Annotated in this window: 210 protein-coding genes, 2 tRNA genes and 1 pseudogene (2 of these 213 only partly in view); 84 read left to right on the top strand and 129 right to left on the bottom strand. The window is 63.2% G+C overall.

Features of this window, described 5'->3' with window-relative positions:
- Both AC56PL_RS21105 and AC56PL_RS21100 read right to left on the bottom strand, forming a co-directional pair.
- Window positions 1–548: the 5' portion of a TetR family transcriptional regulator gene (locus tag AC56PL_RS21105; RefSeq protein ID WP_495518138.1), read on the bottom strand. It extends 49 nt beyond the left edge of the window; 548 of the gene's 597 nt are visible here — the first part of the coding sequence; the start codon lies at window positions 546–548; its stop codon lies off the left edge, out of view.
- A 51-nt stretch (window positions 549–599) separates the two neighbouring features.
- Window positions 600–1,418 carry a thioesterase family protein gene (locus AC56PL_RS21100; protein WP_497155064.1) on the bottom strand — a complete coding sequence of 273 codons (819 nt, stop codon included), beginning with the start codon at window positions 1,416–1,418 and terminating at the stop codon, window positions 600–602.
- Between the two features lie 170 nt (window positions 1,419–1,588).
- On the opposite strand from AC56PL_RS21100, the gene AC56PL_RS21095 reads away from it, so the two are divergent.
- From AC56PL_RS21095 to AC56PL_RS21070, 6 genes are all read left to right on the top strand, one after another.
- On the top strand, window positions 1,589–2,605 hold the full coding sequence (locus AC56PL_RS21095; protein WP_497155063.1) for an AraC family transcriptional regulator: 1,017 nt from the start codon (window positions 1,589–1,591) through the stop codon (window positions 2,603–2,605).
- Between the two features lie 152 nt (window positions 2,606–2,757).
- Window positions 2,758–4,305 (top strand): flavin-containing monooxygenase, encoded by a 1,548-nt coding sequence (locus AC56PL_RS21090; protein ID WP_497155062.1) that lies wholly within the window; start codon window positions 2,758–2,760, stop codon window positions 4,303–4,305.
- On the top strand, window positions 4,302–5,264 hold the full coding sequence (locus tag AC56PL_RS21085) for an alpha/beta fold hydrolase (RefSeq protein WP_497155061.1): 963 nt from the start codon (window positions 4,302–4,304) through the stop codon (window positions 5,262–5,264). The genes AC56PL_RS21090 and AC56PL_RS21085 overlap by 4 nt, the downstream gene beginning before the upstream one ends.
- Window positions 5,255–6,172, top strand: coding sequence for a metal-dependent hydrolase (locus AC56PL_RS21080; protein ID WP_495518143.1), 918 nt, complete (start codon window positions 5,255–5,257; stop codon window positions 6,170–6,172). The genes AC56PL_RS21085 and AC56PL_RS21080 overlap by 10 nt, the downstream gene beginning before the upstream one ends.
- The gene (locus AC56PL_RS21075) at window positions 6,169–7,287 is read left to right on the top strand and encodes a PDR/VanB family oxidoreductase (RefSeq protein WP_497155060.1); all 1,119 of its coding nucleotides are present in this window, start codon (window positions 6,169–6,171) and stop codon (window positions 7,285–7,287) included. The genes AC56PL_RS21080 and AC56PL_RS21075 overlap by 4 nt, the downstream gene beginning before the upstream one ends.
- Window positions 7,288–7,299: 12 nt before the next feature.
- Window positions 7,300–8,445 carry an alcohol dehydrogenase catalytic domain-containing protein gene (locus AC56PL_RS21070; protein WP_495518145.1) on the top strand — a complete coding sequence of 382 codons (1,146 nt, stop codon included), beginning with the start codon at window positions 7,300–7,302 and terminating at the stop codon, window positions 8,443–8,445.
- 24 nt (window positions 8,446–8,469) lie between these two features.
- Here the strand turns inward: AC56PL_RS21070 and AC56PL_RS21065 are convergent, their stop codons facing one another.
- A complete protein-coding gene (locus tag AC56PL_RS21065) occupies window positions 8,470–9,261 on the bottom strand; it encodes an SDR family NAD(P)-dependent oxidoreductase (RefSeq protein ID WP_497155059.1) in 792 nt (263 codons plus the stop codon).
- 126 nt (window positions 9,262–9,387) lie between these two features.
- Window positions 9,388–9,948 carry a hypothetical protein gene (locus tag AC56PL_RS21060; RefSeq protein ID WP_497155058.1) on the bottom strand — a complete coding sequence of 187 codons (561 nt, stop codon included), beginning with the start codon at window positions 9,946–9,948 and terminating at the stop codon, window positions 9,388–9,390.
- A 136-nt stretch (window positions 9,949–10,084) separates the two neighbouring features.
- Here AC56PL_RS21060 and AC56PL_RS21055 point away from each other — a divergent pair, with 136 nt between their 5' ends.
- Entirely contained in the window at window positions 10,085–11,560 is a 1,476-nt protein-coding gene (locus AC56PL_RS21055) for an FAD-binding protein (protein ID WP_495518148.1), read from the top strand.
- 88 nt (window positions 11,561–11,648) lie between these two features.
- Here the strand turns inward: AC56PL_RS21055 and AC56PL_RS21050 are convergent, their stop codons facing one another.
- On the bottom strand, window positions 11,649–12,698 hold the full coding sequence (locus AC56PL_RS21050) for a hypothetical protein (RefSeq protein WP_495518149.1): 1,050 nt from the start codon (window positions 12,696–12,698) through the stop codon (window positions 11,649–11,651).
- Between the two features lie 214 nt (window positions 12,699–12,912).
- On the opposite strand from AC56PL_RS21050, the gene AC56PL_RS21045 reads away from it, so the two are divergent.
- A complete protein-coding gene (locus AC56PL_RS21045; protein WP_495518150.1) occupies window positions 12,913–13,434 on the top strand; it encodes a nuclear transport factor 2 family protein in 522 nt (173 codons plus the stop codon).
- Window positions 13,435–13,523: 89 nt separating this feature from the next.
- Here the strand turns inward: AC56PL_RS21045 and AC56PL_RS21040 are convergent, their stop codons facing one another.
- The 4 genes from AC56PL_RS21040 to AC56PL_RS21025 form a co-directional block, all read right to left on the bottom strand.
- Entirely contained in the window at window positions 13,524–14,255 is a 732-nt protein-coding gene (locus AC56PL_RS21040; protein ID WP_495518151.1) for an ATP-binding cassette domain-containing protein, read from the bottom strand.
- Window positions 14,252–17,047, bottom strand: coding sequence for an ABC transporter permease subunit (locus tag AC56PL_RS21035; protein ID WP_495518152.1), 2,796 nt, complete (start codon window positions 17,045–17,047; stop codon window positions 14,252–14,254). The genes AC56PL_RS21040 and AC56PL_RS21035 overlap by 4 nt, the downstream gene beginning before the upstream one ends.
- A 32-nt stretch (window positions 17,048–17,079) precedes the next feature.
- Window positions 17,080–18,321 (bottom strand): ABC transporter substrate-binding protein, encoded by a 1,242-nt coding sequence (locus tag AC56PL_RS21030; protein WP_482137813.1) that lies wholly within the window; start codon window positions 18,319–18,321, stop codon window positions 17,080–17,082.
- A gap of 161 nt (window positions 18,322–18,482) precedes the next feature.
- Window positions 18,483–19,346, bottom strand: coding sequence for an SDR family oxidoreductase (locus tag AC56PL_RS21025; protein WP_482137811.1), 864 nt, complete (start codon window positions 19,344–19,346; stop codon window positions 18,483–18,485).
- 77 nt (window positions 19,347–19,423) lie between these two features.
- Here AC56PL_RS21025 and AC56PL_RS21020 point away from each other — a divergent pair, with 77 nt between their 5' ends.
- The 3 genes from AC56PL_RS21020 to AC56PL_RS21010 all read left to right on the top strand — a co-directional run bounded on the left by AC56PL_RS21020 (window position 19,424) and on the right by AC56PL_RS21010 (window position 22,231).
- Window positions 19,424–20,056 carry a TetR/AcrR family transcriptional regulator gene (locus tag AC56PL_RS21020; RefSeq protein ID WP_497155057.1) on the top strand — a complete coding sequence of 211 codons (633 nt, stop codon included), beginning with the start codon at window positions 19,424–19,426 and terminating at the stop codon, window positions 20,054–20,056.
- Window positions 20,057–20,128: 72 nt separating this feature from the next.
- The gene (locus tag AC56PL_RS21015; RefSeq protein ID WP_495518154.1) at window positions 20,129–21,328 is read left to right on the top strand and encodes an oxidoreductase; all 1,200 of its coding nucleotides are present in this window, start codon (window positions 20,129–20,131) and stop codon (window positions 21,326–21,328) included.
- Between the two features lie 126 nt (window positions 21,329–21,454).
- The gene (locus AC56PL_RS21010) at window positions 21,455–22,231 is read left to right on the top strand and encodes an IclR family transcriptional regulator (protein ID WP_482137807.1); all 777 of its coding nucleotides are present in this window, start codon (window positions 21,455–21,457) and stop codon (window positions 22,229–22,231) included.
- A 27-nt stretch (window positions 22,232–22,258) separates the two neighbouring features.
- Here the strand turns inward: AC56PL_RS21010 and AC56PL_RS21005 are convergent, their stop codons facing one another.
- The gene (locus AC56PL_RS21005) at window positions 22,259–22,930 is read right to left on the bottom strand and encodes a PadR family transcriptional regulator (RefSeq protein WP_482137805.1); all 672 of its coding nucleotides are present in this window, start codon (window positions 22,928–22,930) and stop codon (window positions 22,259–22,261) included.
- A 107-nt stretch (window positions 22,931–23,037) separates the two neighbouring features.
- Here AC56PL_RS21005 and AC56PL_RS21000 point away from each other — a divergent pair, with 107 nt between their 5' ends.
- On the top strand, window positions 23,038–23,385 hold the full coding sequence (locus AC56PL_RS21000) for a hypothetical protein (RefSeq protein ID WP_482137803.1): 348 nt from the start codon (window positions 23,038–23,040) through the stop codon (window positions 23,383–23,385).
- Complete coding sequence (locus AC56PL_RS20995; protein ID WP_495518155.1) at window positions 23,378–24,073, top strand: Dabb family protein; 696 nt, start codon at window positions 23,378–23,380, stop codon at window positions 24,071–24,073. Before AC56PL_RS21000 ends, AC56PL_RS20995 begins: the two co-directional genes overlap by 8 nt.
- On the opposite strand, the gene AC56PL_RS20990 is transcribed toward AC56PL_RS20995, so the two are convergent.
- From AC56PL_RS20990 to AC56PL_RS20940, 11 genes are all read right to left on the bottom strand, one after another.
- The gene (locus AC56PL_RS20990; protein ID WP_497155056.1) at window positions 24,053–24,919 is read right to left on the bottom strand and encodes an alpha/beta fold hydrolase; all 867 of its coding nucleotides are present in this window, start codon (window positions 24,917–24,919) and stop codon (window positions 24,053–24,055) included. The genes AC56PL_RS20995 and AC56PL_RS20990 overlap by 21 nt on opposite strands.
- Window positions 24,920–25,010: 91 nt before the next feature.
- Entirely contained in the window at window positions 25,011–25,271 is a 261-nt protein-coding gene (locus tag AC56PL_RS20985) for a hypothetical protein (protein ID WP_497155055.1), read from the bottom strand.
- A complete protein-coding gene (locus AC56PL_RS20980; RefSeq protein ID WP_495518422.1) occupies window positions 25,271–25,747 on the bottom strand; it encodes a flavin reductase in 477 nt (158 codons plus the stop codon). Before AC56PL_RS20980 ends, AC56PL_RS20985 begins: the two co-directional genes overlap by 1 nt.
- A gap of 267 nt (window positions 25,748–26,014) precedes the next feature.
- Entirely contained in the window at window positions 26,015–27,700 is a 1,686-nt protein-coding gene (locus AC56PL_RS20975) for a 3-ketosteroid-delta-1-dehydrogenase (protein ID WP_497155054.1), read from the bottom strand.
- Window positions 27,700–28,581, bottom strand: coding sequence for an SDR family NAD(P)-dependent oxidoreductase (locus AC56PL_RS20970; RefSeq protein ID WP_495518158.1), 882 nt, complete (start codon window positions 28,579–28,581; stop codon window positions 27,700–27,702). The genes AC56PL_RS20975 and AC56PL_RS20970 overlap by 1 nt, the downstream gene beginning before the upstream one ends.
- 77 nt (window positions 28,582–28,658) lie before the next feature.
- Window positions 28,659–29,546, bottom strand: coding sequence for an SDR family NAD(P)-dependent oxidoreductase (locus AC56PL_RS20965; protein ID WP_497155053.1), 888 nt, complete (start codon window positions 29,544–29,546; stop codon window positions 28,659–28,661).
- Window positions 29,543–30,469, bottom strand: a complete 927-nt coding sequence (locus tag AC56PL_RS20960) for an alpha/beta hydrolase (RefSeq protein WP_497155304.1) — start codon at window positions 30,467–30,469, stop codon at window positions 29,543–29,545. The genes AC56PL_RS20965 and AC56PL_RS20960 overlap by 4 nt, the downstream gene beginning before the upstream one ends.
- Before the next feature lie 44 nt (window positions 30,470–30,513).
- Window positions 30,514–32,139, bottom strand: coding sequence for a flavin-containing monooxygenase (locus tag AC56PL_RS20955; protein ID WP_497155052.1), 1,626 nt, complete (start codon window positions 32,137–32,139; stop codon window positions 30,514–30,516).
- 75 nt (window positions 32,140–32,214) lie between these two features.
- A complete protein-coding gene (locus AC56PL_RS20950) occupies window positions 32,215–33,201 on the bottom strand; it encodes a VOC family protein (RefSeq protein ID WP_495518161.1) in 987 nt (328 codons plus the stop codon).
- A gap of 53 nt (window positions 33,202–33,254) precedes the next feature.
- Window positions 33,255–34,439 carry an acyl-CoA dehydrogenase family protein gene (locus AC56PL_RS20945; protein WP_482137788.1) on the bottom strand — a complete coding sequence of 395 codons (1,185 nt, stop codon included), beginning with the start codon at window positions 34,437–34,439 and terminating at the stop codon, window positions 33,255–33,257.
- Between the two features lie 54 nt (window positions 34,440–34,493).
- A complete protein-coding gene (locus AC56PL_RS20940; RefSeq protein ID WP_495518424.1) occupies window positions 34,494–35,693 on the bottom strand; it encodes a Rieske 2Fe-2S domain-containing protein in 1,200 nt (399 codons plus the stop codon).
- Between the two features lie 647 nt (window positions 35,694–36,340).
- Between AC56PL_RS20940 and AC56PL_RS20935 the strand changes: the two genes are divergently transcribed.
- Window positions 36,341–37,132: an IclR family transcriptional regulator domain-containing protein gene (locus tag AC56PL_RS20935; RefSeq protein WP_495518425.1), complete on the top strand. Its 792-nt coding sequence runs from the start codon at window positions 36,341–36,343 to the stop codon at window positions 37,130–37,132.
- Between the two features lie 75 nt (window positions 37,133–37,207).
- Here AC56PL_RS20935 and AC56PL_RS20930 read toward each other — a convergent pair whose 3' ends face one another.
- From AC56PL_RS20930 to AC56PL_RS20920, 3 genes are all read right to left on the bottom strand, one after another.
- Complete coding sequence (locus AC56PL_RS20930) at window positions 37,208–38,770, bottom strand: FAD-dependent oxidoreductase (RefSeq protein WP_497155051.1); 1,563 nt, start codon at window positions 38,768–38,770, stop codon at window positions 37,208–37,210.
- Window positions 38,771–38,855: 85 nt separating this feature from the next.
- Window positions 38,856–39,278, bottom strand: coding sequence for a VOC family protein (locus tag AC56PL_RS20925; RefSeq protein WP_497155050.1), 423 nt, complete (start codon window positions 39,276–39,278; stop codon window positions 38,856–38,858).
- Complete coding sequence (locus AC56PL_RS20920; RefSeq protein WP_495518164.1) at window positions 39,275–40,033, bottom strand: SDR family oxidoreductase; 759 nt, start codon at window positions 40,031–40,033, stop codon at window positions 39,275–39,277. Before AC56PL_RS20920 ends, AC56PL_RS20925 begins: the two co-directional genes overlap by 4 nt.
- A 129-nt stretch (window positions 40,034–40,162) precedes the next feature.
- On the opposite strand from AC56PL_RS20920, the gene AC56PL_RS20915 reads away from it, so the two are divergent.
- The 6 genes from AC56PL_RS20915 (at window position 40,163) to AC56PL_RS20890 (ending at window position 46,235) form a co-directional block, all read left to right on the top strand.
- Window positions 40,163–40,960, top strand: coding sequence for an enoyl-CoA hydratase-related protein (locus AC56PL_RS20915; protein WP_497155049.1), 798 nt, complete (start codon window positions 40,163–40,165; stop codon window positions 40,958–40,960).
- A complete protein-coding gene (locus AC56PL_RS20910) occupies window positions 40,957–42,120 on the top strand; it encodes an acyl-CoA dehydrogenase family protein (protein WP_497155048.1) in 1,164 nt (387 codons plus the stop codon). The genes AC56PL_RS20915 and AC56PL_RS20910 overlap by 4 nt, the downstream gene beginning before the upstream one ends.
- The gene (locus AC56PL_RS20905) at window positions 42,117–43,193 is read left to right on the top strand and encodes an acyl-CoA dehydrogenase family protein (RefSeq protein WP_497155047.1); all 1,077 of its coding nucleotides are present in this window, start codon (window positions 42,117–42,119) and stop codon (window positions 43,191–43,193) included. Before AC56PL_RS20910 ends, AC56PL_RS20905 begins: the two co-directional genes overlap by 4 nt.
- Window positions 43,194–43,207: 14 nt before the next feature.
- Entirely contained in the window at window positions 43,208–44,470 is a 1,263-nt protein-coding gene (locus tag AC56PL_RS20900; RefSeq protein WP_497155303.1) for a CaiB/BaiF CoA transferase family protein, read from the top strand.
- A 62-nt stretch (window positions 44,471–44,532) separates the two neighbouring features.
- On the top strand, window positions 44,533–45,222 hold the full coding sequence (locus AC56PL_RS20895; protein WP_497155046.1) for a GntR family transcriptional regulator: 690 nt from the start codon (window positions 44,533–44,535) through the stop codon (window positions 45,220–45,222).
- An 11-nt stretch (window positions 45,223–45,233) separates the two neighbouring features.
- Window positions 45,234–46,235, top strand: a complete 1,002-nt coding sequence (locus tag AC56PL_RS20890) for an alpha/beta hydrolase (RefSeq protein WP_497155045.1) — start codon at window positions 45,234–45,236, stop codon at window positions 46,233–46,235.
- Here the strand turns inward: AC56PL_RS20890 and AC56PL_RS20885 are convergent.
- The 6 genes from AC56PL_RS20885 to AC56PL_RS20860 all read right to left on the bottom strand — a co-directional run bounded on the left by AC56PL_RS20885 (window position 46,232) and on the right by AC56PL_RS20860 (window position 52,190).
- A complete protein-coding gene (locus AC56PL_RS20885) occupies window positions 46,232–47,461 on the bottom strand; it encodes an NAD(P)/FAD-dependent oxidoreductase (RefSeq protein ID WP_497155044.1) in 1,230 nt (409 codons plus the stop codon). The genes AC56PL_RS20890 and AC56PL_RS20885 overlap by 4 nt on opposite strands.
- A 55-nt stretch (window positions 47,462–47,516) precedes the next feature.
- The gene (locus AC56PL_RS20880; protein ID WP_497155043.1) at window positions 47,517–47,837 is read right to left on the bottom strand and encodes a 2Fe-2S iron-sulfur cluster-binding protein; all 321 of its coding nucleotides are present in this window, start codon (window positions 47,835–47,837) and stop codon (window positions 47,517–47,519) included.
- 8 nt (window positions 47,838–47,845) lie between these two features.
- Window positions 47,846–49,078, bottom strand: a complete 1,233-nt coding sequence (locus AC56PL_RS20875; RefSeq protein WP_497155042.1) for a cytochrome P450 — start codon at window positions 49,076–49,078, stop codon at window positions 47,846–47,848.
- A 29-nt stretch (window positions 49,079–49,107) separates the two neighbouring features.
- The gene (locus AC56PL_RS20870; RefSeq protein ID WP_495518173.1) at window positions 49,108–50,013 is read right to left on the bottom strand and encodes an SDR family NAD(P)-dependent oxidoreductase; all 906 of its coding nucleotides are present in this window, start codon (window positions 50,011–50,013) and stop codon (window positions 49,108–49,110) included.
- Between the two features lie 37 nt (window positions 50,014–50,050).
- A complete protein-coding gene (locus AC56PL_RS20865) occupies window positions 50,051–51,001 on the bottom strand; it encodes an SMP-30/gluconolactonase/LRE family protein (RefSeq protein WP_495518174.1) in 951 nt (316 codons plus the stop codon).
- A gap of 268 nt (window positions 51,002–51,269) precedes the next feature.
- The gene (locus tag AC56PL_RS20860; protein ID WP_495518175.1) at window positions 51,270–52,190 is read right to left on the bottom strand and encodes an alpha/beta hydrolase fold domain-containing protein; all 921 of its coding nucleotides are present in this window, start codon (window positions 52,188–52,190) and stop codon (window positions 51,270–51,272) included.
- Window positions 52,191–52,467: 277 nt separating this feature from the next.
- On the opposite strand from AC56PL_RS20860, the gene AC56PL_RS20855 reads away from it, so the two are divergent.
- The 3 genes and pseudogenes from AC56PL_RS20855 to AC56PL_RS20845 all read left to right on the top strand — a co-directional run bounded on the left by AC56PL_RS20855 (window position 52,468) and on the right by AC56PL_RS20845 (window position 55,455).
- The gene (locus AC56PL_RS20855; RefSeq protein ID WP_495518176.1) at window positions 52,468–54,465 is read left to right on the top strand and encodes an NAD(P)-binding domain-containing protein; all 1,998 of its coding nucleotides are present in this window, start codon (window positions 52,468–52,470) and stop codon (window positions 54,463–54,465) included.
- A 50-nt stretch (window positions 54,466–54,515) separates the two neighbouring features.
- A pseudogene (locus tag AC56PL_RS20850) lies at window positions 54,516–54,668 on the top strand (nuclear transport factor 2 family protein); the annotation flags it as partial.
- A 10-nt stretch (window positions 54,669–54,678) separates the two neighbouring features.
- Entirely contained in the window at window positions 54,679–55,455 is a 777-nt protein-coding gene (locus AC56PL_RS20845) for a glucose 1-dehydrogenase (protein ID WP_497155041.1), read from the top strand.
- Between the two features lie 142 nt (window positions 55,456–55,597).
- Here AC56PL_RS20845 and AC56PL_RS20840 read toward each other — a convergent pair whose 3' ends face one another.
- From AC56PL_RS20840 to AC56PL_RS20830, 3 genes are read right to left on the bottom strand one after another with little or no spacing between them, the layout of a single operon-like run.
- Window positions 55,598–56,473 carry an oxygenase MpaB family protein gene (locus AC56PL_RS20840; RefSeq protein ID WP_497155040.1) on the bottom strand — a complete coding sequence of 292 codons (876 nt, stop codon included), beginning with the start codon at window positions 56,471–56,473 and terminating at the stop codon, window positions 55,598–55,600.
- Window positions 56,470–58,398 carry a linalool dehydratase/isomerase domain-containing protein gene (locus tag AC56PL_RS20835; RefSeq protein ID WP_497155039.1) on the bottom strand — a complete coding sequence of 643 codons (1,929 nt, stop codon included), beginning with the start codon at window positions 58,396–58,398 and terminating at the stop codon, window positions 56,470–56,472. The genes AC56PL_RS20840 and AC56PL_RS20835 overlap by 4 nt, the downstream gene beginning before the upstream one ends.
- Window positions 58,395–58,562, bottom strand: coding sequence for a hypothetical protein (locus AC56PL_RS20830; RefSeq protein WP_495518180.1), 168 nt, complete (start codon window positions 58,560–58,562; stop codon window positions 58,395–58,397). Before AC56PL_RS20830 ends, AC56PL_RS20835 begins: the two co-directional genes overlap by 4 nt.
- 123 nt (window positions 58,563–58,685) lie before the next feature.
- On the opposite strand from AC56PL_RS20830, the gene AC56PL_RS20825 reads away from it, so the two are divergent.
- Window positions 58,686–59,339, top strand: a complete 654-nt coding sequence (locus AC56PL_RS20825; RefSeq protein ID WP_497155038.1) for a TetR/AcrR family transcriptional regulator — start codon at window positions 58,686–58,688, stop codon at window positions 59,337–59,339.
- Entirely contained in the window at window positions 59,332–59,715 is a 384-nt protein-coding gene (locus tag AC56PL_RS20820) for a hypothetical protein (protein WP_497155037.1), read from the top strand. Before AC56PL_RS20825 ends, AC56PL_RS20820 begins: the two co-directional genes overlap by 8 nt.
- 69 nt (window positions 59,716–59,784) lie before the next feature.
- Here the strand turns inward: AC56PL_RS20820 and AC56PL_RS20815 are convergent, their stop codons facing one another.
- Window positions 59,785–61,257, bottom strand: coding sequence for an aminotransferase class V-fold PLP-dependent enzyme (locus AC56PL_RS20815; RefSeq protein WP_497155036.1), 1,473 nt, complete (start codon window positions 61,255–61,257; stop codon window positions 59,785–59,787).
- Window positions 61,258–61,671: 414 nt separating this feature from the next.
- Between AC56PL_RS20815 and AC56PL_RS20810 the strand changes: the two genes are divergently transcribed.
- Window positions 61,672–61,812 carry a hypothetical protein gene (locus AC56PL_RS20810; RefSeq protein ID WP_497155035.1) on the top strand — a complete coding sequence of 47 codons (141 nt, stop codon included), beginning with the start codon at window positions 61,672–61,674 and terminating at the stop codon, window positions 61,810–61,812.
- Between the two features lie 796 nt (window positions 61,813–62,608).
- On the opposite strand, the gene AC56PL_RS20805 is transcribed toward AC56PL_RS20810, so the two are convergent.
- From AC56PL_RS20805 to AC56PL_RS20760, 10 genes are all read right to left on the bottom strand, one after another.
- Window positions 62,609–63,760 (bottom strand): acyl-CoA dehydrogenase family protein, encoded by a 1,152-nt coding sequence (locus tag AC56PL_RS20805; RefSeq protein WP_497155034.1) that lies wholly within the window; start codon window positions 63,758–63,760, stop codon window positions 62,609–62,611.
- Between the two features lie 218 nt (window positions 63,761–63,978).
- Window positions 63,979–65,124: a thiolase C-terminal domain-containing protein gene (locus AC56PL_RS20800; protein ID WP_497155033.1), complete on the bottom strand. Its 1,146-nt coding sequence runs from the start codon at window positions 65,122–65,124 to the stop codon at window positions 63,979–63,981.
- Between the two features lie 3 nt (window positions 65,125–65,127).
- Window positions 65,128–65,529 carry a Zn-ribbon domain-containing OB-fold protein gene (locus AC56PL_RS20795; RefSeq protein ID WP_482137739.1) on the bottom strand — a complete coding sequence of 134 codons (402 nt, stop codon included), beginning with the start codon at window positions 65,527–65,529 and terminating at the stop codon, window positions 65,128–65,130.
- 121 nt (window positions 65,530–65,650) lie between these two features.
- Window positions 65,651–65,971: a hypothetical protein gene (locus AC56PL_RS20790; RefSeq protein WP_482137737.1), complete on the bottom strand. Its 321-nt coding sequence runs from the start codon at window positions 65,969–65,971 to the stop codon at window positions 65,651–65,653.
- A gap of 29 nt (window positions 65,972–66,000) precedes the next feature.
- Window positions 66,001–67,497 (bottom strand): class I adenylate-forming enzyme family protein, encoded by a 1,497-nt coding sequence (locus AC56PL_RS20785; protein ID WP_497155032.1) that lies wholly within the window; start codon window positions 67,495–67,497, stop codon window positions 66,001–66,003.
- Between the two features lie 28 nt (window positions 67,498–67,525).
- Window positions 67,526–67,834 carry a hypothetical protein gene (locus AC56PL_RS20780; protein ID WP_482137734.1) on the bottom strand — a complete coding sequence of 103 codons (309 nt, stop codon included), beginning with the start codon at window positions 67,832–67,834 and terminating at the stop codon, window positions 67,526–67,528.
- Window positions 67,835–67,872: 38 nt separating this feature from the next.
- Entirely contained in the window at window positions 67,873–68,937 is a 1,065-nt protein-coding gene (locus AC56PL_RS20775) for an alpha/beta fold hydrolase (protein ID WP_497155031.1), read from the bottom strand.
- An 81-nt stretch (window positions 68,938–69,018) separates the two neighbouring features.
- Window positions 69,019–71,484 carry a CaiB/BaiF CoA transferase family protein gene (locus tag AC56PL_RS20770; RefSeq protein WP_497155030.1) on the bottom strand — a complete coding sequence of 822 codons (2,466 nt, stop codon included), beginning with the start codon at window positions 71,482–71,484 and terminating at the stop codon, window positions 69,019–69,021.
- 60 nt (window positions 71,485–71,544) lie between these two features.
- On the bottom strand, window positions 71,545–72,669 hold the full coding sequence (locus AC56PL_RS20765) for an amidohydrolase family protein (protein ID WP_482137729.1): 1,125 nt from the start codon (window positions 72,667–72,669) through the stop codon (window positions 71,545–71,547).
- 605 nt (window positions 72,670–73,274) lie between these two features.
- Window positions 73,275–73,940 carry a TetR/AcrR family transcriptional regulator gene (locus AC56PL_RS20760; protein WP_482137728.1) on the bottom strand — a complete coding sequence of 222 codons (666 nt, stop codon included), beginning with the start codon at window positions 73,938–73,940 and terminating at the stop codon, window positions 73,275–73,277.
- Window positions 73,941–74,403: 463 nt separating this feature from the next.
- On the opposite strand from AC56PL_RS20760, the gene AC56PL_RS20755 reads away from it, so the two are divergent.
- The 6 genes from AC56PL_RS20755 (at window position 74,404) to AC56PL_RS20730 (ending at window position 82,549) form a co-directional block, all read left to right on the top strand.
- A complete protein-coding gene (locus AC56PL_RS20755) occupies window positions 74,404–75,375 on the top strand; it encodes an ABC transporter permease (RefSeq protein WP_482137726.1) in 972 nt (323 codons plus the stop codon).
- Window positions 75,376–75,530: 155 nt separating this feature from the next.
- Complete coding sequence (locus AC56PL_RS20750) at window positions 75,531–76,361, top strand: ABC transporter permease (protein ID WP_497155029.1); 831 nt, start codon at window positions 75,531–75,533, stop codon at window positions 76,359–76,361.
- Between the two features lie 81 nt (window positions 76,362–76,442).
- A complete protein-coding gene (locus AC56PL_RS20745) occupies window positions 76,443–77,489 on the top strand; it encodes an ABC transporter ATP-binding protein (RefSeq protein ID WP_482137724.1) in 1,047 nt (348 codons plus the stop codon).
- The gene (locus AC56PL_RS20740; RefSeq protein WP_497155028.1) at window positions 77,479–78,483 is read left to right on the top strand and encodes an ABC transporter ATP-binding protein; all 1,005 of its coding nucleotides are present in this window, start codon (window positions 77,479–77,481) and stop codon (window positions 78,481–78,483) included. Before AC56PL_RS20745 ends, AC56PL_RS20740 begins: the two co-directional genes overlap by 11 nt.
- A gap of 237 nt (window positions 78,484–78,720) precedes the next feature.
- The gene (locus tag AC56PL_RS20735) at window positions 78,721–80,109 is read left to right on the top strand and encodes an ABC transporter substrate-binding protein (RefSeq protein WP_482137720.1); all 1,389 of its coding nucleotides are present in this window, start codon (window positions 78,721–78,723) and stop codon (window positions 80,107–80,109) included.
- 1,921 nt (window positions 80,110–82,030) lie between these two features.
- Window positions 82,031–82,549, top strand: coding sequence for a DUF4188 domain-containing protein (locus tag AC56PL_RS20730; protein ID WP_497155027.1), 519 nt, complete (start codon window positions 82,031–82,033; stop codon window positions 82,547–82,549).
- Window positions 82,550–82,670: 121 nt separating this feature from the next.
- Here the strand turns inward: AC56PL_RS20730 and AC56PL_RS20725 are convergent, their stop codons facing one another.
- On the bottom strand, window positions 82,671–84,272 hold the full coding sequence (locus AC56PL_RS20725) for an MFS transporter (RefSeq protein ID WP_482137716.1): 1,602 nt from the start codon (window positions 84,270–84,272) through the stop codon (window positions 82,671–82,673).
- 101 nt (window positions 84,273–84,373) lie between these two features.
- Here AC56PL_RS20725 and AC56PL_RS20720 point away from each other — a divergent pair, with 101 nt between their 5' ends.
- Complete coding sequence (locus tag AC56PL_RS20720; protein WP_497155026.1) at window positions 84,374–85,057, top strand: TetR/AcrR family transcriptional regulator; 684 nt, start codon at window positions 84,374–84,376, stop codon at window positions 85,055–85,057.
- 516 nt (window positions 85,058–85,573) lie between these two features.
- Window positions 85,574–85,714 (top strand): hypothetical protein, encoded by a 141-nt coding sequence (locus tag AC56PL_RS20715; protein WP_495518186.1) that lies wholly within the window; start codon window positions 85,574–85,576, stop codon window positions 85,712–85,714.
- A 382-nt stretch (window positions 85,715–86,096) separates the two neighbouring features.
- Here the strand turns inward: AC56PL_RS20715 and AC56PL_RS20710 are convergent.
- Window positions 86,097–86,169, bottom strand: a tRNA-Ala gene (locus AC56PL_RS20710).
- A gap of 44 nt (window positions 86,170–86,213) precedes the next feature.
- Window positions 86,214–87,398, bottom strand: a complete 1,185-nt coding sequence (sepX, locus tag AC56PL_RS20705; RefSeq protein ID WP_497155025.1) for a divisome protein SepX/GlpR — start codon at window positions 87,396–87,398, stop codon at window positions 86,214–86,216.
- Between the two features lie 267 nt (window positions 87,399–87,665).
- Here sepX and AC56PL_RS20700 point away from each other — a divergent pair, with 267 nt between their 5' ends.
- Entirely contained in the window at window positions 87,666–88,256 is a 591-nt protein-coding gene (locus AC56PL_RS20700; RefSeq protein WP_497155024.1) for a dihydrofolate reductase family protein, read from the top strand.
- Between the two features lie 22 nt (window positions 88,257–88,278).
- On the opposite strand, the gene AC56PL_RS20695 is transcribed toward AC56PL_RS20700, so the two are convergent.
- The 3 genes from AC56PL_RS20695 to AC56PL_RS20685 form a co-directional block, all read right to left on the bottom strand.
- A complete protein-coding gene (locus AC56PL_RS20695; protein ID WP_495518189.1) occupies window positions 88,279–88,881 on the bottom strand; it encodes a GNAT family N-acetyltransferase in 603 nt (200 codons plus the stop codon).
- A 61-nt stretch (window positions 88,882–88,942) separates the two neighbouring features.
- Window positions 88,943–90,208 (bottom strand): molybdotransferase-like divisome protein Glp, encoded by a 1,266-nt coding sequence (glp, locus tag AC56PL_RS20690; RefSeq protein ID WP_482137687.1) that lies wholly within the window; start codon window positions 90,206–90,208, stop codon window positions 88,943–88,945.
- 153 nt (window positions 90,209–90,361) lie between these two features.
- Complete coding sequence (locus tag AC56PL_RS20685; protein ID WP_497155023.1) at window positions 90,362–91,309, bottom strand: UTP--glucose-1-phosphate uridylyltransferase; 948 nt, start codon at window positions 91,307–91,309, stop codon at window positions 90,362–90,364.
- Window positions 91,310–91,408: 99 nt separating this feature from the next.
- On the opposite strand from AC56PL_RS20685, the gene AC56PL_RS20680 reads away from it, so the two are divergent.
- The 4 genes from AC56PL_RS20680 (at window position 91,409) to mscL (ending at window position 94,150) form a co-directional block, all read left to right on the top strand.
- A complete protein-coding gene (locus tag AC56PL_RS20680; RefSeq protein ID WP_497155022.1) occupies window positions 91,409–91,987 on the top strand; it encodes a 5-formyltetrahydrofolate cyclo-ligase in 579 nt (192 codons plus the stop codon).
- An 81-nt stretch (window positions 91,988–92,068) separates the two neighbouring features.
- On the top strand, window positions 92,069–92,398 hold the full coding sequence (locus AC56PL_RS20675; protein WP_497155021.1) for an FmdB family zinc ribbon protein: 330 nt from the start codon (window positions 92,069–92,071) through the stop codon (window positions 92,396–92,398).
- A gap of 100 nt (window positions 92,399–92,498) precedes the next feature.
- On the top strand, window positions 92,499–93,170 hold the full coding sequence (locus AC56PL_RS20670; RefSeq protein ID WP_497155020.1) for an SAF domain-containing protein: 672 nt from the start codon (window positions 92,499–92,501) through the stop codon (window positions 93,168–93,170).
- Between the two features lie 98 nt (window positions 93,171–93,268).
- Complete coding sequence (gene mscL, locus AC56PL_RS20665; protein ID WP_497155019.1) at window positions 93,269–94,150, top strand: large conductance mechanosensitive channel protein MscL; 882 nt, start codon at window positions 93,269–93,271, stop codon at window positions 94,148–94,150.
- A 301-nt stretch (window positions 94,151–94,451) separates the two neighbouring features.
- Here the strand turns inward: mscL and AC56PL_RS20660 are convergent, their stop codons facing one another.
- From AC56PL_RS20660 to rpmF, 8 genes are all read right to left on the bottom strand, one after another.
- A complete protein-coding gene (locus AC56PL_RS20660) occupies window positions 94,452–95,111 on the bottom strand; it encodes an MspA family porin (protein ID WP_497155018.1) in 660 nt (219 codons plus the stop codon).
- Between the two features lie 79 nt (window positions 95,112–95,190).
- Window positions 95,191–95,796 carry an MspA family porin gene (locus AC56PL_RS20655; RefSeq protein ID WP_497155017.1) on the bottom strand — a complete coding sequence of 202 codons (606 nt, stop codon included), beginning with the start codon at window positions 95,794–95,796 and terminating at the stop codon, window positions 95,191–95,193.
- Window positions 95,797–96,376: 580 nt separating this feature from the next.
- Window positions 96,377–97,024 (bottom strand): molybdopterin-binding protein, encoded by a 648-nt coding sequence (locus tag AC56PL_RS20650; protein ID WP_495518427.1) that lies wholly within the window; start codon window positions 97,022–97,024, stop codon window positions 96,377–96,379.
- Between the two features lie 76 nt (window positions 97,025–97,100).
- Window positions 97,101–98,567 (bottom strand): trypsin-like peptidase domain-containing protein, encoded by a 1,467-nt coding sequence (locus AC56PL_RS20645; protein WP_497155016.1) that lies wholly within the window; start codon window positions 98,565–98,567, stop codon window positions 97,101–97,103.
- 228 nt (window positions 98,568–98,795) lie between these two features.
- On the bottom strand, window positions 98,796–100,253 hold the full coding sequence (locus AC56PL_RS20640) for an ATP-binding protein (RefSeq protein ID WP_495518428.1): 1,458 nt from the start codon (window positions 100,251–100,253) through the stop codon (window positions 98,796–98,798).
- Between the two features lie 56 nt (window positions 100,254–100,309).
- Window positions 100,310–100,996, bottom strand: a complete 687-nt coding sequence (locus tag AC56PL_RS20635) for a response regulator transcription factor (RefSeq protein ID WP_482137668.1) — start codon at window positions 100,994–100,996, stop codon at window positions 100,310–100,312.
- Window positions 100,997–101,110: 114 nt separating this feature from the next.
- Complete coding sequence (locus AC56PL_RS20630) at window positions 101,111–101,725, bottom strand: trimeric intracellular cation channel family protein (protein WP_497155015.1); 615 nt, start codon at window positions 101,723–101,725, stop codon at window positions 101,111–101,113.
- Between the two features lie 91 nt (window positions 101,726–101,816).
- Window positions 101,817–101,990 carry a 50S ribosomal protein L32 gene (gene rpmF, locus AC56PL_RS20625; protein WP_482137664.1) on the bottom strand — a complete coding sequence of 58 codons (174 nt, stop codon included), beginning with the start codon at window positions 101,988–101,990 and terminating at the stop codon, window positions 101,817–101,819.
- 283 nt (window positions 101,991–102,273) lie between these two features.
- On the opposite strand from rpmF, the gene AC56PL_RS20620 reads away from it, so the two are divergent.
- From AC56PL_RS20620 to AC56PL_RS20610, 3 genes are all read left to right on the top strand, one after another.
- On the top strand, window positions 102,274–102,738 hold the full coding sequence (locus tag AC56PL_RS20620) for a hypothetical protein (protein ID WP_497155014.1): 465 nt from the start codon (window positions 102,274–102,276) through the stop codon (window positions 102,736–102,738).
- Window positions 102,735–103,034, top strand: coding sequence for a transcriptional regulator (locus AC56PL_RS20615; RefSeq protein WP_497155013.1), 300 nt, complete (start codon window positions 102,735–102,737; stop codon window positions 103,032–103,034). Before AC56PL_RS20620 ends, AC56PL_RS20615 begins: the two co-directional genes overlap by 4 nt.
- A gap of 71 nt (window positions 103,035–103,105) precedes the next feature.
- On the top strand, window positions 103,106–103,765 hold the full coding sequence (locus AC56PL_RS20610) for a DUF1707 SHOCT-like domain-containing protein (protein WP_497155012.1): 660 nt from the start codon (window positions 103,106–103,108) through the stop codon (window positions 103,763–103,765).
- A 10-nt stretch (window positions 103,766–103,775) separates the two neighbouring features.
- Here the strand turns inward: AC56PL_RS20610 and AC56PL_RS20605 are convergent, their stop codons facing one another.
- Window positions 103,776–105,914 (bottom strand): MMPL family transporter, encoded by a 2,139-nt coding sequence (locus AC56PL_RS20605; protein WP_497155011.1) that lies wholly within the window; start codon window positions 105,912–105,914, stop codon window positions 103,776–103,778.
- A 567-nt stretch (window positions 105,915–106,481) separates the two neighbouring features.
- Here AC56PL_RS20605 and AC56PL_RS20600 point away from each other — a divergent pair.
- Window positions 106,482–108,434: an NHL repeat-containing protein gene (locus AC56PL_RS20600; protein ID WP_497155010.1), complete on the top strand. Its 1,953-nt coding sequence runs from the start codon at window positions 106,482–106,484 to the stop codon at window positions 108,432–108,434.
- Here AC56PL_RS20600 and AC56PL_RS20595 read toward each other — a convergent pair.
- Entirely contained in the window at window positions 108,389–109,642 is a 1,254-nt protein-coding gene (locus AC56PL_RS20595; protein ID WP_497155009.1) for a sensor histidine kinase, read from the bottom strand. The two genes, AC56PL_RS20600 and AC56PL_RS20595, sit on opposite strands and share 46 nt — an antisense overlap.
- Before the next feature lie 139 nt (window positions 109,643–109,781).
- Here AC56PL_RS20595 and AC56PL_RS20590 point away from each other — a divergent pair, with 139 nt between their 5' ends.
- Window positions 109,782–110,450, top strand: a complete 669-nt coding sequence (locus AC56PL_RS20590) for a response regulator (RefSeq protein ID WP_495518205.1) — start codon at window positions 109,782–109,784, stop codon at window positions 110,448–110,450.
- Here AC56PL_RS20590 and AC56PL_RS20585 read toward each other — a convergent pair.
- Complete coding sequence (locus AC56PL_RS20585) at window positions 110,447–112,450, bottom strand: VWA domain-containing protein (RefSeq protein ID WP_495518206.1); 2,004 nt, start codon at window positions 112,448–112,450, stop codon at window positions 110,447–110,449. The two genes, AC56PL_RS20590 and AC56PL_RS20585, sit on opposite strands and share 4 nt — an antisense overlap.
- A gap of 16 nt (window positions 112,451–112,466) precedes the next feature.
- A complete protein-coding gene (locus tag AC56PL_RS20580; protein WP_495518207.1) occupies window positions 112,467–113,882 on the bottom strand; it encodes a sigma 54-interacting transcriptional regulator in 1,416 nt (471 codons plus the stop codon).
- A 153-nt stretch (window positions 113,883–114,035) separates the two neighbouring features.
- Here AC56PL_RS20580 and AC56PL_RS20575 point away from each other — a divergent pair, with 153 nt between their 5' ends.
- On the top strand, window positions 114,036–115,289 hold the full coding sequence (locus AC56PL_RS20575) for a CaiB/BaiF CoA transferase family protein (protein ID WP_497155008.1): 1,254 nt from the start codon (window positions 114,036–114,038) through the stop codon (window positions 115,287–115,289).
- Window positions 115,290–115,383: 94 nt separating this feature from the next.
- Here the strand turns inward: AC56PL_RS20575 and AC56PL_RS20570 are convergent, their stop codons facing one another.
- The 11 genes from AC56PL_RS20570 to AC56PL_RS20520 all read right to left on the bottom strand — a co-directional run bounded on the left by AC56PL_RS20570 (window position 115,384) and on the right by AC56PL_RS20520 (window position 129,673).
- Window positions 115,384–116,112, bottom strand: a complete 729-nt coding sequence (locus AC56PL_RS20570) for a TSUP family transporter (RefSeq protein WP_495518209.1) — start codon at window positions 116,110–116,112, stop codon at window positions 115,384–115,386.
- Window positions 116,113–116,228: 116 nt separating this feature from the next.
- Window positions 116,229–117,794 carry a bifunctional phosphoribosylaminoimidazolecarboxamide formyltransferase/IMP cyclohydrolase gene (gene purH / locus AC56PL_RS20565; protein WP_497155007.1) on the bottom strand — a complete coding sequence of 522 codons (1,566 nt, stop codon included), beginning with the start codon at window positions 117,792–117,794 and terminating at the stop codon, window positions 116,229–116,231.
- Window positions 117,791–118,399, bottom strand: coding sequence for a phosphoribosylglycinamide formyltransferase (gene purN, locus AC56PL_RS20560; RefSeq protein WP_495518211.1), 609 nt, complete (start codon window positions 118,397–118,399; stop codon window positions 117,791–117,793). Before purN ends, purH begins: the two co-directional genes overlap by 4 nt.
- A gap of 120 nt (window positions 118,400–118,519) precedes the next feature.
- Window positions 118,520–120,019: a cell division protein PerM gene (locus AC56PL_RS20555; protein ID WP_497155006.1), complete on the bottom strand. Its 1,500-nt coding sequence runs from the start codon at window positions 120,017–120,019 to the stop codon at window positions 118,520–118,522.
- 184 nt (window positions 120,020–120,203) lie between these two features.
- Window positions 120,204–121,391 (bottom strand): DUF5336 domain-containing protein, encoded by a 1,188-nt coding sequence (locus tag AC56PL_RS20550; RefSeq protein WP_495518213.1) that lies wholly within the window; start codon window positions 121,389–121,391, stop codon window positions 120,204–120,206.
- 438 nt (window positions 121,392–121,829) lie between these two features.
- A complete protein-coding gene (locus AC56PL_RS20545) occupies window positions 121,830–123,482 on the bottom strand; it encodes an AMP-binding protein (protein ID WP_497155005.1) in 1,653 nt (550 codons plus the stop codon).
- A gap of 27 nt (window positions 123,483–123,509) precedes the next feature.
- On the bottom strand, window positions 123,510–124,346 hold the full coding sequence (locus tag AC56PL_RS20540; RefSeq protein WP_497155004.1) for an HpcH/HpaI aldolase/citrate lyase family protein: 837 nt from the start codon (window positions 124,344–124,346) through the stop codon (window positions 123,510–123,512).
- A 32-nt stretch (window positions 124,347–124,378) separates the two neighbouring features.
- Complete coding sequence (locus AC56PL_RS20535) at window positions 124,379–124,897, bottom strand: MaoC family dehydratase (protein ID WP_497155003.1); 519 nt, start codon at window positions 124,895–124,897, stop codon at window positions 124,379–124,381.
- A complete protein-coding gene (locus AC56PL_RS20530; protein WP_497155002.1) occupies window positions 124,894–126,066 on the bottom strand; it encodes an acyl-CoA dehydrogenase family protein in 1,173 nt (390 codons plus the stop codon). The genes AC56PL_RS20535 and AC56PL_RS20530 overlap by 4 nt, the downstream gene beginning before the upstream one ends.
- On the bottom strand, window positions 126,063–128,078 hold the full coding sequence (locus AC56PL_RS20525; RefSeq protein ID WP_497155001.1) for an acetyl-CoA carboxylase biotin carboxylase subunit: 2,016 nt from the start codon (window positions 128,076–128,078) through the stop codon (window positions 126,063–126,065). Before AC56PL_RS20525 ends, AC56PL_RS20530 begins: the two co-directional genes overlap by 4 nt.
- Before the next feature lie 11 nt (window positions 128,079–128,089).
- Window positions 128,090–129,673, bottom strand: a complete 1,584-nt coding sequence (locus tag AC56PL_RS20520; RefSeq protein ID WP_497155000.1) for a carboxyl transferase domain-containing protein — start codon at window positions 129,671–129,673, stop codon at window positions 128,090–128,092.
- Between the two features lie 203 nt (window positions 129,674–129,876).
- Between AC56PL_RS20520 and AC56PL_RS20515 the strand changes: the two genes are divergently transcribed.
- Window positions 129,877–130,785, top strand: a complete 909-nt coding sequence (locus tag AC56PL_RS20515) for an RNA polymerase sigma-70 factor (protein WP_497154999.1) — start codon at window positions 129,877–129,879, stop codon at window positions 130,783–130,785.
- A gap of 7 nt (window positions 130,786–130,792) precedes the next feature.
- Here AC56PL_RS20515 and AC56PL_RS20510 read toward each other — a convergent pair whose 3' ends face one another.
- Complete coding sequence (locus AC56PL_RS20510) at window positions 130,793–131,998, bottom strand: NAD(P)/FAD-dependent oxidoreductase (RefSeq protein ID WP_497154998.1); 1,206 nt, start codon at window positions 131,996–131,998, stop codon at window positions 130,793–130,795.
- Between the two features lie 199 nt (window positions 131,999–132,197).
- On the opposite strand from AC56PL_RS20510, the gene AC56PL_RS20505 reads away from it, so the two are divergent.
- Window positions 132,198–135,767, top strand: coding sequence for an indolepyruvate ferredoxin oxidoreductase family protein (locus AC56PL_RS20505; RefSeq protein ID WP_497154997.1), 3,570 nt, complete (start codon window positions 132,198–132,200; stop codon window positions 135,765–135,767).
- Window positions 135,768–135,890: 123 nt separating this feature from the next.
- Here the strand turns inward: AC56PL_RS20505 and AC56PL_RS20500 are convergent, their stop codons facing one another.
- The 6 genes from AC56PL_RS20500 to sucC form a co-directional block, all read right to left on the bottom strand.
- On the bottom strand, window positions 135,891–136,526 hold the full coding sequence (locus AC56PL_RS20500) for an SACE_7040 family transcriptional regulator (RefSeq protein WP_497154996.1): 636 nt from the start codon (window positions 136,524–136,526) through the stop codon (window positions 135,891–135,893).
- Between the two features lie 108 nt (window positions 136,527–136,634).
- Window positions 136,635–137,099, bottom strand: coding sequence for an RDD family protein (locus tag AC56PL_RS20495; RefSeq protein WP_497154995.1), 465 nt, complete (start codon window positions 137,097–137,099; stop codon window positions 136,635–136,637).
- Window positions 137,096–137,806, bottom strand: a complete 711-nt coding sequence (locus AC56PL_RS20490; RefSeq protein WP_497154994.1) for a hypothetical protein — start codon at window positions 137,804–137,806, stop codon at window positions 137,096–137,098. Before AC56PL_RS20490 ends, AC56PL_RS20495 begins: the two co-directional genes overlap by 4 nt.
- 144 nt (window positions 137,807–137,950) lie before the next feature.
- Window positions 137,951–138,307 carry a cupin domain-containing protein gene (locus AC56PL_RS20485; RefSeq protein WP_495518226.1) on the bottom strand — a complete coding sequence of 119 codons (357 nt, stop codon included), beginning with the start codon at window positions 138,305–138,307 and terminating at the stop codon, window positions 137,951–137,953.
- A 145-nt stretch (window positions 138,308–138,452) separates the two neighbouring features.
- Window positions 138,453–139,343, bottom strand: coding sequence for a succinate--CoA ligase subunit alpha (sucD, locus tag AC56PL_RS20480; RefSeq protein WP_495518227.1), 891 nt, complete (start codon window positions 139,341–139,343; stop codon window positions 138,453–138,455).
- A 13-nt stretch (window positions 139,344–139,356) separates the two neighbouring features.
- Window positions 139,357–140,520: an ADP-forming succinate--CoA ligase subunit beta gene (gene sucC, locus AC56PL_RS20475; RefSeq protein ID WP_495518228.1), complete on the bottom strand. Its 1,164-nt coding sequence runs from the start codon at window positions 140,518–140,520 to the stop codon at window positions 139,357–139,359.
- A gap of 369 nt (window positions 140,521–140,889) precedes the next feature.
- Between sucC and AC56PL_RS20470 the strand changes: the two genes are divergently transcribed.
- The gene (locus AC56PL_RS20470; protein ID WP_497154993.1) at window positions 140,890–142,050 is read left to right on the top strand and encodes a M23 family metallopeptidase; all 1,161 of its coding nucleotides are present in this window, start codon (window positions 140,890–140,892) and stop codon (window positions 142,048–142,050) included.
- A 121-nt stretch (window positions 142,051–142,171) separates the two neighbouring features.
- Here the strand turns inward: AC56PL_RS20470 and AC56PL_RS20465 are convergent, their stop codons facing one another.
- The gene (locus tag AC56PL_RS20465; RefSeq protein ID WP_497154992.1) at window positions 142,172–144,724 is read right to left on the bottom strand and encodes a UvrD-helicase domain-containing protein; all 2,553 of its coding nucleotides are present in this window, start codon (window positions 144,722–144,724) and stop codon (window positions 142,172–142,174) included.
- Window positions 144,725–144,928: 204 nt separating this feature from the next.
- Here AC56PL_RS20465 and AC56PL_RS20460 point away from each other — a divergent pair, with 204 nt between their 5' ends.
- Entirely contained in the window at window positions 144,929–146,473 is a 1,545-nt protein-coding gene (locus AC56PL_RS20460) for a hypothetical protein (protein WP_497154991.1), read from the top strand.
- A gap of 12 nt (window positions 146,474–146,485) precedes the next feature.
- Here AC56PL_RS20460 and AC56PL_RS20455 read toward each other — a convergent pair whose 3' ends face one another.
- On the bottom strand, window positions 146,486–148,282 hold the full coding sequence (locus tag AC56PL_RS20455; protein ID WP_497154990.1) for a hypothetical protein: 1,797 nt from the start codon (window positions 148,280–148,282) through the stop codon (window positions 146,486–146,488).
- Window positions 148,283–148,433: 151 nt separating this feature from the next.
- On the opposite strand from AC56PL_RS20455, the gene AC56PL_RS20450 reads away from it, so the two are divergent.
- Both AC56PL_RS20450 and AC56PL_RS20445 read left to right on the top strand, forming a co-directional pair.
- The gene (locus tag AC56PL_RS20450; RefSeq protein ID WP_495518233.1) at window positions 148,434–148,739 is read left to right on the top strand and encodes a chorismate mutase; all 306 of its coding nucleotides are present in this window, start codon (window positions 148,434–148,436) and stop codon (window positions 148,737–148,739) included.
- Between the two features lie 135 nt (window positions 148,740–148,874).
- On the top strand, window positions 148,875–150,266 hold the full coding sequence (locus AC56PL_RS20445) for a sulfatase family protein (RefSeq protein WP_497154989.1): 1,392 nt from the start codon (window positions 148,875–148,877) through the stop codon (window positions 150,264–150,266).
- Between the two features lie 25 nt (window positions 150,267–150,291).
- Here the strand turns inward: AC56PL_RS20445 and AC56PL_RS20440 are convergent, their stop codons facing one another.
- Window positions 150,292–151,788 (bottom strand): MFS transporter, encoded by a 1,497-nt coding sequence (locus tag AC56PL_RS20440; protein WP_497154988.1) that lies wholly within the window; start codon window positions 151,786–151,788, stop codon window positions 150,292–150,294.
- Window positions 151,789–151,886: 98 nt separating this feature from the next.
- On the opposite strand from AC56PL_RS20440, the gene AC56PL_RS20435 reads away from it, so the two are divergent.
- From AC56PL_RS20435 to AC56PL_RS20425, 3 genes are all read left to right on the top strand, one after another.
- The gene (locus AC56PL_RS20435; protein WP_495518236.1) at window positions 151,887–152,564 is read left to right on the top strand and encodes a TetR family transcriptional regulator; all 678 of its coding nucleotides are present in this window, start codon (window positions 151,887–151,889) and stop codon (window positions 152,562–152,564) included.
- 124 nt (window positions 152,565–152,688) lie between these two features.
- A complete protein-coding gene (locus AC56PL_RS20430; RefSeq protein WP_497154987.1) occupies window positions 152,689–152,907 on the top strand; it encodes a hypothetical protein in 219 nt (72 codons plus the stop codon).
- Window positions 152,908–153,084: 177 nt separating this feature from the next.
- Window positions 153,085–153,816, top strand: a complete 732-nt coding sequence (locus AC56PL_RS20425; protein WP_497154986.1) for a hypothetical protein — start codon at window positions 153,085–153,087, stop codon at window positions 153,814–153,816.
- Here AC56PL_RS20425 and AC56PL_RS20420 read toward each other — a convergent pair.
- Window positions 153,798–154,772 carry an SUMF1/EgtB/PvdO family nonheme iron enzyme gene (locus AC56PL_RS20420; RefSeq protein ID WP_495518239.1) on the bottom strand — a complete coding sequence of 325 codons (975 nt, stop codon included), beginning with the start codon at window positions 154,770–154,772 and terminating at the stop codon, window positions 153,798–153,800. The genes AC56PL_RS20425 and AC56PL_RS20420 overlap by 19 nt on opposite strands.
- Window positions 154,773–154,905: 133 nt before the next feature.
- Between AC56PL_RS20420 and pgi the strand changes: the two genes are divergently transcribed.
- The 3 genes from pgi to AC56PL_RS20405 all read left to right on the top strand — a co-directional run bounded on the left by pgi (window position 154,906) and on the right by AC56PL_RS20405 (window position 159,025).
- Window positions 154,906–156,588 carry a glucose-6-phosphate isomerase gene (gene pgi, locus AC56PL_RS20415; protein ID WP_495518240.1) on the top strand — a complete coding sequence of 561 codons (1,683 nt, stop codon included), beginning with the start codon at window positions 154,906–154,908 and terminating at the stop codon, window positions 156,586–156,588.
- Window positions 156,585–157,979 (top strand): hypothetical protein, encoded by a 1,395-nt coding sequence (locus tag AC56PL_RS20410; protein WP_497154985.1) that lies wholly within the window; start codon window positions 156,585–156,587, stop codon window positions 157,977–157,979. The genes pgi and AC56PL_RS20410 overlap by 4 nt, the downstream gene beginning before the upstream one ends.
- A gap of 62 nt (window positions 157,980–158,041) precedes the next feature.
- Complete coding sequence (locus tag AC56PL_RS20405; protein ID WP_495518242.1) at window positions 158,042–159,025, top strand: mechanosensitive ion channel domain-containing protein; 984 nt, start codon at window positions 158,042–158,044, stop codon at window positions 159,023–159,025.
- Between the two features lie 3 nt (window positions 159,026–159,028).
- On the opposite strand, the gene AC56PL_RS20400 is transcribed toward AC56PL_RS20405, so the two are convergent.
- The 5 genes from AC56PL_RS20400 to AC56PL_RS20380 are packed head-to-tail and all read right to left on the bottom strand — an operon-like array spanning window position 159,029 to window position 163,971.
- Complete coding sequence (locus AC56PL_RS20400) at window positions 159,029–159,562, bottom strand: hypothetical protein (protein WP_495518243.1); 534 nt, start codon at window positions 159,560–159,562, stop codon at window positions 159,029–159,031.
- A 53-nt stretch (window positions 159,563–159,615) separates the two neighbouring features.
- Window positions 159,616–160,620 (bottom strand): pyridoxal phosphate-dependent aminotransferase, encoded by a 1,005-nt coding sequence (locus AC56PL_RS20395; protein WP_497154984.1) that lies wholly within the window; start codon window positions 160,618–160,620, stop codon window positions 159,616–159,618.
- Complete coding sequence (locus tag AC56PL_RS20390) at window positions 160,617–161,633, bottom strand: 3-oxoacyl-[acyl-carrier-protein] synthase III C-terminal domain-containing protein (protein ID WP_495518245.1); 1,017 nt, start codon at window positions 161,631–161,633, stop codon at window positions 160,617–160,619. The genes AC56PL_RS20395 and AC56PL_RS20390 overlap by 4 nt, the downstream gene beginning before the upstream one ends.
- Entirely contained in the window at window positions 161,630–162,295 is a 666-nt protein-coding gene (locus tag AC56PL_RS20385) for an SRPBCC family protein (protein WP_495518246.1), read from the bottom strand. The genes AC56PL_RS20390 and AC56PL_RS20385 overlap by 4 nt, the downstream gene beginning before the upstream one ends.
- Complete coding sequence (locus tag AC56PL_RS20380) at window positions 162,292–163,971, bottom strand: thiamine pyrophosphate-binding protein (protein WP_497154983.1); 1,680 nt, start codon at window positions 163,969–163,971, stop codon at window positions 162,292–162,294. The genes AC56PL_RS20385 and AC56PL_RS20380 overlap by 4 nt, the downstream gene beginning before the upstream one ends.
- 169 nt (window positions 163,972–164,140) lie before the next feature.
- On the opposite strand from AC56PL_RS20380, the gene AC56PL_RS20375 reads away from it, so the two are divergent.
- Window positions 164,141–165,574, top strand: a complete 1,434-nt coding sequence (locus tag AC56PL_RS20375) for an ATP-binding protein (protein ID WP_495518248.1) — start codon at window positions 164,141–164,143, stop codon at window positions 165,572–165,574.
- On the opposite strand, the gene AC56PL_RS20370 is transcribed toward AC56PL_RS20375, so the two are convergent.
- On the bottom strand, window positions 165,527–166,198 hold the full coding sequence (locus tag AC56PL_RS20370) for a winged helix-turn-helix domain-containing protein (RefSeq protein ID WP_495518249.1): 672 nt from the start codon (window positions 166,196–166,198) through the stop codon (window positions 165,527–165,529). The genes AC56PL_RS20375 and AC56PL_RS20370 overlap by 48 nt on opposite strands.
- A gap of 132 nt (window positions 166,199–166,330) precedes the next feature.
- Between AC56PL_RS20370 and AC56PL_RS20365 the strand changes: the two genes are divergently transcribed.
- Window positions 166,331–167,707: a cytochrome P450 gene (locus tag AC56PL_RS20365; protein WP_495518250.1), complete on the top strand. Its 1,377-nt coding sequence runs from the start codon at window positions 166,331–166,333 to the stop codon at window positions 167,705–167,707.
- Here AC56PL_RS20365 and AC56PL_RS20360 read toward each other — a convergent pair.
- The 3 genes from AC56PL_RS20360 to AC56PL_RS20350 are packed head-to-tail and all read right to left on the bottom strand — an operon-like array spanning window position 167,666 to window position 170,431.
- The gene (locus tag AC56PL_RS20360; RefSeq protein ID WP_497154982.1) at window positions 167,666–168,406 is read right to left on the bottom strand and encodes an SDR family oxidoreductase; all 741 of its coding nucleotides are present in this window, start codon (window positions 168,404–168,406) and stop codon (window positions 167,666–167,668) included. The genes AC56PL_RS20365 and AC56PL_RS20360 overlap by 42 nt on opposite strands.
- Window positions 168,407–168,416: 10 nt before the next feature.
- A complete protein-coding gene (locus AC56PL_RS20355) occupies window positions 168,417–169,547 on the bottom strand; it encodes a Ca2+-dependent phosphoinositide-specific phospholipase C (protein WP_497154981.1) in 1,131 nt (376 codons plus the stop codon).
- Window positions 169,544–170,431: an Fpg/Nei family DNA glycosylase gene (locus AC56PL_RS20350; protein ID WP_497154980.1), complete on the bottom strand. Its 888-nt coding sequence runs from the start codon at window positions 170,429–170,431 to the stop codon at window positions 169,544–169,546. Before AC56PL_RS20350 ends, AC56PL_RS20355 begins: the two co-directional genes overlap by 4 nt.
- Before the next feature lie 25 nt (window positions 170,432–170,456).
- On the opposite strand from AC56PL_RS20350, the gene AC56PL_RS20345 reads away from it, so the two are divergent.
- On the top strand, window positions 170,457–171,203 hold the full coding sequence (locus tag AC56PL_RS20345; protein WP_495518254.1) for an inositol monophosphatase family protein: 747 nt from the start codon (window positions 170,457–170,459) through the stop codon (window positions 171,201–171,203).
- 64 nt (window positions 171,204–171,267) lie between these two features.
- On the opposite strand, the gene cobF is transcribed toward AC56PL_RS20345, so the two are convergent.
- The gene (cobF, locus tag AC56PL_RS20340) at window positions 171,268–172,038 is read right to left on the bottom strand and encodes a precorrin-6A synthase (deacetylating) (RefSeq protein ID WP_497154979.1); all 771 of its coding nucleotides are present in this window, start codon (window positions 172,036–172,038) and stop codon (window positions 171,268–171,270) included.
- Between the two features lie 4 nt (window positions 172,039–172,042).
- Window positions 172,043–172,849, bottom strand: a complete 807-nt coding sequence (locus AC56PL_RS20335; protein ID WP_495518256.1) for an SDR family NAD(P)-dependent oxidoreductase — start codon at window positions 172,847–172,849, stop codon at window positions 172,043–172,045.
- 147 nt (window positions 172,850–172,996) lie between these two features.
- On the opposite strand from AC56PL_RS20335, the gene AC56PL_RS20330 reads away from it, so the two are divergent.
- A complete protein-coding gene (locus AC56PL_RS20330) occupies window positions 172,997–174,022 on the top strand; it encodes a DMT family transporter (protein ID WP_497154978.1) in 1,026 nt (341 codons plus the stop codon).
- Here the strand turns inward: AC56PL_RS20330 and AC56PL_RS20325 are convergent.
- Complete coding sequence (locus AC56PL_RS20325) at window positions 173,943–175,229, bottom strand: family 1 glycosylhydrolase (protein WP_497154977.1); 1,287 nt, start codon at window positions 175,227–175,229, stop codon at window positions 173,943–173,945. The two genes, AC56PL_RS20330 and AC56PL_RS20325, sit on opposite strands and share 80 nt — an antisense overlap.
- 27 nt (window positions 175,230–175,256) lie before the next feature.
- Complete coding sequence (locus AC56PL_RS20320; RefSeq protein WP_497154976.1) at window positions 175,257–176,075, bottom strand: maleylpyruvate isomerase family mycothiol-dependent enzyme; 819 nt, start codon at window positions 176,073–176,075, stop codon at window positions 175,257–175,259.
- Window positions 176,076–176,213: 138 nt separating this feature from the next.
- Here AC56PL_RS20320 and phnD point away from each other — a divergent pair, with 138 nt between their 5' ends.
- The 5 genes from phnD to AC56PL_RS20295 are packed head-to-tail and all read left to right on the top strand — an operon-like array spanning window position 176,214 to window position 180,155.
- Entirely contained in the window at window positions 176,214–177,113 is a 900-nt protein-coding gene (gene phnD, locus AC56PL_RS20315) for a phosphate/phosphite/phosphonate ABC transporter substrate-binding protein (protein WP_497154975.1), read from the top strand.
- Entirely contained in the window at window positions 177,114–177,929 is an 816-nt protein-coding gene (phnC, locus tag AC56PL_RS20310; protein ID WP_495518261.1) for a phosphonate ABC transporter ATP-binding protein, read from the top strand. It begins immediately after the preceding gene.
- Window positions 177,913–178,776, top strand: coding sequence for a phosphonate ABC transporter, permease protein PhnE (phnE, locus tag AC56PL_RS20305; RefSeq protein ID WP_497154974.1), 864 nt, complete (start codon window positions 177,913–177,915; stop codon window positions 178,774–178,776). Before phnC ends, phnE begins: the two co-directional genes overlap by 17 nt.
- 3 nt (window positions 178,777–178,779) lie before the next feature.
- Window positions 178,780–179,556, top strand: coding sequence for a tyrosine-protein phosphatase (locus AC56PL_RS20300; protein WP_497154973.1), 777 nt, complete (start codon window positions 178,780–178,782; stop codon window positions 179,554–179,556).
- Window positions 179,553–180,155: a TetR/AcrR family transcriptional regulator gene (locus tag AC56PL_RS20295; protein ID WP_497154972.1), complete on the top strand. Its 603-nt coding sequence runs from the start codon at window positions 179,553–179,555 to the stop codon at window positions 180,153–180,155. Before AC56PL_RS20300 ends, AC56PL_RS20295 begins: the two co-directional genes overlap by 4 nt.
- A gap of 52 nt (window positions 180,156–180,207) precedes the next feature.
- On the opposite strand, the gene AC56PL_RS20290 is transcribed toward AC56PL_RS20295, so the two are convergent.
- Window positions 180,208–180,283, bottom strand: a tRNA-Arg gene (locus AC56PL_RS20290).
- Window positions 180,284–180,470: 187 nt separating this feature from the next.
- Between AC56PL_RS20290 and pgfA the strand changes: the two genes are divergently transcribed.
- Window positions 180,471–181,643, top strand: coding sequence for a cell envelope lipid trafficking protein PgfA (pgfA, locus tag AC56PL_RS20285; protein ID WP_495518265.1), 1,173 nt, complete (start codon window positions 180,471–180,473; stop codon window positions 181,641–181,643).
- Window positions 181,644–181,741: 98 nt separating this feature from the next.
- Here the strand turns inward: pgfA and AC56PL_RS20280 are convergent, their stop codons facing one another.
- Window positions 181,742–183,352, bottom strand: coding sequence for a PucR family transcriptional regulator (locus tag AC56PL_RS20280; RefSeq protein ID WP_497154971.1), 1,611 nt, complete (start codon window positions 183,350–183,352; stop codon window positions 181,742–181,744).
- 94 nt (window positions 183,353–183,446) lie between these two features.
- Between AC56PL_RS20280 and pruA the strand changes: the two genes are divergently transcribed.
- From pruA to AC56PL_RS20265, 3 genes are all read left to right on the top strand, one after another.
- Window positions 183,447–185,123: an L-glutamate gamma-semialdehyde dehydrogenase gene (pruA, locus tag AC56PL_RS20275; RefSeq protein WP_497154970.1), complete on the top strand. Its 1,677-nt coding sequence runs from the start codon at window positions 183,447–183,449 to the stop codon at window positions 185,121–185,123.
- Window positions 185,120–186,079, top strand: coding sequence for a proline dehydrogenase family protein (locus tag AC56PL_RS20270; RefSeq protein WP_497154969.1), 960 nt, complete (start codon window positions 185,120–185,122; stop codon window positions 186,077–186,079). Before pruA ends, AC56PL_RS20270 begins: the two co-directional genes overlap by 4 nt.
- Window positions 186,080–186,273: 194 nt before the next feature.
- Complete coding sequence (locus AC56PL_RS20265) at window positions 186,274–187,830, top strand: HNH endonuclease signature motif containing protein (protein ID WP_497154968.1); 1,557 nt, start codon at window positions 186,274–186,276, stop codon at window positions 187,828–187,830.
- 146 nt (window positions 187,831–187,976) lie between these two features.
- Here AC56PL_RS20265 and AC56PL_RS20260 read toward each other — a convergent pair whose 3' ends face one another.
- The 11 genes from AC56PL_RS20260 to AC56PL_RS20210 form a co-directional block, all read right to left on the bottom strand.
- Complete coding sequence (locus AC56PL_RS20260; RefSeq protein WP_482137545.1) at window positions 187,977–188,195, bottom strand: hypothetical protein; 219 nt, start codon at window positions 188,193–188,195, stop codon at window positions 187,977–187,979.
- Window positions 188,196–188,313: 118 nt separating this feature from the next.
- Complete coding sequence (locus AC56PL_RS20255) at window positions 188,314–189,834, bottom strand: oxidoreductase (protein WP_497154967.1); 1,521 nt, start codon at window positions 189,832–189,834, stop codon at window positions 188,314–188,316.
- On the bottom strand, window positions 189,831–190,691 hold the full coding sequence (locus tag AC56PL_RS20250; RefSeq protein ID WP_497154966.1) for an FAD:protein FMN transferase: 861 nt from the start codon (window positions 190,689–190,691) through the stop codon (window positions 189,831–189,833). Before AC56PL_RS20250 ends, AC56PL_RS20255 begins: the two co-directional genes overlap by 4 nt.
- Window positions 190,692–190,702: 11 nt before the next feature.
- Window positions 190,703–191,227, bottom strand: a complete 525-nt coding sequence (locus AC56PL_RS20245) for an FMN-binding protein (protein ID WP_497154965.1) — start codon at window positions 191,225–191,227, stop codon at window positions 190,703–190,705.
- Window positions 191,228–191,313: 86 nt separating this feature from the next.
- Window positions 191,314–191,793 carry an FMN-binding protein gene (locus tag AC56PL_RS20240; RefSeq protein ID WP_497154964.1) on the bottom strand — a complete coding sequence of 160 codons (480 nt, stop codon included), beginning with the start codon at window positions 191,791–191,793 and terminating at the stop codon, window positions 191,314–191,316.
- Window positions 191,794–191,888: 95 nt separating this feature from the next.
- On the bottom strand, window positions 191,889–193,559 hold the full coding sequence (locus tag AC56PL_RS20235) for a substrate-binding domain-containing protein (RefSeq protein ID WP_497154963.1): 1,671 nt from the start codon (window positions 193,557–193,559) through the stop codon (window positions 191,889–191,891).
- Window positions 193,560–193,664: 105 nt separating this feature from the next.
- Window positions 193,665–194,102, bottom strand: a complete 438-nt coding sequence (locus AC56PL_RS20230) for a type II toxin-antitoxin system Rv0910 family toxin (RefSeq protein ID WP_495518276.1) — start codon at window positions 194,100–194,102, stop codon at window positions 193,665–193,667.
- A 37-nt stretch (window positions 194,103–194,139) separates the two neighbouring features.
- Window positions 194,140–195,288: a lipase family protein gene (locus AC56PL_RS20225; RefSeq protein WP_497154962.1), complete on the bottom strand. Its 1,149-nt coding sequence runs from the start codon at window positions 195,286–195,288 to the stop codon at window positions 194,140–194,142.
- Between the two features lie 147 nt (window positions 195,289–195,435).
- Entirely contained in the window at window positions 195,436–195,630 is a 195-nt protein-coding gene (locus AC56PL_RS20220) for an Rv0909 family putative TA system antitoxin (protein WP_495518278.1), read from the bottom strand.
- Window positions 195,631–195,638: 8 nt separating this feature from the next.
- Window positions 195,639–198,146, bottom strand: a complete 2,508-nt coding sequence (locus AC56PL_RS20215) for an HAD-IC family P-type ATPase (protein ID WP_497154961.1) — start codon at window positions 198,144–198,146, stop codon at window positions 195,639–195,641.
- Complete coding sequence (locus AC56PL_RS20210) at window positions 198,143–199,273, bottom strand: MBL fold metallo-hydrolase (protein WP_497155302.1); 1,131 nt, start codon at window positions 199,271–199,273, stop codon at window positions 198,143–198,145. The genes AC56PL_RS20215 and AC56PL_RS20210 overlap by 4 nt, the downstream gene beginning before the upstream one ends.
- A 154-nt stretch (window positions 199,274–199,427) precedes the next feature.
- On the opposite strand from AC56PL_RS20210, the gene AC56PL_RS20205 reads away from it, so the two are divergent.
- Window positions 199,428–200,636, top strand: a complete 1,209-nt coding sequence (locus tag AC56PL_RS20205) for a thiolase family protein (protein WP_497154960.1) — start codon at window positions 199,428–199,430, stop codon at window positions 200,634–200,636.
- 91 nt (window positions 200,637–200,727) lie between these two features.
- Here the strand turns inward: AC56PL_RS20205 and AC56PL_RS20200 are convergent, their stop codons facing one another.
- The gene (locus tag AC56PL_RS20200) at window positions 200,728–201,675 is read right to left on the bottom strand and encodes a hypothetical protein (protein ID WP_497154959.1); all 948 of its coding nucleotides are present in this window, start codon (window positions 201,673–201,675) and stop codon (window positions 200,728–200,730) included.
- Between the two features lie 180 nt (window positions 201,676–201,855).
- Between AC56PL_RS20200 and AC56PL_RS20195 the strand changes: the two genes are divergently transcribed.
- Window positions 201,856–202,797, top strand: coding sequence for an ROK family protein (locus tag AC56PL_RS20195; protein ID WP_497154958.1), 942 nt, complete (start codon window positions 201,856–201,858; stop codon window positions 202,795–202,797).
- 76 nt (window positions 202,798–202,873) lie between these two features.
- Here AC56PL_RS20195 and AC56PL_RS20190 read toward each other — a convergent pair whose 3' ends face one another.
- Window positions 202,874–204,013, bottom strand: coding sequence for an acyl-CoA dehydrogenase family protein (locus tag AC56PL_RS20190; RefSeq protein ID WP_497154957.1), 1,140 nt, complete (start codon window positions 204,011–204,013; stop codon window positions 202,874–202,876).
- Window positions 204,014–204,128: 115 nt separating this feature from the next.
- Here AC56PL_RS20190 and AC56PL_RS20185 point away from each other — a divergent pair, with 115 nt between their 5' ends.
- The gene (locus AC56PL_RS20185; RefSeq protein ID WP_497154956.1) at window positions 204,129–204,716 is read left to right on the top strand and encodes a TetR/AcrR family transcriptional regulator; all 588 of its coding nucleotides are present in this window, start codon (window positions 204,129–204,131) and stop codon (window positions 204,714–204,716) included.
- Here AC56PL_RS20185 and AC56PL_RS20180 read toward each other — a convergent pair.
- Window positions 204,703–205,848: an FUSC family protein gene (locus AC56PL_RS20180; protein WP_497154955.1), complete on the bottom strand. Its 1,146-nt coding sequence runs from the start codon at window positions 205,846–205,848 to the stop codon at window positions 204,703–204,705. The two genes, AC56PL_RS20185 and AC56PL_RS20180, sit on opposite strands and share 14 nt — an antisense overlap.
- A gap of 44 nt (window positions 205,849–205,892) precedes the next feature.
- On the opposite strand from AC56PL_RS20180, the gene AC56PL_RS20175 reads away from it, so the two are divergent.
- Window positions 205,893–206,414, top strand: a complete 522-nt coding sequence (locus tag AC56PL_RS20175) for a MarR family transcriptional regulator (protein ID WP_495518286.1) — start codon at window positions 205,893–205,895, stop codon at window positions 206,412–206,414.
- A 19-nt stretch (window positions 206,415–206,433) separates the two neighbouring features.
- Here AC56PL_RS20175 and AC56PL_RS20170 read toward each other — a convergent pair whose 3' ends face one another.
- Window positions 206,434–206,772 carry a winged helix-turn-helix transcriptional regulator gene (locus AC56PL_RS20170; RefSeq protein WP_495518287.1) on the bottom strand — a complete coding sequence of 113 codons (339 nt, stop codon included), beginning with the start codon at window positions 206,770–206,772 and terminating at the stop codon, window positions 206,434–206,436.
- 79 nt (window positions 206,773–206,851) lie between these two features.
- Between AC56PL_RS20170 and AC56PL_RS20165 the strand changes: the two genes are divergently transcribed.
- Window positions 206,852–207,454, top strand: a complete 603-nt coding sequence (locus AC56PL_RS20165) for a malonic semialdehyde reductase (protein WP_495518288.1) — start codon at window positions 206,852–206,854, stop codon at window positions 207,452–207,454.
- A gap of 5 nt (window positions 207,455–207,459) precedes the next feature.
- Here the strand turns inward: AC56PL_RS20165 and AC56PL_RS20160 are convergent, their stop codons facing one another.
- The 10 genes from AC56PL_RS20160 to AC56PL_RS20115 form a co-directional block, all read right to left on the bottom strand.
- On the bottom strand, window positions 207,460–207,930 hold the full coding sequence (locus AC56PL_RS20160; protein WP_497154954.1) for an NUDIX hydrolase: 471 nt from the start codon (window positions 207,928–207,930) through the stop codon (window positions 207,460–207,462).
- Between the two features lie 93 nt (window positions 207,931–208,023).
- On the bottom strand, window positions 208,024–209,421 hold the full coding sequence (locus tag AC56PL_RS20155; protein ID WP_495518290.1) for an aminotransferase class III-fold pyridoxal phosphate-dependent enzyme: 1,398 nt from the start codon (window positions 209,419–209,421) through the stop codon (window positions 208,024–208,026).
- Entirely contained in the window at window positions 209,421–210,734 is a 1,314-nt protein-coding gene (locus tag AC56PL_RS20150) for a M20 family metallo-hydrolase (RefSeq protein WP_497154953.1), read from the bottom strand. The genes AC56PL_RS20155 and AC56PL_RS20150 overlap by 1 nt, the downstream gene beginning before the upstream one ends.
- Before the next feature lie 26 nt (window positions 210,735–210,760).
- Window positions 210,761–211,780, bottom strand: a complete 1,020-nt coding sequence (locus tag AC56PL_RS20145) for a TIGR03842 family LLM class F420-dependent oxidoreductase (protein ID WP_497154952.1) — start codon at window positions 211,778–211,780, stop codon at window positions 210,761–210,763.
- 60 nt (window positions 211,781–211,840) lie between these two features.
- Window positions 211,841–213,262 carry a dihydropyrimidinase gene (gene hydA, locus AC56PL_RS20140; protein ID WP_495518293.1) on the bottom strand — a complete coding sequence of 474 codons (1,422 nt, stop codon included), beginning with the start codon at window positions 213,260–213,262 and terminating at the stop codon, window positions 211,841–211,843.
- Window positions 213,262–214,623 carry a uracil-xanthine permease family protein gene (locus AC56PL_RS20135; RefSeq protein WP_497154951.1) on the bottom strand — a complete coding sequence of 454 codons (1,362 nt, stop codon included), beginning with the start codon at window positions 214,621–214,623 and terminating at the stop codon, window positions 213,262–213,264. The genes hydA and AC56PL_RS20135 overlap by 1 nt, the downstream gene beginning before the upstream one ends.
- Before the next feature lie 110 nt (window positions 214,624–214,733).
- Window positions 214,734–215,141 (bottom strand): VOC family protein, encoded by a 408-nt coding sequence (locus AC56PL_RS20130; protein ID WP_495518295.1) that lies wholly within the window; start codon window positions 215,139–215,141, stop codon window positions 214,734–214,736.
- Between the two features lie 16 nt (window positions 215,142–215,157).
- Entirely contained in the window at window positions 215,158–215,442 is a 285-nt protein-coding gene (locus AC56PL_RS20125; RefSeq protein ID WP_497154950.1) for a 2Fe-2S iron-sulfur cluster-binding protein, read from the bottom strand.
- The gene (locus AC56PL_RS20120; protein WP_497154949.1) at window positions 215,442–216,437 is read right to left on the bottom strand and encodes an isopenicillin N synthase family dioxygenase; all 996 of its coding nucleotides are present in this window, start codon (window positions 216,435–216,437) and stop codon (window positions 215,442–215,444) included. The genes AC56PL_RS20125 and AC56PL_RS20120 overlap by 1 nt, the downstream gene beginning before the upstream one ends.
- A 184-nt stretch (window positions 216,438–216,621) precedes the next feature.
- Window positions 216,622–217,599 (bottom strand): isopenicillin N synthase family dioxygenase, encoded by a 978-nt coding sequence (locus tag AC56PL_RS20115; RefSeq protein WP_497154948.1) that lies wholly within the window; start codon window positions 217,597–217,599, stop codon window positions 216,622–216,624.
- Between the two features lie 51 nt (window positions 217,600–217,650).
- On the opposite strand from AC56PL_RS20115, the gene AC56PL_RS20110 reads away from it, so the two are divergent.
- From AC56PL_RS20110 to AC56PL_RS20090, 5 genes are all read left to right on the top strand, one after another.
- On the top strand, window positions 217,651–219,123 hold the full coding sequence (locus AC56PL_RS20110) for a PucR family transcriptional regulator (RefSeq protein WP_497154947.1): 1,473 nt from the start codon (window positions 217,651–217,653) through the stop codon (window positions 219,121–219,123).
- Between the two features lie 52 nt (window positions 219,124–219,175).
- Entirely contained in the window at window positions 219,176–219,853 is a 678-nt protein-coding gene (locus AC56PL_RS20105; RefSeq protein ID WP_495518300.1) for an FCD domain-containing protein, read from the top strand.
- Complete coding sequence (locus AC56PL_RS20100) at window positions 219,850–221,058, top strand: CynX/NimT family MFS transporter (protein WP_497154946.1); 1,209 nt, start codon at window positions 219,850–219,852, stop codon at window positions 221,056–221,058. The genes AC56PL_RS20105 and AC56PL_RS20100 overlap by 4 nt, the downstream gene beginning before the upstream one ends.
- Window positions 221,059–221,194: 136 nt before the next feature.
- Window positions 221,195–221,809 (top strand): TetR/AcrR family transcriptional regulator, encoded by a 615-nt coding sequence (locus tag AC56PL_RS20095; RefSeq protein ID WP_497154945.1) that lies wholly within the window; start codon window positions 221,195–221,197, stop codon window positions 221,807–221,809.
- A gap of 82 nt (window positions 221,810–221,891) precedes the next feature.
- Window positions 221,892–222,797, top strand: a complete 906-nt coding sequence (locus AC56PL_RS20090; protein ID WP_497154944.1) for an aldo/keto reductase — start codon at window positions 221,892–221,894, stop codon at window positions 222,795–222,797.
- Window positions 222,798–222,875: 78 nt separating this feature from the next.
- Here the strand turns inward: AC56PL_RS20090 and AC56PL_RS20085 are convergent, their stop codons facing one another.
- From AC56PL_RS20085 to AC56PL_RS20075, 3 genes are all read right to left on the bottom strand, one after another.
- Window positions 222,876–223,781, bottom strand: coding sequence for an oxygenase MpaB family protein (locus AC56PL_RS20085; RefSeq protein ID WP_497154943.1), 906 nt, complete (start codon window positions 223,779–223,781; stop codon window positions 222,876–222,878).
- Window positions 223,782–223,901: 120 nt separating this feature from the next.
- The gene (locus AC56PL_RS20080; RefSeq protein ID WP_497154942.1) at window positions 223,902–224,411 is read right to left on the bottom strand and encodes an O-acetyl-ADP-ribose deacetylase; all 510 of its coding nucleotides are present in this window, start codon (window positions 224,409–224,411) and stop codon (window positions 223,902–223,904) included.
- The gene (locus tag AC56PL_RS20075) at window positions 224,408–225,352 is read right to left on the bottom strand and encodes an ADP-ribosylglycohydrolase family protein (protein WP_497154941.1); all 945 of its coding nucleotides are present in this window, start codon (window positions 225,350–225,352) and stop codon (window positions 224,408–224,410) included. Before AC56PL_RS20075 ends, AC56PL_RS20080 begins: the two co-directional genes overlap by 4 nt.
- A 70-nt stretch (window positions 225,353–225,422) precedes the next feature.
- Between AC56PL_RS20075 and AC56PL_RS20070 the strand changes: the two genes are divergently transcribed.
- Window positions 225,423–226,052: an NrtR DNA-binding winged helix domain-containing protein gene (locus tag AC56PL_RS20070; RefSeq protein WP_495518307.1), complete on the top strand. Its 630-nt coding sequence runs from the start codon at window positions 225,423–225,425 to the stop codon at window positions 226,050–226,052.
- 9 nt (window positions 226,053–226,061) lie between these two features.
- On the opposite strand, the gene AC56PL_RS20065 is transcribed toward AC56PL_RS20070, so the two are convergent.
- Window positions 226,062–227,168 carry an alcohol dehydrogenase catalytic domain-containing protein gene (locus AC56PL_RS20065; protein WP_497154940.1) on the bottom strand — a complete coding sequence of 369 codons (1,107 nt, stop codon included), beginning with the start codon at window positions 227,166–227,168 and terminating at the stop codon, window positions 226,062–226,064.
- Between the two features lie 152 nt (window positions 227,169–227,320).
- On the opposite strand from AC56PL_RS20065, the gene AC56PL_RS20060 reads away from it, so the two are divergent.
- The 3 genes from AC56PL_RS20060 to AC56PL_RS20050 all read left to right on the top strand — a co-directional run bounded on the left by AC56PL_RS20060 (window position 227,321) and on the right by AC56PL_RS20050 (window position 230,090).
- Window positions 227,321–227,734: an acyl-CoA thioesterase gene (locus tag AC56PL_RS20060; protein ID WP_497155301.1), complete on the top strand. Its 414-nt coding sequence runs from the start codon at window positions 227,321–227,323 to the stop codon at window positions 227,732–227,734.
- A complete protein-coding gene (locus tag AC56PL_RS20055; protein WP_497154939.1) occupies window positions 227,731–228,945 on the top strand; it encodes a cation:proton antiporter in 1,215 nt (404 codons plus the stop codon). Before AC56PL_RS20060 ends, AC56PL_RS20055 begins: the two co-directional genes overlap by 4 nt.
- 113 nt (window positions 228,946–229,058) lie before the next feature.
- Window positions 229,059–230,090: a hypothetical protein gene (locus AC56PL_RS20050; protein WP_497154938.1), complete on the top strand. Its 1,032-nt coding sequence runs from the start codon at window positions 229,059–229,061 to the stop codon at window positions 230,088–230,090.
- A gap of 21 nt (window positions 230,091–230,111) precedes the next feature.
- Here AC56PL_RS20050 and AC56PL_RS20045 read toward each other — a convergent pair whose 3' ends face one another.
- Window positions 230,112–230,686: the 3' portion of an alpha/beta fold hydrolase gene (locus AC56PL_RS20045; RefSeq protein WP_495518312.1), read on the bottom strand. It continues 175 nt past the right edge of the window; 575 of the gene's 750 nt are visible here — the last part of the coding sequence; its start codon lies beyond the right edge, outside the window; it ends in the stop codon at window positions 230,112–230,114.

The raw sequence follows: 230,686 nt of genomic DNA, 5'->3' as shown, positions 1-230,686 counted from the left end.
CGCAACGCCTCCGACGACGTCTCGTCCGCCATGGCGGCACCACTGACCCATGACATCGCGAGCACTGCGAGGAACAACTCGCGACCCCGCACCCCGCCGCGCGCCGCCCCATCCCGTTGGGCCGCGTCAAGGAAGTGCTCAGTGGTGGTGACAAACCCTTCACAGGTGAGCGCCAAAGGCGACGTCTCTTGAGTCAGCGCCTCGCGCAACGGATTCGGCAGGCCCTCGAACGCCGAAGACCATTGGGCTACCGCATCGAGCCATTCTTGAAGAGCTGAGGCGGAATCCGACTCATCAGCCTCGATAGCGTCCCGACGAGCCGCCAGCTCTTCGTCACGACTGCGAAGCAACTCAGCAAGCAACGCATCCCGAGACGGAAAGTGTCGATACAGGGTGCCCGCACCGACACCGGCACGCTTGGCGATCTCGTTGATCGAGCCCGAAATCCCCTCCTCCGAGAACACCTCCTCCGCGACCGCCAGGATATGGGCGCGATTCCTCTCACCATCCGCGCGCGGGCGCCGCGACACTGTCTTCACTTCAGCCATACCCGGCCCCCCTCCTTCGACGCCGAGAAGTTCCCGACATCGACCCCCAGCTTAAGCGGAGAAACTCTCCGGAGGCGCCGGGCGTCTGGCGTAGAGCGCGACCGTTTGCGTCGCGGTCAGGACGAGGGTTTTGTCCGCGTCATAGACCGCCATCGTCTGGTACGAATAGCCGTTCGCTGCGTAGTCACTCGATGATCTGATGAGGAACCATCCCGACGGGTCGGCGACGATGTCGCTACAGAAGTGCAGGGTCCAGGTCATGGTGCTGATGGGCGCCCACTCCACGAACGAGGTGGTGACCGCGGGAGCGAGGCAGTCCGCAAGCGCCACCACCGCAACATGCGGGTCGACGTCGGTCGCGTCCAGATGGCGGGCCCAGGCAATGAACTCGGGCCGATCGGCCCTCGACAGGGGTGTGGTTCCTCCGGCGCGCCTGATATCAAAGTTTTCGACAAACGTCGGCCGCAACGATGAAGCCTCCGCGAACGGCGGGCACTCATCGGGTCCGGGAACATCGGGCTGAGTAATGGACGAGTGATCGACAATGCTCGCACGTGGACGTGCGAACACCAACGTGGCCAGTGATGCGACCTCAGATTGGCTTGTACATTCCACCGTGATGCTTGTGGTCGAACGACCTTGTCGCACCATGCGAGTGGCCATTTGGACCGAATCGACAGCCGGCGCGGTGAACGCGAACTGCGCCGATCGCAGCGGGGGAAGGTCCGGGCCGTGAGCCTGTCGGGCCGCCTCGACAGCCAAGGCCGCGGTGAGGCCTCCGAACGCCGTGCGGCCCTGGGTCCACGACTCCGGGACAACAAAATTTGCCCCCGCATCGAACGGATTGATGACCTCGGCAAACGTCGGCATGAATGTTCCTCCTGATGAATACCTCTGGTGCAACGAAGATCTCAAGGGCTCGATCAGCGTCGCCGAGACATGATCGTTGTAGCACGAGCGTGCAACACCGTTCAGCGGCAGTTGGGTACCACCCAGACCGAACTTGTCTTTGTACGACACTGCCCCCCACACTGTCATTCATGGCTGTCTTGACGCGAGGTTCGCTGATCTCCCGGGCAGATGAGCTCATCACCGAACTCGGCGGGGATGCCGACAGGCTTCTCCGGTCGCGGGGCATCGATCCGCTCGCGGTCGGCGACTTCGACCGGTATGTCCGCTACGAAGACGCGGCTGCGGTACTTGGTCACGCAGCGCGCGAATTCGATTGTCTCGACTTCGGGTTGCGACTCGGTGGCATGCAGAGCATCGCATCGCTGGGACCGCTGAGCGTCATCTTGCGCAATGCCGAGACGGTGGGCGAAGCGATCACGAACTTCTGCCGTTTCGTCGGAAACCTTGCGCCCGCCGACACCGCGCGGCTGACCACGTCGCCGGGATCGGCGATCTACTCGTACTCGACGATCCTCCACAACGACTTCGACCGGCGCCAGATGGTGGAGAAGAACCAGGCACTGGCCATGAACGCCATCAACGTCATGATCGGCGACAGAGTGGGGCCGATAAAGGTCACGTTCCAGCATGAACGGCTCGCACCACTGGAGTCCTACTTCGATGTGTTTGCTTGCCCGGCCGAGTTCGGGCAGAGCCAGAACACCATTCACCTGTCGCCGGCACATCTCACCCGTGCCATCGCGGATCGCGACGAAGCCGCACTCACACTTGCCCAGGAATACCTGGCCCGGGTCCATTCCGGCGTAGCACTGGCCGAGCATGTCCGCGACGTCACGCGGCGTTTACTCCTGGTCGGCGAGGCCGGCCTCAACCAGGTGGCCCGAGCGGTGTCGCTGCACGAGCGCACGCTGCAACGCGAACTGGCGTCCGAAGACACCACCTTCGAGAAAATTCTCGACGAGGTTCGACGGGCGAGCGCCTGGGAGCTCGCCGCAACCGGCTTGCAGGCCTCGCAGATCGCCTCGGCCCTGGGCTATGCCGAGCAGAGCAGCTTCACCCGTGCCTGCCGCCGCTGGTACGGCGAGTCGCCGCGAGCCCTGCTCAAACGGCGACGCGGCAGTCGCCCGGAGGATCCGATCCTCTAGGTTGGCACGCCGAACTGACCCTTCCGCCGCACCGTGGAACGAGCCGCTGTCGTCAAATGGCAAATCTATGTCGCCTGAAGACAAGTTATAACGCCGCCCTCTTGCGACGCTTGTAGGCAACGTCACACAGAAGCTCAACTACGGGAGTTGACATGCCTACAGCCCCTGCGCCTGATTCAGGCGTCGCATTCGATCACGTCGACGTCCTCGTCGTCGGCGCCGGCCTGGCCGGGATCGGGATGGGATACACCCTCAAGCATTCACAGCCCGCCCGAACCTTCGCAATCGTCGATGCGCGCGAATCAATCGGCGGCACGTGGGATCTGTTCCGCTACCCCGGGATTCGCTCTGATTCCGATTTGCAGGCATATGGATTCGGCTTCAAGCCGTGGCGTCGCGACAACTCGATCGCCGACGCCCACGAAATCCTCGACTACCTCCAGGAAACCGTCAGCGAAAACGGTCTACAACGCCACATCCATCTCGGCTTCAAGGTTGTCCAGGCGGACTTCTCGACACCCGAGCAGCGTTGGGTGGTCACACTCGAGCGTGCCATCGACGGAGTCCGAGTCGACGTGACCGCGTCGATGTTGTTCTCCGCCGCCGGCTATTACGACGCCGCTGAGGGTTTCACGCCGGAGTTCGCGGGCCGTGAAGACTTCGGGGGCCAGATCATCCACCCGCAGCATTGGCCCGAAGACCTGGATTACTCGGGCAAGAAAGTCGTGGTCATCGGAAGTGGCGCCACCGCGGTCACACTTCTGCCGTCGATCGCAGAGAACGCCGAGCACGTCACAATGCTGCAGCGGTCCCCGTCGTACGTGATCCCCATCCCGCGCAAGGATCCGATCGCGAACACACTCCGACGGATCCTCCCCGAGAAGACTGCCTACTCGATCTCTCGCGAGATCAGCATTCGCAAAGGAAATCTCGTCTACAAGGGCAGCCGGAAATTCCCACGACAGGCTCGGGTACTCGTCCGTAAGATGACGGTTGCCGCGCTCCCCGAGGGCTTCGACGTCGATACCCACTTCCATCCGGAATACGACCCGTGGGACCAGCGCATGTGCATGGTCCCCGACGGTGACCTGTTCAAAGCAATCGCGAAGGGTCGCGCCGCGGTGGTCACCGACAAGATCGTGCGGTTCACCGAATCCGCGATCGAACTCGAATCAGGTACGCGGCTCGACGCCGACATCATCGTCACCGCTACAGGGCTGAAGATGGTGCCCTTCGGAAAGATCGCATTCGCGGTCGACGGCCGGCCCATCGACCTACCCGACCACGTGATCTACAAGACCGTAATGGTCAGTGATCTCCCGAACTTCGCGTTCACCGTCGGGTACGTCAACCACTCATGGACTCTCAAGGCAGACCTCGTCGCACAGTGGTTCTGCCGACTTCTCGACCACATGAGCGAGAACGGTTACTCCAGCGTCGTACCCGTCGTCTCCGACAGTTCGATGCAGGTCAAGCGATTCATCGAATTCGACGCGGGCTACATCAACCGGGCGATGCACCTGTTCCCCAAGCAGGGCGCCCACGGACCGTGGCAGGCTCCCCAGGACTTCAACCGCGACCGGATCGTCCTCGGCAAGGACCCGATCGACGACCCCGAGCTTCGCTTCACGTCGGGCGCTTCACATGCCGCCGGTTTTGCGGACGACGCCATCGAACAAGTGAAAGAAGCCATCCAGTGACCAACGAACCGACCATGCACGGGACCCCCGCACTCATCGCCAACAATGCCACTCAGCCAGGTGAGCCAACGCAGTTCGCCGACGCCACCGACGGCGTCAAGCTCGCGATTTACGAGTACGGCGACACCGACCGGCCCACGGCACTATTCGTCCATGGGTTTCCCGACGACCACTCGGTCTGGGAACCGGCAATCGCTCTGGCGGCCGCCGACTTCCACGTCGTCACATACGACGTGCGCGGTACCGGATCATCAGGCCAACCCGCCAAGCGGGACGGGTATGCGATGTCCCAACTGCGCGACGATCTCGCGACCATCATCGCCCTGACGAGCCCCGACGCACCTGTCCATCTGATCGCCCACGACTGGGGATCGATCCAAAGCTGGTCCGCTGCAACTGATCCAGCATTCGCCGATAGACTCATGTCGTTCACGTCCATCTCCGGCCCGAGCCTGGACATGGCGGGCGCCTGGTTGCGCCGTGGGCACCGTCATCCACGCGATTTCCTCCGTCAACTCGCCGACTCCTGGTACATCTTTGCGTTCCAACTGCCGTTCCTCCCCGAAATGCTGGTACGGCGAGGTGTCGTCGAGAAGTTGATCTCCCGATCCGAGAACGTCGGCGTGCCGACCGACCGTCAGGTCCCGTCCGGACGTCGGTCCCGGCGCGACGCGATCAACGGAATCGAGTTGTACCGCGCCAATTTTCGCCACCTGCTCACACCACGACCCACTCGAGCGGTGTGTCCGGTGCAGGTTCTCGCCCCGACCGATGACGCGCACGTCACCGTTCCCCTCGGACTCGAAGCACCAAAACCGTTCGTGGACGGCCTGCGTATACGCGAAATCCCAGGCAACCACTGGGTGGTGGAGCAGAACCCCACCCTGATCACAGCCCTCGTCACCGAGTTCATCAGCACCGGTGTGAAGCACCAGAACGGAGATTCGAGATGGCCATGACATCGCAGCGCCACGGCGATCCCAGCAAGGTCGCACTGCACGCCCGCAACGTGAAATTCGATTGGGCCGGTTTGCCATTCGAGTGGATTCCGGGTGAGCGCTTCTCCTCGCACTACATCAACGTCCTTCATCTCTTACTCCCCGAGGGTGAGCGCTGGTTCGTGAAGGTGTTCAGCGAGATTCTGCCGATGATTCAGGACGACCAGCTACATGAGGACATCGTTGGGTTCATCGGGCAGGAAGGCGTCCACGCCGCCTCCCATCAGGGGGTGCAGGACTATTTCAACGCCAACGGTCTCGATGTCAGGCCGTACGTCGCGGAAATCGAGGACATGTTCCGCAAGGTGCTCGGGGATCGTGACCTCGAGGGCCAGGCCAGGGAAGAATGGCTGATCGAGCGTGCCGCATTGGTCGCCGGGGTCGAGCATCTCACTGCAGTACTGGGCAATTGGAGCCTCAACTCCCCCAAGCTCGACGAGCTCAAATCGAACGAGACGATGCTGGACTTGCTCCGATGGCATGGAGCCGAGGAAGTCGAACATCGCACCGTCGCGTACGACGTCTACAAGCACATCGACGGCCGGTACTGGCGCCGGGTCCGCACCTATGCGGTGGGCGGAATCCTGCTGTTCTCTCTGTGGTGGCGCGGCGTCAAGTTCATGACGGCGAACGATCCCACGATCCCGGCCTCCGCGAAGCGACCCCGTGCCAGCATCGTCAAACTGATGTGGGCCGAGGTCCGTCACATCGTTCCCGGCCTGGGTACCTTCGCGAAGGCATCCTGGAAGTATTTCCTGCCGACCTATCATCCGTCCCATGAGGGCTCGACATCGCAGGCCGTCGCCTATCTGGCGAAGTCGCCCGCGGCCATGCGTGCAGATGCTCTTGCGGACGCCCAGACATCATGAGAGCAATTACACACCAACCGAATCGACGCGGAAGGGGCGATCAGCCCGTTCGCTACACGCCGGGAACCGATATCCCGGACGCGTTCGTCTTCCGATTCTTCGAGACGGTGACCGGGAAATGGTGGACCAAAGCCGCCCAGCGTTCGGCCCGTGGCCGTTCGCCGGTGGCCACCGTCGACCGTGATCTACATGTTCGGGTTGCGCGCGTCAGCGAAGAGACCAGCGACGTCCGGACGCTGTGGTTCACCCGCACCGACGAACAACTGTTCCCGGCCTGGGATCCCGGCGCCCATGTCGACATCGTCCTACCCACCGGCCGGACGCGCCAGTACAGCCTCAACAGCGACCCCGACGATCTACGTACCTATCGCATCTCGGTCCGCCGCATTGACGAAACCCGCGGTGGTGGTGGAGGTTCGGCGGAGGTCCACACCATTGAGGTCGGGCAGGAATTGACGCTGAAGGGTCCACGTAACGCGTTCCCGTTCATCAACTCTCCCCGCGGGTATGTCTTCGTCGCCGGCGGTATCGGGATCACGCCCATTCTGCCGATGCTGCGCGATGTGGCTCGTCGAGGCGACCCGTACGTCCTCATCTACACCGGCCGAAACCGAGCGTCGATGCCCTTTCTCGACGAGATCAGCCAGATCGTGGGCGACCACGACGTCCACATCTGGCCCGACGACGAGTACGGCACACCCGACGCCGGCAAGATCATCGACCTCGCACCAACCGGTGCCGCGCTCTACACATGTGGGCCGGCGCCGATGATCGACGCCATTCGCGCACAGATTCCGGACCCGCAGATCGACACACTGCATTACGAACGGTTCAGCCCACCACCAGTTCTCGGTGGAGAGGCGTTCACCATCCGGCTCGCGAACACGGGTGTAGAGGTACAAGTCAAGTCCGACGAGTCCGCTCTGACGGCGATTCGGCGGACCAAGCCAGGACAGGCCTACTCCTGCCAACAAGGTTTCTGCGGAACGTGCAAGGTGCGGCTACTGGACGGCCAGGTCGAGCACCGAGACAATGTTCTGACCGACTACGAACGCGATGACCACATGATCCTGTGCGTCTCTCGCGCGCAGGGCTCAATTTCCATCGATGCATAGGAGATAGACGCGATGAAGGCCGTTGTCTGCACGGAGGGCGAGCTCAGCGTTCGCGAGGTAAAGACACCCGAACCAGGTCCGGGACAAATCCTGATCAAGGTACTGCGGACCGGGATCTGCGGATCGGATCTGCACGCCACCAAGGACGCCTCCGAGTTGAATGCGTTGATGCTCGAATCGGGTTACACGACAGCGATCCTTCCGGACCAGGAAGTCATTCTCGGTCACGAGTTCCTCGGCGAGGTGGTGTCGTACGGCCCGAAGACCCGGGGCCGTTGGGCTGCGGGTACGACGGTCACGGCGCTGCCCATCCTTCGCACCGAGGTCGGAATGCATCTGACGGGCTTCGACATTCACGCAGCGGGTGGCTATGCCGAATACACCCTCGTGGAGGAAGCGCTGACATTCCCCGTTCCCGACGGTGTCTCGCCCGACAAGGCCGCGTTCACCGAGCCGCTCACCGTCGCACGGCATGCGGTCCGTCGATCGGGAATCAGCAAAAAACGCCCCGCCGTCGTCATCGGCTGCGGTCCCATCGGCCTGGCGGTGATCCTGATGCTCAAGGCTGCAGGCGTCACGACGGTCATCGCATCCGATCTCTCATCCGGCCGGCGGAAGCTCGCCACCCAGTGCGGTGCCGATGTGGTCGTCGACCCCAAGGTCCAATCGCCCTGGGACACCATCACGCTCAAGGACCCGGTGAACTCGACGCCGGAACTCCTCGCTTTCGCACTCAAGATGACCAAAGCCGTGCGCCGGATCCCATTCGCCTCGGTGGAGAAGATCTTCTTCGGCGCCGATCGACTCGGCCAATCTCCGAGCGGTCCAGTCGTCTTCGAATGTGCCGGCGTCTCCGGAATCATCGATCACATAATCGCCAACGCACCGCTTCGGTCGCTGGTGACCGTGGTCGGAATGTGCACCGAAGTCGACAAGTTCCGCCCAGCTGTTGCCCTCAGCAAAGAGATCGACCTGCGCTTCGTCTTCGGTTACGACCCAGCAGAATTCAGCCAAACGCTGGGCATGATCGCCTCCGGCAAGGTCGACCCGTCGCCGCTGCACACGGCGACCGTTGGCCTCGACGGCGTCGCACAGGCATTCAATGACCTCGGCGATCCCGAGCGCCACGCAAAAATCCTCATCGATCCGTCCCGGTGAGAGTGCAGCAGAGCCCCGCCGGGTTCACAGCACGCTCTTCATCTGCTTGGCGACAAGGCGCATGGTCATGACCGGCGCCAGTCGGGTCAGCGCTCCCAACAGCTTCGCATCGGCCCCCACCAACAGTCGAGCTTTACCCTTCTCGATGGCGTCGACGATTTCGCGAGCAGTCTGCTCCGGTGTTGTCGACCGAACCTTTCGGCTGCCCGCATCGATCATCGTCACACCCGAGTTTCCACTGATATCCGTACTGATATTGCCGGGAAAGACTGCCGTCACCGTGATGTTCGAATCGATGAGCTCCTCATACAGGCCCTCGGTGAACTGCTTCACTGCCGCCTTCGTTGCGCTGTAGAACGTCTGGCCCGCGAAGGCAACGAGAGCGGAAAGGCTCGAGATATTGATGATGGCGGCCTCAGGCCGCTTCCGCAGCTCCGGGAGGAACGCGAGGGTCGTGTGTACGGTTCCCCAGAAATTGACATCAACAATCCGACGGATCTCATGCCGCTCGAGTTCTACCGACGGAACAAAACGATGAATGATCCCCGCGACGTTGAGGAGCCCGTCAACCTGACCGTGTTCCGCGATCACCTGCGCAGGTAGGTCGTCGACCACTTCGGGATCGCTGACATCGGCCACGTGTGTCGACACCCGCGCGCTGTCCGGACCCGACAGTTCCCGGGTCTGGTTCAATGCGGCCTGATCCCGGTCGATCAGAGCAACTCGAGCGCCCCGTGCGAGTAGTTCGAGTGCAACCTGACGGCCTATGCCATTTCCAGCTCCGGTCAGCGCAAACACCTTTCCAGCGATCCTCATCGTCCATGCCTCACTTTGTCAGCCGACACCCTGCTCGGACAGCGCCGTTGGACAGCGCCCAATTGCTCCTCATACGACCCATTCCGACCTCTGGCAGTTGGAAAGCCGCGTGACGGTCGGCCACCATCACGCCCTGCCAGCATTCGCGCGTTCCGCCAAGGGCACCGAATCTGTCGTGTCGAGAACGACGTCAAGCCGGTGCATCAACAGTCCGCGGTCGGTGATTCGCACTGCGCCACAGGCAGTTCCGGTCGACAACGACAACGGCCTACCGTCGACGATCTTGGTGACAAAAATGTATGACGCGAACTCCACCACGTCACCGGAAAAACTCGTGACATGCACATTGGAGCCACAATGCCGCAACGGATAGGGGCTATTGATTCGATGATCCTCCTGCCACACCATCACTGCGTCCGCACCGGCGATGTCGGCTCGCACGAACTCCTCGTATTCTGTTGCGCCGCTATCGGTACGGGAACTGAAAGTTGCATCATCTGACAGCATTCCACGCAGAATTTCAGGATGCCATTCGTCGTAGTGGTACCACCAGGCACCCACGAGTTGTGCTAGTTCGATCGCAACTGCGGAAACGCTACGCTCTTCGAGACCGGAAACCATGGGAACTCCTGGGACTGGCGGGAACCATCTGATTGGCTGATCCCACATGGTGTTCGAGCCGCACACCCCTGACAACCCGGGGTGCCCATAGAGCGGGAGAGAGATCTCTTCACACACAACTGTTCCCGGTGAGAGGGAGTACCTCTGGCGCACAAGGGTGCGCATTGACCTACTTTGATGAAACACGCAACTAGGAGGCACCGTGGTAGATCCGACCCTCAAGCCAGTGAGATCTTCAACCGTGGCGACTTGGTCACTCGAAGCGGACGTCGTGATCGCTGGTTTCGGGATAGCTGGAGTCGCAGCCGCGATCGAGGCCGCGCGCGCCGGTGCTGACGTACTGGTCCTGGAACGGCTCGGTGGCGGCGGCGGTGCCGCCGCCATGTCCGGTGGTTTCGTCTACTTGGGCGGCGGCACACCGTTGCAGCGCGCGTTGGGTTTCGACGACACGGTTGAGAACATGAAGGCATTCATGAAGAGCGCCTTGGGCCCGGGCGTCGATGAGGGCAAAGTCGACATCTACTGCGAGGAAAGCGTCGCCCACTACAACTGGTTGATTGATGCCGGGGTTGTCTTCGACGAATCGTTCTGGGGTGAGCCGGGTTGGGAGCCCCCTCACAGTGAAGGACTGATGTATTCCGGCGGTGAGAACGCTGCACCGTTCAATGCCCTCATCCCACCGGCACCCCGCGGGCATCTTCCCCGAAAAGCAGCCGAGGCCGAGGGGGAACAGACCGGTGGTCACATGCTCATGAAACCGCTGATCGAGTGCGCACAAGCGCTCGGTGTCAGAACGGTATTCGATACTCGCGCGCAGTCTCTCGTGATCGATGACGATGGACGCGTTACCGGAGTGGTGGCCCGCCAATACGGGGCCGACCTCACGATCCGCGCCCGCCGCGGTGTGGTTCTGGCGACCGGAAGTTTCGCCTACAACGACGAGATGCTCAAGGACCATGCACCGCGGATAGCAGGCAGACCGGCGGCATCGATCGAAAGCCATGATGGACAGGCGATCCGAATGAGTCAGGCATTGGGTGCCGCCACCTCTCACATGGATGCAACAGAGGTTGCGATTTTCTGTGACCCTCAACTGATGGCACGTGGAATTCTCGTCAACGCACGCGGTCAGCGTTACGTCGCCGAGGACACCTACCCGGGCCGTATTGCGCAAGAAACCCTTCTCCGCCAAGGTGGTGATGCATTCCTCGTGATCGACGAGGCCTCATTCGAGGAGGCCACGCAAACGGAATCAACCAGTGCGGTGATGCGGGGAACGCCGACCTGGGTATGCGAGACCGTCGAAGAACTCGAAAGCGAAATGGGGTTTCCCACCGGCGGCCTGACCTCGACGATCGAATTGTTCAATCGTCATGCGGCGGCCACGTCGTCGGACCCGTTCTTCTCCAAAAAGAGTGAATGGGTCAAACCGCTGACAACGCCCATCGCCGCGTATGACCTGCGCGGCATGGTGGGTGGATTCACCCTGGGCGGGCTCAAGACGACGGTTGATGCCGAGGTCCTCCACGTCAGCGGAGAACCGATACCCGGACTGTACGCCGCCGGCCGCTGTACATCCGGAGTGTGTGCCGGCGGTTATGCCAGCGGCGCGAGCTTGGGAGACGGTAGCTTCTTCGGTCGACGCGCCGGCAAGGCCGCGGCGGCACTCAAAGTCTGATCACCGACGGGAACTACACGCTCAGAAGCCACACGACCAAAAAGAACCATCCCGGACGCTCGTCCGGGATGGTTCTTTGCTCGTGCGGTCAGCTGCGCACTTCCAACGGCGCCTCCGCAGGGTAGGAACGGGGAGCCATCTTGTAGAAATCGGTGAGTTGCGCGATGAACGCTGTGTCGGTACCGGGCTCGCTCGGTTCGGGAACCGTGACACCCTTCGCTCGCAGGTCTGCGATGAGCATCCCGAAGGCCTTCTCCATGGTGAGGTCATCTGTGTGATCTTGGTAGCGTTTGACGTCCGCCAGATCATCGAAAAGCAATGCGGTGTAGTGCACGAGCATCCTCATGTCGGCGTTTTTCACATGGCTGATCTCTGTATCGCCGTTGCGAATCGACCACTCGTCATCACCGACGCTGTGCAGTGTCGACGACAGGTCCAAACCCGGTAGATCGCGCCGATCTCGGGGACCGCTGGATTCACGACGGTGGTACATGCGCGAATTATCGGTCAGTATCGCTGTATTCCAGAACGGTGCGGCGAAGCGTTCTGGTGACCGGTCGGGCCCTTTGGGCCAGTAGGTGAATCCACCGTCGACGTCAGAGTTGTAGAAGTAAGTGATCACCTGCGCAGTCTTGACCTCCCAGGCGTCGAACAGCCCCGACTTGAACATCACCGCCAGCAGCCAGAGCGGTGCATTGTGCAATCCGATTCCGCGGAAGCTCCCGGTGTCGAAGTGGCCGGCATCGAAGCTGTGCGACGGGCCGCACATGTTGAACAGAAGGTCGTGTGCCATCCCGTACTTGGCGCCGTGCAACTGTTTTGCCGTGTCCAGCAGCTTACGGCCGAAATAGATGTCATTCAGCTCCGGATAGAGGACCACTCCGTCATTGCCGAGGAATCCACGGAAGACCGGCGCCACGAAATCGGACAACCGGGCATCTGATCGACGGTTGTTGCCGCCTGACACGGCAAGGTACTCCTCGGTGGACGCGAAGTGATGGGCAAGGATCAACCGCCAGGGCGCGTTGTCCCGAATGACCGACGTGAGGGTCGCAATCTCGTCCGGTGTATAGAAATCCTGGATCATCGACGGCGGCGCCACCGGGGTCATCGGGTGCCGTTCGAGCGTGGCTGTCATGGAGCGCTCCTATTTTGTATCCAGACGAAACCCACCGAATGGTGAGCATGACTAGCACCACGGTAAATTGACTGCGACGCAGGTCTTGAACGTCGTCCCACGCAACGGGAGAGATCGAATCACGCTGTTGAACAGGATGATTGAAATCCGCAGTTCTCCCACTGACCGGTTATCGTCCGGTACCGCGGACCTTCCGGATGACTAGCGTCCGAGCATGACAACATCGTGGGACAGAACCGAATTGGAATCAGCATTTCAGCATTGGCGCGCCACCGTCACTCGAGCAGCTTCGGGACAAGGCAGTTGGCGCGAGTTCGTCGACCTGTTCACACCCGATGCCACCTACCACGAGCAGATGGTGGGTGTTTTGACCGGACACGACGCCATCTGGGCCTGGGTCGAACCCACGCTGGCCCAGTTCCCCGGGTCGGCGATGACGTCATTCCCCGACTATTGGCATCTCATCGACGATGTCAACGGGGTCATCGTGGTGAAACTGAACAACTTGATGCGAGATCCGGGCGACGGTTCAGCGATGGGTTCGGACAACATCAGCATCCTGACATATGCGGGCGACGGGAAGTTCTCGTCGGAGGAAGACATCTATGATCCGGCGGAGTTCATCGGGCTCATCGAGGGCTGGGGCAGGCGCGCACTGGAATTGGGGACCCTCAACGACGCCGAACGCCACTGGTATGAGACCGCGATGCCCCATGCCGTGCCCGCAGACCGCTGACCTGTAACCGCTTTCGGGACCCGCGAACACAACATTGCCGGGTCGATGAGTTCAAGAACTCACCGACCCGGCAATCGTTTGACGTCGCGCTATCGTGCGACCGTGGTAACGGTCTCCCCCAGATAGGCGGCCTCGATCCGTCGAGGATCAGACCGGAGGGATTCGGCGGAATCATCCAGCACAATGCTGCCGTGCACCAGCACCGCGGCCCGGTCTGCTGCGCGCAGCGCCAGGTGTACGTGTTGCTCCACCAGCACCACCGCCATGTCGTCGTTTGTAGCAAAATCTCTTAATACCGAGAGGATTTCGTTGACGATTACTGGCGCCAGGCCCATGCTCAACTCGTCGATGAGCAGCACCTTCGGACGTTGGAGGATTGCGCGGCCAATGGCCAGCATCTGTTGCTCGCCACCCGACAATCGACCGGCATCGACCTTCAAACGCTTCTCCAGCGAGGGAAAATGCTCGATGACTTCGCGTATCCCGCCGGCCCGCCGGGAACGCTCGGGCACAGCCAACCGCAGGTTCTGTTCCGTGCTGAGACTTCGGAACAGCGCGCGGTCATCCGCCACGAGTACCAATCCGGACCGGACAGCGTCACGCGGGTTACCGCCACGGACGGCGTGGTCGCCGACCAGAACCTCACCATCAAACCGCGGCAGCAGGCCCGCGAGTGCCATCAACAACGTGGTTTTTCCGGCACCGTTCGGACCGAGCAGGCAGGTGATCTCTCCCGCCTTCACCGTCAGATCTACTGCGCGGACACAGGGCCGCTGCTTCGTGTAGCCGGTGGTGAGCGCACGACATTCCAGTGCAATCATGACGATGTCTCCTGTGATGTGAGTACGGGACTCGTTGGCGCGAGTTTGTCGGCCACCACATCGGTGCCGACGTCCTCATCGGAGGGAACCCCCAGGTAGGCACGGAGCACTTCCGGATCTGTGCGGATCGCGCTCGGCGGCCCGTCAGCGATCACCCGACCGAGGTCCAAGACCACAACCCGATCGCAGATGGTGAGCACCAGGTCCATATCGTGGTCCACCAGCAGAATAGACGTACCCGCATCACGCGCCGCCCGCAATTTGTCACCGAGCCAACGGCTTTCATTGTTGTCCAGTCCGGCGGCCGGTTCATCGAGCAGTGCCACCACAGGTTCGGCGGCGAGAACCCGTGCCACAGATACCAATTGCCGCTGTCCCTGTGACAGCGATGCAACCTCGGCAGCGCCCAGTTCGGACAGCCCGAGAAGATGCAGCACTCTGTGGACCCGCTCCCCCGCGCCCAACGAAGATTGCGACCGCGTCGCACCCACAGTGACGTTTTCCGCCACCGTCAGGTCGTCATAGAGCTCGACGTCCTGGAAACTGCGCCCCAATCCGGCCCTGCTGCGAGCGTGCGGCGGTCTGCCCCCGAGGTCGATATCTCCCAGACGCATGGAGCCCGTCGCCGGCGCGAACCCGGTGATTGCATCGATGAGGGTCGTCTTACCTGCACCATTGGGTCCGATCAGACCGACGATCTCGCCGCGACGAACCTCGAAGGAGACCTCCGATGCGGCGGTGACCGCACCGTAGCGCACGGTGACGTCATCGATCACCAGCAACGGTTCCCCGCCAACAGGCGCGGCTGCGGCCAGATCGGTGGTGCTGATCTCCTGTGCGACAACGTCTTCAGTCTTGCTTCTCCTACCGAGCGTCGGCAGCGGAAGCCTCGGCAGGGTGCTCGCGATCCCGTCGGGATTGAGCATGACAGTGATGATGAGCAAGAGCCCACTGATTACCGCGTAATAGTCACCGATGTTCAGGAATCGATCGACGAAAAGGTACAGAAGGCCGCCGGGTGCCATGATGCCGGCGAGTATCCCGCCGGTAATGGACGAAATTCCGGCGACGTACATAACCGCGAACAGGGTGATGCCGACGAACACCATGAATGGTTCAGGTGTGGCCAACGTCTGCTGGTAGCCCATCATCGCACCCGCGAGGCCGGCGATAAACGCACCGATCGCGAAGGCGATCAACTTGGTCCTTGAAACGTTGATCCCGGTGGCGGCGGCGGAACGCTCATTGGCACGGACTGCGAGCATGTCGGTGCCCAGGCTGCTGCGTCGTAGCCAGGCCACGGCCAACGCAACGGCGGTCAGCACAGCCAGACACATCAGCCCGAATGGGATGCGTGGATAGTTTTCGCCCGCACCGATCGCGAAGTCGATACCGAAAAGCTTTGGCGGATCGATGGGTGCGCCGTTCACTCCGCCATTGAGTGAGGGATTACGGAACCAGAACGCTTCGAGGAAGACCGCCAGCGCCAACGTGACGACGGTCAGCGGCAAACCTCGGACACGGAGTGCCGGAAGTCCGACCACCACGCCGATCACAGTCGCACATGCAGCGGCGAGAATCGGGGCGATCGGGAAAGGCACACCTAGGTCGGACGTGAGGTTGCTGAGAGAGTATGCCGACGCTCCGGCGAGCGTGAGTTGTGCCAGTGAGACCTGGCCGGCGTATCCCGTCACCACGACCTGGGAGAGCCCCAAGATCCCGAAGATGATGCTGGTGATGACTGCTGCCCGCCAACTGCCCGAGGTCGCAAACAGTGCGATCACCGCCACCGCGAGGGCAGCCACGGTAGGGATGAGTAGGTGGTCGGGGCGCATTGCCCGACCCAGCGCTTGCCGTACAACGCTTCCTCGATCCGGCAGCGGCCTTCCTTTGACCACCAGGAATCCGACGATCAGGATCAACGAGATCCCCTCGGAAACACCAGTTTTGGGCAACCAGTCGAGTGTCGCCTGGAGATTGGTCGCCTCTGCCTGGAGGGACCCGATCGCGATGCCCGCGATCACAGTCAACCAGATGGACGAGAAGTTCCCGACCAGTGTCGCCGCCAAAGCCGGGACGATGAACATCGAGTAGGCGACGGGATTCAGCGCGACAATCGGCGCGATCAGGATGCCGCCAAGGCCCGCGACGGCCGAAGACAATGCCCAGTTGCTGAAGGCAATCTTGTCCGGCGACAGTCCGGTCAGGTAGGCGCCCTTCTCTGATTCGGCTGCGGCCTCGGTCGAAACACCGAACCTGGTGTACCGGAACACGAGAGTGGCAATCACGGCCAGGGCAACGATTGCCAAGGCCAGCCAGATCCGATCGGTGGGGATGGTGCTGTCGCCGATCGAAATCGTGTCGAGCGCAAAAATCGGTTCGACTGCCACCAATCCGGTTCCCGCCCGCTGCGCGATGAGCGCTTGGAGAACGATCATCAAGCCGATCGAAGCGACCGCCTTCGCCACGGTGGAGGCATTGCGCATCGGCCGGAAGATCGCTGCGTAGAACAAGATTCCCAGCGCTGCAGCGATCACCAGAGAGATCGCCATGGCCGGGGCCACCCCAAGAGGTCGACCGAAGTCGATCGTCTTGGGGAGCCCCGGTATCGGGACCATCAGCTCACCTGTGCGCAACAGCGCGTAGGTATAGGCGGTATACAGAGCAACCGCGCCGGTAGCGAAGTTGACGACCCCCGAACTCTTGAAGGTCATGACGAGCGCAAGGCCGATGGCGGCATATACGGCGCCGTTACCCAACCCGAGCGCCAGGTACGCAAGATGGTCAGTCATGATGTTCTCTCTCGCAAAAAGGATGTGTCGATTTAGCCGGTCACCGTGGGGTTGACCGGAACACCGTCATCGTTGATTTCACCCAGCAGCATCTGGTTGGAGCAGATCGAGGGCATTTGCGGGAATGCAGTTCCGTTGCAGGTGAAGGTGATTCCGCCGCCAGCGGGCATTTCGACGTTCTGCGCCGACTTGAGCGCCTCTTTGATGGTGGCGGCGGTGACGTCACCGGTGATGCCGTTCGTGGCGGCGATGACCGCCATCACGGTTTGGTAGCCGAGCGCTCCGGAGCCCGTGACTGACAGATCAGGTGCGTATTGGGTCAGGATCGAGCGGTACAGCACCGAATCCGGACGATCCGACAGGTAGTCGGTGGCGGTGATTCCCATATTGCCCTTGAGCGCGTCGATGCCGACGACCTTGATCACATCAGGCTCCAAGCAGGTGGGGAGCAGGACCTTCTTGACCGTTGGGTCCGACGTCTGGATGGCCTTGAGCACCGACGAACAGGTCGCGGCGTCGGCGACAATACTCACACCATCGGGCTTTTCGCTGAGACCGGCGGTGACGAGCGGGGTGGGATCGGGGACACCGAGCGCAATCGGGACAACATTCAGTCCGACGCCCGCAGCTTTGAAGATCGGATTACCCATCGCGCCGATGATTGCGCCCAGTCCTCCACCGTCACTGGCGAAGATGGTGAAACTCTTCATGCCTTGATCCTTGGCGGCGGCCGCCATGGCGGAGATCGTCCCAGGTAGACCCGCACCCAGTGCAGCGACGTCTGGCGACGTCAGTTCGGCTGCAGACACCCCATTCAACGTCACGTACGGGATTCCTGCACCAGTGACGATCGGTACGATCGCCGGTCCCTGAGATGTGCCGCCGGACAACACTGCGGCGACCTTCTTCTCCACAAATTGATTGGCGCAGTTGGTCGCCGACGTCGGATCCTCCTGCTGCTTGCACACCACCAATTCGACCTGGTGGCCGGCGAGGCCACCGCCGTTGTTGTTCACATACTCCACAGCAGCTTCGGCCGCCTGGCGCACCTCGGGCAGAGATACAACTGCACCGCCCTCCGTGGAGACGAATCCGATCTTCACCGCCGAGCCTTCGGCCGGGTTACTGGGCAACGACGTCGTCGACGCGGCGGCAACATTGCTCCCGCTCGCATCATCGCTGCTACAGGCCGTGGCACCGAGCGCTGCGATGGATAGCAACGCAACCGCGCCGGCGAAGGTTCGTCGTTGAAGATTTCGGTTTCCGAGTTTCATGACACAGGACTCCTTTGCAAATACCACCCGCATGATTGCGGCAGTCGCCGCAGCGGGTCGTTTCCCGTGATGCGCATCACGTGTAGATGGCAGCGGTCGATTATGAGCGGATGGCCTGCCGATGCACTCATAGGTGCTCCCGGTCACTGGGAGAACGACTCCTACAGGATCCGGTTTCGCCCGGTATGACCCCGAAATCGCCTCGCGTAGCTGAAGATTTGGCCGACAGGTACCGGTTTGGGCCAACTATCGGCACGGAAGTAGGCATCCGAACCGCCGTCGACGAAAATCACGCTCCCGCAGAGAAAATTCGCGGCATCCGACAACATGAACACCACCCAACGGGCCAGCTCCTTCGGCTCACCGAATCCACCGACGGGGATTGGAAAGCTGCGAATCGCTTTGGCTTCCGAAGGGGTTGCCAATTGGCGCTGGAGCAGGGGTGTGGCAATCGCCCCTGGCGCCAGGACGTTGAGTCTGATGCCGGCTCCAGCCCATTCCGGTGTGACCGCCGCGCGGCGCGCCCACCGACTCACCGCGGTTTTCGAGGCGGCGTACGCGATCGACGGTGCCGCCTTGCCGAAGATCGCCACGGCCCGTTCGGCACGGTCCAGATCTGAGACAAGCAGAGCCCGGATGGCGCGCCGCGGAACAGCCGGTGTTGTTGTCGTCGAATTGCTACCGAACACCACCACTTTCGCGGTCTGCGCACGGGCCAGGGCGTCGCGCCAGCCCTCCAGCAATTCCACAACTCCGAGATAATTCACCTCGTAGATGACTCGCGCGCGCCCCTTTCCCGGAGTCGGCCCGATCCCCGCCGCGAGAACGGCGCCGTCGAGTCGGCCATCGGCCACGGCCAGAACCCGCTCCACAGCCTCTTGCCTCCCGGCCGCGGTCGACAGGTCGACCCGGATCTCAGCTTCCCCGACATCGACCCCGATCACAGTGTGACCGTCGGCGCGGAGCTCATCGACCACCGCTTGTCCCATCCCTGAGGCCGAGCCGGTCACCACATACACACCCATTGCCACTCCCTGCATCGTGCGACAACTGAGGTCATCGACTTTTTGACAGACTAAGACAAAAATGTTGTCCTGGTCACATGCCAGGGCTGCGCCAGACCCGATCACCCCGCAACAGCAACAGGGGTCGACCGTCGGTGATCGACGCCGCCGTCATAGCGGAAAAAGCACTGAAGCTCTGGAGCGAGCGGGGATACGCCAGTACGAGCTGGGCAGACCTGGCAGCCGTCACCGACATCAGCAGCAGAACCCTCTCACGTCATTTCGCCTCCAAAGCCGAAATCGCTTGGCTCGGTGTCGCTCCGGCCACCGAACGTCTCCGCGAGGCGCTGAACTCCGTTTCCCACTCACTACCGATCGGCGATGCCATTCGGACGTCGGTGGCCCACTCGGTGTCCCACCACCCCCGCATCCGGCGCATCGGAACCGATTGGCTTCGGCTCATCTCCGCCGAACCCGAGCTTGTTGCCATGGCGCCCGCCGCATACAAACCGTGGATCGACGAGCTCACAGTCTTCATCCATCGCCGTATCCCTTCCGCTCAGGTTTCGACGTGCCGCGCCCTCGCCAACGCCTACCAGGCCGCGACGTTCTCAGCGCTGCTCGAGTGGACAAATGACGGCGCCGACGGCGATCCGGCCGATGCGGTCGACGCCATGCTCGGCTGGATGGATATCCGCATACCCACCACACCCGCGTCCAGGACGCGCTGATCAGGCGAGTTGTCGCCTACCACATTCCCCGAATCCTTTGCGCCACAGCCCAAGAAGAAGGAGTTCATTTTCATGACATCCATCGAGACACGCGCGGATCTGTCCGCGATTCCCGATCCGCTCACGCCGGCGAAACTCGGTCCGATCGAGTTACGAAATCGCATCATCAAATCCGCGACTTTTGAAGGGGTCACCACTGGTGCCCTCGTCACCGACGATCTGATCGACTTCCACGTCGCCGTCGGCAAAGGGGGCGTCGGAATGACCACCGTGGCATACCTTGCGGTGTCCCCGGAAGGCCGCACCGAGCGAGACCAAGTTTATTGGCGCCCTGAAGCATTGAGCGGGCTACGTCGTTTGACCGACGCCGTGCATGCCACCGGCGCAAAGGTCTCCGCCCAGATCGGGCACGCAGGTCCGGTGGCAAATGCCCGCTCGAATGGTTCACCATCTCTGGCTCCGTCGACGCGCTTCAACTCATTGGCCATGGGCTTCGATCACGCCGCGACCGAAGACGACATCCGCAGGGTCATCGCAGACCATGGTCAGGCCACCCGTTACGCCCGCGACGTGGGCTTCGACGCCGTCGAGGTACATCTGGGCCACAACTATCTGGCGAGTTCGTTCCTCAGTCCAAAGATCAACAAACGCAAGGACTCCTGGGGTGGGTCGCTCGCGAACCGAGCCGAGTTCCCGCGACGCATTCTGGAGGCTGTTGCCGAGGCGGCTGACGGTGAAATCGCAGTCCTGGCAAAGATGAACATGGCCGATGGGGTTCCTGGAGGGTTATGGCTCGACGAGTCATTGCGTTTCGCCCGCATGATCGAAGAGGACGGGCATCTCGACGCCGTGGAACTGACGGGAGGTTCGTCACTTCTGAACATGATGTACCTGTTCCGCGGAGACGTGCCGTTGCAGGCGATGGCAGATACACAAAAGGGCATCTTCAAGCTCGGCGTAAAGGTGGTCGGCAGATCAGTTTTCAAGCACTACCCCTACGAGCGGATGTACTTTCGCGAGTATGCACGGCAGTTCCGCGAACAGCTCGATCTCCCGATCGTCCTTCTAGGCGGAATCACCGACCTCGACGCCATCAATACCGCGATGAGTGACGGCTTCGAATTCGTGGCGATGGCACGGGCCTTGCTCCGCGAGCCCGATCTGATCAATCGCATTCAGAAGGACGCGACGACGCGCTCGCTATGCATCCATTGCAACTTGTGCGCGGCCAGCATCTTCACCGGGACCAATTGCCCACTCGCCGCCCCCTAGTGCAACAGTTCGCGATCATCGCCGTCGCCACAGCGGTGATCTGCTTCACAAAAGCGCGCTGCTATGGCATATTACTAATAGAAATAGCCATGTCAGTGACGTATATGAGCGAACAGGAGTGATGTTGTGACTGTCACCCAGGACTTGTCCGAGGAAAGCCAATCGGCTCCCACCGCCATCCTCGACCGGTTGTCGCTGGTACTCGACGCATTCGATGGCAGGGACAACCTGAGCCTCGTGGAGGTGGTGCTTCGCACCGGACTCCCCCGCTCGTCCGCTCACCGGATGCTCGATCGGCTCGTCCAGCTACGTTGGTTGCGACGCCAGGGGCGGGACTACAGCCTCGGCATCCGTTTGGTCGAACTGGGGTCACTGGCCGTGCACCAGGACCGTGTACATGCAGCGTCGGCGGAGCATCTGCAACAGCTTTACCGCACCACCGGGATGGTCGTGCATCTTGCCGTTCTCGACGGTGACGACGTGGTCTATCTCGAGAAGATCGGAGGCCGGCTGGCGGCTCAGGTCCCGACCCGAGTCGGCGGCCGCCTTCCGGCCGTGCGCTCTGCCCTCGGCAAGGCATTGCTGGCGTACGGAGGTCGGAACGAACCCGGCGACGACTTGATCCGCGAACGCGGAATCGCCACCGAGCGCAGCGGCGCACTGACCGGCTTCGGTTGTATCGCTTCTCCGATAGGGCCAGTGGGCGAAGCAACCACTGCGGTGTCGATCTGTGGACCCATGCGCGCAATGGCTTTCGACAGCCGGATGATCACGCCGGTGCAACTCACCACGCACGCAATATGGCGCAGTATGTCCGTCGGCGTCCGGGTCACCCCGACCTTGCAGCGACGAAACCTACTGCGTTCGCTCCCCACCGCGGCCAGCGTCCTGGCCGAGGACTGATATCGGCGTCGCTCGGCCGGCCGAAGTTCAGCGCTCCGTGCCCTCGCCGTCTCCCTCGCCGACCGTGCGCCAGATTCCCGGTCGACGAGGGATTGGCATTCCATCGCCATCCAGATTTGCAGCGAGCCGGTATTTGGCAGCTGCCTCGTCGATGTCATCCAAAAGCTCTTCGGCGAGCGCGATTTCGGCTTCGTAGTACCGCTTCGACCACCGCAGGCTCATCTCAGAAAATGCCCAGCCCGGCTCCGACTCCGAGTGTTCGGCGTGCAAATTTGCTCGCCGCGCCATGTCTTTGAGGTTCTCGATATGGACCGCGACGATATCTTTGAGCTGTTCGGGTTCATGAAGGTGCCCCATCCACAGCCGAAGCATCACATTGTGTTTGAGGACCGGCATCTCGACCTGCGCGTCGCGCGACCAGCTTCGCAGAGCGCTCAGGCCCGTCTCCGTGATCCCGTAGACACGGCGGCCACGCACGCCCTCCTCATTCACCATCTGAGAACTGACCAAGTCGAGTTCTTCGAGCTTCTTCAGCTCCGCGTAAACCTGACTGACGGATGGGCTCCAGTAGAAGAACCCGATGCTCCAGTCTGCCCATTTCTTGAGGTCGTTGCCGGTGAGCTGCTCACCGAAGGACAGCATTCCCAGGACCGCCCAGCTGGTCGCGGGAAGGTTCGGAAATTGCTCGTCGCCCGACATAAACTCCGATCTTACAAGGGATTCCACGCAACGACGGCAATCACGTATCTCCCGGCCACTGGGAAAGCCGAACGGCGATGGACGGCGTAGGCAATACCGTCTCTCTCATGAACGACCGAACCATCTACATCGTCGACCGCGTTGTGACCAGACCCGGGAGCACCAAAGACTTCATCGGCGCCTACCTCAACGAGTATGCACCAGGCGCAGTCGACCGCGGGATGACCCTCGACCGCGTGCTCGTGAGCCCACCGGTATGGATCGAGGACGAGGGCCACACCGTCACCGTGACCTGGACGGTGGCCGGACCGCAGGAGTGGTGGCGCGCAGCGGTCAACGGGCGACACGATCCGGTTCCCTCCCAGTGGTGGAAAACGGTCGATCCCTTGATCTTCGAACGCACGCGTTCAATGGCAGCCGACGCAGACGACATCGAAGGGCTATGCGATGTATAAGATCACCCGCTTGATTCACGTTGTCGACCCGATGGACCAAGCCGCGGTGTCAGCTGTGATCGAAAGTATCCAGGCCGCCGTGACTTCGATGCCGACCACAACCGACTTGGTGTCGGCCACGCTTCCCGGTGTCCGCAACGGCGGTGACGTTTTGGTCCACCTACAGTTCGACCACGAGCAGGCCTGGCAGTCGGTTCGCACCCGACTCGATGCAGTGACCGCCGGCCCACTGATCGACCACGTCGACGGAGTGGAGTACTCAGGTGACGGTCACCAGAACAATCGGTCCGGCCGACGCGATTCGACCCGAACACCACGCGTCTACCGGTCTTTATTGATCTGCGTCGACGACTCTGCATCGAAGCTCGCCTTGGAACGGTTCGAAGCTGCGACACTACGGATGCCCCTGCACATTCGTCAGATTCGTGCCTGGCAGCTCAGTCATGTCACCATCGCCGAGGGCAGCACCCTGTGGACGCACGTCTGGGAGCAGGAGTTCGAGCAGATCGAAGACCTGCTCGGCCCGTACATGTATCACCCCATCCACTGGGCACACGTAGACCCCTTCTTCGATCCGGAGAGCACCGACTACATCGTCAAACATCGCGTGTGTCACAGCTTTTGCGAGTCACCGGCGCCGCTCATCGAGGCGGCGCCGGCGCCGCTGTCAACGTTTCAGGAAAGCTGACACAACGTCTTCGAACGCCGCCTTCTGTTCGATCATCACCCAGTGCCCGCAATTCGGGAAGATGTGGATTTCTCCCTGCGGAAGAAGTCGCATCGGGAGCAGTGCCATGTCGACGGGGCTCACCCTGTCATCCCGTCCCCAGGTGATCAAGGTCGGGACATCGAGACGGCCCAATCGTGCCCAATTCGGAGTGGTCTCCGTACTCCGCATTGCTTCAGCCATACGCGCCAGAGCGGCACGGCCGTACATTCGCCGCGAATTCTCCAGTGTCGCCGGATCGGTCGCCTGCTGCCACCGTTCCTCGATCAGCTCTGCAGTGACCAAAGCCGGGTTGTAGACCATGGAGTGCAACCACGCGATGAGCAAGTCTTTGCTCGGCTCTTCGACGAATTCGCTGAGCCGCTTGATCCCCTCCCCGGGGGCCGGGCTGAAAATACCGGTGCCGGCGCCACCAATCGTGACCAGTCGCTCGACCCGCTCGGGCGCCTGCAGTGCGAAGTCGGTTGCCACAAACCCGCCCATCGAATTGCCGATGATCCGGACCCGATCGATACCGAGACCGTCGAGGAACGCGTTCACCGCCGCCTGGGCAGAAATCATAGGATGCGGTGCACCGAAATCGTCACTGACCCCGAACCCGGGGAACTCCAGGACGAGGGTGCGGAAATGCTGCGCGAACGTCGGTACGTTGGCGCCGAAATTTCGCCAGCCGGTAACCCCCGGGCCGGAACCGTGCAGCAGCAACAGAGGCGGCCCCTCACCGATCTCACGGTATCGCAGGATGCCGTTCTCGGTCTCCATCTCGAACAGCTCAGGGGCAGTGGATGTTTCATACGATGTACTCATAACCAGAGCGTGCCATCGCCGAACCGTCTCTGTACCAAAAGATCCCAATGAGTGGCAGGTGAGTTTCCCTGAGCCCGCCCACCGAGCCGAATCAGTGCAGGCGCGGGATACGCGTACCGGCCGGGAGTTCAACCGTTGACTCCGACAACGCAGCGTCGCGCACGGCTCGGTCGATCGTGCGTCGCAGTGCACCGCACGACCGATTGCGTTGGCCGATCGCATCGTTCGAATTGGCGATCTCAGGGCACAGGGACGCGTCCGAAGTCCACTGGATCGACGTGTGCACCGCACTGAACTTCTCCACCAGAAAACGGTGTCCGCACAGCTCACAATCGAGCGGTTGCATCGCCATCACCGATCACCGGCCAGGCCTGTGCCCACGCGTTCATATTTGCCCCTGAAGAAGACCAGCGGTGAATGATCCGCCGCGTGCAGGTGTCGAACCCTGGATACCACGATGGTGTGGTCGCCGGCGGGATACTCGGCTTCGGGTTCTGCCTCGATCCACGCCAGAGAGTCCGTGAGCACCGGCGCACCCGAGGGCGACGGTGTCCATTCGATGCCCTTGAACTTATCCGGGCCCCGAACAGCGAGTTGCCGGCAGATGCTCTCCTGATGTTCCGACAATATGTTGATCGTGTAGCGCCCGGCCGCTCGCACCCGCGGCCATGAGTTACTCGTGGCCGCCACACAGAACGCGACCAGCGGTGGATCGAGCGAGACGGACGTGAATGAATTGGCCGCCAGGCCAGTTGGCACGTTCCCCTCCGGGTCGATACCGGTGATCGCAACCACACCCGTTGCGAAATGCCCAAGGACACTACGCATCACGTCAGGTGTTACGACCGGAATGGACGCACCGACATGGATCGTCGCTTGATCGCCGGACCCGTCCGCAGTACATGTCATCTCGATGCTCCTCACAGTTCTTTCAACGTATCTGCCTCGCGTACAACAGTGATCGGACCACCTGCGGCGCCGGGCTCGGTATCGCGCTGGGCGGAAGTGCTTCAAGGGGGGTGAACATGCGAGGATCACACCAGGACCCGTCCCCGTACCACCACTTCACCACTTGCACTGCGGTGCGTAGTCGGGTCATGCCGACGCGGCGGTTCGAGCTGCGATATATCCGTAAACCAAGCCCTGACCGATGGTCGCGCCGGCGCCCGGATACGTCGTACCGAACGCGTTCGCCGCCGAGTTGCCGATCACGTACAGCCCGCTGATTGCACTACCGTCTTCGCGCAACGCCCGAGCGTTCGAGTCAGCCCTCACGCCACCACAGGTACCGAGGTCACTGAGGACCATACGGACCGCGAAGAGAGGTCCCTGCAGCGGACGAAGATTGGGGTTCGGAGTGACCGACGGATCGCCGTAGTAACGGTCGTAAGCACTTTCACCGCGGTGGAACTCGTGATCCACCCCGGTCCTCGCGTCGGCGTTGACAGTCGTAATGGTTGCCGCAAACTCTGCCTCTGGCACCCCTATCGACCGGGCGAGCTCCGCCGGCGAGTCGGCGCGGTAAGCGATTCCATTGTCGTACCACGACTTTGGCAACGGCTGCCGCGGGAAGATACCACCGGCGAATAGGTAGGAGTTGCGATACTTCTGATCAAAGATCAGCCACATGTCCTCAACCGGATCACCCATGTGTTCGCGCTCGAGCACGCGCTGACCGAACGACATGTAGTCCTTCGCCTCGTTGATGAAGCGACGCCCGGTCTGGTCGATGATCAACGATCCCGGCAGCGAACGCTCGGCCAACAATACGGCGGGCTCACTGCCCGGCAGGGCGGCCACTGCCGGGAACCACCACGCCTGGTCCATCAGTCCGATCGCAGCGCCGACCTCCTGCGCGATCCTGATGCCGTCGCCGGTGTTGCTCGTGGCCCCCAGACTGGCGTGTGGCTGCAACCGCTCCGACTGGAACTTGTTGCGCATCTCCACATTGTGATCGAAACCGCCGGTGGCCAGCACGACTCCTCTACGCGCCACGACCTCGGTTTCGGTGCCATTTCTGTTGACCACGGCGCCGCTCACCCGGCCTTCGTCATCGACGATCAGTCGCAGCAACGCGGTATCGGTCCAGATCGGTATCTTCGCCCGGACCGCGCCCGCAAACAGCCCGGCGGCCAGAGCCTGACCACCCGCCATGTATTCCCGTTTAAGAGCCATCCCGCCGACGCCCAGTGCCAGAGCCTTGAGGGCTCGCGACAATCCCTGCCGAGGCCGACTCGCGATCAGGTTCAACCACTTGTAATCGGCTCCGGTGACCGGCATCGGCAGTGGCGCCTCCAGCAATCCCGGCCGCAACCGCGTTCGCTCGGCCCCCAGCACCGAGGCGTCAAACGGTTTGCACTCGCACGTCCGCCCCATCGCGGAACCACCGGGACGTTCGGGATGGTAGTCCGAATACCCCTTGGCCCACATGAATTTCATCGGCGTCATGCGCGAGAGCATCTCGACCGCGGCTCTGCCGTTCTCGAGAAAGGCGGTGCCGCGATCTGCTGGGGCCGAGTCACCGACCACGGCTTTGATGTAGTCGGCGGCCACGACTCCGTCACCCGGTTGCTCCGCAGCGAGCAACGGATTGGTGGGTATCCAGAAGGCTCCACCCGACCGCGCTGTCGAACCACCGACGTATGGGGACTTCTCGACCACCAGTGCGGAAAGTCCTTCCTCGTGGGCGGTGAGGGCGGCCGCCAGGCCGGTTCCGGCTCCGACCACCAACAGATCCACCACTTGGCGGGCCCGTGTCTTCAGATCTTCTGTTGAACTCATCAGGAAACTTCTTTCGGGAGAAGCACGCCCATGCGGTCGAGCATGGATCGTGGATCGGCGGGCGGCCGGAACGCGAGGAGTTGATCACCTCGGCGCTTCATGGCCGCCGCGCACAACTGGTCATCGGAGAAGATCCAGAAGTCGCCGCGGGCGATCTGCTCGATCATGTGCTCGGCAGCGAGCAACGCATCAAGCCCCTTCTCCACATTGTCGCGTTGCATCACTTCGAAAACCGCATTCGCGATCGGGTTCGTGGTGGGTGACTCCCGCTGCGCCGACACGAAAATTTCGCTCCGAATGGAGTGTGGCACTACAGCACTCACCTGAATAGGTGCATTCAGTATGGATAGATCCTGGTGCAGGCATTCGGTCATTGCCAGGACCGCATGCTTGCTGACGATGTACGGCGACTGCACGGCAACCGCATTGAGACCGCCAACCGACGACAGGTTGGCGATACAGGACGCTGTGCCGACCTCGATCATCCGGGGCACAAAAGATCTGAGGCAGAAGAACATTCCGTCGACATTGGTCTGCATGAGACGCTGCCAGCGGGTCGGCTCGATCTCCCAGAGCAGTCCGGCCGACTCCACGCCGGCGTTGTTGATGAGCAATTCGACAGATCCATAGCGCGAGAACACGTCCGCAGCCATCGTTTCCACGGCCACGGCGTCACCAACATCGACACCGAACGATGATGCCCTTCCGCCCGAGTCCTCGATCTCTGCTGCAACCAGCGCCGCCCGATCGGCATTGAGGTCGGCGATGACAACCGTCATCCCCAGTCTCGCCAGATGCCTGGCCAGGCCCTCCCCGATTCCGGATGCCGCTCCGGTGACCACCGCGGTACCGGAAGAATAACGTTCCTCTGCGAAAGTCATTTCACTCCTTGAAGTCTCGTCCGCCCATCGCCACATGGCGATGTCAGTCGGAGGTGCGCTGTGGTGCACATCAGCGGCTACAGTCCGGTTGGTTTGATGTTCGGGTTGGCCCAGGCCGGCGGTTCTCTGCGCGGGAGTTCGGTCCGGCCGTCGAGCGACATCACCGGGGTGTCGAACGCCCATGGATAGTGGAGACTGAACGCGACCAGTCCGGTCCGTTCGGCAGCCGGAACGGTGCACATCTCCAGGACCGTCTGTGCCAAGTACTCGACCGGCTCGGTCTCATAGCCCTCCGGCAGCAAGGTCTGCGCGCCCGGGGTCATGATGGCGGTCGATGGACCTACCGCATTCACCGCGATTCCGTCGTCGACCAACTCTGCCGCCAGCCCCTGGGTGAGCCTGTGCTGCGCGGCCTTTGCCGCTGCGTAGATGACGTCGCCGGAGGTCTTGTTGTATTCGCGATACGGCCTGATAGGACTGAGACCGGTGGACGATCCGATGTTGACGATCCAGCCGCCACCCTGCCTCCGCATATGTGGGATGGCGATCTGGCTGAGACGAAAAGGCACCTTCAGGTAGTGCTCGATGGTCCGGTCGAAGGTGTCCATGGACATTTCGTCGATGGTCGAATAGTCGGCGAAGCCGGCATTGTTGACCAGGATGTCGATGGCGCCGAAGCGGTCGACCACAGACTCGATGAGTTGATCCCGCTGAGCCCCGTCCTCGAGATCTGCGGGCATCGCGACGGCCGTACCCCCGCGATCTTCGATCGCCGTGACGGTCTCATCCAGGGAACCACCAAGGATGTGCCGCTCGCCGTTGCGAATAGACGCCGACGGTGCCGACGATCGAGCCGTCACAACCACCGTCGCACCCTCCGCCGCCAGGCGTAAGGCGATTCCGCGACCGATACCGCGACTGCTACCCGTCACCAAAGCTGTTCGACCCGCGAGCTTTTCTGTCATAGCTCCCTCCGACCAGCACGTCGTGGAGTCCCCAGCAGCGTCTTCATCATGTTCCACAGTTCGACGCGCGCCGTCGCGGTCAGAGACAGGCTCGGGAACGTTAGGAAGCCGTGGAACAGTCCCTCGAATCGATGCGCCACGACTGGGACCCCGTCACCGGAAAGACGTCGCGCATAGTTCTCTCCCGACGTGCAGGGCGGGTCCAGTTCAGCCGTAGCGACGATCGCCGGCGGCAATCCCGCCAGTGACGACGCCCGTGTCGGGACCACGTACGGACTGTGCGAGCCGTGCGGAGCATATTGCTGCCAGTACCACTGCATGGCGCTGGTGGTGTTGTAGTAGCCCTCCCCGTACTTCGCGTACGACTCGGTGGTGAAGTCGTCGTCGATGACCGGATAGATGAGCACCTGACCGGCGATCGGTGCGCCGCCGCGATCGCGGGTCGCCAGGCACACCGTCGCTGCCAGGTTGCCCCCGGCGCTGTCCCCTACAACGAATAGCCGGTTCGGATCGCCCCCGAGGCCCGCGACATTCGCCGCGGCCCACTGCACGGCGGCGTACACGTCTTCCATTGCCGCAGGCCCGGGATGCTCCGGTGCCAGCCGGTAGTCGACCGCCACCACGATCGCTCCGACGGCCTCGGCCATGGATCGACACAATTCGTCATGGCTGTCCAGGTCGCAGAAGACGAACCCACCCCCATGAGCGAACACGATGACCGGTTTCACGACCTCGTCGCCAGAATGTGGGATATAGACACGAAGCTCGAGCGCGCCTCCTGGCCCGGCGATCTCGAGTTCGCGTACCGATTTCATATCGGGTTGCCGGGTCAGCGGTGCCCGTCGCGACACGATGATCTTGCGTACCTCCACGGGAGAGTACGCAGTGACGTCAGGAAACCCGGACTCCAACGCCGCGAGCATCGCTTCGACTTCCGGATGGAGGTCCGGTCTGCGTTTCGCCGCGCTCAACGCGTCGCCTCGTCTGCGGCGCCGGTGAGCACGAATCCCTTGTAGCCGGCTCCAGCGACCTCGTCGCAAATAGAGCCGTAATTTCCGAAGCCGCCGATATATGGCATAAATACTCTCGGCTTGCCGGGGATATTCGCACCCATGTACCACGAATTCGCTTGCGGGAACAAGGTTCCCGCAGCCTTCGCGTTGCATTCAGCAACCCATCCGTCTACCGCCTGTTCGGACGCCTCGATGGTGGTGAGCTCGTGTTCTGCAAGATGCTTCAGGCATCCTGCCACCCAGTCGACGTGCTGCTCCGCACCCAGCACCATGTTGGCCAACACACTGGGGCTACCTGGGCCGGTGAGAATGAACATGTTCGGAAAGCCGGCGGCGGTCAGGCCCAGATACGTGCGCGGACCGGCCGACCAGTCCTCTTGGAGGGTCCTGCCGCCGCGACCACGAATATCGATGCGCGCCAACGCGCCGGTCATCGCATCGAAACCGGTCGCGAAGACGAGCATGTCGAGGTCGTACATCGAGCTGGAGGTCCGAACACCGGTCTCGATGATCTCCTCGATGGGCGTCCGACGCAGATTCACGAGTGTCACGTTGTCGCGGTTGAACGTCTCGAAATAACCGTCGTCGGTGACGATCCGCTTGGTACCGATCGGATGATCGTCGGGTATCAACTGATCCGCGATCTCCGGGTCAGCGACCATCTCACGGATTTTCGCCTCGACATACTCACGCGCGGTGTCGTTGGCTGCCAGGTTCGCCGTCTGGTCCGGGAACGCCTTGGCAAACAGGTATCCCCCGCGCTGCCACCACTCGTCGTAGATCCTCGTGCGTTCGGCCTCGTCGACCTCAAGCGCCCCTCGCGGATTGGCGTTGAACGGTGTTCCGCCACCGCTCGATCGGGACAATCGCCGACGCTCGGGGTAGGTGGCCTTGATCTCGTCGATCAACTCCTGCGTCAGCGGCCGATTACCGGCCGGGATCGAGTAGTTCGGACTTCTTTGGAAGACCACAACCTCATCGGCCTCTTGGGCTATCACCGGGATCGATTGGATGCCTGAAGAACCCGTGCCGATCACACCCACTCGTTTGCCGTGGAAATCGACTTCGTGATGCGGCCACTCGCCTGTGTGATAGCACTCGCCGCCGAACGAATCGCGGCCCGGTATGTCGGGCAGATTTGTCGCTGACAACACTCCGGTCGCAAAAATACAGAAGCGGGTGGTCACCGTTGTTCCAGTATCCGTGGTGACCATCCAGAAGCGCCTGTCCTCGTCGTAGACGGCCGACATGACGCGGGTCAGAAAATCGTATGCTCCGCGCAGAGAATGCCGGTCGGCAACATGTTCGAGGTAGGCCAGAATCTCCGGTTGCGTCGCGAACCGTTCGGTCCACGTCCACTCTTGTTGGAGTTCGGCGTCGAACGAGTAGGAGTAGTCGATGCTTTCGACATCACAGCGCGCACCAGGGTAACGATTGTGGTACCAGGTACCACCCACTCCCTCGGCCGATTCGAAGCCGTGCACCCGCATACCGAGCTCACGTAGCTTGTAGACCGCGTACAAACCGGACAATCCGGCCCCGACTACGACGACGTCGTAATCGCTGTCCTGGGTAGTCACACCGCTCACATCCTTGTTGAGATCTTCGATCGTTGTGCAAAAGGTAGACAAAGTAATTCACTCTGCAGAGGCAGCTCAGGAGCTGACGTCAACCCTCTGCGCCTCGGAGTCATCGACTGCGAGTTCAATGTCACCGTCTCCGGTACCGGCAGCCTTCTGCGCGGCGGCGATCTCTTTGGCCCACAACCACTCGTGACCCCAATAGCTGTCTTTGGTGATTTCCTCAGCGGTGTAGTACGACTCGTCGACCAACATGCCCTCGGTGCCGTATTCGATATCCCAACCGCCCGGCACCCGGACATAGAAGGAGATCATCTTGTCGTTGGTGTGCCGCCCGAGCGTCGAAGAGACCGGGAAATCATGCTTCACCACCTCGTCATAGGCGCGGCCGACCGCATCGAGCGAGTCGACCTCGACCATCACGTGAATCACTCCCGGGTCTCGACCTTCCATCGCCGGCATCAGTGCGAGACTGTGGTGGCGCTGATTGACTCCCATGAACCGGATGCGCATCGGAGGATTGACTCCCACCGGGGACATTCGAAACGCGCCGCGGGACAAGAACCCCAGTGTTTCTGTATAGAACCGGAACGATTCGTCGAAGTTCGCCGTCGGCATCACCACGTGGCCGAGACCCTGGGCACCGGTGATGAACGTCTGCGAATATTTCGTCACAACTGGGCTGTGGTCGAGCACTGCTCCGTAGAAGAACTCGAGGGGAGTTCCACCCGGATCTGTCAGGCACAGGCCACTCTCTACGCGGCGCGCATCAGCCAACTCTTGTGGCATCAAATGGTATTCGACACCGGCATCGTCCAAAGTGGCTGCCAATCGTCGCAACGCCTGCCCGTCACGCACCTCCCATCCCACTGCCGTGACCCGGTCGACATCGCCTGGTTCGACCGTGAGCCGGGAAGCCCGCTCGTCCATCCGGAAGTGCAGGGCGTCGGTTTCAACACCCGAACCCGGCGCAAAGCCGAGAACATCGAAAGCCAAAGTGCGCCAACGCTCGATGTCGGTCGCCTGGACCCGGACATAACCGAGTCCTCTGATCTCAGTCATCGGAGACTCCTTTCAAGAAAAAGTGTGTGGTGAGCGGCCGGCCGAATTGGGATTCAGATCATCACCCGAAGAGGACCCGCAGGCACTTCGACATCCAGCGAGGCCATCGCAGCGGCATGATAGGGCGTGCTGCTGACATGGATCGCGTGATGCAGGCCGGCATGCGCGTCCCGCCAAAACCGCTGCAGCGGATTGTCCATTCGAAGCGAGTTCCCGCCGGCATGGTCGAAGATCTCGTCCGCCGCACGGACAGCACGCCACGCCGCACGAACCTGATTACGCCTGATCTCGGCGCGCATCGGGAAGTCGATTTCCTTGCCCGCATCGACCAGGTCCCAGACCCGGTCGACGTTCGCCAGCACCTGTTGCCGTGCGGCATCGATCTCCGCAGCTGCCTCACCGAGCGAATGCAACACGTAGGGATCGTCTTTGATCACGTTGCCGGCCGCACCGACACGGTTGCGCTGGTACACGATTCCGGCAGCCAACACCCCTTCGCAGATACCGATGGTGGCTGACGTGATCCCCAGTGGAAACATCGTTGACCACGGCATCCGGTACAGGGTCTCGGTGGCTCCGTACTCCTTGGCCGCCGTTCCGTCGATCACCTTCCCTGCGTCCATCACCCGGTAGCTCGGAATGAATGCGTCTTTCACGATCACGTCCTTGCTGCCGGTCCCACGCAGTCCGACGACATCCCATGAGTCGGCCACGATCTCGTAATCGGTGCGAGGCAGGATGACGTGCAGACCCTGCGGGGGCATGATCGGAGCACCCTTCGCATCACCCACCATGGCGCCGAGAAAGATCCAGTCGCAGTGGTCGGTGCCCGAAGAGAACTGCCAGCGGCCGTTCAGCACATAACCTCCATCAGCAGGTACTGCGACGCCTCCGGGCATGTACGGCGATGCCTGCCAGGTGTCGCTGTTGTCGCCGAGCACCTCGTCTTGCACCTTCGGATCCGCAAACGCGAGCTGCCACGGATGAACCCCGACGATTCCACCGACCCAACCGGCCGAGCCGTACAGGCTCGCCGTCCGCATCACCGCCTCGGCGAACTCCCGCGGATGCGCCTCGAATCCGTCGTACTTCTTGCGTTGCAACATGCGGATGATCCCTGCATGGCGCAGGCTCTTCGCCATATCGTCGGGCAAGCGGCCAAGGGACTCCGCTTCGGCTCCGCCCGCGCGCAATTCGTCGGCGATCGCTTCGATGTTGTCAAGCACTTCGTGGGTCATGATGACTCCTGAATCAAGATGGATGGAACCGCCGACCGGGCGGCCGGTATGTTGTCAGGCGTTGGTATTGGCCGCAGGTTCGGACTGGCTGGACACACTCTCACCGAAGGCCGTGCGGCCGGCGGCGAGATTCTCTTCCACCTCGGCCTGCCAACTGTTCACGGCACGCTCGGTGTCGATCTCAAACTCGAAGCGATTCACCATCTCTGGTGTGACGTCCTCGACGTCGACGTAAAACTGTTCGTACCAACGGCGGAGCTGGTAGACGGGCCCGTCCTCCTCCGACAGCAGAGGGTTATCTATGCGGGACTTGGACTTCCAGATCTTGACATCCTGTTCGAATCCGATCGCGATCCCGTTGGCAACGGCGTTGGCAATGTCGTTGGCAGCCTCATCAGCCATCCCCTCCGCCTTCTTCACAATCACCCCGTACTGCAAGCGGAACGATGTGGGGGTGATCGGGTAGTGGCAATTGATCAGGTACATGCCGGGTTCGCCCGTGAGATCCCCACCAGCACCCCAGAGCTGATCGATCATGTAGGAGGGCCCGAAATATGTGGCATCCGAGCGGTTCTCGGAACCATAGTTGGTTGAATCACTCACTCCGACGGCATCGGCCCGAGGCATCGACCGCATGAATTGTGTCGCCGTGTGCCCTTCGAAGACGTTCTGGAAGTGGGTCGGAATGCCGTAGTGCACGTAGAAGAAATGTGCCATGTCGACCACATTGTCGACGATTTCCCGGCAATGCGAACCCTCGACATCAACCGAGTTCCACACCCAATCCGTCCAACCGGAGTCGCCATACACCGCGATCTCGGGGATGGCCAGTTCCTCCGGCGGTTTGCCGCCCTGCGGATCGTTCCACACGAACAACTGCCCGCTGGCCTGCATGGTCGGCCAGGTCTTTGTGCGGGCAAGCGGGGGTACGCGACGCGCATACGGGATTGCCGCGCACTTTCCGTTGCCCTGCCATCGCCAGTCATGGAATGGGCAGGCGATGGTGTTCCCCTTCACCATGCCCTCGGCCAGGTTGCCACCCATATGGGGGCAATACGCGTTGAGCACGTTGAGTTTTCCGTCCTCGCCGGCAAATACCACGAGATCCGTTCCGAAGGCAGCAACCTTATGCGGCTTCCCATCATTGAAATCTCGGACGAGGCCCAGGCAGTGCCATCCGCGGGCAAACCGCGCGGGTGGAGCACCTTTGTCGATGACGCGTATCTCCTCGGCAATGTCGGGGCTGGAACTCACAGGTACCTCCTGAGTCGGGCATTGATTACGTGCCGGCGGTGCTGGCGCAGATCGGGATGACTTTCTGCGTCTTGGTGTGATCAGCTTCCCAAGCAACTGAGAGCCTGTGATGCACGTCTCCCGAAGAATGGGATGCCATGTGCTGCGAGCCCGGCCCGACGTTTCGAGGATCGGGCGAATTCCTACGCTGCGTCACCGAACATGTTCAGTAGCAGAATTTTTCGGGATCTCCGTACTCAATCGTGATTCGTTCGGTCAACGGCTCTGCCTGGCACGCCAGGATGTGGCCGTCCGCGATGTCTTCGGCGGCAAGAACCTCGTTGCTGGTCTGGTGCACATCCCCCGAGCTCAGAGGACACAGGTGCCCGTACTGTGATGAACTGGCTTGCGCGATAGCCGAAGTCCGGCTTGTCGGGTTCCGTCGGCTCGAACACGATCGATCGCGCGGGTGTGCCACGATCGGCAATCCGCGAACAGTACGGCCACATGCGCAGGGCCTGAGCCGACCGTTCGATGGTCGTGAGGCGCCGCCCGGACGTCAGGCCTGACACGTCCCGTCCACCAATGCGGTTTCAGCTGCGCGGCGGACACGGTACCGTGATCCCCATCACAGATGATTCAGCAGGTCAGGAGATCGAGTGAGCAGAATACGCACCGGCAGTGGTCCAGTGTCGGTTGTCGGACGAATCTCTTTGGTGTTGGAAACGTTCAACGGAGCCGGTCCACTGACACTGGCTCAGGTGACCGCACGGACCGGGCTCCCCCGCTCGTCCGTGCACCGTTTGCTCGAACAACTGACCGCCGAGAGCTGGTTGGCGCGTACGCCGGAGCAGACATACGAGTTCGGCGCCAAGGCCTACGAAATGGGTCAGGCTGCGCTCAACCAGAACCGGCTTCTGCAGCGTGCCCGGCCCCTGATGCACACCTTTGCTCAGCGCACCGGGTTCACCATCCAGCTCGCGGGCCCGGTCGGCGGAGAGACCATCTATCTCGCCAAGGTCAACGGCCGCGCTTCGGGCGCAACACCTTCGGCGGTTGGGCAGCGCATACCGATACACCTCACAGCCGCGGGCAAAGTGATGCTCGCGCACGCCGAAGGAGCCCAGCGAACCGCATTGTGGAGCGATCTACGCCTCAACGAGGACGGTAGCCCGATCGGTCGGACCAGCCAGAGCATCACCTCGCGTCGGCAACTCGACGACGAACTCGGTCTGATCCGTGATCGCGGTGCCGCCTTCGATCGCGGTGAAGCATTCCCGGGCATCGGGTGCGTGGGCGTGTCCATCGGACCGCCAGACCACATCTACGGCAACCTCGGTGGGCTCTCGGTCTGCGGCCCGGCGATGTCGTTGGATTACCGCAAACTGGTTGGGCCACTTCGTGTCGCCGCACGCGAGATCTGGGAAAGTTGTGTGGCGGCGGACCTCGCCACGCACTGAGTCGAGACTTCTGTCCCGTCTGCGCGGTTCCCGGACGCGGCTGGCACAACGGCACCACCGCGGTCCGGGCCTGCACTACTCCGACGTCGCGGTAGCAGCGTTGACTGCGCCGGCCATCACCGCAACGGCGCGGTATGCCATGACCATGCCCGTGCCGAGCGGTACCCCCGGGGCAGGATATGCCGCACCCGAGATGGACGCCGACGAGTTCCCCGCGGCGAACAGCCCTGCAACGGTCGAACCGTCCTCCCGCATCACTGCACCGTCAATGTTGATGACTGCGCCGCCTTTGGTGCCGAGATCGCCGAGCACCAGGCGCACCGCGTGGAAGCGCGAGCCGTCCAACTGCTGCAGACAGGGACCAGCCGAGTTGGCGCCCACAAAGAACTGACCGAACGGGTCCTCGCCGCGACGGAAGTCCTCGTCACGCCCGGCGCGAGCCTGACTGTTGAAGCGATCGACCGCCGTGACCAGCGTGACCGGGTCCAGACCCAGCTTCTCGGCGAGAGCACCGACGGTTGGGGCCGTGTGCCAGAGTCCGGCCTCCTCGAACGCCGCCGGCTCGGGCATCGGCATGCAGATGGCGGGCAGGTCATCACCGAACCGGTTGTCAAAGATGAACCAGAATGCATCACCCTGACCGTGCTCCATCCGGCTGCGCATCGCCCGACCCATCTGGTCATACGGGAGCATCTCGTTTGCGAACCGCTCACCCGTCGAGTCGACGACGATTCCCGCCCGCAGACCCAGCGTGAATGCGGCATGCCCGTTCGGGAACAGTGTCGCCGGGCACCACCACGATTGGTCGAGGAACGCCGTGGCCGCACCGACTTCCTGGATCATCTCGAGGGCGTCACCGCCACCGGTTGCCGGGTGCGAGGACGTCCAATCGGCGGTTGGCATCTGCTGGTGTGTTGCGCGCAACGTCGCGGAGCGTTCAAAGCCACCCGCTGCGAGGAGGACACCCGCCCGCGCACGGAATTGCTTCGGGCCGTCACTTGTCTGTACATGTACTCCGATCACGCGCTTCGACTCATCCTGCAGGAGGTGCTGCGCGGCGGTCTCGAGTCGCAGATCGGCGTTATCCGAGTTGTCCAAGGCCTGCACCATACGAGCGATCCAGGCCTGGCCCCCGTCCAGCACCGAGCGGTCGACCTCGGCACCGAACTGATCCTGCGCCACCGTCGGACGAATGTCTGCCAATCGGTCGCCCAACTCCAGTGCCGAAATCGACTTCGCAAAGATGCTGCGCCCGTTCGCACTGCGCCCGGGAGCATCGAAGTAATCGGGAAAAGGCCGGTGTTCCATGGGGATTCCGACCGAGCTCTCGAGGAACTCGACAACCTGAGGACCGGTCTCGACGAATGCCCGTTGCACCTCTGGTGCAGTGTGGCCACCGACCACCGCGCTGAAGTAGGTCAGGCCTTTCTCGATCGAATCATCGACACCATCGCGGGCCAGGACATGATTCCCGGGCAGCCAAACGCTTCCCCCGGAATATGCCGAGGTCCCACCGAACAGGTGGGTCTTCTCGATCACGCAGGTCGACAGTCCACGAGCAACCGCCGCCAGAGCGCCTGCCAGGGCAGCTCCGCCCGAACCCACCACCACCACGTCGTACGACTTGTCCCAGTCCATCGTCAAATACTCCCTGTCGCTGCGCTTCGTTGAGATTTGCGTGACCTTAAGCGCGGCAGCACGATTGCGACGTGGAGGTTCCCACTCAGTGGTCCTGGTCGGCTCGTGGTTTCTGAGTGAACTCGACCAGGTATCCGTCCGGGTCACGGACCATCGCGATCACCATTCCCCCGTATTCTTCCAACACGGTGACAGGCACTTCCACGGTGCCGCCGTGCGCCACCGCGCACGCAACCTGCGCCGCCGTGTCTGCGGTGTTGACGACCACCTTGACGAACATGTTGCCGTGATCGGCCTCGGCGATCGGTTGTCCGTCTCGGGCCGCCATCAGTTCCATCCCGGCTGCTCCAGCCCGGACGACCACGACCTCATACTCCGGGGTGCCGAACTCTGCTCCGCGTACGAAGCCGCAACCAGCGGTGTAGAAATCGAGCGAACTCGACAGGTCAGAAACCCGGATAGCGGTGAGTGACAATATATTCGGAACAGGATCAACGCTCGTGATCATCGGGTCTGTGACCCTCCGTTGAAGTCCAGCGTCTGGCCGGTCAGGCCGCCCGCCTCATTGGACGACAGATACGCGCAGAAGGCCCCTACTTCGATCGGGTCTCCCAGACGTCCGATCGGGATGGTGGCAAGGATGTTCTCGATCGCCTCCGCGGACATCTTCTCCTCCAGGTTCTTCTGATGGCCGAGTGCCACGATGTTCGCGGTGACACCGAACTGCCCGATCTCAGCGGCGAGGTGCCGGATGAACCCCTCGATCCCACTCTTACCGGTGGCATACATCGATACATTGATGTTCTGCCCGGTGCGGGCGGAGCCCGAAGAGATCTGCACGATACGACCCCATCCCCCATCGCACATTCCATCGATGACGCTCTTGATGCAGTTCATCGCACCGTAGATGTTGAGATCGATCGAAGGTGCCCACTGCTGCGGCGAGAGCTCGCGAAAAGGACTGTGGTTACGCCCTTCTGCGACGCCGGCGTTGTTCACCAGGATGCTGACGTGGCCACCCAGCTCTTTCTCGGCGCCGCGGACCGACTCGGTGACCGCGTCCAGGTCGGTCACGTCGAACGGGGCGGCGATCGCAGCGTTACCCTCTGCAATGATCTCCGCCACCACCTTCTCCGCCCGATCCGCATACAAGTCATTGACGATGACCGTGGCTCCTTGGCGCGCAAGTACTTTCGCGATCCCCTCGCCAACACTTTGCCCCGCACCGGACACCAACGCGATTTGACCTTCCAAGCTGAACACATGCACTCCTTGTCGCGGCCGCGAGCGGCTCGTCGTCTCGAACGAATGTGCTCCAGTTCACTGGAGCGGCGCATAATTGTCAATCAATATTGGATTCTATTTAGTATCCAATCTGTTAGCGTGGCCGACATGACAACCGAGAAACCCGCGGTGGTCGCGGCTCCGATTCTCACCGCGGTCTCCGCCGGTGTCGCTCACCTCACCCTGAACAATCCACGGCGCAAAAATGCGATCACGCTCGAGATGGCCGCGCTGATAGGCGAATTCTGCGATCAGGTGGAACGCGACACGGACATAGGTGCGGTGGTGGTGAGCGCTGCGGGAGAATACTTCTGCAGTGGCGCCGACACCCGTGATCTCGCGGCCTCCTCATCGGATCCGGCATCACCGGACGCGGTCGCGCGCACGTCTGCCGTCTACGGCGCATTCGTGCGGGTCGGCAACCTGCCGGTACCGACAATTGCCCGGGTGACAGGAGGCGCCGTCGGAGCCGGCTTGAACCTGGCCATGGCCGCCGACCTGATGGTGATCACTCCTGATGCCGTTCTCGAAAGTGGTTTCCTGGCGCGCAGCATCCACCCTGGAGGCGGTCACCTCGCGTTGCTCGGGCGTGCGGTCGGTTGGTCGGAGACCGTCGCGATGGCCGCCTGCGGACACTCCCTCACCGGCGAACAGGCCGTGCAACGCGGGTTGGCGCACGCGGCTGTTCCAGACGACGAGATCGACTCCTACATCGGTGAACTGACCGGCCCGGCGGCCGCGGATCCTGAATTGACCCGACGCGTGATGACCAGTGCCCGACTGGAACTCGGCCCACCCGGAGTCAGCTGGTCATCGGCACTCGAGATCGAGCGCGGCGTCCAGATGTGGTCGATGTCCCGCAAGGGTCAGAGCAATTGGTCTTCACGCGGACCCCGGCATTCATGACCACGACACGAGCAACGTCGACGGCCACCATCACCGATGCGGAGCTCGAAGGTCTACGGCGCGACGTCCGGGCATTCCTCAGAGCAGAACTCGACTCTGGAGCGTTCACTCCCACCACGGACAGTTGGATGACCGGATTCGACGCTGCCTTCAGTAGGCGCTTAGGGCAACACGGCTGGCTCGGCATGACCATCCCGGCCGTCCACGGAGGCCACGGTCGCAGTGCACTCGAACGATTCGTAGTGACCGAAGAGTTGCTGGCCCACGGGGCCCCCGTTGCCGCGCACTGGATCGCCGATCGCCAGATGGCTCCGGGGATTCTGGCAAACGGCTCCGCGACGCAGAAAGAGCGTTACCTACCCGGTATCGCGCAGGGGCGGCTCTTCTTTGCCATCGGCATGAGCGAACCCGACGCGGGATCGGATCTGGCAGCCGTCCGGACACGGGCGACGGGTCATGCGGACGGTTCATGGTCGATCAGCGGGACCAAGGTCTGGACCACAGGTGCCCACCTCGCCCACGCAATGGTGCTGCTGGCGCGTAGCGATGGAGAAGCAGGAGACCGCCACGAAGGGCTATCTCAGTTCGTCGTCGACCTACCAAACCCGGACATCGAGATCCGTCCACTCCAAAGTATCGATGGCGCTACACATTTCAACGAGGTCATCTTTCACGATGCCCAAGTTGGATCCGATGCGCTACTCGGCCGGCGCGGCGGCGGGTGGCAGCAGGTGATGAGCGAACTCGCTTTTGAGCGTTCGGGTCCCGAACGCTACCTGTCCACGATGCCGCTCCTGCGGTCGTGGTCAGAACTCCTGCGTCGAGACGGCGCGACAGACGAACAACGGGTGACGCTGGGCACTCTGACCGCGCGTGCATGGGCGCTGCGCCGCATGTCCCTGGCGGTGGCCGCCGAGTTGGCTGCCGGCGGCAAGCCCGACACGCTGGCCGCGATGGTCAAGGATCTCGGTTCCACCTTCGAAGGCGACCTCGTCGAGGCCATCCGGTCATCGGGTGCACCAACCGCCATGCGTGTGGGCGGCACTCCATTCGCCCATCTTCTGGCGACCAGCGTCCTGCACACACCAGCTTTCACGCTACGTGGAGGCACCAACGAGATCCTGCGGGGTATCGTCGCCCGAGGACTGGGGGTCCGATGACTGAGTTGACTGCCGAATTGGTCTCTGCGGCAAACGCAATGGTGGATCGTCTCGGTATTGACACCCGTTCACCCGGACAGGTGGACATCGCGCTCTGGGCAGCACTGACCGATGCGGGTTTCACCGTTATCGGCATACCCGAAGAGTCCGGCGGGAGCGGCGGTGATCTGGCCGACGCCCTGGCAGTGCTCTCGGCGATAACCGAAAAGGGCGCGCTGACACCATACCTGGAGCACACCATCCTTGCGTCCTGGTTGGCAGCTACAGCCGGTCACCTACTCACGGGGGGTACCGCGACTGTGGCGGTGGCAGCCGATCGTTGCCTCGCCCGCGAGTCCGGCACCGGAGTTGTACTCGACGGTGTCGTCACCGACGTCGTCCACGTCGGGGCGGCCGACACCCTCGTTCTGCTCCTCACCGGCAAGGGAGCCGGCGACCACCCCTCCGTAGCCGTCATTGATCTGTCGAATGACCGCCTCACCGTGGCGCCAGGGACGGACCTGCTCGGAGCTTCGGTGGGTACGGTCACCTTCGCCGCGACCCCCACACTGTTTCACGCGCCGTCACCGATCGATCGTACGGAGTTCGATCAACGAGCTGCGCTCGCCTATGCTGTCGCGCTGGGTGCGGTGACGCGTGCAATCCGCGACGAAACATGCCGCTACGCAACCGAACGCACACAGTTCGGACGGCCACTGGCCAAGTTCCAAGCCATCCAACAGCGACTGGCAGGCTTGGCCGCTCTCACCGCCTTCGTCGACACCGCAACCGCGTCAGCGGTCGAGACAAAGGGATCCGGCAACGCCTCGATGGCGATCGCCGTCGCCAAGCTCGTCACATCATCGTCAGCCCGCGAGATTGCCGCGGCCGGCCACCAGATCCATGGCGCGATCGGATTCACCTCCGAGCATCGCCTTGGTAGGTTCACGACGTCCCTGTGGACGTGGCGTGATCGACATGGTTCTGAACGCCGATGGGCGGAACACATTGCAGCACAAGTTCTCGACAATCAAGTCGACCTGTGGGATGCGGTGGTTGGCCTGGAATCGACCACAGAGGAGAAGCCGCAGTGAAGGCCACCACGAAGATGTCAGGCAACACCGAGACTGCTGTCGAATGCCCCGCGGTCTGCGGCAGATCCGCCTGGCGGACCGCAGATTCGCATGAGGACAACGGTGTCCTCAGTGGCGTCCGCGTATTGGACCTGAGCCGGGTCCTGGCCGGCCCCTACACCGCGCAAACACTTGCCGACCACGGCGCCGAGGTGATCAAAGTCGAAGCGCCGACCGGTGACGAGACACGCGGATGGGGGCCACCTTTCGTGGACTCGAACACCAGCAGCGCCTACTACGCAAGCCTCAACCACAGCAAGGAGAACATCTGCGTCGACCTGAGCACCGACGAGGGTCGCGAACTGCTCGGCCATCTGCTCGCCGGCGCCGATGTCATCGTGGAAAACTTCAAGGCCGGCACCATGGCCCGGTGGGGATTCGACTACGAAACTGTGCTCGCCCAGGCGAACCCGGCGCTGATCTACTGTCGGATCACCGGTTTCGGTGTCGACGGACCGATGGGTGGGCTACCCGGATATGACGCCGTACTCCAGTCGTTCGGTGGCCTGATGAGTGTCAACGGTTACGCCGACGGTGGTCCGCTCCGAGTCGGAGTACCGATCGTAGATATCGTCGCCGCAAACCTGGCGGTGAGCGGAATTCTGCTCGCAATGCTCGAACGTCAGCGCAGCGGGCTCGGTCAACTCGTCGATATGACATTGCTCGACTCGGTCATCTCACTTTTGCATCCACATGCAGCGAACTGGGCCGAGAGCGGAAACATCCCGCGGCGCACCGGGGACTTCCATCCCACTGTGGTGCCCTACCAGGTCTTTCGCGCAAAGGACGGGGACCTATTCGTGAGCGCGGCCAACAACCGCCAGTTCCAAGCCTTGACCGAGGTGCTCGGAATCCCCGAACTGGCAACCGATCCCCGATTCCAGAACAACGGCCAACGGCACGCCAACCGGGATGCCCTCGTGGAGCTGTTGGCTGCGCGAATCGCCCGCCACGACCGTAGCGAGCTGGCGTCCCGATTGGAGGTTGCGGGGGTCGCGGCCAGCCCCGTCAACACCGTCGACGAGGCACTACGGTCACCTCAGGTGACGCATCGAGGCCTGTTCGTCGACACCGAGGAATTCCGGGGCGTGGGCGTTCCGATCTCGCTGAGCAGGTCACCACATCGTTCTCCTCGGCCGGCGAGACCTCTCGGCGCAGACACCGATGACATCCTCACCGCGATGGGTTACACCCCGGACCATCTCGCCGAGCTCCGATCGGCGGGTATCTTCGGATGATCGCGCACAACCCTCACCGACCGGAGACGTTCTGTTGTATCGATTGACACCGCCAACCCGTCATGTCTGAGCGAAAAGAAGTCACTCGGGCCGCACAGCGTGTGGTCGACGCCCTCGAGAAGTTGATCGTCACCGGCGAATTGCTGCCCGGCCAACCGATCCGTCAGGAGGAGATGGCCGAGCGCCTCGGTGTCAGCCGCCTCCCGATTCGCGAAGCACTGCGTCAACTCAGCGCAGAAGGCCTTGTGCAGCATGTCCATAACGTCGGATATACCGTCGCGAGGCTGCAGCAGACCGATTTTGATCAGATCTACCTCATGCGAGCGGCCCTCGAACGCGAGGTCATCGCGACCATCGGACAACTCGACGACGCCACGCTCACCCATATCCGTACGCAAGGCGACAAGGTCACCGAGGCCGCCGATCGAGGCGACATCTTGGATATGCGCCTACAGAATCAGGCATTTCATTTCACAATTTTCGAGCAGTCACCGCTCAATCTCGTCATCGCCGAGTTGCGCAGACTGTGGACGATGGCCATGCCGTATCACGCTGCCTACCTTTACGATCCCGAGGTTCGCCGCCGCGTGGTGGCCGAGCACGACGAGATGATCGAGGCGCTGGCAAAGCACGACAACGAGCGACTCATCGAGCTGATGAACGAACATCGCCGAGGCGGCGAGGCCAGCACCGGGAACATGCTCCGGGCGACCGGGTCCACACCCACCGGCTCAGCCCGGCCCGAACTCTGAACAGGACCCCCATGAGCGCGCACACCACCGATTTGCCGAACACCGACGACCCGGATCAAGGCGTTTGGGATCCCGACGTCGCGGCGATCGTCCGCCGCATGCGTGAGGCAGGGTCGCGGCCGATGCACGTCGTGGGCGTCGTCGCCGCCCGGCAAACACTGGAATCCATCGTCAGACCGCCAGGACCGCCGATGCGAACTGTCGACAACGCCACCATCGATGGGCCCCACGGCCTACTGCCGGTCCGGGTCTATCACCCCTGGTCGGCCCCGCAGACGCACGCTCCGGCACTGGTCTGGTACCACGGCGGAGGCATGATCATGGGATCGCTCGACTCATTCGACCGGCTCGCCCGCGAGGTCGCCGACGCGACCGCGGCAGTGCTGGTGAATGTGGACTACCGGCTCGCGCCCGAGCATACGTATCCGGTGGCCAACGACGAAGCCTTTGCCGCCTTGGCCTGGTTGCACGACACATCGAAACAATGGGGTGTCGACGCGCGCCGCATCGGTGTCGGCGGCGACAGCGCCGGCGGCGGACTCGCCGCCGCGACCGCGCTACGCAGCCGGGACGCGGGAGGACCAGACGTCTTTCAGCAGGTCCTGTTCTACCCCGGTGTCGAACGGCGCACCGATCGCCCCTCCATGCACCAATTCGGTGACAGTCCCTTTCTCAGCGCCAAGGACATCGATTGGATGAAGAACCTGTACCTCGGCGACAATCCGGCCGAGGACGACTGTTACGGAGTTCCGGCAACGGCGACATCCCTGACGGGACTACCCCAGGCAGTCATCGCTGTGGGCCACGGCGATCCACTGCGCGATGGGGTCGAGGACTACGGTCACCGCCTACGCGAAGCGAGCGTGCCGACCGCACTACTGCGCTACCCGGGCGTTGGTCACGGCTTCGCGATGCAGACCGCGAGCGTCGCGCGTGCCCGACACGCTGTGAGCGAGGTCGGCGCGATCGTCGCCGCCCGTTTTCGGCAGCTCAGTGCACCGGACGTTGCTTAGCTGTTCGCGGCGGTCAAGAGCGTCTTCAGCGGTATCGTGCTGTCCGCCAGCACTTCCCGCGTCGGGTGGTGTCCCCGGCTCAACGCCGAGCGCAGGGCAACAAAATCGGCGGGCGCGTTCACACACTCGGCTCCGGTCAACGAATCGCCGGTGAAATACAAGGTGACCAATCGTCGCGGCTTCGCCGGGTCTGTACGGGTGACCACCGAGGTGTGCCCCATCGCAGTGCCCACCATCTGGATCTTCCAGTCCCCCTGATCAGACCAGAACCACGGTGCCGGTCGGGGGTGCCCGGCGGCGGCGAGCACCGTCATCGCCGCTGCGTTGGCCTGCTCGATCGCATTGTCCACCGACTCCAGCCGGGTCCGGGTTCCGTCGGAGGAAATCTGCATCGTGCAGTCCCCGATCGCCAGGGTAGAACCGTCGGAGGTCAGACATCGCTCGTCGACGACGATGCCGTTGTCGCAGACCAGGCCGAGTTGAGTGGCGAGTTCAGTGCGCGGTACGGCACCGATTCCGACGAGTACCGTGGACGCCGGAAGTTCAGTGCCGTCGGACAAGCGCACCGCATGGATGCCGTCTGGCCCGGTCAAGATCTCGGTGGGTTGGGCGCCGAGTAACACGTGAACGCCCATGTCGCGGTGCGCTTGCCGCATGAATTCGGCGGTCCCGGCGCCAACCGCACGTCCCATCAAGCGAGGGCCCACCTCCACGACGGTCACATCGGCCCCGAGAGCTTGCATCGTCGCGGCGACCTCGAGTCCGACGAAGCCACCACCGATAACCACCAGCGGTCCAGCCGGAATACGCTCGGCCAGGTGGCGGGCGTCATCGAGGTCTCGAAGAACGACAACATCCGGATGATCGGCGCCGGTCAGCGCCAGCCGACGGGCACCGGCACCCGTGGCGAGTACGAGACGGCCGAACTTGCGTTCGGTCGCTCTTCCGTCCGCGTACCGCATAGCGAGCATCACCCCACCGCTGCGGGTGCGAGCTATGCGATGCACCCGGCAGGAGGTGATGAGCTCAATATTGTTGTCCGCGTAGTAATCCGCACTACGCAGGACAATGCTCTCCTCGGTGGCCTCGCCTTTCAACCAGGACTTCGACAGCGGTGGGCGCTGGTAAGGCAGGTGAGACTCCTGCGACACCAGCGTGATCGCTCCGTCGTGGCCGCCTGCTCGAAGACGGTCGGCGAAATGCACTGCTGCGTGTGACGCACCCACCACCACAACATCATTCGCAGAAAAACCCTCACCAGGATGTGTGTCGGGCACGCTCTCAGACCTGCTCGTCGGGAATCGTCACGTGGATATCGGTGCCCTCAAGAAGCTTGAGCTGGCACGACAGCCGTGATGTGTCCTCGCGATCGGCCGCGGTGCACTCGAGCATGTCTTCCTCGTCTTCGCCGGGTCCCCCGAAATATTGTTGATCGTCGGCTGCGAGATACACGTGACAGGTGGCGCAGGACAGTGTGCCACCGCATTGGCCGACAATGCCACGCACACCATTTCGGACTGCGGTCGACATCACCGAGTCACCCACCACGCCGTCGATGACCCGCTCGGAGCCATCCGGCTCGACGTAAAACACTTTGGGCATCAGCTCTCCTACCAGGTCACCGGCATGTCGGTGATCGGAAGCGTCAGGTTGTCCTGATCGATGACCGCATCACCGGAGAGCTCGAGACCCGGCAGACGTTTGAACAGTTCTGCCAGCCCTACCTGCATCTCCATACGTGCCAGTGGCGCGCCCAGGCAATGATGCAGCCCGTAGCTCAGGGTCAGGTGCGGGTTGTGGCTGCGCTGGATGTCGAACTTCTCGTCATGCTCGAACGAGATGCCGTCGTGGTTGACCGCAGCCGGGTCGACCAGAACCGCTTCACCTTTCGCGATCACCATGCCGTCGATCTCGACGTCCTCGGTGGCGACGAACGGCACGAGACCACCTCCACCGGTGACCGTCTCCCCCAGCGCCATGCGTCCGTGACGAAGGACTTCCTCGACCGCTGTCGGCGCGACACCGTCCGGATCTTCCAGGAAAATCGCCAACTGGTCGGGATTGCGCAGCAAGGAAAGCGCTCCGGCGCAGATGAAGTTGGCCGTGTTGTCGAATCCCGCGATGATGAGGATCAGCGCGATCGGCAAGATCTCGCCGTCGGTGAGGCTGTCGTCCTTGTCCCGAGCGTTGGCGAGGTCGCTCAAGAGATCCTCACGGGGCTCGCGCCGGCGCTCGTCGATCAATGCCATCATGTACACGACCAACTCGGTCATGTTCGCGGTGACCTCTTCTTCGGGCATGTTCGCCGTGGCGAGGGTCGACGAACTCCACTTCTGAAATTTTGCCCGATCCTCCGGCGGCACCCCGAGCAGATTGCAAATCATCTGGATGGGAAGCGCCACTGCATAATCCGCGACGAGATTAGCTGCCGCACCCTTGGCGACCATCTCGTCGATCAGTTGATTTGCGAACTCGACGGCCGAGTCGCGCATCGCCTTCACACGCTTGGGTGAGATCGCCCGCTGGACGAGCTTGCGCAATTTGGTGTGATGCGGCGGATCCTCGAATTGGATGGTGCTCTTCAGAAAGTCGGGAAACTCCACGAAGTAAGGGATCTGACGTTCGCCGGTCCGGAACGGTTCGCGCACAAAGCGGGGGTCACTGAGCATCTTTCGGGCGGCATTGTTGCGGTGAAGCACCCAGACGTCACCTCCGATGGGCATGGTCATCTTGGTCATCGGCCGATCGGCTGCGATCGCACGATACCGATCGACCGCGTCATCCGGGGTGACCGGTCCGAATGGATATTCAGTCTGTGGGGCGGTGGCTTCCGTTGTGCTCATGGGTGACTCCGATCAGGCTGGAAAATGAATCAGGACACCGGCAACTGCGCCGGAATGACGATTTGGGGCACGGCGTCGGGAGTGATGGCCATGATCTGGTCGATCCTCTCGGCAACCGTCTCGACCGTCAGTCCCGGTTCGTGAATGCCCACGGTGTTCAGCAGCGCAAGACGATTGACGGTTCCTCCGGCCACGTTGAAGACCTCCCCGGTCACCTCACACGAGGCGTGGGCGAGATAAGCCGCCACCGGTGCAACGTGTTCCGGCAGCAGAGCCGTCCGCATGTACTCCATGATCTCCGGTGACAACGTGTCAGCGGAGGCCTCGGCCATACGGGTGCCTGCGCCGGGTGCAATCGCATTCACCCGGATGCCCGCTTCGTATCCCTCGATCGCCAGGTTGCGGGTCAATCCGAACACGGCGCCCTTGGATCCGCCGTAGTGGGCCATTCCCGGGTTGCCCAACATCGCCTGCGAGATCGTGTTGACCACCCGCCCTGACCCCGACGCCTCCAGATACGGCCAGGCTGCGCGGCACACGCGCAACGTCCCGAAGTAGTGGACGTCGAGGTGGCGCTGGTACTCCGTGTCGGGGACGTCCCGAAAGGCTGCGGTGCGTACGATTCCGGCGTTGTTGATGACCGCGTCGAGATGCCCGAACGACGAGATCGCGGTTTGCACGAGTTCGGATGCGCCCTCATCGGTAGAGACGTCGCCCGTGCACCCCACTGCTCTGCCACCGGCCGCGATGATCTCTGCGACCACCTCAGCTGCCGGATCGTCACCATCGGTACCCGAGCCGTCAGTGCAGGCACCGAGGTCTCCGACGACCACCGATGCACCGCGTGATGCCAGCAGTAGTGCGTGCGCCCGGCCGATGCCTCGGCCCGCTCCGGTGACGATCACAACTCTCTGCGCAAAGTCCAATGTTTCCATGCTGATTTCCTTGACTTTCTGCCGTTGGAGATTGAATTCAGGGACGGGTATCGCCGCCGCGATTCCTGACGTCGGCCACCCAGATGGTTCCTTGCGCTTCACGTGCAGACTTCTCGAAGTCGTAGACCTCGACCCCCACGGTCATGTACAGCGTGCTGCGGTCGGGTCCACCCAAGAGGCATGCCGACGCAACACCCTCCGCGAGGGGCAACTCGATTGCATCGGTGATGCCATCCTCGGTGAAACGAACGACGTGACCACTACCCGGCATGGCCGCCCACACCCCACCCTCGTCGTCGAGTCCGATTCCGTCCGGGAGGAACGGGCAGGAGGCGAAATCTCTTGCATTTCCAAGAGTTCCATCAGGTGATCGGTCTATCACGGTGATCTTGTTGGCCATCACCTCCGCGGTGTACAACTTCGTGCCGTCTGCGCTCAGGGCAATCCCGTTGGCACACATGAGCGGCCCCACACCAGCCGGCGTTGTCGCCGAACCATCCGGCTCCACGACTATCAGCGGTGAGGCCACCGGCTCATCGCCCTTGAAGAGGTCGAATCCGAGTTGGGTGATGTAGGCGCGGCCGTCGGCGTCCACCACCATGTCGTTGGTGGCCGCGAGTGACAACTCCGAGACATCTGCATAGACAGACAGATCATCAGGTGCGCCACCTCCATGGACCAGAACGAGCTTCTCGTGCATCGAGTTCACGATGAGCCTGCCATCGGGGAGCCATCCGAAGCCACCGAGAACGATTGGTACAGCGGTGTTTGCGGCGCGACCGTTGGCGTCGATGACCACCGTCGCCCGCCCATCGGCATCGAGCTTCTTGATTGTGCCGGTGTACATATCCGTGAACCAGAAGGTGTTGCTATGCCACCGTGGGCATTCGGGCCAGGAGTACCCGCTCGAGATCTTCCGAGGCTCAAACAGGCGTGCCTTGGCATCTGCGATGGCGGCAGCAACGGTTTCGCCGACAGCATTGGTCATGGTGAAAGACCTTTCGAGGAAAACGGGCCCCGAAGGACCCGGACGGGGCATCAACGTTGATCACCTACACACCAACAGTTTTCGCCGTTGATCGACACTCGCCGTGAGACGGTTTCAACTTGGGCGCCCGCTTCGTCGTGAAGTGGGTCACACTTGCTTCATGGATGACCATAAGCTCAGCTGTGAGGTGCGAAACCAAGTCATCCCATTCAATGGAAGCCAACCACCTGCTCGACACTGTCTCGAACCGTTGCGCCGGTGTGGGTGGTCAGACTCGGTCGTGGAGGTTCCGCTGCAGGAAGTCCACCGTCCGATCAAACAACCTCGCGGCAGGTTCCAAGGTCGTCAGCATGGTCGCGAAACCATGCATCATTCCGTCGTACCGCACCAGTTGAACCTGCACGCCGGCGGCCTCGAGGCGTCGAGCATGGTATTCCGTTGCGTCTCTGGTCGCGTCGATCTCTGCGGTCGCCACAAGTGTCGGCGGAAGACCGGACAAATCCGTAGCGCAGGCGGGGCTGACGTACGGGTTCCTGCGATCCGCTGCCAAGGGCACGTATTGATCCCAGAACCATTCACAGTCCTCTGGACTGAGCAGGCTCGTCGAAAGGTCCGGATTGGATATCCTGGTCTCGGCAGTTCCGTAGAAACAGATCTGCGCATGCGGCAGAGATCTGTTCTCATCCTTTAGCTGCTGCCCCAGCGCCAGCGTGAGTGTGCCCCCGGCACTTTCGCCGGCGATCGCGATCGACTTGACGCGATCACAGAGTTCGACGGGACTGGTCATGACCCATTCCCAGACTGCGCGGACATCCTCGATCGCAGCCGGATACGGGTGTTCCGGTGCCAACCGGTAATCGACCGAAACGACCACCACATTTGCCGCATTGCACAGCCGACGCAGATACTCGTCGTTCTGGTCGAGGCCTCCGATCACGAATCCCCCGCTGTGCATCCACTGCACAACAGGCAGTTCGGCCTCAGACGACGGTCGATATACCCGGACGGGCACACCGCCGCTCGCGCTGGGGACACGGAGGTCAAAGCGCTCATGGATCGTTGTCGAGGGCACAACGGCGCCGACATCTAGCGCTGTGCGCAAGGCTGCCACCGACATGGCGCTCATTCCACCGGGAAACCGCGTCGCGGCCGCATCTACGATCTGCTGGGCTTCAGGCGACAATGGCATGGCTCGCTCCGATTCTGTCGACGAGGACGCTTTCCGTGTTTCACCGGATACCTGTGAAGCATGACAACCCGCACCGGAGTAGCGGTCCTAACGTTCCCGTCCAGCGGGAGATGGATCCCCCGGCGAACCGGCGAACCCGTACAACTGGGCAGTAACGCGACCCGCCCAGGGTCGTGCACCTCTAACCTCGGCCCGCTTCGTGCGGTGTGCCGAGTCAGCTGTTTCAGCTCGCGATTCCAGATCCGATTCGTCGCGGTGATCAATCGAAAGGACCCTGATGACAACGACTCCCAGCGAGGTCTCCACATCCGCGGAGATCACCCACGATGCGCTGATGTCTGCAATCGATGAAGCCGAGCCCGCCCCGCTGTTGATGTCGATGGTGCACGTAACCGGCGATCTGTCGTTGCTCGATGAGTTCGAGGACAAACTGGCGAAGGCGCAGACGGCACTAAAGGAGGAAGCAACCCGATCGCAGGCCCAACACGGTGCGGGTGCGGGGCCCGCGGCGTTGGCCCCTGGACAGTATCCGGCCGAGGTCGCCGACGAGATACGCGCGCGCGCCAGGCAAGTACTCACCACAGATCTGTCAGCGACGCTCGGAGTCCCCGACTCCGAGCTGTTCGCGCGGATGGCGTCTTTGTGCACGGCCGGCCCGGTGGACGACGAGTTCATCCCCCTCTTGATGGAACAGGCAGGTTTCGAGCTGGACCGCCGTCATGTGCCCGTCACCAAAACACCCCCCACCGACTTCGACGTCATCGTCTTTGGCGCGGGGATGGTTGGGCTGAATGCGGCGATCAAACTGGGCGAAGCCGGATTCGGCTACACCGTATTCGAAGCCCGCGACGACATCGGTGGCACGTGGTCACGGAATATCTATCCCGGCGCCGCGGTCGACACCCCCAGCCACTACTACTCATACTCATTCGAACTGAATCCGGACTGGACCCGCTACTACCCCGCGGGTCCGGAGTACCTCGACTACATGCACGCGGTCGCCGAGAAGTACGACCTGTTACCGAACATCCGCCTGTCGACGAGAGTGCTGTCGGCACAATGGGATGAATCCTGCCAGCGATGGACGGTCGTCACCCAGTCAGCCAACGCTGCCCCGGAGACACATACGGCTGCCGCAGTTGTCACTGCCTTGGGCGTTCTCAACTCCCCGAACATTCCCGATATCCCGGGACTCACTGAGTTCGACGGCACCGTCATCCATACCGCGGAATGGGATCCAGAGCTCGACCTCAAGGGCAAAAACGTCGTTGTAATCGGCACGGGTTGCACTGCAGTGCAGGTCATTCCGAACATCGTCGACGACGTTGCTCAATTGACTGCCGTCGTCCGCAGTCCCCATTGGATAGTGCCGGAAAAGACCGTCGTCAACGAGGTGCCACCGGCCGAGAGGTGGGCTATGCGCCATCTCCCGTTCTTTCAGAACTGGTTTCGACTGAGGGCTTACTGGTTCGTTTCGGACAATTTGTACATGAATGCGCGGATCGATCCGGAGTGGGCCGCGACTCACCTATCGGTGTCACCCAAGAACGACCTGGTCATGCAGGTCTCTCTTGCGTATCTCGAACAGTCGTTCCCGGATCGACCAGACCTGCGTGAGAAACTGACGCCGGACATCCGGCCCTATTCCAAGAGGATTGTCAAAGACCCTGGATTCCTGGAATCTTTGAAGAGAGACAATGTTTCGCTGCACCGGACGTCTCCGCGCCAAGTACACCGGGACGGTATGACGCTCAGCAATGGTGAGTTCATAGCCGCAGATGTCATCATCCTTGCCACCGGATTCAAGGTGGAGTACGCCTCGTACATCGACATCACCGGCCGTCATGGAGAACGGTTGGCCGACAGGTGGAAAGACGGCGACGATCCCCGTGCCTATATGGGCATTCAGATCGACGGATTTCCCAACTTGTTCGTAACCGCAGGACCAAACGCAGCACCGAATCACGGTGCCGGCCATAACATCACCAGCGAAGAGCACGTCCACTACATCGTCGAATGTCTGCAGTATCTGGTTGAAAACGGCTATGCAGCAATGGACGTCAAACCGGAAGCGCTTGCGGAGTACAACCATCGAGTCGACGAAGCGCTGGACAAGACAGTGTGGGCACATCCGGGCAAAGACGCGACCGGCTACTACCGAAACAGCCAGGGCCGTCCCATTGTCCCATGTCCGTGGCGTCTCGTGGACTACTGGACGATGCTTCGGGAACCGCACCCGGAGGACTTGCAGTTCACCCGCCGCGCATCGAATTGATAGGAACATTCTGATTGTGAGGGAGCCAGGTTGATGTTCACCGACAGCAGCGTGGGTTCCTCGACGAATGCGGGCCAAGCCAGCACTTGATCGGGAATGTGCGCATCGATGTCACCGGTGATACCGCGACGAGTCGGAGTTACGTGGCCGACATGCATCTGGGTACCGGCGAGCTCGAGGGCGCTCACCGTCAGACAGTGAAAGGAACACGAAGTGAACAGGTTAGAAGGAAAAGTCGCTATTGTCACCGGTGGCGCACAGGGCATGGGGGCGGCCACAGTCCGGGTGATGATCGAACAGGGCGCCCAGGTCGTCATCGCCGATGTTGCCGAAGATGCGGGTCGAACTCTCGCCGCCGAGATGGGTGATGCAGCGTCGTACTGCAGCTTGGACGTCAGCAACGAATCCGACTGGCAAAGGACACTTTCGCATACTCTGCAGTCGCACGGGAAGGTAAATGTTCTGGTCAACAACGCCGGAATCCAATATTTCGTCGGCGTCGAAGACGTTGTTCCCGAACAGATTCTGCGATTGTTCTCGATCAACATCATGGGTTCGATGTTGGGGGTGAAGACTGTCGCCTCCACCATGCGGGAATCCGGTTCAGGTGTCGTCGTCAATATTTCGTCGCTGGACGGTTTGCGAGGCACCAACGGGATGAGTCCTTATGTGGCCAGCAAATGGGCGGTTCGCGGTCTGACGAAAGCGCAGGCCCTGGAGTTGGGACCGGTGATCCGAGTGGTCTCCGTGCACCCTGGCGGAATCAACACACCGATGGGTAACCCGACCGGCGAAACCGGAGACACGCTCAATGCCGCTTACGCCCGGGTTCCGTTGCGCCGCATCGGCGAACCGCCAGAGGTGGCACGCGTAACCGCGTTTGTCGCGAGCGATGAAGCCAGCTACATGAGCGGCGCTGAAATCGCAGTCGACGGCGGTTGGACCGCCGGGCACTACCATGCCGGCCTACCCGGCGGTCCGGAGCTCTGAAGCCGGCTCTGACAATCGACCGGTCGAAAGTCGACATAGCGAGTGAAGAATCGGCTGCCGACAGCGGCAAGCCTCACCGAACATCTTGTCCGGCGAGGGGCTGGCCATTCTTCAACTGGCAGCAACGGCACCGTCGCTACCGTCAACTGCCGCGCGTCGACCGTCGGTAGCCAACTTCTGACGGCTTTCGCTCGCCGTATTTCCGGACACCAAAGGTCTCGACCATGGATCGGTCGAGGTCGACCAGACGTATCGGAGTGGACCGCGCATAGCCGGCGACTGCCACTCGCGTCGCGAGTTGCAATGCCCGCGAGGGGTGGGGCAAGTCGTGGACGTCGCGAAGATTCGGTGGACAGAAGGCCGCGATGATCTGATCCGCATGCTTCCGCAGGAACCCGGGCAGAACACGGTCCCCAAAGGCGTCGATGAGAGATCTCGCGACGGCGCGACCTTCACTACTCGGTGCAAACTCGCGCTGCTCGTAGGACGATGCCCATCTTTGAAGTCCGTCGCGTGTTTCGGGCACGCCGTGGAGTCCTTGCAGCTCGGCCACCGACCGCCAGAAGTGCCACTGCGCCTCCAATTCTGTTGGAGTGAAGGGCGAATGCGCGAGGTCGGAGGTGATCCGGTGGGGATCGAGAGCGAGGGTCGAGAGCGTGTACAGCGAGTCGTCGTTGCGAATCGGGAAATGTGCGTGAATCTGGTTGAGTCGCTCGATCCACGCTCGTCCGGTCGGGGAAGTCGGTCCGTGATCGAGCAGTTGCCCGAAGAACAGCAGGGTGTCGTCGTTGCGTTGGGCCGGGAACTGCATGATGTCCCCACCTCCGCGGCGGTGCAGAATTCGAGCCATGGTCGGCACCGCAACCTGTTTCATGAACGCGACGGTGAACAGGGCGTAGGTCAGCGCGGGATTGCCGTGCAGGGTCACCAGCGACAGCCTTGCGATTTCGTCGGCATCGGCGACCGGATCCATTTCTTCGATCTGCCGAGACACGAGGTAGCCGGGGCGCAGTGTCATGAGGTCGGCTCGATTCGGACGACGGTGCGTCCCTCGATGTCTAGATCTATTCGGGCGCAGCCGTTGTGGTCTGCATCGACTGTCGCTTCGAGCGATCCCGGCACCGTATACCGGCGGTGCGGCTGGAGTTGATCGACCACCAGCGTTGCGCGAGTGCCGCCATTGCCGGGATAGAGAACAAGGTCCAGTGCCCGGCCATCGGTGACGGCGCGGGCGACGAGAACGTCCGGGTACGCTGCGCTGGCGAGACGGGGGCCCGAAAGCCAATGGCCGGGTAGGCCCGCGCCGATCAAGTCGCGATTGGCCGACGGCCGCGCGAACCGTGAGAGCAGCGAGTACAGGTTGCCCTGCGTGGACAATCCTGCATACCGCGCGACGCCGGCGTGGCATTCGACGTGTTCCTTCTCATCGACGTAAGCGAATGCGGTGTCGGCGATCTCGTTGTCTCCCATCTCGCGCGCTGTCAGCGAGAGAAAGGTTTGGGCGAACGAGTCACTACCGAAGGAGTAATTGCCGGCATCGCATCGGTTGGCCGCTGTCCGCGGGAGGAGAAAACGCTCCCCGTCGAATTCCAACGAGTCCCGTTTCGTCAGCCACCACGCCCGATGGGCCTGATCTGGCAGAAAGGCGTTCATCCAATAGGTCGTGGGGAGACTGACACCTTCGCTCGCCCAGATGTTCCATGACAGCCCCAGGCTCTCGTTACGAACACCGATGAGTTTTCCGTCCGGGCGCGCGAACTCGTCTTGGTACGCACGCGCGATGGCCTCGTCGAGGTCGGCATGAAAGCTCGTACCGTGTAGTCGGTCATGGGCGATGAGGGTGTTGACTCCAAAAGTGTTGCAGACGGGATAGATCCAGCGGGGTTCGCAGGAGAACAGTGTGTACGCCGACCGGTGCATATTGCGGTGGATGGACTCGGCGAGGTCGTGAAAGTCGTGCCGATACTGCTGTCCGTCGGACCAGGTGTAGGTCAGCCCTCCCGGACGCGAGAACCTGCTGTCGCCGAAACTCTCGTACATCCCGACTGCGGCGCCCTGCCACCCGGTCAGCATCACGTTGTCGTTGTTGTTGACCGGATCTCGACCTAGAGACAGTCGTCCCCAGGCATTTTCCAGCGCCCAGTAGCCCCAGACCCGCTTGTCCCCCATTTTCAGGATCGACCTCTCCTGCGCTTCGGCCAGATACCCGGAAAACGCCGGGGTCCGCGTGTAGCGGTACATCGACAGCGCGTAGCCCAAGACGCTGAGCTGATAACGAAGAGCCGCCTCACGGAACTGGTCGCGGCGATCAAAACCGGCGAACTCCGACAACGGTTGCAACGCAAGGTCGAGCGCAAAGCGAAGATGCGCCAGGTCGTCCGCCGAGGCTTCACCGACCGGCGGTTCGGGAGACGACGGCACCGCGGTTTGAAAATACGTGACATCTGCCAATTCGGTGTTCAGAGACCGCGCGATCGCCACCTGATGGCGGTGACGCAGGACGTGCACACCGAACGCAACCACGACCACACCCGGAACCAGGCCGGCGGTGATCGCGATCCAGGTGATCGACAAGTGGGCATGAGAATGAGTGACTGCCGCTTCGAGCAGGAACGCCAGCCATACGATGATCGGGGCGATGACCGCACCAATCATCCACCACACCAGAACAGCGAGCCCGAATGCGGCCAACGCCATCGCCGCGTGCGCGACATGACCCGATGCCAGGTGACCGCCGCCGGGGAACAGCAACCCCATGGCCGCGACGCCGGCCACATGGTTGCCCATGGCTGCGACCAGTAATCCGCCAGTCCACAGAAGGGCGTACACCGCAGCAACCCTGCGGAACTTGCCACGGGTCACCGGCGACAGCAGCGGCCGCGACGGCGGCAACAGACGCGCCGGAACCCACCGACCGGTCCGCAAGGCCGGCGTTGCGCTCATCGCTGGACCGCCACTGACACCGGCAGCTCCGGCGTAACGACCCGCCGTGCGGCAGGCGGCATCGCGGCAACCTGCGAGACCTCCCGCCCCGCCCACGAACCGGCTACGAGGAAGACTTTGCGCAGACCAACCATCAGCAGCAGCAAGATCGTGCAGCACAGCATCCGGACTCCATTCTGAAACCGTATCGTTTCGGTTTCACTTAGGGTAGATCGCACACTGTTTCTTCGTCAACGTGTGGACCTGCACCTGGAACAGTCGACCGCCCGCAATGGCACTATGAGCAGGTGACGCCAACGACCGAGCCGGCTGGGCGGACCTACGGTGGACAAAGCGCCACAGAGCGACACCTATCGCGCCGACACCGGCTGACCGAGGCCGTCCTCGACCTCAACTACGAGAGTGGCATCGAATCGCTGAGTGTGGGGGCGATCTGCGAGCGTGCATCGGTCTCCAAACGGCACCTCTACCTGAGCTTCTCCAATCTCGACGACCTCACCGGCGAAACCCTGACCGACGTGCTCGCGCAGGTAGCCGACCGCATCGCCGCAGCATCCGCGGAACTCGACAGGGACGCACCGAGAGCCCGACTGATCGAAGTCGCCGTCGAAGAAATCCTCACCGCATTCGACGATCCACGGGTCGCACGTCTGTATCTCGAGGCCCCCGGCAACCGCGGGCTCCGCGCAGCACGAGATCACGCGGTGGCCCGTTTCGTCACCCAGCTGCTGACCCTGCTCGCAGGCAACCGGGCCGACGATCCGCGAGCCCAACTCATCGCCCGCGTGCTGGTCGGAGGTACCACCGAGGGGGTAGCGCTCTGGCTGCGCGGCGACGTGAAGCTCGAACGTGCCGAGCTGGTGGCCACACTCGTCACCCTCGGCATCGACGCAGTCGACCGCATTCTCGAACTGAACCCGCAACCTGACGAGCTTGCCTGAGTCGCGCTCGACCGCTCGCCGGGCGAGAGCCCGGCGAACGCCGTGGGCTCAATCGGGTGACTGCGCTCTGACCGGATTGGCCCGCTCCACGTTCTACCGCGTCACCCGCAGCTACCAGCACTATCGGCCGGTCACCGCACCGATACCGCAGAACCAGCGCCACCAACCCGCAGCACTATCGCCCGCCGAACGCGAACGCATCGCAGCTGTCCTAGACGAAGAGAAGAATTCCAATCTGTCTGCGGTACAAACCTATTGGCTTGCCTTCGACCAAGGTGTGATCAGATGTTCGCAACGCACCTTCTACCGCATCGCCGCACCTGGACCACCCAGTTTCTCCCCACCTACGCCACCGAACACCGACACAGCGGCCTGAACTACTACACCCCGCAACCATGGCACCGATTCTCGACGAAGACGCGAAGTGACGTGGCGTCACGATGCATCAGAAGATCGTCACCGCCTCCTTGAGCGCCGACGATAACTGCTCGCACTGGTCGGGGGTGGTCCACGGGGCGACCGTCACACGAATGACGTCACCCTTGTCGACGCCACCACGGCGCACCGTGAGGATGCCCTTTTCATCACGCAGCCACGAGACGATAGCCGTGGATTGTTCCCTGGTGGTGTTGCCCTCGATGCGGAAGGACGTCAACGACCCATACATGGAAGGGTCGTCGGGAGTCAGCACCTGCATACGGTTCAGGCCGGTGACCTCGTTCACCCACAAGTCCCGAAGATATTGGACACGAGCCTGTTTGGCATCCGCTCCGATGGCTTCGTGGACCTCGAGCGCGGCCGGAACTGCCAGATAGTTCGCCGAGTTGGCGGTCCCCGTGTGCACCCTGGAGCGGATATCATCCGGGCCGTTGTCCTCGTCGGCAAGGTCGCGATCGATGTCGCCCAGCCGGTCTTTGCGGATGAACATCGCACCACAACCCAGCGGTGCACCCATCCACTTGTGCAGGTTGAGGCCGACAAATGGCGCCTTGAGGTCCGGCAGGTCGAAGGGGATCTGGCCCCATGAGTGTGCCGCGTCGACAATGACATCTGCACCATGGGATTCGGCCAATTCCGTGATCTCCGCGATCGGCATGACCAGCCCGGTTCGATGCGAGATATGGGTCGCGAGAACCAGTTTCACGGCCGGATACTGTATCAGTGCGGCTCGATAGGCGTCCATGACCGAGTCATGTGTCGCAGGTTCCGGGATGTTCATGGTCCGCACGAGGACTCCGCGACGGTCCTGCAGCCAATTCATCGCATACTGCATCGAGTCGTAGTCGAGGTCGGCATAGAGGACTTCGTCGCCCGGTCGAAGGTTCTTGTAGTTCGTGATGAGCAGTTGCAGTGACTCTGTTGCTCCCCTGGTCAGGGCGATCTCATCGACACCAACTCCGGCGACGCTCGCAACCCGGGCGCGCACAGCTTCGGCGTCATCAGGGTACGAACTCCTCATGTAGTTCGAGTTCGACGTGTTGATCAATAGCGACTTGTCAAAGAATGTGTCCTCGATATAGTTCGCGGCTCGCCCAAAGAACCCATATTCCAAATTGACAATGCTGCCATCGATTTTGTAGTTGCCCCGGACGGCATCCCAGAACCCTTCGTTGGAAGCAAGTTCCTTCAGGTTTTCCGTGGGTCGGTTCGGAATAGAAAACGGGCGCGGACTTCCAGGCGTCCAACCGCCTGCATCTGGAATTTCCCCAGCGCTGGACCCAGCGCACGCGGACGCAGCACCGGCAATACCCACAACCCCAACGGCTCCCAAGAAGCCCCTTCTCGACACACCATGCGACCTACTGATTTCGAACTCCAATTCATCGGTTGACAAAGTACGCAACACACAAATCAACTTATTAGGATTGCAAAGTAACCTTTTCTTGTGACAGACGAATGACCACGAACCCAACTGCATGTGAAGACACAGTGTTCGTTGTCTGCCCACCCTGTCGAACGACCTGCACGCCGGCCCATCCGCACAACCGCAGCCCATCGACCACCCCTACCGGGATGTGCGCTATCCCCTTTATGCGTATGGGTGAAGGTCTCGAGTGGGGACCGCATTGCTGCCCGTCACTGAGCTGGCCGGAAGCCGTCGCACCGTTGTCGATCAGACGCCGCGCCCGAGGTATTCGACCTGCCTCCCGAATCTCTGAAGAAGCGACGTCAACCGCTCGTCAAATCGGGCATCCTCACCTCAGAGGCCGGTGCCCGTGGTGGCTTACAGCCTGGCGAAGTAGCCATCGAAGGTCACATTGAACGATTGTGGTGCCGGCTCCCCAAACTCGACGGCGGCGCCCGAATACCGCTGCACACAAGGCTTGCGGCCTTGCGCAACACCGAGGTTATTCGTTTCCTGGCCTACACCGATTTGCGGTGGGGCGAAATGGCAGCGTTGCGGGTGCAGGACTTCGACATGCTCCGGCGCCGGGTGAACATCTCCAGGAGGGTCACCGAGGCGAAGGCCTGACGTGGTCAGCCCCAAAGACGACTGAGCGCCCTTCGGTGGTGCGGGCCAGAGAAGGTCCGGAAAATCATCCTTGATCCAGTTCGCGATACCCAACACACCCGTCGCAGCGAGCGGGGACTTGTAGACGCGGCCCTTCCGAACGTGGCCAGCCATCGGGCCCGTGTGTTGGTTTGGCTTTGGGACGCTCATGCAGAGAACCTATCTTCCAAGTCTGACGCGGCAGACCCTATCGCCGTCACGTCGACGCGTCCCGGTAGACGAACGAACCTCGCCATCAGCGCAACAAACATCCTCTTCGCGTGGGTGAGGCATGGTCGCCGCCGCGGTTCAGCGCACACTCGGCCTTCACGCCGACGGCACATGTTTCGCCATGGGCGGCCTCCGAGGTCAGTGCGAGGTCGATCGGTGGCAGAGCGTCGGTGAGACTTCCCCACTAGCGCCATCGACCCACGGGGCCGCAGACCGGCCAAGGATTCACTCGTAGCAAATTGACGCCGCCACAGTCACGCCTGCACCGCAGGCGCTGCCCTTCGCTGACACCTACGAGCCCGCGGCACAGTCCGTTCAAGTAATTGGCGAGCGTAATCGATCGCTATTGTGGCGAAATAGCCGGGAAGCCTTGACCACCTTACTAACTCCCAGTGGTCAAATATGCCTGACGCCGAGCACGTGGTTACAGACGTGGTCGACCCGTGCGGCCGAGAAGTCACCAAGCAAACCGCAACCGGTTCACCGCCTCGACATTCTCAGCTGATCTGCTGGCGAGGTGTTCCATACCCGCATGTGACCACCACGTCTACAGAGACCGCGCGATGAGCACCTTCATCACTTCGTTCGCGCCTGCGTAGATCCGCTGAACACGGGCGTCCTCGTACATCCGTCCGATGAGGTATTCGCGCATATAGCCGTACCCGCCGTGTAACTGCACACAACGGTCGACGACCTCACACTGCTTGTCGGTCAGCCAATACTTGACCATCGCAGCATCAGCCGGATCAAGCTCACCGCGCAAGTGCTGCTCGATGCAATAGTCGAGGAAGGTTCGGCAAGTTCGCGCGATTGTCTGGCACTCAGCGAGCTCGAATGCGGTGTTCTGGAAGTCGAAGATGGTTTGCCCGAAAGCCTCCCGCGACTTCGTGTAGCGGACGGTCTCCTCGACCGCACGCTCCATCGCGCCCGCTGCCTGCGCCCCGATGATGAGCCGCTCCTGCACGAGCTGCGCTATCAGCTGCGCAAATCCCTGCCCTTCCGACTCGCCGAGTAGGTTCGACGCGGGCACGCGCACGTCGACGAACGACAGCTCCGAAGTGTCAGCGGCGTGCTGACCAACTTTGTCGAGCACTCGGCCGACCGAAAAGCCCTCGCAGTCACGAAGATCCACGATCAATAGCGATACCCCGTTTGCACGGGCCTTGGGGTCGGTTTTGACCGCGAGCACAATGACATCGGCTGAGGAGCCGTTGGTGATGAAAGTCTTCGAACCGTTGACCACGTACTCGTCACCGTCTCGAATTGCTGTGGTTTTGATTGCTTTGAGATCCGAACCGGTGCCGGGTTCAGTCATGCCGATCGCCCCGAGGATCTCACCGGTCGCCATACCGGGCAGCCATGTCTTCTTCTGCGCCTCGGTACCGTACTCGAGGATGTAGTGCGCGACGATGCCACTGTGCACGGAGACACCGAATGCGAGGTCGCCAGAATAACCCTGGGCCTCGAAGACCGCCAGGTCATGCGCGAAAGTGCCACCGCCACCGCCGTATTCCTCCGGAACCGAACACAGCAGCAGGCCAAGCTTTCCGGCCTCGAGCCACACCTGACGATCAATGCGCCGCTGAGTGTCCCATTTCTCGCATTGCCCCACGACCTCCCGCTCGAAAAAGCCGCCGGCTAGCTCAGACAGCGCCCGAACTTCGTCGGCATGCCAGGACGGAACGTGCTTCTTTACCAATGGATTTCCTCTGTTCGGAGCGCGCGGTTTTGGGATCAAAGCGGCGCGGAGTTGTGCATTCCCCGTTACGGCACGTCTACTCGCCCATAAATCATGCGAAGACGCTCCGCCTCAAGGCAGAGCGTCTTCGCATGAAAGGATCGTTCGGCCAGCCGTTGTCCTCGTGATGGCAGATCGCTGCCTCACTGCACCACCCGATCAGGACAACTCGAACGTAGTCAGTCCCTTGCGAGAATCATGGCAGAGCGCCCGGCGGAAACTAGCGAGTGCTTGGCGTCAGCCACCTGGTTCGCAGCGGTTCCCCGCATTTGGCGAACGGCCTCGGCGATGTTGTTCACGCCATGGATGTAGGCCTCGCCGAGGAGGCCGCCGTGCGTGTTGACCGGTGTCGCACCATCGATGGCAATTCCGCCGTCGGCAATGAAATCTCGAGCCTCACCGCGACCGCAGAAGCCAAACGCCTCTAGCTGATAGAACACCACCGGACTGAAGTTCTCGTAGAGCATCGCTACATCGATATCGCTGGGCTTCAGGCCAGTCGAGTCCCAGAGCAATCGCCCGCAGGTCTCGGCTTCCGGGAAGGTGGCGGTGTCCGGATGGTAGTAGTTGAACATGTTGTCACCGTGAATCATGTTGCCGAGTGTTGCTCCGGCGACCCGAACCACGGGGTGCGGGAGATCCTTTGCGCGGTCCGCGCTGGTGACGACGATGGCAACACCGCCGTCACTCTCCTGGCAGCAGTCCAGAAGGCGAAGGATCGGCTCAACGATCCACCTCGACTTCTGGTGGTCCTCGATGGTGATCGGGCGCCCATAGAAGAAGGCCGCCGGGTTTGTTGACGCGTATTTGCGAGCTTGGACCGAATAGAGCCCGAAGTCTTCGTTCGTCAGACCGAAAGTGTCCATGTACTTCTGGAACCACAGCGAGTAGATCTTCGCGGGCGTGTCCAGTCCATATGGCAGGTACATGTTCATCGACTCGAGTTGGAAGCCCGACGGCTGACCGAAACGTTTGCCCGATCGTTCGTTGAACGCCCGGTAGATCACCACCGAGCTGGCAGCCCCGGACGCCACGGCGGCCGCAGCATGTTGCACGGTCGAAGAAGCGCCGCTTCCGCCGAACGCTGTTCGAGATACCCAGCTGGTCTCCGCGATACCGACGTTCCGCATCAGCGCAAGTTCGTCGGTTTCGTCGTGACTGAAAGTGACCAGTCCGTCGATGTCCGCCGGGTTCAGGCCGGCATCCGCGATTGCGGCCTTGACTGCCTCGGAAGCCAGCTGTAGTTCGCTGCGTCCTGAGTTCTTGGAGTACTCGGTCTGCCCGATGCCTGCGATCGCCGCCTGATTCAAGATTGATTTGTTCACGATTCAGGCCTCATTCTTCTCAATGGCAAACTGCGGCAACGTCACATCGCCGAAGGTGACGAACTCTACGGCCACGCGGACTCCATTGCGGACGTCGTTCACATCATCGGTGACGAGGTTGGAGACGATCCGGATGCCCTCGTCGAGTTCGACGAGCGCGACGATGCGTGAGTTCGTGTCTGGCTCTGTCGGGTGTTTGGAGACGATCCAACTGTGGACAGTGCCGCCCCCGGCCAGCTCTTCGACTGTAAAGTCAAGGCTCTGGCACTCGCCGCACATCGGTGCCGGGGGGTGCTGCAACGTGCGGCACGAATTACATCTATGCGCAACGAGTTTGCCCTCTTTCGCGGCTTCCCAGAAGAACGCGTCGTCCTTCGAAGCCGCGGGCGGAATGACATAGGTCATGTGTAGATGTCCTTTCAACTGCTGCCGTGGCAGCCTTGTGTTCGGTTCACCACCGCAGGCGTACAGGTACGCACGCCTCCAACGGTGGGTATCCGAATGGTTCTCGACCTGCGGCCGAACATCATTCGAAGACGAACACCGTGTGGATTCCGGATTCCATGTATGCAAGAGCCAGATCGAGCGTCAGCGGTTTGGGCCAGAGCCCGTCGATGGACGTGAACATGGCGACACAGCTGAATGCATCGCTTTGGCCACGCAACGTCAACGACACCGGTGGTCGACCCTTCGGAGTGATGGTTGCCGGCGTTGCCCCCACCTCGATCTGGAGTCTCGACCCGGCCGCCGAAAGCAGTTCGAGCGAGCTCATGCCCCCACTGACCGTGAGCGATTCCAGCACCGCAGTGAACCGGCCATCAGCGATGTGTTCCTGATCGACGCCCATACCAACCTCCTGACCGCGCACTGATGCCGTCACGACTTGCTGATGATCTTCTGAAGGACTTCGCGACGAACGATCTTGCCCGTGCCGGTTTGTGGAAGCTCCGGCCAGATCCGGATGTCGTCGGGAGTCTTCGAACTACGAAGCAGCGGCTTCAACCAATCCAACAGATCGCTGGCTTCAAGTGCAGACCCGGGCTGAAGAACCACTGCGGCGCCGATCGTCTGCCCCCATTCGTCATCGGGTACCCCGACGACGGCGCAGTCGGTCACGTCCTCGTGACGAAGGATAACGTCCTCGATTTCGGCCGGCGAGATGTTCTCGCCGCCCCGGATGATCGTGTCATCCATCCGTCCCATGACAAACAGGTAGTCATCCTCGTCAAGGCGCACAAGATCTTTGGTAGGAAACCAGCCGTCGGCATCGATCACCGATGCAAGTCCCACATATTCACCGGAAACCTGCGGTCCGCGGACCCACATCTCGCCGACCTCGCCACAGCCGAGCACCTCGCCGCCGGGTCCACGAACCTGGACGTCGAGCCCTGGCACCAGTTTGCCTGCGGATCCAAGACGATCTCGCAAGGGGCCGCTCGTCGTCGCCGCCGCAGCGCGGTGATCGTCGGGACCGAGAACTGCGATCGTAGAACTTGTCTCGGTCAAGCCGTAGGCATTGACGAAGTTCGCATCCGGGAAGAGCTCGAGTGCGCGTTCGATAACCGGGATCGGCATCCTGGCACCACCGTAGGCCAGATGCCTGACCACCGGCGCCGGCGTCTTCGTCGTGTCGAGATAGTTCACAATCCTCGCCAGCATGGTCGGCACCAACATTGCATTGGTGACACCTTGACTACTGGCAACCTCGACCCAGCCGTCCGGGGTGAATCTATCCAAATAGACGATCCGCCGTCCCGCGTACACATTCGACAAGACACTCGCAACCCCGGCGATGTGATACGGGGGCACGGTCACCAGAGCAGCATCCTCGGCTTCGGCGCTACCGAACTCCACCGATCCGAGGATGTATGCGGCAAGATGGCGATGCCGGAGCATTGCAGCCTTGGGAGCCGCGCTGGTCCCACTCGTGTACAGCAATACGGCCACAGTATCTTCGTCGAATTCCGAAGGCTCGGAGAAGGATTCCTCAACTGTAAGCGCTTTTGACCATGACTCAACCGTGTAGTGAACCAACTGGCTGGGCAGCGTCAGCTCACCCAGATCGTCACCCATCACGATCGTGCCATCGGGCTGATCCTTCAAAAGCTGGTCGAGCTGGGTCGCACCAAGCCGATAGTTCAAGGGTACCAACGGAATACCGGCAGCTGCACAGCCGAAGAAGGACACTGGAAAAACCGGGTCGTTGCCACCGAGGTAAACAACACGCGGCGCCTTGAGTCGCGTGATCAGATCAGCCACCGCCAACGCATCTCGGTGAAGTTCACCGTAGGTCAGTGCGGCCTCGCCGACTGTCACAGCGGCGCGGTCAGGTTCGGTCGCGGCCGTCATCTCTAGCAAGGTGATGATGTTCATTGCAAGTAGTCTCCGTGCAGGTTTCATGTCAGTCGGATGACGGGAGCTTTTTCGATTGCTCGATCTCTAGTCGGGCTCCGCCGATGGTCAGGGTTCCCTCGCCCGCTTTCACGCAGAGGATCTGAATACCTGACTGCGGCTCGCTGTAGCGTTTGCCCATCTGGCTTCCGCCCATGAGGGCAGCGTCGGCCGGAGTTTGTTTGTCGGCTGGGGCCGAGGCTGCGTCCACCATCGGGAGGCCGCCGCACAACAGAGTCGCGTCCTCATCCGCAGGTTTACGTACCACAACCACTTTGGTCGAGCACACTACGCTCTGTAGCTGCTGTCCATTCTTCATTTCACTCCTCCGTAAAAGCTGGTTCGCCGAACCAGTAGTCAATTCAAAACTTTCGTAGCGCTGCGGGTTACCACAGGTTCGCCCGTTTGCGAGGGAACGATTGATTCTGCCCACCGGAAAACTCGATTCCAGAGCTGCGCGCGCGATCGGGCGACAAAGTGGTTGTGCGCCATGGATTCAGCGGTGAAGAAAGTGATGTCAGTACTGCGGAGGTACTGTGGGGCTTGCATTTCCACGCGATGCCAAGGTTCGTGGTCACCGCCACCGATGAAGACCGGCACTGTGATCTCACGGACTACGGCAGCGATACTTCCAGGCATCAAGGTCAACGTGCCGACCAGTGGGGGAACCCTCGTCGCAACGCCGGCGAACGCGCGCATTGCCCGGGGGTCGGTGTCGGGTCGGACGAACTCGAACGGTTCCGGATTGTCCTGCGCGCCAGCCGATCTACCAGACGAGGAGAAACGGGTACGCGCGAACTTTTCGAGATTTTCCGGGCTGATCGGGCCCTGCGCGGCCACCTCGAGTTCCTCTTCGGAAAGAAGGTGTGGCAAGCCCTGCGTGGTGAACCCGAGCGATGCAATGGCCACGTGCTGCCCGGACTCGACTTGGGCGATGTTCGTGAGCATCGCGCCCATCGAATGTCCGACCCCGATGGTCGTCATGGACATCGGCCAAGTCACCAGAGCAGCGATGTCCTCCAAGGCCAGGGCGAAGGCTTTCGTATTGGCACGCGCTACCGCCTCAGGCGTCAGCCACCGCTCGTCCGCAGTCGATCTACCCGTGCCCAGGTTGTCCACAATGATGCAACCAAACCCCGCCGCGATCGCGCTGTCGGCAAAGCTGTACCCGTCTACACCGTCATGACCATCGACCTGAAGATCGAAATACTGACCCGTGCATCCGCCGCCCGGCACACAACACAGGACCGTCAGTTGCGAGTCCTCGGGGGCTATGGGTGGCAATACGACATCTACCCAGACGAGCCACTGACCAGACTCATCGATTACGTCCGAGACGTCGTATCTTCCCGAGAATCTGTGCGGGATCTGATCCGTATCGGATACAGGGTTATTCATCAACGGTTCTCCCTCTACCGCCAACCTGCGACTTCCTGCGTAGGTTGTGCTCTGAAATCGGTTGGGAAACCCGGGCTCTCGCATGATTGCCCGGGCGCCCAAGTCCTACGAAGTCACGACTCCCGCAGGGGCCGCAACAACCACACCAGCCGAAATCAGATCATCGACTTCTGCAGCCTCATAACCAATTACATTCTCGAGAATCTCGCGACTGTCGGCGCCGCACGTGAGCGGCGGCCCCTGGATGACTCCCGGGGTCTCCGAGAAGTCGATTCCGAGTCCGACCGAATCGAATCGGCCGACATGCGACTGGGGAGACGAGGTCATCCATTTGCGAGCCAGCAATTCTGGATCGTCGAACGCCTTACGAATGCCCTCTTCCTCACTGATCTCCGCCGGCACGCCGTGCTGGTCGAGGACCTCACGCCAATGTTCCGTCGACTCCGTGGCGAACACCCGCTCCAGCGCTGCGCGCAGGACCTTGTCGTTCTCACGACGCGCTGCTGCGTCGACGAAGTCATCAGAGTCCAGCACATCGCTGCCCACGGCGGTCCGCAGAGCAGCCCAGTGCAAATCCGACAACGCCGCCAGTGAGAGCCAGCCGTCCGCCGCTTCATACACACCGTGGAGTGCGTTGAAGCCAAGGAGACTGCCATCGACCTTATTTCGGTCAGCCTCAACACCGTCGGCACCAACATAGGTGTTCGAGGCATGCAGCAGAGCCGCGTACAGGATCGACGTTTCGACGAACTGACCTTTACCCGTCCGCAAACGCTCGTAGTATGCCTGCAGGATTCCGATCGCAGACAGGTAGCCGTTTCCGGTATCTCCCATCGACGTCGTGGACCACATTGGCGAACCACCGTCGTCCATTCCGCCGTCTTGCCACGCGGGGCCGGCGAGCGATGCGCCCGTCTGGTCGTTCCCGGGCTGCCCTTCGCGGTAGCCCTTGTCGAATCCCCGTGTGTGGCAGTAGATCAAGTTCGGGTTCGTGGCTTTGACCGAGTCATAGTCAAGGCCGAGGCGGATCGCCGCGTCGTAGCGCATGTTGTGCTGCACGATGTCTGCCTTGTCAATGAGACGGCGGACCGCCTCGAGCCCTCGGGGGTCTTTCAGATTGACCGAGAGGCTGCTCTTGCCGCGGTTCGCGGCAAAGGCCACATGCGTGGACTGCCAGTAGTAGTCCCACAGTGTGTTGACCTTGACAACGGTGGCGCCGAGGTCTGACAACAACTGGGTTCCGAAGGGGCCTGCGATCGCCAACCCGAGGTCCACCACCAGCACCCCGTCGAGCGGGGCTTTACCTGCTCCTCGCGATTCCTGCGATGAAACCGCCGATGCGCCTCCGACTGTTGCTGCCGCCTCCGATTTCACCTCCGCTGTGTGCTCGCCGAATCGCGGCGCACCCGTGACGGGATTGCCCTCGCTCCGCTCGAGCCTGATGACCGAACCCAGCATGTTCAGCGGACCGAACTCAGCATCATCGACCACTGCCACGCACCCGTCGGCGAGCATGTGTTCATCTTGCAGAGCCTCTGCCGGCGATTGAACGGGCTGCAGACAAACGTTGGCAACGCGAGCAGCCTCGACCCACTCGTCAGCCGCGAAGCGCTTGAAGGCATCTCGCATCTCAGGCAAATAGTGCCAGTAGATGATCAGATCTTCTGCACCGGTCATGAGCCGGTCCGGATCGTCGGACGGGCGTATGTTGGTGGGATCGAGTTTGTCTCCCTGCGATGACCCGAGGACAAACTTCGGGTTGGGAACCCAATGCTCGATCCACCGGCCATCGGCGCACTCGAAGAAGCCCATCGGTGAACGCTGATCAAAAACCCAGGTCCAGAACAACTCGGCGTCGGGATTCTGCGCTCGTTGCAGCATACCCACGCCGGCAGTCATCGCACCCTGCAGAATCGACGTCTCCACCAGCTGTCCGCGCCCGGTGTTTTCCCTTGCCACCAACGCCGCCGATGCACCCATCATCGCCAGATACGCGGCGCCGATGCTCGGCCAAGGAGAGGCTACAAACAACGGCCCTTCACGATCGGGTCCGTCTACCGCACCTTCCGGAGTTTCCATGTCACTCAACGGAAACTCCGGGTCACTGTTGTTCCAGTGCAGATGCCCACCGATTTGCGATCGTTGCACCCACTGCAACCCGGTCCGCGCAGCGACCAGCGAGTCGTACGCCGGCCGCCCCGCCGATTCGGTGTCGGTTCCGTATCCAGTGATCGAAACGTAGATCAGCCGCGGATTCACCTTGGCCAAAGTCTCGTAGTCGATTCCGAGACGAGTAGTGACACCCGGACGAAAGCTTTCGACGACAATGTCGGCCGCGGCGGCCAACTTCACGAACAGGTCTCGGTCTGTCCCATCCTTCAGATCGAAGACCGCACTTCGCTTGCCTCGATGCCACACCCGATAACCGGGTTGGGATGCGAAGGGGTCGCCCTCGGGGCGCTCGATCCTGGTCACCTGTGCACCGTGGTCTGCAAAGACCATGGTGGCCATCGGCCCGGCAATACCCCAGGACAGATCGAGGACCTTCAGTCCGTCGAACACTCCAGCCATTGTTTGTACCTCTTGATCCTTAAGTCAGCCGCAACACAATTGCGTTGCAAACGATTTCATTCAGAGTTGCCAGAGACGCTCTGCGTTTGCGAACAGAATTTTGTCGCGCTCTTCGTCGGTTGCACCAGGCAGAAGGTGCGAAGCGATGTCCTGAGAGTGCGGCCAGCTCGACACGGGATGCGGGTAGTCCGAGGACCACATGACGTTGTCGATTCCGAGGCATTCCTTCGCGTGCCGCAAGACCCCCGGCTCATCGATGAAGGTGACGAACATATTCCTGTGGAAGTATTCGCTCGGAATCGCCTTGAGCCCCGGGAACTCGTATCCCTGACGGATATTGCAGTCGTCAACGGTGTTGAGCCACCAGGTAACCCAGCCAACACCGGGTTCGACGAAGACCGTCTTGAGCTTGGGGAAACGCTCGAAGATTCCGGTCAGCAACCACATACCCATTGCTTCGGCACTCGAGAGCGCGACCATCGGGGTGAAAACACCACGCTGCGGGGTGGGGTCGCGCTGGGCAAGGTTGTCCAGCGAAGTATTCATTCCGATGTGCAACGCGATCGGAATTCCGGTTTCCTCGATGACGGCGAGAAGGGGCTCGTACCGTTTGTCCCAGTAGTCCGGCAAGCCGAGTTCCGAAGGAAACACCGGCAACTGAATGGATTTCACGCCCACCTCAGCAGCGTGCTTGACCTCGGCGACAGCAGCCTCGATGTCGTGAATCGGGATCTGAAAGTTGACCAGGAGACGCTTGGGATCCGCCGAAGCCCACTGCAGCAGAGTGGTATTGAAGGCACGGGTGGCTTCGCGGCTGCCCTCTTTGAGCATGTACAAGTAGCGGAAAGCACTGACCTCGCAGTACGTGATCGACGATTCGATCCCGTCGGCGTCCATATCATCCAAACGCGCCTTGGCATCGGTGTGACCGGGCCGGCCCTTTGACGGGTGCGCTGCGTTGGCGAAGGCCGTCAGTTCTTCGGTGACCTTTTCACCGTTCTGTTCGCGCCACAGCGTGTTGGTCGACATGGACATCATACCCTTCATGGACTCATAGAACTCCGCCAGAGCGGCGTCGTAATCACCATGAAACTTCGTTGCCAAGTTGGCCTTGACCTGCTCATGAGCCAGATCCACATGGTCATCGGCGGAGATCAACCGGTACTTGTTCTGCGTGCGGGTCATGGGGGTCCCTTTCCTTCTATGTGATGGGCAACACAGACGGTATAGTAGTTACTATAATTGCGCAAGATCATCCGGAAGCGACAAGCAGCCTGAAGGCAACACAGACAGTGGAATTCGCAGGTCGAACCACGATATCGACTGTGCAACAAAAGTTTTGACCCGCGCTCCGAAGACACCGCTCAGCGCAGGGACTGAATCCGCGACGAGATGCCCAACGGAGTGGCGGCGACAAACTCCCCGAAGCAGAAGTGTTGCAGGTCAACGGAAAACGGCATCAAGACACCGTCCGCGAAATCAAGGCCGAGGGGCGGAGGAGACTCCATCTGATGGCCGGAAGCAGCACTCAAGCTGCGCGGCAAAGAGTCGAGGTTCTGGAATTCGACGAGTTACACGAGCTTTGCGCTGGCGATACCGCCGCGGGAATGCACTAGCGTCCGACGACCGAGACCTCAAGCATCGCGTACAAAGTGCTCCACAATCCCCGAGCACACAGCCGGACTCATCCACCAATTGGCCGGGTTACGACTACTTTCGTTGGACCATCAGGACCAGGCCCTCGAGATGTTCGACCATCTGAAGCCCTGACGTACGACCTGAACGGACAGTCACTTCCCTATCGTCCGATCATTGTTTGCGTCGGAATTGCGGGCGATCGCATCGATGAGCGTGGTCACACGGGCGTGGAAATCATTTTCGATGTCGACAATCGTCGTCAGTGCCGAGTCAGCCCGAATGACGTGAGTGAGGATGATGCTGCGCATCACTTCAGTCACGAATTGGTCACTGATCGCGTGATCCGGATTCTCTTCCTGCACCCGATCGAATACGTCCTGTATCCGTGACATCTGCTGCCGAACCTCGTCAGACACAGATGGCGTTCGGACCAAGTTCAGAGAGATCTCCAAACCGGCAAGATATTGCCTGCGGCCGAAATAGCCGTTCAGGTAGTCGAACACGGACCACAGCTGCTCTCGCGTTGTTGTTCCTGTGAACTCGAAGTCGCGGGCATGGTCCACCAGCTGGTCGACTTGATCGGTCATCACTTCGAGCATCAGTTGCTCGCGCGTGCCGAAGTGGTACTGGATGACACCCCAGGTCAAACCGGCCCACCGGGCTATCTCGTTTGAACTCGCCCGGTAGTAACCCTTCTCGTCGATACATGCTATCGCCGCGTCCAGTACTTTGCGCCGTGTCCCGGCGCTGCCCCCCTTGGCGGTACTCACCGCTCGCGAAGACGCAGGCTTACGGGAACGTCCAGCAGAGCCAGTCATAAGCGGTGAGTCTAGACCCTGCCGAACTGAGGTTCGGCCGCTGCCTCACGTTTGGCGGTTGAACGAGCAGCAGCGGGTGGTCTTCCCCCGCAGTCGCATAGTCGGACAGCGCAATTCAACTCACGACTCGCCGTCTGAGAGTGCCCCACGCGACGACCGCAACGGCTGCGACAACGAGAATATGGGCGCCCTCGACATTCTCTACTCATTCAGTCATAGTAACTGCTATGGTTCTCCTCGAGTGACGACCGACACACCTTAGCGCCTTTGTAGGTGCGCACACTTTGCCCCGTGGGACGCACGCGGTTGTAGGGCTGCCCATGGCGCATGGCTTGCTCCTGTCCCCACGCGTCACCGCATTGACGAACAGCCACACCGCCCAGCCGGCGCCTTCCGGATCCTCGGTCAGAAACCCCAAACACCGACGTCGGAATCAGTACGTCCGGCCGCTACCAATCAAGAAATGGGAGAACGTATGTCGAGACACTCGTTCGCGATCGACAGGGTTGTGCGCAGCATCCTTGTCATTTTGTTGGTGACATTCTTTGTCAAACTATTGATGGGGATGTCCAAAGGATCCGTTGCCAATACGATCCTCGGAGACAGTGCCACCCCTGAAAAGGTCGCCGCACTAGAGTCCGAACTAGGTCTCGACCAGTCGATATGGAAGCAATACTGGAGTTGGCTCTCACATGCGCTTCGAGGCGACCTCGGCGACTCAATGACCACCGGGCAATCAGTGATGCAAGCCATCATAGATCGGCTTCCAGTGACGTTGGAATTGGCAATTCTGGGATTGTTGATGGCTCTGGCCGTATCCATCCCCCTCGCAATCATCTCCGCCTATTTCGTCGACAGCCCGGCGGACCGCGCGATCAACGCTGTCTCGTCGATGCTGCTGTCCATCCCAGCGTTCGTCGCTGCCCCAGTTCTGCTGTACTTCTTTGCGCTGGGAACAGGTACTTTCCCGGTCGCAGGTTGGAACAGGCTGAGCGAAGGGCTCGGAGCAAACCTTCAATCGGCCATGTTGCCGACCATTTCAATTGCTTTGCCCGTCATCGCTGCATTCCATCGGATTCTTCGCTCTGATCTGCTGACCACACTGAATGAAGATTATGTGGCCGCAGCCCGCGCCAAGGGCCTGCCCGATTGGTACGTGATGCTGCGTCATGTACTGCGACCGTCGTCGCTATCGCTGATCACTGTCGCAGGAATCAACTTCGGGCAACTGATCGGCGGCACTGTGATCGTAGAAACGCTCTTTAGCCTACCCGGCTTGGGTCAGTTGGTGTCGACGTCAATCGCATCCCGTGACCTCGTAATGGTCCAGGGCGTCGTGGTTTTCATCGCCGTGAGCTACGTCCTGATCAACACACTTGTCGACCTCAGCTACTCGCGTCTCGACCCACGAGTACGGAAGGTCGGCGCCCGCTAGCCCCGACCGTCGTTGAAACCTGGCCCCGGACATCACCACAATTTTGAAAAGGCATCGACACCGTGAACTCTCCACTCATCCTCAAGAAACGCAGTCCGGTCGCTGAATTTGCGAGCCCAGATACGAACGGGAAGCCCACCCGCAGATTGCCGGACGTGCCGTTGCCGCCCAAGCAGCGTCGGATCTTGGCGTGGATTGCGTTCGCATGGCTAGCCCTCATCGGCCTGCTCGCACTGTTCGCACAGGTCTTGCCCATCGCCGATTACGAAGTCCCGATTGCCACCCCCCGCCTGTCGCCCGCTCTCGGGTCGCTTGATCTGTTGCTGGGAACGGACAATCTCGGTCGATCGGTCTTGTCACGATGCATCTACGGTGCTCAGATATCGCTTGTTGTAGGCATCGTCGCCGGGGTTGCAGGATTTACGATCGGAGCAGTTTTGGGCTCCATCGCCGGCTACGCCGGCAAGAAGGTCGACTACGTCATTTCGCTGATCTCAGACGCGATGCTCGCGTTCCCGCCGCTCATCCTGTTGCTCACGCTCTCCTCAATCTACGAGCCGAGTCTCATGACCCTGCTGGTGGGCCTGACGTTCATCATCACCCCTACATTCATTCGGCTGGCGCGAGCAAACACGATGACTTGGGCTTCCCGCGACTTCGTCCGTGCCGCAAAGAATCTCGGCTTTGCCCCTAGCCGCATCCTGATCCGCGAGATCTTCCCGAATGTTCTTCCTACACTGTCCACATTCTTGCCGCTTGTAGTCGCGGCCATGATCGTCGCCGAAGGCTCATTGAGCTTTCTGGGTCTTGGTGTCCCACCCCCGACACCGAGCTGGGGAGGAATGATCGCGGATGGCAAGGACTCGCTGCAGACCGCGCCGTTCATCGTATTCGTACCCGCGACCATCATCTTCCTGACAGTCTTCTCTCTCAATCAGGCCGGCGATTACCTACGAGGCCGATTCGACCCCACCCTGGCGAAGTAACGATTTCCAAGCGATCGAAAACGCCGTGACATTCGCACATTTGATCAGCCCCCAACCGCAGTCCGAAAGGCGTGATTTTCCATGGCCCCAGCCAATCTTCTCGACATCGATGATCTCAGGGTCTATATCGGCACGAAGCGCGGAGCGGTCCGCGCCGTGGACGGTGTCTCGCTGGGACTGGGACACGGACGGTCCCTGGGAGTCGTCGGTGAATCCGGATCTGGGAAATCGATACTTGTACGGGCGATCATGGGCCTGTTGCCGCCCCGCTCCGCGATCTCTGGATCAATTGTTTTCGATGGCCGGGATCTTGCAGAACTCACCCCAAAACAGAAGCTGAACGTCTGGGGTCCAGAGATTTCCATGGTCTTCCAAGATCCCGGCCGTTCGCTGAACCCGGTTGTCAGAGTGGGCAGGCAATTGACAGAAGGCATGCGGCGACACCTCGGTGTCAGTCGCACAGAAGCGAAAGATCGAGCGCTCAGTCTTCTCGAGGAGGTCGGCGTACCAGATCCCCCCAAACGTATGCAGGCGTATCCATATGAAATGTCGGGCGGTATGCGACAGCGGATCATGATCGCTATCGCGTTGTCCTGCGAGCCAAAGCTTTTGATTGCCGACGAACCGACCACCGCACTCGACGTGACGGTGCAACGGCAGATCATCGATTTGCTTCGTCGTGTCCAGCGCGATCGAGACATGTCGATGATCATGATCAGCCACGACCTCTCGGTGATCGCCGGGCACACCGACGAAGCAGCCGTCCTCTACGCCGGACAAATGGCGGAAATCGGCACCACGCGTGCGCTTTTCGCGAGTCCTCAGCATCGCTACACGACCGCCCTGCTCGACGCGACGCCCGATCTCACATCACCCCCGCACACCAGACTGGGCCTGATCGAGGGATCGCTACCGGACCCGGTAGCAGTAACAGCGGGATGCCGCTTTGCCCCCCGATGCAGCCAGGCAGCTGCCGTTTGCAAAGACCAGGAACCGACGCTCCAACAAGTGGGTGCAGGAGACCAGGGTCACCTGGTTGCCTGCTTCCACCCCGTCAGTGGAACCAATAACGATTCCGAAACCATGCACGACCTGAAAAAAGAAGGGGCACTGTCAAATGGCCGGTAGCGGAACAGCCCACCTACGTGACAACGATAGTTTGCTTCGAGTAGTCGGACTTGACGTACGCTTCCCCACTGCCGGGGGGACTGTGCATGCCGTGTCGAACCTGAGCTTCGATGTCGAGCGAGGCGAAACTCTCGGCATCGTCGGTGAATCCGGTTGCGGCAAGTCAACAACTGGACGTGCAGTTCTCATGCTCGAGCGAATCGACGGAGGTGAAATCACTTTCGACGGCGAACGTCTCGACAGCATGAAACCGCGTCAAGTTCGCTCGCTTCGCCGACGTATGCAGATGATCTTCCAAGATCCAGTTGCCTCACTCAATCCGCGCCGCACCGTCGGAGACATTGTTGTCGAGGGCCGACAGGACATCGATTCAGCATCCAAGGATGAGTTGATCAAGCAGACGCTCACTGAAGTGGGTCTGCCGCATGAACGATTTGTCGATGTGATGCCCAAGGCTTTGTCGGGAGGGCAGGCGCAACGTGTCGCGATCGCCCGCGCGGTGACAATGCGTCCGGATTTGATTATTTGTGATGAGCCCGTTTCAGCGCTGGACGTGTCCGTTCAGGCGCAAATCGTAAATCTTCTCGAGGACCTCAAATCCGAGTTCGGCCTCACGATGGTCTTCATTGCACACGATCTCGCCGTCGTCCGATCGATCAGCGATCGAGTCCTCGTCCTTTACCTGGGCAAGATTTGCGAAGTCGGCGATCCCCAACTCGTGTTCGCCAATCCAGCACATCCCTATACTCAGGCACTGATAGATTCCATCCCAATTGCCGACCCTGACAAGGGTTTTGCTGGACCATCACTCGCCGGCGACGTACCCTCTCCACTCAATCCCCCGAGCGGATGCCACTTCCATACGCGATGCCCCAAGGTGCAAGATAAATGTAAGTCCGAGGAGCCGACCATCGCGGAGGTCGCGCCCGGCCAATTCGTCGCCTGCCACTTCCCAAATGTGAACGATTCAAAGCCAAAAGTGGAAGCGTCCTGATCCCAAACTTCCAAACAGTTACCAGCATTCTGAGCCTGTGAAAGGGAATCGATGAGAATAACGAAACCGGTTGGCGCACTGTTCTGCGCCGCCACAATGACAGTGGTCCTAGCGGCTTGCGGGGGATCCAGCTCCAACAGCGGCACTGGGGCAAGCGGACCGCAGGGCGATCCCGTCAGCGGCGGAATCGCCCGATTTGCTCAGATTTCCGAACCGCGGGCAATGGATCCCGCAATTATGCAGAACAACTTGACCAACGCTGCTCTCGGCAACTCCGTCTTCGGCACACTATTGGTCAACGATATTGCGACCACCGAGATCAAGCCGTCCATGGCGGAGAGTTTCACAACTACAGACGATGGAACCAGTTTCACACTGAAGTTGCGCCCGGGCTTGAAATTCAGCAGCGGTTCGGATTTCACCGCTGAGGATGTCAAGTTCAATTGGGATCGGTTGAAGGCCCCGGACGCAATCGGCGCGGCCAACAACATCAGCGTGGCTCGTTTGCTGGCCGAGACGACCGTCGAAGACGATCAGACTCTCAAAATCGTTCTGACACAGAAGAACCCCAACTTCGGACAAGCTATCGTCACGACGACGCTCAACTGGATCGCCGAGCCGGAAGCTCTTCAAACGGGCATGCAGGGCTTTGACGCTGCACCCATCGGTGCCGGGCCCTTCGTTCTTCAAGAGTGGACCCGCGGCGACGTCATGAAGTTGACGAAGAACGCCGGCTACTGGGACGCGCCCCGGCCATATCTCGATGGCATCGAGTTCCGGGCATCGCCTGACAGCGTTCAACGGATCAACAACGTGATCTCCGGAGGCGCTGAGATCACCATCGAATCGAATCCGCCGCTGACACAACGCGCGGTCGATGCCGGACTCAGCGTCCATGGCCAGAAGTTCAACGGCGGCGCGGCAGTGACTCTGAACACCGCCACAGGACCTTTCGCTGACCCAGTCGCTCGCGAAGCGCTCGCCAAAGCCATCGACGTCGATGCGTTGAACCTAGCCGTCTACAGCGGACTGGCGGAACCGGTGAAGTCCTTCTTCAACGACGATGCTCCGCTGTACGCGGGTGGATCGACCACCCAGTACAACAAGGAAGAAGCTCAGAAGTTGTTCGATCAACTCGCAGCGGCAGGAAAGCCCCTGAGCTTCAATTTGACGACGTACCCCGGGATCGAATCCAAGTCGACGTCCGAGGCCATCCAAGCCCAGCTGAGTACCTACGACAACGTGAAGGTCGAGATCAAACTTCTCGACTACAACCAGGCTTCCGTGGTCACTACAACCCGCGAGTTCGACGCGCTCGGTGCCGCCCTGCCGTTCAATGACCCCGAGAACATCGTGTGGAGCGGCCTGAACTCCGCGTCCAGCGCCAATTACATGGGAATCGACGATGCGGAACTGACGGACGCACTCAACAGGGGCCGCGAGTCGAGCGACCCCGAGGTCCGCAAGGAAGCGTACAAAACAGTCCAGGCTCGAATTTCCGCACTGAATCCGCTGATCTTCACGGTGCGCAACTCTGCCAACTACATCACCGGCGCCAATGTGGGCGGCGTCGAGATATACGGACTTGGCTCGTTTGATCCGAGTGGGGTGTGGATCGCGAGCTAGGCGTGATCTGAACTGCTAGATCCACGCAGACCTGATACTGGTGGGACCCGGATCGATTGGGGTCCCACCAGTCTCAGGTTTCAGCACAATCGTCTTAGCCAGGCAGACCCGATGCGGGTTTCGGTGACCGAACCGAGGCCGCTGGCCAACACTGCGGTACGCGTCGCCTGGACCGTACGTGTCGGGTGCCAGTTCCAACCGGGTCAGGTCGATCTTCAAATTCAGTTCCTCTCCGTTGCCGCGGAAATCAACGTCACCGACACATTGCTCAGGTCGCACACCTGAGTTGGTGCGCTGTAGAGCCACGAGTGACGCCGGCGGAGTCCTATCAGTTCCTGATGGAGGTGGTAGAGCGAACTGCCGTCCGGCGCGAGGTCCGCAGGGTGAGAGGGACATTGGGGGCGATTGGCGTCGTCATCGCTAATGCGATCCTCCCTCACTCCGCGGAAACCCTGCTCGTCGATTCGGCACTCTGACCGACTTCTTAGGGAACACGAGAAGGTCCACACGATTCCGCCGGTGGCACCGCGCGATCGCAGACCCAGCGTCCCGTCGGCCAGCACCACCTCAGGACGGACAGGACTCGGCTGACCAGGAAAATCCTTCACTCTCCGGGCCGTACGCGGTGATCTGTCAGGCCAACTCTCAAGACGGATCAGACGCCAAACGAGGCCAAAAGCGGGACCGACGAGAAATCCTGCGGACAAACTGCGGACAGTAAGCCAAACGGAAAACTAACAACAGTAGGCTAAAATGGCCCCTGAACTGCAAAGAGAGAGTGGAGCTAAGGGGAATCGAACCCCTGACCTTCTCGATGCGAACGCGATCGACTGGACGTTTGCGGGTGTTGGTCGATGTTGAGAATCGGAATCGTCGCAGTTGGTGGCGTTTTCGGCGTTGACGCGCGATGGCGGGTGTTGGAGATTCTGCGGACAAACTGCGGACAAAGTCTTGAGCCGCACAGGCGACCATGACCAGCCAGTGATGCCCCAAACATGCCAACCGTCACCACTCGCCTATTCGCGGCCACCGGAACTTGGAGAATCGATATTACCCAGCACTGAAGCGGTGGCGTTCGTACTTGACCACGCCTCCTTCGACCCACACCTTCGGTCATGCCTTTGCTTTGGGTTTACGGAAGCAGTCATTATCGGCTCCACCCACTCAGGTCCTCGAGCTGCGCTAACTGGTTTTAGTGGCACGCTTTTTGTGAGAATTCGGTAAGAGTGGCCTGACGCGAGATCCAACGACCTAGGTCAGGGCGTCAGATTCCAGCGCAGGACGTTGACGGCGCCTTCCTCATCGGAAAATGGATTGCAGTACAACATCTGGCCCTGCGAATCAGTGGCGGTCGCGGACAAGTCGTAACAGATATCGCCCGGCGCAATCAGCGGATTGCCCGACAGCTGTTCCTGCGCATTCGGGTTTGACGCTACCCAAGCTCTTGGTTCTGTCCTCTGATGAGCATCCGACCCCTACAAGAGCAATCGCCGCTATCCGTACAGCCATTCGCCACATGTCCACTTTTCCTAGTAGGAACGACCGCTAACCACAGGTAAATGCCGACCACATGGAATCCGGCCGTCGGAGCACACACATCCCGTCTCACGGTGTCAATGAGTCTCCTACAGAGCTCCGTTCACCGGCGTTCAGAACGCCGATCCAGCGCTGCACGCAATCCTCGTTCAGGAGCGTGACCGGTTGAACGAGACGATCGACTTCCTCACCCATAACCGCGATGCCATCGCCGGGTACCTCGAAGCGCTCGAGAAAGGTGAGCCACGGCCCCGGAAGAGCCCTCGGACACGTCGACGACGAGCGAGGCGAGCGTGAATACCGGCTGATTGAACGCTCCGCCTTTCTACACACAACTCAAGTCTCCAAATCACCCGCGCGCTTTGATGTAACGAAGTTATAGTCGATGGATCGGGTTCGACTATTGAGGTTGGAGCGTGAAATGACGGTTGTTAAAACGACCCACGATCGTACGTCTGGCGACAACGTGGTCGTGTTTCTCCTAGGAATGCGCATGAGCAAGATCTGGCGTGTTGATGCGTGGCTGCCTGTTCTTGTCGGGCAGTACCGCATGGTGAAACAACTCTCGCGTGACCCGGACTCCGGCCTACTCGGCTACCGCACCGTGTTCGGCAAGGACGGAGGAACGTCCATCCAGTACTGGCGGGACACCGAGTCGCTATACGCGTACGCAGCCGATGCGGCACGCCTGCACCGACCGGCGCAGAAGGCGTTCTTTCGACGCGAGAAGAAGGCCGTTGCCGCAGTAGGTATCTGGCACGAGACCTATGAGGTCGCCGCCAGCGAAACCATCTACGGCGACATGCCACCGATCGGGCTTGCCAAAGCCCTCGGCCAGGTACCGATCACCAAAGACACGATGCGCGCCAGGCAGCGCCTGGGTTCACGCAGATTCACTCGGTAACGTCGTGTTCCCGGTCGTCGTGAGCCCCTTCCACAGTCAGTCCGTCCGGCGCCATCAACAAATGGCATCCAAACGACACGAAACACGTTGCACGATAATTGATCCCGCGCGAAGTGTGGGGCTATCCGTCTACCATTGACGGGTTCTCCGGCGCCTTCGCGTTGTTGTTGTCGGGGTCGCCACCAACCGGTGCAGTGGGATGGGCAGGCAGGTAGATCAGAGTGAGCACTGCCGCGACGGCCGTCACCACGCCCGCGACCACGCAACCGGTGGTGAAGCCATCCACGAAACTCAGGCGCGCGGTGTCGGCCAAGCGTGCTCCCACGTCGGCGCCGAGTTGTCCGAGCGTCGCTGCGGCCTGTTCGGACGCTGCGAGGGCCGCTCCCACCGACTCGCGTGCCGGTTCCTGTAGCTGCTCTGGAAGTGACCCGGTGTGCAGGTGGTCGCGGTACACCGAAAGCGCCACCGACCCGATGACCGCGACACCCAGCGTCCCACCCAATTCGCGGGTGGCGTCGTTGACCGCCGAGCCCATCCCCGCCTTCTCCGGCGACACGACACCCATGATCGCCTCTGTTGCAGGCGTACTCGTCAATCCGATACCCGCACCCAGCAACACCATCTGCCCAACGATGCTCCAATACCCGGTGTCGATGGACAGCGTCGACGCCCACCCGAAGGCAGCGCTGAGCGACACCAGACCGAGCGCAACAACAACTTTCGAGCCGATGACGACCGCGATACGAGGGCCGAGCATCGAGGCGACCGCGATCGACCCGGCAACGGGCAACATCCGCACACCCGTCTCGAGCGCCCCGTAGTCGCGCACCGACTGAAAGTACTGCGTCACCAGGAAAATGAAGCCGAAGAGCGCAAAGAACGCACTCGTGACGGCGCCGCTCGCCGCGGTGAAGCGCAGGTTCGTGAACAGTCGCACGTCGAGCATCGGATGCTCCACCCGGATCTCGTGCAGCACGAACACGATCAGGACAATTGCGGCGACCGCGAATCCAACCAGGGTCGGGACCGACGCCCACCCACGATCGGGCGCCTCGATGATCGAGTAGACCAGCGTCCCGAGCGCAACGGTCGACAAGACCAGCCCCACGTAGTCGAGCGGAGGGGTAGCCGGGTCGCGGGAATCAGGCACGAAGCGCAGAGCGAACAGCAGCGTAACCGCTGCGGCCGCGCCGTTGAACACGAGAATCGAACCCCACCAAAATGATTCGAGCAGCGCACCTCCGACCACCGGTCCGACCGCGACGGACAGGCCCGTGGCAGCGCCCCACAAACCGAGCGCCTTGACCCGTTCAGAGCGCTCGGTGAACACGTTGGCCAGGATCGACAGGGTCACCGGGTACACCATCGCCGCGGCGACACCGGCCACCGCCCGCCACACGATGAGCGTCGTGGAATCGCTGCTCAGCGCACCCCCCATCGACGCGATCAGGAACACCCCCAAACCGATGAGCAGCAGCGGCCGGCGGCCGAATCGATCACTCAACGAACCGCCCGCCAGAACCAGTGCCGCGAACGCCAGGTTGAACGCATCGACAATCCACAGCAGATCCCGAGTCGACGCACCAATCTCGGTGGCCAACGTCGGCAGCGCGATGTTGATGATCGTCGTCGAGACGTTCACGACGAACACCGCCAAGCACAGTGTGATCAGTACGGCCGTTTTGTTGACAGACCTGGTCGAGGACTGGCGCAGGGTCAGCATAATGAAGTTATAACACGGCGACAGCAGGATTGACACTGCCACCGAGGCCGGGGTCGCTTAGCCGAGAAGGCCCATCGCCGACGGTGTGAAACCATGTCCTGGTGGCAAGCGCGCAGGAGCGACACCAATCCGAGCCCGACGACTCGGTACGTGAACGCCTGATCCGGTCGACCGTAGATCTGCTGGCTCAGTTCGGCCCTGAGCAGTTAAAAGTTCGGACGATCACCGACGCCGCCGGGATCTCCACCATCGCCGTCTACCACCATTTCGGCGGGTTGAAAGAACTCCTGCAGGATGTGGTGGCCCACGGGTATGCAGATCTGGCAGCAGCCATGGAGGCCGCCTCCCACGCCGACGCGGATCCCGGGGTGCAGCTGTTCGCCATCGCCCTGTCCACCCGCAGCGTGGCCCAAAGCAACGCCCACCTCTACGACATGATGTTCGGCTTGTCGACCCGAGGCACCTATCGATACGTCGGATCCCAAGAACACAAGACCGCCAACGGATTCGCGACCGCGTACGCAGTGCTCGCTGACGCCTGCGAGCGATTGGCACAGTCGGGTCGGGTCTCGCCCATCCACAGCAGCCAGATCGCGGCCGAGTTATGGAGCGCTGTACACGGTTTCGTCACCCTAGAAATCGCCGGTCACTTCGCTCACTTCGCCGACCCAGTAGCGATGGTGCTGCGTCCCATGGCGGTCAACCTCTTCGTCGGCATGGGCGACGAACGCGCCCGCGCCGAAGCGAGCGCTGAACGGGCCATGCTGTGGTGGTCACAGCAATAGCCGAGATTTGATGGCGCCAGGTGCAGATACGAGGCGCACGGTCAGGGCGCAGATTGCAAGTCCCTGCCCGGAGACAAACCGTTCGCGTCCCACGCCCGGCCTATGTGAGAGGTCGGATCATGCTAACGGGTTGCACCACCCGCATCGGTCACGCATCGAGCCAGGTGAGTGGCTGGGCGTCTGCGCTAATTGGATTTAGCGCAGGCGCCGGAAAGCGCGGTTATCAACCACACCCCGCGAGTCCTCTAGGGGTCAAGCACTTTGAGTGGCGGATTCTCCGATTTCGACCGAGGCGGAGTCTGCACGTAACTCGGTACGCAGAGGTTACGCAGCGCCGAAACCGCGCATAGTCATCCACCGGGGCAAACACGAATACCGCTCCCCCACTGCGTCGTTCGTAAATACCCGCACTAGCCGACGCAATCGGGATTGGATGCCCATCGTTATCTTGTTTCCCCTCGCACACCGGACTCCCGATTGGCCGAGATGGCCGCACTATGCCCACGCAGCTTCGACATGACCCGACGGCTAGTCAACATCAACCGCGCGGTCACCGACGCCAACGGCGTGGTGTGGGGCAACCCGGAAGATCACGAGCGCCACGCTGCGCACTTCTGCCTGCCCGTCGACGAAATCACCGCACTCATCGCGAAATGAACCTGGAACAACCACCGGCCGCGCCGGGCTACTCCGGGCCCCGAACTATCAATTCGACACCTTGGCCGACTTCTCAGGAGAACACGAGAAGGTCCACACGGCGCCGTTAATCGCACCTCACGATGTCAGAACCAAACAATCGCGTCGACCGGCATAATTTCAGATCGACATATCCAGCCTGAGCACGGAAAACCCCTCACGATCCGGCGCGTCCGCGGTGATCTGTCAGGCTAAGTCTCGAGACGAACTAGACACCAAACAAGGCCACAACCGGCGCTGACAAGAAATTCTGCGGACAAACTGCGGACAAACTGCGGACAGTAAGCCAAACGGAAAACTAACAACAGTAGGCTAAAATGGCCCCTGAACTGCAAAGATAGAGTGGAGCTAAGGGGAATCGAACCCCTGACCTTCTCGATGCGAACGAGACGCGCTACCAACTGCGCTATAGCCCCTTCGTTGCCCTCGCGAGCAACTTGAACAGGTTAACACTGGGTCGTTACTGGCCCACAACCCGACGGTAGGAATGGTCGCGGTCGATGTCTTCGAGGCGCGCGGCAGGCACGTAGCGGGGCAGATGATCGAAGATCGGGTCTTCGTCGTCGATCTCCAGAACGATCGCTCCGGGCCGGCGCAGGCGGGCGGGAATGCTGGCGCGCGGGTCGATTTCTGGGTGTGCGCGACGCTGTTCTTCCTCACGCCGGGCACGGGCCAGACGACGCATCCGCTGCTGGTAGATCCGCTGCTCGTTGCGCACTGCGCGGCGCAGGAAGAACATGTAGCCGACGAGCCCGGCGACCAACAGGCCTGCCACGACCCAACCGGCTGTTCCGACCATCACACCCGCGAGCATGCTGACCAGAGCCAGGACACCCAGCAGTGCCATCACACGCTGACGGAACCGGTAGCGCTTGTCGCTGCGTTCACGATCGGCTTCCGGGTCGAAGCCGCCGCGGCGGGCTCGGCGGGCCGAATTGTCTTCGGCCACTTCCTCGTCGGCGTCGTCATCTTCGTGGTCGTCGTATTCGGCGTCGTCCTCGAACTCATCGTCGTCGTACTCAGCGTCTTCGAGGTCGGCCTCGTCGAGCCCGCCGTCTTCGAGTTCGGCTTCTTCGGAGTCCTCGTCGATCTCCGCCTCGATGTCGTCTTCTACCTCAGCGACGGAATCGTCCTCGTCGGCTGCGGCGGTCTCGACATCGTCAGCCTCGTCGACAACGTCAGCATCGACCTCTGCCTCATCGTCGGCTTTCGCCTCGATGTCGGTATCGGCGTCGTCCTCGACCTCGGCATCAACGACATCAGCGGCAGAATCGGCTTCGACGGCAACCTTTTTCATCACCGGGGTCTTGTCGACCTCAGGAGCCTCGGTGTCGACGACGTCAACGTCCTCGTCGACCTCGGTGACATCAACGTCGGCTTCTTTGACGGCCGTGGCGGTTCCACCCTTCGCAACAACCTTGCGGTATTCGCGAACCGGCGGTTCCCATTCGGCGTCGTGCGGATGCCGGCCAGAGGCCATGCGTCGTTTGGTCTTCGCAATGGTCCGGCCACCGCGGTGGAGCACGCGCGTTGCCAGCGCTGCATCAGATGTCTTGCGCACGGTCGGCCGCGATTTCACGACCATCGGCACCAAAACAAACAGCCAGATCGCCACCAGACACACCCACAACAGCGAGTTCGGCATGGGCAGCTCCTTCCCTTCGGCAACCTCGCTCGACCAATCAGTCGAGTGCGCGTTTGTCACACCAGTAACAAGCGCTCCAAGCCAGGCTATGGCCATAGCCTGTTCAAGCAGCGAAGACGCGCCGACAACCCGTCGATTTGTCAAGACTGAGCACAGAGTGTGCAGCGACTGGATCAGCTCGTGTTAGGCATCGTCGAATTCAGTCGAACCCGCCGTGCCGAGTCCACTAACGTCAGCGGTAGCCCAGATCGATCGAAAGTGGAGCGTATGCCGAAGCTTGTGTACTACATCGGGATTTCGATCGACGGCTACATCGCCGGACCCGACGACGAGGTGGACTTCTATCCGATCTCCGACGACTACATGCAGTGGATGCTGGACGAGTTCGGAGACGCTCTGCCAGGGCATGTACGTGCGCAGGCCGGCATCGCCGACAGACCATTGACCAGATTCGACAGCATCATCATGGGACGTCGCACCTACGATCCGGCGTTGGCCCAGAACATCACGAGCCCGTACCCGCACCTCAACCAATATGTGGTGTCCCGGGAGCTGCGCGTGGACGATCCAGCCATCACGGTGATCCGAGGTGATCCCGCCGCCTCTGTCGACATGCTCAAATACGAGGAATCCGACCTGGACATCTACCTGGCCGGTGGCGGAAATCTCGCCGGTCAGCTACTCCCCCAGATCGATGTGCTGGTGGTCAAGACGTACCCCGTGGTCGCCGGTGCGGGGCGTCCCGCGTTCGACACACGGTTCAACCCGACGCAGTTCGCCCTCGAAGACGTCCAGACCTTTTCAGGTGGCCACATCGTGTCGACCTACAGCCAGAAAACATCCAACTTCCTCGACTGACCAGAGCACTGGTCCGGCGAGGTCAGCGCGTTGCTCTCCCATCGCGCACAAGCGTTTCGACGGCACCGCCGGGCAGTTCTTCGATGGTCAATGCCAAGAGGATGTGGTCGCGCCACGATCCGTTGACATCCATGTAGCGCTTGAGTAACCCCTCGTCGCGGAACCCCACTTTGTGTAGCACCGACAGCGACGCGGCATTGTCCGGCTGAACGGTCGCTTCGAGCCGGTGCATTCCCACGGTCGAGAAACAGTGGTCGACGCCCAGGGCAAGGGCACCGGTGGCCACACCACGACCGGTGACCGCAGCATCGACCCAATAGCCGATCCAGGCGTTGCGCAGCGCACCGCGCTGAATGTTGCCCACCGTGAGTTGTCCGCAATATTCGCCGTTGAGCTCGATGACCATCGGCAGCATGTTCCCGGCTCTTGCCTCGGCCCGGAGCACGGAATGCAATCCGGGCCAGGCCGCCGGGTTGTGCCGCGCCGACCACAACCCGCTACCGGTGGGCTCCCACGGCATCAGTGAGTTCTGATTCTCGATCCGCAACCGACTCCACGCCCGCGCGTCACGCAGCCGGACCGGCCGCACCGTGACGGTGCCACCCGCCACGCCGATCGGTCCCAACTTTGCCGGCCACCCTCGCCGCGACGTATCCCCCCTGGTCCAGGAACGCACAGTTGCAGTCCTACCCGCGCTGAGCCAGGAAAGCCACATCAACCTCGTCGCCGGGCCGCAACTCCACATCCTCGGGTTCGATGATCACCAGACAATTCGCCTCGGCCAGCCCGGCCAGAAGATGCGAACCGCCATCGGGTGCGGAAATCACCTGCGCGAGATACTCGCCGGTCTGTTCGTCGCGCATCAGCTGCCCTCGCAGATATCCGCGACGACCTTCGACCGAGGTGATCGCACCCACGGTCCGCGCGCGCACCACCCGGCGCATCGGCTGACGCTTGCCCATCGCGATCCGGATCAGCGGCCGCACCATGACCTCGAAGGCCACCAGCGCGCTGACCGGGTTCGCAGGCAGCAGAAATGTCGGGACCTCGTCCCGTCCGAGCTGTCCGAAACCCTGGACCGACGCCGGATACATCGCGATTCTGGTGATCTCGAGTTCGCCGAGTTCGGCAAGGGCTTCCCTGATCGTTTCCGAAGCAGCGCCACCGACCGGACCGGTGATGACAACGATCTCAGACCGAATCAGTTGTCCTTCAACGATTTCGCGCAGCTGCGTCGGTTCGCTGTCGGCGATGCCGACCCGGTTCACGTCCGCACCGGCATCACGTGCGGCCGCCGCGATCGCATAGCTGTTGACGTCATAGACCTGCCCGCCGCCTGCGGTGCGATCGATGTCGACCAGTTCGCCACCGATCGAGATCACCGACAGCCGGGGCCGGGGGTGCACCAGAACCCGCTCGCATCCGACCGCGGCGAGCAAACCCACCTGGGCCGGACCGATGATCGTCCCGGCCCGCACGGCGACATCACCGGGCTGCACATCAGCGCCCTCATGACGGACGTACTGGCCGCTGCGTACCGCATGACCGACACGCACCTTCGGAAGACCGCCGTCGGTCCAGCGGCGCGGGACCACAGCATCCGCGAGGGTCGGCAGCGGAGCGCCCGTTTCCACCCGGACCGCCTGCCGCGGTTGCAGCCGTGTCGGCGTACGCGACCCGGCCTTGAGTTCCCCGACCACCGGCAGGACCACGATCACGTGATCCCCCGGCGACTCGGAGTCGTCGCCGGCGATACTGCCGGCTTCGGCGACATCGACACTGCGCACCGCGTAACCGTCGATGGCCGACTGATCAAAACCGGGAAGCGGCCGATCAGCCGTCACATCCTCGGCACAGAGAAGACCTTGCGATTCGGAGATCGCCACCCGCACCGGCCGAGGTGCCACCGCTGCAGCGGTCACCCGACTCAGCTGATCCTCCACCGAACGCACCGATCATCTCCTCTCACCCCGCCCTGACCACGTGAGCCGGTATGGCACGGGAGTCTGCACACACGCAAGACATGACGTTAGCGGGTTTCGACGGCCGAATCGGTTCACCGGCCCGGCAGTTCGGGCGCGTTGTCGAAAATTCTCAGGCGGACCTTAGACACCGAGGCGCTGAACGAGCCACTCCCGAAGTTCGGGACCGTAGTCATCGCGGTCGAGGGCGAGATCAACCGAGGCCTTCAGGTAACCGCCAGGGTTGCCGAGATCGTGACGGGTGCCGCGGTGCACGACCACGTGGACCGGGTGGCCCTCTTCGATCAGGAGCGCGATCGCGTCGGTGAGCTGCAACTCGCCGCCCGCACCCGGCTTGATGCGACGAAGTGCATCGAAGATCGCGCGGTCGAGGATGTACCGACCGGCTGCCGCATAGTTCGACGGCGCATCTTCGGCCTTCGGCTTCTCGACCATGCCCTTGAGCTTCATGACATTCGGATTGATGGCGTCGGGCAGTTCCTCGACATCGAAGACACCGTAGGCGCTGAGCTTGTCGGTGGGGACCTCGATCGCGCACAGCACGGTGCCGCCACGCCGGGCGCGGGTCCGCGCCATCACTTCGAGCACACCCGAGGGCATCACGAGGTCGTCGGGCAGCAGCACCGCGACTGCATCCTCATCGTCGTCGAGTTGCGCTTCGACGCAGCCGACCGCGTGGCCGAGGCCCAGTGGCTTTTCCTGGATCACCGAGGCGACCTCCAGCAACGACGGCGCGTTGCGGACCTTCGCCAGCATCTTGTCTTTGCCGCGCGACTCCAGGGTGTGCTCGAGAACGAGGTCCTCGACGAAGTGGGCGACGACCCCGTCCTTGCCGGGCGAGGTGATGATCAGCAGGCGTTCGGCGCCGGCAGCCTTGGCTTCTTCGGCCACGAGCTCGATACCCGGGGTATCAACAACCGGGAGAAGCTCTTTCGGGACCGTTTTGGTCGCGGGCAGAAAGCGTGTTCCCAAACCGGCGGCAGGCACTATTGCGGTCCTCGGAATAGGGGGTGTTCCGGGGACCGATTCGTATTCCATCTCGTCAGTCGGACTCATCTTCGCATCAATCATTTTCCACCCTACTTTGCTTAATAACGGCATCCAGGGATAAACCTATCGGCAGAACGCTTCGGATGAGAGGCTGCACCCATCAATTTTACGAAGATTACTTTGCGAAAACACCTACAGAGGGTTCGCGAGAATATGTCACCGCAGGTTAAACGGGCGGCGGACGCCCGGCTTGTGACATGGATCGCCCATCTGGACGACACCGGCCAGTTGGCCGACGAAAAAGTCACCACGATTGCCGCCTACGTCCCGGTCGGCACCGAACCCGGATCCGTCGCATTGCTCGACGCCCTTCGCGAGCAGGGCCACCGGGTCTTGCTCCCCGTGGTCAGCCCCGGCCTGCCGGCACCGCTGGGCTGGTCGGACTACGACGGTCCCGACTCATTGACAACCGGTCGGTTCGGCCTGCTGGAACCCGCCGGAGCCACCTTGCCGAGCGAGATCATCAACACCGCCCATCTGGTCCTGGTCCCGGCGCTGGCCGTGGACCGCAGCGGTGTCCGCCTCGGTCGGGGCGCGGGCTATTACGACCGGACGATCCCGTCGGTCGACACCGAACGCCTGGTGGCCGTCGTCTACGACGATGAGGTCCTCGACGAGATCCCCGCAGACGATCTGGACGTGCCGATGGGCTGGAGCCTGACGCCGTCAGACGGCTTTCGCCGCCTCGGAACAACTTGACCCTGGCACTCGTTAACCTAGAGTGCCAACTGCGCTGTAGAATCCACAAAGTTCTCGGCTAAATACTTCCGGAGGTCCTCGGTGCCCACTTATTCGTATGCTTGTACACAGTGCGATAACCGCTTCGACATCGTGCAGTCGTTCAGCGACGATTCGCTGACCGAATGCCCACAATGTGCCGGTAAGCTGCGCAAACTGTTCAACAGCGTCGGCATTGTCTTCAAGGGCAGCGGCTTCTACCGCAACGACAGCCGGTCGACGTCGACCAGCAGCGAAGCGAGCTCCAGCGACTCCTCCAGCAAGAAGGAATCGACCTCGTCGTCGTCGTCATCATCATCGTCGAGCGACTCGGGCAGCAGCTCGTCCACCAGCTCTTCGGCCCCCAGCACCCCGGCCGCAACAGCCTCCTGACACCGGCGTTTGTCCACAGTGGCGGCGCCTGCCCACAGTTCGATCGGGCAGGCGCGCACGCACCGGATTTCGCCACCGGCAGTGACCTAGCGTTCGGCCAATGGCCGACCGCAACCCGCTTCAACCCACCGCTCTCGACCGCCTGAGGCATGCACTTCGCCCCGGCTGGACGCGCGCTCTCCTGCTCCGACGGATCTGCGCCGCGGCTTTGGTGGTGATCGCGATCGTGGCAGCCCTGAGCGCCCAGCGCGACACAGAGCTGCAGTCGGTCGTCGTTGCCGCCCGCGAGATCGCACCCGGCATCCATCTGACCTCCGCCGACCTCGAGGTCCGCAGCATCGACGCGGCCGCGATCCCCGTCGGCGCGATCACCGATCCCTCGCACCTGGTCGAACAAACAGTCACCGGCCCTGTTCATCCCGGTGAGATATTCACAGACACCCGCGTGCTGTCGAGTCGCCTGCCCGCTGCCCTGCTGGGTCGCGACGACGCCCGCCTCGTCCCGGTCACCTTGTCCGACTCGTCCATCGTGGACCTTCTCCGCGAGGGCGACGTGGTGGACGTCCTGAGCATCGACGAATCGAACGATGGCGAAGCACCCTCAACTCCAACGGTTCTGGTGAAGAACGCCGTGGTGGCGCTTGTATTCGCACCCAGCACAGCGCGATCCGGCCGAGATACCCGGCCGACGATTTTGGCCATGCCCGAGCGGGATGCGCACCGCGTCGCCGTCGCAACGCTCGCCGCGCCGATCACCGTCGTCTTTCATTGAATCCGCATGTTCCATCCACGATCGAGGTCGATAGATGGTTAAGATCGAAAAATGTACCCACGTATATGCGCGTTTTCCCAGGTGGGAAGGACCATGACATGTTAAAGGGTTTCAAAGACTTCCTCATGCGGGGAAACGTCGTCGACCTGGCCACCGCCGTTGTTGTCGGTACAGCATTCACCGCAATTGTGACTGCGTTCACCACCAACATCATTGAACCTCTGATCAATTCACTCGGAGGGACAGATGCGGCAGAGGGCCTCGGATTCACCATTCGCGACGGCAACTCCGAGACGTTTGTAGATATCGGCGGATTGATCACCGCAATCATCAACTTCGTGATCATCGCCGCAATTGTGTATTTCGTTATTGTGATGCCTTACGAAAAATTGAAGGCGTTCGCGGCCAAGGACGGCGACGACGCGGTCGCTTTGTCTGAATCCGAATTACTCACCGAGATCCGCGATATTCTGCAAGGCAAAGATCCGTCGGAGGAGAAGGCCAAGATCGCTGCGGCCAAGAGCACACAGACCGATAAGGACGACGCCTACATCGAGCGGGCCCACGAGGGCCACGCGTCGGCGCCCCTGGTGGGCGCTGCCGGAGCTGCCGGCGGTCTCGGCGCATCGGAGGCAGGCACCCAGAAGTTCTCGGCCCAGCAGCCCGAACAGGCCGGTCGTCCGCCGTCGTACTCGCAGAACCCTCCGCCTGCCCACCAGCCACCGGCGGGACTGCCTACGAATGATCCGCTGAGCGGTCCTCCGCCCGGCTACCAACCGGGCTACCAACCACCGACAGGCCCACCTCCCGGTTACAACCCGAATCAGCCGCCACAGCGTCCGGGACCACCCCAGTACGGGCCACCCGATTACGATCCACAGAACCCCGGCTACCGACCCGATCCGCTGACCGGCCCTCCCCCGGGCTACGGGCCACCGCCCGAGCGCCCCGAAGACGGCCCGGGACGGCACAGCCAATAATTCGCTTCCCCCATAACGACAAACAAACCGCCCGCACATTCAATGTGCGGGCGGTTTGTTCTTCCCGACCTGTCTCACGCCGCTGACCGATTTCACGGCCACAACTGCACCGGCGACACGAAGAACTGTGTAAGCCAGTACAAGAATGCGGCGCGAGTACGAAACTCCGCTCGCACTCACGATTCAGCGCCAACGAGGCCATTCGAAACGGAACACCAAACCCAGCATGGAACAACAAAAGCCGGGACACCTTGTGGCGTCCCGGCTTTCGTTGATATTCAGTTGTCGAGCAGGCTTGCTATCAGCCGATGCTGAACGGCTTGCCCCACAGGGTGACGATGCCGGTGGTCGATTCGGTCTCGACGGTCACCTTCACGTAGGCCTTGGCCTCAGCAAATCCGGCGCAGCCGTGGACTGCGAAGGTTTCCTGGCTGTAGGCGATGCCGCCGTTTGCACCTTCGAAGTCGAAGCCGGTGTTGTCGCCATCAGAGTCGGAGAAGAGGGCAACGTACTTTGCCTCACCGGGAGAGAGCGTGAATCCGGCCTCAGCACCGGTGGAGTACTCCGGCACAATCGCGGAACCGGCGTCTTCACCGGTCGGCAGAGCAGCCTTCACTCCACCGGAAGCTCCGGCGCTCGCGCCGAAGTTGAGCTGGCAACCGACGACGTAACCGGCTTCGATGTTGCCGCCTTCGGCGCCACCGGCGACGTTGACAACAATCTTGCCGTCCAGCCACACATTGCGGCTGGTCGGGATGGCGGACATCGCAGGCGAGATCGTGGAGTTCTCACCGAAGAGGCTGACGGTCACCGAAGTGCCGTCGTCCAGGGTCTGAGTGGTTTTGCCACCGGGGAGGGGTCCGGCAGCAGCAGCGCCGACGCCCATCGAGGCGAGCGCCACAGCGGAAACACCGGCGATGCCGGCGGCCGCCGCGATACGACGCGAGGTTGTGTTCTTCATGATTCCCCTTACGGAAATATCAATCTGCTTGCGGCAGATAAAAGTGTTTCAAGACTTGGGCGGGATTATCTGCCGACGATCAGTTGAGGCTGAACGGCTGACCGTAGAGGGTCGACTTCACAACGAAGTCACCGGTGGTGACCACGGTCGAGAAGGCGCGAGCCTGGGCGTATCCACCGCACTGCTGCACGTCGATGCCCTGGTTCTTGTACTGGATCGACGCGTCGTTACCGTCGAAGTCCTTGCTGCCCAGCGACACGAACACGGCCTGACCCGGGCTCAGCGGGATCGACAGCGAACCGGAGAGTCCACCGGACAAGCTGAGGACGTCCAGGCTGCCGCCCAGGCCGCCCGAGAAGCCGGTGATGTCGATCTGGCAGCCCACGATGTAGCCGGTGGTCAGCGTTCCCGCCGAGCCGCCCGAGTAGACCTTGACCTTGCCGTTGACCTCTGCGGCGCGGCCTGCGCCGTTGTTGGCCACCGACGGAACCGGGTAAGCGCTCTCGCCGGTGCGCTCGATCTTGATCACGGTGCCATCGATGCCTTCAGTGACCTTGCTGCCCGAAGCCAGCGGGCCTGCGGCGGCGTTTCCGGCGCCCATGCTGGCCAAGCCGATGGCAGCAACCGCGGTAATGGCTCCAGCGCCGACAATGCGGCGTAGACCGAACATGCTGAACTTGCTCATTCGTTCCCTCTCACAGGATTGCTGTGTAATCCAAACTCAACCAAATCGTGAGCCTGAAGTGACCTGACGGTTGGTCGGAATAATCCACGGGATGCGTTAACGGGCGGCATGCCCAACGTTTCCCAGAAGTTAATTCCAGCCGTACGTTTCAGTCCTTCCACGAACACCCTCGGGGGCGCATCGCGGGACACTTCCAGCCCCCGCACTGGTACTGGACGTATCGAGCGGAACGTTAGTGCGCTGGGCGAATGCAAGCAACAGTTAGCAGTAAGCGTGTCCTAAACACCGGGATTCGCTGACGTGCAGCGGCAATTGTCGATACTGGATGGAATTCAGTTACCAATCCGTTAAACCGCAGGACCGGGCTGTGATTAAAACGCTATTCACTCGTGATGTGGCGGCCGATTGGCGATAAACCAATCGTCAGACTGCCTGTTCGCGCCCCTGTGAGCTTCGTCACACCCGCCGTCGGAGCGCTCGTCGCGGGTGGTCGCAGGCAGTTCGTCGCCGAAGATTTTGTCCAACTCCGCACGCGACAATGAGCGTTTGCCTTCCGATTTCTCCGCCACGACAACCTGATTCAGAAGTCAGAGATCGAGGCGATGAGATGTTTGGCCATCGGCGTGATGGTGGCCATCCCGTCGCGGACTGCGGCCCGGGAGTTGGCGAGATTCACAACGATCGTCTGCCCGGAGATGCCGGCCAATCCCCGTGACAAACCGGCGTCCATCGCGCCCGCCGCCAGACCCGAACTACGCAAGGCCTCTTCGATGCCCGGCAGCTTGCGGTCGAGCAGGTCTGCGGTCGCTTCCGGAGCCACATCTCGTCCACCGACACCGACTGCGCCGACGGAGATCACCAAGTCGACGCCACCGATCACCGCGGTGTTGAGCGCGTTACGAATCTCGACCTCGTCAGATTCGACGGCCACGACTGCGTCCACGTGAAAACCGGCCTCTTCGAGCAATTCTCCGACCAACGGCCCGATCAGGGCTTGATCTTCACCGTGCGCGGCGCGATCGTCGACGATGACCACCAGAGCCCGTCCCAGATCCTCTTCGGCCAAGTTCAACGACCTCATCTGAATTCCTTCCGCCTCGATCACTCCCGCCTGGGCGGCAAGCCGCGCAGCCGCGGCATCGGCCGCAACCACATCGGCCTCGCCGATCCCCAGGTCGGAGATGTCACTATCTCCGAGTGGAACTCTATCGGTCGGGATGATCGACACCGATTGGAGTCGTCCGCCCACCGCAGTGTCAGTCGATTTCGGATCGCTGATTGTCAGGTCAGGGAATTTCACGATGCTATCCGCCTCCGGTATTCAGGGTGTCAAGGGTTACGTCGACTGTTTTGCTCTGCCCATTCACCTCGTAGGTGATTTTGACCTTGTCGCCGGGTGCGTATGACCGAACAGCAGCGATCAGGGCGTCGCCCGAGGAGATGACCCGGTCGTCGACCCTGGTGACCAATGCCCCGTTCGGGATGCCGGCATCCGCCGCTGCACTACCTGGCTGCACCTCGCTGATCAACGCACCGGGCTCGTCGGCCGACGGCGAACCCGAACGCACCGACACCCCCAGTCCTGCCTGGGTGGCCTTGCCTGTCTTCTCGAGCTCGTTTGCGACCCGGATCGCCTGGTCGACGGGAATGGCGAAGCCGAGGCCGATGCTGCCACCCGTCTCGCCCTCGGAGAGACTGGCGATGGCCGTATTGATACCGATCAGTGCCCCGTTCGCATTCACCAGCGCACCGCCGGAATTGCCCGGGTTGATCGCCGCGTCGGTCTGGATCGCATCCATCACCGATGCCTGACCGCTTTCCGCGCCCTGTGTCGACACCGGCCGGTTCAAGGCACTGATGATGCCCGTGGTCACCGTGCCGTCCAGACCCAAAGGTGCACCGATCGCGATGACTTCCTGGCCGACCGCCAAATTGTCCGAGGTGCCGATCTGGATCGGGGTGAGTCCGGTTTTGTCGACCTTGATCACCGCGATGTCGGAGATGGTGTCGGCCCCGACAATCGTTGCGCTGGCCGTGCTTTCGTCATTGAAGACCACAATGACCTCAGGGTTGGAGCCGGCACCGGAGACCACATGATTGTTGGTCATGATCGTGCCGTCCTCGGTGAGCACCACACCGGAGCCCGAACCTGCCGACTGGCTGCCGATCACCTTGATGGACACCACCGACGGGAGCACTTTCTGCGCCACCTCCTGTACGGACCCTTCAGGAGCGGCTACCGGTTGCGTATTGTCTCGATCGCCACCGAGAATGCCTTCGCTGCTCGAAGAGCCCGATGAGTCATCGGCGATGTTCGCCCCGACCACACCTCCCACACCACCGGCGACCAATGCCACGGCCACCGCAGCGATGGCGATCCCGGTCTTGAATCCACCCGACCGGCCGCCAGGCCTGGAGGCCGGCGCCGATCCCGGTGGATACGACTGCGGACCGGCCGAGCGAGGATCTCCCGGAGCGCCGAATTGGCTTGTCGGGTTGTGTGATCCAAATCCGGGATACGGCGACTGCTGTCCGGCATGTGCGCCCTGCGGGTGCGGATCTGGTTGCGGGCCATAGGGATTGCCGGGCTGCTGCCCGTAAGGCGAAGGCGGCTGCGCAGATCGGGGATCAAACGATGTGGTGCGGCCGTAGGGGTCGTTGCCGCCCGGCCCCCATCCCGCCGACCCGGTGGGACCACCTGCGTCTGGTTGATTCGGGAATCCGCCACCCTCGGGGGTGCCGGATTCGCGTTCGTTGTCGTTGCCGCCCATGTCCCACGCTTGCTTTCTGCCACGCGCACCGCTGCGCTCGGTTGCCGCTCAAAACCCCGGCACTGATACATACCCTGCTACGTCGGCCTGAGATGTCGCTGAGACGCCGCTGTTGGTTTGCCCCTCAATTCTCGCACTCGTTCGAGTCGGCAATCAGCGGTTCGGCCCCTCGAATGACGGTGAGCGCGGACCAAGCAAGACACGCCTGCGCACGGCACCGCGGCCCGTCTACTGCTGAACGACGCGCGGCGCGATCTCGGCTGCGGTCGGTGAACCGGGCAAGGTGATGGTCAACAGGGCGCCGCCGGCCTCGGATTGTCCGGCGACCACAGTGCCACCGTGCCGGACCACCACCTGACGGACGATCGCCAGACCGAGCCCCGAACCCGGCATCGACCGGGCCGCGGTCGAGCGGTAGAAGCGTTCGAAGATCAGCTGCCGGTCTTCCGGCGGAATGCCCGGTCCGGCGTCGGCGACGGTCAGTTCGGCACGATCGGGCGCAACCTGGACCAGTTTGACCACCACCGGACATCCGGGGGGACTCCACTTGGCCGCGTTGTCGAGGACGTTGAGTACCGCACGCGAGAGGCCCGCGCTCTCCCCGAACACGAACCAGGGGCTGACGTGAACATCGAAATCCACATCACTGCGGCGCCGACGTACCCGTTCCAGGCAACGATCGATCACCTCCGCGAGGTCGATCTCCTCGTGGACCACCTCCGGGGCGTCCTCGCGGGCGAGGTCGACGAGGTCGCCGACCAATGTGGAGAGCTCCTCGATCTGCGCCATCAGGTCGGCGCGCAGCTCAGCCATGTCCGAGTCGGGTACGGCACGGGCACCGGGCTCGGACGACGCGATCAGCAGTTCGAGGTTGGTCCGCAGTGACGTCAGCGGCGTGCGCAGCTCGTGGCCGGCGTCGGCGACCAACCGCGATTGCCGGTCGCGCGATTCGGCCAGCGCGCGCAGCATCAAGTTGAAACTCTCGGTGAGTCTTGCCAACTCGTCGTTGCCGATCACCGGTATCGGTGTCAGATCGTCGGTTCTGGCCACCCGTTCGGCAGCGCGTGTCAAACGCGCCACCGGCCTCAAACCCGCTCTGGCAACGGTGGTTCCGGCCACCGCCGCCAGGATGATGCCGCAACCGCCGATCACCCCGAGCACCCAGGCCAGCCGCCCGAGCACATCGTCGGTGTCACCGAGGCTCTGCGAGATGATCAGGGTGTTGCCGTCAACGAGCTTGCGCGCGAGCACCCGCTGGTTGTTCGAGGTCCGCAACGACGACTCGGATTCACCATCGACCACCTCTTGCTCGGCGTCGCCGTACGGCACACTCCCGATCTGGAAGCCCCGACCGCCGGGCATGACCAACGCCACGGACATGTCGGTGGAGTACACCGTGCCGGCCACCAGGGACTCCGGCGAATCGTCGAGGACGCCGATGCGGGCCAACTCGGTCATCCCGTTGGCCCGGTTCGTCAGCTGCGAATCGACATCGGCGTACATCGCCCGGTACACCACCGCAAAAGCGGCAGCAGCCATGACGGCCACCGCGATACCGACGACGGTGGCGGCCAGGATGGTGATGCGCCACCGCAGAGAGATGGTGCGGGTCAGCGGCATCGGCTTACGCATCTGCCTCGGCAATTCATTGGCCGGGACCAGGTTCGTCGGACGTTGCGGTGTGATCGGCTCGGTCGGGGACGACTGCCGATGGTAAAGGCTCACGGTTCACAGCTCACGATCTACGGCGGGGTCTCCCGCAGGACGTAGCCGACGCCCCGCACGGTGTGGATGAGTCTGATCTCGCCCTCGGCTTCGGTCTTACGACGCAGATAGCCCACATAGACCTCGAGAGCGTTACCCGACGTCGGAAAGTCGTAGCCCCACACCTCTTCCAGGATGCGACTACGGGTCAGAACACGCCGCGGGTTGGCCATCAGCATCTCCAGAAGCGCAAACTCGGTGCGCGTCAGGCTGATCGGCCGCTCGTTGCGGGTGACGTCTCGCGTGACCGGGTCCATCGTGAGGTCTTCGAAGGTCATCGCCTCCGAGTCGGGAGGAGCTTCGGTTGTCGCGCGGCGCATCAGGGCCCGCAGTCGCGCCAGGAGTTCTTCGAGGGCAAACGGCTTGGGCAGATAATCATCGGCACCGGCATCGAGACCTGCCACGCGTTCGGACACGGAGTCACGTGCGGTCAGGACCAGGATCGGAAGATCGTCGCCGGTGCTGCGGAGTCGACGACAGACCTCCAACCCGTCCAGCCGCGGCATCATCACATCGAGCACCACCGCATCGGGGCGTTCGCTGCTGATTTTTTCCAGAGCTTCCACACCGTCTCCGGCAGTGACCACCGTGTACCCGTTGAACGTCAGGGACCGGCGCAGAGATTCGCGAACGGCGCGATCGTCGTCCACAACAAGAATGCGCATGACAACAGTCTTACGTGACCTGCTGAGAGAGCGCTGAGTAATCCCCCCGGCGCGCCTCGTTTCATCGCCTCGGTAGCGCGTTGCGACGGACCTGGTCGCGATCCCGACACTGGGTCAGGACTGGCGCCGCGGAGCCGTCGGCAGATGCCACTTGAACTGCAGACTCGCCATCCGCAACGTGGCCGCCACGACTGCGCCGCCGACCAGGCCCGTCCACTCCGGCCAATCGAGCCCGATGACGATCACGACCACCAGCGCCCCGCACATCGCCGGCACCGCGTAGAGGTCGGTCGGGCGCAGCAGCAACGGCACCTCATTGGCGAGGATGTCGCGGAGGACACCGCCACCGATCGCCGTGGTGATACCGAGGAGGACGGCAGCCATCGCACTCGCGTCGTGGTCGAGGGCAAAAGATGCGCCGGTGACCGCGAACACGGCCATGCCGATCGCGTCGAGGAACAGGATCGCCCGGAACAACTTGTTGAAAGCCGGATGGAAGAAATAGGTGACCAGTCCGGCAATCAACGCGATGGTCAGATTGGGCCAGTGCTGCACGGATGTGGGTGGCGTGATCCCGAGCAGTAGGTCCCGGATCACTCCGCCACCGACCCCCGTGGCCGCCCCCATCGACAAGATCCCGAACAGGTCAAAGTCTTTTCGGATGCCGACCAGCGCACCCGAGCATGCGAATACCGCGATGCCCGCGTAATTCAGTACGTCCTGCAACACCGCAGGCCTTTCCCGCCTCGGGGTCCGGGCACAACAAAAGGCTGACCGTCAGTTCGACGGCCAGCCTGAAGTGTTGAGCCTTGGGGCTAGATCAGCGACGATCGAGATCGACGAGGCCCAGCTTCACAGCTTTGACCAGGCGACGGGGCACGCGATGAGCGACGCCACCAACCTTGACCTCTTGCAAGACCGGGTTGTCGGCCTTCCACTGCGAGCGGCGGCTACGAGTATTCGACCGCGACATCCGGCGCTTCGGTACAGCCATGATTCAGCCCTTCATTTCTTCGTTTACGTATCGGGGTTTGTGCGTGTCCGTTCACCGTTTCGGCGTTCGGACTTCTGCACTCGTCCTGCGGTGCCTGGTACCCGATGCGCACCCGGTGGATAGTGGGTGCGAGTCGGAGCGGACATCGACAACCTCTAGAGGGTACCGGTTACCCCCCTCCCAATCCAAAGCGAGTCCGAATGCAGGGCCCGACCAGGAACTTCGTGCCCGTTGATCCCACCTTTACTTGCAGAAGTGGAAAGTTATTCCTAAGCTTTCCGGTATGGAAAGTGATGACGCGCGTGAACTCCTGAGAATCGCCGAACGCGCCGAAGCTGCACCTTATGTCGACTATCCACCGACACCGTGGTGGTACTACCCCGCAGTCGGTGGCTGGGCGGCGGCGATGATCGGGGTCTTCACCTGGGTGCACGAACACAAGGCCCTGTTCTTCGCAGCACTTGCCACTCTGATCGTTGTCGAGTTCGTGTTCGTCGGATGGATGAGCAGGCGGCACGGCGCCTTTCCCATGCCAGGCAAGGGCACGCCACCGGCCGAGATCCGGATGGAGTGGAATCGCTACTTCCTGGCCCTGCCGATTGTTGTCGGGTTGATCGCCCTGGTGTGGTGGCTCGTCGGCGCTGTGCCGGCAGCGGTGGTCGCCTTTGTGGTCATCACCGTCGGGCTGATGATCTACGAACGGCGCTACGCCAAGGCAGCGGCGGCGGTTCGGGTGCGGCTCGCATGATCGACGGTCTCGACCCGGTGATCCATGCCCCGAAACGGCTCGCCGCCATGGCGATTCTGGCCAACAGCACCACTGCGTCGTTCAAATTCCTCAAGGAACACCTGGACCTCACCGACTCGGACCTGTCCAAGCAGATGTCGGCCCTCGAGTCGGCCGGTTACGTCACGCCATCGAAAGTCGGCCACGGCCGGGGCAGCAGCACCACCTACCGGATCACCGCGTCCGGCAGACGCGCCTACCTCGCCCACAGAACCGCGCTACAGATCCTGCTCGACGGCCCCCCCGACCCCCGATGATGTGCTGTTTTGGCGAGAAAAAGTCCAGGTCGGCTCCGCCAAAACAACACAACATCCACTACGGTGAGCGGGTGAGCGATCTGACACCCACGGGAGATTCCGAACCCGCCACCAGCCTGAGCAACGTCCGAGCCGGCGACGCAGACCGCCGTCTGGCGATCGACATCCTCTCGTTGGCGATGACCCGGGGACACCTGAGTCCGGCTGAGTACGAGGAACGCGCCGACAAGGCGCTCGCGGCGAAAACCTTCGGTGAACTCGACGCCCTCACCGACGATCTGCCGACCAATCAGCTCAGGCCGCCGACGGCGCCGACCGCACAGCCCACCACCCACCCCACCGACGTCGAGGTGACCCTCAACCGGATCGCCGTCATGAGCGGTTCCGAGCTCAAAGGCCGGGCGGCGGTCGGTGAGCACCTGAACGCCTTTGCTCTCATGGGTGGTGTCGAGATCGACCTCCGCGACGCAGTGTTCACGTCTCCGACGCTGACGATCCGGGCCACCGCCATCATGGGTGGCATAGAAATCGTCGTCCCGCACGATGCCACCGTCCGGATCAACGGCATCGGAATCATGGGCGGCTTCGGCGGCGACCACGACGGCGCCGAGGGACAGGGATCCCCCGGCGCGCCGATCATCACCATCAGTGGGCTGGCAATCCTGGGCGGTGTCGGCGTGGCTCGCCGCCCTCGGCCCGGCCAGAGCCCGCCGTCGCTGAAGAAAGACTGATCCGCGGCGCTCAGACCGAGGTCGACTCCTTCGCCTGATCGACTCCGCCTGCGCTGTCCGACGTGGGTGTGCCCGCTTTCGACGGCCACCAGAAATACCGGCCGAGCAGAATCGACAGCGCCGGCACCAGGACCGGGGCCATCACGACCGACGCCAACAAGACACCGACAGCCACCCCGACACCGAGTTCTTGCAGGTTGTTCAACCCGGTCAGGGCCAGCGAGGCGAACGTCAACGCCAGCACGGTGCCTGCCGCGACCACGGTCGGGGCATCATTGGCGATCGCGATCTTCGCCGCCATGCGCGGCGAGTACCCGTTCTTGAACTCCTCGCGCAGACGTGCCGCGATCAGGATGTTGTAGTCGGTGCCGATCGCAACGACGAACAGGTACAACACAATCGGGGTCGAGAAGTCGATGCCGTCCAGACCCTCGCCCTTCAAGAACACCAGCACGAGCGCGCCGAGGGTCGCCGCGAAGGTCAGGGCCACACACGCCAGCAAGCCCAAAGGCGCCGGCACCGAGAGCAACAGGAGTCCGAGGATCACCGCAACGATCGCAAACGCCACCGGGAACACATGTTTGGTATCCGAATCAAGCTGTGCCCGGACGTCGACCAGCATCGAGGTCTGTCCACCGACAAACACCTCCGCATCGGTGATCGACGCGTGGGCGGCATCGCGGACCGGTCCCTCGACCAGATCCAGCGACGCGGTGGAATAGGGATCGTCACCGAGGACGACGTTCACCATCGCCGCGGTTCCGTCCTGGCTGATGCGCGGCTGGCCGACCGACGCGACTCCGTCGACGGCACCCACCGCCGAGATCATCGCCGACAACTGATCCTGCGGCACCGGTCCGGGTGCCTTCACCAGGATCTGGGTGGGGCTGAGCGCGCCAGAGGGGAACGATTCGGCCATGGTGTTGAACGTCTGCTGTGACGCTGTGTCCGAGGGCAATTCCTCGAGCGTGTTGTACGTCGCCTTGTATCCGGTGGCGAACACGGCCAGCGTGGCCAGCGCCACGATCACCACCGCGACCACCGCCGCAGGCCGGCGCGCGACCAGCGAACCGACGGCACCGAATGCGGACTGTTTCGGATCCTTGCCAGGGCCCAGCGGCCAGAACAAGTGGTCACCCAGAATGGCGAACAGGGCCGGAACAAGCGTCAGCGCGGTCAGCAACATCGTTGCCACGCCGATGATCAAACCCGGCGCCAGGGTCGTCAGCGACCCCAACTTCGCGAGGAACAGGGCAGCAAAGGCACCGATCACCGTCAACGCCGACGACGCGACCACCTTTCCGACCACCGATGCCGACATGATGAGACCTGCCATCGTCTCGGTACCGCGACGCAACTCTTCCCGGTAGCGGAACAGAAGGAAGACAACGTAATCGGTGCCCACACCGAACAGGACCACCACCAGGATCGCATCCAGGGAGGTGCTCACCTCGAACTCGAAGAGGTCGGCGGCCAGGGCAGTGAGGCCCTGCGCCGCGCGGTAGACCAGGCCGATGATGATCACCGGGAGAATCGCGACGATGGGGCTGCGGAAGACCAGGCCGAGCAACACGACGATCACCACGATGGTTGCGATCGTGATGATCTTCTCCGCACCGTCATAGGCGGTGTTGGTGTCGACGAGGATGGCCGCGTTGCCGGTCAGACCCGACGTCAGGCCGGTTCCCTCGAGTTGCGCCTCAGCAGCCGAACGCACCTCTGGGACAGCATCGTTGACGGCTTCATCGCCGGGCTGTCCGGCGAACGTGACCGAAAGCGCCATGGCCTTGCCGTCCTGGGACAGCGACTGCGGCGATGCATTGACGCCCGTGACACCGGCTATCGCGTCGGACTGCAGTGTCGCGGCAAGGCCCGTGACCGTCTGCTGGTCGTCGGATGACAGTGATGCTCCGTCGTCGCGGGTGACCACCAGAGAGCCCGAGGCACCGGACGAGCCGGGGAAGGCCGTGTTCGCGATGTCTTGGGCCTGAACCGATTCGAAGGATCCCGGAAGGAAGGTTTGCTGGTTGCCGTTGGTGTAACTCTCCAGACTCGGCGACAGCACGATGATGGCGACCACTGCGACCAGCCACCCGGCCACCACCCGCCAAGGATGAGTGACCACGTAGCGGGCGATAAACGCGAACATTCTGGAATCCTCCTGGAGTACCGACCGCGAAGCGGCGAAGCCCATCTGAACAAGGGCCACCTCGCGATTGCGCGGTGAATACCCAGGGCGACAGCAGCTTATCGATCCGGCAGGCCACGACAACATCCTTTTGTGCTCCGGCGCAGCAGAATCGACCCCCCACCGAGTGCCCGGTGTCATCGATCGCCTCACAGCAAGACTTTCACACCATCTCTTCGGCGCCTGTCATTTTCAGCCCGTGAACAGGGGCGTTCGGCGATCGAGGACAACCGATTCCGCGTTGTGCACACACCACCGAATCGCAAGCACGACGAAGAGACAGGGCCGGCGCACTACTGCAGTCGCAGTATGTGCGCAATGGTCGATGTGAAGTAGCCCCGGTCACGCGATCACCGTGGCGGAAGCCGCAATTTGCGCCGGGGCCAGGCATTTTCTGCGTGCACACTCTGGGCCGGGGACGACTCCGGGCTGCATGAGCACCGGCTGAGCCGACTCAGGTATCCGTGTCCGGGCGCTAAGGTTGGCCCCTGTTCGATCTGTGCCGGCATGTCCGCACGGGATCCTGTGATGAGGTGGTCGGTTTTGTCTCGCAATGCCTTTCGTTCGCTGACGATTGTCTTCAGCTGTCTCCTACTTGTTGTTGCCGGTTCGGCATCGGTCACGGCCGCGTCCGTTATCGGCGAAACAGTGAACGGCGAGGTCCGATCGGCGGCCGGTAACGCCAACTGGGATGTCACGGCCTGGATCTCGGGCGTCGAAGGACAGCGCGCACCTGCACAGGTGGGTACCACCGTCAGTGGCGCCGATGGCCGCTTCGCGATGAGCGTCAGTGAACAGCCACCCGACGGATCGGTCCTCTATCTGCTGGCCCGCCCCACCGGGGCCGGCAACGGTGCCGCACCGACCCTCGCCTCCGTCGCAGGCGTCGGATCATCACCGTTTGTGGTGCTGAGCGAACGAACCACAGTCGCAACCGGATATGCGATGGCGCAGTTCATCGACAACACCGGGATCAACGGAACAGATCCGGGTATCTCGAACTCCGCCGCGATGATCACGAACCTGGTCGATCCGGCGACCGGAAGACTCGGCCGGGTTCTGACCAACTCCCCCAACGGATCTCAGACGTCGACACTCGCCACCTTCAACAGCCTCACCGACATGCACGCCGCATGCTCGATCGACCACCGGCGTTGTACCGAACTCATCTCCGAGTCCACGGTTGCCGGTTCGGCGCGCCCCGCCGACACCCTGCGGGCGTTCTCCCAGATCGCCCGGAGCCCCTCTGATTCCGTGCTGTCACTGTTCGCCCTCTCCAAGTACGTGACCACGCCGAACACGCCGGTGCTGACCCTTCCCCCTGTGGCATGGACGTTGGCCCTGCGATTCGATGGTGGCGGTGGATTGCTCTCCGGACCGGGAAACTTTGCGATCGACCATCTCGGCAACATCTGGGTCGACAACAACTATCAGTTCAACGCGGACCCGCAAACCCCGGTCTGCGGCAGCGATCTGCTGTTCAAGTTCGGTCCCACCGGCCAACTCGTCGACGGAGCCCCGTTCAGCGGTGGCGGCTTGAGCGGTGCCGGCTTCGGCATCGACCTCGACAACAGCGGCGACGTCTGGGTCAGCAACTACGGCTTCGCCGCACCCGAACCCGGTTGCGCCACCGAAGATCAGCCGCCGCACAATTCGCTGTCGAAGTTCACTCCGGACGGAACACCGCTGTCCCCGAACGACACCGGATTCACCCAGGGCGGTGTCACCTGGCCGCAGGGCATGGAGGTCTCTGCCAATGACGATGTGTGGGTGACCAACTGCGCCGACAACAGCGTCACCGTGTACCGCGGCGGCAATCCGGATCAGGCCCAGAACTTCAATGGTCTCGGACTGAATCAGCCATTCGACATCGTCGACAACGGCAAGAACATCTTTGTCTCCGGCATCGTCAGCGACAATATCGCGATTCTGAGTGGCGACGGCAAGCCGCGGGCCAACTCTCCGGTCAGCGGACCGCACCTGGACCATCCGATGGGCCTGGCCACCGACAACGCAGGCAATGTGTGGATTGCGAACTCCGGTGTGATCACACTCCCCTGCCCCGACCGCCCAACCGGAACCGGTGGCAGCGGTTCGGTCGCCGCACTCGGACCAGACGGCCAGATGCTCGTCGGTCCGCTGCAGGGTGGCGGCGTCACGGTGCCCTGGGGTCTGACCACCGACGGCGATGGAAATGTGTGGGTGGCCAACTTCGCAGGCAAGCGGATCTCGAGTTTCTGCGGTGTCGATACCTCGACCTGTCCGCCTGGATCGTCGACCGGCGACGCGCTCTCACCGGACGTCCTCGGTTACTTCTTCGACGGTCTCGAACGCAGCACCGGCATCGCGGTGGATCAATCGGGCAACGTCTGGGTGACCAACAACTGGAAAGACGTTCCGTTGGAGGCCAATCCGGGTGGCGAACACATCGTCGTCTACCTGGGGATGGCTGCGCCGGTCTCGATTCCTGCACCACGCTGATCATGGGCGGGAATTTCGGTGCGCTCGGTGATCGCACTGTCGTCGTCGGTTGCGATCGGTAGCTCCACCAGCACCTGAAAAGCCGAGGATCCCCGGATCGATCGCAGCGTCCCGCCAACCACGTTGGCGCGCTCGGTCATCCCGATCAGTCCGTAGCCAGGTGAAGCCGAATCACCGATGGCAGGCGCACGGTTGACCACCTCGATCAGCAACGTGTCCACGCCGTAGCGCAGCCGCAGCCGCACCGATTCACCGCGGGCATGCTTTGCGGCATTGGTGAGTGATTCTTGAACAATCCGATATGCGGTCAGGTCGGTACCCGGTGCCAACGATCGCGTACGACCCTGGCGGATGACGTCGATGGACATCCCACGACTGCGAAAGTCCGTGAGCAGGTCGTCGAGATCCGCGATCCCCGGTACCGGATGCAGCGCAGGCTCATCGGCCCCCTCCCGCAGCATTCCGACGGTGGCCTTGATGTCCTTCAACGCCGTCTCGGTGGTCTGATGGACATGTGTCAGGGCAGTTTTGGCCAATTCCGGATCGACCGACATCAGGTGGACCGCTGCGCCGATCTGCATGTTCAGCGACGTCAGATGATGCGCCGCCACATCGTGCAGGTCGCGCGCGATGCGAATCCGTTCTTCGATCACCCTGGTGTGCGCCTCGGCGTCTCGCATCAGTTCGGCTGCCGCCGCCCGATACTCGACCGCTGCAACGTATCGCCTCCTGATCCGGCTCAGGACTCCGAACAGGAAACCGATACCGATCCAGCCCACGGCGCCGATCCGCTCCACATCCATCCACGGCGAGGCCGCAAAGAGCGAGACCACAAGCACCACACCGCACGGCACCATCAGCGCGACAATCGTCACCGCCGCCGACCGGGTGGCGGCGATCGCAGCGCCGCAGACCGTGATCTGTATCTCGAGCGCAGGATTGAACACACCACCAAAAGTCATGTACGCCGCGGCGATCGCAGTGGTTCCACACAGCGCAAGCCACTGACGATCGGTCCGCCAGTAGACGAACACACTGCCGGCGGCGGCGAACAGCACACCGATGAGCGAGGCGTCCCCGCCCCGGCCGGCGCGTTGGTCGTACGGCAGCGCCCACACCACGAAGGCAAACACCAACAGACACACGATCACTCGCGCCACGCGGGGACAACCGCTGCGAAAGCGATCCCACCGCTCGACTACATCCACGCGCGAACGATACCTCGCAGAGTCCACGGATCATCCGGATCGGCGACGGGGGCAACCGAATTGATGCACAACCCCAACGATCGCGCTAACTTGAAGGCGTGAAATCCAATGGGCGCCGGGCAGATGACGGCGACCGCCCATGACGATCCGTGTCGTCGTCGCCGACGATCAGGCGCTGTTCCGCAGTACCGTCACCCTGTTGATCAACAGCGAAGCCGGACTGCAGGTGGTGGCGGAGGCCTCAGACGGTGCAGAGGCGGTGCGGGCGGCCCGAAATCACATCCCCGACGTCATTGTCATGGACATCCGGATGCCCGGTATCGATGGTCTGCAGGCCACCAAGGCGATCGTCGACGACCCCCGCCTGCGCGAGTGCCGCATCCTCATCCTCACCACATTCGAGCAGGACGAGTACGTGATGCTCGCGCTCCGAGCGGGTGCCAGCGGATTCGTCGGCAAAGACCTCGCACCGGCCGCCCTGCTCGCCGCGATCCGGACCGTCGCGCGCGGCGATGCCCTGCTGTCACCATCGGCCACGAAACTGCTGATCTCCCAATTCCTCTCACACCCCACCGTTGGCAGCGGTCGCGGTGCGTTCGACGTGCTCACGCCCCGCGAACGGGAAGTGGTGATGCTGGTGGCAACCGGACTCTCGAACAGCGAACTCGCCGGACAACTCGGGATCAGCACCCTGACCGCGAAGACACACGTCAACCGCGCCATGACCAAACTCGGGGTACGCGATCGCGCGCAGTTGGTGATCGCCGCGTATCAGGAGGGCATGGTCCGGCCCGGTCGCCCGGGCTAACGGTTGTTGCGGCGTCGCTTTCCGCCGAGGTAGTCGCCAACCACGGCAGCACCGAGACCGTCGAGGTCGGGCGCCACGACGCGTCCCGACACCCTGCGTGCCATCTGATCCACGAAGTGGACCAGCCCGGGGTCGTCGCCGAGCCGGAAGAAGCTGACCTGAGCGCCCATCCGCCCGACGTTGTCGAGTTCGCGGACGGTGGCACCGAGCGTCGCCGGATGCGGCGGGTAGTAGAAGAACGGCTCGCCGCCAGGCAACAGATGCGCGGTCGGCTCACCGTCGGTGACGATCAGTACGACCGGCTGGGCGTTGGGATGACGACGAAAGTGCCGCTGCGCGAGCAGGAGCGCGTGATGAAGATTCGTACCCTGTTGGCGCATACCGTCCAGGCCGATGAGTTCGCTCATCTCGAGGGTCCGGGCGTAGTGACCGAACGAGATCAGTTGCAGTTCATCGCTGCGGAACCGGGTGGAGATCAGATGGTTGAGCGCCATCGCCGTCCGCTTCATCGGTGTCCAGCGATTCTCCAGCCACATCGAGAACGACGTGTCCACGAGCAGTGCGACCGCCGCCTGGCTGCGGGCTTCGGTTTCGGCGACCTCGACATCGCGGACGTCGATCCGCACACCATCGCGGATCATCGCATTGCCGGCATGCCGTTTGTCACGGTCTTCGGTCATGGTGCGCAGCACCGCATTCGACACCGTCCGGGTGACATCCCACGGTTCGGTATCACCGAACTCCCACTCCCGCGACGAACCCGTCGGCTCGCCGGCCAATCCGGCCCGGCGCGTCTGCCGGTCACCGTGACGTCCCGAGAGTTGTTCGGCCACATCCCGGAAGATCGACTGCCCCAGTTGGCGCATCGCCTTGGGTGAGAGCTTCAGCTGGCCGTCACTGCCGCGTTCGAGGAGTCCCTCCTCCTTGAGGGCCTTTTCGAGTTCGGCAAGTGTCCGGGCGTCCACCGCCGCGTCTTCCCCGAGCTGGCGGGCCAGGGCATCGAGGTCGACGTCATCGAGTTGTGCACCCGAATACTGTTGGGAGAGTTGGTCTGACAAGGACTCGAGTTCGGCAAGATCCTGCAGGGCGCCGGCACCTTCGCCCATCCCCATCCCCTGCTGGCCTTCGAAGCTCTGGCCATCGTCCCAGCCCATACCCGGACGAGCCTGCCGCAGTTGCGAATCCATCTGCGAGAGCTGCCCCATCAGGTCCGGTGAACCGAACGCCTGCTGTGACAACTGCTCGAGCTCGGCCCGCTGTTCGGGCGACAACGAGTTGTAGAACTGCTGCGCAGCGGCGCTGCGGGCCGCCAGCGAATCGATCAGCTCTTCGGTGTTGCTCGGGTTCTCGGGAAAGAAGTCCCCGTGCTTGTCCATGAACTCATCGAATTGCTCGGTGGTGTCCTCACCACGGTTGTGCGCGGCAAGCAGCTCGTTGAGGTCCTTGAGCATGTCCGTGATGCGCTGCCGGTCTTCCTCGGTCGCCCCTTCGAGGGCTTCCTTCATCCCCGCGAAACGCTGATCGAGCAGTTCCCGACCCAGCAGATCGGAGATCTTGTCGTACTTCTCCTTCGCCTCCGGACTGCGCCAGTTGTAGTCGGACAGGTCCTGGACCGCCTGCGCGGTCGACGGCGGAAGGTTCTCGATCTGCATCTCGGCAAACCGGGCGTCGTCATCGAGGTCGCGCGCGAGTTGCTTGCGCTCGTCGAGCACGGCCTCGTCGAGCAGCTTGCGGATCTCCTCGAAGGTCCCGTTCAGGTTGCGGGACTTGAGGATCTGCTCGCGACGCTTGTTGGCCATCTCCCGCAGTTCATCGAGTCCCCGCATGTTCTTGCTGCCGCGGCGCAGGTACTCCCGCATCGCGGACTGTGGGGATCCACCGGCCATCACGTCGTCGCCGATGGCGTCGAGCGCTTCGCGCAGATCCACCGGTGGCGCCAACGGGTCGGGGCCACCGGTGTACCGCAGATAGCGTGAGCGGTGAAAATTATTGCGGGGCATGTCGATTTCTCTCGGTTCAGCCGTACACGGTCTGGCCGGAGCCGTCGGCTTCTTTGCCGATCCGCCGGGCCAGGAACAGACCTTCGAGCGCCAACTCGAGGGCACTGGCACGTTCTCCGTCGTCGATGACATCCAGTCGCTCGGCGATCTTGTTCACCACCGGCTCGGTGCCCTCCGGCATCGACGTCAGCAGATCGTTGGCGGAGACCCGATCACCGGTCACCACCGGCTCACTGGCCTCGAGCGCGGTGACCAGCGTCGCCAGATCGACACCACCGAGATGCTCTCGCACGGTGTCGGCGGTCGACTTGCGAAGGAGATGCTCGAGGATCTCGACCTCGCGGCCCTCTTCACCCGATTCGAACTCGACCTTGCCGCGGAGCACCTCGATCACCGACGAGAGGTCGACAACGCGTGCCACCGCGAGGTCCTCACCGAGCACCGCCGCGCGGTGCAGTGCCGCGGCGGCAACGGTTTCGGCACCGGCGATGGCAAACCGGGCCGAGACGCCGGATCGCTGATCGATCGCCGGGTTGTCGCGGACGTACCGGGTGAACCTCGCGATGATCTCGATGAGGAACGTCGGCACGGTCGCCGTCAGGTCGGCTTCCTGCTCGATGACCGCGATTTCGTCCTCGAGTTCGAGCGGATAGTGGGTGCGGATCTCCGCACCGAAACGGTCCTTGAGGGGGGAGATGATCCGGCCGCGGTTGGTGTAGTCCTCGGGGTTGGCGCTGGCCATCAACACCACGTCGAGCGGCAACCGGAGGCTGTAGCCGCGAACCTGGATGTCGCGCTCCTCCATCACGTTGAGCATGGCGACCTGGATGCGCTCGGCGAGGTCGGGCAGCTCGTTGATCGCGAGGATGCCACGGTGCGCCCGCGGGATGAGCCCGAAGTGGATGGTCTCCGGATCTCCCAGGCTCCGCCCCTCGGCGACCTTCATCGGATCGACATCGCCCACCAGGTCACCCACCGAGGTGTCGGGGGTGGCGAGCTTCTCGGAGTAACGCTCGCTGCGGTGCCGCCAGCCGATCGGCAGATCGTCCAGCAGGTTCGCGGCTTTGCGGATCGACGCCGGGGTGATCGGTTCGAACGGGTGCTCGTCGAGTTCAGAACCCTCGATAACCGGGGTCCATTCGTCGAGCAGGCCGACTATGGTCCGCAGCAAACGGGTCTTGCCCTGTCCGCGTTCACCCAGCATCACCACGTCATGCCCGGCGAGCAGGGCCCGCTCGAGGTGTGGGATCACGGTGGTCTCGAAACCCAGGATCCCGGGCCACGGGTCGACGCCCGACCGCAGTGCGGTCAGCAGGTTGTTACGGATCTCGTCCTTCACGCTTCGCTGCACATGACCCGAGGCACGAAGTTCGCCGAGGGTCCGTGGAGAAGGGTGTGCCGAGCGGGTTGTCGTCGTGTGGGGTGTGCTCACCTCCTCTACGCTACGAGGCCGCGCTCGGAAGCGCACTTGTTACGCCCGCAGAGGAACTCCTGACACCTTCCGAAGCCATCCCGAGTAGCCTTCGCGACGCGCCCGGCCGAGCCCGATTGCCGCCTGCAGTCGACGATTCGACAAACTGAGGAGATGACAAGCACCACAACGTCTCAAGCAGGGGCATCGGGATCCGAGCCGGCGGTCCCCACCGGGGCACTCGACGGGATCCGGGTGCTCGAGCTGGGTTCGCTGATCGCCGGCCCCTTCGGTGCCCGTCTGCTGGGTGATCTCGGGGCCGACGTGATCAAGATCGAGGCGCCGAACTCCCCGGACCCGTTGCGCGGTTGGGGCCAGGCCGAACGTGACGGACACCACTTTCTGTGGACCGTCTACGCCCGCAACAAGCGAGCCATCACGCTGAACCTGCGCAGCGAACGCGGCCGCGAGATCTTTCTCGAGCTGGTCGAGCAGGCCGACATGATCGTCGAGAACTTTCGTCCCGGCACCCTTGAAAAACTCGACATCGGCTACGACGTACTCCGCGAACGCAATCGGGGCATCATCCTGGTCCGCGTGTCGGGATACGGGCAGACCGGACCCGATGCCGGCCGCGCCGGCTACGCGTCGGTTGCCGAAGCCGAAAGCGGACTACGGCATCTCAACGGCTATCCCGACCAGCCGCCGCCACGCATCGCACTGTCGCTCGGCGACACGCTCGCCGGGATGTTCGCCGTGCACGGAGCGCTCGCCGCGCTGTACCGCCGGACGGTCACCGGTGAGGGCCAGATCGTCGACGTGGCGCTGAACGAAGCCTGCCTGGCGGTTCAGGAATCGACCATCCCCGACTACGACCAGGGCGGAGTGGTCCGCGGACCTTCCGGCACCCGGCTCGCCGGCATCGCGCCGTCGAACATCTACCCCACCGGTGACGGCAGCATGGTTGTCATCGGCGCCAATCAGGACACCGTCTTCCGACGCCTGTGCGCGGCGATGGGCAAACCGGAATTGGCGGCCGATCCCCGATTCGCCGATCACGGGGCCCGCGGAGCGAACCAGGACGAGATCGACGAGATCATCGCCAAGTGGACCGCCGAACAGCCCAAAGACCATCTCATCGCGCTGCTCAAAGAGGCCGGCGTGGTTGTCGGGCCGATCAACACCGTCGCCGAGGTGGTCACCGATCCCCAACTGCTGGCCCGGGACATGATCACCCCGCACTTCGACGAACGAATCGGCGAAGACGTCCTCGGGCCGGGCATCGTGCCCAAACTGACCGGTACCCCGGGCCGGATCCGCAACGCGGGACCGTCGGTCCCGGGTCGTCACAACACCGAGGTCTTGAGCGAACTGCTGCACCTCGACGACGAGGAGATCAAGGCGTTGAAGGCCGACGGCGTCCTCTGACCCACCCGCTCTCACCCAAACGCTCCGGATTTACGAGGACGCTCCACATATTTGTGGAGCATCCTCGTATATCCGGAGCGTTTGCGGGTTTGGGTCAGCGGAAGGCCAACCAGATCGCCAGCCCAAAACCGGCGAATGCGATGGCAATTCGCAGCGGTGTCGCCGGGATCCGGGCCACCACCGGTGGTCCGACCCAGCCGCCTGCCAGGCATCCGACACCCATCGCGGCCGCCGCACCCCAGTCGATTGATCCGAAGAACACGAAGACCAGGGCGGCAACAGCATTCGACGCGGCCAGCAACACCGACTTGAACAGCGTTGCCTGCCATATCGTCTGCGTCGTGGTGATCAGTGAGACGGCCAGGAAGATGATCCCCGCGCCGGCACCGAAATAGCCACCGTAGATGGCGATGACGAACACAGCGATGGGCAGTATCGCGGGTATGTCGCGGTGGCCGGACATCCGGCGAATCATCGGCTGGCACAACACCGCAAGGGCCGCGACCGCGACCAGATACGGGACCACTGCCTCGAACGTGCTCGCCGACGTCAGCAACAGGACCACCGCGCCGACAAGACCACCGGCACCGGCACAACCGAGCAACGCGAACAGACGTCGGTCGAACGAGATGGATGCCCGCGCCGATGTCGCACTACCGATACCGACCGGGATCAGCGCCACCGTATTGGTGACATTGGCGGTGATCGGCGGTAGGCCCGCCAGCAACAGAGCCGGATAACTGACGAGGGACGCAAGTCCGGTCACGTAACCCACCACACCGGCAAGGAAGCCGGCGGCAATCAAGAACGCCAGTTCCGCCACCGCCGCAACCTACCTCACTACCCCCGCTCCCGCTCCCCCGCAAACGCTCCGGAAATACGAAGACGCTCCACATATTTGTGGAGCGTCCTCGTATTGATGGAGCGTTTGCGGTGGGGCTAGTGGGCGAAGTGCCGGGCCCCGGTCAGGTAGAGGGTGATGCCTGCCTCGTTGGCGGCCGCGATCACCTCGTTGTCGCGAATCGAACCACCGGGCTGCACAACTGCTTTCACGCCGCCGTCGATGAGCACCTGCAATCCGTCCGGGAACGGGAAGAACGCATCGGAGGCACCGACACTGCCGCGAGCCCGGTCACCGGCACGCGTCACCGCGAGATGCGCGGAGTCGACGCGATTGACCTGACCCATACCGACACCGACCGACGCCCGGTCCGACGCCAGCAGGATCGCATTGGACTTCACCGAGCGGCAGGCCCGCCAGGCGAACTCGAGATCGGCCAGGGTTGCCGCATCAGCGGCCTCGCCTGCCGCCAGCTGCCAGTTCTCCGGCGAGTCACCCTCGGCGTCGAGGATGTCGCGGTGCTGAACCAGTACCCCACCGCTCACCGGCTTCAGTTCCACGGCATCGCGGCGCGGGGGCTGCGCAAGCAACACCCGGACGTTCTTCTTGCGGGTCAGGACCGAGAGCGCACCGTCGTCGAATCCAGGGGCGACGACGACCTCGGTGAAGATCTCCGCGATCTGCTCGGCCATCTGCAGGCTCACCGGCCGGTTCGCGGCGATGACTCCACCGTAGGCACTGACCGGATCGCACGCGTGCGCCTTACGGTGCGCCTCGGCGATGTTCTCCGAGGTTGCGATGCCACAGGGGTTGGCGTGCTTGATGATCGCCACCGCGGCGTCGGTGAAGTCGTAGGCGGCACGCCAGGCCGCGTCGGCGTCGGTGTAGTTGTTGTAGCTCATCTCCTTGCCGTGCAGCTGCTCGGCCTGGGCCAGGCCCGGTGCCTCGGTGCTGCTGACATAGAGCGCCGCGGGCTGATGCGGGTTCTCGCCGTAGCGCAACACGGACGAGCGCTCCCAGCTCTTGCCCGCCCAGACGGGGAACTCGCTGTCGGGCTCGGGCGCGACAACGCGACCCATCCACTCAGCGACCGCGATGTCGTAGTCGGCGGTGTGACGGAATGCCTTCGCGGCCAGAGACTTACGCTCGACAAGCGTGAATCCCCCGGCCTCGACGGCGGTCAGGACATCCGCGTAGTCGCTGGGGTCGACCACCACGCCGACCGACGGATGGTTCTTGGCGGCACCGCGCACCATCGACGGTCCGCCGATGTCGATCTGTTCGACGCACTCATCGGGGGTCGCACCCGAGGCCACCGTCTCGGTGAACGGGTAGAGGTTCACGATGACCAACTCGAATGCGGCGATGCCGAGTTCGGCGAGCTTCTCGATGTGCGCGTCCTTGCGGGTGTCGGCCAGGATGCCGGCGTGCACCACCGGGTGCAGCGTCTTGACCCGACCTTCGAGGCACTCCGGGAAGCCGGTCAGTTCGGAGACCTCGATGACCGGGACGCCGGCCTCGGCGATCTTCTTGGCCGTCGAACCGGTCGATACGATCTCGACGCCGCCGGCGTGCAGGCCCTTGGCCAGTTCGGTCAGCCCGGATTTGTCGTACACGCTGACCAATGCCCGACGGAAGGGCTTGCGCTGCAGGTCATTACTCACTGAATGTGGGCCTTTCGTCCTTCGATGACAACACCTTTGGTGGCAATCGAACGCACCACCGCTACAAGCAGCACCCGTTCGACCATCTTGATTCGTTCATGCAACGTGATTTCGTCGTCACTGGACTGCACGGCAACCGGGGCCTGCGCGAGAATCGGACCGGTGTCCACGCCGCTGTCGACCAGATGAATGGTCGAGCCCGTCACCTTGACGCCGTGGGCCAGTGCGTCGGCCACCGCGTGCGCGCCGGGGAACGACGGCAGCAACGCGGGGTGCGCATTGATGATGCGGCCACCGAAACGGGCGAGGAACTCCGGCCCCAGGATCTTCATGAATCCCGCGGCCACCACCAGGTCGGGGTTGAACGCGGCGACCGTGTCGGCAAGCTTGCGATCCCATTCGGAGCGGTCGCTCATCATCGGGACGATCGCAGTGTCCACTCCGCGTCGTCGCGCCGCCTGCTCGGCGGCGCACTCACGGTCGGTCACCATCGCGACAACGGTGCCCGGATAGTCGTCGTCCTCGGCGGCGTCGAACAACGCCGAGGCCAGCGAACCCGCGCCCGACGCGAGGATGACAACGGACACCGGGGTGACTGACGGCATGGCGTCCAGTGTGGAACTCCTCGAACTCTGGTTTGAACGGAAATCTTCGACGACGCGGGCCCCTCATCGAGTGGCCCGCAGATGCCTCGTCTCGCGCTGTCGAGCCTAATCGCTGCTGTTTCAGCGAGGCCGTCGGGTACCGAACTCGTCGGTCGAAACCAGTTCCTCGCCGCCGACCGCGTCGATCATCTCGGAGTCGGCGTCATCCCAGTCGGTCTCGGTGACCCAGTCGTCGACATCCCAGCCGTCGATCGCCGGGGCGACGTCTGTCAGGGCGCCTGAGTCTCGATCGAGGATCGGGATCTCGGCCGGTTCGTGATACTCGATCTCCAGCTCTGCCGGGACCGCGTCAGCAGCCTCATCGAGATCGTCGAACTCGTCGAGGTCCCGTGGGGCGTAGTCGTCGTAGATCAGGTTCATGGCACGCGCGCGAGCTCGCCGGGTCGACGGCAGCGCACTGTGGATCAGCGCCATGACCGACCCGACAACGGCGATCCAGCCGAACGCGAAGACCCCCACCACCGGCAGGTTGACGCCGACCTCACCGAGCACACCGAGCTTTCCACCGGCCACCGCCGAGGCCGCCACGATCGCCAACGACGTCAGACCCGCGGCCACCACGACGGTGCGGATGTTGCGCAGCAGCGACAGATCCACGCACAGACGGGCGACGATCAGTGACACCATTGCGGCGCAGGCAAGCAGGATCAGACCCCACCGGCCACCGCCGCCGTCGGGAAGCACCGCCAGGATCGGCAGCGGCGGCACCTGTCCACCGACCGAACCGAAGAGGTCGACGCTCGCACCGCCGACCTGCACGGGCGCCCCGACCAACGCGGCTGCCGAACCGATCACCACGTTGGGCAGGTAGAGCAACGAGAGCAGGAACAATCCGAGCACGCCTGCCAAGCCATTGCCTGCCGACAGCAGCTCGCCGGCGACGGACCAGTTGATGATCAACCGGAAAGCGACAACCAACGCGCCCAGCGTGAACATCGCGACCACCGCGATCAGGCCACAGCGCAGACCTTTGAGCACCCAGTCGGCCACGCCGGTCCGCACCACAATCGTCGGCCACCACTTGTAGGCGACACCGCCGACGGCGCCAAGCGCCTGGACCGCGAGCGTGCAGACGAAGGCCAGCAGCGCATTCGGGCTCTGCAAGGTCATCACCGTCGATGCGTCCATCACCACGGCCAGCGACAGCACGGTGGCGAGCAGTGGCCCGCCGACGGCGGCGAGGATCACGGCCGCGACCTCGGAGTGTGGACGGTCGATGTCGGTTGCCCGGGCGGTGGATCGTCCCACCGCGAACATCATCAGCAACGTGGGGGCCAGCGGCATCACACCGACGGTGACGTCGCCGACGGTCATGGGTACCTGATGTATTGCGAACCACATCGACGCGACCGTCGCGGGCAGACTCCCGAGGCCGTCGCCCACGGTCAGCAGGGTGACGATCGCGACCAGGATCAGTAGCCCCAGAGTGGCAGCTGTGGTCCCGAAGGCAAGCCGGACAAGCGCCCGGGTCGAATCCGCGGCACCAACCTCATCGGCGCGGCGCGAGCGGCGTATCTCGCGCAGACGCGCGGCGAGGTTTTCCGCTGTAGAACTGACCACTGGCCCAGGGTGTCATTCGCATCGCATACCGATGGTCAGGCGCGCCGAAGAAATGCAGTTTACGAATTGATGAATTGACACACCTGGATAAAGCAACACACCGGACGGTTGCGGCCATTGGCCACAACTGTCCGGTGTGTACTTCGGTACGGGAATTGTTTCCGGACCGGATTGAAGCAGAGTTCTAGCGCTCCGGCGACTTGAACTGTGTTGTCTGATCGCTGCCCTGGCCCGGGCGGTCCTCGGAGCTCGAGGCTCCCGGTGCCTGATATGAGGTTGCCCCCGGATGTGCACCGGGCGACGGAGCACTCGGCTGCGCGGACGAGGGGCTACTCGGCTGCGGTGTGGCAGATGGGTTCGCGGACGGAACTGCCGTCGTCGCATCCGAACTTCCGGACTTGCCCTGCCCGGCCGTGTCTGCGGCGGACGGCGCATTCTGCCCGTAACCGGTCTGCGCGTACGGATTGCTCTGCGCTGCCTGGTGACTGCCGGAACCCGATGCGCTCTGACCGGACGATGCCTGGCCGTAGCCTGCGCCGTACCCGCTCGCCTGTCCGTATCCGCCACTCTGTCCGTAGCTGGGAGCCGATTCTGCCGCGGCCTGCTGCGAGCCGGTCGAGGTGGACGCGGTGGTAGATGCGGCGTCCGCCGATCCGGTTTTGATGATTCCGGCTTCGACCAGCAACCATGCCACCGCGACGGCAGCCTGGATGATGCCGAAGACGATCACCAGGATGAATCCGATGCCTGCATCGCCTTCACCTTTGGTGAAGAACTGGAACAGGATCAGCAGTCCGCCGATCACCGACATGCCGGCGACCACACCGCTGAACTTCGTGTCCTGCTTGAGCAGCAACGTCGACAGTGCGATCAGACCGGCCGCACCGAGGATCGTCAGCGCAGTGGCCTCCCACTGGAACATGTGGTTGTTCTCGAGGCCCTCCATGTCGATCACAGGAGCGAAGCCGAGGAAGAAGTTGATCAGACCGAGGGCGCCGAGCGCGTAGACCAGGTATGTCCCGATTGCGGCTGGCAGACCTTGCTTCGCCGCGGGCTGCGAGTAGCCCTGCTGGCCGTAGCCATAACCTTGCTGGCCATAGCCCTGCTGCCCCGCAGGCTGTTGTCCGGTTGGCTGTTGCCCATAGCCCTGCGAGGGCTGCTGGCCGTAGCCCTGCTGTCCATATCCTTGCGGGGGCTGCTGGCCGTAACCCTGTTGCCCGGCAGGCTGTTGTCCGTATCCCTGGGCCGGCTGCTGGCCGTAACCCTGGCCATATTGCGGCGCTCCGGCTTCGGGTTGTCCCGCGCCGGGGTACTGGGAGCCTTGGTACGGCTGCTGCGAGCCGTAGCCGGACCCCCCGGGTTGATAGCTCATTTTCCACTCCTGCGTTCGAGGACTTGGGTGTCGCGCCCCACGCTAGTACATACGCCTGGGCCGACGGCGGCCGATTTGGTCGGGTTGTCCTACTTCCAACCTACGGTCAGTGCCTGAACAGGCCGAACTCTCTGATCGTGACCACAGATCGGTACCTGAGCTCGGCGTATTTGCCGCATTGATCATCATATTTGATACCGGCAACGGCGGACAGACCCACCGAGCATGAATGCGCACTGTTTCCACGGGTCGGCCGGATCGCCTTGATCGGATTCTTTTACCGTTTTCAAACACGGCGATCGCCATGCGTCGCCTGAATGCATTTGCGCCGAGAGGATTTGCTCCATCGGGGCCGAAATCTGCGAATGTCCGATCTCGCAAACCGTGACCCGAATTGTTGCTCACAAATACCCCACCGACGATTCGGCCAATGCGGCGTCAGATATCGAGAATCCGCAATGCCTGCTGACGCATCTGGACCTTGCGGACCTTGCCGGTCACGGTCATCGGGAACTCGTCGACCAGGTGCACGTATTTGGGGATCTTGTGGCGGGCGATCTTGCCGTCCGCAAACGCATTGAGGTCGTCGACGGTGAAATTGTCTGCACCGTCGCGCAATTGAATCCACGCCATCAGTTCCTCGCCGTACTTCTCATCGGGCACGCCGATCACCTGGGCATCGAGGATGTCCGGGTGCGTATAGAGGAACTCTTCGACCTCGCGTGGGTAGATGTTCTCTCCCCCGCGGATCACCATGTCCTTGATCCGGCCGGTGATCTGGACATAGCCGTGGCTGTCCATGACCGCCAGGTCGCCGGTGTGCATCCAACCGTCGGTGTCCAGCGCTTCGGCGGTCTTGTCCGGCTGGTTCCAGTACCCGATCATCACGCTGTACCCGCGGGTACAGAACTCGCCGGTCTCACCGCGGGCGACGATGTCGCCGGTGACCGGGTCGATGATCTTGATCTCCAGATGTGGCCCGACCCTGCCCACCGTGCCGACCCGCCGGTCGAACGTGTCGTCGGTGCGCGTCTGTGTCGACACCGGCGCGGTCTCAGTCATGCCATAGCAAATCGACACCTCGGCCATGTGCATCTTGTCGATGACCTGCCGCATCACCTCGGCCGGACACGGTGATCCGGCCATGATGCCGGTCCGCAGTGAACTGAGGTCGTAGCTGTCGAAATCGGCAAGCGCCAGCTCGGCAATGAACATCGTCGGCACGCCGTAAAGGCTTGTACACTTCTCGGCTGCAACGGCTTTCAGTGACAATGACGGATCAAAACCCGGCGCGGGGATGACGATCGCCGCACCGTGGGTGGTGGCCGCGAGGTTACCCATCACCATGCCGAAGCAGTGATAGAACGGTACCGGGATACAGATACGGTCGGCTTCGGTGTATCCGCACAACTCGCCGACCAGATAGCCGTTGTTGAGGATGTTCCGGTGGGACAGCGTGGCGCCCTTCGGGTTCCCGGTGGTTCCCGATGTGTACTGGATGTTGATCGCGTCATCCTGGCTCAGTGACGCGGCGATATCATCCAGGGCGGCGAGCTCGGAATCGGTTGGCGTGGCGCACAACTCATCCCACTCGGGGCTGTCCAGCAACACCACCGATTGCAGAGCGTCGCAGTTGCCCAGCGCGGTGGAGAGCATGCCTGCGTAGTCGGCTCCACGGAATTCACGGGCAGCGATGACGGTACGGGCGCCGGATTGGGTCAGCGCGAACTCGATCTCGGTCTGCCGGTAGGCCGGATTGAGGTTCACCAGGATGACGCCGAGTTCCGCAGCGGCGTACTGGGTCAGCACCCATTCGGCACAGTTCGGAGCCCACAGTCCCAGACGGTCACCGGGCCCCATCCCACTGCGCGACAGCCCGGCGGCCAGTGCGCGAACCTGCTGCCGGAGTTCCCCGTATGTCCACCGGCGACCCGTCGGAACATCGACCAGGGCTTCACTGTCGGCGAATCGCTCCGCGGTATCGCGAAGCGATTCGCCGATGGTCAGCGTCAGCAGCGGTGGTTCTTCTTCACCTTTGGCGTACGAGCGCGGCACGCTTTCGGCGCCCCTTGTAGACGAGCGGTCAGACATCGTTGTCTCCTCACTGGTCACACCTGGTCAAGCTGTTGCCGGATCAACCCTTCGCATGATGGCCTCGGCCTGTCCGAGCAGTGGCGAATCGATCATCTGACCGCCCACCCGGAAGACACCGCCGACATTGTCCGCAGCGGCCGCGAGCACTTCGCGTGCCCACTGGACCTCGTCTTCGGTCGGGCGATATGCCGCCCGCACGATATCGACCTGAGACGGATGGATACATGCCGTCGCCTCGTAGCCCAGATTCACCGCGTCGAGGGCTTCCAACTGCAAACCCTCGGTGTCGGCGATCTCGATGTGTACCGAGTCGATGGCGAAACGTCCGTGACTGGCGCAAGCCAACCGGACCATGCCGCGAACCTGACGGGCCACATCGCGGTACCGGCCGGCGTTCTCCTCGGCGGCGGTGAACCGGCTCGACCGGCCACCCATCGCCGCGATCAGATCTTCGGCACCCCACATCAGTCCGATGCAGTTGGGCGCCGCGGCGATCTGATCGGCCTGGGTGGCCCCGAGCGGGGTCTCCACCAGCGCCACCACCTGGTATCCGATCGCCAGCAACTGGTCCGCGCTCTCGGCCTTCGCCAGCATCACCACGCGATAGTCGGTCTGTGCCAGCGCCTTGAGATCCTTCAGATGATCGCCGGTGCCCGCCGGATTGATCCGGACCATGGTGATGTTGGGGTCGATCGGGTTGTTGATCAACGCCTCGCGCGCATCGTCGCGGGCTTCGGGTCGGACCGCATCCTCGAGATCGATGATCACCGCGTCGGCACGTTCGGCGGCCTTGGCGTATCGCTCCGGCCGATCGGCCGGGACGAACAAAATCGCCGGCCCCGGTGGACTCCAGTTCGTCACCGATTTCCCTCCTGTGCGTTCTACCTCAATGGTCACGGGTTCTTCCGAACCAATGTCGATCGCTGTGCAACAGCAACTATGTCACCATGCTGATTCTTTCCTATATGACGCAGGGACACCACGCCTTCACCGGGCCTGGATTTGCTTTCCCTCTTCCCGGTGCACACGGTTTCGGCGTACAGCGTGTCGCCACCGAAGAGCGGCTTGGGGAAGGCGATCTCCGAAAAACCGAGATTGGCCACCAAAGTGCCCTGGGTCAGCTGACTCACCGACAGTCCCACGATCGTCGATAACGTGAACATCGAATTGATCAGGCGCTGACCACCGAATCCCGGCTGCTCGGCTGCGAACGCCGCATCGAGGTGCAGGGCTTGGGTGTTCATCGTCAGCGTTGTGAACAGCACGTTGTCCGCCTCGGTCACCGTACGGCCGGGGCGGTGTTCGTAGACGGTGTCGATCTCGAACTCTTCGAAGTACAGACCGCGCTGGGTGACGCGTTTCGGTTCCCCACCGGAGTTGGTGTTCATTTCACTGTCCGGCGTGGTGCTCATGCGAACCCCAGCTCACGTGCGATGAGCATCAACTGGACCTCGGTGGTGCCCTCACCGATCTCGAGGATCTTCGAGTCGCGGTAGTGACGTGCCACGGGGTACTCGTTCATGAACCCGTAGCCACCGTGAATCTGCGTTGCCATGCGGGCGTTGTCCATCGCCGCCTCACTGGACACGAGCTTGGCGATCGCCGCTTCCTTTTTGAAAGGCTTGCCTGCCAACATCTTCGACGCCGCGTGGTAGTAGGCCGTGCGTGCCGTGTGGGCCCGCGCCTCCATCCGCGCGATCGAGAACGACACCGACTGGTAGTCGCCGATGGGACGACCGAAGGACTGCCGCTCCTTGGCGTATTTCACGCTCTCATCGACACACCCCTGAGCGACACCGGTCGCCAGCGCGGCGATCGCGATCCGGCCCTCGTCGAGGATCGACAGGAAGTTTGCATAGCCGCGACCACGCTCGCCGAGCATGTTCTCTGCGGGCACCCGGGCGTCGTCGAAACTCAGCGGATGGGTATCCGAGGCATTCCAGCCCACTTTGTTGTATGCCGGTTCAGCCGTGAAACCTGGTGTGCCGCTGGGCACGATGATGGTCGAGATCTCCTTGCGCGGGCGGCCGTCGGCGCCGGGCGAACGCGTACCGGTGACCGCGGTGACCGTGACCAGCGAGGTGATGTCGGTGCCGGAGTTGGTGATGAACTGCTTGGAACCGTTGATCACCCACTGATCGCCGTCTTGTTTGGCGGTGGTGGCGGTGGCCCCGGCATCCGAACCGGCACCGGGTTCGGTGAGACCGAAACCGGCCAACCTCTTCCCGGCCGTCAGATCGGGCAGCCACGTCTGCTTCTGCTCTTCATTGCCGAACCGGTAGATCGGCATCGCGCCGAGACCGACGCCGGCCTCCAGGGTGATGGCAACCGACTGGTCGACCTTGCCGAGTTCTTCCAGTGCCAGTGCGAGAGCGAAATAGTCGCCGCCCATGCCGCCGTATTCCTCGGGGAACGGCAGACCGAACAGGCCCATCTCCCCCATCTGGCGGACCACGTCGTACGGAAAGCTGTGCTCGGCATCATGTTTGGCCGAAACCGGCGCAACCACCTGCTGCGCAAAATCGGCCACGGTTTTGCGGAGTTCGTCGTATTCGGTGGTCAGGTCATCGGTGACACTCATGCGGGTGTTCCTTCCGTGGTGGTGGCTGCGGCCGGGTCGATGACTGTTGCCAGCTTCTGACCGGCGGCCACCTTGTCTCCGACTTTCACCGTGACGGTGAGATCACCGGCGCGGGGTGCAGTCAGGGTGTGTTCCATCTTCATTGCTTCGACCACCAGCACCGGAGCGCCGGCCTCAACCGCCTCGCCACCGGGATTGAGCACCGCCACAACGGTTCCCGGCATCGGACTGGTGATCTCGCTGAGGGCTTCGTCATCGGCCGACGACCGCAGGATGTGTGCGGTGGCAACCTCCCAGATGCCTCCTGGACCACTGATCCAGTAACTCTGGTGGTTCTCGTGGCCCAATTCGGCCTCCGGATCGGACTCGGTGATGAGCCATCGTGCGCCGGCACCGTCAACGGTGAGGCGCTCGCCGTGTAGCGCTGCCGAGGCGTTCCAGTCACCGATTTCCACCTGCGCATCGGTCTCCGGTCCGGTCACCGACACGGTGACCTTCTCGTCGCCGACCTGCAGTCGCGTCCGGGTCGGTGCAGCGCCGCCGATTCGCCAGCCGACCTCCGAGGTCCACGGCGTGCCCGCATGTCGGGCCCGGCGGGTCCGGTGCAGGCCGACCAGGGCCAACGCTTCGGACGGGACGGCGGGCGGCGTGTAGTCGACGATGAGGCGATCGAGCAGCTCGGTGTCGAGGTCGCCCTCGCGTACCCGCGGCTCATCGAGCACGAAGCGGCAGAAATCGATGTTGGTACGCAACCCGAGCACGTGGGTGTCGGCCAGTGCGGCGCCCAATCGTTCAATCGCATCGGCGCGATCTTCGCCGTGGACAATGACTTTTGCCAGCATGGGGTCGTAGTCGCTGCCGACGACTCCGCCGGTGACGATGCCGGAGTCGACCCGGATTCCGGGTCCGCTCGGCTCGTCGACCAACAGCAGCTGACCGCCGGTCGGCAAGAAACCGGCCGCCGGATCCTCGGCGTAGACACGGGCCTCGATGGCGTGGCCGGTCATGGTGACATCGTCCTGACCGAAGTCCAGCTTCTCGCCAGCCGCAACCCGCAGCTGCCACTCGACCAGATCGATACCGGTGACCAGCTCGGTGACCGGATGTTCCACCTGCAGACGGGTGTTCATCTCCATGAAGAAGAACTCGTCGGGGCGCTTCGCCGAGACGATGAACTCCACCGTGCCGGCGCCGGTGTATCCGACCGAGCGGGCGGCATCGCAGGCCGCTGCGCCGATCCGAGCGCGGGTGGTGGCGTCGAGCAGTGCCGACGGTGCCTCTTCGATCACCTTCTGATGTCGTCTTTGTAGCGAACATTCACGTTCCCCGAGGTGTACGACGTTCCCGTGGGTGTCGGCGAGAACCTGCACCTCGATATGACGCGGGGTGTCGACAAACCGCTCCAGGAACAGGGTGTCGTCGCCGAACGCGGCACCGGCCTCACGGCGCGCGGTCTTCAGCGCCGCAGGCATATCGGCCGGATCAGCCACCCGATGCATGCCCTTGCCACCGCCACCGGCGCTCGGCTTGATCAGCACGGGGAACCCGATATCGGTTGCCGCCGCGATCAATTCGTCGTCGCCGAGACCGGGCCGTGAGAGACCGGGCACCACCGGAACATCACGTTCGGAAACCGCGGCGCGGGCGGCGATCTTGTCACCCATGACCTCGATGGCCCGGGTCGGAGGGCCGAGGAACAGGATCGAGGCCTCGTGCAGAGCGCGCGCGAAAGCTGCGTTCTCCGAGAGGAATCCGTAGCCGGGATGCACCGCATCGGCGCCGACGCGCTTGGCCGCACCGATCACCTTGTCGATGTCGAGGTAGCTCGCCGTGGCCGCCGCGGGTCCGATGTGCACGGCCTCATCGGCGAGTCGTACGTGCAGCGAATCGGCATCAGCATCGGAATACACTGCAACGCTGCGGATTCCCTGAGCCCGAAGGGTGCGGATGACCCGGCAGGCGATCTCGCCCCGGTTGGCGATGAGAACTTTTTTGATTGTCTTGGTTGCCATGGTGGTGCCTCTCACATCCGGAAGACGCCGTAGGACACCGGCGCCAACGGCGCTCGGCGTGCGGAAGCCAACGCCAGCCCGAGCACGGTGCGGGTGTCGGCCGGGTCGATGACACCGTCGTCCCACAACCGGGCGGTCGAGTAGTAGGCGCCGGACTGGTTTTCGAACTGCTGCCGGATCGGGGCCTTGAAGGCTTCCTCGTCGGCGGGATCCCACTGCTCGCCACCGCGTTCGATCTGGTTGCGGCGTACCGTTCCCAGGGTGTCGGCAGCCTGCGGGCCTCCCATCACCGAGATCCTGGCATTGGGCCACATCCACAAAAAACGGGGCGAATACGCCCGGCCGCACATCGAGTAGTTGCCGGCTCCGAACGAGCCGCCGATGATCACGGTGAACTTGGGAACTCGGGCACAGGCGACCGCGGTGACCATCTTTGCACCGTTCTTGGCGATGCCACCCTGCTCGTATTCCCGTCCGACCATGAAGCCGGTGATGTTCTGCAGGAACACCAGCGGGATCTTGCGCTTGTCGCACAACTCGATGAAATGCGCTCCCTTGAGGGCACTTTCGCTGAACAGCACGCCATTGTTGGCGATGATTCCGACCGGATGTCCGTGGATGTGGGCAAACGCCGTCACCAGCGTGGTGCCGTATCCGGCCTTGAACTCGTTGTATTCGCCGCCGTCGACGACGGTTTCGATGACCGCGCGCACGTCGTAAGGGGTGCGGGCATCGGTCGGGACGATGTCGTAAAGATCCGTCTGCGCGGCCTTCGGTTCCCGCACCGGCTGCACATCCCACTGGGGGGCTTCCTGCGGTCCGAGTGTCGCCACGATGCGGCGGACCCGTTCGAGAGCGTCTTCGTCGTTCTCGGCGAGGTGATCGGTCACGCCGGACACCGTGGAGTGCATGAGTCCGCCACCGAGATCTTCGGCGGTGACGTCTTCGCCGGTGGCAGCCTTCACCAGCGGCGGACCGGCCAAGAAGATGGTGCCCTGATCACGCACGATCACCGTCTCGTCGCTCATCGCCGGGACGTAGGCGCCACCGGCCGTCGACGAGCCGAGGACCGCCGAGATCTGCGCGATGCCTGCGGCACTCATGTTGGCCTGGTTGAAGAAGATCCGGCCGAAGTGATCGCGGTCCGGGAAGACCTCGTCCTGTTCGAGCAGCATGGCGCCGCCGGAATCGACGAGGTAGATGCACGGCAAGTGGTTGGCAGCCGCGATCTCCTGCGCGCGCAGGTGCTTTTTGACCGTCACCGGGTAGTAGGTGCCGCCCGATACGGTGGCATCGTTTGCGATGATCAGGCATTCCCGCCCGGCCACCCGGCCGATGCCGGCGATCACGCCAGAGGCCGGGGCCTTGCCGTTGTACATGTCCTCGGCCGCCAGCGGGGCGATCTCGAGGAACGGGCTACCGGCGTCGAGCAGCGTGTCGATCCGATCGCGGGGCAGCAACTTACCCCGGGACAGGTGACGCTCGCGGGCCTTGTCACCGCCGCCACGTGCGACGCGATTGAGCCGTTCTCGCAGTTCGGTGACGTTCTTTTCGTGCGCTTGCCGCCACTGGCCTGCGACTGCGGTTGTGGACACCTGCGCCCACCTTTCAGTTAGGAGCGATTAACTGAATTGGACGTTACGCGCTTTCCGGTCCAATTGTCACGTGTTTACGAGCGGCGATGTCGCGGTTGCCTGCAGATTCACCGCACCCCGGGCAGATGCGGTGCAAAATCTGTCACAGAAAGCCGACCCCCGACGTCTCGATGGTGCCCAACCGTTGACACGAAGGAGCACCCATGACCACCCGACCCGCGCATGACCCGGTGACCGATTCATTCGTCGAGCACCGCAACCTGCTGTTCACGGTGGCTTACGAGATGCTCGGTTCGGCCGCCGACGCCGAGGATGTGCTCCAGGAAGCCTGGATCCGGTGGGCAGCGAGGGTCGCTGACACAGAACTCGAGTCGGTGCGTGATCCGCGGGCCTTCCTGGTCAAACTCACCACGAGACAAGCGCTGGACCGGCTTCGGATGCTCGGGCGCCGCAGGGAGTCGTATGTCGGCTCGTGGCTGCCCGAACCCCTGCTGACCTCACCGGACGTGGCTGCTGACGTCGAACTGGCCGACAGCCTGTCCACGGCCATCATGTTGGTGCTCGAGACCCTCAGTCCAACCGAGCGGGCAGTTTTTGTTCTCCGTGACGTCTTCGAGTTCAGCTACGAGGACGTGGCGCAGGCCCTGGACAAAACGCAACCGGCCGTCCGGCAGATCGCACACCGGGCTCGCCTGCACGTCACCGCCCGACGCCCCCGCGACACCGCCTCCGTCGGCGAGACCCGCGCTGCACTCGACGCATTCCAGGTGGCCGTCACCACCGGTGACCTGCAGGCTCTTGTCGATCTCCTGGCGCCCGACGTGGTCGCTCTCGCAGACGGTGGAGGACGCAAGAAGGCCATCCTCCGACCAGTCGTCGGTGCCGACCGGGTCGCGCGGATGTTCACCACTGGACTGCCTAAGCTCGCGGGGCAGATCTCGACCGAACGGCGCCTGGTCAACGGACACGAGGCGCTGTTGATGACGCTCGGCGGAGAGTTCGACGGGGTGGTGACGATGCTCGTGCAGGATGGCCTGGTCGCTGCCATCTACTACGTCCGGAACCCCGAGAAGCTGACATCTCTTCGTCAGATCACCCCATTGAGCCGGTGACCTGCTGTCAGATCCGATCGCGGGAAGCGCCGGCAGTCGAGTCGGCAGGCACCTCGACACCGCCGACACGGCGTGGCCGCGCCTGATCCGAGAACCTCCAGTGGTATGTCCCGGGCTTGCGCGCCTCGCGTGGGAGTACCTTCCCGACGATGTCGGACAACGCTTTCGCCTTGAGCATCGCGCCGGCGCGGCGACCGATGTAGAGACCGCGGGCAACATCGTCCCGAGAGGCGAACTGCACTGTGGCGGAGTGACTTCCGACGCCGATACATTGGCCGAAGGTACCGATGGTGATCGGTGGCGGTCGCCTGCCTGCGATTCGGGCGAGGATCGTGTCGGCGGCGTGCGCACCGAGCGGGAGTGCGGTCTGGCAGCTCATCCGCAGTGGGCTACCGGATGGCGCCGCCACGTCACCGGCCGCCACGACGCGGTCGTCGTCGACACTGGTCAAGGTCTCGTCGGTGAGCAGGCGACCATCTGGATCAGTGCTCAACCCACTACGGGCCGCCAGATCGGGCACACCGAATCCGGCAGTCCACACCGTGACCGCGCTCGGCAGTTCGGTGCCGTCCGCCAGTCGTACGGCGTCCCCTGTCACCTCGACGACCGGGGCATTGACGACAACGGCCACCCCGGCGCGAGCGAGCGCCCGGGACACCGAACGACGGCCCTTCGGGTGGAGGCCGGGGCCCAGATCACCGGCGCCGACCAGAGTCACCGGACGCCCCTGCTCGGCGAGTTCGGCGGCCGTCTCGATTCCCGTGGCACCGGCACCTATCACCGTGACCGGTGCGTCGGCGGGCGTGCATTCCAGCACGCGCCGGGTGCGTTGCGCCTCCTCGAGCGTGGCCATCGGATAGGCGTGTTCAACTCCGCCCACGACGCCCGGTATCGAACTACCGCTGCCGACGGCGTACACGAGATGGTCGTACTCGAGTCGCTCCTTCGAGGCCGGCCTCACGCTGCGACCGGCCGTGTCGATCTGCACCACCGTGTCGACCACCAGGCGAACCTCGTCGGCAAGCACACTGCTGAAATCGGTCACTCCCTTCTGGGTGCCACCCACCACCTGGTGCAACCTGATCCGGTTGACGAATTCGGGTCGTGGATTGATCAGCGTCACCGTGAGATCCGGGCGCCCAGTCAGGCGGTTCGCCGCCATCACACCCGCAAAACCGCCTCCGACCACGATCACCTGCGTCGTTCGATTCATCGTTTTCTCCTCGCATCAGGGGTTGATGGCCACAAGACGCCGACCGGCCCGAATCTGTGACAAGCGGGCGCCGGCCCACCCAGTTGCGGTAAATGTGGGCACGGTCACAGCTGCAGTACGATCGGCTTACCGAATTGCATGTCCTCGTCCCACCACCCCCGGGGCGATCACAACCACATAGAGAGCCGGGTAAACAGCCATGACCCTCGTCCAGCACCACCAGAACGATCGCGATCCGCTCGGCGGCAACGCCCGCAGCGACGCAGCTCGACCAGTACGCCCCGTTGAGTCCTTTTCGCTCGACGACCGCTACACCCGGGAGACCGGGACGATCTATCTCACCGGCATCCAGGCCCTGGTCCGCATGGTTCGTGACCGCGCCCGCCTCGACCGCCGCCAGAACCTGAACACCTCGTCGTTCATCTCCGGATACGAAGGTTCACCGCTGGCCGGATACGACCTCGAGATCGCCCGCCGCGCCAAGTACCTCGACCCGTTCGACATCGTCCACCGCCCCGGCCTGAACGAGGACCTCGCCGCGACCTCGGTGATGGGTTCACAAGTCGCCGCGCAGGTCGGCACACTGGCCGCCGGTACAGATGGCATCCCCCGGGACGGTGTCGTCGGCTACTGGTACGGCAAGGCACCAGGACTCGACCGGGCCACCGACGCCCTGCGCCACGCCAACATCATCGGAACCCATGCCGCCGGTGGTGCGGTGGCTCTCGTCGGCGACGACCCCGGCGCCAAGAGCTCCACGATTCCCTGTGCGTCCGAGATGGCACTGGCCGACCTCTACATGCCGATCCTCTACCCCGCCGATTCCCAGGACATCCTCGATCTCGGAGTCCACGCCGCCATCATGTCGCGGGTCTCCGGACTATGGACATCGTTCAAGATCTCCGCACATGTGGCCGACGGCGCCTCGACGGCCGACGTCCATCCCGACCGCATCCTGCCCGTCTACGGCGACCTCGGCACCAGCCCCCACGTACCGAGCGGAAAACTGTTGGGCGCCAACCTGATGGAGCTCGAACAGAATCAGCTGACGATCCGGTTGCCACGTGCGGTCGAGTACGCCCGCATCAACCGGCTCAACCGGATCACGGCACGCAGCTCCGACGACCGGATCGGCATCGTCGCCGCCGGAAAAACCTACATGGACGTCCGGGAAGCACTGCGGCTCATCGGCATCACCGACGACGACCTGCCACGCCTGGGGATCCGCATCCTGAAGATGGGTATGGTCTATCCGTTCGAGCGCGAGATCATGGACGAGTTCATCTCCGGACTCGACGAGGTGATCGTCGTCGAGGAGAAACGCGACTTCATCGAAACGATGATGCGCGACATCCTGTTCCGGCGGCCGAATGTCCCCGCCATCGTCGGCAAAACCAACGAAGACGGTTCCACCCTGTTCTCCCGATTCGGCGAACTCGACATCGATTCGGTCACCCGCGGACTCGCCGGTCGCCTCGCCCGCCATCACCAGATCCCGGCGGCACAGATCTGGCTCGACACCAAAGGCCGGAGCCGGGGACGAATCGAGATCCCGCTGGCGGTCCGCACCCCCTACTTCTGCTCGGGCTGCCCGCACAACAGCTCCACCAAGGTGGCGGACGGAACCCTTGTCGGTGCCGGAATCGGCTGTCATGCAATGGTTCTCCTGATGGATCCGAGTCAGGTCGGCGACATCGCCGGTGTCACCCAGATGGGTGGTGAAGGTGCGCAGTGGCTGGGCATGGCGCCATTCGTGACACAGCAGCATTTTGTGCAGAACATCGGCGACGGCACGTTCATGCACTCGGGGTCGCTCGCCCTGCGATCAGCAGTGGCCGCCGGGGTCGACATCACCTACAAATTACTGTTCAACGGCACGGTGGCGATGACCGGCGGCCAGGATCCGGTGGGTCAGATGACATTGCCCCAGATCGTGAATCTGCTGCAGGCCGAACGGGTCACCCGGATCATCGTCACGTCCGACGACCCCATCCGAACCCGATCCCTGCACCTGCCTGCCGGAGTCGAGGTACGGCCACGCGCCGAAATGATGGCCGTCCAACAGGAGTTGGCCGCCACCGCGGGTGTCACCGTCCTCATCCACGATCAGGCCTGTGCCGCGGAAAACCGTCGTAAGCGCAAGCGCGGCAAGGCTGCCACGCCCACGCAGCGCGTGATGATCAACGAACGCATCTGCGAGGGGTGCGGCGACTGCGGCGAGAAGTCGAACTGCCTGTCGGTGCATCCGGTCGACACCGAGTTCGGACGCAAGACCCGGATCGATCAGAGTTCCTGCAATTTCGACTTCTCGTGTCTGAAGGGCGACTGCCCCTCCTTCGTCACCGTCACCCCGTCCGGCAAGGAAAGGGTGCGCCATATCGTTGCCGACATCGGCGACGACTCACTGCCCGAACCCGTGTCGTCCAAGTCCGTCGACAACGGATTCACGTTGCGGGTCACCGGCATCGGTGGCACCGGTGTCGTGACGGTCTCCCAGGTGATCGCCACGGCCGCGGTTCTCGACGGTCATGTCGCCCGGACCGTCGACATGACCGGTCTGGCGCAAAAGGGTGGTGCGGTGGTCAGCGACGTCAAGGTCAGCGCGGGCGTGGTCGAGCAGGCCGCCAAGGTCGCCACCGGCGACTGCGACATGTACCTGTCCTGCGACGGCCTGGTGGGCGTCGATCCCGCGAATCTCAAGGTCGCCTCCCCCGAGAAGACCACCGCCGTGGTGTCGACCACCAAGGTCCCTACCGGCACCATGGTCATCGACACCTCGGTCTCCTATCCCGACCACGCCGCGATCGCGGACTCGATCGCCCATTCGGTGGCGCGCGCCATCTATCTCGACCCCGGCGCGTTGACACTCGACCTGTTCGGCGACGAGCAGTACGCCAACATGCTGATGGTCGGTGCCGCTTACCAATCCGGGGCGATGCCGATCTCGGCCGCCTCGATCGAACGCGCGGTAGAACTGAATGGCGTTGCGGTAGAGCGCAATGTGCAGGCCTTCCGGCGTGGACGTCAGGTGGTTGCCGATCGCGTCGGGGTGTCCGCGGCCATCACCGCCACCCATCCGGCCCCGCCACCGAAGCGGTCGAGCGACGACGCGGTGCGGTTGACCGCCGAGTTGACCGGGGTGCGACCCGATGTCCGGCAGCGTGTCCAGCATCGCGTCGACGAGCTGATCGCATACCAGAACCTGTCCTACGCAACCGAATACACGTCGTTCGTCACCCACGTTGCCCAGCGCGGTGACATCGACGACCTGACCGACGCGGTGGCACGCAACCTGTTCAAACTCATGGCATACAAGGACGAATACGAGGTCGCGCGACTCACCCGCGATGCCGCCTTTGCCGCCGAGGTCGCCGATCAGTTCGGCGACGACGCCAAGGTCGCGGTCCGACTGCATCCACCGACGCTGCGGGCGATGGGCATGAAGAACAAGATCGCCCTCGGCCGCCGGGCGACCCCGGCCCTGGCCGCGTTGGCCAAGGCAAAGCGACTGCGCGGCACCCGGTTCGATCCGTTCGCCCGAGCGACGGTCCGCACGACCGAACGGGCGCTGATCGGCGAATACCGCAACCTGATCGAACGGGCACTGACCGGACTGGCCGACGGGACGATCACCCCGGACCGCCGGCATGATGTGGTCGCGCTTGCCGAGTTGCCGGATCTGATCCGCGGCTACGAGGACATCAAACTGGCCAACGTCGACCGCTATCGCGAGGCCGTTGCCGTCCAGACCGCCGCCCTCGGCATCTGATCCCCCCACCGCCCCCGGTGCCCAACCCCCAAATTCGCGCCACTTACTCGCGAACGCGCCGGTTGCAACCGGCGCACACGCAGGCAAGTGCCGCGAATTTCGGGAGGGATCTGTGTGGGACGGTCAGAGGCGTGCGGCGGTCAGTGCCGCGCGCGCCATCTGCGCCAACAACTTCTGCTGGCGGGCGATCTCGAGTTCGGGCAGCCGCGGGGAGGAGTTGATCAGGCCGAAGGCTGCATGGACCCGGGTTCGGCCCTCCTGCCGCGGGATCGACGGGTCGACCCGGACGAGAACGTCGGTCCACAACTCGACGTATTGACGCTGCAGTCGCCGGACCTCGCGGCTGGCCTCCGGGGTCAGGGACGAAAGATCACGATCCTGTACGCGGATGAGCTCCGGTTCGGTGGTCGCGAAGTCCACGTGGAACTCGATGAGCCGTTCCAGCGCGTCGACGTCGTCGGTCGACGCGGCCACCACCGCCTGCCCGCCGGCATGCAGGCGTTGCGAAATGGTGATGAGCATTTCCGCCAGGACGGCATCCTTACCGGAGAAATGCCGGTACATCGCCGGACCACTGACGCCGACCGCGGCGCCGATGTCTTCGAGTCGCACACCGGCAAAACCCCGTTCAGCCATCAGGCGAGCTGCCGCAGCAAGCAGTTCACGGCGGCGCGCGGCCTTCGCCAGACCACGACGGGTCACCGGGGCAGGCGACGGGGAGCCCGCCGTCGCAGATGTCCCCTCGGTTGCAAATGTCATGGTCTGTTGAGAGTACCGAGGTACACCCCCGCCACTCCAACAAATCGGTCGGTTCCACAGACTTCACGTGACCGGTCGCGACTTCAATGGGCCCGCGCCGGTCGCATCTCACCAGGCGTAGATGACCCGGCTTCGCAGGACCACGTCCTGGATCGACCGGCGGCGTCGGTCAACTGCCACCCAGGCCAATCCGATCGGGAAGAACGCACAGAACGCCGCCCGCAGCAACGCGCGGGCCGGACCGAGTCGACTTCCGTTGCGACTGACCACTTCCAACCCCATCGCCACCGATCCGACCGTCCGCCCCGATACCGTCCAGCACGCGGTCAGATAGATCAGCACCACCGAATACGACACGACACCCGAGGCCAGGATGTTCGGGTTCGGTGCGCTGAACGATCCGGTGGTGAACAGCAAGTCCAGCAGCAAGATGAAAAGATACATCGCTCCGAGAATCACAATGACAACCAGCACGTCGATCGCGGCTGCCGTGCCCCGGCTGACAATCCCTGCCAGCCGGGTGTCGAGTGCGTCCTTGTTGGTGTGGTGCGGCTGGTGTGTCGCATCGGTCATGACTGACCGGCCGGCGGCTCGTGCGACCCGCGCCGGTGCACATCGACAACAACTTCGGTGACCGCGGTGGTCGCGGTGACCGCGGGTGGTTCGATCGCACCGTTCGCCACTCGCCCACCGTCAAGGGGAGTCGGCTTGCGCCCCAGCAGTTTTCCGAAGACACCGGCAACGACGTCGTCGGCCCGGGCTCCCTGGACGCGCACGTCGTCGAGCACACCGTTGGTCAGTGTGGTGGTCGAATCCCGGACGATCGCCTCCAGATCGACGCCATCGATGACCTCGTTGGCGATTCCGATCAGGTCGACCCGCGCGAGTATGGCGTCGATATCGATCCGCGCCGCGATCACATCGATGTCGACGCCACCCACCGCACGATTGAGATCCACCGTCTCGATCACCGCGTCGATGTCGACCCGGCCCAGAATCGCATCGATATCGATCCGGGCGGCGATACCGTCCAGATCGATCTCGGTGGCGATCTTGTCGAGGTCAACGTGATTGAGGACGAGTTCGGTCAGATCTACCTCGTCGACGAGTGCGGTGATCACCTCTCGGATGATGACTTTGAGCGCGGAGCGGGTCAGTTCGATCGAAGAGTCGATGAGTTGTTCTCCGAACGCGGTGGCTGCAGCCGCTCCGCGCTCGAGCAATGGACCGGTAACAGGAATACGGACGGCCACACCGTAGATTCCATGAACTCCACGCACGACGCTCGACGCTGTCGCCGCACCAGTGACCATTGGCCTACCGCTCTCTTCGCCGCTGTGAAAGCCGGTGCCTTGTACCCCCTACCGCTCATAGAACGATACTCGACCTCCGTGTTCTGGCGACAGAATCGGGTGAGCCGCGAACTACTGCGTGCCTTTGAGGACCAGCAGCGTCGCAGCCGAGTCCTCCACGGCGACAAGCTTGTGCGTCACGCCCGGCGCCACCCGGACCGCTGAACCCGGCGAGAGTTGCACGCGCTCACCGCCCACCGAGAACTCGATCAGGCCGCGCTGACCGATCACCAGGATTTCCATCGTCGACTGATGATCGTCGATCACCTGACCGGCCCGAAGCGACAGATGCACCACATTTGCTCCAGCGAGCTTTGCCACGACGTCGATCTTCGGCCGGTCGGTGCCGGAGTCGACCACCTCGTCGAGACCGGTGAGCACCGTGAATTCCACTGGCTGTCCTGGGTTTTCTGCCGGGACATCGGTCATGGATCAGCCTTCCGCGCGGTGGGTATAGCAGTAAGTCGACACTACTGGTCATGCACCCGCAGGGGCGAACATGGACGCAAACGTCGATGGCGTCGACCCGGAAAACCCGGGCCGACGCCATCGACGTTGTCAGCGCAGTGCGCTGTTACAGATTCTTGTACAGCTCGCGAGCCAGAGCAGCGGTCTCGGACGGCGTCTTGCCGACCTTGACACCTGCAGCCTCGAGCGCATCCTTCTTGGCCTGCGCGGTGCCCGAGCTGCCCGACACGATGGCGCCGGCGTGGCCCATGGTCTTGCCCTCGGGAGCGGTGAAGCCTGCAACGTAGCCGACAACCGGCTTCGTGACATTGGCCTTGATGTAGTCGGCAGCACGCTCTTCGGCGTCGCCACCGATCTCACCGATCATGACGATGATCTTGGTGTCGGGATCCTGCTCGAACGCCTCGATGGCGTCGATGTGGGTGGTCCCGATGACCGGGTCGCCGCCGATGCCGATGGCAGTCGAGAAGCCGATCTCACGCAGCTCGAACATCATCTGGTAGGTCAGCGTGCCCGACTTCGACACGAGGCCGATCGGTCCCGAGCCTGCGATGTTGGCCGGGGTGATGCCGACAAGCGACTCACCCGGGGTGATGATGCCGGGGCAGTTCGGTCCGATGATCCGGGTCTTCTTGCCCTTGGACTCGTTGTAGGCCCACGCATACGCGCTGTCCTGCACCGGGATGCCCTCGGTGATGACGACGAGCAGCGGGATCTCGGCGTCGATGGCCTCGATGATCGCGTCCTTGGCGAACTTCGGCGGCACGAAAGCGATCGACACGTCGGCGCCGGTCTTTTCGATGGCCTCGGCCACGGTGCCGAACACGGGCAGCTCCACGCCGCCGTCATGGCTGACGGTGGTGCCGGCCTTGCGGGCATTGACGCCACCGACGACCTGGGTGCCGGCCTTGAGCATCAGAGCGGTGTGCTTGGTTCCCTCGCCACCGGTGATGCCCTGGACGATGACCTTGGAATCTTTGTTCAGAAATATCGACATTGGTCTACAGCTCCTACTTGCTCGCCAGTTCGGCGGCCTTGTCGGCAGCCTCATCCATGGTTGCGACGACCGTCACCAGCGGGTGGTTGGCCTCGGCGAGGATGCGACGACCCTCTTCGACGTTGTTTCCGTCCAGGCGCACGACGAGGGGCTTGTTGGCCTCGTCACCCAGGGTCTTCAGTGCACCGACGATGCCGTTGGCAACTGCGTCACACGCGGTGATGCCGCCGAAGACGTTGACGAACACGCTCTTGACCTGCGGGTCGTTCAGGATGACGTCCAGGCCGGCAGCCATGACCGCAGCCGAGGCGCCGCCACCGATGTCGAGGAAGTTGGCAGGCTTGACGTTGTTGTGCGCCTCGCCCGCGTAAGCGACGACGTCCAGGGTCGACATGACCAGACCGGCACCGTTACCGATGATTCCGACCTCACCGTCGAGCTTGACGTAGTTGAGGTCGTTTTCCTTGGCCTTGAGCTCGAGCGGGTCGGTGGCGTCTTTGTCCTCGAACGCCTCGTGACCGGGCTGACGGAATGCGGCGTTCTCGTCGAGGGTCACCTTGCCGTCGAGGGCGAGGATCTCATCGTTGGGCGTACGCACGAGGGGGTTGACCTCGACCAGGAGTGCGTCTTCGTTGATGAAGACCTCCCAGAGCTTCTGGATCGTCACGGCCGCGGCGTCGAGCACCTCGGCAGGCAGCTTGCCTGCTTCGGCGATCTCGCGGGCGAACGCGAGGTCGACACCCTTGACGGCGTCGACGGGGATCTTGGCCAGTGCGTCGGGGTTCTCTTCGGCGGTGACCTCGATCTCGACGCCACCCTCGACCGAGCACATGGCCAGGTAGGTGCGGTTGGTGCGGTCGAGCAGGAAGGAGATGTAGTACTCCTCGGCGATGTCACTCGCCTCTGCGACCAGCAGCTTCTTGACAACGTGGCCTTTGATGTCGAGGCCAAGGATGGCCTCCGCGTTCGCAACTGCGGCATCGACGTCGGCGGAGTACTTCACGCCGCCCGCCTTCCCGCGGCCGCCGACCTTCACCTGCGCCTTGACCATCACGGGCTTGCCGATTTCTTCGGCGATTTCACGTGCGCCGGCAACCGTGTCGGTAACACGTCCTGCCGAGGTCGGCACCCCGTGCTTGGCGAAGAGTTCCTTCGCCTGGTATTCGAAGAGATCCATTCAGCTCACCATCTCGTAGGTTTGTCCGCAGTTGGTGCCTGCGAACCATCGATGACTCTAACGCCGCGAGAAACGCCGCCGACCATTGCTACCGCCGCTTGTGCCTCAGATCACTTACTGATTGTTCACTCGGCGAATCATTTGCGCGATCCGTCCGCGACCAGCGATGAGGCATATCGGGAAAGCGTACGCAATTACGTGATCCAGCTCACAATCGGGGGTCCAAATCCGCGAGCGGTTGCGGGTCTCGCAATCGTTTCGTTACCGTCGCTAGGTCAGAAGGTCACGGATTTGTCACAGCAAACTATTCGTGCAGTGCGGCGGAACTACCTCGGACTGCTTCTGAACACGCTAGGAAGGCTCAATCAGTTGGATGCTCGTGAAACGAAACCCGGAAGCGGCGCAGGTAAGCGCGCTTCGGCCGGAACGCTCGACGAGCAGCGCCCTGACGCCTTACGCACTGCAGCTGTGAACGACAGCGAGATCACGAACATCATCCCGATCGACGACTTCGGTCTCGAGCAGTACGCAGACGGACCTCTCACCCAGTGGCGTAACGATTCAGCCACGGAAGCCCGCGCAAGCCACCGCTCCACCGGTACCCGTCGTTTTGATCGCGACGCCTACGACCAGCCTCGCCCGGCTGAAGTGACGCAAGACATCGTTGTCGCCGAGATCGAGTTCGACGAAATCGTCCACGAACATCCCTTTGAGGTCCGTGGCGCCGAATTCGACGACTTCGCCCCACACGACGATGCTCCCGAATGGTCTCCACAAAGACAGCGTTCCCCCGGGCGCAGTGGCGGTAAACATCGCATCACCGCCCCGCCGCAGGCACTGAAGGGCCGCGCCGCACTTATTGCGGTCGCCGCCGGTGCCGCAGTGGCAGCAGCAACGGGATCGTTTGCACAGCAATCCGACGAGGCGACACCCACGACGGCCGCGGAGGCCGCCACGCCGACTCCGGCAGCGGTGGTTCATACCGGTAGCGCCCCGGCAGCCGCAGTGACAGCTGCACCGTTACCGGTCAACATGGACACCTTTACGGCCCAGCTCGCGACCGGCCAGCAGATCGCCGACCAGAAAGTTGCTGCGGAGATCGCAGCGCGGCGTCCGACGATCGTCTCCCCCATCGATCTCGGTGCCTACGACTTCACCTCGGCATACGCCAGCCGATGGGGAACCTTCCACGGTGGTATCGACATGGCAGCCCCCCTGGGCACGCCCATCCACGCCGTCACCGACGGTGTCGTGATCGCGGCAGGCCCGGCTTCCGGATACGGGCACTGGGTCCAGATCCAGGCACCTGACGGCACCGTCACGATGTACGGCCACATGTCTTCCAGCGGCGTGCACGTCCAAAAGGGCCAGACCGTGACCGCGGGCGACGTCATCGCCGAGGTCGGCAACGAGGGCTTCTCCACCGGACCCCACCTGCACTTCGAGGTCTGGAAGAACGGCACCACCAAGACCGACCCGACGCCCTGGCTCGCCTCACACGGCGTGCAGCTCTCCGGCTACGCCAGCTGACCCGAATACCCTGTGCACCCGGGCTTTTCAGCCCGCACCATTGCCTCACCCATAGACAACAGGAAAGCCTGCATCGATCTGATGCAGGCTTTTCCTGTCGGGTGGTCCAGAGCCTGTCGGCTCAGAGCTTTTCCACCGGCAGCCCGCCGAGCGACATCAGCGTGATCTGACCGGCACTGCCGAAGTCGAACTTGACCCGCTCGGTCGGACCGGCGCCTTCCTTTGCGACCACTTTGCCCATCCCGTACTTGGCATGGGTGACCCGATCCCCCACCTCGACGTGGACCTGCTTGTTGCGGCCACGGGTGGGTGAGCCGAACGACTCTCGACGCCGTGAACCCGAACCGCCCGAACCGCCGAAGCGCTCATCACCGAAACCGCGACCGTTGTCGCCGTAGTCGCGGGTGCCATCGCTCAACCCGCGCCCCATGCTGCGCTTGGGTTCAGTGCGTCGCCAGTCGATGAGATGTTGCGGAATCTCTTGCAGGAAGCGCGATTCCGGGTTCTGCATCGGAGTGCCCCAGGCCGAGCGAACCATCGCCCGGCTCAGATACAGCCGTTTGCGCGCACGCGTGATCCCCACGTAGGCCAGCCGGCGCTCCTCCGACAACTCGGCCGGATCACCGAGGGCCCGCATGTGCGGGAACTGCCCGTCCTCCCAGCCGGTCACGAACACCACCGGGAACTCCAGGCCCTTTGCCGTGTGCAGGGTCATCAGCGTGACGACGCCGTCTTCGTCGTCGGGCACCTGGTCGGCATCTGCAACCAAGGCCACCCGTTCCAAAAACGCTGCCAGAGAACCGGGTTCGGGCTCACCCGGATCGGGCTCGAGATCTGGGTCCTCGGGCTCCGACGACGCGGCGCCGTCGGCTGCCTCACCGATCTGTGTTTCCGGTATCTGCGTTGCCGCCGCTTCTGCGGCCTCGGCACTGAATTCCCGTGCCACCGAGATCAATTCGTTGATATTGTCGAGACGGGCACCGTCCTGCGGATCCGATGAACCCTCGAGTTCATAGCGGTAACCGGTGCGTTCGACGATCGCGTCCACCAGCTCACCGATGTCGCCGGCTTCGCTGCCTGCGTCCAGCTCCGCGATGTCAGCGGCATCGGACCCCGCCTCACCGAAGTTCGACAGAAAGTCTTTGCGCAACCCTTCGATGAGTTCGACAAATGCTGAGATCTGTTTGACCGCACGGGTTCCCAGTAGCGGGACCTTGCCCTCAGAACCGTCGACCAACGCCTGGTAGAAGCTGATCCCGGTATTCTCCGAGTGGACCGCGACACAGGCCTCGGCACGGTCGCCGATCCCCCGGCGCGGGGTGTTCAGGATGCGACGCAAGCTCACCGTGTCATCCGGATTGGCGACCGCTCGCAAGTACGCGACGATATCGCGGACCTCTTTGCGCTCGTAGAAGCGGACCCCGCCGACGACCTTGTACGGGATGCCCAGGCGGATGAACACCTCTTCCAGCGCACGCGAGGCGGTGTTGGTGCGGTAGAAGGCGGCGATCTGCGAGTAGTTGAACTCCCCGGAATCGGTGAGCGCGTCGATCTCGCGGGCGATGAACTGTGCCTCGTCATGCTCGTTGTCGGCAACGTAGCCGACGATGAGCTCACCGTCACCGGAGTCTGTCCAGAGCTTCTTCTCGCGGCGGCCGACGTTGCGGGAGATGACCGCGTTGGCGGCCGAGAGGATCGTCTGGGTGGAACGGTAATTCTGTTCCAGGAGAATCGTTTCGGTGTTCGGGAAGTCGCGCTCGAACTCCTCGATGTTGCGGATCGTCGCACCCCGGAAGGCATAGATCGACTGGTCGGCATCACCGACCACGCACAGTTCTGCGGGCGTCACGTTGCCGGTCGCCCCGGTACCGACCAATTCACGGACGAGGACGTACTGCGCGTGGTTGGTGTCCTGGTACTCGTCCACCAGAACATGCCGGAACCGACGCCGGTAATACTCGGCGACCTCGGGGAATGCCTGCAGCAAACCCACGGTCTCGCCGATCAGGTCGTCGAAGTCGAACGCGTTCGCCGAGCGCAATCGCTGCTGATACTGCCGGTAGATCTGAGCAATCGTCTTGGATGCGGGCTCGCTGCCCTCTTCGGCGGCGGCCATCGCCCCATCGGGATCAACGAGTTCGTTCTTGAAGTTGGAGATCGAGATGCCGACCCCGCGCGGACTGAACTTCTTCGGGTCCAGATCCAGGTCGCGCACGATCATGCCCAGCAACCGGCGGGAGTCGTCGGCGTCGTAGATGGAGAAGTTCGAGTTCATGCCGCTCAGCAGCGACGCCTGGGCCCGCAGGATGCGGACACACGTCGAGTGGAACGTACTGACCCACATGCGTTGCCCTCGCGGGCCCACCAGGTCGACAACCCGCTCCCGCATCTCGGCGGCCGCCTTGTTGGTGAAGGTGATCGCCAGGATCTGACCTGGACTGACGTCACGTTCGGCGAGCAGGTAGGCGATCCGCCGGGTGAGCACGGCGGTCTTACCCGAGCCGGCGCCTGCAACGATCAGCAACGGCGAGCCGGCATGCAGAACCGCTGCCCGCTGCTGGGTGTTCAGCCCGTCGAGCAATTCTTGGGCACGCCGTGATTCGGCGCGGGTGCCCTCGTGCAGGTTTCCAGTGGCCATGCCCGGCAGCGACGGGTGGGGAGCAGCGCTTTTCATCGTGTCCCAAAGTTACCCGCTCGCACCGACACCTCACGACTCCGCCGGTCCCGGCAAGCGTTCGGTAACATCATCGCCACTCGAGCTCGGACCACGCTGGTACCTATGTGCCATGTGGGCCACTCGGTGGCCGATGCGGGGTGGGACCCGCACCACAGCCGCCGGGGATGCAGCCGGACAACCTGATGGGTGGGGGGCACCACGTTGAAGAGCAATGCAATCCCGAAGGTCGCGTTGGGTATCGCCGTGGTGGCGTTGATCGCGGTCGTCGTGGCCATGTTCATCCCGCGTGCCGCCGACGGGGCCGCGGTGGCGCCCTCGGCGATCCTGGCCCAGAAGCAACTTTCGACGATCGCTCTGGAGTTCGCCGACCAGCACGGCGCCACGTACTCGGGCACCGTCACCTCCGGCACCGACAAGATCAACCTCGACGACGTCGAGGTGACCGCGGGCGGAGACCTGCGCGGCACGATCAAGGTCGGCGGCGAAACCGCCGACATCATCGGTGTGAACGGTCAGACGTACGCGAAGGGTTCGGCCAGCTTCTGGAAGAGCCACCTGGAAAAGCCCAAGATGAACTATGAGGCCGTCGCCAGCGACTGGGCTGCCCTGGACCCGGCAACATTCCCCGATCTGGGTCTGGTCCTGGCCCCGTCCGCACTCGGCCTGGCACTGGCCAACGACAACTCTTCGCTCGACATGAGCGTGAAGGGCCGCGCCACCGGCCTTGCCGGAACCCCCGACGAGCGCTTCACACCGGGAACACTTCCGGACATCGTCGTCGAAGAGGACGACACGATCGTCGCCGGTGGCAGCCTGCGCACCACGACTGTGGCCGAAACCGACACCCTCTCGACCGTCGCAGGCCCACTGGATCAACCGGGCGGCTCGGTCATCGAGGTCGATCTGTCCGTCGAACCCATCGGCGCCGACGAGATCGGCCGGCTCTACGACGCGATCGAGGAACAGGCCGCGACCCTCACACACATTCCGGCCCCGTACCTGACCCCGAACTTCGATGCCAGCGGTTTCCGCCTCGCGGTGTTCCCGGCCCCGTGCACCCCACCGGTCTGTGAGTACATCGTCACCTACGTCGCGACAACCCCTGGAACGAGCGCTCCGGGGTCCATCACCATCGTCGGTGACATGACCCTGACCCTCAACGACCGGCCGGTGGGCGGCACCTGCACCCGCACGGTTGTGATCCCCCTGAACGGCCGGGGCGAAACGCGGTGCCCCTTCACGGTTGCATCCGGTGAGGACGGCACCCTCAAGGGCGATGTGGCATACGTCTTCACCACGTATCTCGATCAAGACGCAACAGTCCTGACCCGGGCGCTCGCCGCCAACGAACAGGTGTCCACCGCCGAGCCGACCGGAGTCTGGACCGCGGACGGATTCAAGGGCAGTCTCGAGAGCCGGGACTACAACCAGCAGATCACCGGGATCCACTCCACCTACACCTACGTAGTCGGCGGGCAGTCATTCGACGGCCGGGCGCCGGACGGCACACTGCTCACGACGTTCGGTCCGGGCTACTCGGACAACATCGGCAGCGACGGCGCGCTGAGCAGCAGCTGGGAAGGCACCGAGGCGATACTCGCCGCCGCCGAGGCCCAGACCGGTGCCGCCGAGGACACTCCGGTCCGGTGGGTCTTCGCCGAATCCGACGCCGCCGACGCGACGCGACAAACACTCACCGACGCCGGGATCAGCGACATCGAGGTGGTCACCGTGCCTGCGGTGTGATTCGAGGCAGGTTCAGGGCACTCGAACGAGTTCACCGACACGCCCCTGCGCGAAGTGCAGGCCAAGCCCCGGCGTCAGGGGACGCACCCGGACCTGGTCTCCACCTCCGTGCAGCTGGAGGTAGACCGTGTTCAGACCCGCCTTGACCGGCGCGGTCACCGGATCACCATCGGCAAGGCCCACTTCGATCTCCCCGTCGGACGTCGCGCAGTACGGCAGCGCAACCTTCCACGACCAGACCAGGAGTGGTCCGTCGAGTTGCAGGTCGGTGGGACCGGTCACCTCCGGATCGGTGCAGTCCCCGAGACCGGCTCGGATGCCGCGAATGGGTGTGATGTCGGCGGGCGCCAACCGCCCGGAGTCGTCGAGCACCTGCAATTTGTCCGTCGGCGCATCGAATTCCGGACGGTCCGACAGCCCACCGAAGACCTTGCTGACCACGTTGTACGGCTTGACCAGCGGCAGCAGGACCAGGATCGGGACCTGATGGTCGAACATGGGGGTATTCCGGGCCTGCGCCAGCGAGGTTCGCGCGTTCGCGAGGTAGTCGCCGGTCGGATCGGTATCCCACTCCTTCGCGAACTGGTGTGTGGCGAGCAACGAACTGACGATGAACGCGCCGGTTGCCACCACTGCGGCCGGGCGCAACCACCGTCGATGGTTGCTCGCGACGTCACGTCTGCGGACCGGTGCCATCAGTGTCAACGCCATCGCGATGGTGATGAACAGTGCGCTGTCGGGCAGGTAGCGCAGAGTCTGGGCCAACTCGATGGTGGTGTGGGCGCCGGACCGGTTCCAGATGATCGGTATCTGCAGCACGACCACGTACCCGACCACCGCGGCGAGTATCCATCCCACATGGCGGCGGGTGTACAGGGCGTAGGCGGCAGCCCCCAGCACCAGTAGCCAGCCGACGACGGTCAGCGGCCAGCCGACCGATCCGAAAGGCGGACTGGGCAGCCAGCGTTCCCAGTCCCATGGCCCGCCGAGCAGTCCGGGGATGAGCCCGGCGTTGACCGACCGCCAGGTGATCTGCAGTGTCTGTGAAACGGAGTGCCCGTCGGGATCGACCGGCACCACGATCAGATACGACGTCAGCCATGCGGCGGCCATCACGCACAACCCTGTCCACAACTCCCACGCCGACCTCCAGGCCGTACGCAGCGCCTGCCCCACGGTGGCGCCGCGGCCGGATATCAGACACCACAGCACCGCCACGACCATGGCCACCGGCACGATGAGGACAGACTTCTCGAAGAATGCCAGCCCGATCACAAACGCCACCAACGCCCGTGCGATCACCATCCGCCGGTTCGCGACCCCACCCCGGCACAGGTGCACCACCTCGGTCACGACCACCGCCATCGCGATCTGCATCGGCAGCGCATTCAAGCCCGCCGACCACCACGTATATGCCGGCACGGTCAGCGGTGTGAAGAGGTAGAACGCCAGCGGAATCAGCATCGCCGGACGATTGCGTCCCGCGATCGCGATCAGCATCCTGAGCACCGCCAGGGAAGCCAGCAACTGCAGAACGACGAGGGTCACCGCCGGGACCGCCCAGTTGAGCGGCGCGAGGTCGGTGCTCAGTCCTGCGACCAGAAAGGCACCGGGCATCAGGTGCCCGTCGTGGCCGTACATGAGGTGTTCCCACGAGAATGTCGAAAGCTCAGAGGCGCGGCCGATGAGGATCAGGTCGTCCCAGTAGAAGTCGCCGCCCGCGACCAGCGCGATCCGCACCACGAGTTGAACGACGATCAGCGCCGAGGCGATCCACAGCACCGTCGCACCCCGAGATGTCGCACTCACCGGAGAGCCCGGCCGTGACGGTACGGGGCGGGGGCGTGGCGGAGACGAAGCCGAAGGCGGAGCTCGACCAGTCCATCTCAGGGCCGCTGTGGACAGATGCACAACGACCACTCTTACCAGCGTCACCACCCTGCGTGGCACACTTGGGCCCGTGACTGCTGACCAGCCGATCGACCTGTCCGGCCTTGATCTTGGGTCTGACGTGGTAGATCTCCCCGAGGACATTGATGACCTGCGCCGTGAAATCGATCGGGTCGACGCGATAATTCTCGCCGCGATCAAGCGACGGACCGCGGTGTCCAAGCGCATCGGGCAGACCCGGATGGCATCCGGAGGCACCCGCCTCGTGCACAGCCGTGAGATGAAGGTGCTCGACCGCTTCAGCGAGCTCGGCCAAGAAGGCCACACGCTCGCCATGCTGCTGCTGCGACTGGGCCGCGGACCACTCGGACGATAGAGCGGGCGCACCGCGTTCGGCCCACGCCGAGCGTAAGTGTGGTCTCCGCCGGTGCGTTGCCTGCAGGATTGGTCGACTCGGGGGACATGGATCGGGTCGCAGCGAGGTGATCCGAGCCCGATACAGGAGTGGTGAATGGCTGAGAATGTTCTGCTGATCCATTGGCATGATCTGGGTCGGCACCTGGCCTGTTACGGGGCGGACGGCGTCGAGAGTCCGACGATGGACGCGCTGGCCTCACACGGCATCCGATTCAGCAACGCCCACGCCACCGCACCGCTGTGCTCGCCTGCCCGCGGTTCGCTGTTCACCGGGCGGTATCCCCATTCAAACGGTTTGACCGGTCTGGCACACCACGGTTTCGAATACCACGACGATGTTCTGACGCTCCCCCAGGTCTTGGGCGAGAACGGCTGGTACAGCGCACTTTTCGGGATGCAGCACGAGTCGAGCGATCCAGGCCGCCTGGGGTTCGACGAATTCGACACCTCCGATTCGGAGTGCGACCACGTCGTGGAACAGTCACAGGAATGGCTGCGCACCTTCAGCGCTGACGCGCAGCGCCGGCAGCAACCGTTCTTGTTGACGGCCGGGTTCTTCGAGACCCATCGGCCCTATCCGGCCGAAGACTACGTGCATGCCGACCCGAAAAGTGTTGTTGTCCCGGCATTTCTGCCCGATGCCCGTCCCGTTCGTGAGGATCTCGCTGGGCTGCTCGGTTCGATCACCAAGGCCGACGCCGCGGTCGGGCGGCTCCTGTCCACGCTCGCCGAACTCGACCTCGACCGCACCACCTGGGTCGTGTTCATCACCGATCACGGACTGGCGTTCCCCCGCGCCAAATCGACGCTGTATTCCGAGGGCACCGGGGTCGCGCTGATCGTGCGGCCACCCACCGACCGCAACATCACGCCGTTTGTCTATGACGACCTCTTCAGTGGTGTCGACCTCACCCCGACCGTGCTGGATCTGCTGGGTGTCGAGATTCCGGAAGCGGTGGAAGGCTTTTCACACGCGGAGACGATCACCGGCACCGCTCGCGCCACGGTGCGCGACGAGGTGTTCACGGAGAAGAGCTACCACGACAACTTCGATCCGATCCGGGCGATCCGCACCGATCGGTACAGCTACATCGAGAACTACGCCGATCGCCCGGCTCTGAGTCTGCCGCTGGACATCCGGGACAGCCCGTCGGCCAGGGCCTTGGACGGTTCGCAGGATCTGCCGCGGGCGCCGCAGGAGTTGTACGACCTGCTCGCCGATCCACTCGAGTTGAACAATCTGATCGACGACCCCCTGCTCACGGATGTGGTGACCGACCTTCAGTCACGACTGCGCCGGTGGCGGAGCGACACCGGCGACGTGTTGCCTTCCGAAGCCGACGGCAACAAGATCGCCCTTGATTTCATGGCTCGCTACCGTCGCCAGCTCGACAAGATCGATGAGGAAAACGCGGAGCGGTCACTTCCGTCTCGGCGCCCGCGGGCCAGCCAGCGCGAACTCCGGGGCGAACCGACCCATCGCTGACCGGCGCGCACCGTCCGGGGCCACATCAATCCGAGATCGCCAGCTCACCCCTGGGCAGTAGCAGACCAACGGCGATGGCCGCGACGAACACCGCAACCGAGCCTGCGAGCAGCGCGATCTGCAGACCATTGACGAATGCGGTATCCGCCTGGGCGGCGATCTGACCACCGGCGTGGGCCGCTCCGGCGAAGGACTCTTTGGCCTTGTCCACCACACCATCCGGTAGCCCGGGCAGCTCGAGGTGATTGCGGTAGCCCTGTGTCAGCAGGCTGCCGAGTACTGCGATGCCCAGTGCTCCACCGACTTCCCGGGACAGATCGTTCATCGCCGAGGCCACACCCTGCTGCGCCGCGGGAAGTGCACCGGTGATCGCACTGGTCGCCGGCGTCATGGCGGTCCCCATACCGATCCCCAGCGGGATGAGACCGGCGAGCATCAACCAGTACGAGGTGCCGACACCGAGCTGCGACAGGACGAACAGGCCTGCGGACACCAGGACCAGCCCGGCAACGCACACCCGGCGGGTGCCGAACCTCTCGACGAGCTTCGGTGACACCCTTGCCGACGGCATCATCACCGCCGCCATCGGGAGCATCGAAATCGCGGACATCAGCGCCGACCCACCCCGCACGATCTGCAGATACTGCAGCACCACGAAGATGAACCCGAAGAACACGAAGAACTGCATGAAGATCGACAGGCTGCCTGCACTCAGTCCGCGATGGAGGAAGACCCGGGGATCGAGCATCGGCGCCTTCTGACGCAGTTCGAATCCGATGAACAGTGCCAGGATCACCAGGCCACCGGCGATGCCGGTCAAGGTGCGCGCCGAAAGCCAGCCCGCCTCGGGAGCCTCGATGATCGAGTACACCAGCACCACGAGGCCGGCGATCGACAGCACCGCACCACCGATGTCGAGACGGGGTGCATCGGCGTCGGCCGACTCCGGCACAACGCGCCATGCCGCGATGAGCGCGACGGCTGCCAGTGCCACGTTTAGGCCGAAAACCGAACGCCACGACCAGAATTCGAGCAGCACACCGGAACACAACAGGCCCAGGATGGCACTGCCTCCGGCCACGCCCGCCCAGATGCCGACGGCCTGCGTTCGCTTGTCCGCCGGGAAGGTCCCGGTGATGGTCGACAGTGTCGCCGGCATGACCAGCGCTGCACCTAATCCCAGGATTCCGCGGAGCACGATCAGTTCCGATGCCGAGCCGGCGGTCATCGCGACGACCGATCCGATCCCGAAGATCGCCAGTCCGGCGATGAGGGTTTTGCGTCTGCCGTAGCGGTCCCCGACCGCGCCGGCCAGTAGGAGGAACGAGGCGAAGATCAGCGAGTACGCGTCGATGATCCAGGACAGCTGCGTCTGGCCGGCGTGCGTCGCCCGGGCGATGTCCGGGAGGGCGACGTTGAGCGAGGACATGGCGGCAACAACTGCCGCCAGGGCGATGCACACCACGATCATGATGGCGCGCGTGTTGACGGGCTTCTGCATGGTGCTTGGTGTGGTCGTCATGACTTCGATCCTTCGGAGGATGACCCGGTAGAACGTTTTTTGGAGTCACGTTCAAAGCATTTAGAATCCTACTCCAAAGAATGACATATACTGGTCACGTGGGCAAGAGTGAAACAGAATCAAACAGCCGGAGGACCAGCCGGCAGCGAGAGGCAGGCGCCGCCACCCGGGCCGAGACCCGCCGACGCGTGCTGACCGCGGCTATCGAGGTGTTCACCGAAAGTGGTTATGCCGCTGCCACTGTGGCGAAGATCGCCCAACGCGCTGACGTATCGGTTCAGAGTCTCTACTCGTCATGGGGCAGCAAACGCGGTTTGCTACGCGGAATGATGGAGGCGCAGGTGATCGGCCACCATCCCGGCTCGGTCAACCCCGACGACATGCCGCTGGCCATCCTGGCGAACTTCGATCCGATCGCGGCTGCGCCCCGCGAACTGATCGCGCACATCACCCACCAGTTCCGGCTGCTCGCCGAACGTGCCGCCGTCGGCTTCAAGACCTATGCGCAGGCCGCCGCAGTCGACCCCGAGGCCGCCGACGACTGGCAATCGCTGATGGAGATCCGGCGCATGAGCATCCGCAACCTCCTGACCAATCTCGACCCGGCCGCGCTGCGGCCCGGACTGACACCCGAGGCCGCGGGAGACACGGCATGGGTGATCGCGAGCCCCCAGACGCATCAACAACTCGTCGACACGGCCGGATTCACCTACGACGAGTTCGAGGACTGGATTCGGGTGACCCTCACCCGCGCCCTGCTGCCCGACGAATCCTGACCATTGCCTGCGAAGAACCGACTTCGTCAGATCCCGGAACAATCCGGATCGCCTGGCACTCCTATCTCCGACTGCAGCAAACGAGCTGCGACCCAGCCCAATCGGCCCGGAGAAAGAGAGCGTCATGGAAACCCAGTACTTCGACACAAACGCTGACGGCGTCGTCGACACGATCGTCACCGACACCAATGGCGACGGCTACATCGACGTCTGCGAGTGGGACACGAACGCCGACGGCTTCATCGACGAGGCCGAATACGACCACAACTACGACGGCTATGTCGACGAGTACGCCTCCGACACCGACTACGACGGCTTCTACGACGTGGTGATCTCCGCCTGACCGTCCCCTGCCGCCATCACCGAGCAGATCGCCGGCACCCGACCGCGGTGTCCGGCGATCTCGCGTTGTGCCGGAATTTCGTCAGGGTGCTCATCGTCTCCTCACAGACGCCTGCCAGGTTGGGAGACGACAGTGGTGTACATCACCAGACGAACTCCGAGACGGGCAGGGTGCACTATGCCGGACAACGCCACCATCAGCGGGCTCGGGACCGACATCATCGTGTCGGTGGCCGATCCACGGCTGCTCGGCCTTGCCGTCGAACACACCGCGGCGGTGGCCGCCCGCCTCGATGCCACCGTCAACCGTGACTGCGGATCGGCCGAGATCGAAGCCGTGGATCTGGCGAACGGCCAACCCGTACTGGTCTCGTCTCTGCTCGATCAGTTGATCATCGAGGCGCTCTACTTCGCCGATCTCACCGACGACGCTTCCGGGGTTGTCCGCTGCCCGGACACCTATCCACCGATTCCCGCGTGGCATCGGGTACAGCTGGGCCGGGGAACGGTGACCGTTGCGGCAGGCGGTCGACTCGAATTGATGACGACGGCCCGCGCATTCCTCGCCGATCGGGCCGGACGGCTGCTCACCGACACCCTCGGCGGCCCGGTGACAATCCAGGTCGGCCCGGTGATCGCCTCCGCAAATGGCGCGCTCGCGCAGGTGAGAGCCGCCGACCTGCTCGCAGTCAGCGATTCGCACCAGGTGACCACGGCGTTCGACTGTGTCAGCGTCGTCGCGGACAGCGCTGCACTGGCGTTCTCGGCGGCGGTCATGGCCCACCGTCATCCCGGCGACGCGGCCGGATGGCTCCACGATCACGTCCGGTCGGCCAAACTCGAGAGCCTCCGACACACGGTGACGACGGTGGGCGCGTGGCCGGTCGCCGATCACGCACTGGTGGCCTGACCGCCTCGATCCCCGGTCAGGGGTCCATCCGCGGACGCGCCCACCGTTCGAAAGCCGGCATTGCCCATCGACGAGACCGGCGTGTTGTGTGAGCGGGCCGAGTTCCGGTAGCGGTTGCAGTAGGAGTCGTGGCAAAGGTAGGAACCGCCCCGTAGAACCCGCGAGCGGCCCCGCTGCGGCCCTTGCGGGTCATGGTGGTCCATGGCCCGGTAGTACCGGGGATCGAAACGGTCGGCGCACCACTCCCAGACGTTGCCCGCCATCTGCCACAACCCGAACCCGTTGGGCACATAGCTGCGTACCGGCGCCGTCCCGAGATAACCGTCTTCCGCAGTGTTGTCGGCGGGAAAATCGCCTTGCCAGATATTGCACAACCAACTGCCGTCGGCCGCCATCAAGTCATCACCCCAGGGATATCGGGCTCCGGCCAGGCCACCACGAGCCGCGTACTCCCACTGCGCCTCGGTGGGCAGCCGGCGGTCCGACCACTGGCAATATGCCTGCGCATCAACCCAACTGATGTGGACCGCAGGATGATCGCCCAACCCGTCCACAGTCGATGGCTGCCCGAACGGTTGTCGCCAGCTCGCACCCGCCACGGCGAGCCACCACGGCGCGCCTGCATATTGCTCGATCACGTCGCATCCCTGCGCGATCAGCAGGTGGAACACCGCGGAGAACCCCTGCTGTTCGGCGACCGTCAGATAGCCGGTCTCGCCCGCGAATTCCGCGAAGTCCGCCGTGGTGACCGGATGGGCGTCCATGGCGAACGCACCCACCGCCACCTCGTGCAAAGGCAGCTCGCCGTCGGCGGCGAACCCATCACCGGTGTGGTCGCCCATCACGAAATCACCGGCTGCGATCGCCACCTGCGGAACACGATGAACACCCGTGGCCGCGATCGCCGGTCTCGCATTGTCGTCACCCGATTCGGAAGCAGGTGTGCAGCACGTCATGGAACTCGATGCTAGGCCGCTTGATCGAGTCGGCGTGCTCGTTGCCACCCGAGATGGACCGTCTGACTAGGCTGATGGTCGAGGTACGGCAGTGAAGAAACACATTCGCACCACCGATGAAGGGGCTGTCACGATGACCAGCGTTCCGACTGAGCCAAACCGAAAGTTCGATTTGACCGGGTCACAGCCCTGGCAAGAACTGTCTGCGCATCAGCCACATGTGTACGCAATGCATCTGCGGGAGATCTTTGCCGTCGACCCCACGCGCGGAACCGATCTCACCGTCGACGTCGGAGATCTCCACATCGACTACTCCAAGCATCGGGTGCTGCGCGAAACCCTGGGCCTGTTGCTGGATCTGGCCCGCCAGACCGGGGTCACCGAGAAGCGCGACGCGATGTTCTGGGGCGAGCACATCAACACCTCTGAGGACCGCGCGGTCTTGCACACCGCACTGCGACTCCCCCGCGACGCGACCCTGAAGGTCGACGGCCAAGACGTGGTGGCCGACGTCCACGCGGTCCTGGACGCGATGGGTGAGTTCACCGACAAGCTGCGGTCCGGTGAATGGAAGGGCCACACCGGAAAGTCGATCAAAACCGTGGTGAACATCGGTATCGGTGGTTCCGACCTCGGTCCGGTGATGGTCTACAAAGCGCTGCGCCACTACGTCGACACCGACATCCGCTGCGAGTTCGTCTCCAACGTCGACCCCGCCGACCTGGTGGCCGCACTCGATGGACTCGACGCCGAGACAACGCTGTTCATCGTCGCGTCGAAGACGTTCAGCACCCTCGAGACGCTCACCAACGCCTCCGCGGCGCGGGCCTGGCTCCTCGAGAAGTTGGGTGCCGGACCCGACGCCGTCGCCAAACACTTTGTCGCGGTGAGCACCAACGCCGAGAAGGTCTCCGAGTTCGGGATCGATACCGCCAACATGTTCGGCTTCTGGGACTGGGTGGGCGGTCGGTATTCGGTGGATTCGGCCATCGGTCTGTCGGTGATGGCGGCGATCGGCAAAGAGTCCTTCGCCGAGTTCCTCCACGGATTCAACATCGTCGATCACCACTTCCTCACCGCGCCACTGCATCAGAACGCTCCGGTACTCCTGGGCCTGATCGGGTTGTGGTACTCCAACTTCTGGGACACCGCATCGCGTGCTGTCCTGCCGTACTCGAACGACCTGTCGCGTTTCCCCGCCTATCTGCAGCAGTTGACGATGGAGTCGAACGGCAAGTCGGTCGACATCGAGGGCCACCACGTCACCACCGACACCGGTGAGATCTTCTGGGGTGAGCCGGGTACCAACGGGCAGCACGCCTTCTATCAGCTGCTGCACCAGGGCACCCGGATGATCCCGGCCGACTTCATCGGTTTTGCCGAACCCACCGACGATCTACCGACAGCCGACGGCACCGGCAGCATGCACGATTTGTTGATGAGCAACTTCTTTGCGCAGACCAAGGTGCTGGCATTCGGCAAAACCGCGGACGAGGTCGCGGCAGAGGGCGTCGACCCACATGTGGTCGCGCACAAGGTGATGCCGGGCAACCGGCCGTCGACGTCGATCCTGGCACCCAAGCTCACCCCGTCGGTTGTCGGCCAGTTGATCGCACTGTACGAACATCAGGTATTCGTCGAAGGCGCGATCTGGGGCATCAACAGCTTCGATCAGTGGGGTGTCGAACTGGGGAAGACCCAGGCCTCCGAGTTGCTGAAGGTGATCACCGAAGCCGATTCGCCACAGGCTCAGGATGATTCGTCCACCGATTCGCTGCTGCGCTGGTATCGGACTCATCGCGGCCGACAGGCATGAAGCGCAGGGGAAGGCCCATCGGTACCGCCCGCGCACGACGGGCGGGCGTCAGGAGCGAGCGACTCGGTGTCCGGAGCGAGCGACTCGGGGTATCAGATGACATCTTCTGGCGGACCCATCAGGGCATGGGCCTTCCCCTCTACATGCAAGGACTGTGGCGATTCGACACGGTTGTCACCGCCGCCGATCTCGAGCCTGCCCATCGCGCGTTGGCGATGGGACCGCTGACCCGCAGAGTGGTCCGTCCCCGGATCTGGCCTGCCCGCAACGTCTTTGCATCCGATGCCACCGTGGCACCGGTCCACGAAGAGTCGCGGTCGCTGGCTCCGGGAACCATCACCGCCTGGGCGGACGAACGTGGCAACACCGACCTCGACATCGGTTCGGGTCCGGTGTGGGAGTTGTCGGTGGCCCGGCTCGAGCAGGGCGGCAGTGTGGTCTCGCTGGTCTGCTCGCATGTAGTCGCCGACGCCAGGGCGCTGTTGACTGCCGCCGGGATTGCTGCAGGCGAAAAGCTCACGGCAGGAGAGCTTCCCGAGTTGCCCCACTCCCCCTCACCCACGCTCGCCGACGACCTCCGGGACGCGGCGTCGCAGCTTCGAATCGTGATCGGCGGGGTCGCTCGGAGTCTGTGGAAGGGCTGCCGCGATCGCGAGCAGCGCGCCGAGCTGTTCGCTGCGGCCAAACGCTCTCCGACCGGACCTTCCAAAGCCTCCGGAACCCCGCAGTGGCGGGAACCGACCGCCATCTTCTCGGTGGACGCCGAGGCCTGGACAACTGCTGCCGCAGCGCATGGCGGCACATCGAACACTCTGTTCACGTCTTTGATCGGTGAACTCGTACTGCAGATCCGGGGTTTCGGGCCCATCGAACTCTCACTTCCGGTTGCCCAAGGCGGCGACGAGGCAAACTCTTTGACCACCGCCTCGATCGGCATCACCTCGATCGACGAATGTCAGGATCTGCCGTTGCTGCGGCGGCGGGCACGTGCAGGCTATGCCGCGGCTGGTGATGGCTCCGGGCTGGGACCGCCTGCAGGTATGCCTGCCGAGCTCTTGCAGGTCATCGGGCACCGCGCCGCGCATGCCCTCGTCCCCGACCCGGGTTCGCGAGATGGCCTGGCTTCCAACCTCGGTGAACTCGACGGCATCCTGTCGATGCTCGCCGGTCATCGTGGCCGGGTGATCGCTGCCCGCTCGGTGCATCCGAGGCTCTGCGCCCAGGCCACGCAGATGACGCGGACCTCCGTTGCCGGTTGGGCCGCGCTGTCCGGCGGAGTGATGACCATCGCCCTTGCGATCCCGGACCCGGCAGTTGCAACCAGCGAAGATCTACATGAATTGATCAACAAAGCTCTCGGACACTGGGAACTGTCCGCCACCCATTGGTAGCCGACCACGGGGTTTGCATCACAGCGGTGGACAGCTGACACAAAGTACGTACGGTCGAGAGAATGACTGCCCAACCCCTGAGCACTCTGGCGAACTCCACCACCGCGTTCGAATGGACTGAGACGAACCGTCTTTGGCTCATCGAGAACCCGATCCGGATTGTGATCTATATCGCTGTCGGACTGGTTGCCCGGTACGTCGTGCACCGACTGATCAATCGGGCCACGCGGCGTCCATCGGCGGATTCGGGCAATGCTCGCGCACAGCCGGCACTGTTACGACACCTGCGGGAACGGACACCCAAGTCGCTGCGCGACCCCAAAGTGGCCCAGCGCCGTCAGCAGCGCGCCGAGACCATCGGATCGGTCCTCAAGTCGACAGCCTCGATCCTGATCCTGGTCTGGGTGGTGTTGACCTGCCTGAGCGTTCTGCAGGTCAACATCGCGCCGTTCCTGGCCTCCGCCGGGCTGGTCGGCCTCGCCGTCGGTTTCGGTGCCCAGAACTTGGTGAAAGACTTCGTATCCGGCGTGTTCATGCTGCTCGAAGACCAATACGGCGTCGGTGACGTCGTCGACCTCGGTGAGGCGATCGGCGAGGTCGAATCGGTCGGTCTGCGGGTCACCACCATTCGTGACATCGACGGAACGCTCTGGTACGTCCGCAACGGCGAGATCATCCGTGTCGGCAACATGAGCCAGGACTACGCCGTGGCACGGATCGAGATCCCGGTGGCCCACAACGTCGACCTCGAGCGTGCGCAGGAAGTCGCCCTCGAAGCAGCGCGGCAGGTGGTGGCCGACGACGCGGTTGCCGATGACGTCCTCGGACCTCCCGAAATGCTGGGTGTTCAGGACATCTCGGCCGACATGGTCACCCTGCGCATCCTGCTCAAGACCCGGCCGAACGCCCAGTGGTCGCTGCAGCGACGAATCCGAAAGGAGATCTTGGCAGCGTACGAGGCCAACAACATTCGGCTGCCCTACCCCAGTGGCAGGGAGTTCGGTCCTTCCGCGATGGCGAGCGGCGGAGCGCAAACCGGCGAATAGGCCTCAGTTCCAGCGCGCCTCGTCGTACAGCTCGTCCGGGATCGGATCGCCGGGTTCGACACCGAGCACTTCGAGACGGCCCATGATCACGGCGGCCAACGCCACGTGGGTCACGATGTCGCGAGGTTCACTGACCCGCACATCCGACGCACCCCCGATGAACTCGAGTTCGAGTGTGGGCGCGCAGGTTCCCATCGGAAGTTCCTTGTGGCCGGTCTCGGCGAGCCAGGCCTCGAATCCCGCGCCGTCCACGGCTTCGACGATGTCACCGTTGTCGACGGCCGCCATCACCTCCGACAGCGTCGCCAGTTCTCCGCTCTCGCCGGTCGACGGATCAAAGCCGAACACCTGCTGCGGATCGACACCGGGTTCGTCGTCGAGGGTGAAGTACAGGATGCCGCGCCAATCGCCTGCGTAGCAGGTGATGTCCTCACGTCCGAAGATGTCGGACAGCAGGTCACTCATCCTGACCTGCATGTCGTATCCGTACAACTGGAACGCACCGCGTCCGTGGACCTCGCCATCATCTTTTGCCATGCGTGCCAGCCTACTTCTTCTGTGACAGCGTTCAGATCACAAACGCCCGCGCATCACGCACTGACCGACTGCTCCTCGATCAGCGCCGCGACGACCGAATCCGTCGCGGCCCGGTCACCGACGGTGATCCGCACACCTCGCAGCGCACCGGGAACCGCACACACCTTCGCCGCGACACCACCGCACCGCAGGTCGGCGGCCAGGTCCTGCGGTCGCTCCGATGGCACGAACACATGGTTCGCCTGGCTCGGCAGACTCGTGATCCCGATATCGGTCAGGTTCGCCTGCAAACGAATTCGTTCCTCGCGGACGGACCGGACCCGTTGCCGGAGCGCATCAGTGGCGGCCAGCGCCGCGGGCACGGCAAGTGCGGCCGCGGACCCGACGGCGAACGGCACTTCGAAACGGCGCACCTTCGTGATGAGCTGGGCACTGCCGACCGCATAGCCGACCCGCAGGGCAGCGAGTCCGTGTGCCTTGGAAAAGGTGCGCAGCACGATGACATTCGGATGATGGAGTAGCAGTAGGTGCAGATCCGGCGTGTAATCGGCGAACTCGAAGTAGGCCTGATCAAGGATCACCACAACATCTTTCGGCACCCGACGCAGGAAGGCGTGCAGGGCGGGCTCATCGATGACCGATCCGGTGGGGTTGTGGGGTGAGCACAGCACCACCACCTGGGTCTGCGGCCTGATCGCTGCCGCCATGGCCCGCAGGTCTGTGCCGCCATCGGCGCGCAGCGGTACCGCGTCTACATGCACCCCGGTCAGGTCCGCCAGGATCGGATAGCCGTCAAAGGTTGGTGTCGCGGACACCATCCGCCCACCTGGCGGGCAAAATGCCTGCAGCACTTGATAAGCCAATCCGGTGGCGCCGGCTCCGATACTGACCCAGTCGCCGGGAACCCCGAGATGGTCAGCGACCTGCGAACGCAGGGTGTCCGGGATGAACTCGGGATATCGGTTGGCGCTGTTGACACACTCGTGCAGGGCTGCGGCCACGCTGGGCAGTGGTGGATACGGACTTTCGTTGAGGTTCAGCGGGATCAGTGCAGTCATCGCCCACCCCATCGGATCGCTGTGGCGCCCGCGTAGTCGCCGGCATGGGCGAATGCTGCCATCAGCACGATGTCGCCGGGCCGGATCCGGCCGTCTGTGATCGCGGTGTCCAGGGTCAGCGGCACCCCGACACCGAACAGATTGCCGCACTCGTCGAAGGTGTCCGGATGACGTTCCGCAGGCAGTTCCAGGGCATCGCGCCAGTTACGCAGGAAGATCCGGTTGGGCTGATTGGTGACGAACCAGTCGATGTCTCTGGTCGCGACACCGATCTTGTCGGCCACATCGTAGGCGACCTCCGGGACCAGCCGATTGCCGCGCGCCAGCACCTTGGCGATCTTGGTCTCGGTGAATCCGATATGGACCTGACCCGGGCCTGCCTCCCAGTACTTGCGTTGCGGATAGGCCACCGACGTCATGTCGCCCGCGTACTCGCCGTACGAGCGGCAGGTGGTGGCCAGGATCGGAGAGGCATCGCTCATCTCGAGGAGTGCCACGCTCGAACCGTCACCGGGTATCGACGCCTGTGGTTTGCCGCGTACCTGATCCTGCACGAATACCTGGCCCGCGCTGTTCTGGGCATTGGCTATCAACGCTTTTCGTGCCCCCGAGGCGATCATCAGTTGCTGCGCCATCTTCATCATGTGCATGAATGATGCGCATCCGCCGTTGTGGACGTCGATCACCCATTCCGGTTTGATGCCGAGTCGGTGCGAGACCTCACCGCCACACCCCACCACCGGCAGTTCCGGTAGCTGACTGTGCGTGATGAGGATGTCGACGTCGTCGAGGACCTCGGAGCCGTGCCGGTCCAGCAGGCCGGCCATCGCGCGTTCGATCATCTCGGCCGAGGTCTCATCCGGTGCCGCATGATGCCGATACGCCGGTGCCCGGAACATGAGATTGTCTGCCAGATCATCGGATTCGGCATACTGCGCGAAATAGGCTGCCGGGACGCGGTTCTCGGGCAGGTAACTGGCAACGTCAACCAGGGAGATCGTCGGAGAATTCATCGGCTCATCCATTCCGGCTTGATCGGCAGTCCGTGATGGCTGCGGTATTCGGCGATCGCTTTGAGGTTGTCCATCTCGAGTTGGTGTCCGGCGGAGAACATGTCCCAGAAGTCACCCACCCAGACCGGACGCTCCGGTGGGGCCGTCTCCGGATAGGGGTTGTTGTCGTAGAACGGGTGTTTGCAGTTGTTCCACAACACCACCGACCCCGGCTTGTTCAGCACCACCTGCGCGTCGACCACCCGCATCAGGTAGATCATCCACAGGTGTTCCCCCTGGTCCCAGGCACAGTGATAGTCGACGGTCATGGCGTCGGCGTTGGAGACGGTGCGGGTGAAGCACTTGGTGTCCTCGCCGAGGCGGTCTTTCGAGATCCACAGGCCCGGTTCGTCGGTGGGCGTGAAGCCACGCAGACTGTAGGTCCACTCTTCCAGCGATCTGGTATCGGACAGCCAGTCGAACAGGTCGCGTGGCGGTGCGTCGACATAGGCCTGAACCGGGCAGAACTCACCGAACACCTGATCATGCGGGTACACCGACCTGAGCATGTCCAGGATGATCGGGGTGGCCTTCTTCCGGTCGTGGGTCTCTATCCGGTGCAGGCCAGGTAGGTCGTCGGCACTGTGTCCGAGATCTTCGAGCGCGGGCAGGGTGACGGTCATCGGTTCTCCTCGAGAGTCGTACGGGCGGCAAGAAATGGGGCAAAAGGCGGAAGTTCGTCCGGATCGGTCTGCACCACAAGACAATGCGGACCGTCTCCGTCGAAGGCGGCGTCGGCAACGGCGAGCAGATCGGTGCGCGACCGGGCGCCACTGACGTTCAACGAGGGGAACATCATCGAGAGTCCGGCCTCGAAATCGGTGGGACGGAATCGGTTGATGCTCGGGGTACCCGGGAAGAAGAGCTGTTCCCTTGTCACACACATGCCGTGGGCATCGTTGTTGAACAGGACCACGGTCAGCGGCAACCGGTGTTCGATCGCGGTGTGGATCTCCATGCCGTGCATGAAGAATGCGCCGTCCCCGGCGAGGACCACCGAACGGCGGCCGGTGACCATCGCGGCGCCGATCGCCGCGCCGAAGGCATAGCCCATGCCACCCATGCCCAGCGCGACGACAAATCGTCCGTGGCCGCCAACCGGCAGGTGATGGATGGCTGCCGCCCCGACGTTGCCGGCATCGGCAAAGATGTTGGAATCCTCCGGTATACGGTCTCCAATGGTCTGAATGACCTGTATAGAGGTGAGCGAGTCGGTGTCCCCCGGCAGCACTCGCGCCGGGGTCGGCAAAGCCTCGATGCCGGGCACGATCTTCCTCGATACCGCGCGTGCGATGTCGATGTTCTTCGTGATCACCTGAATCGCCCACCGCAGATCTGTGATCCGGACATGGGTGTCCACATCGATACTCGGTGATTCGGCACCGAGGTGGATGACGATGGTGTCGCCGGTGTCCAGGCCCGCGCGGTCGGTCAGGCTCAACCGGCTTCCCAACACGAGCAAGACAGCGGATCTCGCGACCGCGGACGCTGCCGACGGGTGCCCCATCACGCCGGTCAAACCCACCGTCGGCACGCCTGGTTCCAGGACGTCCCGACCACCGGGCGTGGCAGCAAGGACTCCCTCCGTCGCTGCGACCAGGTCGGCCAGATCGTCTCCGATCTGTTGCCGAGATGCCTCCTCACCTGCCAGGACAGTCACGGCGCCGCGCGCTTCGGACAGCGTCGCGGCCACCTCCTCCAGTTCCGCGATCGGGGCAACAGTGCGGTCGCGAACACATCGAAGCCTGGGCCGGTCGACGACCAGAGAACTCTGAACATCCTTCGGGATGATCAGTGCGACCGGCAGATTGGCCGCGAGTGTTTCTTCGGCCGAATTGAGAGCGGCATGGATCTGCTGTGGCGCATCGATTTTCAGACACAATCCGGTCACGGCCGAGAAGATCGCCCTGGCGTCGATGGTCTCGGGCGGACTGAGCATGTCCTGGAATCCGCCATGGCCCTCCAGCACCGTGGGAGCCGAGCCGATCAGCGCCAGCACCGGCACCCGACTGTCGTAGGCCTCTGCCAACGCGGCAACCACATTCATGGCACCGCCGCCGGAGGTGGTCATCACCGCCGCCGGTTTCCCGGTTATCCGTGCAGCACCGTCAGCCATTGTTCCCGCCGAGAACTCATGTTTTGCCACAACGGGTTTCATGTCCGAATCGGCCAGTGCCGCCGCATACAGGTCTTCGATGTTGGCACCATGTACGCCGAATATCCGATCGACACCGATGACACCGAGCCTTCGGATGATCACGTCGGCAACCGTTGCCTTCGCGGGCTTGAGATCTGTCATGAGGTAACCCTGCGCCCGTCGGCCTGAAAGGCTCCTGAAAGCGTCCCCTGGTATCTACCGAACGACCGACATACTCTTGAAACAGCCCGCAGCAACAGTTCGAAAGGCGGAGCCGATGGCCAGGACATGCAGTGTCCGCGCGATGTTCCGCCGCAATCAGGGAGTGCGCGTGCGCTCCACGATTGTGGCGACGTGCATCGTTGCCATCGCGATGTTCGTCGGTGCAGTGATCATGCTGTACATGTTGCAGCGGTACCAGGACCGCGAGATGTACGAATCCACCGGCACCCGGTCGTACGACATCGCAGATCAGATCAACGAGGGCGGTTTGCCCTCCGTGGATCCTGACCTCCTCTCCGCGACAACAGGTATCGACATCATTCAGGTTGTCGACCAGAACGGTGTCGTGGTGGCGACCAGCCCAGGTGCCACCCAGGAACCGATCTCGACGGTGACCCCGGGATGGTGGAACACCCAGCGGATCGACAACGTCGACATACCCGGCCGATCCGGCACGTACTGCGGGCAGATCACCGGTGCCCGGTTTGACGGGATCGACTACAGCGTCATCACGGTGGTCTCCACACAGGCATATGCGTCGGCTCTACTGAGTACCGCGGCCATCCTGGCCGTCGAATTCCCGATCGTGATCCTGATCGCGGGAGCGGCCATCTATTTCTTCGTCGGTCGCGCCCTGGCCCCGGTCGCCCGCATCACCAAGCAGGTTTCGGCGATCACCAGTTCTGACCTGAGCCGCCGCGTTCCGGTTCCCTCGACCGACGACGAGGTGACCACGTTGGCGGTCACCATGAACACCATGCTCGACCGCCTCGAAAAGAGCCGGGCCAGCCAGCTCGAGTTCGTCGGGGACGCCTCTCATGAGTTGCGCTCGCCGCTGACCACCCTGGTCGGCATCCTCGACCTGGCCGACGACACCGATTCACCGATCGATGTCGAGACGGTACGAACGATCCTGTTGCCCGAAGCCCAGCGGATGAACACCATGGTGGCCGACCTGCTGCTGCTCGCCCGCGCCGACGAACGCGGCATCCCGCTGACCGTCGACGAGGTGGACCTCGACGACATCGTCGGTTCAGAAGTCCAACGACTCCGGTCGCTCGGTCTGGCAAAGGTGATCGCCGACGTGACGCCGATCCGGGTCATCGGCGACGCGGGCAAATTGCAACGGGCGATCCGCAATCTCACCGACAACGCCGCCCACTACGCAACGTCGACGATCACCATCAGAATGCGCAAGGACACAGATCAATCCACCGCGATCATCGAGGTCAGCGATGATGGACCCGGTGTCCCGAAAGCGGTTCAGGACAAGATCTTCGACCGATTTTACCGACACGAACTCGATCGTGGCCGCCACCAGGTCGGGTCGGGTCTGGGACTACCGATCGCGATGGAGATCGCCCGTGCACACGGCGGGACCATCACGGTCAGCGAGGCCCCGGGAGGTGGGGCCTGCTTCACGATGACCATCAGAACCGAGACAACGGTGCCGCCTGCGGACGAACCTGCCCACGGTGCCGACCATCCCGATGCACTAGCCGTCGGCCAGACAGTAACCGGCACCCCGGATCGTCTGAATTGAGTTGGCACCGAACGGGATATCGATCCGTTTTCGGAGATATCGAATGTACACCTCGACGATATTCACATCGCCGTCGTAGTTCTCATCCCAGATCGCCTGCATGATCTCGGTTTTGGTGACAACCCGCCCCTTGTTGCGCATCAAGAATTCGAGAACCGAGTACTCCCGGGGGGTCAATTTGATCGGAGTGTCATCGCGGTGTACGCCATGATCGGACGGGTTCAGACGCAGCGAGCCCGCGGACAACACCGCGGGTCTTTCCCGGACGCCACGTCGCAACAGTGCTCGCAATCGAGCCTTGAGGACAACCACGGAGAACGGCTTGACCAGATAGTCGTCGGCCCCGTAGTCGAGCGCCTCGGCCTGGTCGTACTCGCCATCCTTCGCCGAGAGCATCAGAACGGGGGTCCATACTCCTCCGCCGCGCAACTTTTTTATGACCTGATAGCCATTCAGCTTCGGAAGCATGATGTCGAGCACGATCACATCGAAGGCATGCTCGGTGCCTTGCCACAACCCCTCGGCGCCGTCCCGCGCGATGACCACACTCCAGCCGTCGCTGACCAGCATCCGCCGGACGGTCTCGGCCGCGCGAACGTCATCCTCGACCACGAGAACACGCACTATCGGGCCTCCTCCGGGCTGACCTACGCCGGTTCCAGCGTACTTGGGCCGGACCTTGACGACCGGATCATCGAACCCCCTTACCGATTGGCATCGGCAGATACGGCAACCCACCACATCGAAGGAACGATCATGAGCAAAGTCTTGTCAACGCCACCTCCCGACACCGGGTTGCGCGCGGTCCGGGGTCCGCGAAACCTGCCGCTGATCTCAACGGTGAAACTGGTCCGCCGCCCGGCAGATCTTGCCGCTTCGCTGCGTCGCGACTACGGCGACATCGCTCTGACCAGCGCACTGCGCCGCAAGGTCGTGGTGGCGCAGGGTCCGGCCGCAGCAGAAGAACTGACACTCAATCGCGACAAGGCGTTCTCGAACGAACCCGTCTACGAGTTCGCGTTGGGTAGATTCTTCCGGCGAGGAGTTCTGTTGATGGACTTCGAGGAGCATCACCGGGACCGTCGGATCATGCAACAGGCGTTCACCGCGGACCGACTCGCTGTCTACCACCGGCACGTCGAGGCAAAGGTGCGTCAGTCGATCCAGGAACTTCCGGTCGGCCCGGCCGTCGACCTTCGGACGGAGTTCAAGAATCTCACGTTGGACATCGCCCTCGAAGTGTTCGCGGGCGTTGAACTCGACCGCGCCGAGGCGACCAAGCTCAACCGCGCCTGTGTCGATCTGATCGAGGCGGGCGGCGCGCTGCTCCGCCTCCCGGTCCCGGGGCTTCGGTTCAGTCGTGGCCTGACGGCCCGCCGCCGGCTCGAGAAGTTCTTCGGCGATCTCGTCTCCATGAAACGGTCAGCAGGTGGGGACGACCTGATGTCCGAACTGTGCCGCGCTGAGGTGGACGGTCATCGACTGAGCGACGCCGCGGTGATCGACCACATGATCTTCATGATCTTTGCGGCTCACGACACGGCAACCATCGCGCTCACCGCCACCGCTTTCGAGCTGGCCAAAAGCCCCGAATGGCGCGCCCGGGTACGGACCGAGGTCGAGGCATTGCCGGAGACCATCACCTACGACGATCTGACATCGATGCCACTGGCAGAACGCGTCATGAAGGAGGCGATCCGGCTTCGACCGCCGGTCCCGGTACTGCCGCGCGCAGCGGTGAAGGACACCGAACTGTGCGGCCACCACATCCCGCGGGGCACGTTTGTGGTTGTCCTGGTGGGGGCAAACCATCGTATCGACGACGTGTGGCCCGACCCCACGCACTTCGATCCCGACCGTTTCAGCATGTCCGAACGCGATGCAGGCAGACATCGGATGGCGTGGATGCCGTTCGGCGGCGGTGTACACAAGTGCCTCGGTATGAACTTTGCCCGGATGGAAGTACTCACGGTCCTGCACCGCATGCTTCGCGAGTTCGAGTGGTCTGTGCCAGAGGACTTTTCGATGCCCGCCGCAGACCGCTCATTAACCGTGAACACCGGCTTCCCGGCGACGGTGCGCAGGCGCCGATCAGACCATTCGACGAGTGATGGCAGCCGGCAGGTGGCGTAGCGCCAGGTCGACTGCGGTCCACGGCCAGCGCGGCACCACGGCCCGACTGCGTTCTGACTCGATGGCCGCGACCAGCGCCGCCACCCCGGCCTCCCGATCGGTCATCATCTTCGATTTCACCCCGTTGTTGATGTCGGTGGCGATGTAGCCGGGCAGGATCACGCTGACCTTGATGGGCGAACCGACCAGCTCTGCCTGCAGGCCTTCTCCCAGCGCCGACAGTCCGGCCTTGGACGCCGAATAGGCGGCCTGGGCCTTCGGGAGCCCGTGCACCGCACTCATCGAACTGATCAGCACCAGATGTCCGGAGTTCTGCGCCCGGAAGATCTCCATCGCGGCCTCGATCTGTGCCAGGGCGCCGATCAGATTGGTCTGTACCGTTTCGAGGTTGGCGTGAGCTTTGCCGGTTCCGATCGGTGCGCCCTTGCCCAGGCCGGCGTTCACGATCACCCTGTCGAGGCCACCGAGTTCGTCACGCAGAGCATCGAAAACGACCGGAACGGTGTCGACGTCGGTCACATCGAGGCCGGCCACCGCGATCTGCGAGGCCTGCGCGCAGAGCTCGGACTTCAACTCGTCGAGACGATCGACCCGCCGCGCGCACAGCGCCAGCGCGCGGCCCTGTGCCGCATAGGTTTTGGCCATGCCCTCGCCCAGCCCCGAACTGGCACCGGTGATCAAGATCTTGTTGCGGCTCATGGCAGGCAACCTACCCTCCGGCGCCGGACCACGTCGTCACCGGATTCGGTCGCACCGCAGACCCACCCGGCAGCCGAGACACAAACGTGCCGTCGCCCCACCGAAACGCCAGGCCCGGCACCGGGAAGTCGGTGCTGATCATGTGCGCACCCGAAGCCAACGCCAGCTGTGGCCGACGGTGCTCATCGGCCTTCGCGGTCGACACCGGGTCATCGGATCGGGTCCGGACCAGATATCCGCGGTTCACCAGCTCACGGATCCGCAAGAACCCCTGTCCGCGAGGATCGTTGTGCATGATGAACGCCGAATCGGATTGTCCTGGAGGTGGAGTCGTGAATGCCACCCGGCCTTGCAGGCTCGGCCGTCCGATGCGGTAGTTGTCGCGGATGTAATCCTGGTCGCCGTAGTCCAAGAAGAACAGCACCGTTCCACGGACGTCGTCCACCCGCGGCCAGCCCGATTCCAGCACAGCGTGCTCCAACGTCGGTGCGGCGCCACGGATTCGGTCAGGAGTCAACAGCGACGCCTCGCTGAACACCGAACGGATCTCGGCGTCGAGTCCGTCGAGTATCTCCGGCGACCAACGCGGCACCCGGGCACCCCGCAACAGCAGCGCCCAGGGCCACGACGCCTTGAGCTCGAGTTGGATCACCACCGGCACATGCCCGGGATGTGCATCCGACCAGAGCTTCACGGTCTGCAGCGCACCGCGCATCGTCGGGCAACCGGTCCGGTAGTCGGCGTCCGGTGCGTGCATCACCTTGAACCCGGGCAGGCGCCAGAGGGGTTCGGGGCGCAGAGACGAAGCGGAGCGGAGCTCGACCAGATTTGGTCGCAGAGACGAAGCGGAGCGGAGCTCGACCAGCTTTAGGCGTCCCCGGCCGCGCCACCTGCGTGCCAGCGGACTCATATACCGTCCGCCGTCGGGATCGGGATAGAGGTCCAGCTCGATCCCCCGCACGTGCTGATCGCCGAGTTGCTGATCGAGCGGAAGATGTTCGTAGCGGTATGAATCCAGGTCCGACCCCATCAGCCATCCGAATCGTTCGTCGGGCGGCATCATCCGGTGTGACGAGTTGTGGGTGGCCATGAACTGGATCTGGTTGAGCCGCAAGCCCGCCGGAAGCGGATCTGTGCTCACTTGAGCAATCTCGACATCCGGCGATCGGCCAGGACCTTTCCGCCGGTCTGGCAGGTCGGGCAATACTGGAAGGACCTGTCGGTGAACGAGACCTCGCGCACGGTGTCACCGCAGATCGGGCAGGGTAGACCGGTGCGTGCATGGACACGCAGACCAGACCGCTTCTCCCCCTTCAGCTTCGCCACCTCCTGGCCTTCGAGCCGCCCGATTGCGCCTCGCAGGACCTCACCGATGGCCGAGTACAGCGCATCGACCTGGTCGGGGGTCAGGGTTTTCGACGTCGCGAAGGGCGACAACTTGGCGGTGTGCAGGATCTCGTCGCTGTAGGCGTTGCCCACACCCGAGAGGATCCGCTGGTCGGTCAGTACCGTCTTGATCCGCGCCCCCGAGGTTTTCAGCAACGCGGCCAGTTCGTCCCGGCTCAGCGACAACACATCAGGACCGAGTGTCTTGATCCGTTCGACCTCGGCGGGATCGCGGACGATCCACACCGCCAGGCGTTTCTGGGTACCGGCCTCGGTGACGTCGAAACCTTCACCGGGCAGCCCGCAGTGCACGCGCAGCGCGATCGGTCCCTTGCCGCCCGGACGCGGCGGAGCCGGTGACAGGTTGTCCGACCACCGCAGCCATCCGGCCCGCGACAGATGGATGATCAGATGGATCGGGCCGTCATCGGCACCGTCGCTCGGTCCAGCTGTGGTGATGACCAGGTACTTTCCGATCCTGGTCACCGACTCGATGGTTCTGCCCGCCAGCGCGGTGTACGGCGGGTCGGCGGTTTTGAGCACCGCCAGCGATGCCACGTCGACACGACGAATCGGAAATCCGGCAGCCCGGCCGTCGACGTAGTCGGCGATGGCCTGCACCTCAGGTAACTCCGGCATGAGGACAGTATGTTCTAGTAACCAGATGCGCTCCAGTGGTTCGGTGACCGACGCCGAGTTGGCCAGAATGTTGGCCGAAGGCGCCGGGAAGATCCTGGTGGACATCCGGTATCAGCATTTGCTCGGCGGATATCTGCTCGGTGATGTCGGCGATGCAATGGCACAGGCCTGGATCGGTGCGGTTCTCTCACAGCACCGACCGGCCGACGCGGTGCTCTCGGAAGAGGCCACCGACAACGGTCGGCGGCTCACCTCCGACCGGGTCTGGATCATCGACCCGCTCGACGGCACCCGCGAGTTCGCCTCGGGCCGCGACGACTGGGCGGTCCACATCGCCCTGACGATCGATGGTCAACCGGCCGACTGCGCGGTCTCGCTGCCGGCAATCGGCGAGGTGTACACCACCGATACCGTGCCGACGGTCGACGGCGAACTGACCGGCCGGATGGTTGCCTCGCGGGGTTGGGCCTCTTACGAGTCCGGCCACGTCTCACAGCGACTCGGACTCGACATGATTCCGATCGGTTCGGCAGGCGCCAAGGCGATGGCCGTCGTCCGCGGCGATGCCGATGCCTACGTCCATGCCGGTGGGCAGTACGAATGGGACAACTGCGCGCCGGTCGGGGTCGCTCAGGCCGCCGGGCTGCATTGCAGCCGCATCGACGGCACCGAGCTCGAATACAACCGCCGCAGCCCGTTCATGCCCGACTTTGTCATCTGCCGCTCCGAACTCCGCGACCCGATCCTGTCCGCACTCGCCGAAATCGCCTAGCCCCACCCGATAGTGTGCCCTTTTGGCGGTGCCCACCTGGGCTTTTGTTCGCCAAAAGACCACATCATCGGGGTTTGCGGAGCAGGTAGATGTCCATGATCCAGCCGTGGTGCGCTCGGGCGGCGTTGCGGGTGTCGCGGATCTGCTCACCGACCGCACCGACGGTGCCGGAGATCAGGATCTGATCGGGTGTGCCCACATAGGCGCCCCACCAGATGTGATCGTCGGGCGCTGCCGTCTGCAGGAATGTGCAATCCGCGTCGAGCATCACCACCTGATTGGTCGCCGCCCCCGCCGGGGTGTCAGCCAGCCGGCGGCCGGTGGTGATGTGGATGGGCTCGCCGATGCGGTTGAGCAGGATCTTGTGCGCGGCGGTCAACGACGCAAAACTCGTGATGCCCGGGATCACGCTGCGGTCGAGGTCCAGGCGTCCGCGCGCGACGATGGTGTCGACGATGCGCAAGGTGCTGTCATACAGCGCCGGATCACCCCAGACCAGGATTCCCCCGACACCGTCCTCGCCCAGTTCGTCGGTCAGGGCCTGCTCGATGAGGTCGGCGCGGGCGTCGTGCCAGCGACGGACCTCGGCGGCGTAGTCGTCCGGACTTCGGTCACGCGGCGGATCGGGGACTTCGACAAACCGGTACTCCCCGTCGAGGTATCGGTCGCAGATCTCCCGACGCAGGCCCACCAGGGACTGTTTGACCGCAACACCACGCTCGGGGGCTTTGTCGAGGACAAAAAATGTGTCGACGGATTTCATCGCGTCGATGGCCTCGATGGTGATCTGACGTGGATCGCCCGGCCCGATGCCGATGACCAGTAGCTTCCGCATGTCCTCAGGGCCTGGCCTTCGAAAGTCCATGGAATCTGCCGGTGATGTCGCCGATCGTCCGACGCGGCAGGACGCGACGCAGTGCGAATACGATCGGTGCGCGGTTCCCCTTGGCGTACAGCGGCTTCGGGTCCTTCGACAGCGCCGCCTCGACGACCACTTCGGCCATCGGCCCGACGGTCAGACCGGCATCTTCGTTGCGGCGGGTGGCTGCGGCGACGGTGTCGTAGTCGCCGCGATAGGGCGAATTGTCAGAGATGAAATACCCACGCCGGTCGCCGATACCGGTGGCGATGGTCCCCGGCTCCACGGTGCAGATCGCGATCCCGAACGGCGCGAGCTCACGGCGACTGCCGTCCGCGAAGGCCTTGAGCGCCGACTTCGTGGCGCCATACGACGACCGAAAGGCCAGCGGGAAACTCGAGAGCATCGACCCGACCATCACGATGGTGCCGCGCCTGCGTTCCCGCATACCCGGCAGAAGCGCCTTGGTCAGCGCGATCGGCCCGAGAACATTGGTCGCGAACAGCTTTTCGATGGCCTCCATCGGGGTGTCCTCGAGTGGGCCCATCTGCGATTCGCCTGCGTTGTTGATCAGGATGTCGACGGCGCCGGCCTGCTCCGCGCAGCGCGCAATACTGGCCGGGTCATTCTGGTCGAGTTCGAGGTAGGTGACACCGGGGATCGGATTCTCGATGGCGCCGGGCCTGCGGCTGGTACCCATCACGGTCAGTCCGCGGGCAACCATCTGACGGGCGACTTCGGCACCGATCCCGCTCGATGCACCGGTGATCAACACGGTTTGGCTCATCGCTCAACACTAGGTCCCGGCCCTCACTCACGGCACCGGCACACCCCGCCATCGTCCAAGCTGTGAAAAATCAGTGGCGCAGCTGGGAAATACCTGAGCATCCTGGAGGTGTTGCAACCAAGAAGTGCATGCGAAGGGAAAAACGAAATGCTGCTCGGAGTGAGCTTGGCCGTCATCGCGGCAGTGGGCTACGGCCTGTCGTCGGTGATGCAGGCCCTCGGGGCACGGCAGACCGCCCGGGCGAACCTCGGCGACGAGCGGATGTCCACCGCCGACGGGTCGCCCTCGTGGCGATCCACCGTCGCCACCGCGATGACCGGGGTTTTTGTCGCTGGTGCGATCTTCGACGTACTCGGATTTGTTGCCGGTGCAGGCGCAGCTCGGATGCTGCCGCTGTTCCTGTCGCAGACCATTGTCGCGGGCAACCTCATCATCACGGCACTTCTCGGGATCCGCCTACTCGGGATCAAACTGCACCCGCGCGACTACGTCGCGATGGGCACGGTATTGGTGGCGCTGCTGCTCTTGGGTTCGGCGTCGCAGCCGCACAGCGATCACCCGACGCCGCCATCGTTGCACTGGGCACTGCTTGCCATCACCGTCGTGCTGGTGGTTTTGTCGCTGTTCACGGTTCGCCGGATGGGGCGAGCCGGATCGGTGGCCGCCGGCGCCGCAGCGGGCCTGTTGTTCGGCGCTGTCGTGATCGGCGTCCGCATTCTCGACGGCATCGATCCGCTCTCATTGCCGACCATCCTGGCCGATCCGGCCGCGTGGGTGATCGCCATCGCGGGTGCGGCGGGGTTCTATCTGCACACCGTGGCGCTGCAACTGGGCGAGGTGAACGGGTCGACGGCGGCGCTGGTTGTCGGGGAGACCGCGGCGCCCGGGATCGTCGGGGTGCTCTGGCTCGGTGACTCGACGGTGCCCGGCATGCAGTGGCTGGCGCTCGCCGGATTCACGTTCGCAGTCCTCGGCGCGGTTGCGGTTGCGATGTTCGGATCTGCCGAGGCAGAACGCTCGGCGCAGGAGAATCTGACCGGCGCGGGACAATCGGCCGGATCAGAATTCGATGACGGCTTTGATCAGTCGACGTTCACCGTACCGGCTGACTGCAGCTCGTTGGAGCATCCACAAGAGAACAAAAATCAGCCGGGCGGGTGGGCCGATAGTTGACCGGAACGCCTCCGTTGGCGATGATCTCGGCGTAGGCCGCGACGGCGGAAGTGGGCTTGCGGGTCAGCGTCGGATCCGAGGTCGCATCCACCTGATAGAGGCCGAAACGTGGTGTGTAGCTACCCCACTCGTAGTTGTCGGTGATCGACCAGTAGTTGTATCCGACCACGTTCATCCCGTCGGCTCGGGCCCTGGTGATCCAGTACGCCGCATCGCGCAGTTGATCTTCCCGTTGATACCGGTCAGGTCGCGCCTTCCCATTCTCGGTGGGGATTCCGTTCTCGACGATGTACAGGGGCATGCCCGGGAACTTCCGCGCGTAATAGCGCAGCGCGTAGTAGAGGCCATCAGCCGACGATGAAGCCTTCCAGAACTGTTCGGTCGCAGCGTTGTACGTGTTGAGATCCGTCGCCGCCACCGAGTAGTAGTAGTCGATACCGACAAAGTCCTGCTTGTCTGCGATCCGATCGAGAAACATCGCGTCCAGTGCAGGTTGGACGGTCGGCAGATACGCAGAGTTCGACGTCACCCAGGCTCCGGGCTGAATCGAGTGGATGTGGTCGTAGATGCTGCGATGGACACGCACCAGTTGATCGAGCATCAACGGGACGTTCCGCGCTTCGATACCGCCGAAAGACAATTCCTTGAGGTACGTATAGACGATCGGCTCATTGATGGTGACCCAGATGGGGTTGAACTGGGCATAGCGGTCAACCACCTTGCGTGCGTTGGCAAGCCAACTCTGCGCCATGCCTGGATCGTTCCAGCCGCCACGGTCGGCCACCCATCCCGGGTACACCCAATGATCCAACGTGATCATCGGACGCATCCCGGCCAGCAGGATGTAGTGCATCACGCGGTCGTAGTATTCGAGCTCGCGCTGATCCCACATGCCCGGCTGCGGCTGGATTCTGGCCCACTCCACGCTGAATCGGTACACGCTCACGCCCATGGCCTTGGCGTTGTTGATGTCCTCTTCAAAGCGATTTCGGAAGTCGACCGACGTGCCCACCGGGTCATCGACGCCATCACTGTTCGAGTACCGCAACCAGTTGCTGTCGGGAGAGGAACCCTCGGCCTGAAATCCGGCTGACCCGACACCCCAGAGAAATCCGGACCCGAGTCCGTTGTCCTGGGCGGCGGCGGGTGCGGCCGGAATCGCGATCACACATATCAGCGGGAGAATCACCGCCAACAGTCGTCGCATCTTCCCTACCCAGGATTCGCTGCCCACTCACATCACATAGGCCAGGTTGGCCAGTATCTTTTCGCCGAGCACCCGGTCACCGTCAATGACAGCGGACCGAAGATCACCGGTCGATCGGCCGCCGATCAGCCGGGCAAATTCAGCATAATTGATCACTAAGGTCAGATCTGGAATTCGATCGAGTTCATCGACAATTCCCGCCCGGCCGTCGACCGCGATGTTCAACGTCCGCGACACCGATCCCTCGATGACGATGCGGATCCGGCTACCGTCCGGGGCGCCGGCCTTCTTCCCGACGACAAACGGCATGCTGGCGGCGACCTCGTCCAACGCCACCTCGGCGGCGATCCGATCGACGGGCAACGACAGGCCAAGCGAGTCGCAGAGGTCCAATTCGTGCATCCAGCAGTCGAACACCCGGATCCGGATGAATCGGCCATACGTGTCCGGGCCTGCAGGCGTGAACGAATCGGCGTCGAAGTCGGCCTGACCCATCGTCGCCAACGCACTCTTCCGCCGAGCGATGACATCCCGATAGTCGGCCAGTACGGTCTCCCGATCCTGCGCTCGATAGAACTCGAGCCAGCGTTCGTTCATCACGCCGATGCTGTTGTGGACGTGGTCGAAGGCATCAACGTCGGCGGCCACCTCCGGCAACGCGTCACCGAGCAGCATGCGTTCGGTGGTCATGACATGAGCCACCACGTCACCCACCGACCATCCGGGCAGGATCGAGGGAGCGTGCCACTGGTCGTCGCTCAGTGGCGTCGCCAAGGTTTCGACAGATGACCACGCAGCCGACATTGCGTCGACGAGTGGTTCCTTCGGCAAGATCGTTCGGCTCATGGCTGATGACGATACGTCGAACGCCCCAGTCGTAGATGTTCATCTGGACGCAATTTCGATGTCGTCGTTTCCGTAATTCCCGTCTATTTGCGCAGGGTTTCATTCCCTTTCGGTAACACCGCTTCCGAAAGGTCCCCCGTGAACAGACGTCTCTCCCTGACCGCCGCACTCCTTGCGGTCGCCGCTCTTGCGCTCAGCGCCTGCAGCTCCGATTCCGCCGACGACACCTCGTCTGAACCGCAGACCACCGTCACGGTCGCCATGACACCCATCGGCGACGACGTCACCGCATCGAACCCCGTCGATGTGTTCACCGACCTGGTCGGCGAGGCCACCGGGATGAGTGTCGACGTCACCGACGTGCCCGACTACCTCAGCGTTGTCGAAGCCTTGCGAAGCCAGCACGTCGACCTCGGTCTGATGAGCGCCTTCCCGTCGGCACTGGCCGTGAACACCGGTGAGGTCGACCCGCTGTTGGCGTTTGCATCGGACGGCAAACCGGTATCGACCTGCATGGTGATGGCGGACTCCGATATCAATGCACTCGAAGACCTACGCGGAAAGAAGATCGCCTTCGCCGATCAGGCGTCGAGTAGCGGATACTTCATGCCCGTTCACATGCTCGCTCAAGCCGGCCTGACCCAGGGCAAGGATTACGAAGCCATCTTTGCCGGCGGACACGATGCCGGATGGGCCGCACTGAAACAGGGCAGCGTCGACGCCTCGTGCACGGCCAACGTACTGACCTCGATGGCGGTCGAGTACGGCATCTTCACCGAGGGCGAAACCCGCAACGTCGGACAGAGTGCGTCGATGCCCGTGTCGATGGTCATCCTGGTGCGCAGCGAGATGAATCAGGCAACCCGCGACAAGCTCCTCGAAGTGCTTCCCGGAGTCTTCGCCGACCACGCCGATGAACTCGGTGTTCTCGCACAGGGAACCACCGGTGCGCCGATCCTGAACCCGGATTCCTCGATCTTCGATTCGCTGAACGAGATCGCCGCGGTCGCCGGTGTCCAGCTCAAGGACTTGGGTTAAATGGCAGAAACAGCGCTCGCCGCACCCATCCACGGCGACTCCGTCCGGACCCCCGAGCCGACAATCGTGACCGGGCGCGGTATCCGCGTCACCTACGGCGACTCCGTTGCGCTCGACGGTGTCGACATCGACCTGCACCCCGGTGAGGTGGTGGCACTGCTCGGATCGTCGGGCTCCGGGAAGTCGACACTGATGCGGACCATCACCGGATTCACACCGCTGGCCGGCGGCTCGCTCGTCGTCGCCGACCGCGATGTCACGCGCACCTCCAAACGCGACATGAGGCATCTGCGTTCGGAAGTGGGTCACGTCTTCCAGCAGTTCAACCTGATTCCGCGACTGTCGGTGATGACCAATGTCCTCACCGGTGGACTACATCGGGCCGGTCCGGTCAACTGGCTGGGCGGATTCTCGTCCGCCCAGCGCACGCGGGCTCTGGAACTGCTCGACCGGGTCGGAATCGAGAACAAGGCCACCTCACCGGCCCGGTCACTGAGCGGCGGCCAACAGCAGCGGGTGGCGATTGCACGTGCACTGATGCAGCAACCCCGATTGATCTTGGCCGACGAACCGGTGGCCTCACTCGATCCACGCCTGGCCGCCTCGGTGCTCTCGCTTCTGCGCGACATCGCGCACTCCGAAGGCATCCCCGTTCTGATCAGTCTGCACGTGGTCGATCTCGCGCTGCAGTACAGCGATCGGATCATCGGATTGCAGCACGGACACACCATGATCACCGACCACACGAGCAACCTCTCGGCAGACGACCTGACCCCGCTCTACGACCAGGAGGCCCCCGGTGCCGACGACGACTGAACGGGTCACCTCAACCGACACCGTGCCCAAGAGAAGCAACCGCCAACCCGAGTTGAGTCCGGAAGATCGGCAACGGCTCACCAGTGCGTTCCATCTCCCCCGACGTGGGGTGCTCGCCGCGCTGCCCGTTGCCGCCATTGTTCTGATCTGGTCGTTTGCCGGCGGCGAGTTCAACTTCACCAAGCTCGCCGACGGTTCGGTCAACATGTGGGAGTTCCTGTCCCGCCTGTTTCCGCCGACGTGGGACAAGTTCGACGTCATCGTCGAATTGCTGATCGAAACCGTACAGATGGCCGTGGTCGGGACCGTGTTGGGCGCACTGTGCTCACTCGTGATGGCCTTCGCCGCAGCGAGCAACATCAGTCCGCCCTGGGTCTACTACCCGACCCGCTGGATCATGAACATCATCCGTTCGGTACCCGAGTTGGTCTTTGCGTTGATGTTCGTCTCGGCGGTCGGACTCGGACCTTTCGCCGGCATTCTCGCAATGACGCTCGGCTCCATCGGAACGATCGGCAAGGTATATGCCGAAGCGATGGAAGCCGTTGACACCGGCCCGATCACAGCTCTCGAGTCGGTGGGCGCCGGTCGCCGCCAGGTTGTCGGCTATGCCATCGTGCCGCAGGCCGCGCCCATGCTCGTCTCGTACACGCTGCTGCTCTTCGAAGGCAATGTCCGCGGAGCCACCATCCTCGGCATGGTCGGTGCCGGCGGAATCGGACTCGAATTGACCACGGCCATGCGCATGTACAACTACGGCCACCTCAGCGCCATCATCATCAGCATCGTCGTCCTGGTCACGGTCATCGACCGGATCAGCGCGATCATCAGAAGAAAGCTCACCTGACCCATGACACTTCAATTCGCGTCCACACCACTGCCACTGTCCATCCCGGTCAACCTACGAGACCTCGGCGGTATCCCGACCGCCACCGGCGTGATCCGCCCCGGAAAAGTTCTGCGAGCCGACGACTTGTCGCTGGTCACAATCGATTTCGCCGCAGAGCTGGTGGCGGACGGTCTGAGTGCGGTCATCGATCTCAAGAGTGCACAGGAAACCGGGACCACCGGCCGTGGCCCGCTGGCCGATCTCGGTGTCGCCTACCATCACCTGCCACTGCTCACCCAATTCCCAACGGATACACATGCGTTGGCGGGTCCGAGGGATGCGGTCGGGATGGGTGAGGGCTACGCCGACCTGTACGAATCATCGGCAGGCGCACTGGTGAACGCTCTGGCGCTGACCGCCTTCAGTCAGGGCACCATTGCATTTCACTGCGCGGCAGGCAAAGACCGCACAGGAGTGCTCGCCGCGGCGATACTCCTCGCGCTCGGCGCAGATGACGAGGCGATCATCGCCGACTATGCCGCCACCGGACCGAATGTCCAGGCGATCAAAGCCAGAACCGAACCGTCGATGCGCCAGTTGATCGCCGCGACCGGAATCGATCTGAGCCAATACTCCGCTGCCGCCACCGGCGAGGACTTCTCGGAAGAGGCCATGTCCACGATGTTGCGGACACTGCGCGAACGCCACGGAGACCCGCTCGGCCCCTTGCGCGCGGCCGGACTCACCGACGGGTTGATCGACACCCTGCACCGGCGTGTGACGTCGGCACCCGCGTGAACCCGGCAGGCGGGGCCGCGCCAACCGCCGCGCGGCCCGGGCGGCCGTTCGATGTCGACGTCGAATCGCGGGTGTTCGCCGCAGTGCTGGCATTGCTCCGTGAATCGCCTTCGCATCGCGACGTCACCACTCGCGCGATCGCGCGACGCGCCGGAGCCGGACTGGGAACCATCTACCGCCGGTGGTCCACGAGGGAAGAGCTCATCGTCGCCGCACTCAACAGCATCCGCCCGTCAGAACAGTTCGAGCCCACCGGCAACTTTGTCGCGGACATCCTGCAGATCATGGGGATAACCGGCAACCAGCTGACTCCGGAACAGGCGGAGGCCGCACACATTCGCATTCAGCTGGGTCTGAGCGATCCCAAGATCCGGGATCTCAACCACGCCCGGCACACCAGCCACCGTCGGCACCGTCTCCAGGAGGCGATCGATCGCGGGGTCGGTGCCGGCCAGGTCGATCTCCCGATCCCTGCCGACCACTTGATCGATGCCATCGTCGGTGTGGTCGCCTACCAGCACCTGGGCGGCGACCCCATCGGTCCCGGCATCGAGGCGTCGTTGCGGTCATTGCTCTCACTTGTCACCACCGACAAGTGAGCAGTCACCGTGAGCCACCGCTGCGTGCAATTGTCCACCCATTCGGCGGACGTGGTGCCCTAGGCAGGATTCGAACCTGCGACCTACCCTTTAGGAGAGGGTTGCTCTATCCCCTGAGCTACTAAGGCGCTTCGCGTGACGACTTTACCTGCGCGCTGACAATACCCGGGGCCGGGCACGAAGTAAGCCCCGAATGCGCCCCTCCCAACACGCCAGGTATGCCGGAATCGGTGACCAGGCGCAACCGATCGGACGGCTGCTGTAATACTGAACTCGCTTGTCGCCGTTTGAGAGGGGTATGACATCAAGAAGATTTTGGCACCGGCGTTGATCTTCATCGGGATCGCCATGGTGACCGCCGCAATCGCAGTACCGTTGTGGCTGGTTCCCAAGCTCAAAGTGGTTCCGTTGGACCTCGACATCACCTCTGTGGCGACGTCGGTTCCCGCAGGACTGACCGATGACAACAACACCCCGGCACGCGTCTTCAACCGCTGTTCGATCAGCGAACCGAAGGCACAGGTCTTGGATGCGCATCTGACCCAGCAGCGTCGCAGCATCATCATCGACCCGTCCGATTCCGATCAGGCAACACTGCAGTCCGGACAGACCGTGGTGATCGATCTGATTCGCGACGGCGACGAGACCTACGAGCCCACCGCAGAGCCGGCCAATGCCCAGCGCACATGTGAGGACGCCGTTCTCACCTCGAACGTCGACGTCGTGTCCGTCGATCGCGACACCAGCAAGCCGAACGGCAACATCGCCCGCATCCACACCGTCCAGGCACCCGAAGGCACGGTGACCATCGAGGACACCGACAACTTCGTCGAAGCGCCTCGCGAGGGATATCAGTACAAGTTCGGCTTCGACGTCGAGAAGACCGATCAGGTCTACTACGACTCGAACTCCCGACAGGACGTCACCGCCACGTTCGTCGAAGAAGAAGAGATCAACGGCCTCACCGCATACCATTTCGTCAGCGACGTGCCCGAGGTCGATCAGGTGACACTTCCGACGCCCAACGGGGAGCCCGCGCTCGGCACCTCGCTGGAGATGCCGGCGAGTTGGTGGGGCATCGAAGGAGTCCCGCCCACCGAAAAGGTCGTGATGGACCGCTTCGCAAAGTCCACGCGCCACGTCTGGGTGGAGCCGCAGACCGGCACCATCCTCAAGGGCCTGGAAGAGCAGCATCAGTACTTCAAGTCCCCGGGCTGGGAAGATCCTGATCTGGCCCAGCCGATCCGCGACTTCCAGATGGACGCGTTCGCCGCGACCATGGCGTGGCAGGACACCACCGTCGAACGGCAGTCCGACAAGGCTTCGGGCTATGTCGATCAGCTCCGCCTCGGTGGCGTGATCCTTCCGGCGATCCTCGGCACCGTCGGCGGTCTGCTCTTCATCGCAGGTGTGGTCCTGCTGTTCCGGCGTCCCACCCCGGCGACGGTCTCCGCCACTGCCAACACCGAGCAGTTCCCGAGGAGCTGACCCCACCGGCGGTCCGCCTCTCTCAAGAACGCCACAAGAGCCCTCGAGCGAAAGCTCGGGGGCTCTTGTCATATTCGGTCTCGGACTGTGCTCAGCGATCAAATACGAAGTGCAAGCGCCACAACCAGGCGGGAAGCGGGATCGGCCAGGTCCAACCCCGTCAATTCCCGGGTTCGCCGTAACCGGTACCGCAGGGTGTTCGGATGGATGTGCAACTCGCCTGCCGCCGCCCGGACATCTCCGAACGCGTCCAGGTAGGCCCGGACGCTCGGTATCAAATCGGTCCCATGCGCGGCATCGTAGTCACGGAGTTCGGCCACCCGAGGATCCACCAGTTCTGGGTTGGCGGCCAACAATCCGACGATCTCGCCGAGGAGCACCGGGGTCCGTGACTGCTCGATCGTGGTCACGGTGTCGATGAGCGAGCCCTCGCGGCGCGCAGCGTCGATCACCCGGTCGACCTCGACCCGCAATCTGGCCGCATCGATCACACCGGCGCCTTCGGCGACCACGGCCCGGATCCGCACCCCGAATCCGCGTTTGGCCGCATCGACGGTCTCCCGCGCCCACCGCACCGTCGCAGGCCCACTGCTCGTCCGCGGGAACAGCACGTACACCCGTCCACCGACCGCAGCGGTCACGGAGTCCGGCCGAAAAGCACTGGCGTGCAGCGTGAGCGCCGGCAGGTTCTGCTCCCCTCGATCACCTCCCCCGTCCGCGTCATCGTCACGTTCCCGCGCCGCCAGGCCGACAACAACCACCGGACCGTCTGACGGAATGTTCAGCGCCTGAGCAAGATAGGCGACGTCGACGCCTTCGCCCCGAAAGCCGAGCAAGCGCTGAACCTGTTCGCCGTGAACAGATGGCATCGCCGCCGACTGCGCGATGATGCGGGCGGCAACGGCGGACGCACCGTTGATGATCTCCGCAGAGTCCGGCGCGAGGTCGACCTCGGCCTGCTGCAACCAGAGCGTTCCCAGATACGTTGTCCCGCGTGGTCCGCGGATGCCGACGGCCAGGCGTGGGCGAAGCCCCAGATCGTCGCGCCGGGCCACCGAGACCACCTCCGGTCCGGCCCGCAGGGCGCCGAAAACCCCCCACTGCCGCAGCCAGTCGAGCATCTCCGGCGGACCTTCGCGACCGAGGATCGACAGTCGACGCAATTGGTCGGCGTGCTCATCGGAGGTGCTGTAGGCCAGAACGTGCGAGTCCGCGTCCTCGATGCTCACGAGTCCGCCGGTCCGGTCCGCGACGGCTTGGGCCAGCGCGAACAGATCACCGGCGGTTCCGCTGGCCATCGACTCCGCCGTTCCGGCACGCGCCTGCTCCAGCACTCGCCCGATCAGGTTGTAGATGCGCTCCCAGCGGGCGTGTGGGTCAACGGCCACGACCGCAACGCCTGCACCCGCCGCCCGACGCACCAACGTCGCCGTCGGCGACTTCACCAGCATCGCGGTGGGGGTCCGGGTCCCGAGTGTCGCCAGCCAGGCGATCACCTGATCGCAGCCCACACCGACCAGCAGCGCGAGATCGGCGCCGCGGGCCGCCCGGCCCACGCCCAGGCGCAGATCGTCGTCGTCGAGTAGAGCCATCGACGACACGGACCGATCCAGACCTTCGGGCGCTTCGACCAGCGTCACCAGCGTGCCGTCCAAGGCCAGGAGTAGGCGCCCGAGCGTGATCGATGCCGATTTATCAGGTTCGGACATCCGCAGCCCCCTTTGTTCAGCTGGACCAAGCATATGCAGTCTCTTTGGCCTGCTGGCTATCGTTTCTGCAACGCTGCCGGGCTGTGATGGGGAGATGGATGCCATCACCACACCCCCGCGTGCGCACAACGAACCCGTCCACACTTATGCCCCGGGCTCACCTGAACGCCGACGAATCGTCGATGAGCTGCGCAGTCTCACCGCCGCCGCCCCGATCGAACTGCCCCATGTGATCAACGGTGCCCATGTCACCGGCACCGGAACGCCGACCCCGGTTGTGCAACCCCACGCTCACCACGAGGTTCTCGGCACCTTCACCAACGCCACCCACGACGACGCCCGGGCAGCAGTGGATGCAGCCCTGGCAGCCGCGCCGGGGTGGGCGGCAACCGACTTCGATGCTCGTGCCGCGGTCCTGTTGCGGGCGGCAGATCTGATGTCCGGGCCCTGGCGCGAGAAGATCGCCGCGGCCACCATGCTCGGACAGTCGAAATCGGTGCAGCAGGCCGAGATCGACGCTCCCTGCGAACTTGTCGACTTCTGGCGGTTCAACGTCGGATTTGCTCGCGAGATCCTCGCCGAACAACCGGTGTCGAGCGCCGGCGTGTGGAATCGACTCGATTACCGCCCACTCGAGGGATTCGTTTACGCGATCACACCGTTCAATTTCACGGCCATCGCCGCAAACCTTCCCACCGCCCCCATGCTGATGGGCAATACGGTGGTATGGAAACCGTCACCGACACAGACCTATTCGGCCTACCTCACGATGAAACTACTCGAGGCGGCGGGACTGCCTCCCGGTGTCATCAACCTTGTTGCCGGTGACGGGATCGCGGTGAGCGATGTGGCACTCCGTGACCCGAACCTGGCCGGAATCCATTTCACCGGTTCGACGAACACTTTTCAGCATCTGTGGCGTGAGGTCGGGGCAAACATCGGCCGCTACCGCAGCTACCCACGACTGGTCGGAGAGACCGGCGGTAAAGACTTTGTACTGGCACACAGTTCAGCTGATCCCGATGTCCTGCGGACCGCCCTGATCAGGGGAACCTTCGAATATCAGGGTCAAAAGTGTTCGGCGGCATCACGGGCCTATATCCCGCGGTCGGTGTGGGACACCATGGGGGACGACTTCCTCGCCGAAGCAAACAACCTGAGCTACGGCGACGTCCGAGACCTGACCAACTTCGGCGGTGCGGTAATCGACCAGCGCGCCTTCGACAAATCATCCGCCGCCATCGAACGGGCCAAATCGGTACCCACGCTGACGATCGCGGCCGGTGGCGACCACGACGACTCCGAGGGTTACTTCGTGCGGCCCACGGTACTACTCGGTGACGATCCGACCGATGAAGCCTTCAGTACGGAGTACTTCGGGCCGATTCTGTCGGTCCATGTCTATCCGGACGACAACTTCGATTCGATTCTGCAGCAGGTTGATTCGACCGCTCGCTACGCGCTCACCGGCGCGGTCATCGCCGATGATCGCGCCGCGGTCGGTGCCGCGTTGTCCGGGCTCCGCAACGCCGCAGGCAATTTCTACATCAACGACAAACCCACCGGCGCAGTGGTCGGACAACAGCCCTTCGGCGGCGGACGCGCGTCCGGAACCAACGACAAGGCGGGATCCAAGCAGAACCTGATGCGCTGGACCTCCACCCGGACCATCAAGGAGACCTTCACTCCGGCAACAACTTCTGGCTATCCGCATATGGAAGTCGACGCTGCCGGGCACACCGCCCGCGAGGACACGGGCAATCGACCGTGAGGCCGGCCACCGCTGCCGCAGCCCGCAGCATCATCACTGCCGCCGGCCATAGTGGTCGAATCAAGCGCCTGAGCAGGCGCCTACCCGTGACACGAGATGTTGTGCAGCGCTTCGTGCCGGGCGAAACCCACGATGACGCCATGGATGCCTGCCGATCACTGCTGGCATCCGGCCGGATGATCTCCATCGACTATCTCGGCGAGGACACCACCGACGAAACGTTGGCCGAAGCGACCGTCGGGGCCTATCTACAACTGATCGACATGCTTGCAGGCCTTGACCTCACGCAATCTGGTCATCCGATGGAGGTGTCGTTGAAATTGTCGGCGCTGGGCGGCGCACTCCCCCGCCACGGAGAGAAGATCGCGCTGGAGAATGCGCACCGCATCGCCTCGGCTGCCACTCGGGCCGGCGTGTGGGTGACCATCGACGCCGAAGATCACACCACCACCGACTCGACCCTGCGGATCGTCCGCGAATTGCGGTCCGACTTCCCCGATCTCGGTACCGTGCTGCAGGCCTATCTGCATCGCAGCGAGGACGACTGTCATGCATTTTCCGGACCGGGGTCGCGGATCCGGCTGTGCAAGGGCGCATATGCCGAACCAGCAGCGGTGGCATTCCAGAACAAGCACGACGTCGACGCGGCCTACCTACGTTGCCTGCAGGTCTTGATGGACGGCGACGGATATCCGATGGTCGCCAGCCATGATCCCGCGATGGTGGCGGCCGCTGAGGCAATGGCCACCACCGCCGGTCGGGACACCGAGCAATGGGAACACCAGATGCTCTATGGCATCCGCGATTCCGAACAGCAACGACTTGCCCAGGCGGGCCGTCAGATCCGCGTCTACGTTCCGTTCGGCTCCCAGTGGTACGGCTACTTCATGCGCCGCTTGGCCGAGCGCCCCGAGAACCTGACGTTCTTCCTACGAGCGCTGGTCTCCCGCAGTTGAGCCCTCGCAGTGACACCTCAGTGACACCAGCTGCCTTGACGGGGGTTGAGCTACGCGACTGACGCGCACAACACGTTGCCTCACAAGGAGTTCACGTCAGCCGTCACCAAACACCTTACTCGAACAAACATTCGACATGATGTGTTTTCCGGAGTATTCTGGTTGAAAGAATTCAATCAGATGTGCTGGGGGGCATGATGACTGACGATCCATCTGATGAAGTCGGGGTTGGTTCTTCTTCGGTTCCGGTGTTGGTGCGTAAGTACCTCGAGTTGGAGTTGCTCGTTGCCGATATCGCGGACTGCGCTGATTCCGATATGTCTGGGGCGGAAGTCAATGAGCTTGTGCGGGTGCATGAACGGATAGTTCGCAAGCTCGAGTTCACCGGGTTGCGTCACCTGTTGCGGGTTTCAGATCGATCATCGTTTACCGAAGCCGGGTACTCGTCACTGTTCGGTTTCACCCGCAGCGAGTTGCGGCTGACCAAAGGGCAAACCTCCTCCCGAATTCGCGGCCTGGAGGCGGTCGGCCGATTCCACACGATGCAGGGTGAGGAGTTGGCGCCGAAATGCCCTGCCGCCGAACAGGCCTGGTCTCACGGGCTGATCGGCGCCTCGCATATGGATGTGATGCTGGATGTGCGCAAACACATTCCGTCCGCGGCTGATCCGGCCGTGTATGACGTGGTCGATCATTGGATGACCGAAGAAGCCGTTGGTCAGGACCCCACCCAGTTGGCCGCATCGGGTCGTGCGGTGTTGGCCCGGGTTGATCCCGATGGCCGGCTGACCGATGATTCGGATCGGGCGCGTAAACGCAGTGTGAGTCTGGGTGATCAAGGGGTAGACCTGATGGCCAAGATCTCGGGCACCCTGGATCCGGAAACGTTGGCGTTGTTCAAGACGGTGATGGATGTGTGGGCCGCACCGGGTATGAACAACCCGGCCGACCCGAACTCACCGACCGGGGCCTCCGATGATCCGAAACAAGACACAGAGCTGGTCAAGGCGGCCGCTGAGCGTGATACCCGCTCCAAGGGCCAACAACATCACGACGCGCTCAAGGCGATCCTGAAAACAATTCTGGAGTGCAACCTGCTCGGCAAATCGCATCGGGGTTTGCCGGCGCAGTTGATCATCACGATGACCAAAGAGCAGCTCGACGACTGTGCGGGGATCGCCAGAACGGCGTCCGGGGTTGATATTCCGGTCAAAGAGGCCCTGCACCTGGCAGCGCGGTCCGACAAATATTTGGCCGTGTTCGCCGACCACTCCGCGGAGGTGTTGTATCTGGCCCGGACCAAACGGACCGCGCAGAAAGGCCAGCGGCTCGCGTTGTTCGTCCGGGATCGGGGTTGTTCGCATCCAGGCTGCACCAATCCAGCGACCTGGGTCGAGGCCCATCATCTGATTGCCTGGATCAACGGTGGGCTGACCGACATCAACATGATGGGATCAGCGTGCCCGTCGCACCACAAACTCATCGGCGATGGTCCCGGTCAGTGGCAGACCATCATGATCACCGAAGGCCCAGACAAGGGCCGGGTCGGGTGGATACCCCCGGCGTCGGTTGATCCAGAACTCAAACCGAGAGTCAATCGCGCCCAGCACGTCAACGACACATTCGCAGCGGCCTGGGAAAAGGTGCTGGCCGACCGGCAAACGGCACTGGCCGAAAAGTCGGCAGAACTGACCCGAGATCGTGGTGGCGAAGCCCAAACCGGATCCGACAATCTCGAACACATCGAATAACACCCAGGGCGGGCACGTTTCGGGAATCCAGGGTGGCGGTCACGGTCCGGCACCAGACCGACAACCCGAAACCGGGCCACCTGCGTTCAGGTGACCCGGTTTCGGGAGGTGCGGCTATGGTCGCGGTCAAGAAGGTCCGATGGCACTCAGGCGGCGATCACGGTGTCGTAGTAGCCGTCGTAGTCGGTGTCCATTGCAACCTCGTCGACGTAACCGTCGTAGTCGTAGTCGGTCTGGACCTCGTCGATCCAGCCGTCGGCATTGGTGTCGTATTCGACGATGTCGGCAACGTTGTCGCCGTTGGTGTCGGTCAGGATGGTGTCGAAGTAGCCGTCGGCGTTGGTGTCGTACTGTTCGATTGCCATGAGGGTGAGTCCTTTTCGTGTCGGGTACCGAATCTTCGGAAGGTGCCACGCTGTGCGGCGGTCGAAGATAGGAGCCCCCGGGGCGGCGGTTTGTTCCCGCCTTTGCGAAAAGTGCTCGTCAGTAGCCGATGAATCGGTCGGTGTGCACGCGCCAGGGTTGCCACCGCAGTCCGGGTTCGGCATGCAACAGCATCGGCTTGATGGCGTCGAGCATGGCCGGCGGACCCGACAGGTAGTAATGCGATCCGGGATGTGCCACGGCCGCAATGTCGCTGGCACCCACCAGTCCGCCGGTCACGGTCACCACCGTGGCACCGGCCGCGCGGGCGGCGTCGAGAACATCGGTGTACACCAATCGATCGTCACCGTTCGCCGCATAGATCAGCGAGACCTGCTTGAGGTCCCCGCCGCGGTCCAACAGGTCGGCGAGCATCGACCGGAACGGCGTGATTCCGATACCGCCCGCGATGAACACAACCGGCGCCGAAATTTTGCGTGGAAGAGTGAAGTCCCCGCCCACCTCGTCGATGTACAGCTTCGTGCCCGTTCCACCGCCGTCGATCAGCCGCTTCTTGAATGCCGAGACGTTGCCTGCTGCGGTGAAGCCGAACCGAGTGGTCGGCTCCCCCGGCGCACCGGCGAGCGAGAACACTCGTCGTGTGCCCTGCTTGTCGGGCGTCGGATTCCAGGTGGGAGCAGAGACCTGCGCCCACTGCCCGGACCGGAAACGCACTCCGGGGGATGCGAGCACCTCGTAGGTGTCGACACCGATGGGTTGCACCGACTTGATCGTCAGCACCGGACGTCGCCACCTGCGGGCGACAACGAACGTGAACACGCTGCCCACCAGCAGGGCCATCTCGGGAACGAAGGCGAGCGTGTAGTCGGAGGTGATCTCGAACGTCTGCCCCCAGTACATGAGCACCCCGACTCCCGCCGCGTAGATCCCCTGCGCGAGGCGGGTGGTCGGTGATGTCAGCGGTTCGGTGAGCATGATCGCTGCCACGAACAGCAGTGGTGTCGACTGGAATCCCAGGTCGAGGGCTTCGCCGACCGGGGTTCCGTCGTCGAGCGCGACCGCGACGATCGTGATCACCGAGGCCAGCAGGAAGATGCCGGACATCCACCAGTCGCGAAGCTTCCAGACGACCAGCAGACCGATCACGATCATCGGGATCAGCAAGGCGTCTGCCGCCACCCACCAGATCGGATACGCGAAGTAGCCCACAGAGAAGTAGGCGAACAGGTAGCTGACCACTGCACCGACCACGGCCGGGTTCACGATGTGCCGACGTCTGATCGCCAGCACATACTTCGATGCGCTCGCGATCGCCGCGGCCAGCACCAGACCCCACGCGGTATCCGAGTCGGTCACGCCCGGGAAGATGAAGAACAAGATCAATGCGGTGATCAGCCACGATTCACTACCGGGTGGAACCCGCACGATCGCCGCACAGATATATGTCACGGCGGCACAGACAACCACAAGAATCGCCAGCGAGCCGGCCAACTCTGTTGCGGTGTACTGGAAGTCGGCATCCGATGCGGCCACGACAAATGAGTAGACCGCCAGCACCACCAGTGCCAGCAACACGAACCGGTACATCGAGAGCCGGTCGACAAGCCGTAGGTACCTCACAGAAACAACTCCAGTTCTCGCGCATGCGAATGTTCCACGGTGCCGTTCGCCCGTACCACCACATAGTCAAACCGATAGCGGCTTAACAGTTTCTGAGGAGGACAGAAGAACAGGGCGGTCGACAGCCCGTCTGCGGTCATCGCGTCGTCGGCGATGGCCCACGTGGCCAGTACTTCCCGGGTGGGCGCGGAGGTGGTCGGATCGATGATGTGATGCCAATCCGCCCACGCCCGACGATTGCTTGCCGACCCGCAGATCGCGTTGCCCTCGATCACCACCGTGCCGATGGCCTTCGTCGGATCAACCGGATGTTCCAACGCGATTCGGTGGGGTTGCGATCCGGCTGCGATGTCCCCGCTGCCGTTGACCAGATAGCGCTCGAACCCGTGCGATGCGATCACACCCGCGACCCGGTCGACGGCAAATCCCTTGCCGGTGGCGCCCACATCGATGAGCGCGGGCGCGGTCAGTTCCAGCTCGCCCGACCACTTGGTCAACACGTCGTCCCACAGTGGCACTGCAGCAACATGTTCCGCCGGCGTCAACGAGTAGCCACTGTCATAGCCCGCGTCATCGAGTGTCTGGCCGACAAGCGGGGTGACCTTGGCGCCGGTGAGCTCGTAGAGTTCGCGGTGCAGATCGATCATCGGCTGGTCGGTCGATGCGATCGGGTACCGACCGGCGCGCTCTGCCATTGCCGCAACCATCGAATCCGGGCGAAACCTCGACCACACCCGATCAATTCGGTCGAGCTCGTGCGTGATCTCCGCTCGCAGGTCATCCGGGATCGGGCCGGGCAAAGTCACGTCCCACGCCGTACCGAGTGCCTCGAACTCCCAGACCGTCGGATTCGTCACCGCGTCGAGATTCAGCCCTGAGCCAGGGATTTGATCTGCTCGATGGCGTCGTTGAAACCGCCTGAGGTCAAGGATGATCCAGAAACCTTGCTCACGTCGAGCTCATCGATGTTCTTGCCGACAACCAGTGCGTCGATCCCACTGGCGAACTTGCCCTGGAACTCCGAGGACGTGCCCTTGGTCTGACTGGTATCGAGCGTCAGTGCGGTGATGACCGAGTTGGCCAAGGTGACCGTCACGCCGACCTCTTGCCGACCACCCGGTGACTGGTAACTACCGAAGGCACTGTATTCACCGTCGGTGTATGCCGATGACTCAGTACCGGATTCCGCCGCTGCGGACTCGGCGGGTGCCGATTCGGCAACCGCGGAATCACCGGTTGCGGCGGTGGTTGTTGTGGCCGATGAATTACTGTCGCCATCGTCGCCACAGGCCGCGATGACGGCGCCGGTGGCCGCGATGACCGCAGCGACCTTGCCCGCGTTGACAATCCGATTCTTCACCGTTGACGTTGATGTCGAGGTCATGGCATCCATTGTGCTCCCTGAAAGTTGACCGTGGTCCGTTTGAAACGCGTTTTTCAGGAGACTCTCAGTTCTCGGACACGCGCCGAATAAACCGTTTACGCTGCAGCCTCAGTTTTGATCTGGTCAATCGCATCATTGAAACCGGTGGACGTCAAGGAAGACCCCGACACCTTGCTCACGCTCAATTCATCAATGCTCTTGCCGACGACGAGTCCCTGCTCGGTTACGCCGGTCTTGAACTTGCCCTGAAAATCAGCCGAGGGTCCGGTGGTCGCGCTGGTGTCGAGTGTCAGTGCGGTGATCACCGAGTTCGACAGGGTGACCGTGACACCGATCTCCTGCTTTCCGCCAGGAGACTGGTAGCCACCGATCGCGGAGTACTCACCGTCGGTATACGGCGACTCGCCACCCGATGCGGAACCGGACTCGACCGCGGTGGCAGATGAAGCCGGCGCGGCGGTGTCGTCGCCGTCGCCTCCACATGCCGCAACGGCCATCGTTGCGGCAGCAACGACCGATGCGGCCTTGCCGGCGTTGACAATTCGGGCTCGGGCAGACGTCGTCAGAAAACTCATACCCGGATAGTGCCGCATCTATCCGGTCCGTGGTCCGTTTTGTCGGAAATTGTTAGGTTAGTCTCACCTACATCATTGGCGCTCGACCACCGTTTTCACCGACCGGCGGCCTCGATGCGCGCTGCCACGGCGTCGACGAACACCGTCGAGATATCGGCCGGGGTCTTGGCGACGTAACTGGTGCCACCTGTCGCCTCTGCGATCTTCTTCAGCGATGCGGCATCAGCATCTTCCGTGATGCCGATCGTCAGGATCAGCACCGGTCGAGCCGGATCCTCTAGTCGCTTGAGCTCGGCGAGGAGTTCATCGAGCGTGATCGAGTTCTCGTCCTCATTCTGTCCGTCGGTGAGCAGGATGACGCTGTTCGAGAAGTTGGGATCGTATGTGTCCTGAACTTCCTTGTACGCGGCCAGGGTCGTGTCATAGAGGCCCGTCGCGCCACCCACTCGGTCAGGCAACGTCAGAAGCTCGGACTCCAGACGCTCGCGGTGGGTCTGGCCATCGGCCCCAACGGTGTCGAGGCGTTCGATCGGCACCAGCGGTAACCAGTCCTGTCCCCTCCCACCCATATTGATGGAGAACAGCCAGGAGCCCAACGCGGTGGTGTTGGGGAACAGCTTCAGGCCGTTCTGACTGGCTTCCACCAACATCTCGGCCCGGGTCGAGTTCCCAGCAGGCGCTGACATCGACCCTGACGCATCTTCGACGACCAGAGTGCGGATCGGTACACCGAGCACCGCCCACTGCCGCAGCGCTTTTGACTCACGCTCCGGATCACCCGATGTGAGAACAGTCACATCGCCAACTCCGCCTTCAGGCGCCGGTCCATCGATGCCGGTGCGGAATCCCGCGGCGGTCAGCGTCTGCGCGCCGCTGTCAGAAGTGATCGCCTCGAACAGCTCCTGACCGGCCTTGCCCACCGTGCCCTTGCGGGCCGCAGGCGCCGTGTTGAGCATCGGAAAATCGAGGACGACGGTGCCGTCGGAAGGGACGGAGGCCGACAGCCCACTGCCGGGATCGGCGCGCTGGTATTCGATGAAGTGCTGTTCACTGACCACCGTCGGCGAGTCACTCACCCCGGCGAGTGCGAGCCGGTCTCCATCGGCATCGCCACCGACCCGCGCGTTGCCCTGCTGCAACGCCAGCAGGGTCATCCCGTCGGTGAAGGACTTGGTGTCGATGGCGCCCGACTGCTCGGCAGCCAGCGCGCCGATGATCGGGGCGTCGCCGGTACTCGAGTCGATCGGGTTGCCGAGTCGCAGTCCCGGCAACTTCATCACATCGACCCAGTTCTCCAGCGCCGGAACGTTTTTGCCGGCCACCACCACGGGGCTTGCCGCTACCGATTCGGCGACCACATCGTTGCCGACGCGGACCTGCTCGGTGACCGTACGGGCGCGGGTCGACGAATCCGCAATCCACAGGTCCGGCGCACTCTCTCCCTTGGTGAGCTGCCCTGCAACGTTGGCGCCGCTGACCGCGGACACCGTGAAGTCGAAGCAAGAGTCGCCCGACGCGGTACCCGCGAGCGGCTTGATCGTGGCCGCCATCGAAGGATCCGCGATGACCGACACTGCTTCCCTCGAGTCACAATCCGGACCGGACCCGTTGCCGATCGTCCGCCACAGGACTACCCCGGCCACCAGCAACGCTACGAGAACCAGCGCACCCACTATCCACGCGGTCCCGTGCCCCCGGTCCCCATCTCGGTGTCCGCTGAATCCGAACTCGCCTCCAGCATTGCTGTCCCCACCATGCCGCCCCATCCGTTACCGCCCTTGTTTCGAGGTTCGCCGGATTCTATACATAGCCTTGTCAGGCGCTAACCCCCATTTGGTAACCGAAATCGGCAATGTACCAGGGGTATTCACTCAGGAGTACAGATCGTGAAAATTCTTTAGTGAAGTCTCGATTTCACTTTTGACAACCTTCGCCGTGATCTTCCCGACCGGACCGATCATGGCCAATCCGCCGAGTTCGATCTCAAAGGTCAGTTTTGAGCCTTCCGGTGCCGGATCCACCGCGAGGATCAGCGTCACCTTGACCCCTCCCTTGCCGGAACCCTTCAGGCTGACGCGGTGCGGTGGATCGAAGGCGTTGACCGTCCAGTCGAACCGGACGCGAGTGCCCCTGGACGCGATGACTGAGGACACCTTGAGGCCCTTGCCGATCTCTTCCGGCCCGGGAAGCGGGCTGCGCCAACCTTCGTGGATCGTCAGCCACTCGTCGTAACTCGAGAGATCCAGCACCCGATCCCACGTCTTCTCCGGCGTCACACCGACCTCTATCGCGTCCTTCACCTTTGCCATGGCGCTGACGTTATCGGTCCGGCCACATCTTGACCCGTCACACGGGGCACGTGTCGGGCGCCGGCTCCCCGGCAAATCGGCCGGCGATCCAGTCGACGGCGTCACCGGTCACACCCAGATTGGTGTGTCCACCCTCAGGCTTGCGAACGACCTCGATCACGTCGCCCTGCGCGCAGGCGCGCTGCACCGCGGCAGTTGTCCAGGCGGACAGGATGATCGTGTCCTTGTCCCCGTAGGCCACGAACAACGGCCCACCCGCGGGCTCGGCGGGCAGCGCATCGGTGATCAGGATCCCCCGGAGCCGCTCGAGTGCCTCCTGGTCGGCGACCGTCGCGTCACCGGGCGCAACGTCCATCGCAGCGGAGAACTTGTCCGCGGTCGAGGTGGGCCCGCATGAGGTGAAGGCGTCCGCCCCGGCAGCCAGCCCCCCGCGCATGTAGTCGTCGGGGTCGAGATCGGGATGCACTTCGCGCAGTCCCGCCACCAGATTGGGGATGAAGATCTTCTGGGCGTCGGTGTAGGTCAGATCGAGTCCCGCATCGGTGATCGGCGACAGATCGGCGGCAGGCGCCAGGGCCGCAGCCCCGACGAATTCGAGTCCCTGACCGTAGTCGTCGGCGTGCTCCGCTGCGGCCCAGGCGGCTTGGCCACCCTGCGAAGCACCCATCGCGGCCCAGTCGGCAGACGCTTCGGGTACCACATTGCGGGCCGCGCGCACCGCGTCGATCATGTTGTACGCAACGGTTTTCGGTTCCAGATAGGGATGCGTTCGCGGGCTCTCGACGCTGGTACCCAGTCCCTGGTAGTCGCTCGCGGCGACCACGTATCCGCGGGCCAGCAGTCGCGCGACGTTGCCGTCTTCGCCGAGCAGGTCCGGGTAGTCCGACGGACCGCACGTCACATCGGTTCCGGTGGTGCCGTGGCCGAGCGCGACCACCGGCCATCCACCCGGTGGCGGATCACCGGCCGGGACGGCGATCACCCCGGACACATCCGTGCCGAAGCCACCGGCGTAACCGGCCGTCGAGCGATAGACCACTCGTATCAACCGGCCGGCATCGCCCAGAGTGCTGCTGCCTTGAAACGGCCGCTGTGTCAGGACCGCACCGCGATCGGCGAGTGCGGGAGGTGGCGGCGGCGGCGGCGTCGACGATTCAGACAAAGACGGCGGAGACGATGGGCTCACACCATCGTCTCCGCCGCCGCCTGAGCATGCCGTCAGAGTCAAGACCCCGGACATCAGCACACTTCCGGCCAGCAGGACTGCCGGCCTCCAGGCGTCCTTCAAGTTCTTCTCTACCTACAGCGCAGTCCGCTCAGTGCCAGGTCTCGATTACTGAGGTTTCGGCTGGTCCGGGTTCGAACCACCGTCCTGCGCAAACTTCTTGGCAGCGTCCGCACCCTTCCTGACCTGGGCGGAGTACTTACCCTTGGTTGCCTTGTTGACGGCGTCAGCACCCTGGTCGATGACCTTGGTGTTCTTGCTGAGCGTCTGCTTGCCCTTGTTGATCAGACCCTTGATGTCCATGTGTGGCCTTACCTTTCTGCGGCGCCGGTAACGTTCTCGGCGGTCTGTGGGTCTTTGGATTTCAGCTTACGGGACCACATTGCGAAGACGGGGTTCAGTCGCCACAGGATCTCGACCGCGACGATGCCGACCGCGGCGGTCGCCAACCCGATTCCGGTCTTGCCCCAATCAGTCGGATCCAGCTTGAACATCTCCTGCGTGAACGGCAGCGAGAAGATCAGCACGTACATGAGCACCGAGACGGTCAGCAGCACGATCTTCCACCAGTTGTAGGGCCGCGCGATCACCGCGAGTACCCACATCGAGACGGCGATCATGGTGATCAGCGCGGTGGTGGCGGCCTGCATCTGCTCCGGCGGCAGATCCACCGAATTCTTGGAACCGAGTTCGACACCGGAACCGCCCGGGTAGACCAGCGCGTAGGCCACGAATGTGCAGACCGCGACCACGATTCCCGACGGGACCGCCAGACGGAGTACGCGGCCGACGAAGCCGGTTCGGGCCCGTTCGTTGTTGGGGGCCAGCGACAGTACAAAGGCCGGAACACCGATGGTGAACCACGCGGCGATCGTGACGTGGATCGGCTGGAACGGGTAGGACATCGGCGCGAACCCGAAGATCTTGCCCAGGATCCCGGCAACTCCGATGGTCATGGCCAGCAACACCGCATACACGGTTTTTGTCAGGAACAGCGTGGAGACGCGTTCGATGTTGCCGATGACGCGACGGCCTTCGGCGACCACATACGGCAGCGTGGCAAAGCGGTTGTCGAGCAGGACGATCTGAGCCACCGAACGGCTTGCCGAGCTACCCGAACCCATGGCCACACCGATATCGGCATCCTTGAGTGCCAACACGTCGTTGACACCGTCTCCGGTCATCGCCACCGTGTTGCCGCGTGACTGCAGTGCACCGACCATCGCCCGCTTCTGATCCGGACGGACCCGACCGAAAGTGGTGTGCGAATCGACGACGTCGGCGAGTTCATCGGTGCCGGTCGGCAGCTCACGGGCGTCCACCGCGTCGTCCAGCGTCCCCAGACCCAGCGACCCGGCCACCGCACCCACGGAGACGGCGTTGTCCCCCGAGATCACCTTGACCGAGACATTCTGCGACGCAAAGTAGTCCAGCGTCTCGCGCGCATCTGCGCGCACCCGCTGTTCGAGCGCGATCAGTGCGCGCGGCGTGACGACACCGGGCGCGGACAAATCGTCCGTCGACTCGGTGTCGACCGACACATCGGTCGAGGCCAGCAACAGCACGCGCAGGCCACCGGACCCCAGTTCGCTTGCCTGGGCCGCGGTCTGGCCCTCCGACGGCAGCAACATGTCCGGTGCACCGAGCAGCCAGTTGCCTCGGGGCTCACCGGAAGCGCTGTCGGCGAAAGAGATACCACTCCACTTCTTCGCCGACGTGAACGGGGCGACGGCGCTCGACGTCCAGGCCGGGGCGTCCGGGAACGCCTCGGCCATGGCCTGGACACTCGCGTTCGGACGCGGATCGTGGGCTGCCAGCGCGGCCAGCGCCAGCTCCAACTCGGCCCGGTCCCCCTGCACCGGAACCAGTTCCGAGAGCCTCATCCCGTTCTCGGTGAGCGTTCCGGTCTTGTCCGCACAGACCACATTGACCCGGGCCAGGCCCTCGATGGCGGGCAGTTCGTTGACCAGGCACTGCCGCTTGCCGAGCCGGACCACACCGACCGCAAACGCGATCGAGGTCATCAGCACCAGACCTTCGGGCACCATCGGGACCAGCGCCGCAACCATTCCGAGCAGGCTCGCCTTGATGCCGTTGTCGCTGATGAACAGCTGGTTGACGATGGTCAGCACACCCGCCGGGATGAGCAGGTAAGTGATGATCTTCAGGATCTTGTCGATCCCGTTGCGCAGTTCGGAGTTGACCAGCGTGAACTTGCTGGCCTCTTCGGCAAGCTGCGCGGCATAGGCATCGCGGCCGACCTTCGTCGCGCGGTATGCGCCGAACCCGGCGACCACAAAGCTGCCCGACATGATCGGATCCCCGACAGCTTTGTCGACCGCGTCGGCTTCACCGGTCAGCAACGACTCGTCGATGTCGAGGGAGGCCGACTCGACGGTTTCACCGTCCACCACGATCTGATCGCCGGGGCCGAGCTCGATGATGTCGTCGAGCACGACCTCGCCCGGATCGATTTCGGTGGCGACACCATCGCGGCGGACCATCGGCCTGGTCTGGCCGACGATCGCCAGTGCGTCGAGGGTCTTCTTCGCGCGGATCTCCTGGATGATGCCGATGCCACTGTTGGCGATGATCAGCAAACCGAAGGCGCCGTTGATGATCGAGCCGGTGCTCATCACGATGATGAACAGCACACCGAGGATCGCATTGATTCGGGTGAAGATATTCGAGCGGACGATATCTGCCACACTTCGGCCCGACCGGTCGGGCTGAACATTGACCTGTCCCGCCGCCACCCGGTCGGCGACCTGCGCCGCACTCAGGCCTGACGCCAGATGCGTCTCGTTGATTGCGGTCATGCCGCGATCTCCCACCAATCCTGGGTCGCGAAACCGTGTCCACTGCGTGAGTGGACATCGAAACGGGCGCCGGGCATCGGGGTGATCACCGGAATGTGCAATTCCTCGGCCGCCGGGAGCAGTCGCTGCACCGGGTCGGCCCACTCGTGCAGCGCGAGATTGAATGTCGCCCAATGGATGGGAAGCAACAGAGACTCGGACAGGTTGGCGCGATTGAGCATTCGATGCACGTCCACCGCTTCCTCTGGGTTGAGATGGATGTCGGGCCAGAGCCGGTCGTAGGCGCCGATGGCGACCAGCGACAGCCCGAACGGACCGTGGTCGGCGCCGACCTGCTCGAACGATTCGGTGATGCCGGTGTCGCCGGAGAAGAAGAAGTTGTTGCGCGGCCCGGTCACGGCCCAACTGGCCCACTGAGTGGTGTTGCGTTGCAGTCCTCGCCCGGAAAAGTGTCGGGCGGAACAGCAGTTGAAGCGCAGATCTCCGATGGTGACCGACTCACCCCAGTCGGCCTCGCGGATTCGGAAGGGGTCGATGCCCCAGTACTGCAGATGTGCCCCGACCCCGATCGGCACCACGAACACGGCTTCCGGATGGGTTCGGGCGAGCTTGCGGACCGTGGCGGTGTCGAGATGGTCGTAGTGGTCGTGGCTGATCAGGACGACGTCGATGGCGGGCAATTCATCGAGTGTGTGCGGCACGGGGTGCAACCGTGCAGGTCCGACCACACTGGACGGTGAGCAGCGCTTGCTCCACACCGGATCGGTGAGGATGCGGTGTCCGTCGAGTTCGACCAGGACCGACGCATGACCGAACCAGGTGGCGGCGAGGTCGGCGACCTCCACAGGCAACGGCGAGGCGTCGAACTCCAGGCGGGCGCGCGGTTTGCCGATGTCACCGCGGCGGAGCATCGCGAGTGCGGCCGCTTTGTCGCCGTCGACGGGCCGCGGCGGCTCGAGATTGCCGAAAGTGCCACCGGTTTGATGCGGTGAGCCACTGATATGCGGGAGCACAAGATCTTTCGGCGCCCCCATGGCCCGATACACCTCGGTCCCGACTGTGACTCCGGCGGCCGCGAAGGCCGCACCAGCGGTTGCGGCACCGGCCAAGAGCCTGGGACCGGTCATGGGATTCGGTAGGCGCACCACCTGGGACACACTACCGGCCACGTGTCCCATTTCTCGGATCCGTCGGCCCGGCGGTCGATCAAGGGTCGACAGGACGGAATATCTCGGGGTATACCTGACTTATAGAAACCATAGCCAGCTGAAGGAGTAGGTCATGACCCAAATCGTTGATGCGGTAATCGTCGGTGCGGTACGAACTCCGATCGGAAAGGGCAAGCCGGGCCGCGTTGTCGACGGTGTGACGGTCGGTGCAGGTGGACTTCACGACGTTCATCCGGTCGACATGCTCGCCCACAGCCTGCGCGCGCTCGTCGAGCAGACCGGCATCGACCCGGCGCTGATCGACGACGTCATCGCCGGTGCCGTCACACAGGCCGACGAGCAGGGCCAGAACATCAGCCGCAAGGCCGCACTGGCTGCCGGCTTCCCCGAATCGGTTCCGGGTACCACCATCAACCGACAGTGCGGTTCGAGTCAGCAGGCGATCTCGTTTGCCGCCCAGGCCGTGATGTCGGGTGTGCAGGACGTGGTGGTCGCAGCCGGTGTGGAGTCGATGAGCCGAGTGCCGATGGCGTCCGATGTCCGGCCCGGCGTCGACGCGTCCGGCATCGGATTCTCGCAGCGGTACTCGGACGGACTGATCTCTCAGGGCCTGGCCGCCGAATTGATCGCGGCAGATTGGGGCTTTTCCCGGACCGAACTCGACGAGTTCGCGTTGTCGAGCCACGACAAGGCCGTCGCGGCGACAAAGGCAGGCAGGTTCGACCGGGAGATCGTGCCCCTGGCCGGCCTGCGCACCGATGAGATGATCCGCCCGGGCGGCACCATCGAGCAATTGGCCACACTCAAGCCCGCGTTCTACCACCCGGCGATGCTCGAGCGGTTCCCGCAGATCGAATGGCAGATCACGGCAGCCAATTCGAGTCCGCTCTCCGACGGCAGCGCCGCGGTGTTGATCATGAGCAGCGCCAAGGCCGCAGAACTCGGACTCACGCCGCTCGCCCGTCTGCACAGCTTCTCGGTGGTCGGCTCCGATCCGCTCTACATGCTCACCGGCGTCATCCCGGCAACCGAGAAGGTGCTCGCCGCGGCCGGCCTGACCATCTCCGACATCGACCTGTTCGAGGTCAACGAGGCCTTCTCCCCCGTCGTCCTGGCGTGGGCCAAGGACACCGGCGCAGACCTGGCCAAGACCAATGTCAACGGCGGCGCGATCGCACTCGGTCACCCACTCGGCGCCAGCGGTGCCCGGATCATGACAACCATGGCCAATGCACTGCAGCAGTCCGGTGGCCGCTACGCCCTGCAAACGATGTGTGAGGCAGGCGGGATGGCCAACGCCACCATCATCGAACGCCTCTAACCCCCTACCGCAAACGCTCCACCTCTACGAGGGTGCTCCACATATTTGTGGAGCACCCTCGTACAACCGGAGCGTTTGCGGGAGTGGATCACTACAAACCCGCTCGCCGCAACCCATTTCGCAAAATCTCGCGCAATCGTTCGGGGTGCATCAGGTCGTCCCAACCCCACCGTGCGACCACAAACCCGAGTTCGTTGAGGCGTTCCTCGCGGCGCTTCTCGCGATATACCGCATCCGCAGGCGTCTCACCCGGGCGAAGATATCGGATGTACTTACCCTGACCGTCGAACTCGCCGAGAAGATGGTCTTTGATCCGAAAATCAGTGCGCGCCACATGTTCACCGGCGGGAGCGTAGATCTCCGGCTGCAACTGCGGTACCGGGATATCGGGCATGCCATACATCCGGGCGCGCGACAGCGACTCGCCGACGCTTTCCGAAGCACTGTCGGCGAGCGATACCGCCCGTCTGGCGTTGCCCACACCCTTGCGTCGACCGGCCCGCGCGAGCACCATCTCCAGTCCGGCGCGGGACACACCCATCCGAAGAGCCGCATCGCAGGCACAGAGCGCCTGCTCGAAACTGCCCAGACGGCTGATGTCGACGGCCGTCCTGGCGAGGCTGGTCACCAGGAGTCCCGGGAGTTCGATGACCTCGTCGGGCAGCCACGACGCGGCATGCAATCGGCAGGCCCGGTCACGATTTCGCCCGCCACCGACACGGTTCACGGTGAAATGCACTCGATCCAGGTCGGCGTCGAACGTCGGCATCCCGAGTAGTGCTGCCGCGGACCAGTGACTCACCGCCTTGGTGCCCTCCCCCGCGTCGACCGCCCCGAGAACCTTGAATCGATATCGGCTTTCACGCTCCTCGCGGCTCAGAACGCCGTTGCCTGGACCACTCGGCACATACATGCCCCGGTAGACCCGCTCCAGGCTCCCGGCCCGGACTGCAGCCTGGAGCGTGTGGTCGTTGTGCCCGGCCGACGTTGCCGTGCGGCGCAAGACCAGACCCGCTGCGCTCAACTCGTATTCCCCCATGAATCCGATTCTGGCGCGTCCGATAGTGCCGGCGTTCCCTTCGATGTCCGCACTGTGGACAACTTCGTCTCCTGTGCACAACCCCAAACGCTCCGGTAATACGAAGATGCTCCACATATTTCTGGAGCGTCTTCGCACAGGTGGAGCGTCTGGGGAGGGGTGGGCCACTAGGCTGAATCGGTGGCAGATGATCTGGTCCTCGCGATCGACCTCGGTGGCACGAAAGTGGAAGCCGCACTGGTCGACCCGGACGGCAACGTGCTGGCGGCCGGTCGAAGTCGGGCCCGCACCGGTCCACAATCCGCACCCGACCATCTCGGCAGCAACGTCATCCGGGTTGTCGATCATGCACTCGCGCACGTGCCCGAGGACGCACAGGTAATCGGCGTCGGGATCGCAGCGGCCGGACCCGTGGACGAGCGGGCCGGAACCCTGTCCCCGATCAACATTCCGCAGTGGCGCGACTACCCGCTACGCGATCTGGTTGCCGGCCGGATACGAGAAACGCTGGGCCACATACCCGTCCACTTCCATCGAGATGGCGTGGCGATCGTGCTGGCCGCGCAATGGATCGGCAACGCAGCCGGTGAGAAAAACCTGTTGGGCATGGTGATCTCCACCGGTATCGGAGGCGGCTTCATCGTCGATGGCCGGGTACTGGCCGGGAACAGCGGCCACATCGGGCAGATCCAGTTGTCCGGCTTCACCGGCGAGCTCAGTATCGGCAGCCGCACCACACTCGAGTCCGTGGCCTCCGGGCCGCATACTGTCGCCTGGGCCAACGCAGAGGGTTGGACGGGGTCCACCGGCGAAGACCTGGCCGCGTCTTATCGAAACGATGACGAGATCGCCCATCGCGCGATTCGCCGCGTGGCGCAGGCTGTGGGACAGGCGATCTGCAGCGCTGCAGCACTGATCCAACTGGACGTGGTGGCGATCAGCGGCGGCTTCGCGAGGGTGACACCCGACCTGATCCCGCTCATCGAACAGGTCGTCGCGCAACATCCACTCGACTACATCTCACGCGTTCGGGTTGCCGATGCCGGACTGTCCGACACCGCCCCACTCGTCGGTGCCGCCGGCCTGGTGTACCGCCGCGCTCACGTCGGCCTCCCGACCTGACACAAGCGCTCCGCCTGTACGGAGATGCTCCAGATGTACGCGGAGCGTCTTCGCATAAGCGGAGCGTTTGCGGGGATTAGGTCGCCAGCGAGCGACTGATGACCAGTCGCTGAATCTGGTTGGTGCCCTCGAAGATCTGGGTGATCTTGGCCTCGCGCATCAGCCGTTCGACGCGGAAATCCTTGGTGTAGCCGTAGCCGCCGAACACCTGGACCGCGTCGGTGGTCACCTTCATCGCCGCATCGGTGGCAATCAACTTGGCCACCGACGCGTTCCGTGAATACGGCACACCGGCATCACGACGACGAGCGGCATCGATGTAGGTGGCGCGGGCCGAATCCACCGCGGCAGCCATGTCGGCGAGCAGGAAGCCAAGCCCCTGGTGGTCGATGATCTTCTTGCCGAACGTCTGCCGCTCCTGCGCGTAGGCGACGGCCTCGTCCAATGCTGCCTGCGCGATGCCGACGGCGACCGCCGCGATGCCGAGGCGACCAGAATCCAGTGCGCTGAAAGCGATCTGAAGGCCCTGCCCTTCGGCGCCGATGCGGCGGTCTTCGGGCACAAACGCATTGTCGTAACTGGCCGATGTGGTCGGAACCGCCGTCAGGCCCATCTTCTCTTCCGGCTTCCCAAAGCTCAGACCCTCGGTGTCATCAGGGACGAGGAAACACGAAATGCCTTTGGACCCTTCGCCGGTTCGGGCGAACAGGTTGTAGAAGTCGGCGACACCACCGTGGGTGATCCACGCCTTCGATCCGTTGATCGTGTAACCGCCCTCGGAGGCGGTGGCCTTGCAGGCCAGGGCTGCGGCATCGGAACCGGCCTGCGGCTCCGAAAGACTGTAGGCACCGATCTTCTCACCACCGAGCATCTCCGGGAGCCAGCGCTGCTTCTGCTCGTCGCTGCCGAAAGCCATGAGGGGATGGCACGACAGGCTGTGCACACTCACCGCGACTGCCACCGCGGCCCAGCGCGCCGCCAACTCTTCGAGTACCTGGAGGTAGACCTCGTACGGCTGGCCGCCACCTCCCCATTCCTCGGGGTACGGCAGGCTCAGCAGACCCGTCTGGCCGAGCACCTCGAAGGCCTCGGCCGGATACTTCTCGGCCTTCTCGTACTCGTCGACGATGGGTTTGAGTGCCTTGTCCGCGACGTCGCTCGCCAGCTGGACGAGGTCGCGGGCTTCTTCAGTGGGGAGCAGCCGGTTGACGGGCATCGGGCACCTTTTCGATCGTCGGGACAGGCATTGGCCGGACTCGTTTAGCAGTACTGAGCCGCACCCTTCAGTACCGTCGACAGTACTCCAGACCCTCGCGCAGTACCATCACTAGATGGTTCCGACCGTTTCCCCCGCACACGCGACTGCCCGGCGTGCGCAGCTGTTCGACGAACTGGTGGCCCTGTTCCTCCACGAAGGCTTTGCCCACCTGACGCTCGACCAGATCGCGGCGCGCCTGCACTGCTCCAAGTCGACGCTGTACACGCTCGCGGGCAGCAAGGATGAACTCGTCCGCGAGGTGACGGTGCACTTCTTCCGGGCCGCGACCACCGAGGTCGAGGCGGCAGTGGCGCACGCTACCGGGACAACCGAAAGGCTGACCGCCTATCTGACTGCGGTCGGTGCCGCACTGGCGCCCGCCGACGAACAGTTCATGGAAGACCTTGCCGGCTTCCCACCCGCCCGCGACATCTACGAGCGCAATACCCGGGCGGCAGCAGATCGCGTCCACGAACTGATCAGCGAAGGTGTTGCCGCCGGCGATGTCCGCGACGTCCACGCGGCTTTTGTCGCCGATGTGGCGTCGGCCGTCATGGTCCGGATCCAGCAGCGCAAGGTCAAAAGTTCTGTCGGGCTGGATGATTCACAGGCCTACCTCGAACTCGCCCAGCTGCTGACCACCGGGATCAGCGCGCCGTAGTCACCTCGGCCACGTGGTGCGCGGTGCCATGGTGCGCGGTGTCATGGCGCGCGATGGTCAGGGCCGCGATCACGATCCCGAAGACGACCCCCAGCGCGGTGTCCGCCATCCGGTCGAGCGCCGCATCCGGGGTCAGACCCGCACCCAGTGCGGTGAGCAGCAATGCCATCGGGGTCACGGCCATCGAGCAGAGTCCATAGTTGACGGCAACCAGGAGTTCCGCCGCGATCTGGAAGATCACAACGAGAACCACCGCGCCCCAATAACCCAACGGCACCGCGAGCAGTCCGGCGGCCAGCACTCCGCCGACCACGTTCCCGATCAACCGCTGCACACCGCGATGCACGGTCAGGTGAAAGTTGATGCCCTGCAGCGTGGCAATCGCGCCCATCGCCGCCCACATCGGGTGCGCCAGACCGATGGCATAGGCGACACCGGCGGCCACCGCAGAGGCCAGGGCCACCCGGACCGCCGAGGCAATCAGCTCTCGCTCGGCCATCCGGCGAAGATCCGCACCCACCGACCCCCACGACGAGCCACCGGCGTTTCGGACGCCCCGCACCGCATAAAACGGCCACGGAGCCAGGGACGCGCAGATTCCGATCGTCACTCCGATCGCCGCAGACGCGGTCGCGGCCACCACATCACCCGCCGACGTCGCATAGCCCACCGCAGCGGCCGCGGCGAAGATCATCACCACTGGTCCGGGACCGACCAATCGGCAGGCACCCATGACCAACACGGCAACGGCTGCAGCCACCGACATGCCCACGATCTGTACCGTCATCGAGGCCCCCGCGGCACCGAGAATGCCTCCGAACACCACGAACACGACAAGTGTTCCGCCGGTCACCGCGAGCCGCGGCAGCCGGATGCGATAGGGATCGGCGCGGCAGAATGCCGAGGTCAAAGCGCCCAACGCGGCGAATCCGGCGATATCGACCCGCCCGGCCAGACCGCCGATCACAAGCACAACCGCGAGTGCGATACCCACTCGGACCGGCACCCAGATAGCCGCGTTGCTGCGGTTCAGTGTCAGCGCGGCATCACGCCAGGTCCGAGGAGAAGCAGAGTGGACCAGCGCATGACGACGACGGGTCATGTGCTCGGAAAGGGAATCGCTTGTCAACACCTAAGTATTTTATAACTATTTTACTACTAAAGTAAATAGCGGTCATGACCTACCATGATCCGGTGACCGCAGAGACCAACCCGAGCGACGTCGTCGAGCGCGTGAGCCAGGAATGGGCACGCACATATCCCGACCTCGATACCGAGCCCATCGAGGTGGTTGCCCGCGTCAATCGCATCGCAGCTGTGCTCGCCCATCAACTCGACCTGGACCTGGAATCGCACTCGATCACCCGCTCCGAGTTCGACGTTCTCGGGGCGCTCGCCCGGTCGGAGCGCCCCCTGCGCGCCAGCGAAGTCGTGTCGACAACCATGCTCAGCGGCGCCTCGATCACCAAACTCAGCGAACGCCTCAGCGACCTCGGCCTGTTGCAGCGCAAGAAGTCCGAGCGGGACGGACGAGTAGTCCTTCTCGAATTGACCGATGCCGGACACGAACTCGTCGACACCCAGTTTCCTCGACGGCTCGCTCGCGACACGGCGATGCTGGCGACACTGACCCCCGATGAGCGGTCGTCCCTGATCACGTTGTTACGCAAGGTCTCCCGGACCATCGACAACCGCTAGTGCGGCACGAGACCGGATTCTACGATTCCAGGTTCTCCGACGCCCACGCCCCGAGTTCGTCGAGGATCGGCAACAGCGCTTCGCCCGACGGCGTCAGCCGATAGGACACCGACACCGGCGGACCTGCCTCGACCTGCCGATCGATCACACCCGCGTCTGCCAATTCGACCAACCGCGACGACAACATCGAGTCACTGATTCCGCCGATCGCGGCGCGTAGTTCAGCGAAGCCTGCGGGACCGTGCATCAGGGTGCCCAGCAGAACCCCGTTCCACCGCTTGCCGAGCAGGGCGAACGCCGACCGCAGCGCGCCGTCACAGGCGCGTGGCTCGTGCGTGATGTCGACTTCCCTGGGCATCGGCCCAGCATACCGTTTGCCACATTCGCTCCTATCTGCTTCTATTTTAGAAGTCCCTATAAATGCAGGAGTGTTCAATATGCCCGACACCATCCACACCCTCGACGCAGACGCGCGCGCACTACTCTTTCGCGACGCCCGCACCGCCAACACCTTCAGTTCGGAGCCGGTGAGTGACGAGGCACTCAAAGAGGTGTGGGAACTCGCAAAGTGGCCTCCCACCGCCGCCAACACCCAGCCGCTGCGAGTCCTCTACGTCCGCAGCGACGAAGCCAAGGAACGCCTGCTCCCCCACGTCGCCGAAGGCAATGTCGACAAGGTCCGCAGCGCACCGGTGACCGCTGTGCTGGCGATGGATTCGGCGTACCACGAACACATCCCGACTGTGCTGCCCTTCCGGCCCGAGATGAAGGACATGCTCGACGCCAACGAGGACGCCCGTAACTCGATGGGTACATTCGGCAGCACCCTGCAGGCCGGATACTTCATCCTCGCCGTGCGCTCCGTGGGTCTGACCGCCGGCCCGATGGCCGGATTCGACTCTGCCGGTGTCGATTCGGAGTTCTTCGGCGACGGCCGCTGGAAGTCGACGCTCCTGGTGAACATCGGCCATCCGGGCAAAGATGCCTGGTTCGACCGACTCCCCCGCCTCGACGAGGCCGAGGTGCTGCGCTTCGCCTGAAGCGACTACAAGTGTTCGAGGAGTCGGTCCAGGAACGGGCGTTGACCCTTCAGGAGTTTGTCCCGGGCCGCGTCCAGGTCGAACCACCCCACCCTGTCGATCTCGGGATACGACTGCATCTTTCCTGATCCGCGTGGCCATTCCATCTCGAAGGTGTTGCTGACCGTGCCGGTGATGTCGAGGTCGGACTCGATCGCAAAGGCGGTCACCAGCTTTCCGCTCGGCTGCTTGATCTCCCCGAGCTCGATGACGTCCCCGTCGGGAACCGCGAGGCCGACCTCCTCGACGAATTCCCGACGGGCCGCGGCCAGCGGTTCTTCGTCTTCGTCGTACAACCCTTTGGGTATCGACCAGGCGCCGGAATCCTTACGCGCCCACAGCGGCCCTCCCGGATGTGCGATCAGGACCTCGACCTCGATGCCTGCCTCCGCCTCGGAACGACGGAACAGCATGATCCCTGCACTTCGCTTTGGCATCGTCGCCACCGGCCTTCCCGCTCTGTGGACCGCTTGATCCGCCAGGACTACACACTAGTCCCGGCGGACAGCGTCACCGGCGAGCCGAACCGTCTACTCGACGAACGAATCGGCCACTGTCAGCGCCGCGTCCAGGATCTGCAGGCCTTCGGCAACCTCATCAGGGGTGACCGTGCACGGCGGCACCATGTGTATCCGGTTGAAGTTGGCAAAAGGTAGTAGGCCGCCCGTTTTGCATGCCGCGAGTACCGCCGCCATCGCCGGGCTCGAGCCACCATACGGCGCGAGTGGTTCGCGGGTGTCGGGGTTCTTCACCAGTTCCACCGCCCAGAACACACCCACACCACGCACGTCACCGACGCTGGGATGCTGCGCCGCGAGCTTCTCCAGTCCGGGCCCCAGGACGTCTGATCCGATGGTCGCGGCATTCTCGACGATGCCTTCGTCGGTCATCGCGTTGATGGTCGCGACGGCGGCCGCGGTGGCCAGCGGATGCCCGGAGTAGGTCAGACCACCGGGGTACGGCCGATCGGCAAATGTCTGGGCGATTTCGTTGTTGATGGCCACGCCACCGAGCGGCACGTATCCCGAGTTCACGCCCTTGGCAAAGGTGATCAAATCTGGAATGACCTCGGAGTGGTTGATGGAGAACCACTTTCCGGTGCGGCCGAATCCGGCCATCACCTCGTCGGCCACCATCACGATGCCGAAGCGATCACACAGTTCACGAACTCCGGCCAGGTAGCCGGCAGGCGGCACCATGATGCCTGCGGTCCCCGGAACCGGTTCCAGCACAATGGCGGCAATCGTCTGCGGACCCTCCATCGAGATCACCGATTCGAGATGCTCGAGAGCACGCTCACATTCCTGCTGCTCGGTTTCGGCATGGAACTGGCTGCGGTACAGGAAGGGTCCGAAGAAATGGACCACTCCGGCCGACGCGTAATCGTTGGGCCAGCGCCGCGGATCACCGGTCATGTTGATCGCGGTATCGGTACCCCCGTGATACGAACGGTAGCGGGTGAGCACCTTGCGTCGACCGGTGTGCAGGCGTGCCATCCGCACGGCATGCTCAACCGCATCGGCGCCGCCGTTGGTGAAGAACACCTTGTCGAGATCACCGGGGGTCCGCTCGGCGATCAGGCGCGCAGCCTCCGAACGCGCATCGTTGACGTGCGACGGTGCGATGGTGCAGAGCTTGTTCGCCTGCTCAGCTATCGCCGCAACAACTTTGGGGTGCTGGTGGCCGATGTTGGTGTTGACCATCTGCGACGAGAAATCGATCAGCCGATTGCCCTCGCCGTCCCAGACATACGATCCCGACGCCCCCAGAATGGTCATCGGATTCAGCTGTGCCTGCGCCGACCACGAGTGGAATACGTGCGCCCGGTCCAGCTCGTAGGCTTTGCGGCCCGCCGTCTTGGCCGCGTCCAGCTCGCCTGCGTCGGCAAACGGCGAATTGCCGCCGAAGCTCGTGTTGTCATCTGCCATCAGAGGGCACCTTCCACCATGCGACCGATGGTCTCGGTCAGAACGTCCACACCGGCCGTGAGGTCGGTGTCGTGAGTGTATTCATTCTCCGCGTGAGAGACACCGTCGACACTGGGTATGAACAACATCACCGTCGGGACCAGGTCTTTCATGTTCGTCGAGTCATGTCCGGCCCGGGTCCGCACCTGCATGTGACTGTGCCCGAGCGCCTCGATCACGTTCTCTGCCAGCGCCACGCCCTCGGGCTGGTACGTATGTCCCTTCCAGGTGTGGGCGAACCGTCGCTCGATCTCGACGTCGGCCGCGACCTCGATCTCGGCGAACGCACGATTGAGCTTCACATCGGCCTCGGCCAGCAATTCATCGGACGGCGACCGCAGATCCAGGTGCATGTGGACCTCGCGGGCCACCACCACGGGAGAGTTCGGGTAGACCGTCAGCTGGCCGCATGAGGTGTGCAGATCTTCGCCGTATTCGTCGGCCAGTTCACGCAGGGCCACAACGGCTTTCGCAGCGCCATACAGTGCGTCCTGCCGGTCCGCGATGGCGGTCGCACCGGTATGCGACTGAGATCCGATGACCGAGATCTCGTACTTGTTGGCACCCCAGGTCGACGGCACCACACCGATCAGCACGCCGGCCTTGTCGAGTTCACGGCCCTGCTCGATGTGGATTTCGGCATACGAGGCAACCTTCAGACCATCTGCCGTGTGGTGTTCGCCGGTGGTGAAGACATCCTTGTCCCCCAACATGTCCAGCTCACCGAGTGCGTCGGCCACCGAGATGCCGGCGACATCGGTGGTCTCGAGTGCTTCTTGCAGGTCGAGCTTGCCGGTGAACACACCGCTACCCTGCATCGACGGTTTGAAGCGTGATCCCTCTTCGTTGAACCAGTTCACCACGGCCAGGTTGTGGACGGCCTCATCAGGATTGGCGAGGTAGTACTGCCGGAGCCGATCCATCGCATGCGCCGCGGCCAGGACACCGTAGGCGCCGTCGTACCGACCGCCACGGGGTTGGCTGTCCATATGCGATCCGGACAGCACGTACGGCGCGCCGGGCACCAGCTCGTACAACCCGAACATGTTGCCGATCCGGTCGTACGCCACGGTGAAACCACGCTCGGTCAGCCAGCCGCCCAGCCATCGGCGATTCGCGCCGTCGGCTTCGGTGGCGGCCTGGCGCTCGACCCCATTGGCCGCCGTCGCACCGAAGGTCGACATGGTGGTGAAGTCGTCGATGAAGGCGCTGTCCGTGGCCGTATTGGCGGCGACCCGAACTGCATTGCCGGGTGCCGATTCTGAAGAACTCATCGAAGGATCCTTTTCGTCTGGGAAGGTTATGAGCGGGCGGCGAGAGTCGGCGCCATCGCCGGAATGATCTTCTCTCCGTACGCTTCCAGGGTCTGATCCTTGCCGTCGTGCTGCAAGTAGATCGAGAACTGATCGACGCCGAGGTCGCGCAGCTCCTCGAGCCGGGCGATGTGCTGCTCCGGCGTTCCCAGCAGGCAGAAGCGGTCGACGATGTCGTCCGGCACGAAGTCCGCGTGGCTGTTGCCGACCCGACCGTGCTCGTTGTAGTCGTAACCCTGCCGGTTCTTGATGTAGTCGGTGAGAATGGCCGGGACCTCGGACCCGTCGCCGCCGTATTTGTCCACCAGATCCGCGACGTGGTTGCCCACCATCCCGCCGAACCAGCGACACTGATCACGTTGGTGCGCAATGTCATCACCGACATACGCCGGGGCCGCCACCACGATCTTCACCTCGTCCGGGTCACGTCCGGCAGCCTCCGCTGCGGCCTTCACCCGCTTCACCGTCCACTCCACGATCGCCGGATCCGCCAGTTGCAGAATGAAACCGTCGGCGACCTCGCCGATCAAGTCGAGCGCCTTGGGCCCGTATCCGGCGCCGTAGACGTCCAGCCGCGAACGAGCGGCCCACGGGAACCGGATCTCGGTGTCGTTGATGGTGGCAGCGCGTCCGTTGCCCAATTCCTTGATGACAGAGATGCTGTCGCGCAGGATCGCCAGCGTGGACGGTTTGCCCGAGAGCACCCGGACAGCGGAATCACCACGGCCGATGCCGCAGATGGTCCGGTTTCCGTACATCGAGTTCAGCGTCGCAAACGTCGAGGCCGTGACCGTGGCGTCCCGGGTCAGCGGATTGGTCACCATCGGCCCGACGATCACGTTGCGCGTCGCGGCCAGGATCTGGCTGTAGATCACGTTCGGCTCTTGCCAGAGCACATGCGAGTCAAAAGTCCACACGTACGTGAAGCCCCGGTTCTCGGCCGCAACGGCGAGTTCGACCACGCGTGATGCCGGCGGATTGCATTGCATGACAACACCAAAGTCCATGTCGTGCTCCTATCGATTCTATTTACTCGTACTGCGTGGCGATCGCTGGCGATGACGGCTCTAGATGAGGTTTTGCGAGAGTTCGCGTCGCACAAACCGTCCGTCGGTCTTCTTTCCGAGATACTCACCCGCATCGACGATCACGGATCCGCGCGAGAGCACTGTTTGCACCGCACCGTCGATCTCGTATCCCTCCCACGCCGAGTAGTCCATGTTCATGTGGTGGGTCTTGCCGAGCCCGATGCTGGTGTGGCCGGCCGGATCGTAGATGACGACGTCGGCATCGGCGCCCGGCGAGATGACACCCTTGCGTGGGTACATGCCGAACATCCGGGCCGGTGTGGTGCAGCAGACCTCGACCCACTTCTCGAGGCTGATCCGCCCGTCCACCACACCCTGATACATCAGGTCCATCCGGTGCTCGACCCCACCGATCCCGTTGGGGATCTTGGAGAAATCGGCGATGCCCAGCTCCTTCTGGTCAACCATGCAGAACGGGCAGTGGTCGGTCGCGACCCCGGCGACGTCGCCGGTCCGGATGAACTTCCACAGCTCGTCCTGATGGCCCTCTGCCCGCGATCGCAGCGGCGTCGAACACACCCACTTCGCACCCTCGAATCCCGGTGCGCCGAGCTGTTCTTCGAGCGAGAGGTACAGATACTGCGGGCAGGTCTCGGCGAACACGTTGGCGCCCCGACCACGGGCGGTGGCAATCTGTTCGAGTGCCTGCCGAGCCGACACGTGCACCACGTACAACGGTGCCCCCGTGACATCGGCCAGCATGATCGCTCGGTGTGTGGCCTCCTCTTCGAGCTGCCACGGCCGCGAAACCCCGTGGTAGTACGGTGACGTCTCGCCCCGCTTGAGGTGCTGCGACACCAATTCGTCGATGGCGATGCCGTTCTCGGCATGCATCATCATCAGCGCACCGGTGTCGGCTGCGCGTTGCATGGCCCGCAGGATCTGACCGTCGTTGGAGTAGTAGACCCCGGGATAGGCCATGAACAGCTTGAAGCTGGTGACACCTTCATTGATCAATTCACCCATCGCAGAGATGGATTGATCATTCACGTCACCGATGATCTGGTGGAAACCGTAGTCGATGGCGCTGCGCCCACCCGCCTTCTGGTGCCACTGGGCCAGGGTGTCCTGCAGTTGCTCACCCGGCGTCTGGATGGCGAAATCGACAATCGTGGTCGTCCCGCCGAATGCCGCAGCACGCGTACCGGTTTCGAACGTATCAGAGGCCTCGGTCCCACCGAACGGCATCTGCATGTGGGTGTGGGCATCGACCCCACCAGGGATCACGTACTTGCCGGTGGCGTCGATAACGGTGTCGACGTTGGCGGCGAGGTCGGTACCGAACGTCGCAGCGCCCGGCTCGATCAGTGCCACGATGGTCTCACCGTCGATCAACACATCGATGAGTTGCCTGCCGGTGGACGAGACCACCGTGCCGCCACGGATGAGGGTTGTTTCCATCAGATTCCCTGCTTTCCTGCGAGTTGTTCGTCCGGGTCCTTGTCTGGCTCGCCGGCCACATTGTTCGAATCAACAGCATTCGGATCGATCGGCTCGGTGCTCTCCGGTACGGAATCGACATCCACGGTGCCGCGCCAGGTGCCGATCAGGCGCATCACGTGATAGACCACGACGGCGGAGATGGCACCAAGCGCGATGCCGCCGAAGCTGAGATCCCCGATGGTCCATGAGAAGTCGGCGATGCCGATGACCAGCGCGATGGCTGCGGTGAACTGGTTGATCGGCTTGGAGAAGTCGACCTTGTTGGTCACCCAGATGTGCACACCGAGGATGCCGACCAGACCGTAGAGGGCAACGGTGACGCCGCCGAGGACACCGGGCGGGATCGAGGCGATGACCGCACCCACCTTGGGCGAGAGGCCGAGCAGGATGGCGGCCGCGCCGGCAACCCAGTAGGCCGCGGTCGAGTAGACCTTGGTCGCTGCCATCACACCGATGTTCTCGGCGTAGGTGGTGGTGGCCGAGCCGCCGCCGCTGCCGGCGAGCACTGTGGCCAAACCGTCTGCGGCCAGGGCCTTTCCGATCCGGTGATCGTTGTTGATGCCGGTCATGGTGTTGATGGATTTGACGTGACCGATGTTCTCGACAACCAGGACCAGCACCACCGGGATGAACATGGGCAGCACCGACAGGTGGAACGTCGGGGCGGTGAAGTCGGGCAGGCCGACCCAGTCGGCGGCGCCGATGGGGTCGGTGTCGACCTCACCCCGCACCAGGGCGATGAAATAGCCGATCACCACGCTGAGGAAGATCGCCAACCGGCCGAGCAGTCCACGGAAGAGCACCAGCGACAACAGCAACATTGCCAGCACGATGAACGCGGTGACGGGCTCGGTCTCGAAGTTGCTCTTGGCCACGGGCGCCAGGTTGAAGCCCACGAGTGCGACGATCGAGCCGGTGACCACCGGCGGCATCAGCTTTTCGATCCAGCCGATCCCGACGAAATGCACGACGACGCCGATGATCGTCAGCAATGCACCGACCACCACGATGCCACCGAGGGCACCGGACTGGCCGTGCGATGTCGACGCGGCGATGGTGGGTGCGATCACCGCGAAGCTCGACCCCAGGTAACTGGGCAGCCGGTTGCGGGTGATGAGCAGGAACAGGATCGTGCCGATGCCGGAGAACAGCAGCGTTGTGGCCGGCGGGAATCCGGTGAGGACCGGGACCAGGAACGTGGCACCGAACATGGCGACCACGTGCTGCAGGCCGATACCCACGGTCCGCGGCCAACTCAGCCGCTCATGCGGTGCGACAACGGAGTCACCGGTCTTGACCTGCCACTCGAATAAGGACATTTGGTGGTTCCTTTCAGCGCACGCGGGGCGTGCGTGAGGAGATGCGATGGGAGGGGGTTCGACTCCGCTGTCGAGGAATCGCGGCCGGAGAAGGCCGCTGGGTCGGTTGTTCAGTTGTGGGATTCGAGTTCGAGATGGTTGAGCCGGAACGCGTTGCCCTCGGGATCGAGGAGCACCGACTGCCAGGCGCCGTAGTAGGTTCGTCCCGGTTCCTTGACGCAGGTCGCACCTGCCGCAACGGCCGCTGTGGTGAGTCGATCGACCTGAGCGTCGTCGTCCATCTCGAAGGTCAGGAAGTTGCTGACGCCTGCACGACCTTCCTCGGGTGCAACCAGATTGAGCATGTCGTAGGCGGTGTGGGCGCTGAATCCGAGGATGGTGTCGCCGATCATCAAGCCCCGGAAGTGTTCTGAGCGCAACTCCATCACCTCATCGAGACCGAGTAGCTCCTTGTAGAACTCCGCCAGGCCGGCGAAATCCTTGGCCAGCACACTGGCAAAAGACAGACCAACGCTCATGTGGTTACTCACTTCTCTAGAGGTCGAGCACCAGGCGTGGTGTCTGCGACCTGCTGACACACAGGATGATTCGTTTTCCGGCGGTTTTGGCCCGCTCGGAGAGCACCGTGTCCCGGTGATCGGGAACGCCGTCGAGGACGGTCGCCACGCAGGCCCCGCACTCCCCTTGCAGGCAGTTGAACTCGGCGGCGGGTACCGCCTCGCGTACCACGGCCAGCGCGGTGCGATGCGCGGGCACGGTCACCACCGCACCGGTCCGGGCGAGCTCGATCTCGAATGACCCCACCGCACCCGCTGACATCAGGACGGGCTCAGCACAATCGTTTTGGCGAACTTCGAGGTGAGGTGGTCACCCGAACTGATCGGCGCATACCGGGGCTCGCCGCCCTCGGCAACACAGGTGGGCAGGCATTCGATCATGGCGTCGTAGTTGGGTTGGTGGAAGAACACCAACGACATCCGGCGGGTGTTCCCGTCGGCGTCGGGATGCGGGGTCCGGACCCGGTGGCGCGTCGAGGTCCACAGATCATTGGTCCACTGCGCCATCAGGTCTCCGATGTTGACCACCAGCGCGTCGGGCACCACCGGCACCGGGATCCAGTCACCGTCCTTGGTGAAGACCTCCAGCCCGCCGGGCGCCTCCTCCTGCCGCACGATGGTCAGGCTGCCGTAGTCGGTGTGCGCGCCTGCCCGCATCTGTCCCGGCTGCGGCGCAGTGGTCATGTGCGGGTAGTTGATGGCACGGAGCATGGAGATGTCCTTGTCGATGGTGTCGACGAAGTAGTCCGGGTCCAGGCCGAGCCCAAGCGCGAAGGCGCTCATGAGCTTTCGCGAGAGTTCGTTCATCGCACGGAAGTAGGTGGTCCAGGCCTGCTCCATGGCAGCGGGCTGCTGCGGCCACTGGTTGGGAAGAAAGTGGGGTCCGGCATGCTCTTTCGAGAAGTACGGATCGGAGCTGTCGAAGTCGACAGGACCCACATCGAACTTCTCGTGCAGATCCCGCGGCTGATGTACGTCCTCGCTGTAGGAGAACGCCTGCTCACCGATCGACGAGTACCCACGGACCGTATCCGGGCTGGGTTGGGCAACCCGCCGCTTCTCCTGCTCCGGCAGGCCGAAGAACGCGTCCGAGGTCTGGTACATCCCGTCGATGATCTCTTGCGCGATCCCGTGGTTCTTGATCTGGAAGAAGCCGATCTCACGGCAGGCGTGGTCGAGTTCGGCGGCCACCTTCACCTTCGCCTCGTCGTCATCGCCGTACAGCGCAGAAATGTCGATCACCGGCACCACAGACATGTTTTCGCTCCCTGTCGTCGTCTCCCCTCAAGTCTGTTTCGCCACAGGTACGACCAACAAGAGCTCGGGATGCTGACAGATCCACGGGGTCGATGTCACCTGCGGCCAAGGGAAACATCTGCGTAACACTCGATTACGCAAACGACTCACGCGTCATCCTGCCGGTAACAAACCACGGCGCCCCTCACCGACGGGTGCGTCGACCGAACGTCGTCTGCCGGGTGTACTTGTCGGTGAGATGCCGGCCGGCGATCAGCGCGTCGGTGAACTGCTGGTCACCGCCCCGAAGCGGCGAGACCGCGACATCGGCGTTGGGATGTTGATAGAACGCGAACTCCAGGCGGGCGCTGTCCAGCGCCACCGACCTCGGTGGGTTGGCGGTCCGGTTGAGTGTGGCGGGCCAATGATCGTCGGTCCACTCGGCCAGCAGGTCGCCGACGAGGACCACGAGCGTGGCCGGCGTGGTCGAGACCTCGAGCCACTCACCATGCGGTCCGAGCACCTCGAGTCCACCCGGTGTCGATTCGGCCGACAAGACCGTGAACGCGCCGTAGTCGGTGTGGATCCCGGCCCGCGACTGATGCGGCAGCGGGGCCTGCGCCTGAGCCGGATAGTAGAGCGCCCGCAGCATGCTCAGTTCGGTGTCGAACTGTGGGACGAAGTAATCCGGCGACAGACCGAACGCCTCCGCGGCCATGGATATCAGTTCACCGCTGACCCGCTGCATGTGTCGGTAGTACTGCTCCCAGACCGGCCGGAATCCTTCCGGGACATTCGGCCACAGGTTGGGGTACGCCATCGGCCCCGCCCCCGGTTCACCGAGCACCGGAGCGTCGACCGCCCCGATGTCCAGCTTCTCCTTGAGGTCGCCGTGTGACTCTTCCCCGATCGAGTACGTCATGCCCTCCGATCCCGAACCCGACCAGCCACGCACCTGGTCAGGGGCCGGTTGCGCCACGGCCTCTTTCAGGCGTTCGGGCTGGAGAAAGAACTGACGGGTCATCGAGTACATGTCGGAGAGCAGTGCAGTCGGGATCTGGTGACCGACCAGGTAGGCGTGGCCGCTGCGCGAGCACGCGGTGTCCAGCAGTTCGATCTGCCGGGCCCGCGACCGGGAGCCGCGGGCAGCCTCGGAAAGGTCGACAGACGGAATGGAGAGCACCCGACTACTCTGCCTCACAGCCAGGTTTCTGGCCCACGGAGGAGGAATGTCGTGTCGAGCCCGATGGCCACCGTCGCCGAATTGGCGGTTGCGACCGGTGTCCAGATCGCGACACCACCGTCGCAGTGGGAGGCCGTCGTGACGTCGGTCATCGACGCCGAGGCCGCACGCGAGTTGGTCTCACTCGCCGGGGTTCTGGTGGTTGTCGAATGGAGTCCGGCGCGGCCGAGTGATCCGCTCCCCGATCTGCAGGCCGTCCTGGGACCCCTGGTGGTGAAGAAACCGTCCGCGATCCTGGTGAATCCGGCCCGGCAGGTCAATCCCCCCAAGCAGGCGGTCACGATGGCCGACCGGGCGCAGGTGTGTCTGCTCTGGAACGCAGTGCCCGACACCGGCGCCGATGTGACATTGCACCTGCAACGACTACTGCAAGCCCAGTCGATCACGCCTGCCGCCGACGACATGGTGACCGGAGCGGAACTGTTGCGGATCTTGCACCGGGCCGACAACCTCGAGGGCTTTCTGGACGCCATCGGGGCGCGGTTGCGCGCCACGGTCCGCCTCAGTGAGTCGCCCGCTGCGCTCGCCCGCCCGGCCGTCACCCCCGTCGCGGTATTTCCGTTGTCCCCCATCCCCCGCAGCGGCCCGGCCCTGGAGATCATCAGGGATACCGGCCTCACCGCGGCCGAGACCGCAATGCTGGAAGGTCTCGTGCCGGTCGTCGGGTTGCACGTGAAACTGCGGGACACCGAATCCGACGACGCCGCCATCGAAATCGCCCGTAACTTGAAGAACATCCTCGGCGACGACCTCGTCCAGCGCGAAGCCGGACTTCGCAAAGGCCGACGCCTCTCCCTCTTCCCCCGGCATCCGGTGGTGTGTCTGGCCATCGAGCCCTTCGGCGTCGCGGTGGACATGAGTGGCCTGCACGACCTGAAGGCCACGCTGGCACCGGTGGCAACCCGGTTCGACGCCGACGCGATCACCATCGTCAACGAAGGCGTGCTGGTTGTGATGATCAAGGCGACAACGGATTTCGATGCGCTGTCCCGGGCCCTGTATCGCGGGGTTCAGGTTCCGCTGGCGATCGGAGCCGGCGATCCCGTCGACAACGCGCGCAGTTATCCCGGCGCGTTTCGGCAGGCGGTCCGGGCGGTGGCCGTCGGCCGTCGCATCGGCGCGATCAACCGCGTCACGGCCTACCGGGATCTCGGCGTCCTCGGCGTGCTCTACCAACTCCCCGAGCACGCCCGGCGACAATTTGTCGGCGAGACTCTGGGCTCGGTCGCTGACGAGACACCGGACGGCCTCGACCAGCGCCGGATCTTGCGGGTTCTGCGTGCCACCGACTGCAACATCGCCGAATCCGCCCGCGAGCTGTTCGTGCACCCGAACACGTTGCGCAGCCGGATCGCCCGGATCGAAGCGGTCACCGGGCCGTTCATGAACGAACCCGACCGCCGGCTCACCATCTTCACCGCCCTGTCGATGTTCTCCCTGGACAGCAACGTCGAAGGCGACTGACCCCCGCCGCGCCCCGATGGTGCGACCAAACATGGGATGTTAGGTTCTTTCCATGTCCACGCAGATCGAGCGTCCCCGCCGCACCAGTGAGGTTGTGGTCGAGCGCATGCAAGAGCTCATCAGAACCGGCGACTGGCCGGTGGGTTCGCGCATCCCGGCAGAACCCGAATTGGTGGAGCAGCTGGGCGTCGGACGCAACACCATCCGGGAGGCCGTGCGCGCTCTGGAGCACGCCGGATTCCTCGAGCCCCGGCGCGGGGACGGAACGTACGTCCGTAGCCGAAACCTGTTGGCCGCGGCGATCGCTCGATGCGTGTCGAGCAGCGAGGTCCTCGAGCTGCTGCAGGTGCGCCGCGCACTCGAACGTGAGGCCGCCCAATCAGCGGCACACAATCGCACCGACGATCAGGTGCAGACGCTTCGCGACCTGCTCATCGAGATGCGGGCGGCCTTCGAGGACAACAACTTACAGCGCTACATCGACGCAGACATCGCATTCCACACCACTTTGGTTGCCGCAGCAGGCAATTCGCTGTTATCAGAGATGTATAACGGGCTGGTCGAGGTCATGGATCGTACACACGCGACGCTGATCGCCGCCGACGTCGACGCCCACCCCCATCCCACCGGACATGCCGAGGTGGTCGAGGCGATCAGCAAGGGCGATTCGAACGCCGCCCTCGCCGCCGTCGACCACTACCTCGACCGGTCGATCGAAGTGCTGTCATGACATCCACGCCCACATCCACGTCAAACCAATCGCCGAAAACCGGGTCGACGGGACGAACAGCGACGATCTTCACGGCACTGGGGATCATGGTGGTCGCGGCAAACCTGAGGCCTGCGGTGGTCGCCGTCGGACCACTCATCGACGACATCAAGGTGTCCGAGGGCTTCGGTAGCGCAGCGGCAGGCCTGCTCACCACGTTGCCGGTGCTCTGCTTCGGCCTGGTCGCGCCGATAGCACCGCGTATCGCTGCCCGGTTCGGCATCGAACGCACGATATTCGTGGCCATGGCCTTGCTCTGTGGCGCCATCGTGGCGCGCATGGTCCCCAACATGTTTGCCCTGTTCGCCGGTTCCGCGCTGGCAGGCATTGCCATCGGTATGTGCAACGTCGTCCTGCCTGCGCTCATCAAACGTGACTTCTCGCATCGCTCCGGGCTGATGACCGGCCTCTACTCGATGACACTGTCCGGCGGTGCGGCGCTGGCAGCCGGCCTGACAGTGCCGATCTACACCACCGTCGACGAGAACTGGCGGGTTGCGCTGGGTAGCTGGGCGCTCCTTGCGGCCCTGGGCCTGGTTTTGTGGATACCGCAGCTGTCCCGCATCCACCGGATCAGCACCACGCCGCTGCCGGCATCTCTGTGGCGGAACAAGATCGCCTGGGCGATCACGGTTTTCATGGCATCCCAATCACTGATCTTCTACACCTTCACCGCGTGGCTGCCCGAGTATCTGATGGACCGGGGGACCTCGAAGGCCGCCGCCGGTGGAATGCTGGCCCTGGCCCAGACCGCTGCCCTCCTGATGGCATTGGTGGCTCCGATCATCGCGGTTCGATTCCGCGACCAGAGGGTGTTGACGCTCGCTTTCTGCGGTATCTGCGCCATCGGGTTCATCGGCCTGGTGACCACCGACGTGCTCACCGTCCTATGGGTCATGCTCATCGCGAGCGGACCGGGTGCCGCCATCAGCCTGGTGCTGCTGTTCATGGTTCTACGGAGCTCGAGCACGGTCCAGACAAGCCAGGTCTCCGGGATGGCCCAATCGGTCGGTTACTGCCTGGCCGCCATCGGCCCGCTGGCCATCGGCGCGCTGCACGACATCACCGGTTCATGGACGCTGTCGATGGCGGTGCTGGCCCTGGCACTGATTCCACTCACCGGATCCGCACTTCTCGCCGCCAAAGATTCCAAGATGACGCCGTAGGCCCATGGACCGTCCGAAGCGGACCCGGCACAACTGAGAACTGCACCACAACGCCCCATTTCTGGTATACAAAACAGCATGGCCGTGGTGAACTATGAGTTCACTTCAGTTTTGGATACTTAAGGAGCAAGGACGGATGTCAAGCAGTACTGAAGCGGGCGCACCTGCAGGGTCGCCTGCCCTGTCCAGCGCTCGCAGCATCAAATGCCACAACGACGTGCTCACGGCGACCCAGGAACTACTGGCCGAGGGCGGGCTCCGTGCCGCCACGATCGACGCGATCGCCGAACGTTCAACAGTCAGCAAGGCGACGATCTACAAGCACTGGCCGAGCCGGATCGCGGTTGCCGCCGAAGCGTTCAGCCTCGCCGTCCGCGACGCCCTGCCCATACCCGACACGGGCAACATCGTCGACGACCTGACCGAGCACGTCCGCAACGTCAGCATGTTCTACGCCACCCCCAGGGGCAGAGTATTCACCCAACTCCTGGCCGCCTGCGTCGACGACGAGGCCGGTGCGGACTACTTCAAGCGGTACTACCTCGACGGCCGCCGAGAGCTCACCGCCACACTGTGGCAACGCGCGGTCGAGCGGGGAGAAGTGCACCCCGGCAACGACATCTATGTGGTGGGCGAAGTGCTGTTCGGGCCGATGGCGCTACGGCTGATCACCGGTTCGGCACCCTTCGACGCAGCGCAGGCCGAAGAGTTTGCACGAGTGGTGCTGCACGGACTCCTCAGCGTTCCCTGACACGATCTAGGACAATGGCCTGATGGAGTATATGAACGTCGGCAATTCCGGCCTCAAGATTTCGGCTCTGACATTGGGCTGCATGAGTTTTGGAACTTCCGGCCAGGGCACGCACGCCTGGACGCTCGACGAAGAAGCGAGCCGCGGCATCATCAAGGCAGCCCTTGAGGCCGGGATCACCACGTTCGACACCGCAAACATGTACTCCCTCGGCAGCAGCGAAGAGATTCTCGGCAGGGCCCTGGCCGACTTCGCATCACGCGAAGACGTGGTGGTCGCGACCAAGGTCTTCAACCGGATGCGCCCCGGACCCTACGGAGCCGGCTTGTCACGCAAGGCAATTCTCGCCGAGGTCGACAACAGCCTGCGCCGCCTCGGAACCGACTACATCGACCTCTACCAGATTCACCGTTGGGACTACCAGACCCCGATCGAAGAGACCATGGAAGCGCTGCACGACCTGGTGAAGTCCGGCAAGGTCCGCTACATCGGCGCGTCTTCGATGTACGCCTGGCAATTCGCGAAAGCACTGCACACCGCCGAACTCGGCGGATGGACTCGGTTCATCTCCATGCAGGACCACTACAACCTCATCTACCGCGAGGAAGAGCGAGAGATGTTGCCCCTCTGCGCCGATGAGGGCATCGGCGTGATTCCGTGGAGCCCACTGGCCAGAGGTCGTCTGACCCGACCATGGGACGAACAAACCGCACGCACCGCCACCGACGAATTCGGTGCATCCCTGTATTCCGAGGACGACAAGGTGATCGTGGAACGCGTACTGGAGATCGCCGCCACCCGCGGTGTCGCGCCCGCAGCCGTCGCCCTGTCCTGGGTGGCCGATCGCACCACGTCACCGATCGTCGGAGTCACCAGACCCACACACCTCAGCGACGCGGTGAGCGCACTGGATCTCACTCTCGACGAGGCCGAGGTCAGCTACCTCGAGGAGCCATACCAACCCCATCGGGTCGCCGGCTTCGTCTGACGTCCCTGAAACCTGGCGAATATTGGGGCGCCGAGGGCGAATAGCCCTCCGCCGCCCGGTATTCGACAGTTTCCAGGGTCACCGACCGGACGTCGACACCACCTCGGCCGAATCACCGTGTGCCACCGGACATCCACGCGGGAAGGTACCGAGGTCCTGGAGCTGGTAGCCCTCCGGATACGTCCGGATGTTGGGCAGATCGCGGGCCTGGATCGGCTGCTTGCGAACCGGGAAGAAGCGCACCAGAGCACCGCGCGCCTTCAGTGCCGCCCGTGACAGTGCCCGAACCGGCCGCGGCGGGTGCCGGTAGCCGAACGCGTCGAGTAGCGGATCGTCCATCAGTGATCGAGCGAAGATGTTGATCAACCACTTCGGCGCCTTGTCATTCGGCGGGAAGGTGGTCATCAGGTCCAAGGTCGAATCGGCGACCTTGCGGGCACCGGCGTTGTAGGCGAAGTGCGTGGCCTCGTATTCATCGAGGAACCGGGCGAACTCGGTGTAGTTGCCGGGGATGTCCTTGATCCCCATCAGTGTTCCCAGGCGCCGATAGTAGTTCGTTGCGCCGACCACCTCGTTGTGGGTGAGCTGACGCCATCCGTACTGCTCGATCCACCGCACCGGCGTGACCACAAATGTCGCCAGGACATATCGCATGTCGTCGTTCGAGATGTCGTAGTTGCCGTGCATCTGGTTCACCCGGCGAATCCCGTTGCGTCCCTCGACACTGTCGAAACCGTGTTCAAGAACCGCATCGAGAAGCAGCGTGGTGTCGTCGTAGCGCTTCTGGACCCGCTCGGTGAACTCGCCGGTGTCGAACAACAACTGACCGACCGACGGCACGGCATAGGTGCGGAACAGCGCAAAGCTCAACGCCTGGTTTATATCCCAGGGAAACTCGACCGTGGCCAAGAGCCGGTTGATCTGCTCGAAGTCCCGCTCGGGATCGAGTTCACCGGTCTTCTTGCGTAGTGCATACCGCCTCATTGGCTCCCCTTCTCTGGCCGTCTGACTCCGACCACCTCGAACACCGAACCCCACGCCTGTGACGCAACGCACATCCGACCGTACCGGACCGAGCGGGCGATCGGTCTTTACCCCCTACCTTCAGCCGACAAGGCGCCGGGTCATCTCGGCGATCTCGCGGGAGTACGCGACGAGCGTGACGATATCGACGCCGACGTCGGCCGTCTTGATCGCGCGGACCTGCTGGGCCACCGCATCGTCGACGGGCCACCCGTAGGCCCCACCCGATATCAACGGGAACGCGATCGACGACGCCCCCAATGACCGAGCCAGCAAGAGGCTGCGCTGGTAGCAACTCCGCAACTGCGCAGATCGGTCTTCTTGTCTGGAATACCGAGGCCCGACGGTGTGAATCACCCACCGCGCAGGCAACTTCCCGGCACCGGTTGCCACCACGGCTCCCACATCGAGACCGTTCGGAAGGGTGGTTGCGCGCAGAAACCTACATTCGTCGAGAATTTCAGACCCACCTGCGCGATGTATGGCGCCGTCCACGCCCCCGCCGCCGAGCAGCGAGGAGTTCGCGGCGTTGACGATGGCGTCTGCGCGAACCTTGGTGATGTCACCCTGGGTGACGTCGATGACGGTCATGATGTTGCCTCCTGCGAGTTCGTGTCGAGGATCTTGTCGGTGAGTGCGCACAGATCTGCGGCCCTTGCTCCCGGGTACCCATGTAGGCCCTCGAGCCAATCGGCGGGGATCGAGGAGATTCCGCGGCAGGCGCCGACCAACCCGCCCGCTATCGCGGCGGTCGTGTCGGTGTCATGGCCGGCCCGAACACACAATTCGAGTGTCTGCGGCAGATCACCGCCGGACCTGTTGATCGCCCACCAGGCCGTCTGTAGGGCGTGGACGACCCATCCGTTGTTGGGAAAGTCTGCGGGCGAGCCGGTTTCGGCAATGTCGAGCAGTGGCGCCCAGTAATCGCTGGTCGATGCCGGAGCATTGTCCAAGAATTTGCGCACGCCACCGGTCGAACCGGTCAGCACCGCGTGATGGATGCCTGCACTCCACATCTGACACGCCTCGCGGGCACGTACATCGCAATGCGTGAGGTCACTGATGGCGCCGGCGGCTTCGATACAGGCCTCGAGGTCGTCGAGGAATGCCAGTGCCACCGGCGCGGTCCGCATCAGCGACCCGTTACCGCCGGTACGCCCGGACAACGTCGCGGCTGCGGCGGCCATCTCCACGGCATTCACGGCGCGAGCCGACAGGACAGTGCGCGTCTGATTGCCGATGTCCGGCGGATTCGATCGATACCATCGCATGAATCCGGCAGCGATGGCGTCGAGGTCGGCCTGCCCGAGCGAAAGCCCTTCCACTACACAGAGCGCCATGGACGTGTCGTCCGTCCACTCCCCCGGTGCCCAGTTGAACGTCCCACCGCCCTTCATGAATATCGGCGTATCCGCTGTGGGATAGGTGAATTCGTAGCCGGCACCCAGAGCGTCACCGGCCGCGGTCCCGGCGAGTACTCCGGCGCAGCGATCCCTCTGCACTTCGGTCAAGTGTTGTTCGATCAGCGTCATCAGACCCTCGCCCTCAGTTAGATCAATATTGAGCTAAAGATTAGCGCACGAATGAGCTAATGTGCAAGGCATGGTGTGGCGAGATTCTGAGGGCAAGACCCTTGACGACTACACACGGCCATCGGTGGCGGTTGATGTGGCGGTTCTGACCGTGCGGGACGATCAGCTCTGTGTGGTGACCGTCGACTCCGACCGTGGACCGTCGCTACCGGGCACATTCCTACACCCGGGCGAGACGCTGCGAGATGCTGCCGGACGGGCCCTACGAACCAAAGCCCGCCTCATTGACCTCGAGTTCCACCAGCTCGGTATGTACGACGACCCGGACCGCGACGATCGCGGATGGGTTCTGTCCATGGCGCACAGCGCTGCCATCGCCCACGATCGATTGCCCGAGACCGTCGATCTGGTCACGGTCACCGACGGCGTGGCCGACGAAACGTTGGCCTTCGATCACGGCGACATGGTCGCCCAGGCGGTTGCCGATCTGCGCCAACGCTATTGGCCGCTACCCGACCCGGACAACCTCTTGCCCGATCAGTTCACCCTGCTGGAGCTACGCCGACTGTACGAGACGATCTTCTCCGAGGCCTTCCCCAAGGACACCTTCCGCCGCCGGTTCATCGGACAACTCGAGGGCACCGGGCAGCGGTCGTCAGCAGATACCGGTCGACCGGCCGAATTGTTCCGGCGCCGGTGAGATCCCCCGTCAGTCGAAGGTGATGACCTGACGGATGGCCTTGCCGTCGGCAAGCTGATCCATCGCCGAGTTGATGTCCGACAAGGATATTCGCGATGAGATCAACTCTTCGACCGGCAGTAGTCCATCGCGCCACATCTGCGCGTACCTGGGGATGTCCCGACGAGGCACGGCCGAGCCCAGATAGCTGCCGACCACCGTCCGAGCTTCGGCGGTGATCGTCAGCGGTGAAATGTTTGCCATGGCGTCGGGTGCGGGCAGGCCCACGGTCACCGTGGTCCCACCGGCTGCCGTTGCCGCGAACGCGGTCTCGAAAGCCCTTGCGCTCCCCGCACATTCGATGACATACGTCGCCTTGATCCCCTGCTCGGCGATCGCCTGTGGCGTATAGGTTTCGTGCGCGCCGAGCCGGCGTGCGTGTTCCAGTTTCTCGTCCACCATGTCCACTGCGACAATCCGTGAAACACGCTGCGCCACAGCGGTGATGAGTGCCGCCATCCCGACCCCACCGAGCCCGACGATCATGATCGAGTCGCGCATGGTGGGGTTCGCCGCATTCAGGACCGCACCGCCGCCCGTCAGGACCGCGCAGCCCAGGACAGCCGCGACATCCGGCGGAACATCGTTTCCCACAACAACAGCCGATGCTGCGTCCACGACGGCGTGGTCGGCAAACCCGGAGACCCCGAGATGGTGATGCACCAGCGCACCCTGATCGGTCACGCGTCGGCCACCGGCGAGGAGTTCACCGGCATTGTTCGCGGCACTGCCGGGCCTGCAAGGTAATCGGCCGCCGGCCGCGCAACCCTCGCAGTCCTCACAGCGCGGCAAAAAAGACATGACGACTCGTTGCCCGACCGCGAATCCGGTGACGGCGGGCCCGACCTCACGAACGATCCCTGCCGCCTCGTGCCCGAGGAGCATCGGGACGGGTCTGACGCGATTGCCGTCCACCACACTCAGGTCCGAATGGCAGATACCTGCCGCCTCGATCTGCACCAGCAGTTCGGTAGGTCCCGGTGGTTCCAGATCGAGCTCACGGATGACGATGGGAGTCGATTCCGCATACGGCCGAGGCCGACCGATCTCCTCGAGGACCGCGCCCCAGATCTTCACGTCAACCCTTTCTCACTTGGCGATGCCCGAACCACGATGCACCCCACCACTATGCACCTCGTAGTCTGCAACGAGGCATTCGCCGCGAGAGAGGCTGGACAGTGACCACATCCGGAACCCCCGTTCCCGAGGACTATCCCGTGCTCTGGCCGATGCCGACCCGCTGGGACGACAACGACCACTACGGCCACGTCAACAACGTCACGTACTACTCCTACTTCGACACCGCGGTGAACGCGTGGCTGATGTCGGCCACGGGCACCGACATTCGGCTGCTGCCCGCCATCGGGATCGTCGCCGAGACATCGTGCAAGTTCCTGAGCGAGCTCACCTTTCCGGATCTGCTCCGGGTCGGGATCTCGATCGAGCGACTCGGCAACCGCAGCGTGGTCTACGCGCTGGCCATCTTCGCCGAGCAGGCCGACGGCAGTCTCAGACCCGCTGCCACCGGCCGCTTCGTGCACGTCTACGTCGACCGCGACGATCGTGTGCCGGTTGCCATTCCCGCCGAGATCAGAGCCGCGGCCGAGTCACTGACCATCGACCGGGGACGGGAACTGACGTGACGGCAACGGTGGCCACGTCGCTGTTCTGGATTCTGCTGATCGCGGTCCTGGCCCCGTTGATCGCCGGTCTCATACCCGGAAGACGAATCCCCGAAGTCGTCATCCTGCTGGTGGGCGGCATCCTGATCGGCCCTCACGCCCTCGATTTCGCCACCGACGGGTCAGCGATCGATTTGCTCCGCGAACTCGGTCTCGGACTGCTGTTCCTGCTCGCCGGCTATGAGATCAAGACCTCCGAGGTGGCAGGCCGGGAAGGACGCCGAGCGCTCTACACGTGGATCTGCTGCCTGGCATTCGCCTTCGCGATCACGTTCGGCATCGGCATGACCACCCTGGTCACCGCCGAGAGTGCGGTGGCGATTGCCATGTGCTCCACCGCCCTTGGCACGTTGCTGCCGATCCTGCGCGACACCGGGATGTTGAACAAACGACTGGGCCAGACGGTCCTGAACCACGGCGCGTTCGGTGAACTCGGTCCGGTGATCGCGATGGCGGTACTGCTGGGCGCACGCGGATCATTGAAATCGGCAATCGTGCTCGCGGTCTTCGCAATTGCCGCAGTGACGGTATGGCTCCTGACCGAGAAGTTGCTACAGCGCCAACGCTGGCTGACGAACCTGATCTCAGCGGGTTCGCACACCACCGCGCAGACCACCGTCCGGATCACCATGTTGTTGTTGGTCGGGTTGATGGCACTGGCCTACGCATTCGACCTGGACACCATCCTCGGCGCATTCGCCGCCGGTTTCATCCTGCGACGCATCCTTCCCGACGGCGACGAGATCTTCGAACACAAGCTCGACGGGATCGCTTTCGGACTGCTGATCCCCATCTTCTTCATCACCTCGGGCATGACGATCGACGTCTCGGCCGTGGCAAGCAAGCCCGGACTCCTTGTCGCTTTCATCCTGATGATCCTGATCGTCCGCGGATTCCCGGTGTTCATCTCCACCCGATGGGACCGCGGCAACTCGGGCAACGAGCCGCCGCTGTCCACCGGTGAGCGGGCGCAGATAGCGCTCTACTCGGCGACCGGATTGCCGATCATCGTCGCGGTCACCGGTGTTGCGGTGTCCGCCGGGCACATGTCGGACGGCAACGCATCGGTCCTGGTGACGGCGGGCGCGCTCACGGTCCTCCTACTGCCGCTGGCCGCGACGATCATCGGTTCGCGCGGAAACAAGACGGGCGTCGACCAGACAACGGTGTGAGGGGCCTGTCGGCCCGGTCGTCCCGACTCTGTCGGCCATGTCGTCCCGACTCTGTCGGCCATGTCGTCCCGACTCCCGGCACGCGGTCTCCCGGATCGGGGATAATGGTGCAGATGGTGTACGTCTCGGCGATCGTCGGTTTTGTGGTGTTGTTTGCCATGACCGCGCTGGCCTTCGTCGGCACCGAGTGGATCAGGTCGATCGATTGGTCCGACAAGTTCCGGAGGGCGGCGCTCCCCCGCGCCGACACCGGATCCTCGACGTCGCCCTCATCCAAGCCCGACGACCCCGCGCCGCAGCCCAGGCCGGTACCCGGTGAAGGGCTGACCGGGCTGACCGGGCTGGCGAAGAGCACCACTACGCCCTACTGGATCAATCACCTGGGCGGCCCGCGGCCAGGCAACGCGACCTGCATCCGTTTCGCGTTCATCGCGGTGGACACCTGGCGCGGTGACCCCGGCCGCATCGACCTCACCGACCTGCTGGACCGAGACCCGGGTATGGCCGACGACTGGGCAGGCCGCAGCGATGAGGAGCACTATCCGCGCCTGCTGCGGCGGCAACTGCGCCAGCCGCATCTGTCGCATGACGACCAGACGACGATCGATGAGATGCGTTCACATCCGATCGGCAAACTGGCCTACTTTGCGTGCTCGACCGCAACCGCGATCGAACTGAGTGCTTCGTGGCGCCACGACATATTCGACGACAAGATGATCCGAGTCGACCTCGACGCCGAAGTCGCCGAGGTCAGCCGCAGCTGCGCACGGCTCCGCGATTCTGTCGACAAACTCGGGCCCCTTCCTGACGGCGACCTCGGCGATGACCCCGACATCATCGCAATCCACGTCGGCCGGGCCCAGGTCCACGACGAACGGCTCGGCCTACTGGTCCAGCGGTTGCGGGCGTTCGCCCGTTACCGCGCCGGCATCGAGCAGGTGGATCGTCAACTCGCCAAACTGGAATGGGTCATCAACGTCGGCACCGAAGACGATTCCGACGAGTATCTTGTTGCAGCCGAAGACGAGCTGGGATCAGAGCGCCTGGATCAGGCGGCGCAGGAGTTCGACGCGGTCTCCGGCGCGATCATCGAGAGCATGCTCACCGACGCGAAGAAGTTGTCGCGAATCGTGCGTTATTCGTAGGCGGCGCTGTTCTACGGACGTCTAGCCCCGCAAGAAGTCCGTCACCAGCCGATTGAACTCGGCGGTCCGGTCGCGGTGCACACTGTGACCGGCATCGATCTGACCGAAACGCCCGTCGGGCAACGCCTCGGCCAGACTCACCAGGTGCCGCGGCGGCAGGAAACTGCGCTGACCACCTGAGACCACCAACGTCGGGAATTTGAGCTGCGACAACGACTCCCACCAATCGGTGTCGACCGCCTCGAACTGGCGGGCCACGATGTCCGACATCCGGTGATCGAACCGCAGCACCGGGCTCGGATAACGAACTGTCGACCACAGCCCACGCAGCCGGTCGGCGATACCGCTGAAGGGCACGATGTGCTCGTCGACGTCGGCCTGATCACGCGGCATCGGCGGGATCTCCTCGAGCACCAGCTTGCCGATACGCGCCGGGTCGAGGGCCGCGAGCCGAATCGCGGTCTGGCCACCGAGGGAATGGCCGATCACGTCGATTTCGTCGACGCCGAGTCCGTCGAGCACAAAGCTCAGATCATCACGGAAGTCATCGAGCAGATACGACGTCGATCGCGAGCTGCGGCCGTGCCCACGCTGGT

It is taken from the genome of Williamsia sp. Y721, assembly GCF_059683565.1.
Note: the sequence above shows the minus strand (reverse complement) of the source record. Positions and strands in the feature narration are given on the sequence as shown.

Bases quoted from the DNA above. Each gene is read 5' to 3' on its own strand.
- AC56PL_RS21100 (WP_497155064.1), bottom strand. From the start codon at position 1,418: ATGCCGACGTTTGCCGAGGTCATCAATCCGTTCGATGCGGGGGCAAAT.
- AC56PL_RS21095 (WP_497155063.1), top strand. From the start codon at position 1,589: ATGGCTGTCTTGACGCGAGGTTCGCTGATCTCCCGGGCAGATGAGCTC.
- AC56PL_RS21090 (WP_497155062.1), top strand. From the start codon at position 2,758: ATGCCTACAGCCCCTGCGCCTGATTCAGGCGTCGCATTCGATCACGTC.
- AC56PL_RS21080 (WP_495518143.1), top strand. From the start codon at position 5,255: ATGGCCATGACATCGCAGCGCCACGGCGATCCCAGCAAGGTCGCACTG.
- AC56PL_RS21075 (WP_497155060.1), top strand. From the start codon at position 6,169: ATGAGAGCAATTACACACCAACCGAATCGACGCGGAAGGGGCGATCAG.
- AC56PL_RS21070 (WP_495518145.1), top strand. From the start codon at position 7,300: ATGAAGGCCGTTGTCTGCACGGAGGGCGAGCTCAGCGTTCGCGAGGTA.
- AC56PL_RS21065 (WP_497155059.1), bottom strand. From the start codon at position 9,261: ATGAGGATCGCTGGAAAGGTGTTTGCGCTGACCGGAGCTGGAAATGGC.
- AC56PL_RS21050 (WP_495518149.1), bottom strand. From the start codon at position 12,698: ATGACAGCCACGCTCGAACGGCACCCGATGACCCCGGTGGCGCCGCCG.
- AC56PL_RS21045 (WP_495518150.1), top strand. From the start codon at position 12,913: ATGACAACATCGTGGGACAGAACCGAATTGGAATCAGCATTTCAGCAT.
- AC56PL_RS21040 (WP_495518151.1), bottom strand. From the start codon at position 14,255: ATGATTGCACTGGAATGTCGTGCGCTCACCACCGGCTACACGAAGCAG.
- AC56PL_RS21035 (WP_495518152.1), bottom strand. From the start codon at position 17,047: ATGACTGACCATCTTGCGTACCTGGCGCTCGGGTTGGGTAACGGCGCC.
- AC56PL_RS21030 (WP_482137813.1), bottom strand. From the start codon at position 18,321: ATGAAACTCGGAAACCGAAATCTTCAACGACGAACCTTCGCCGGCGCG.
- AC56PL_RS21025 (WP_482137811.1), bottom strand. From the start codon at position 19,346: ATGGGTGTGTATGTGGTGACCGGCTCGGCCTCAGGGATGGGACAAGCG.
- AC56PL_RS21020 (WP_497155057.1), top strand. From the start codon at position 19,424: ATGCCAGGGCTGCGCCAGACCCGATCACCCCGCAACAGCAACAGGGGT.
- AC56PL_RS21015 (WP_495518154.1), top strand. From the start codon at position 20,129: ATGACATCCATCGAGACACGCGCGGATCTGTCCGCGATTCCCGATCCG.
- AC56PL_RS21005 (WP_482137805.1), bottom strand. From the start codon at position 22,930: ATGTCGGGCGACGAGCAATTTCCGAACCTTCCCGCGACCAGCTGGGCG.
- AC56PL_RS21000 (WP_482137803.1), top strand. From the start codon at position 23,038: ATGAACGACCGAACCATCTACATCGTCGACCGCGTTGTGACCAGACCC.
- AC56PL_RS20995 (WP_495518155.1), top strand. From the start codon at position 23,378: ATGTATAAGATCACCCGCTTGATTCACGTTGTCGACCCGATGGACCAA.
- AC56PL_RS20990 (WP_497155056.1), bottom strand. From the start codon at position 24,919: ATGAGTACATCGTATGAAACATCCACTGCCCCTGAGCTGTTCGAGATG.
- AC56PL_RS20985 (WP_497155055.1), bottom strand. From the start codon at position 25,271: ATGGCGATGCAACCGCTCGATTGTGAGCTGTGCGGACACCGTTTTCTG.
- AC56PL_RS20980 (WP_495518422.1), bottom strand. From the start codon at position 25,747: ATGCGTAGTGTCCTTGGGCATTTCGCAACGGGTGTGGTTGCGATCACC.
- AC56PL_RS20975 (WP_497155054.1), bottom strand. From the start codon at position 27,700: ATGAGTTCAACAGAAGATCTGAAGACACGGGCCCGCCAAGTGGTGGAT.
- AC56PL_RS20970 (WP_495518158.1), bottom strand. From the start codon at position 28,581: ATGACTTTCGCAGAGGAACGTTATTCTTCCGGTACCGCGGTGGTCACC.
- AC56PL_RS20965 (WP_497155053.1), bottom strand. From the start codon at position 29,546: ATGACAGAAAAGCTCGCGGGTCGAACAGCTTTGGTGACGGGTAGCAGT.
- AC56PL_RS20960 (WP_497155304.1), bottom strand. From the start codon at position 30,469: ATGCTCGCGGCGTTGGAGTCCGGGTTTCCTGACGTCACTGCGTACTCT.
- AC56PL_RS20950 (WP_495518161.1), bottom strand. From the start codon at position 33,201: ATGACTGAGATCAGAGGACTCGGTTATGTCCGGGTCCAGGCGACCGAC.
- AC56PL_RS20945 (WP_482137788.1), bottom strand. From the start codon at position 34,439: ATGACCCACGAAGTGCTTGACAACATCGAAGCGATCGCCGACGAATTG.
- AC56PL_RS20930 (WP_497155051.1), bottom strand. From the start codon at position 38,770: ATGGACTGGGACAAGTCGTACGACGTGGTGGTGGTGGGTTCGGGCGGA.
- AC56PL_RS20925 (WP_497155050.1), bottom strand. From the start codon at position 39,278: ATGATCACGAGCGTTGATCCTGTTCCGAATATATTGTCACTCACCGCT.
- AC56PL_RS20915 (WP_497155049.1), top strand. From the start codon at position 40,163: ATGACAACCGAGAAACCCGCGGTGGTCGCGGCTCCGATTCTCACCGCG.
- AC56PL_RS20910 (WP_497155048.1), top strand. From the start codon at position 40,957: ATGACCACGACACGAGCAACGTCGACGGCCACCATCACCGATGCGGAG.
- AC56PL_RS20905 (WP_497155047.1), top strand. From the start codon at position 42,117: ATGACTGAGTTGACTGCCGAATTGGTCTCTGCGGCAAACGCAATGGTG.
- AC56PL_RS20900 (WP_497155303.1), top strand. From the start codon at position 43,208: ATGTCAGGCAACACCGAGACTGCTGTCGAATGCCCCGCGGTCTGCGGC.
- AC56PL_RS20895 (WP_497155046.1), top strand. From the start codon at position 44,533: ATGTCTGAGCGAAAAGAAGTCACTCGGGCCGCACAGCGTGTGGTCGAC.
- AC56PL_RS20890 (WP_497155045.1), top strand. From the start codon at position 45,234: ATGAGCGCGCACACCACCGATTTGCCGAACACCGACGACCCGGATCAA.
- AC56PL_RS20880 (WP_497155043.1), bottom strand. From the start codon at position 47,837: ATGCCCAAAGTGTTTTACGTCGAGCCGGATGGCTCCGAGCGGGTCATC.
- AC56PL_RS20875 (WP_497155042.1), bottom strand. From the start codon at position 49,078: ATGAGCACAACGGAAGCCACCGCCCCACAGACTGAATATCCATTCGGA.
- AC56PL_RS20870 (WP_495518173.1), bottom strand. From the start codon at position 50,013: ATGGAAACATTGGACTTTGCGCAGAGAGTTGTGATCGTCACCGGAGCG.
- AC56PL_RS20865 (WP_495518174.1), bottom strand. From the start codon at position 51,001: ATGACCAATGCTGTCGGCGAAACCGTTGCTGCCGCCATCGCAGATGCC.
- AC56PL_RS20860 (WP_495518175.1), bottom strand. From the start codon at position 52,190: ATGCCATTGTCGCCTGAAGCCCAGCAGATCGTAGATGCGGCCGCGACG.
- AC56PL_RS20855 (WP_495518176.1), top strand. From the start codon at position 52,468: ATGACAACGACTCCCAGCGAGGTCTCCACATCCGCGGAGATCACCCAC.
- AC56PL_RS20840 (WP_497155040.1), bottom strand. From the start codon at position 56,473: ATGACACTGCGCCCCGGCTACCTCGTGTCTCGGCAGATCGAAGAAATG.
- AC56PL_RS20835 (WP_497155039.1), bottom strand. From the start codon at position 58,398: ATGAGCGCAACGCCGGCCTTGCGGACCGGTCGGTGGGTTCCGGCGCGT.
- AC56PL_RS20830 (WP_495518180.1), bottom strand. From the start codon at position 58,562: ATGCTGTGCTGCACGATCTTGCTGCTGCTGATGGTTGGTCTGCGCAAA.
- AC56PL_RS20815 (WP_497155036.1), bottom strand. From the start codon at position 61,257: ATGCAGTTGGGTTCGTGGTCATTCGTCTGTCACAAGAAAAGGTTACTT.
- AC56PL_RS20795 (WP_482137739.1), bottom strand. From the start codon at position 65,529: ATGACCTATGTCATTCCGCCCGCGGCTTCGAAGGACGACGCGTTCTTC.
- AC56PL_RS20790 (WP_482137737.1), bottom strand. From the start codon at position 65,971: ATGGGCGTCGATCAGGAACACATCGCTGATGGCCGGTTCACTGCGGTG.
- AC56PL_RS20785 (WP_497155032.1), bottom strand. From the start codon at position 67,497: ATGAACATCATCACCTTGCTAGAGATGACGGCCGCGACCGAACCTGAC.
- AC56PL_RS20780 (WP_482137734.1), bottom strand. From the start codon at position 67,834: ATGAAGAATGGACAGCAGCTACAGAGCGTAGTGTGCTCGACCAAAGTG.
- AC56PL_RS20770 (WP_497155030.1), bottom strand. From the start codon at position 71,484: ATGGCTGGAGTGTTCGACGGACTGAAGGTCCTCGATCTGTCCTGGGGT.
- AC56PL_RS20765 (WP_482137729.1), bottom strand. From the start codon at position 72,669: ATGACCCGCACGCAGAACAAGTACCGGTTGATCTCCGCCGATGACCAT.
- AC56PL_RS20760 (WP_482137728.1), bottom strand. From the start codon at position 73,940: ATGACTGGCTCTGCTGGACGTTCCCGTAAGCCTGCGTCTTCGCGAGCG.
- AC56PL_RS20755 (WP_482137726.1), top strand. From the start codon at position 74,404: ATGGGAGAACGTATGTCGAGACACTCGTTCGCGATCGACAGGGTTGTG.
- AC56PL_RS20745 (WP_482137724.1), top strand. From the start codon at position 76,443: ATGGCCCCAGCCAATCTTCTCGACATCGATGATCTCAGGGTCTATATC.
- AC56PL_RS20740 (WP_497155028.1), top strand. From the start codon at position 77,479: ATGGCCGGTAGCGGAACAGCCCACCTACGTGACAACGATAGTTTGCTT.
- AC56PL_RS20735 (WP_482137720.1), top strand. From the start codon at position 78,721: ATGCAGAACAACTTGACCAACGCTGCTCTCGGCAACTCCGTCTTCGGC.
- AC56PL_RS20730 (WP_497155027.1), top strand. From the start codon at position 82,031: ATGGATCGGGTTCGACTATTGAGGTTGGAGCGTGAAATGACGGTTGTT.
- AC56PL_RS20725 (WP_482137716.1), bottom strand. From the start codon at position 84,272: ATGCTGACCCTGCGCCAGTCCTCGACCAGGTCTGTCAACAAAACGGCC.
- AC56PL_RS20715 (WP_495518186.1), top strand. From the start codon at position 85,574: ATGACCCGACGGCTAGTCAACATCAACCGCGCGGTCACCGACGCCAAC.
- sepX (WP_497155025.1), bottom strand. From the start codon at position 87,398: ATGCCGAACTCGCTGTTGTGGGTGTGTCTGGTGGCGATCTGGCTGTTT.
- AC56PL_RS20700 (WP_497155024.1), top strand. From the start codon at position 87,666: ATGCCGAAGCTTGTGTACTACATCGGGATTTCGATCGACGGCTACATC.
- AC56PL_RS20685 (WP_497155023.1), bottom strand. From the start codon at position 91,309: ATGATTGATGCGAAGATGAGTCCGACTGACGAGATGGAATACGAATCG.
- AC56PL_RS20670 (WP_497155020.1), top strand. From the start codon at position 92,499: ATGGCCGACCGCAACCCGCTTCAACCCACCGCTCTCGACCGCCTGAGG.
- mscL (WP_497155019.1), top strand. From the start codon at position 93,269: ATGTTAAAGGGTTTCAAAGACTTCCTCATGCGGGGAAACGTCGTCGAC.
- AC56PL_RS20660 (WP_497155018.1), bottom strand. From the start codon at position 95,111: ATGAAGAACACAACCTCGCGTCGTATCGCGGCGGCCGCCGGCATCGCC.
- AC56PL_RS20655 (WP_497155017.1), bottom strand. From the start codon at position 95,796: ATGAGCAAGTTCAGCATGTTCGGTCTACGCCGCATTGTCGGCGCTGGA.
- AC56PL_RS20645 (WP_497155016.1), bottom strand. From the start codon at position 98,567: ATGGGCGGCAACGACAACGAACGCGAATCCGGCACCCCCGAGGGTGGC.
- AC56PL_RS20635 (WP_482137668.1), bottom strand. From the start codon at position 100,996: ATGCGCATTCTTGTTGTGGACGACGATCGCGCCGTTCGCGAATCTCTG.
- rpmF (WP_482137664.1), bottom strand. From the start codon at position 101,990: ATGGCTGTACCGAAGCGCCGGATGTCGCGGTCGAATACTCGTAGCCGC.
- AC56PL_RS20620 (WP_497155014.1), top strand. From the start codon at position 102,274: ATGGAAAGTGATGACGCGCGTGAACTCCTGAGAATCGCCGAACGCGCC.
- AC56PL_RS20615 (WP_497155013.1), top strand. From the start codon at position 102,735: ATGATCGACGGTCTCGACCCGGTGATCCATGCCCCGAAACGGCTCGCC.
- AC56PL_RS20605 (WP_497155011.1), bottom strand. From the start codon at position 105,914: ATGTTCGCGTTTATCGCCCGCTACGTGGTCACTCATCCTTGGCGGGTG.
- AC56PL_RS20600 (WP_497155010.1), top strand. From the start codon at position 106,482: ATGAGGTGGTCGGTTTTGTCTCGCAATGCCTTTCGTTCGCTGACGATT.
- AC56PL_RS20590 (WP_495518205.1), top strand. From the start codon at position 109,782: ATGACGATCCGTGTCGTCGTCGCCGACGATCAGGCGCTGTTCCGCAGT.
- AC56PL_RS20585 (WP_495518206.1), bottom strand. From the start codon at position 112,450: ATGCCCCGCAATAATTTTCACCGCTCACGCTATCTGCGGTACACCGGT.
- AC56PL_RS20575 (WP_497155008.1), top strand. From the start codon at position 114,036: ATGACAAGCACCACAACGTCTCAAGCAGGGGCATCGGGATCCGAGCCG.
- purN (WP_495518211.1), bottom strand. From the start codon at position 118,399: ATGCCGTCAGTCACCCCGGTGTCCGTTGTCATCCTCGCGTCGGGCGCG.
- AC56PL_RS20550 (WP_495518213.1), bottom strand. From the start codon at position 121,391: ATGAGCTATCAACCCGGGGGGTCCGGCTACGGCTCGCAGCAGCCGTAC.
- AC56PL_RS20545 (WP_497155005.1), bottom strand. From the start codon at position 123,482: ATGTCTGACCGCTCGTCTACAAGGGGCGCCGAAAGCGTGCCGCGCTCG.
- AC56PL_RS20535 (WP_497155003.1), bottom strand. From the start codon at position 124,897: ATGAGCACCACGCCGGACAGTGAAATGAACACCAACTCCGGTGGGGAA.
- AC56PL_RS20530 (WP_497155002.1), bottom strand. From the start codon at position 126,066: ATGAGTGTCACCGATGACCTGACCACCGAATACGACGAACTCCGCAAA.
- AC56PL_RS20525 (WP_497155001.1), bottom strand. From the start codon at position 128,078: ATGGCAACCAAGACAATCAAAAAAGTTCTCATCGCCAACCGGGGCGAG.
- AC56PL_RS20515 (WP_497154999.1), top strand. From the start codon at position 129,877: ATGACCACCCGACCCGCGCATGACCCGGTGACCGATTCATTCGTCGAG.
- AC56PL_RS20510 (WP_497154998.1), bottom strand. From the start codon at position 131,998: ATGAATCGAACGACGCAGGTGATCGTGGTCGGAGGCGGTTTTGCGGGT.
- AC56PL_RS20505 (WP_497154997.1), top strand. From the start codon at position 132,198: ATGACCCTCGTCCAGCACCACCAGAACGATCGCGATCCGCTCGGCGGC.
- AC56PL_RS20500 (WP_497154996.1), bottom strand. From the start codon at position 136,526: ATGACATTTGCAACCGAGGGGACATCTGCGACGGCGGGCTCCCCGTCG.
- AC56PL_RS20495 (WP_497154995.1), bottom strand. From the start codon at position 137,099: ATGACCGATGCGACACACCAGCCGCACCACACCAACAAGGACGCACTC.
- AC56PL_RS20485 (WP_495518226.1), bottom strand. From the start codon at position 138,307: ATGACCGATGTCCCGGCAGAAAACCCAGGACAGCCAGTGGAATTCACG.
- sucD (WP_495518227.1), bottom strand. From the start codon at position 139,343: ATGTCGATATTTCTGAACAAAGATTCCAAGGTCATCGTCCAGGGCATC.
- sucC (WP_495518228.1), bottom strand. From the start codon at position 140,520: ATGGATCTCTTCGAATACCAGGCGAAGGAACTCTTCGCCAAGCACGGG.
- AC56PL_RS20465 (WP_497154992.1), bottom strand. From the start codon at position 144,724: ATGAAAAGCGCTGCTCCCCACCCGTCGCTGCCGGGCATGGCCACTGGA.
- AC56PL_RS20445 (WP_497154989.1), top strand. From the start codon at position 148,875: ATGGCTGAGAATGTTCTGCTGATCCATTGGCATGATCTGGGTCGGCAC.
- AC56PL_RS20440 (WP_497154988.1), bottom strand. From the start codon at position 151,788: ATGACGACCACACCAAGCACCATGCAGAAGCCCGTCAACACGCGCGCC.
- AC56PL_RS20430 (WP_497154987.1), top strand. From the start codon at position 152,689: ATGGAAACCCAGTACTTCGACACAAACGCTGACGGCGTCGTCGACACG.
- AC56PL_RS20425 (WP_497154986.1), top strand. From the start codon at position 153,085: ATGCCGGACAACGCCACCATCAGCGGGCTCGGGACCGACATCATCGTG.
- AC56PL_RS20420 (WP_495518239.1), bottom strand. From the start codon at position 154,772: ATGACGTGCTGCACACCTGCTTCCGAATCGGGTGACGACAATGCGAGA.
- pgi (WP_495518240.1), top strand. From the start codon at position 154,906: ATGACCAGCGTTCCGACTGAGCCAAACCGAAAGTTCGATTTGACCGGG.
- AC56PL_RS20410 (WP_497154985.1), top strand. From the start codon at position 156,585: ATGAAGCGCAGGGGAAGGCCCATCGGTACCGCCCGCGCACGACGGGCG.
- AC56PL_RS20405 (WP_495518242.1), top strand. From the start codon at position 158,042: ATGACTGCCCAACCCCTGAGCACTCTGGCGAACTCCACCACCGCGTTC.
- AC56PL_RS20400 (WP_495518243.1), bottom strand. From the start codon at position 159,562: ATGGCAAAAGATGATGGCGAGGTCCACGGACGCGGTGCGTTCCAGTTG.
- AC56PL_RS20395 (WP_497154984.1), bottom strand. From the start codon at position 160,620: ATGACTGCACTGATCCCGCTGAACCTCAACGAAAGTCCGTATCCACCA.
- AC56PL_RS20390 (WP_495518245.1), bottom strand. From the start codon at position 161,633: ATGAATTCTCCGACGATCTCCCTGGTTGACGTTGCCAGTTACCTGCCC.
- AC56PL_RS20385 (WP_495518246.1), bottom strand. From the start codon at position 162,295: ATGACCGTCACCCTGCCCGCGCTCGAAGATCTCGGACACAGTGCCGAC.
- AC56PL_RS20380 (WP_497154983.1), bottom strand. From the start codon at position 163,971: ATGACAGATCTCAAGCCCGCGAAGGCAACGGTTGCCGACGTGATCATC.
- AC56PL_RS20365 (WP_495518250.1), top strand. From the start codon at position 166,331: ATGAGCAAAGTCTTGTCAACGCCACCTCCCGACACCGGGTTGCGCGCG.
- AC56PL_RS20360 (WP_497154982.1), bottom strand. From the start codon at position 168,406: ATGAGCCGCAACAAGATCTTGATCACCGGTGCCAGTTCGGGGCTGGGC.
- AC56PL_RS20350 (WP_497154980.1), bottom strand. From the start codon at position 170,431: ATGCCGGAGTTACCTGAGGTGCAGGCCATCGCCGACTACGTCGACGGC.
- AC56PL_RS20345 (WP_495518254.1), top strand. From the start codon at position 170,457: ATGCGCTCCAGTGGTTCGGTGACCGACGCCGAGTTGGCCAGAATGTTG.
- cobF (WP_497154979.1), bottom strand. From the start codon at position 172,038: ATGCGGAAGCTACTGGTCATCGGCATCGGGCCGGGCGATCCACGTCAG.
- AC56PL_RS20335 (WP_495518256.1), bottom strand. From the start codon at position 172,849: ATGAGCCAAACCGTGTTGATCACCGGTGCATCGAGCGGGATCGGTGCC.
- AC56PL_RS20330 (WP_497154978.1), top strand. From the start codon at position 172,997: ATGCTGCTCGGAGTGAGCTTGGCCGTCATCGCGGCAGTGGGCTACGGC.
- AC56PL_RS20325 (WP_497154977.1), bottom strand. From the start codon at position 175,229: ATGCGACGACTGTTGGCGGTGATTCTCCCGCTGATATGTGTGATCGCG.
- AC56PL_RS20320 (WP_497154976.1), bottom strand. From the start codon at position 176,075: ATGAGCCGAACGATCTTGCCGAAGGAACCACTCGTCGACGCAATGTCG.
- phnC (WP_495518261.1), top strand. From the start codon at position 177,114: ATGGCAGAAACAGCGCTCGCCGCACCCATCCACGGCGACTCCGTCCGG.
- AC56PL_RS20300 (WP_497154973.1), top strand. From the start codon at position 178,780: ATGACACTTCAATTCGCGTCCACACCACTGCCACTGTCCATCCCGGTC.
- AC56PL_RS20280 (WP_497154971.1), bottom strand. From the start codon at position 183,352: ATGTCCGAACCTGATAAATCGGCATCGATCACGCTCGGGCGCCTACTC.
- pruA (WP_497154970.1), top strand. From the start codon at position 183,447: ATGGATGCCATCACCACACCCCCGCGTGCGCACAACGAACCCGTCCAC.
- AC56PL_RS20265 (WP_497154968.1), top strand. From the start codon at position 186,274: ATGATGACTGACGATCCATCTGATGAAGTCGGGGTTGGTTCTTCTTCG.
- AC56PL_RS20260 (WP_482137545.1), bottom strand. From the start codon at position 188,195: ATGGCAATCGAACAGTACGACACCAACGCCGACGGCTACTTCGACACC.
- AC56PL_RS20245 (WP_497154965.1), bottom strand. From the start codon at position 191,227: ATGGATGCCATGACCTCGACATCAACGTCAACGGTGAAGAATCGGATT.
- AC56PL_RS20240 (WP_497154964.1), bottom strand. From the start codon at position 191,793: ATGAGTTTTCTGACGACGTCTGCCCGAGCCCGAATTGTCAACGCCGGC.
- AC56PL_RS20235 (WP_497154963.1), bottom strand. From the start codon at position 193,559: ATGGGGCGGCATGGTGGGGACAGCAATGCTGGAGGCGAGTTCGGATTC.
- AC56PL_RS20230 (WP_495518276.1), bottom strand. From the start codon at position 194,102: ATGGCAAAGGTGAAGGACGCGATAGAGGTCGGTGTGACGCCGGAGAAG.
- AC56PL_RS20220 (WP_495518278.1), bottom strand. From the start codon at position 195,630: ATGGACATCAAGGGTCTGATCAACAAGGGCAAGCAGACGCTCAGCAAG.
- AC56PL_RS20215 (WP_497154961.1), bottom strand. From the start codon at position 198,146: ATGACCGCAATCAACGAGACGCATCTGGCGTCAGGCCTGAGTGCGGCG.
- AC56PL_RS20210 (WP_497155302.1), bottom strand. From the start codon at position 199,273: ATGACCGGTCCCAGGCTCTTGGCCGGTGCCGCAACCGCTGGTGCGGCC.
- AC56PL_RS20205 (WP_497154960.1), top strand. From the start codon at position 199,428: ATGACCCAAATCGTTGATGCGGTAATCGTCGGTGCGGTACGAACTCCG.
- AC56PL_RS20200 (WP_497154959.1), bottom strand. From the start codon at position 201,675: ATGGGGGAATACGAGTTGAGCGCAGCGGGTCTGGTCTTGCGCCGCACG.
- AC56PL_RS20190 (WP_497154957.1), bottom strand. From the start codon at position 204,013: ATGCCCGTCAACCGGCTGCTCCCCACTGAAGAAGCCCGCGACCTCGTC.
- AC56PL_RS20185 (WP_497154956.1), top strand. From the start codon at position 204,129: ATGGTTCCGACCGTTTCCCCCGCACACGCGACTGCCCGGCGTGCGCAG.
- AC56PL_RS20175 (WP_495518286.1), top strand. From the start codon at position 205,893: ATGACCTACCATGATCCGGTGACCGCAGAGACCAACCCGAGCGACGTC.
- AC56PL_RS20170 (WP_495518287.1), bottom strand. From the start codon at position 206,772: ATGCCCAGGGAAGTCGACATCACGCACGAGCCACGCGCCTGTGACGGC.
- AC56PL_RS20165 (WP_495518288.1), top strand. From the start codon at position 206,852: ATGCCCGACACCATCCACACCCTCGACGCAGACGCGCGCGCACTACTC.
- AC56PL_RS20160 (WP_497154954.1), bottom strand. From the start codon at position 207,930: ATGCCAAAGCGAAGTGCAGGGATCATGCTGTTCCGTCGTTCCGAGGCG.
- AC56PL_RS20155 (WP_495518290.1), bottom strand. From the start codon at position 209,421: ATGGCAGATGACAACACGAGCTTCGGCGGCAATTCGCCGTTTGCCGAC.
- AC56PL_RS20150 (WP_497154953.1), bottom strand. From the start codon at position 210,734: ATGAGTTCTTCAGAATCGGCACCCGGCAATGCAGTTCGGGTCGCCGCC.
- AC56PL_RS20145 (WP_497154952.1), bottom strand. From the start codon at position 211,780: ATGGACTTTGGTGTTGTCATGCAATGCAATCCGCCGGCATCACGCGTG.
- hydA (WP_495518293.1), bottom strand. From the start codon at position 213,262: ATGGAAACAACCCTCATCCGTGGCGGCACGGTGGTCTCGTCCACCGGC.
- AC56PL_RS20135 (WP_497154951.1), bottom strand. From the start codon at position 214,623: ATGTCCTTATTCGAGTGGCAGGTCAAGACCGGTGACTCCGTTGTCGCA.
- AC56PL_RS20130 (WP_495518295.1), bottom strand. From the start codon at position 215,141: ATGAGCGTTGGTCTGTCTTTTGCCAGTGTGCTGGCCAAGGATTTCGCC.
- AC56PL_RS20125 (WP_497154950.1), bottom strand. From the start codon at position 215,442: ATGTCAGCGGGTGCGGTGGGGTCATTCGAGATCGAGCTCGCCCGGACC.
- AC56PL_RS20120 (WP_497154949.1), bottom strand. From the start codon at position 216,437: ATGTCTGTGGTGCCGGTGATCGACATTTCTGCGCTGTACGGCGATGAC.
- AC56PL_RS20105 (WP_495518300.1), top strand. From the start codon at position 219,176: ATGTCCACGCAGATCGAGCGTCCCCGCCGCACCAGTGAGGTTGTGGTC.
- AC56PL_RS20100 (WP_497154946.1), top strand. From the start codon at position 219,850: ATGACATCCACGCCCACATCCACGTCAAACCAATCGCCGAAAACCGGG.
- AC56PL_RS20095 (WP_497154945.1), top strand. From the start codon at position 221,195: ATGTCAAGCAGTACTGAAGCGGGCGCACCTGCAGGGTCGCCTGCCCTG.
- AC56PL_RS20090 (WP_497154944.1), top strand. From the start codon at position 221,892: ATGAGTTTTGGAACTTCCGGCCAGGGCACGCACGCCTGGACGCTCGAC.
- AC56PL_RS20085 (WP_497154943.1), bottom strand. From the start codon at position 223,781: ATGAGGCGGTATGCACTACGCAAGAAGACCGGTGAACTCGATCCCGAG.
- AC56PL_RS20080 (WP_497154942.1), bottom strand. From the start codon at position 224,411: ATGACCGTCATCGACGTCACCCAGGGTGACATCACCAAGGTTCGCGCA.
- AC56PL_RS20075 (WP_497154941.1), bottom strand. From the start codon at position 225,352: ATGACGCTGATCGAACAACACTTGACCGAAGTGCAGAGGGATCGCTGC.
- AC56PL_RS20070 (WP_495518307.1), top strand. From the start codon at position 225,423: ATGGTGTGGCGAGATTCTGAGGGCAAGACCCTTGACGACTACACACGG.
- AC56PL_RS20060 (WP_497155301.1), top strand. From the start codon at position 227,321: ATGCCGACCCGCTGGGACGACAACGACCACTACGGCCACGTCAACAAC.
- AC56PL_RS20050 (WP_497154938.1), top strand. From the start codon at position 229,059: ATGGTGTACGTCTCGGCGATCGTCGGTTTTGTGGTGTTGTTTGCCATG.